This is a genomic window from Sphingopyxis sp. (assembly GCF_036675685.1).
Lineage (GTDB): Bacteria > Pseudomonadota > Alphaproteobacteria > Sphingomonadales > Sphingomonadaceae > Sphingopyxis.
Genome location: NZ_JAKFEM010000004.1, coordinates 1 through 202,985, shown reverse-complemented (window position 1 = coordinate 202,985; position 202,985 = coordinate 1). Strand labels below are relative to the sequence as shown.

198 protein-coding genes, 2 tRNA genes and 1 riboswitch are annotated in these 202,985 nt (G+C 65.9%); of the genes, 117 read left to right on the top strand and 83 right to left on the bottom strand.

The genetic code is table 11. The annotated features are described in order from the left end of the window. Positions 1-144: 144 nt before the first annotated feature. Together V6M50_RS02180 and V6M50_RS02175 are read right to left on the bottom strand one after the other, a co-directional pair. Complete coding sequence (locus V6M50_RS02180; protein WP_332816895.1) at positions 145-1,959, bottom strand: DUF885 domain-containing protein; 1,815 nt, start codon at positions 1,957-1,959, stop codon at positions 145-147. 247 nt (positions 1,960-2,206) lie between these two features. Continuing rightward, positions 2,207-3,865, bottom strand: a complete 1,659-nt coding sequence (locus V6M50_RS02175) for a M20/M25/M40 family metallo-hydrolase (protein WP_332816894.1) — start codon at positions 3,863-3,865, stop codon at positions 2,207-2,209. Positions 3,866-3,993: 128 nt separating this feature from the next. Here V6M50_RS02175 and V6M50_RS02170 point away from each other — a divergent pair, with 128 nt between their 5' ends. Next, positions 3,994-4,734: a 2OG-Fe(II) oxygenase gene (locus tag V6M50_RS02170; RefSeq protein WP_332816893.1), complete on the top strand. Its 741-nt coding sequence runs from the start codon at positions 3,994-3,996 to the stop codon at positions 4,732-4,734. Between the two features lie 2 nt (positions 4,735-4,736). On the opposite strand, the gene V6M50_RS02165 is transcribed toward V6M50_RS02170, so the two are convergent. Beyond that, complete coding sequence (locus V6M50_RS02165; protein WP_332816892.1) at positions 4,737-5,999, bottom strand: L,D-transpeptidase family protein; 1,263 nt, start codon at positions 5,997-5,999, stop codon at positions 4,737-4,739. A gap of 50 nt (positions 6,000-6,049) precedes the next feature. Continuing rightward, positions 6,050-6,295, bottom strand: a complete 246-nt coding sequence (locus tag V6M50_RS02160) for a hypothetical protein (protein WP_332816891.1) — start codon at positions 6,293-6,295, stop codon at positions 6,050-6,052. A 269-nt stretch (positions 6,296-6,564) separates the two neighbouring features. On the opposite strand from V6M50_RS02160, the gene pip reads away from it, so the two are divergent. From pip to V6M50_RS02115, 9 genes are all read left to right on the top strand, one after another. Then, positions 6,565-7,662, top strand: coding sequence for a prolyl aminopeptidase (pip, locus tag V6M50_RS02155; RefSeq protein WP_332816890.1), 1,098 nt, complete (start codon positions 6,565-6,567; stop codon positions 7,660-7,662). After that, positions 7,659-8,306 carry a hypothetical protein gene (locus tag V6M50_RS02150; protein WP_332816889.1) on the top strand — a complete coding sequence of 216 codons (648 nt, stop codon included), beginning with the start codon at positions 7,659-7,661 and terminating at the stop codon, positions 8,304-8,306. Before pip ends, V6M50_RS02150 begins: the two co-directional genes overlap by 4 nt. Positions 8,307-8,496: 190 nt before the next feature. After that, positions 8,497-8,652 (top strand): hypothetical protein, encoded by a 156-nt coding sequence (locus tag V6M50_RS02145; RefSeq protein WP_332816888.1) that lies wholly within the window; start codon positions 8,497-8,499, stop codon positions 8,650-8,652. Positions 8,653-9,263: 611 nt separating this feature from the next. After that, positions 9,264-9,824 (top strand): hypothetical protein, encoded by a 561-nt coding sequence (locus tag V6M50_RS02140; RefSeq protein ID WP_332816887.1) that lies wholly within the window; start codon positions 9,264-9,266, stop codon positions 9,822-9,824. 50 nt (positions 9,825-9,874) lie between these two features. Further along, positions 9,875-11,176, top strand: a complete 1,302-nt coding sequence (locus tag V6M50_RS02135; RefSeq protein WP_443030468.1) for a DNA-packaging protein — start codon at positions 9,875-9,877, stop codon at positions 11,174-11,176. Positions 11,177-11,324: 148 nt separating this feature from the next. Beyond that, positions 11,325-12,431 carry a phage portal protein gene (locus V6M50_RS02130; RefSeq protein WP_332816885.1) on the top strand — a complete coding sequence of 369 codons (1,107 nt, stop codon included), beginning with the start codon at positions 11,325-11,327 and terminating at the stop codon, positions 12,429-12,431. A gap of 103 nt (positions 12,432-12,534) precedes the next feature. Next, positions 12,535-12,861 carry a DUF6127 family protein gene (locus V6M50_RS02125; RefSeq protein WP_332816884.1) on the top strand — a complete coding sequence of 109 codons (327 nt, stop codon included), beginning with the start codon at positions 12,535-12,537 and terminating at the stop codon, positions 12,859-12,861. Between the two features lie 77 nt (positions 12,862-12,938). Then, positions 12,939-13,304, top strand: a complete 366-nt coding sequence (locus V6M50_RS02120) for an HK97 family phage prohead protease (protein ID WP_443030466.1) — start codon at positions 12,939-12,941, stop codon at positions 13,302-13,304. Positions 13,305-13,309: 5 nt separating this feature from the next. Continuing rightward, positions 13,310-14,446, top strand: coding sequence for a phage major capsid protein (locus tag V6M50_RS02115; RefSeq protein ID WP_332816883.1), 1,137 nt, complete (start codon positions 13,310-13,312; stop codon positions 14,444-14,446). 68 nt (positions 14,447-14,514) lie between these two features. On the opposite strand, the gene V6M50_RS02110 is transcribed toward V6M50_RS02115, so the two are convergent. Next, positions 14,515-15,147, bottom strand: a complete 633-nt coding sequence (locus V6M50_RS02110; protein ID WP_332816882.1) for a hypothetical protein — start codon at positions 15,145-15,147, stop codon at positions 14,515-14,517. 117 nt (positions 15,148-15,264) lie between these two features. On the opposite strand from V6M50_RS02110, the gene V6M50_RS02105 reads away from it, so the two are divergent. Both V6M50_RS02105 and V6M50_RS02100 read left to right on the top strand, forming a co-directional pair. After that, positions 15,265-15,822, top strand: a complete 558-nt coding sequence (locus V6M50_RS02105) for a head-tail connector protein (protein ID WP_332816881.1) — start codon at positions 15,265-15,267, stop codon at positions 15,820-15,822. Further along, positions 15,819-16,211, top strand: coding sequence for a DUF3168 domain-containing protein (locus tag V6M50_RS02100; protein ID WP_332816880.1), 393 nt, complete (start codon positions 15,819-15,821; stop codon positions 16,209-16,211). The genes V6M50_RS02105 and V6M50_RS02100 overlap by 4 nt, the downstream gene beginning before the upstream one ends. Before the next feature lie 475 nt (positions 16,212-16,686). Here V6M50_RS02100 and V6M50_RS02095 read toward each other — a convergent pair whose 3' ends face one another. Next, a complete protein-coding gene (locus V6M50_RS02095) occupies positions 16,687-17,169 on the bottom strand; it encodes a nuclear transport factor 2 family protein (RefSeq protein ID WP_332816879.1) in 483 nt (160 codons plus the stop codon). A 136-nt stretch (positions 17,170-17,305) separates the two neighbouring features. On the opposite strand from V6M50_RS02095, the gene V6M50_RS02090 reads away from it, so the two are divergent. Further along, positions 17,306-17,596: a hypothetical protein gene (locus tag V6M50_RS02090; protein ID WP_332816878.1), complete on the top strand. Its 291-nt coding sequence runs from the start codon at positions 17,306-17,308 to the stop codon at positions 17,594-17,596. 654 nt (positions 17,597-18,250) lie between these two features. On the opposite strand, the gene V6M50_RS02085 is transcribed toward V6M50_RS02090, so the two are convergent. Next, the gene (locus V6M50_RS02085) at positions 18,251-18,586 is read right to left on the bottom strand and encodes a hypothetical protein (protein WP_332816877.1); all 336 of its coding nucleotides are present in this window, start codon (positions 18,584-18,586) and stop codon (positions 18,251-18,253) included. Positions 18,587-18,633: 47 nt separating this feature from the next. On the opposite strand from V6M50_RS02085, the gene V6M50_RS02080 reads away from it, so the two are divergent. The 11 genes from V6M50_RS02080 to V6M50_RS02030 all read left to right on the top strand — a co-directional run bounded on the left by V6M50_RS02080 (position 18,634) and on the right by V6M50_RS02030 (position 28,443). Beyond that, a complete protein-coding gene (locus V6M50_RS02080) occupies positions 18,634-19,041 on the top strand; it encodes a phage tail protein (protein ID WP_332816876.1) in 408 nt (135 codons plus the stop codon). An 11-nt stretch (positions 19,042-19,052) separates the two neighbouring features. After that, positions 19,053-19,364, top strand: a complete 312-nt coding sequence (locus tag V6M50_RS02075) for a gene transfer agent family protein (RefSeq protein ID WP_332816875.1) — start codon at positions 19,053-19,055, stop codon at positions 19,362-19,364. Between the two features lies 1 nt (position 19,365). Then, entirely contained in the window at positions 19,366-19,572 is a 207-nt protein-coding gene (locus V6M50_RS02070) for a phage tail assembly chaperone (RefSeq protein ID WP_332816874.1), read from the top strand. Next, positions 19,565-20,140, top strand: coding sequence for a tail tape measure protein (locus tag V6M50_RS02065; RefSeq protein WP_332816873.1), 576 nt, complete (start codon positions 19,565-19,567; stop codon positions 20,138-20,140). The genes V6M50_RS02070 and V6M50_RS02065 overlap by 8 nt, the downstream gene beginning before the upstream one ends. Next, complete coding sequence (locus V6M50_RS02060; protein ID WP_332816872.1) at positions 20,140-22,464, top strand: DUF2460 domain-containing protein; 2,325 nt, start codon at positions 20,140-20,142, stop codon at positions 22,462-22,464. The genes V6M50_RS02065 and V6M50_RS02060 overlap by 1 nt, the downstream gene beginning before the upstream one ends. After that, the gene (locus V6M50_RS02055; protein ID WP_332816871.1) at positions 22,458-23,291 is read left to right on the top strand and encodes a DUF2163 domain-containing protein; all 834 of its coding nucleotides are present in this window, start codon (positions 22,458-22,460) and stop codon (positions 23,289-23,291) included. The genes V6M50_RS02060 and V6M50_RS02055 overlap by 7 nt, the downstream gene beginning before the upstream one ends. Before the next feature lie 34 nt (positions 23,292-23,325). Then, positions 23,326-23,697, top strand: a complete 372-nt coding sequence (locus V6M50_RS02050) for a peptidoglycan endopeptidase (RefSeq protein ID WP_332816870.1) — start codon at positions 23,326-23,328, stop codon at positions 23,695-23,697. A gap of 185 nt (positions 23,698-23,882) precedes the next feature. Beyond that, positions 23,883-26,060 (top strand): phage tail protein, encoded by a 2,178-nt coding sequence (locus tag V6M50_RS02045; protein ID WP_332816869.1) that lies wholly within the window; start codon positions 23,883-23,885, stop codon positions 26,058-26,060. An 11-nt stretch (positions 26,061-26,071) separates the two neighbouring features. Then, entirely contained in the window at positions 26,072-26,524 is a 453-nt protein-coding gene (locus tag V6M50_RS02040) for a DUF2793 domain-containing protein (protein ID WP_332816868.1), read from the top strand. A 130-nt stretch (positions 26,525-26,654) separates the two neighbouring features. Continuing rightward, positions 26,655-27,770 carry an OmpA family protein gene (locus V6M50_RS02035; RefSeq protein ID WP_332816867.1) on the top strand — a complete coding sequence of 372 codons (1,116 nt, stop codon included), beginning with the start codon at positions 26,655-26,657 and terminating at the stop codon, positions 27,768-27,770. A gap of 250 nt (positions 27,771-28,020) precedes the next feature. Next, positions 28,021-28,443: an ExbD/TolR family protein gene (locus V6M50_RS02030; RefSeq protein WP_332816866.1), complete on the top strand. Its 423-nt coding sequence runs from the start codon at positions 28,021-28,023 to the stop codon at positions 28,441-28,443. A gap of 194 nt (positions 28,444-28,637) precedes the next feature. On the opposite strand, the gene V6M50_RS02025 is transcribed toward V6M50_RS02030, so the two are convergent. The 3 genes from V6M50_RS02025 to V6M50_RS02015 form a co-directional block, all read right to left on the bottom strand. Continuing rightward, complete coding sequence (locus tag V6M50_RS02025) at positions 28,638-29,177, bottom strand: DUF1993 domain-containing protein (protein WP_332816865.1); 540 nt, start codon at positions 29,175-29,177, stop codon at positions 28,638-28,640. Positions 29,178-29,207: 30 nt separating this feature from the next. Next, positions 29,208-30,992: an ABC transporter transmembrane domain-containing protein gene (locus V6M50_RS02020; protein WP_332816864.1), complete on the bottom strand. Its 1,785-nt coding sequence runs from the start codon at positions 30,990-30,992 to the stop codon at positions 29,208-29,210. 133 nt (positions 30,993-31,125) lie between these two features. Next, positions 31,126-31,383 (bottom strand): YjhX family toxin, encoded by a 258-nt coding sequence (locus V6M50_RS02015; RefSeq protein ID WP_332816863.1) that lies wholly within the window; start codon positions 31,381-31,383, stop codon positions 31,126-31,128. A gap of 273 nt (positions 31,384-31,656) precedes the next feature. Here V6M50_RS02015 and V6M50_RS02010 point away from each other — a divergent pair, with 273 nt between their 5' ends. Continuing rightward, positions 31,657-32,877: a polyhydroxyalkanoate depolymerase gene (locus tag V6M50_RS02010; RefSeq protein ID WP_332816862.1), complete on the top strand. Its 1,221-nt coding sequence runs from the start codon at positions 31,657-31,659 to the stop codon at positions 32,875-32,877. A gap of 204 nt (positions 32,878-33,081) precedes the next feature. Here the strand turns inward: V6M50_RS02010 and V6M50_RS02005 are convergent, their stop codons facing one another. After that, on the bottom strand, positions 33,082-33,477 hold the full coding sequence (locus tag V6M50_RS02005; protein WP_332816861.1) for a YkvA family protein: 396 nt from the start codon (positions 33,475-33,477) through the stop codon (positions 33,082-33,084). A 24-nt stretch (positions 33,478-33,501) separates the two neighbouring features. Between V6M50_RS02005 and V6M50_RS02000 the strand changes: the two genes are divergently transcribed. Beyond that, entirely contained in the window at positions 33,502-34,494 is a 993-nt protein-coding gene (locus tag V6M50_RS02000) for a dipeptide epimerase (protein ID WP_332816860.1), read from the top strand. 34 nt (positions 34,495-34,528) lie between these two features. On the opposite strand, the gene V6M50_RS01995 is transcribed toward V6M50_RS02000, so the two are convergent. Next, positions 34,529-34,993 carry a pyridoxamine 5'-phosphate oxidase family protein gene (locus tag V6M50_RS01995; RefSeq protein WP_332816859.1) on the bottom strand — a complete coding sequence of 155 codons (465 nt, stop codon included), beginning with the start codon at positions 34,991-34,993 and terminating at the stop codon, positions 34,529-34,531. 65 nt (positions 34,994-35,058) lie between these two features. Next, positions 35,059-35,454, bottom strand: coding sequence for a VOC family protein (locus tag V6M50_RS01990; RefSeq protein WP_332816858.1), 396 nt, complete (start codon positions 35,452-35,454; stop codon positions 35,059-35,061). 83 nt (positions 35,455-35,537) lie between these two features. Between V6M50_RS01990 and soxR the strand changes: the two genes are divergently transcribed. Beyond that, positions 35,538-36,011 (top strand): redox-sensitive transcriptional activator SoxR, encoded by a 474-nt coding sequence (soxR, locus tag V6M50_RS01985; RefSeq protein WP_332816857.1) that lies wholly within the window; start codon positions 35,538-35,540, stop codon positions 36,009-36,011. Positions 36,012-36,047: 36 nt separating this feature from the next. Here the strand turns inward: soxR and V6M50_RS01980 are convergent, their stop codons facing one another. The 8 genes from V6M50_RS01980 to V6M50_RS01945 all read right to left on the bottom strand — a co-directional run bounded on the left by V6M50_RS01980 (position 36,048) and on the right by V6M50_RS01945 (position 42,716). Then, entirely contained in the window at positions 36,048-36,338 is a 291-nt protein-coding gene (locus V6M50_RS01980; protein WP_332816856.1) for a putative quinol monooxygenase, read from the bottom strand. Positions 36,339-36,356: 18 nt separating this feature from the next. Next, positions 36,357-36,941 carry a carboxymuconolactone decarboxylase family protein gene (locus V6M50_RS01975; protein WP_332816855.1) on the bottom strand — a complete coding sequence of 195 codons (585 nt, stop codon included), beginning with the start codon at positions 36,939-36,941 and terminating at the stop codon, positions 36,357-36,359. Between the two features lie 16 nt (positions 36,942-36,957). Then, on the bottom strand, positions 36,958-38,139 hold the full coding sequence (locus V6M50_RS01970) for an acetyl-CoA C-acyltransferase (protein WP_332816854.1): 1,182 nt from the start codon (positions 38,137-38,139) through the stop codon (positions 36,958-36,960). 51 nt (positions 38,140-38,190) lie between these two features. Next, positions 38,191-38,649, bottom strand: a complete 459-nt coding sequence (locus V6M50_RS01965) for a MaoC family dehydratase (protein ID WP_332816853.1) — start codon at positions 38,647-38,649, stop codon at positions 38,191-38,193. 95 nt (positions 38,650-38,744) lie between these two features. Next, entirely contained in the window at positions 38,745-39,953 is a 1,209-nt protein-coding gene (locus V6M50_RS01960; protein ID WP_332816852.1) for a mechanosensitive ion channel family protein, read from the bottom strand. A 21-nt stretch (positions 39,954-39,974) separates the two neighbouring features. After that, positions 39,975-40,985 (bottom strand): DNA topoisomerase IB, encoded by a 1,011-nt coding sequence (locus tag V6M50_RS01955; RefSeq protein ID WP_332816851.1) that lies wholly within the window; start codon positions 40,983-40,985, stop codon positions 39,975-39,977. Between the two features lie 230 nt (positions 40,986-41,215). Continuing rightward, positions 41,216-42,598 (bottom strand): putative O-glycosylation ligase, exosortase A system-associated, encoded by a 1,383-nt coding sequence (locus V6M50_RS01950; protein ID WP_332816850.1) that lies wholly within the window; start codon positions 42,596-42,598, stop codon positions 41,216-41,218. Then, positions 42,591-42,716, bottom strand: coding sequence for a hypothetical protein (locus tag V6M50_RS01945; protein ID WP_332816849.1), 126 nt, complete (start codon positions 42,714-42,716; stop codon positions 42,591-42,593). Before V6M50_RS01945 ends, V6M50_RS01950 begins: the two co-directional genes overlap by 8 nt. A gap of 372 nt (positions 42,717-43,088) precedes the next feature. On the opposite strand from V6M50_RS01945, the gene V6M50_RS01940 reads away from it, so the two are divergent. Beyond that, positions 43,089-44,312, top strand: a complete 1,224-nt coding sequence (locus V6M50_RS01940) for a TIGR04063 family PEP-CTERM/XrtA system glycosyltransferase (RefSeq protein WP_332816848.1) — start codon at positions 43,089-43,091, stop codon at positions 44,310-44,312. A gap of 56 nt (positions 44,313-44,368) precedes the next feature. Then, entirely contained in the window at positions 44,369-45,208 is an 840-nt protein-coding gene (locus V6M50_RS01935; RefSeq protein WP_332816847.1) for a hypothetical protein, read from the top strand. Here V6M50_RS01935 and V6M50_RS01930 read toward each other — a convergent pair. Then, on the bottom strand, positions 45,205-45,531 hold the full coding sequence (locus V6M50_RS01930; RefSeq protein WP_332816846.1) for a hypothetical protein: 327 nt from the start codon (positions 45,529-45,531) through the stop codon (positions 45,205-45,207). The genes V6M50_RS01935 and V6M50_RS01930 overlap by 4 nt on opposite strands. Next, the gene (locus tag V6M50_RS01925) at positions 45,528-45,791 is read right to left on the bottom strand and encodes a hypothetical protein (RefSeq protein ID WP_332816845.1); all 264 of its coding nucleotides are present in this window, start codon (positions 45,789-45,791) and stop codon (positions 45,528-45,530) included. The genes V6M50_RS01930 and V6M50_RS01925 overlap by 4 nt, the downstream gene beginning before the upstream one ends. A gap of 138 nt (positions 45,792-45,929) precedes the next feature. On the opposite strand from V6M50_RS01925, the gene V6M50_RS01920 reads away from it, so the two are divergent. After that, positions 45,930-46,598 carry a S24 family peptidase gene (locus V6M50_RS01920; RefSeq protein WP_332816844.1) on the top strand — a complete coding sequence of 223 codons (669 nt, stop codon included), beginning with the start codon at positions 45,930-45,932 and terminating at the stop codon, positions 46,596-46,598. Between the two features lie 161 nt (positions 46,599-46,759). On the opposite strand, the gene V6M50_RS01915 is transcribed toward V6M50_RS01920, so the two are convergent. Then, positions 46,760-47,065, bottom strand: coding sequence for a hypothetical protein (locus V6M50_RS01915; protein WP_332816843.1), 306 nt, complete (start codon positions 47,063-47,065; stop codon positions 46,760-46,762). A 183-nt stretch (positions 47,066-47,248) separates the two neighbouring features. Here V6M50_RS01915 and V6M50_RS01910 point away from each other — a divergent pair, with 183 nt between their 5' ends. Both V6M50_RS01910 and aqpZ read left to right on the top strand, forming a co-directional pair. After that, positions 47,249-48,535 (top strand): methyl-accepting chemotaxis protein, encoded by a 1,287-nt coding sequence (locus V6M50_RS01910; RefSeq protein ID WP_332816842.1) that lies wholly within the window; start codon positions 47,249-47,251, stop codon positions 48,533-48,535. A 101-nt stretch (positions 48,536-48,636) separates the two neighbouring features. After that, complete coding sequence (gene aqpZ, locus V6M50_RS01905) at positions 48,637-49,359, top strand: aquaporin Z (RefSeq protein ID WP_332816841.1); 723 nt, start codon at positions 48,637-48,639, stop codon at positions 49,357-49,359. Positions 49,360-49,395: 36 nt separating this feature from the next. Here the strand turns inward: aqpZ and galU are convergent, their stop codons facing one another. From galU to V6M50_RS01875, 6 genes are all read right to left on the bottom strand, one after another. Continuing rightward, the gene (gene galU / locus V6M50_RS01900) at positions 49,396-50,259 is read right to left on the bottom strand and encodes a UTP--glucose-1-phosphate uridylyltransferase GalU (protein WP_332816840.1); all 864 of its coding nucleotides are present in this window, start codon (positions 50,257-50,259) and stop codon (positions 49,396-49,398) included. Positions 50,260-50,320: 61 nt separating this feature from the next. Beyond that, the gene (locus tag V6M50_RS01895) at positions 50,321-50,821 is read right to left on the bottom strand and encodes an OmpA family protein (protein ID WP_332816839.1); all 501 of its coding nucleotides are present in this window, start codon (positions 50,819-50,821) and stop codon (positions 50,321-50,323) included. A gap of 19 nt (positions 50,822-50,840) precedes the next feature. Further along, positions 50,841-52,073, bottom strand: a complete 1,233-nt coding sequence (locus V6M50_RS01890; RefSeq protein WP_332816838.1) for a diguanylate cyclase domain-containing protein — start codon at positions 52,071-52,073, stop codon at positions 50,841-50,843. Next, positions 52,070-52,618 carry a YfiR family protein gene (locus tag V6M50_RS01885; RefSeq protein ID WP_332816837.1) on the bottom strand — a complete coding sequence of 183 codons (549 nt, stop codon included), beginning with the start codon at positions 52,616-52,618 and terminating at the stop codon, positions 52,070-52,072. The genes V6M50_RS01890 and V6M50_RS01885 overlap by 4 nt, the downstream gene beginning before the upstream one ends. A gap of 245 nt (positions 52,619-52,863) precedes the next feature. After that, positions 52,864-53,397 (bottom strand): peptide-methionine (S)-S-oxide reductase MsrA, encoded by a 534-nt coding sequence (msrA, locus tag V6M50_RS01880; RefSeq protein ID WP_332816836.1) that lies wholly within the window; start codon positions 53,395-53,397, stop codon positions 52,864-52,866. 58 nt (positions 53,398-53,455) lie between these two features. Continuing rightward, positions 53,456-54,388, bottom strand: a complete 933-nt coding sequence (locus V6M50_RS01875; protein WP_332816835.1) for a M48 family metalloprotease — start codon at positions 54,386-54,388, stop codon at positions 53,456-53,458. A 103-nt stretch (positions 54,389-54,491) separates the two neighbouring features. Here V6M50_RS01875 and V6M50_RS01870 point away from each other — a divergent pair, with 103 nt between their 5' ends. The 5 genes from V6M50_RS01870 to V6M50_RS01850 all read left to right on the top strand — a co-directional run bounded on the left by V6M50_RS01870 (position 54,492) and on the right by V6M50_RS01850 (position 61,245). Beyond that, complete coding sequence (locus V6M50_RS01870) at positions 54,492-55,544, top strand: COX15/CtaA family protein (RefSeq protein ID WP_332816834.1); 1,053 nt, start codon at positions 54,492-54,494, stop codon at positions 55,542-55,544. Beyond that, positions 55,541-56,344: a hypothetical protein gene (locus V6M50_RS01865; protein WP_332816833.1), complete on the top strand. Its 804-nt coding sequence runs from the start codon at positions 55,541-55,543 to the stop codon at positions 56,342-56,344. The genes V6M50_RS01870 and V6M50_RS01865 overlap by 4 nt, the downstream gene beginning before the upstream one ends. A gap of 181 nt (positions 56,345-56,525) precedes the next feature. Then, complete coding sequence (gene rplM / locus V6M50_RS01860) at positions 56,526-57,005, top strand: 50S ribosomal protein L13 (RefSeq protein WP_332816897.1); 480 nt, start codon at positions 56,526-56,528, stop codon at positions 57,003-57,005. Next, positions 57,005-57,502 (top strand): 30S ribosomal protein S9, encoded by a 498-nt coding sequence (rpsI, locus tag V6M50_RS01855; RefSeq protein WP_332816832.1) that lies wholly within the window; start codon positions 57,005-57,007, stop codon positions 57,500-57,502. Before rplM ends, rpsI begins: the two co-directional genes overlap by 1 nt. Before the next feature lie 209 nt (positions 57,503-57,711). Next, complete coding sequence (locus V6M50_RS01850) at positions 57,712-61,245, top strand: autotransporter domain-containing protein (protein ID WP_332816831.1); 3,534 nt, start codon at positions 57,712-57,714, stop codon at positions 61,243-61,245. A gap of 54 nt (positions 61,246-61,299) precedes the next feature. On the opposite strand, the gene V6M50_RS01845 is transcribed toward V6M50_RS01850, so the two are convergent. Genes V6M50_RS01845 through V6M50_RS01830 form a run of 4 tightly spaced genes read right to left on the bottom strand, consistent with a single transcriptional unit; the run spans position 61,300 to position 65,163 of the window. Next, positions 61,300-62,340 (bottom strand): phosphotransferase family protein, encoded by a 1,041-nt coding sequence (locus V6M50_RS01845; RefSeq protein WP_332816830.1) that lies wholly within the window; start codon positions 62,338-62,340, stop codon positions 61,300-61,302. After that, positions 62,337-63,425 carry a hypothetical protein gene (locus tag V6M50_RS01840; protein WP_332816829.1) on the bottom strand — a complete coding sequence of 363 codons (1,089 nt, stop codon included), beginning with the start codon at positions 63,423-63,425 and terminating at the stop codon, positions 62,337-62,339. Before V6M50_RS01840 ends, V6M50_RS01845 begins: the two co-directional genes overlap by 4 nt. A gap of 56 nt (positions 63,426-63,481) precedes the next feature. Further along, the gene (locus V6M50_RS01835) at positions 63,482-64,330 is read right to left on the bottom strand and encodes a metallophosphoesterase family protein (protein ID WP_332816828.1); all 849 of its coding nucleotides are present in this window, start codon (positions 64,328-64,330) and stop codon (positions 63,482-63,484) included. Next, complete coding sequence (locus V6M50_RS01830) at positions 64,327-65,163, bottom strand: diacylglycerol/lipid kinase family protein (protein WP_332816827.1); 837 nt, start codon at positions 65,161-65,163, stop codon at positions 64,327-64,329. The genes V6M50_RS01835 and V6M50_RS01830 overlap by 4 nt, the downstream gene beginning before the upstream one ends. A gap of 259 nt (positions 65,164-65,422) precedes the next feature. Here V6M50_RS01830 and V6M50_RS01825 point away from each other — a divergent pair, with 259 nt between their 5' ends. Genes V6M50_RS01825 through V6M50_RS01815 form a run of 3 tightly spaced genes read left to right on the top strand, consistent with a single transcriptional unit; the run spans position 65,423 to position 67,889 of the window. Further along, positions 65,423-66,337: an alpha/beta hydrolase gene (locus V6M50_RS01825; protein ID WP_332816826.1), complete on the top strand. Its 915-nt coding sequence runs from the start codon at positions 65,423-65,425 to the stop codon at positions 66,335-66,337. After that, a complete protein-coding gene (locus V6M50_RS01820) occupies positions 66,334-67,128 on the top strand; it encodes a nucleotidyltransferase family protein (RefSeq protein WP_332816825.1) in 795 nt (264 codons plus the stop codon). The genes V6M50_RS01825 and V6M50_RS01820 overlap by 4 nt, the downstream gene beginning before the upstream one ends. Beyond that, positions 67,125-67,889, top strand: coding sequence for a phosphocholine cytidylyltransferase family protein (locus tag V6M50_RS01815; protein ID WP_332816824.1), 765 nt, complete (start codon positions 67,125-67,127; stop codon positions 67,887-67,889). Before V6M50_RS01820 ends, V6M50_RS01815 begins: the two co-directional genes overlap by 4 nt. Here the strand turns inward: V6M50_RS01815 and V6M50_RS01810 are convergent. From V6M50_RS01810 to V6M50_RS01790, 5 genes are read right to left on the bottom strand one after another with little or no spacing between them, the layout of a single operon-like run. Then, entirely contained in the window at positions 67,877-68,305 is a 429-nt protein-coding gene (locus V6M50_RS01810) for an HIT family protein (protein ID WP_332816823.1), read from the bottom strand. The genes V6M50_RS01815 and V6M50_RS01810 overlap by 13 nt on opposite strands. Then, on the bottom strand, positions 68,302-69,405 hold the full coding sequence (locus V6M50_RS01805) for a CDP-alcohol phosphatidyltransferase family protein (protein ID WP_332816822.1): 1,104 nt from the start codon (positions 69,403-69,405) through the stop codon (positions 68,302-68,304). The genes V6M50_RS01810 and V6M50_RS01805 overlap by 4 nt, the downstream gene beginning before the upstream one ends. After that, positions 69,402-70,541, bottom strand: coding sequence for a hypothetical protein (locus V6M50_RS01800; protein WP_332816821.1), 1,140 nt, complete (start codon positions 70,539-70,541; stop codon positions 69,402-69,404). Before V6M50_RS01800 ends, V6M50_RS01805 begins: the two co-directional genes overlap by 4 nt. Further along, positions 70,541-71,263 (bottom strand): HAD-IB family phosphatase, encoded by a 723-nt coding sequence (locus V6M50_RS01795; protein ID WP_332816820.1) that lies wholly within the window; start codon positions 71,261-71,263, stop codon positions 70,541-70,543. Before V6M50_RS01795 ends, V6M50_RS01800 begins: the two co-directional genes overlap by 1 nt. Continuing rightward, a complete protein-coding gene (locus V6M50_RS01790) occupies positions 71,260-72,804 on the bottom strand; it encodes a lipopolysaccharide biosynthesis protein (protein WP_332816819.1) in 1,545 nt (514 codons plus the stop codon). The genes V6M50_RS01795 and V6M50_RS01790 overlap by 4 nt, the downstream gene beginning before the upstream one ends. Positions 72,805-72,932: 128 nt before the next feature. Here V6M50_RS01790 and V6M50_RS01785 point away from each other — a divergent pair, with 128 nt between their 5' ends. From V6M50_RS01785 to V6M50_RS01745, 9 genes are all read left to right on the top strand, one after another. Continuing rightward, the gene (locus tag V6M50_RS01785) at positions 72,933-73,715 is read left to right on the top strand and encodes a succinate dehydrogenase iron-sulfur subunit (protein WP_332816818.1); all 783 of its coding nucleotides are present in this window, start codon (positions 72,933-72,935) and stop codon (positions 73,713-73,715) included. 124 nt (positions 73,716-73,839) lie between these two features. Continuing rightward, positions 73,840-74,331: a PaaI family thioesterase gene (locus V6M50_RS01780; RefSeq protein ID WP_332816817.1), complete on the top strand. Its 492-nt coding sequence runs from the start codon at positions 73,840-73,842 to the stop codon at positions 74,329-74,331. Continuing rightward, positions 74,328-75,467: a cell division protein ZapE gene (gene zapE, locus V6M50_RS01775; protein WP_332816816.1), complete on the top strand. Its 1,140-nt coding sequence runs from the start codon at positions 74,328-74,330 to the stop codon at positions 75,465-75,467. The genes V6M50_RS01780 and zapE overlap by 4 nt, the downstream gene beginning before the upstream one ends. 495 nt (positions 75,468-75,962) lie before the next feature. Next, the gene (gene mdh / locus V6M50_RS01770; RefSeq protein WP_332816815.1) at positions 75,963-76,925 is read left to right on the top strand and encodes a malate dehydrogenase; all 963 of its coding nucleotides are present in this window, start codon (positions 75,963-75,965) and stop codon (positions 76,923-76,925) included. An 84-nt stretch (positions 76,926-77,009) separates the two neighbouring features. Then, positions 77,010-77,900 (top strand): succinate--CoA ligase subunit alpha, encoded by an 891-nt coding sequence (sucD, locus tag V6M50_RS01765; RefSeq protein WP_037517798.1) that lies wholly within the window; start codon positions 77,010-77,012, stop codon positions 77,898-77,900. Positions 77,901-77,992: 92 nt separating this feature from the next. Continuing rightward, complete coding sequence (locus V6M50_RS01760; RefSeq protein ID WP_332816814.1) at positions 77,993-80,815, top strand: 2-oxoglutarate dehydrogenase E1 component; 2,823 nt, start codon at positions 77,993-77,995, stop codon at positions 80,813-80,815. Positions 80,816-80,834: 19 nt separating this feature from the next. After that, entirely contained in the window at positions 80,835-82,067 is a 1,233-nt protein-coding gene (odhB, locus tag V6M50_RS01755; RefSeq protein ID WP_332816813.1) for a 2-oxoglutarate dehydrogenase complex dihydrolipoyllysine-residue succinyltransferase, read from the top strand. A gap of 94 nt (positions 82,068-82,161) precedes the next feature. After that, positions 82,162-83,559: a dihydrolipoyl dehydrogenase gene (lpdA, locus tag V6M50_RS01750; RefSeq protein ID WP_332816812.1), complete on the top strand. Its 1,398-nt coding sequence runs from the start codon at positions 82,162-82,164 to the stop codon at positions 83,557-83,559. 27 nt (positions 83,560-83,586) lie between these two features. After that, the gene (locus tag V6M50_RS01745; RefSeq protein ID WP_332816811.1) at positions 83,587-84,921 is read left to right on the top strand and encodes an amidohydrolase; all 1,335 of its coding nucleotides are present in this window, start codon (positions 83,587-83,589) and stop codon (positions 84,919-84,921) included. A 7-nt stretch (positions 84,922-84,928) separates the two neighbouring features. Here V6M50_RS01745 and V6M50_RS01740 read toward each other — a convergent pair whose 3' ends face one another. Further along, on the bottom strand, positions 84,929-85,393 hold the full coding sequence (locus V6M50_RS01740) for a GFA family protein (protein ID WP_332816810.1): 465 nt from the start codon (positions 85,391-85,393) through the stop codon (positions 84,929-84,931). Positions 85,394-85,460: 67 nt separating this feature from the next. Between V6M50_RS01740 and V6M50_RS01735 the strand changes: the two genes are divergently transcribed. Both V6M50_RS01735 and V6M50_RS01730 read left to right on the top strand, forming a co-directional pair. Further along, positions 85,461-86,084, top strand: coding sequence for a trimeric intracellular cation channel family protein (locus V6M50_RS01735; RefSeq protein ID WP_332816809.1), 624 nt, complete (start codon positions 85,461-85,463; stop codon positions 86,082-86,084). A gap of 68 nt (positions 86,085-86,152) precedes the next feature. Further along, entirely contained in the window at positions 86,153-87,058 is a 906-nt protein-coding gene (locus tag V6M50_RS01730) for an alpha/beta fold hydrolase (protein WP_332816808.1), read from the top strand. A 29-nt stretch (positions 87,059-87,087) separates the two neighbouring features. On the opposite strand, the gene sppA is transcribed toward V6M50_RS01730, so the two are convergent. The 4 genes from sppA to V6M50_RS01710 form a co-directional block, all read right to left on the bottom strand. Then, positions 87,088-89,070, bottom strand: a complete 1,983-nt coding sequence (sppA, locus tag V6M50_RS01725) for a signal peptide peptidase SppA (protein ID WP_332816807.1) — start codon at positions 89,068-89,070, stop codon at positions 87,088-87,090. A gap of 77 nt (positions 89,071-89,147) precedes the next feature. Continuing rightward, the gene (locus V6M50_RS01720) at positions 89,148-90,047 is read right to left on the bottom strand and encodes an NAD-dependent epimerase/dehydratase family protein (protein WP_332816896.1); all 900 of its coding nucleotides are present in this window, start codon (positions 90,045-90,047) and stop codon (positions 89,148-89,150) included. Positions 90,048-90,064: 17 nt separating this feature from the next. Then, on the bottom strand, positions 90,065-91,171 hold the full coding sequence (gene proB, locus V6M50_RS01715) for a glutamate 5-kinase (RefSeq protein WP_332816806.1): 1,107 nt from the start codon (positions 91,169-91,171) through the stop codon (positions 90,065-90,067). Positions 91,172-91,231: 60 nt separating this feature from the next. Further along, on the bottom strand, positions 91,232-91,783 hold the full coding sequence (locus V6M50_RS01710; RefSeq protein WP_332816805.1) for a TetR/AcrR family transcriptional regulator: 552 nt from the start codon (positions 91,781-91,783) through the stop codon (positions 91,232-91,234). Between the two features lie 92 nt (positions 91,784-91,875). Here V6M50_RS01710 and V6M50_RS01705 point away from each other — a divergent pair, with 92 nt between their 5' ends. After that, positions 91,876-92,229: a hypothetical protein gene (locus V6M50_RS01705; RefSeq protein ID WP_332816804.1), complete on the top strand. Its 354-nt coding sequence runs from the start codon at positions 91,876-91,878 to the stop codon at positions 92,227-92,229. A 396-nt stretch (positions 92,230-92,625) separates the two neighbouring features. Next, the gene (locus V6M50_RS01700) at positions 92,626-93,690 is read left to right on the top strand and encodes a class I SAM-dependent methyltransferase (protein ID WP_332816803.1); all 1,065 of its coding nucleotides are present in this window, start codon (positions 92,626-92,628) and stop codon (positions 93,688-93,690) included. 1 nt (position 93,691) lies between these two features. Here the strand turns inward: V6M50_RS01700 and obgE are convergent, their stop codons facing one another. Both obgE and V6M50_RS01690 read right to left on the bottom strand, forming a co-directional pair. Further along, entirely contained in the window at positions 93,692-94,741 is a 1,050-nt protein-coding gene (obgE, locus tag V6M50_RS01695) for a GTPase ObgE (RefSeq protein WP_332816802.1), read from the bottom strand. Positions 94,742-94,915: 174 nt separating this feature from the next. Continuing rightward, the gene (locus V6M50_RS01690; protein WP_332816801.1) at positions 94,916-95,524 is read right to left on the bottom strand and encodes a TetR/AcrR family transcriptional regulator; all 609 of its coding nucleotides are present in this window, start codon (positions 95,522-95,524) and stop codon (positions 94,916-94,918) included. Between the two features lie 58 nt (positions 95,525-95,582). Between V6M50_RS01690 and V6M50_RS01685 the strand changes: the two genes are divergently transcribed. The 3 genes from V6M50_RS01685 to V6M50_RS01675 all read left to right on the top strand — a co-directional run bounded on the left by V6M50_RS01685 (position 95,583) and on the right by V6M50_RS01675 (position 97,742). Continuing rightward, positions 95,583-96,473, top strand: coding sequence for a metal-dependent hydrolase (locus V6M50_RS01685; protein WP_332816800.1), 891 nt, complete (start codon positions 95,583-95,585; stop codon positions 96,471-96,473). Between the two features lie 146 nt (positions 96,474-96,619). Further along, positions 96,620-97,180: a hypothetical protein gene (locus V6M50_RS01680; protein ID WP_332816799.1), complete on the top strand. Its 561-nt coding sequence runs from the start codon at positions 96,620-96,622 to the stop codon at positions 97,178-97,180. Positions 97,181-97,211: 31 nt separating this feature from the next. After that, positions 97,212-97,742: a GNAT family N-acetyltransferase gene (locus V6M50_RS01675; protein WP_332816798.1), complete on the top strand. Its 531-nt coding sequence runs from the start codon at positions 97,212-97,214 to the stop codon at positions 97,740-97,742. A 105-nt stretch (positions 97,743-97,847) separates the two neighbouring features. Here V6M50_RS01675 and V6M50_RS01670 read toward each other — a convergent pair whose 3' ends face one another. Together V6M50_RS01670 and V6M50_RS01665 are read right to left on the bottom strand one after the other, a co-directional pair. Next, positions 97,848-98,294: an NfeD family protein gene (locus tag V6M50_RS01670; protein WP_332816797.1), complete on the bottom strand. Its 447-nt coding sequence runs from the start codon at positions 98,292-98,294 to the stop codon at positions 97,848-97,850. 1 nt (position 98,295) lies between these two features. Next, complete coding sequence (locus V6M50_RS01665; protein ID WP_332816796.1) at positions 98,296-99,216, bottom strand: SPFH domain-containing protein; 921 nt, start codon at positions 99,214-99,216, stop codon at positions 98,296-98,298. A gap of 81 nt (positions 99,217-99,297) precedes the next feature. On the opposite strand from V6M50_RS01665, the gene V6M50_RS01660 reads away from it, so the two are divergent. Further along, positions 99,298-100,107 (top strand): HpcH/HpaI aldolase/citrate lyase family protein, encoded by an 810-nt coding sequence (locus tag V6M50_RS01660; protein WP_332816795.1) that lies wholly within the window; start codon positions 99,298-99,300, stop codon positions 100,105-100,107. A gap of 79 nt (positions 100,108-100,186) precedes the next feature. Beyond that, complete coding sequence (locus tag V6M50_RS01655; protein ID WP_332816794.1) at positions 100,187-101,707, top strand: M28 family peptidase; 1,521 nt, start codon at positions 100,187-100,189, stop codon at positions 101,705-101,707. A gap of 31 nt (positions 101,708-101,738) precedes the next feature. Here V6M50_RS01655 and V6M50_RS01650 read toward each other — a convergent pair whose 3' ends face one another. Further along, complete coding sequence (locus tag V6M50_RS01650; protein ID WP_332816793.1) at positions 101,739-103,112, bottom strand: class II 3-deoxy-7-phosphoheptulonate synthase; 1,374 nt, start codon at positions 103,110-103,112, stop codon at positions 101,739-101,741. A 293-nt stretch (positions 103,113-103,405) separates the two neighbouring features. Here V6M50_RS01650 and V6M50_RS01645 point away from each other — a divergent pair, with 293 nt between their 5' ends. From V6M50_RS01645 to V6M50_RS01600, 10 genes are all read left to right on the top strand, one after another. Next, positions 103,406-104,047: a Crp/Fnr family transcriptional regulator gene (locus tag V6M50_RS01645; RefSeq protein ID WP_332816792.1), complete on the top strand. Its 642-nt coding sequence runs from the start codon at positions 103,406-103,408 to the stop codon at positions 104,045-104,047. Positions 104,048-104,104: 57 nt separating this feature from the next. Next, positions 104,105-104,455 (top strand): ArsC family reductase, encoded by a 351-nt coding sequence (locus V6M50_RS01640; RefSeq protein WP_332816791.1) that lies wholly within the window; start codon positions 104,105-104,107, stop codon positions 104,453-104,455. Next, a complete protein-coding gene (locus V6M50_RS01635; RefSeq protein WP_332816790.1) occupies positions 104,452-105,540 on the top strand; it encodes a glycerophosphodiester phosphodiesterase in 1,089 nt (362 codons plus the stop codon). Before V6M50_RS01640 ends, V6M50_RS01635 begins: the two co-directional genes overlap by 4 nt. Continuing rightward, positions 105,537-106,478 (top strand): aldo/keto reductase, encoded by a 942-nt coding sequence (locus V6M50_RS01630; protein ID WP_332816789.1) that lies wholly within the window; start codon positions 105,537-105,539, stop codon positions 106,476-106,478. The genes V6M50_RS01635 and V6M50_RS01630 overlap by 4 nt, the downstream gene beginning before the upstream one ends. 86 nt (positions 106,479-106,564) lie before the next feature. Further along, on the top strand, positions 106,565-107,428 hold the full coding sequence (gene panB, locus V6M50_RS01625) for a 3-methyl-2-oxobutanoate hydroxymethyltransferase (protein WP_332816788.1): 864 nt from the start codon (positions 106,565-106,567) through the stop codon (positions 107,426-107,428). A gap of 106 nt (positions 107,429-107,534) precedes the next feature. Continuing rightward, complete coding sequence (locus V6M50_RS01620) at positions 107,535-108,338, top strand: tetratricopeptide repeat protein (RefSeq protein WP_332816787.1); 804 nt, start codon at positions 107,535-107,537, stop codon at positions 108,336-108,338. A gap of 1 nt (position 108,339) precedes the next feature. Next, positions 108,340-109,674: an outer membrane protein assembly factor BamB family protein gene (locus tag V6M50_RS01615; RefSeq protein ID WP_332816786.1), complete on the top strand. Its 1,335-nt coding sequence runs from the start codon at positions 108,340-108,342 to the stop codon at positions 109,672-109,674. 48 nt (positions 109,675-109,722) lie between these two features. After that, entirely contained in the window at positions 109,723-111,111 is a 1,389-nt protein-coding gene (gene der / locus V6M50_RS01610; RefSeq protein WP_332816785.1) for a ribosome biogenesis GTPase Der, read from the top strand. Beyond that, entirely contained in the window at positions 111,101-111,328 is a 228-nt protein-coding gene (locus tag V6M50_RS01605) for a sulfurtransferase TusA family protein (protein WP_332816784.1), read from the top strand. Before der ends, V6M50_RS01605 begins: the two co-directional genes overlap by 11 nt. 116 nt (positions 111,329-111,444) lie before the next feature. Beyond that, on the top strand, positions 111,445-111,849 hold the full coding sequence (locus tag V6M50_RS01600; RefSeq protein ID WP_332816783.1) for an Hpt domain-containing protein: 405 nt from the start codon (positions 111,445-111,447) through the stop codon (positions 111,847-111,849). Here V6M50_RS01600 and V6M50_RS01595 read toward each other — a convergent pair. Next, the gene (locus V6M50_RS01595; protein ID WP_332816782.1) at positions 111,843-113,096 is read right to left on the bottom strand and encodes a DUF418 domain-containing protein; all 1,254 of its coding nucleotides are present in this window, start codon (positions 113,094-113,096) and stop codon (positions 111,843-111,845) included. The genes V6M50_RS01600 and V6M50_RS01595 overlap by 7 nt on opposite strands. A gap of 127 nt (positions 113,097-113,223) precedes the next feature. On the opposite strand from V6M50_RS01595, the gene V6M50_RS01590 reads away from it, so the two are divergent. Further along, positions 113,224-114,003 carry a Coq4 family protein gene (locus V6M50_RS01590; RefSeq protein ID WP_332816781.1) on the top strand — a complete coding sequence of 260 codons (780 nt, stop codon included), beginning with the start codon at positions 113,224-113,226 and terminating at the stop codon, positions 114,001-114,003. A gap of 98 nt (positions 114,004-114,101) precedes the next feature. Here the strand turns inward: V6M50_RS01590 and V6M50_RS01585 are convergent, their stop codons facing one another. From V6M50_RS01585 to V6M50_RS01565, 5 genes are all read right to left on the bottom strand, one after another. Next, on the bottom strand, positions 114,102-114,503 hold the full coding sequence (locus V6M50_RS01585) for a hypothetical protein (RefSeq protein ID WP_332816780.1): 402 nt from the start codon (positions 114,501-114,503) through the stop codon (positions 114,102-114,104). Next, positions 114,503-115,240, bottom strand: coding sequence for a DUF72 domain-containing protein (locus V6M50_RS01580; RefSeq protein WP_332816779.1), 738 nt, complete (start codon positions 115,238-115,240; stop codon positions 114,503-114,505). The genes V6M50_RS01585 and V6M50_RS01580 overlap by 1 nt, the downstream gene beginning before the upstream one ends. A gap of 24 nt (positions 115,241-115,264) precedes the next feature. Continuing rightward, positions 115,265-117,520, bottom strand: a complete 2,256-nt coding sequence (purL, locus tag V6M50_RS01575) for a phosphoribosylformylglycinamidine synthase subunit PurL (protein ID WP_332816778.1) — start codon at positions 117,518-117,520, stop codon at positions 115,265-115,267. An 82-nt stretch (positions 117,521-117,602) separates the two neighbouring features. Continuing rightward, complete coding sequence (locus V6M50_RS01570; protein WP_332816777.1) at positions 117,603-117,899, bottom strand: hypothetical protein; 297 nt, start codon at positions 117,897-117,899, stop codon at positions 117,603-117,605. 130 nt (positions 117,900-118,029) lie between these two features. Then, positions 118,030-118,692, bottom strand: coding sequence for a hypothetical protein (locus V6M50_RS01565; RefSeq protein WP_332816776.1), 663 nt, complete (start codon positions 118,690-118,692; stop codon positions 118,030-118,032). An 82-nt stretch (positions 118,693-118,774) separates the two neighbouring features. On the opposite strand from V6M50_RS01565, the gene V6M50_RS01560 reads away from it, so the two are divergent. From V6M50_RS01560 to queA, 5 genes are all read left to right on the top strand, one after another. Then, the gene (locus tag V6M50_RS01560; RefSeq protein WP_332816775.1) at positions 118,775-119,050 is read left to right on the top strand and encodes an exodeoxyribonuclease VII small subunit; all 276 of its coding nucleotides are present in this window, start codon (positions 118,775-118,777) and stop codon (positions 119,048-119,050) included. Positions 119,051-119,122: 72 nt separating this feature from the next. Further along, positions 119,123-119,977: a polyprenyl synthetase family protein gene (locus V6M50_RS01555; RefSeq protein ID WP_443030467.1), complete on the top strand. Its 855-nt coding sequence runs from the start codon at positions 119,123-119,125 to the stop codon at positions 119,975-119,977. Further along, complete coding sequence (coaD, locus tag V6M50_RS01550) at positions 119,977-120,483, top strand: pantetheine-phosphate adenylyltransferase (protein ID WP_332816773.1); 507 nt, start codon at positions 119,977-119,979, stop codon at positions 120,481-120,483. Before V6M50_RS01555 ends, coaD begins: the two co-directional genes overlap by 1 nt. 87 nt (positions 120,484-120,570) lie before the next feature. Continuing rightward, positions 120,571-121,374, top strand: coding sequence for a peptidylprolyl isomerase (locus V6M50_RS01545; protein ID WP_332816772.1), 804 nt, complete (start codon positions 120,571-120,573; stop codon positions 121,372-121,374). A gap of 36 nt (positions 121,375-121,410) precedes the next feature. Then, complete coding sequence (gene queA, locus V6M50_RS01540; protein ID WP_332816771.1) at positions 121,411-122,463, top strand: tRNA preQ1(34) S-adenosylmethionine ribosyltransferase-isomerase QueA; 1,053 nt, start codon at positions 121,411-121,413, stop codon at positions 122,461-122,463. 15 nt (positions 122,464-122,478) lie between these two features. Here the strand turns inward: queA and V6M50_RS01535 are convergent, their stop codons facing one another. Continuing rightward, on the bottom strand, positions 122,479-123,144 hold the full coding sequence (locus tag V6M50_RS01535) for a helix-turn-helix domain-containing protein (RefSeq protein ID WP_332816770.1): 666 nt from the start codon (positions 123,142-123,144) through the stop codon (positions 122,479-122,481). Between the two features lie 306 nt (positions 123,145-123,450). Between V6M50_RS01535 and V6M50_RS01530 the strand changes: the two genes are divergently transcribed. The 3 genes from V6M50_RS01530 to tgt all read left to right on the top strand — a co-directional run bounded on the left by V6M50_RS01530 (position 123,451) and on the right by tgt (position 127,478). After that, complete coding sequence (locus V6M50_RS01530; RefSeq protein ID WP_332816769.1) at positions 123,451-125,625, top strand: putative bifunctional diguanylate cyclase/phosphodiesterase; 2,175 nt, start codon at positions 123,451-123,453, stop codon at positions 125,623-125,625. A gap of 58 nt (positions 125,626-125,683) precedes the next feature. Further along, positions 125,684-126,172, top strand: coding sequence for a hemerythrin domain-containing protein (locus V6M50_RS01525; RefSeq protein WP_332816768.1), 489 nt, complete (start codon positions 125,684-125,686; stop codon positions 126,170-126,172). A 184-nt stretch (positions 126,173-126,356) separates the two neighbouring features. Continuing rightward, a complete protein-coding gene (gene tgt / locus V6M50_RS01520) occupies positions 126,357-127,478 on the top strand; it encodes a tRNA guanosine(34) transglycosylase Tgt (protein ID WP_332816767.1) in 1,122 nt (373 codons plus the stop codon). 1 nt (position 127,479) lies between these two features. Here tgt and V6M50_RS01515 read toward each other — a convergent pair whose 3' ends face one another. Then, positions 127,480-127,650, bottom strand: a complete 171-nt coding sequence (locus V6M50_RS01515; protein ID WP_332816766.1) for a NepR family anti-sigma factor — start codon at positions 127,648-127,650, stop codon at positions 127,480-127,482. 209 nt (positions 127,651-127,859) lie between these two features. Between V6M50_RS01515 and V6M50_RS01510 the strand changes: the two genes are divergently transcribed. The 8 genes from V6M50_RS01510 to V6M50_RS01475 all read left to right on the top strand — a co-directional run bounded on the left by V6M50_RS01510 (position 127,860) and on the right by V6M50_RS01475 (position 135,783). Next, entirely contained in the window at positions 127,860-128,654 is a 795-nt protein-coding gene (locus tag V6M50_RS01510) for a response regulator (RefSeq protein ID WP_332816765.1), read from the top strand. A gap of 96 nt (positions 128,655-128,750) precedes the next feature. Next, positions 128,751-131,468, top strand: coding sequence for a bifunctional [glutamine synthetase] adenylyltransferase/[glutamine synthetase]-adenylyl-L-tyrosine phosphorylase (locus V6M50_RS01505; protein ID WP_332816764.1), 2,718 nt, complete (start codon positions 128,751-128,753; stop codon positions 131,466-131,468). Continuing rightward, positions 131,465-131,932, top strand: coding sequence for a peroxiredoxin (locus V6M50_RS01500; RefSeq protein ID WP_332816763.1), 468 nt, complete (start codon positions 131,465-131,467; stop codon positions 131,930-131,932). The genes V6M50_RS01505 and V6M50_RS01500 overlap by 4 nt, the downstream gene beginning before the upstream one ends. Positions 131,933-131,942: 10 nt before the next feature. Then, a complete protein-coding gene (locus V6M50_RS01495; protein WP_332816762.1) occupies positions 131,943-132,734 on the top strand; it encodes a ferritin-like domain-containing protein in 792 nt (263 codons plus the stop codon). Between the two features lie 115 nt (positions 132,735-132,849). Continuing rightward, on the top strand, positions 132,850-133,551 hold the full coding sequence (locus V6M50_RS01490) for a M23 family metallopeptidase (RefSeq protein ID WP_332816761.1): 702 nt from the start codon (positions 132,850-132,852) through the stop codon (positions 133,549-133,551). A 91-nt stretch (positions 133,552-133,642) separates the two neighbouring features. Further along, positions 133,643-133,984: an iron-sulfur cluster insertion protein ErpA gene (gene erpA / locus V6M50_RS01485; RefSeq protein ID WP_332816760.1), complete on the top strand. Its 342-nt coding sequence runs from the start codon at positions 133,643-133,645 to the stop codon at positions 133,982-133,984. Between the two features lie 39 nt (positions 133,985-134,023). Beyond that, entirely contained in the window at positions 134,024-134,794 is a 771-nt protein-coding gene (gene xth / locus V6M50_RS01480) for an exodeoxyribonuclease III (RefSeq protein ID WP_332816759.1), read from the top strand. Next, positions 134,791-135,783: a cyclic nucleotide-binding domain-containing protein gene (locus tag V6M50_RS01475; protein ID WP_332816758.1), complete on the top strand. Its 993-nt coding sequence runs from the start codon at positions 134,791-134,793 to the stop codon at positions 135,781-135,783. Before xth ends, V6M50_RS01475 begins: the two co-directional genes overlap by 4 nt. Here the strand turns inward: V6M50_RS01475 and V6M50_RS01470 are convergent. From V6M50_RS01470 to V6M50_RS01450, 5 genes are all read right to left on the bottom strand, one after another. Further along, positions 135,780-136,706 carry a class II glutamine amidotransferase gene (locus V6M50_RS01470; protein WP_332816757.1) on the bottom strand — a complete coding sequence of 309 codons (927 nt, stop codon included), beginning with the start codon at positions 136,704-136,706 and terminating at the stop codon, positions 135,780-135,782. The two genes, V6M50_RS01475 and V6M50_RS01470, sit on opposite strands and share 4 nt — an antisense overlap. Positions 136,707-136,770: 64 nt before the next feature. Continuing rightward, entirely contained in the window at positions 136,771-137,892 is a 1,122-nt protein-coding gene (locus V6M50_RS01465; protein WP_332816756.1) for a DUF1501 domain-containing protein, read from the bottom strand. A 3-nt stretch (positions 137,893-137,895) separates the two neighbouring features. Continuing rightward, positions 137,896-139,320 carry a DUF1800 domain-containing protein gene (locus V6M50_RS01460; protein WP_332816755.1) on the bottom strand — a complete coding sequence of 475 codons (1,425 nt, stop codon included), beginning with the start codon at positions 139,318-139,320 and terminating at the stop codon, positions 137,896-137,898. A 91-nt stretch (positions 139,321-139,411) separates the two neighbouring features. Next, complete coding sequence (locus V6M50_RS01455; protein WP_332816754.1) at positions 139,412-139,732, bottom strand: putative quinol monooxygenase; 321 nt, start codon at positions 139,730-139,732, stop codon at positions 139,412-139,414. 12 nt (positions 139,733-139,744) lie between these two features. Continuing rightward, complete coding sequence (locus V6M50_RS01450; protein ID WP_332816753.1) at positions 139,745-140,914, bottom strand: N-acetyltransferase; 1,170 nt, start codon at positions 140,912-140,914, stop codon at positions 139,745-139,747. 127 nt (positions 140,915-141,041) lie between these two features. Between V6M50_RS01450 and V6M50_RS01445 the strand changes: the two genes are divergently transcribed. After that, a complete protein-coding gene (locus V6M50_RS01445) occupies positions 141,042-142,133 on the top strand; it encodes a fatty acid desaturase family protein (protein WP_332816752.1) in 1,092 nt (363 codons plus the stop codon). A 325-nt stretch (positions 142,134-142,458) separates the two neighbouring features. Here the strand turns inward: V6M50_RS01445 and lptG are convergent, their stop codons facing one another. Beyond that, on the bottom strand, positions 142,459-143,556 hold the full coding sequence (gene lptG, locus V6M50_RS01440) for an LPS export ABC transporter permease LptG (RefSeq protein ID WP_332816751.1): 1,098 nt from the start codon (positions 143,554-143,556) through the stop codon (positions 142,459-142,461). Continuing rightward, the gene (lptF, locus tag V6M50_RS01435) at positions 143,556-144,764 is read right to left on the bottom strand and encodes an LPS export ABC transporter permease LptF (RefSeq protein WP_332816750.1); all 1,209 of its coding nucleotides are present in this window, start codon (positions 144,762-144,764) and stop codon (positions 143,556-143,558) included. Before lptF ends, lptG begins: the two co-directional genes overlap by 1 nt. 134 nt (positions 144,765-144,898) lie before the next feature. Between lptF and V6M50_RS01430 the strand changes: the two genes are divergently transcribed. Genes V6M50_RS01430 through V6M50_RS01420 form a run of 3 tightly spaced genes read left to right on the top strand, consistent with a single transcriptional unit; the run spans position 144,899 to position 147,268 of the window. Then, positions 144,899-145,414 carry a DUF2141 domain-containing protein gene (locus V6M50_RS01430; protein ID WP_332816749.1) on the top strand — a complete coding sequence of 172 codons (516 nt, stop codon included), beginning with the start codon at positions 144,899-144,901 and terminating at the stop codon, positions 145,412-145,414. Between the two features lie 8 nt (positions 145,415-145,422). Further along, complete coding sequence (locus V6M50_RS01425; RefSeq protein WP_332816748.1) at positions 145,423-146,397, top strand: diacylglycerol/lipid kinase family protein; 975 nt, start codon at positions 145,423-145,425, stop codon at positions 146,395-146,397. Positions 146,398-146,407: 10 nt separating this feature from the next. Further along, a complete protein-coding gene (locus tag V6M50_RS01420; protein ID WP_332816747.1) occupies positions 146,408-147,268 on the top strand; it encodes a hypothetical protein in 861 nt (286 codons plus the stop codon). 1 nt (position 147,269) lies between these two features. Here V6M50_RS01420 and V6M50_RS01415 read toward each other — a convergent pair whose 3' ends face one another. The 3 genes from V6M50_RS01415 to V6M50_RS01405 form a co-directional block, all read right to left on the bottom strand. Continuing rightward, positions 147,270-149,171, bottom strand: coding sequence for an ATP-binding protein (locus V6M50_RS01415; RefSeq protein WP_332816746.1), 1,902 nt, complete (start codon positions 149,169-149,171; stop codon positions 147,270-147,272). Positions 149,172-149,356: 185 nt separating this feature from the next. Next, positions 149,357-150,559 carry a serine palmitoyltransferase gene (gene spt / locus V6M50_RS01410; protein ID WP_332816745.1) on the bottom strand — a complete coding sequence of 401 codons (1,203 nt, stop codon included), beginning with the start codon at positions 150,557-150,559 and terminating at the stop codon, positions 149,357-149,359. A gap of 126 nt (positions 150,560-150,685) precedes the next feature. Then, entirely contained in the window at positions 150,686-150,922 is a 237-nt protein-coding gene (locus V6M50_RS01405; RefSeq protein WP_088472186.1) for an acyl carrier protein, read from the bottom strand. 153 nt (positions 150,923-151,075) lie between these two features. On the opposite strand from V6M50_RS01405, the gene V6M50_RS01400 reads away from it, so the two are divergent. From V6M50_RS01400 to V6M50_RS01375, 6 genes are all read left to right on the top strand, one after another. After that, entirely contained in the window at positions 151,076-151,651 is a 576-nt protein-coding gene (locus V6M50_RS01400; protein WP_332816744.1) for a Pycsar system effector family protein, read from the top strand. A gap of 21 nt (positions 151,652-151,672) precedes the next feature. After that, complete coding sequence (locus tag V6M50_RS01395) at positions 151,673-152,758, top strand: toll/interleukin-1 receptor domain-containing protein (RefSeq protein ID WP_332816743.1); 1,086 nt, start codon at positions 151,673-151,675, stop codon at positions 152,756-152,758. Between the two features lie 110 nt (positions 152,759-152,868). Beyond that, positions 152,869-154,266, top strand: coding sequence for an MATE family efflux transporter (locus V6M50_RS01390; protein WP_332816742.1), 1,398 nt, complete (start codon positions 152,869-152,871; stop codon positions 154,264-154,266). Between the two features lie 119 nt (positions 154,267-154,385). After that, positions 154,386-154,673 carry a co-chaperone GroES gene (gene groES, locus V6M50_RS01385; protein ID WP_332816741.1) on the top strand — a complete coding sequence of 96 codons (288 nt, stop codon included), beginning with the start codon at positions 154,386-154,388 and terminating at the stop codon, positions 154,671-154,673. Between the two features lie 78 nt (positions 154,674-154,751). Continuing rightward, positions 154,752-156,395: a chaperonin GroEL gene (gene groL / locus V6M50_RS01380; RefSeq protein ID WP_332816740.1), complete on the top strand. Its 1,644-nt coding sequence runs from the start codon at positions 154,752-154,754 to the stop codon at positions 156,393-156,395. A gap of 202 nt (positions 156,396-156,597) precedes the next feature. Continuing rightward, positions 156,598-157,347, top strand: a complete 750-nt coding sequence (locus V6M50_RS01375; protein WP_332816739.1) for a glutaminyl-peptide cyclotransferase — start codon at positions 156,598-156,600, stop codon at positions 157,345-157,347. On the opposite strand, the gene V6M50_RS01370 is transcribed toward V6M50_RS01375, so the two are convergent. The 4 genes from V6M50_RS01370 to V6M50_RS01355 all read right to left on the bottom strand — a co-directional run bounded on the left by V6M50_RS01370 (position 157,344) and on the right by V6M50_RS01355 (position 159,304). Further along, a complete protein-coding gene (locus V6M50_RS01370; RefSeq protein ID WP_332816738.1) occupies positions 157,344-158,021 on the bottom strand; it encodes a DJ-1/PfpI family protein in 678 nt (225 codons plus the stop codon). The two genes, V6M50_RS01375 and V6M50_RS01370, sit on opposite strands and share 4 nt — an antisense overlap. A 21-nt stretch (positions 158,022-158,042) precedes the next feature. Next, a riboswitch (ZMP/ZTP riboswitch) is annotated at positions 158,043-158,135 on the bottom strand. 34 nt (positions 158,136-158,169) lie between these two features. Beyond that, positions 158,170-158,382 carry a hypothetical protein gene (locus V6M50_RS01365; RefSeq protein WP_332816737.1) on the bottom strand — a complete coding sequence of 71 codons (213 nt, stop codon included), beginning with the start codon at positions 158,380-158,382 and terminating at the stop codon, positions 158,170-158,172. Between the two features lie 79 nt (positions 158,383-158,461). Then, a complete protein-coding gene (locus V6M50_RS01360) occupies positions 158,462-158,791 on the bottom strand; it encodes an entericidin EcnAB (RefSeq protein ID WP_332816736.1) in 330 nt (109 codons plus the stop codon). 180 nt (positions 158,792-158,971) lie between these two features. After that, on the bottom strand, positions 158,972-159,304 hold the full coding sequence (locus V6M50_RS01355) for a hypothetical protein (RefSeq protein WP_332816735.1): 333 nt from the start codon (positions 159,302-159,304) through the stop codon (positions 158,972-158,974). Between the two features lie 229 nt (positions 159,305-159,533). Here V6M50_RS01355 and V6M50_RS01350 point away from each other — a divergent pair, with 229 nt between their 5' ends. From V6M50_RS01350 to V6M50_RS01330, 5 genes are all read left to right on the top strand, one after another. Beyond that, positions 159,534-160,520 carry an ArsR/SmtB family transcription factor gene (locus V6M50_RS01350; protein ID WP_332816734.1) on the top strand — a complete coding sequence of 329 codons (987 nt, stop codon included), beginning with the start codon at positions 159,534-159,536 and terminating at the stop codon, positions 160,518-160,520. After that, positions 160,517-161,458: a methylenetetrahydrofolate reductase gene (gene metF, locus V6M50_RS01345; RefSeq protein WP_332816733.1), complete on the top strand. Its 942-nt coding sequence runs from the start codon at positions 160,517-160,519 to the stop codon at positions 161,456-161,458. The genes V6M50_RS01350 and metF overlap by 4 nt, the downstream gene beginning before the upstream one ends. Next, positions 161,455-162,519 carry a homocysteine S-methyltransferase family protein gene (locus V6M50_RS01340; RefSeq protein WP_332816732.1) on the top strand — a complete coding sequence of 355 codons (1,065 nt, stop codon included), beginning with the start codon at positions 161,455-161,457 and terminating at the stop codon, positions 162,517-162,519. The genes metF and V6M50_RS01340 overlap by 4 nt, the downstream gene beginning before the upstream one ends. Positions 162,520-162,639: 120 nt before the next feature. Beyond that, positions 162,640-165,252, top strand: coding sequence for a methionine synthase (metH, locus tag V6M50_RS01335; RefSeq protein ID WP_332816731.1), 2,613 nt, complete (start codon positions 162,640-162,642; stop codon positions 165,250-165,252). A gap of 186 nt (positions 165,253-165,438) precedes the next feature. Continuing rightward, positions 165,439-166,398, top strand: a complete 960-nt coding sequence (locus V6M50_RS01330) for a right-handed parallel beta-helix repeat-containing protein (protein ID WP_332816730.1) — start codon at positions 165,439-165,441, stop codon at positions 166,396-166,398. 140 nt (positions 166,399-166,538) lie between these two features. Here V6M50_RS01330 and V6M50_RS01325 read toward each other — a convergent pair whose 3' ends face one another. The 5 genes from V6M50_RS01325 to V6M50_RS01305 all read right to left on the bottom strand — a co-directional run bounded on the left by V6M50_RS01325 (position 166,539) and on the right by V6M50_RS01305 (position 170,975). Further along, complete coding sequence (locus V6M50_RS01325) at positions 166,539-167,045, bottom strand: YbjN domain-containing protein (protein WP_332816729.1); 507 nt, start codon at positions 167,043-167,045, stop codon at positions 166,539-166,541. A 133-nt stretch (positions 167,046-167,178) separates the two neighbouring features. Further along, positions 167,179-167,523: an accessory factor UbiK family protein gene (locus V6M50_RS01320; RefSeq protein WP_332816728.1), complete on the bottom strand. Its 345-nt coding sequence runs from the start codon at positions 167,521-167,523 to the stop codon at positions 167,179-167,181. Positions 167,524-167,556: 33 nt separating this feature from the next. Then, entirely contained in the window at positions 167,557-168,108 is a 552-nt protein-coding gene (locus V6M50_RS01315) for a TspO/MBR family protein (protein WP_332816727.1), read from the bottom strand. A 57-nt stretch (positions 168,109-168,165) separates the two neighbouring features. Next, a complete protein-coding gene (locus V6M50_RS01310) occupies positions 168,166-168,906 on the bottom strand; it encodes a TlyA family RNA methyltransferase (RefSeq protein WP_332816726.1) in 741 nt (246 codons plus the stop codon). Continuing rightward, a complete protein-coding gene (locus V6M50_RS01305; RefSeq protein ID WP_443030465.1) occupies positions 168,906-170,975 on the bottom strand; it encodes a protein-disulfide reductase DsbD family protein in 2,070 nt (689 codons plus the stop codon). Before V6M50_RS01305 ends, V6M50_RS01310 begins: the two co-directional genes overlap by 1 nt. Before the next feature lie 97 nt (positions 170,976-171,072). Between V6M50_RS01305 and V6M50_RS01300 the strand changes: the two genes are divergently transcribed. Together V6M50_RS01300 and proC are read left to right on the top strand one after the other, a co-directional pair. Beyond that, a complete protein-coding gene (locus V6M50_RS01300) occupies positions 171,073-172,749 on the top strand; it encodes an alkaline phosphatase family protein (RefSeq protein WP_332816724.1) in 1,677 nt (558 codons plus the stop codon). Positions 172,750-172,768: 19 nt separating this feature from the next. Further along, entirely contained in the window at positions 172,769-173,602 is an 834-nt protein-coding gene (proC, locus tag V6M50_RS01295) for a pyrroline-5-carboxylate reductase (protein WP_332816723.1), read from the top strand. Here proC and V6M50_RS01290 read toward each other — a convergent pair whose 3' ends face one another. Continuing rightward, complete coding sequence (locus V6M50_RS01290) at positions 173,603-174,115, bottom strand: MarR family winged helix-turn-helix transcriptional regulator (protein WP_332816722.1); 513 nt, start codon at positions 174,113-174,115, stop codon at positions 173,603-173,605. It lies immediately after the preceding gene. 78 nt (positions 174,116-174,193) lie between these two features. On the opposite strand from V6M50_RS01290, the gene V6M50_RS01285 reads away from it, so the two are divergent. Together V6M50_RS01285 and V6M50_RS01280 are read left to right on the top strand one after the other, a co-directional pair. Continuing rightward, positions 174,194-175,279 (top strand): branched-chain amino acid aminotransferase, encoded by a 1,086-nt coding sequence (locus V6M50_RS01285; protein WP_332816721.1) that lies wholly within the window; start codon positions 174,194-174,196, stop codon positions 175,277-175,279. Positions 175,280-175,335: 56 nt separating this feature from the next. Beyond that, positions 175,336-175,410, top strand: a tRNA-Gln gene (locus V6M50_RS01280). A gap of 46 nt (positions 175,411-175,456) precedes the next feature. On the opposite strand, the gene V6M50_RS01275 is transcribed toward V6M50_RS01280, so the two are convergent. Together V6M50_RS01275 and V6M50_RS01270 are read right to left on the bottom strand one after the other, a co-directional pair. Then, entirely contained in the window at positions 175,457-176,098 is a 642-nt protein-coding gene (locus V6M50_RS01275) for a response regulator transcription factor (protein WP_332816720.1), read from the bottom strand. Continuing rightward, positions 176,095-177,258, bottom strand: coding sequence for a sensor histidine kinase (locus V6M50_RS01270; RefSeq protein ID WP_332816719.1), 1,164 nt, complete (start codon positions 177,256-177,258; stop codon positions 176,095-176,097). The genes V6M50_RS01275 and V6M50_RS01270 overlap by 4 nt, the downstream gene beginning before the upstream one ends. A gap of 162 nt (positions 177,259-177,420) precedes the next feature. On the opposite strand from V6M50_RS01270, the gene V6M50_RS01265 reads away from it, so the two are divergent. Together V6M50_RS01265 and V6M50_RS01260 are read left to right on the top strand one after the other, a co-directional pair. Beyond that, positions 177,421-179,376, top strand: a complete 1,956-nt coding sequence (locus V6M50_RS01265; RefSeq protein WP_332816718.1) for a TonB-dependent receptor domain-containing protein — start codon at positions 177,421-177,423, stop codon at positions 179,374-179,376. Between the two features lie 117 nt (positions 179,377-179,493). Then, positions 179,494-181,026: an MBL fold metallo-hydrolase gene (locus V6M50_RS01260; protein WP_332816717.1), complete on the top strand. Its 1,533-nt coding sequence runs from the start codon at positions 179,494-179,496 to the stop codon at positions 181,024-181,026. A 27-nt stretch (positions 181,027-181,053) separates the two neighbouring features. Here V6M50_RS01260 and V6M50_RS01255 read toward each other — a convergent pair whose 3' ends face one another. After that, positions 181,054-183,192 carry a TonB-dependent siderophore receptor gene (locus V6M50_RS01255; protein WP_332816716.1) on the bottom strand — a complete coding sequence of 713 codons (2,139 nt, stop codon included), beginning with the start codon at positions 183,190-183,192 and terminating at the stop codon, positions 181,054-181,056. 259 nt (positions 183,193-183,451) lie between these two features. On the opposite strand from V6M50_RS01255, the gene V6M50_RS01250 reads away from it, so the two are divergent. The 4 genes from V6M50_RS01250 (at position 183,452) to V6M50_RS01235 (ending at position 187,822) form a co-directional block, all read left to right on the top strand. After that, positions 183,452-183,748: an iron transporter gene (locus V6M50_RS01250; RefSeq protein WP_332816715.1), complete on the top strand. Its 297-nt coding sequence runs from the start codon at positions 183,452-183,454 to the stop codon at positions 183,746-183,748. Next, positions 183,745-185,271 (top strand): PepSY-associated TM helix domain-containing protein, encoded by a 1,527-nt coding sequence (locus V6M50_RS01245; RefSeq protein ID WP_332816714.1) that lies wholly within the window; start codon positions 183,745-183,747, stop codon positions 185,269-185,271. The genes V6M50_RS01250 and V6M50_RS01245 overlap by 4 nt, the downstream gene beginning before the upstream one ends. Beyond that, positions 185,268-185,591: a DUF3325 domain-containing protein gene (locus V6M50_RS01240; protein WP_332816713.1), complete on the top strand. Its 324-nt coding sequence runs from the start codon at positions 185,268-185,270 to the stop codon at positions 185,589-185,591. Before V6M50_RS01245 ends, V6M50_RS01240 begins: the two co-directional genes overlap by 4 nt. 146 nt (positions 185,592-185,737) lie before the next feature. Further along, a complete protein-coding gene (locus tag V6M50_RS01235; protein WP_332816712.1) occupies positions 185,738-187,822 on the top strand; it encodes a TonB-dependent siderophore receptor in 2,085 nt (694 codons plus the stop codon). Between the two features lie 58 nt (positions 187,823-187,880). On the opposite strand, the gene V6M50_RS01230 is transcribed toward V6M50_RS01235, so the two are convergent. Beyond that, positions 187,881-189,464 carry a Na+/H+ antiporter gene (locus tag V6M50_RS01230; protein WP_332816711.1) on the bottom strand — a complete coding sequence of 528 codons (1,584 nt, stop codon included), beginning with the start codon at positions 189,462-189,464 and terminating at the stop codon, positions 187,881-187,883. A gap of 386 nt (positions 189,465-189,850) precedes the next feature. Here V6M50_RS01230 and V6M50_RS01225 point away from each other — a divergent pair, with 386 nt between their 5' ends. Together V6M50_RS01225 and V6M50_RS01220 are read left to right on the top strand one after the other, a co-directional pair. Further along, positions 189,851-190,627 (top strand): SDR family NAD(P)-dependent oxidoreductase, encoded by a 777-nt coding sequence (locus V6M50_RS01225; protein WP_332816710.1) that lies wholly within the window; start codon positions 189,851-189,853, stop codon positions 190,625-190,627. A 97-nt stretch (positions 190,628-190,724) separates the two neighbouring features. After that, positions 190,725-192,539, top strand: coding sequence for an arylsulfatase (locus tag V6M50_RS01220; protein ID WP_332816709.1), 1,815 nt, complete (start codon positions 190,725-190,727; stop codon positions 192,537-192,539). On the opposite strand, the gene V6M50_RS01215 is transcribed toward V6M50_RS01220, so the two are convergent. Continuing rightward, positions 192,501-193,163: a TetR/AcrR family transcriptional regulator gene (locus V6M50_RS01215; RefSeq protein ID WP_332816708.1), complete on the bottom strand. Its 663-nt coding sequence runs from the start codon at positions 193,161-193,163 to the stop codon at positions 192,501-192,503. The genes V6M50_RS01220 and V6M50_RS01215 overlap by 39 nt on opposite strands. Before the next feature lie 124 nt (positions 193,164-193,287). On the opposite strand from V6M50_RS01215, the gene V6M50_RS01210 reads away from it, so the two are divergent. The 5 genes from V6M50_RS01210 to V6M50_RS01190 all read left to right on the top strand — a co-directional run bounded on the left by V6M50_RS01210 (position 193,288) and on the right by V6M50_RS01190 (position 202,760). Further along, entirely contained in the window at positions 193,288-194,934 is a 1,647-nt protein-coding gene (locus V6M50_RS01210) for a sulfatase-like hydrolase/transferase (protein ID WP_332816707.1), read from the top strand. A 49-nt stretch (positions 194,935-194,983) separates the two neighbouring features. Beyond that, complete coding sequence (locus V6M50_RS01205) at positions 194,984-195,991, top strand: substrate-binding domain-containing protein (RefSeq protein ID WP_332816706.1); 1,008 nt, start codon at positions 194,984-194,986, stop codon at positions 195,989-195,991. Positions 195,992-196,123: 132 nt separating this feature from the next. Further along, positions 196,124-199,093, top strand: a complete 2,970-nt coding sequence (gene pgmB / locus V6M50_RS01200; RefSeq protein ID WP_332816705.1) for a beta-phosphoglucomutase — start codon at positions 196,124-196,126, stop codon at positions 199,091-199,093. Then, complete coding sequence (locus V6M50_RS01195) at positions 199,087-201,450, top strand: TonB-dependent siderophore receptor (protein ID WP_332816704.1); 2,364 nt, start codon at positions 199,087-199,089, stop codon at positions 201,448-201,450. The genes pgmB and V6M50_RS01195 overlap by 7 nt, the downstream gene beginning before the upstream one ends. A gap of 68 nt (positions 201,451-201,518) precedes the next feature. Next, positions 201,519-202,760, top strand: a complete 1,242-nt coding sequence (locus tag V6M50_RS01190) for an MFS transporter (protein WP_332816703.1) — start codon at positions 201,519-201,521, stop codon at positions 202,758-202,760. 79 nt (positions 202,761-202,839) lie between these two features. Here the strand turns inward: V6M50_RS01190 and V6M50_RS01185 are convergent. Next, positions 202,840-202,926, bottom strand: a tRNA-Leu gene (locus tag V6M50_RS01185). Positions 202,927-202,985 lie beyond the last annotated feature (59 nt).

Genomic DNA, 202,985 nt, shown 5'->3' with positions numbered 1-202,985 from the left:
ACTTCTCGTCACCCCGGGCTTGACCCGGGGCCTGCCTTGTCTTTTCTCGGTTGGGAAGAAGGAAGGCGGGTCCCGGGTCAAGCCCGGGATGACGAATAAGGACCGTCCGCTTCCCACCCCAAAACCGACGTCAGCGTCGCCGCATCACTTCTTCTTTGCCGCGATATAGCGCGTCACCTGCTCTTCGAGAATGTCGAGCGGCAGCGCGCCTTCGCTGAGCACCGCTTCGTGAAAGTCGCGGATGTCGAAGCGCGGGCCGAGTTCGCGCTCGGCGCGTTTGCGCAGCTCGGCGATCCTGAGCTGGCCCACCATGTAGCTCGTCGCCTGCCCCGGCCAGTTGAAGTAGCGGTCGACCTCGCGCGCGATGTCGGTGTCCGAGACCGAGCTGTTCGACTTGAAATAGGCGATCGCCTGTTCGCGCGTCCAGCGCTTGGAATGGATGCCGGTGTCGAGCACCAGCCGGATCGCGCGCCACACCTGAAGCGACAGCATGCCGAAGCGGTCATCGGGGGTCTTGTACACTCCCATCTCGTTCGCCAGCCGTTCCGAATAGAGGCCCCAACCTTCCATATAGGCGCCATAGCCGCCGAACTTGCGGAACTTGGGAATGCCGACCAGTTCCTGCTGGCGCGCGATCTGGAAATGGTGGCCCGGCGCGCCTTCGTGCGCGGCGATCGCGGCGACCTGCACTTTTTGCGTCTGGTTCATGTCGACGAGGTTGACGTAATAGATGCCGGGCCGCGACCCGTCGGCCGAGGGCGGGTTGTAGAAGGCGGTCGATGCCGTCCCCTCGCGCCACTTCTCGACCGCGCGCACCTCGAGCGGCGCCTTGGGCAGCACGCGGAAGTAACGCGGCGCGACGGTCATCACCGACGCGATCACCGCGCGGGCGTCGGCGAGATAGGTTTCGCGGCCGGCCTCGGTGTTCGGATATTTGAACTTGGGATCGGTGCGGATGTGGTCGAAATATTGTTCGAGCGCGCCGGTGAAGCCGACCTCGCGCTTGATCGCTTCCATTTCCTGCCGGATCGCCGCGACCTGGCTGAGACCGAGGTCGTGGATCTGGTCGGCGGTGAGGCTGGTGGTGGTCGAACTCTTCAGCCGGTCGGCGTAATAGGCCGCGCCGTCGGGCAGGTTCCACGCGCCGAAATTGCCTTTCGATTGGGGCTCGATCTCGTCGATCGCGGCGATCAGCGTGTCGTAGCCGCGCTTGAACGGCCCGGTCAGCGCCGCGCTCGCATCGCCAAGCAGTTTCGCCTTGGTCGCCGCGGGGGCACCCAGCGCATCGACCTTTTTGCGGAAGTCCGCCATCAGCGTCGAATCCGCGGCGCCATCGAACGGCGCGCCGCCGATGACCTTCAGCGCGTCGGCGCGCGCGGGGGCGAAATTGACCTTGTTGGGTATGATCCCCGCCGCGGCCTGTTCGCGCATCGTTGCGGCGACCTCGCGCATCACGCGATCGGTGTCGCGCAGGCGCGCGATATAGGCCTCGGCCTCGGCGACGCTGTCGATCTTGTGATTGTTGATCAGCAGCACCGGGATGGCGCCGGCGGGGCTGCCGTTGGTCGACACGGGGAAGCGCAGGTTGCGGAAGCGGAGCGATTCGCGGCCGCGTTCGACTTCATATTCGAACAAGCGGTAGCTGACGCGCGCGCTTTCGCCGAGCTGCTCGGGCTTGAAGCGCGCGTGCAGCTCCTTGAGCTGGCGCTCGGACAGCTCTTGTTCGCGCACCGATGCGGCGTCGGTGTAATCGTCGAGCTTGTCGTAATTGGTCTTGAGGCCGAGTTGGGTTTGCGATTCGGGGCTGAGGCCCAGCCGCGCTTCGAACGCCTGATCGAGGAACTGGAGCAGGGCCTGGTCCTGCGTCCCGGCTTGCGGTGCCGCCTGTGCGAAGGCAGGCGCGGTCATCGTAGCGAGGGGCAGGACGGGGAGCAGCATCAGGGCAACGGCAAAGCGCATCACATTCTCCTATCGAATGAGGGGCTTGTTGCGCAGCGCCGGGCCGGGCGCAATCATCTTCCTGCACGCCGGGGCGGCCGTCTGCCTGTTTCCGCGTATGCTGCCGTTTTGGCGTTGTGAGGCGCGAAGGGCCGATATGGGGTGAGAGCGGGCTTTCCCAACCTTCGTCATTCCCGCGAAAGCGGGAATGACGAAGTAAAGATGGGGCAGCACGTTGTTTACGCCGTTACCGGTCCTCGCTGCCCGCTTATTTTCGCGACGCGGCGCTCTGGTCGCGGATGCCTTTGAATTCGCTCCCGGCTTTCCAGGCGGGCCATTTGGCCGAGCGGGCGAGTTCGTCACCTATCTGGTAAAAAAGTTCGATGTCCTGAACCGCTCCCTCGAGGTTCCAGCTTTCGTCCCACGCGTCGCACGCCTGATGATAGCATTTGCCGGTATAGGCATCGACCCACGCCTGTCCCGCGGGCTTGCCGCCCTGGGCGAGGTCGGAGGCGCCCGCGATGCCCATCATCAGGAGGACGGGGACGCCGCGCTTGGCGAGGCTGAAATGGTCGGCGCGGTAGAAGAGGCCGCGTTCGGGGAGGCTTTCGACGCTGACGGTGCGGCCCTGCGCGGCGGCGACGCGCGCGAGATCGTCCTCGAGCGTGCTTTGACCCTTGCCGACGAGGACGACGTCCTTCGCGCGCCCCGCGGTTTGCAGGATGTCGAGGCCGAAGTTCGCCACGGTCTTTTCGGCGGGGAAGACGGGGTTTTGGGCATAGGCTTCGGAGCCGAGCAGGCCGCGTTCCTCGGCGGCCCAGAAGGCGAAGGCGATCGTGCGGTCGGGCGGCGGCGCGGCCTTGAAATTGCGCGCGATTTCGAACAACCCCGCGACGCCCAATGCGTCGTCGTTGGCGCCGGCGCGATAGATGCGGCCCTGTTCGTCGGGTGCGCCCTCGCCATAGGCATCCCAATGCGCACCGTAGATCACGACCTCGTCGGGGCGCTTGGCGCCGGGGATTTTGGCGAGGACATTCTGGCTCTGCACGACCTCGTGCGTCACCGGGATCGCGGCGTTGAGGGTCGTGCCGAGATCGACGGGTTTGAAATCCTTGCGCCGTGCGGCAACGCGCAGCTTGGCGAGATCCTGCCCGGCGCCGGTAAAGAGGCGGCCCGCGGTTTCGCCCGAGATCCAGCCCTGCAGCGTGAGGCTGGTCTGTTTTTCGGGGGGCACGACGAGGCCGTAATTTTCGCCGCCGGGGCTTTTGACGACGTTCCAGCCATAGCCGACGCCGTCGGTGTCGTGGACGATCAGCGCGGCGATCGCACCGCGGCGCGAGGCTTCCTCGAACTTGTAGGTCCAGCGGCCGTAATAGGTCATCGTCCGGCCGCCGAAGCTGTTCGCGACCGGTTCACCCTTGATCGCCGCGAAATCGGGGTCGTTGATCAGGAAGACCGCGACCTTGCCCTTCAAATCCTGTCCCTTGAAATCGTCCCAGCCGCGTTCGGGCGCGGTGACGCCGTAACCGACGAAGACGAGCGGGGCGTTTTCGACGACCGCGCGATCGCTGGGCTGGAGCGTCGAGAGATAGATGTCGGTGCCGAAGGTCAGCGGGGTCGCGCTGCCCTTGCGGTCGAAGGCGAGCGTCGCCGGGGTGCCGAGGCGCGTGTGGAGCAGGGGCACGGGCTGGGTCCAGCCGCCGTCGGGACCCGCGGGTTCGAGCCCAAGCGCCTGCAGCCGGCCGATCAGATAGCCGATCGTGCGCTCCTCGCCCACCGTGCCGGGGGCGCGGCCCTGGAACTGGTCGGACGCGAGGGTGCGGACGGTCTGGGTGAGGTTCGCGGCATCGATGGCGGGCGCGTTTTGGGCGGTCACGGGAGCGGCGACGGCGGCAAGGAGAAGGGCGGCGGAGAGGCGCAAGGACATGGAGGAGGGGTTCCCGTTGTTATTTATCCCTGCCTAGAGGGTTTGGCGGCGGGTTTGAAGCGTGCAGAAGGATGTTTGACAGCAAGAAACGGAGCGCGGGCGAGTGCGGCTTGCGGCATCACGGGCCGATGATACATGCCATCGAAACCATCGCCCCAGCATTCCCCATCGAGGCGCGCATCGCCGCGCAGGACTGGAGCGCCATTACCGCGGCGCTTGACCGCGAGGGGTGGGCGGTGCTGCCGGGGCTGCTCAGCGACGGGGAATGCGATGCGGTCGCGGCACTTTATGCGCTGGAGGGGCTGTTCCGGAGCCAGGTGAATATGGCGCGGCACGGGTTCGGGCGCGGCGAATATCGCTACTTCGCCTATCCGTTGCCGCCGTTCGTCGCGGCGCTACGCACGCGGCTCTATACGCGGCTCGCACCGGTCGCGAACCGTTGGCACGAGCGCATGGGGCGGGAAGCCCGCTTTCCGACGCATCATGCCGAATTTCTGGCGCGGTGCCATGCGGCGGGGCAGGCGCGGCCGACGCCGCTGCTGCTGAAATATGGGCCGGGCGACTATAATTGCCTGCACCAGGATCTGTACGGCGAGCATGTCTTTCCGGTGCAGGTCGCGGTGCTGCTGTCGGCACCGGGCGACGATTTTACCGGCGGCGAGTTCGTGCTGACCGAGCAGCGCCCGCGCATGCAGTCACGCGCGGCGGTGGTGTCGCTGGCCAAGGGCGATGCGGTGGTCTTTGCCGTCCACACGCGGCCGGTGCAGGGAAGCCGCGGCGATTATCGCGTGGCGATGCGGCACGGGGTGAGCGCGATCCGGTCGGGGCAACGCCACACGCTGGGGGTGATCTTTCACGACGCGGGGTGAGGTCAGCTGTCGCGGCCGTAGACATCGTCGCGGAAGGCGATGCCGCGGTCGGTCGCGACGGCGGTGATATAGGTGAGGTAGACCGGCACCTCGACGGGGAGTGCGACCGCCTGTTCGGGGGTTTTCGATTTGGTGCGGATCGAGCGGTGGAGCAACCACTGGCCGAGTTTGCCCGCATCCTCGAGACGGATGCAGCCGTTGCTGAAATGGCGATCGGGCTTGGCGAGCAGCGCGCGATCGGGGGTGTCGTGGAGGTAGATGCCCTCGTCATTGGGGAAGAGGAATTTGACGCGGCCCATCGAATTGGCGCCGCCCGGCAGCTCGCGCAGCCGCAGCGCCTGGCTGCCTGCGGCGACCGCGGGCCAGTCGATTTCGGAGGCGTCGAGCTTGCGCGGGTTGGGACCCCAATCGGACAGCGCTTCCATCCGCAGCGAGGCGAGGGTGCGTCCAGCCAACACTTTGGGAGCGATGGATTTTTCGGCGAGATAGTCGGGGACATTCCAATAGGGGTTGAGGATCGCCCATTGCAGCTTGCCCGCGAGCATCGGCGTCTGGGTTTCCTTGGCGCCGACGACAACTTTCATCGAACCGACGCGCTTGCCCCCGCCATAATACCAGAGTTGGCTTGACGAGGCGTCGACGACGACATGATGGACATAGGGGCCGGGGAGGAGGCGCGCGCGGTCGAGGTTGAGGCGGAGGCGCGCCATCGCGTCCTTCGATGCGCCCTGGTCCTCTGCGCGGCCCATGAGGGTGCGGAGGCGGACATAATGTTCGCTCATCCAGCTCATATTCCTGAGGTAGGCGCCGAAATCCTTGGGGAAGGCGGCGGCGCGCAGCACGTCGTCGGCGTCCTGCTTTTTCGGTTTCAGCGAGCGGTCGGCATAGTCCATCTTCGCCTCGCCCGGGCGGCGCATGTCGCGGACGTAGCGCGCGAAGGCGGCCGACAGTTCGACCTCGGCGCGGGCGAGCGCCCGCGGAGCGCCGCCGCGCGCGGCGGCGATCAGCCCCTGAAGCTCGTCGACGTCATAGGCGGAGGGCTTCAGGCCATCGCGGCTCGCCGACGACAGATAGGCGAGCAGCGTGCCCGCCTCGGGCCCGACCTTGCCCGCGCGGACCCACAGCGGCTTGTAGCCGCGCGCGGCGTAGAAGCGTTTGATGTCGCCCCCGGCCTCCTCGCGGATCGCATCGCCAAGCGTTTCGCCCGCAAGCGCCGCGGGTGCGGCGATTGCGGGCGGGGCAAGCGTGCCGCCGAGGGCAAGCAAGGTTAGGAAAAGGGGAGCGCAGCGACGCCGCGCTCCCCGGATATGCGTGTTCAGCCGCGTTCTCCCAGCCGCGACGGAGCGGGCGGCGGCGGCGGGGGCGGCGTGTAGTTCGGATGGTAGATGCCGTCCGAGGTGTAATAGCCGTCGATGATGCCGTCGCCGTCGCGGTCGGCGGCGACGCTGCCCGGCACCGCGCCCGGCGGCGGGGGCGGGGCGACCGCGACTTCTTCCTTTTGGGTGCAGGCGGCGAGCGCGAGTGCCGCGACGGCACCGAGCATGATGGGTTGGAAACGCATTAGACCACTCCTTTTAAATGCGCATGGAAATTGCTTTCCAGCCGCGAGTGCCCAACCCCGAGATTTCAGCCCATGCCGACGATTAACAGCACGTCATTCATCCCGCGATCAGGGGTGGTTTTTGAACGATGATCTGCGCAATAGGTTCCCTGAGCCCGAGTGAGGCGGTGGACATGGCGGCGAGCGGGAGGTTAAGCCGGGCAAGGCCGATGGCCCCCACCCCAACCCCTCCCCTGAAGGGGAGGGGCTTTGAAAGAAAGGCATCGTCCATGAATTTTTCGCGGTTGCAGGCGACGAGCAAGATCGGCGACGACTGGGTCTATCCGCAGCCGCCGCTGCTCAACTTCGGCTGGCTGGAGGTCGACCGCGATCCGGCGCACCGGATTTACTGGGAGGAATATGGCTACCCGGCAGGCGAGCCGGTGATGTTCCTCCACGGCGGCCCCGGCGGCGCGTGCGCGCCGGCGATGGCGCGCTTCTTCGATCCGAAACGCTACCGCGTCATCCTGTTCGACCAGCGCGGGTGCGGCAAGAGCGAGCCCAATGTGGCCTCTTCAGGCCCGGCGGTGGCGCTCGCCAGGAACACGACCGCCGACCTGATCGGCGACATCGAGAAATTGCGCGAGAAGCTGGAGATCAGCGGGCCGATGCACGTGTTCGGCGGCAGCTGGGGCAGCACGCTCGCGATGGCTTACGCGATCGCGCATCCCGCGCATGTCGCGAGCCTGATCCTGCGCGGCATCTTCCTCGGCGCGTCGGAGGACCTGCTCTATCTCTATCAGGGCAATGCCGCGACGTGGGAGGCCGATCCGTACGGCCTGACCGCGCCGGGGGCCTATATCAAATATCCCGGGGAGTGGGCCGAGTTGCTGGGCGTGCTGACTCCGCAAGAGCGCGGCGACGTGATGGCGTCGTACAAGGCGATTTTCGACATGGTGCCCGCGACCGCGGCCGAGAGGGCGCGCCAGCTGAAAGCCGCGCTGACCTGGTCGCTCTGGGAGGGGGTGATTTCGAACATGATCCCCGAAACCGCCGACACCGGCAAGTTCGGCGAGGCCGATTTCGCGCTGTGTTTCGCGCAGATCGAGGCGCATTATTTCGCCAACGAGCTGTTCATTCCGGCGGGGCATTTCTTCGAGAATATCGACGTGCTCGCGGCGATCCCGGTGCATATCGTGCATGGGCGGTTCGACGAGGTCTGCCCGCTGACGCAGGCGTCGCGGCTGGTCGCGGCGCTGCGCGCGGCGGGGGCCGAGCCGGCGACTTATGTGGTGACCAACGCGGGGCACAGCGCGATGGAACGCGAGAATGCGCTGGCGCTGACCGCGGTGATGGATGGGTTGGCGGGGATCCGGGGGCGACTGTGAAGCAACGCGTCAAAGGCTTGCGGCAATTCGTCGATCTGGAACAGCAGCGCGACTGGATCGAGGGCAAGGCGGATTTGCGCGATGCCGATGAGCGCTCGGAATCGCTGGAGCAGCGTTTCAAATACGCCGCGCGCTTTCAAAAGCTGCTGCGCCGTCCGCAAGGAGAGGAGGTGCTGGCGATCCTCGGGCTCTACGCAAGCTGCATCCCGGTCCCGCGCATGACCGAGCGTCAATATTGGTCGGTTTCCTGCCTTCCGTCGACGTCCGACAAGCCGCTCGTCCGCGTCAATGCGAGCTGGATGGAGCTTTTCACGCTCTATGCGGACGGCGACGATCTGCGGGCGCGATTCATCGTGCATCTTTCGAATTTCACGACGGATCATTCCGCCGTCCCGGACAGGGTGGACGAACTCTTCCTCGAGCAAAGCGTCGCGGCGCCCGGGGATGCCGGTTATTTCTTTCCGCGCGGCGAGGATATGTTCGGGATCAAGGTGCGCGGGTCGGCCTCGATCCGCAAATTCCTTGCGACCCCGCGCGCGCTCAGCGCCATTCGGACATTCAATCTGACCCACATGAATCGGGGCCGGAACGCCTATCAGGCAAGCCACTGTTACAGCGTGGCGGATTATATGCAGGCCGATTGAGCTCGACCGGAGGCAGGAAGGCCGAAACAACGGACGCGAGCCCGTCGGCTCGCCGCGTCCGTTGCACGGCCGTGAATTACGGTGACAGCTTGCGGTCGCAAGGTCAGCATCTCGGTAAGTGGTGGCGACATGGGTCCGAAAGAGATAACGAAGCTGATCCTGCTCCTCGAAGCGCAGAAGGCCGTGCTGGATGACGATGAAGAAGAATACGATCTCTGACAGGCCGCAACTCGACAAGTTCAAGGAAGCCGCGCGCGACCTCGAAACCGACGACGATCCCAAGCGTTTCGACGAGCGCCTAGGGAAGCTGGTGAAGCATAAGCCGGTGCCGGAGAAGGGTAAATGACGAATCAGGCCATTGTTACGCCGCGATGGTCTTGGGCGGCATTTTTGATCGCGATGGCTGCCATTGCGTATTTCTCCACGCCTAGCTGGATAGTCCGCTTCATTGTCTTTCTCTGGCTGACCGTTCCAATAATCTGGTGGACCCGGAGACAGGTACGAAAGCTCGCGGTGAAGAAACCGAAATGAGCTGGGGTAGAGCAGCAGCGCTAGCGGTGATCCCGTGGGCTCTCTTTATGGCGGCGCTGGTTTCATATCAAATATGGAACGGAATGGCCGAGCACTATGGCTGGACCGACTTCACAAAACGGATGATTTCAATCGCCGTCATTTTCTATTGCGCCTGCACCGTCGCATTACGTTGGCGAATGCGGAACCGGTCAGATAACCAAATCGGTTAAAATCTCTTGACATAGCGTGACGCTCGGTGTAGGGATTTCTACATCATGGCGAATCGCGTCCACTGTAGGGCGCACGCCGATCACGGATGCTTGTGGGTTTGCAAACTACATAAACGCCACAAGTGTCACATCATGAAGAATTGCGAGTCGGGCCGGCGACCTTCCCATTTGCGGGAGGGCGTAGCGGCCCGACTGTTTTTGGGAGGCGTGGGCGATGGATGAGGTGATCGAGGGAGGGCGGACCGGGCCGCAGCGACGGCGTAACCGGAAGAATGGGTGGACGAAGGCGCGGCGCGAGGCCTTTCTGGCGGAGCTGGCGCAAAGCTGCAACATCCGCCGCGCGAGCGAAATCGCCGGCCTGACGCAGAGCGGTGCCTATCGGTTGCGGCAACGCGATCCGGTGTTCGCGCGGCAATGGCAGGAGGCGCTGACGCTGGGTTACGAGCGACTGGAGCTGGCGTTGCTGCGCCGCGCGCTGGAAGTGATCGACGGGATGGAGCTCGACGAGCGCGCCGAGCAGGTCGAGAAGATGACGGTTGCGCAGGCGATCGATGTCCTGCGCCAGCATCGCGAAAGCGTGTTACGCGGGCAGGCGCGCGGCCGGCGACCGCAGGGACGGCATGTGGCGACGCAGGAAGAGACCGACGCCGTGCTGCTGAAACGCATTGCGATGATCAAGCGCCAGCGCGCGCGGCGCGCGGGCGTGGTCGATGGCGGCGAGCTTGCCGCGCTCCCGGCCGCCGACCCCGGTGCCGCGAAGGATGATGGTGCGTGAAGGCCGGGACGGGCCGGACCGCGGAAGAATTGCGGGCCGCTTCGGACAATATGCTGGATCAGGCGCGCGATCTGACGCCGGAGGAATTGCGCCGCCTTCTGGCTGGTCTGACCGAAGTGCAGAAAGCCGAACTGGTGACGCGCTGGTTCGGATTCGAAAATGAAGGGCAGCGCGATCCGCCGGGCGACTGGCGGATCTGGCTGATCCGCGCCGGGCGCGGGTTCGGCAAGACGCGCGCGGGGGCCGAATGGGTGAGCGAGGTGGCACGTAATAACGCCGAGGCGCGCATCGCGCTGGTCGCGGCGACGCAGGCCGACGGGCTGCGCGTGATGATCGAGGGGCCGAGCGGGTTGCTCGCAGTGGCGCGGCCGGGCGAGGACCCGCGCTGGGTGCTGGGGCGGCGCGAACTGCGCTTTTCGAGCGGCGCGGTGGCGACGCTCTATTCGGCCGAGGCGGGCGAGGAATTGCGCGGGCCCGAACATCATTTCGCCTGGTGCGACGAGCTGGCGAAGTGGCGGCGGGGCGAGGCGGCGTGGGACAATCTGATGCTGGGAATGCGGCTGGGCGAACGGCCGCGCGTCGTGGTGACGACGACGCCGCGGGTCAATGCGGTGATGCGGCGCGTGATGGCGGCGCCGGGGCTGGCCGAAACGCTAGGACGGACGCGCGAGAATCCGTGGCTGCCGGGGAGTTTCGTCGCCGCGATGCTCGAAAGCTATGGCGGGACGCGGCTGGGGCGGCAGGAGCTCGACGGCGAGCTGCTCGAGGATGTCGAGGGCGCGCTGTGGACGCGCGGGCTGATCGAGCGGTGCCGGGTCGATGCGGACGGCATCGGCAAGGTGGCGCGCGTGGTGATCGGGGTCGATCCGCCGGCGACGAGCCATGGCGATGCGTGCGGGATCGTCGTTGCGGCGGCGCTGCGCGACGGGCGGCTGGCGGTGATCGAGGATGCGAGCGTCGAACGGGCGCTGCCGGGCGTGTGGGCGCAGGCGGTCGCCGCCGCGGCGGCGCGCTGGGGCGCCGACCGCGTGGTCGCCGAGAGCAATATGGGCGGCGAGATGGTTGCGAGCACCTTGCACGCGGCGGAAATGACGCTGCCGGTGCGCGCGGTGCATGCGAGCGTCGGCAAGGCGCGGCGCGCCGAGCCGGTCGCGCTCGCTTATGAGCGCGGGCAGGTGGTGCACGCGGGGGTGTTCGCCGCGCTGGAGGACCAGCTTTGCGGGCTCCAGACGGGCGGCGGCTATGCCGGGCCGGGGCGGTCGCCCGACCGGGCCGATGCGTGCGTTTGGGCGCTGGCGGCGTTGCTGGAGGGGCTTCGGAAGGGGAAGGAGCCGGGGGTTAGGCGGGTTTAGGCAACCTTCGTCATCCCGGACTCGTCACCCCGGACCTGATCCGGGGCCCGGGATCCGCCTTTTCCTTCAAGACAAGGCAGGCCCCGGTCAAGCCCGGGGTGACGTGGGTAGAAGCACGGCGTCGCGGGGCGACGGATAGGAGAATTTCATGAACTGGTTTGGCCGGAAGGCCGCGCAGCATGCTGCGCGGCCCGCTTTGTCGCGGGTGTATGGGAGTTGGTCGGCGCCCGCGCCGCTGCCCTATGAGGCGCAGCTGCGTGAGGGGTATCTGGGCAATGCGATTGTCCAGCGGGCGGTGCGGCTGGTGGCGGAAGCCGCTGGGAGCGCGCCTTTGGTGGCGAGCGATCCCGCTTTGGCGGCGCTGCTGGCGGGGACGTCGGGCGGGCAGGGGCTGATCGAGACGCTGGCGTCGCAGCTGCTGCTCCATGGCAATGGCTATGTGCAGATATTGGCCGATGGCGCGGGCGCGCCCGCCGAGCTGTTCGCGCTGCGCCCCGAGCGGGTGACGGTCGAGGCCGACGCGCGCGGGTGGCCGGTTGCCTATCGGTACAAGGCGGGCGGGGCAGGCGTGGTGCTGCCCGCCGAGGATGGCGCGGGGCGGACGGCGGTGGTGCATGTGAAGGCGCTGCATCCGCTCGACGATCATTATGGCGCGGGGTGTCTGGGCGCGGCGGGCGCTGCGATCGCGGCGCATAATGCGGCGGCGAGGTGGAACGCGGCGCTGCTCGACAATGCGGCGCGGCCTTCGGGGGCGTTGGTGCATGATCCGGGCGACAAGGGGATGCCGCTGTCGGCCGAGCAGGTCGACCGGCTGCGCGAGGAGCTGGCCGAGAGTTTCGCGGGCGGGGCGAATGCGGGGCGGCCGTTGCTGCTCGAGGGCGGATTGAAGTGGCAGGCGCTGAGTTTGACGCCCGCCGAGATGGATTTCCTGGCGCTGAAGGATTCGAGCGCGCGCGAGATCGCGATGGCATTCGGGGTGCCGCCGATGCTGCTCGGGCTGCCCGGCGATGCGACCTATGCCAATTATCGTGAGGCGAACCGCGCGCTGTGGCGGCTGACGGTGCTGCCTTTGTGCGCGAAGATCTTGGGGGCGATTTCGCAGGGGCTGGCGGGCTGGTTCGACGGGGCGGCGTTGCGCGTCGACCTCGATAAGGTGCCGGCGCTGGTGGAGGACCGGATGGCGTTGTGGCGCGAGGTGTCGGCGGCCGACTGGCTGACGGCGAATGAGAAGAAGGCGCTGCTGGGAGTGGACTGACCGTCGCCCCCGCGGAGGCGGGGGCCGGGGTCGGCCTAACTCGGCATCGCTCCGTAAAACGACAGCGGCCCCCGCCTTCGCGGGGGCGACGGGAGTAATCGACATGGATGAGGAAGAGGCGCTGGCGCGGCTGATCGCGCTGGCGGGGATGGGCGCGGCCGGAGCTTCCGGTGCGCCCGATGCGGCGCTGCTGCGCGCGGTGGTCGAGGAAGCGAGCGAGCTGGGGGCGCGGCGGGCGCTGGCGCGGCTGGGGCTCGCCGACGAAGCGGCGCGCGATGATATGGTCGATTTGCGGCAGCTGCTTGGCGCGTGGCGCGATGCGAAGTCGAGCGCGTGGAAGGCGGCGGTCGACTGGGCGGTGCGCGGCATGCTCGCGCTGCTGGTCGTCGGGCTGGCGGTGAAGCTGGGGCTGCCGGGGCTTTTGAAGTGACGGTCGGAACGAAACAGGCCCTCCCCCAACCCCTCCCGCAAGCGGGAGGGGGGATCAGGTTCGCGGGTTACGCATCGGTGTTCGACCGGGTCGATCGCGGCGGCGATGTGGTGCGTGCGGGGGCTTTCGCCGCGAGTTTGGGCGCGCGGCGCGCGGTGCCTTTGCTGTGGCAGCATCGGCCGAGGGCGGTCGTCGGGACGATCGAGACATTGGCGGAAGATGCGCGCGGGCTGCGCGTCGTGGCGCGGGTGACGCATCCGACCGCGGCGGCGCTGGTCGCGCGCGGGGCGCTGACGGGATTGTCGTTCGGGTATCGGGTGCGCGCGGCGCGCGGGAGCAATCCGCGCGAGCTGCTGGCGCTCGACCTGGCCGAGGTGAGTTTGGTCGCGATGCCGATGCAGCCGCTGGCGCGGGTGATTGCGGTGGATTTTCAGAAGGAGTGACGGGCATGGAAATGGAAGTGAAAGCGGATGCGCTGGACGGCGCGTTCGATGCGGTGCTGGCGGCCGAGGCCGTCGATGAGCTGAAGGCGTCGGTTGCGGCGCTGAAGGCACAGGTCGATGCCCAAGCGGTGGCGGCGTCGCGGTTGCCGCTCGACGGGGCGAAGGCGGCCGATCCGGCGCGTGACGCCTTTGTCGAACGCTATTTGCGGCGCGGGATCGACGCGGGGGTCGAAATGAAGAGCCTGTCGGGGGCGTCGGGCGGCGAGGGCGGCTATGCGGTGCCGCGCGAGATCGACGGGGCGGTTGCAGGCACGCTGAAGTCGCTGTCGCCGATCCGTAGCATCGCGACGGTCGTGCAGACGGGGACGAGCGGCTATCGCAAGCTGGTTGCGACCGGATCGATGGGCGCGGGCTGGGTCGGCGAGACGGCGGCGCGGCCCGAGACCGCGACGCGCAGCTTTGCCGAAATCGCGCCGCCGTCGGGCGAGCTTTACGCCAATCCGGCGGCGAGCCAGGCGATGCTCGACGATGCGATGTTCAACGTCGAGGACTGGCTGGCCGACCAGATCGCGCGCGAATTCGCGGTCGCCGAGGGCGGCGCCTTCGTGAACGGAAGCGGCACGAACCGGCCGAAGGGTTTCCTGACCTATACGACGACGAACGAGATCGACAGCGTGCGCGCGTTCGGCACGCTGCAGCATCTGGCGACGGGCACCGCGGGCGCGTTCCCGGCGGCGAACCCGCAGGACAAGCTGGTCGAGCTGGTCCATTCGCTGAAGGCGCCGTATCGCCAGGGCGCGACGTGGGTGATGAATTCGGACACGCTGGCGCGCATCCGCAAGTTCAAGACGACCGATGGTGCGTTCATCTGGCAGCCGGGGATGGTCGAGGGGCAGGCGGCGAGCCTGCTCGGCTATCCGGTGGTCGAGGCCGAGGACATGCCCGACGTCGCGGCGAACAGCCTGTCGATCGCGTTCGGCAATTTCCGCGCCGGCTACCTCGTCGCCGACCGCGGCGAGACGCGCATCCTGCGCGATCCGTTCAGCAACAAGCCCTTCGTGCATTTTTATGCAACCAAAAGGGTCGGCGGTGCGATCATCGATTCACAAGCCATCAAGCTGATGAAATTCGCCGCCAGCTGACAAGGGGCTGGTGCGCGATGGGCGCCCGGCCTTTGGCCCCTTTCCCTTTCGGGGCTGGGGTCGGGCGCTTATTTACCGGGTTTGGTAGCCTTGAGGTCGGCTACAGCCTCTATATCTGCGGTAAGTTCTCTGGCGATTCTGTTGAAGCCCATTCGGCTCAAAAGAGAGGCATCGATGCGACTGCTGCTGATGATTTCGCGCGCTGCGATTAAATTTGCCGAATAGCCGTCGAGGTCCTTTTGCCGACGGGATTCGAACCCCTTTGCCATATGGGCAGCTACGAGTGGTATGTCTTGCGCAGGAAAAGTTCTGGCGCCGGCCGAAGCGATAATATTATCGGCAATCGATCCGATGGCGCGAGTTTCAGGTGTGTCGGCCATCATCCGGTCATAGGGGAGTTTGGACCATGACGTCATGGCATCCTTGAACAGCGTCAGGTTTTTGTAGGTTTCCAGAACGGGCCAGCAGGTCTGGATGGCTCTGAGTATGCCCTCATCGGTGACTCCGTTGCAGCCACTGAGGTCGCCGCGCTTGTCGGGCGCGATGTCGATTCCGGCAGCGCTGACTTCGACAATATAGCGCAGGGCGTCGTCATGTGGGCCCTTATAAGGTTCAGTCTGCGCGACGGCATTGTTCTGCGCGATGGAAGGTGCACTGCAAAGCGCAAGGAGGAGAAACGGCAGGGCCAACAATGGTTTCATGGCGGCCAATCTCTGCGAGAGCCCGGGATGTGTCAATCGCCCCGCTTTCGCGGGAGGCACAGGCTCCAGGGTCCAGGCCCATTACTTAGGGGTCCGACGAAAGCGAAAGGAAAGGTGATGACGGAAACGCTGTTGCCGGGCGATGTCCCGGTGAGCCTGGATGAGGCACGCGGGTGGTTGCGGATGGGGGCAACGATCGACGATGCGGTGGTGGCCGGACTGATGCGCGCCGCGACCAATATTTGCGAGGCATTTGTCGGCCAGTGGCTGATGGTGCGCGCGGCGGAAGAGACGTTGCCGATCGGTGCGGGGACTGTGCGATTGGGTGTCCGCCCGGTCGTTGGGGTCGATGCGGTCGTGCTGTTGGCCGACGCGATGACGAGCGGGGGCGGCGAGGCGGTGCTGGCGGCAGACGATTATCGAGTGATGATCGCGCGCGACGGCAGTGCGCGGCTGACGATCAATCATCCGGGCGTTGCGCGGCAGATTCGCGTCGCATATCGCGCCGGCATGGCCGACGATGTCAACCGAATCCCCGAGGCGATCCGGCAGGGCATCGTGCGGATGACGCAGCATTTATACGACGCGCGCGACAAAGCGGATGCGGCGCCGCCGGCGGTGATCGCGGCGCTGTGGCAGCCGTGGCGGCGGCTCAGCCTGGGCGGCGGGCGATGAGCAGCGCCGAGCAGGCGGTGCGCGCGAGGGCGCTGGCGCTGCTGGCCGGCGACGAGGCGCTCGCGGGCCTGGTCCATGGCATATTCGACGGGACACCGCCGCGCGCGAGCGCGCCCTATGTCACGGTCGGCGCGGCCGAAGGCGCCGATTGGGGAACCAAGGACCGGGCGGGGCGCGAAATCCGCCTGACACTGGCGCTGGCTGGCGTGGGGAGCGGGGTCGATGATCGGGCGGCGGCGCGGATTGAGGTCGCGGCGATGGGGCTGCGCGGACCCGCCGGTGTATGGACGGTGATGGGGGCGCGGATTGTGCGCACGCGGTTCGGCTATGCGCGCGACGGTGGGTGGCGGCATGAGGTGGTGGTGCGGTGCCGGTGTCTTCAGGGATAGGTCGTCGCCCCTGCGAAGGTGGCGATTGCGTGGTCTGCGAACGGAAAGAGAGGATGACGGCTTTCGAGCGGAAGCGGACGTTTTCGAGATTTAGCTATTCGGGATTTTCGTGCCGCCAGCCTCGGCCGCTAGCAAAATCATTCACGACCCCCATACTGTAGAGATACGCCAGTGCCACAGGGACTATCCACCATACATCCCAGGTGCCCCCTGTCGCTGACTCTATGCCAAAACGGGCTAAAAACACCGCTCCTGTCGCAAGGCCGGTGATGACAGTCATCAAGATTGTCAGATGAACGCCACCGATTATCCTTCGCTTGAAATCCTGCATCGCATACTCCCCGCTGTTGCTGTTGGCCTGTTATGCAGATTGTAATGGGCTAGCGAAACGGATGTCCACTTTCCACCTCATTACAGCCATTTGTTGCCAACCTGGCTGCAATGACCGGAAACGACCGGAAGCAGACATTGGCGCCTAGAAGCGAGGGTTTGGGTTGGCTTGGTCTTTTGGTGGGGGCCCAACCACGTCCCAATGTTCAGCAATCTTACAGTCTTCAAGTCGAAAAACATCAGCGATGGCGTAATATGGCGCTCCAGCTGCGGGCGTAAACCGGCCGTGCAAAAAGACCATGTCGCCCTCCGCGATCGTTCGCACCACCTCCCAACGAGGCTGCGGTACAGCGGCAATCAACTGCTCTAAAAAACCTGCCGCCGCCTCTCGTGTGCCTTGCGGGACGTCGGGCTTATGCTCGACAAAGTCCGGCGTCATGTACCGTTCGAACGCGGCGCGCGGCTGAAGGCCAACAAGCCCTTCATTATAGAAGTTCAGCACTATCTTGCGGTTTTCTTCCGCAGACCCGTCGCAGACCGCTCCTGGCGTAAAAGATGTCGCCGATGTTGCTGAACAACTGACCAGCGCGGCCGCTGCAGTTATGATCCACACGGATGATTTGCTCATTTGCGGCTCCTCGCGACGACAATGCATAGCAATTGAATGTCCGTTCACCACCCCGTTTCCGTCAATCCGCTCCGATCGGGGGGTATGACGGCAATCGACCGATTGCGGACATTATCGTATCCGCTAGGCTGACCGTATGAAAACAGCGAACATTACGGCAGCAGTTGCGATTGTGCTTTGGTTGGGGCTGGCGATGCTCGGGCGTGATAGCCTAATCGATGTCCTCGTTGACGACGTTCCGGACTGGCCGACGATGACGAGCATTGACTTCGGGATCGTCTTGCCGATGTCGGTAGCAACAGCACTACTGGCTTGGGCTTGGCTGTGTAATGGCTTCTTGTGTCGGCCTTGGGCGCTGGCCGCTCCGTCGGTCATGTGCCTTGCCGCGATACTCCCGTATATATTGGTGATGGGCGGCGGTGTCTGATGCCTGCTCCCCCTACCCCAAATGCGGCGTTGCGCCCTCGCCTCAGGGATGACGGCAAACGATCAATTGCGGGCTTTCGGTACCAATTGCACGATGCGGCGCGACGGGATAACTTGTCCATGGTGATCATATGAAACGGTTCCTATTCATAGGGCTTATGGTTCCCAGCATCGCGGTAAGCGGCTGCAATCCCAGTTCGGCCCGCCAAGATGCCGTGGAAAGCACTGCGTCCGAAGGAGGCTTAGATACAGGTGTTCAGTTTGCGCTGACGCCCGAAGCCCGCCGAGTGCTCGAACGTCGGGCGGAGCAAGGCGATGGTGCAGCGGCACACCGGATTGCCCAGCACTATGGCATGGCTGGTGGAGACAGCGGGTTCGCTGGCGATCCTAAAAACAGTGTCGAAGAGGATCGGTGGTTGAAACGTGCTTCCGAGCTCGGTTACGAGTCCGCGAAGCTTTCGTGGGCAGTAAAGACGGGACGCCGCGATTGCCCCGGCGCACGTCGAATGCTGGCTGATCTAGTCAGAAACGGCTCGAATGCTGGGATACGGGACGCCGCCCAAGCATGGATAGATGACGATTATCTTTGCCGCTGAGGCGGAAATATTCAGCGTCCGCTTCCCACCCCTTGGCCGACATTCGCATCTTATGGCGATCACTCGCCGGGCAGCGAGTTGTTCGCTTTGTAATCCTTAAACTTGTCGGTGAAATTGGCGTGGTAATCCTCGACCTGCATGTCGGCGTCTTCGGCCGCGACCTTTTCGGAATCGCCGCCCGAGCGGCCCAGCGCGATCACCGCCTTGCGAAAGGCATCGCGTTCGGCGGAGCAGTTCGCCTTGAGCGCCAGTAGATATTCCGCCTCTTCGACCTTGGCTTCGAGCGCCTTCTTCATGTCGTCGCGCAGACATTTGGTGAACGCGGCGCGCGTCGTGTCGACCGCCGCGCTCGGCGACGGCGCCATGACGGCCAAAAGCAATGTGGTGATCAGCATCCTGCGACTCCCCGTTTGCGCATGATTTTATGTGAGGAGATTAAACGATGACAATCGAAAATGGGAGCGCTTTTCTGCTCAAGGTCGGCAACGGCGAAGCGCCCCCGACCTATCGGACGGTCGCGGGGCTGCGCACCACCCAGCTGTCGATAAACGGCGAGGCGGTGAACGTCACGACCAAGGATTCGGGCGGGTGGCGCGCGCTGTTGCCCTGCGCCGGCGTGCGGTCGGTTTCGGTCAGCGCGGCGGGCATCTTTACCGGATCGGATGCCGAAATCCGGCTGCGCGGCCATGCGCTGGCCGGGACGATCGACGATTATGAGCTGAGTTTCGAAAGCGGCGAGCGGATGCGCGGGCGTTTCCTGGTCACGCGGCTCGACTATGCCGGCGATTATAATGGCGAGCGCAATTACACGCTGAACCTGGAATCGAGCGGCGCGGTGGTGAGCCTGTGAGCGGGGCCCCCATGAACACGGCCAACGCATTGCGCGGCGAGGCCGAGCTGCGCGTCGGCGAGCGGGTGTTTGTGCTGCGCCCGAGCTTTGCCGCGCTGGTCGCGGCGGAAAGCGAGCTGGGGCCGCTGTTCGCGCTGGTCGAGCGTGCGGCCGATGGGCGGCTGGGGCTGGGCGAGCTTGCCGTTCTGTTCTGGCACTGTGTGAAGGAGCGGCCGGAGGCGCTGACGCGCGAAGGCGTCGGCGAGGCGGTGGTGGCGCAGGGGCTGGCGGGGGTGACCCCGGCGCTGCGCGTGCTGCTGGGGCAGATATTGCAGGGGCGGTGAGGTGAGCGTCGAGGGGCTTTTTTGTTCGGCAACGCCGCCGTTGCTCGGCCTGATGGCGCGGGTCGCCGGGTGGCGGCCCGACGAGTTCTGGAAGGCGACGCCCGCCGATGTTCGCGCGGTGCTGGCGGGTTGGGTCGAGGCGGACGCCGATGCGTCGTTCGACCGGACGGCGCTGGCGGCGATGATGGAGCAATTTCCCGATGGATGAAGTCGATGAAATGGTGGTCGCGGTGCGCGCCGATACGGGCGCGTTTCGCCGCGAGATCGGCGCGCTGCGCGGCGAGCTGGAAGGCTCGCTGGGCGCCGGTGCCGAACAGGCGGGGCGCGCGATCGAGCGGGCGCTGACGCGCGCGGTGGTCAGCGGCAAGCTGGGGTTCGAGGATCTGAAGCGGCTGGCGATGTCGGTGATGGCGGATATTGCGCGCGCGGCGATGTCGAGCGGCTTTGCTTCGCTGGGTGGCGGACAGTCGGGTGGTGGTGGTGGCGACCTGTTGTCGCTCGGTACATCGATCGCGATGGCGCTGTTCGGGGCGCCGGGGCGGGCGACGGGCGGGCCGGTGAGCGCCGGGCGCGCGTATCGCGTCGGCGAACGCGGGCCCGAACTGTTCGTGCCGACCGCGAGCGGACGGATCGAGCCGGCGGGCGGCCCGGTGCGCAACATCGCGATCACGGTCAATGTGCATGGGCAGGCGGGGAGCGAGCCGCAGCGGCTGGCGCAGACCGGGCGGCAGCTGGCGCGCGCGGTGCGGCGCGCGGTTGCGGCGGGCGAAGACTGATGGGCTGGGCGCTCGTCGCGGCGGCCGAGCCGCATCATCGGAAGGGCTGGCTCAAGCGGTTCGATCCGCGATATTGGACGGTCGATTTCGCGCGGCCGATGATGGCGAGCGTGACGAGCGATGCGCCGGGGGCGCTGCGCGTCGAGGCGGTGTTTTACCGGAAGCAGGACCTGGCGGGGCTGATCTGGGAGGCCGAGGACCGGTGGGACCATCCGTTGCTCGCCTATGAGACGCGGCGCGATTTTCGCCATACGCAGCTCAAATTCCGCTGGCGGTCGGGCGGGGTGAAGCCGCTCGATGCGCTGCACGGGCCGACGCTGACGATCGAGGGGCGCGATGCGGCGGGGGAGCCGCGCGCCTGGTTTGTGCGATTGTGGAATTATGCGGTGGGGACGGGCGAGGATGCGCTCGTCAGCCTCGATTTCGATGCGCTCGACGGCGGTTTCGTGCTGCCGGGCGAGGGCGATCCGGTGTGGGCGGGGGACATCGACCGGATGTTCATTTCGCTGGTGCCGCCGACCTATGACGGCGGCGACGGTGTGCTGGGGGCGCCGGTCGCGGGCTGGGCCGAGATGAGCGACATCGCCGCTTCGGGATCGGGATCGGTGCTGGCGATCGGCGATGTGGTGATGCCCGAGCATGGGTTGGGCATCGCGAGCGGCTATGACGACAGCTATCACCTGACCCCGGCGCGGCTGGTACGGCAGATCGTCCAGCTCGGCTATCGCGGCGACGTCGTCCATTATGTCGGGATGAGCCATTATATGCGGCTCGAGGCGTCGGGCGGCGGCTTTTATGCGAGCCTCGCCGGGGGCGTGCTCAATGCGCCGTGCGCGGCGTGGCACGCGGGGTTCGCGGCGGCGTGCCGCGACGCGGGGCTGGGGGTGATCTGGTCGCTCTCTTATGAATATTTCGACGCGTATTGCTGGGGCGACTGGAAGCAGCGGGCGGGCGATGGTTCGCCCGCGCTGACCGGATGGGAGCCGCCGTCGACCTTGCTGTCGCCGGCGAATGCGGTGGCGATGGGATATTTGCAGTTCGTCGCGCGGGCGTTTGTCGCGATCGGGGCGGCGGCCGGGCTGCCGCCGAAATTCCAGGTCGGCGAGCCGTGGTGGTGGATCGCCAGCGGGGGGCGGATTTGCGCGTATGACGCCGCGACGACGGCGGCGCTGGGCGGTGCGAGCGTCGCGATTGCCGATGTGCGCGGGGCGCTGGGTGCGCCGCAGCTGGCGATGCTCGATGCGCTGGGGGCGCTGCTCGCGGCGTCGACCGACGCGCTGGTCGCCGCGGCGCGCGACGAGGCGGGGGCGGCGGGGCTGACGAGCCATTTGCTCGTCTATCTGCCGACGGTGCTCGATCCGGCGGCGCCCGCGGTGCGGCGCGCCAATGTGCCGCTCGGCTGGGCGGCGCCGGCTTTCGATGTGTTGCAGCTCGAGGATTATGACTGGGTCACCGGCGGGCGCGGCGCGGAGACGGCGAGTGCGCGGGGCGCGATGACGTTGCGGCTCGGGTATCCGATGGAAGAACAGCATTATTTTTCGGGGTTCGTGCTGCTGCCCGAACAGCGGGCGGGGTGGGCGGCGATTGCCGATGCCGCGGATAGCGCGCGGCGCGCGGGGGTGGCGCGGGCTTTTGTCTGGGCGCTGCCGCAGGTGGCGCGCGATGGGTATGTGATTTTTGACGGGGAGGATGCGGTGCAGGCTTTCGATGCGGTGGATTTCCCCTTGGCGATCGGGCGCGAGGCGATGGTCGCGACCGAATTTTCGACGCAGATCGTGAGCTCGCCATCGGGGCACGAGCAGCGCGCGAGCGAATGGGCCGAGGCGCGGATGCGCTACGATGCGGGGCCGGGGATCCGGTCCGAGAGCGATGTGCGGGTGCTGGCCGATTTCTTTCGCGCGCGGCGCGGCGCGGCGCGGGCGTTTCGCTTTCGCGATCCGTTCGATAGCAGCTCGGCGGCGGATGGCGGGTTGCCGGCGGCGAGCGACCAGATGCTCGGTGTCGGTGATGGGGCGCGGCGGCAATTTGCGCTGGTGAAGCGTTATGGCGCGGGGGATGCGGAACAGGTGCGCGCGATCCGGCTGGCGGTCGAGGGCAGCGTGCGCGTGTCGGTCGATGGGCTGGAGACCGGGGGATTCCAGGTGACGGGCGAGGGTGAGGTGCTGCTCGATGTGGCACCGGCGTCCGGGGTGGCGGTGCGCGCGGGTTTCCTGTTCGATGTCCCGGTGCGCTTTGCCGAGGATCGGCTCGAGGCCAGCCGCGCGACCTTCCTGGCGGGCGAGATGGCGAGCGTGCCGCTGGTCGAGGTGCGGGCGCCATGGTGATGTCAGAAACGTTGAACGCAGCGCCGGGATGGCTGCGCGAGGAGCTGGTGACGCTGGCGTGGTGCTGGCGGCTGGCGCGGCGCGACGGGGTGGTGATCGGGCTGACCTCGCACGACCGCGACCTGATGGTCGGCGGGATCGCCTATCGCGCGGCGCCGGGGATGAAACCATCGGCGCTGGAGACGAGCGACAGCCTCGACGCCGCGACGATGGATCTGGAAGGGGCTATCGCGAGCGACGCGATCGCGGCGCGCGACCTCGATGCCGGGCGCTGGGATGGCGCCGAGCTGGAATTGTTCGTGACCGACTGGAGCGCGCCCGGCATGGCGCCGGTGACGGTTGCGCGCGGGTCGCTGGGTGCGGTCGAGCGGCGCGGGGCGGCCTTTGCAGCGGAACTGCAGGGGGTGACACGATTGCTCGACCGGCCGGTGTGCCCGGCGACCTCGCCAAGCTGCCGCGCGATGCTGGGCGACCCGGCGTGCCGCGTCGATCTGGCGCCGCGCACGCATTTGCGGCGGGTGATCGCGGTCGACGGGCGCGCGGTGACGCTCGACAGCGTTGCCGCCGGAATGGCGTTCGGCGAACTGCTGTGGATGGATGGCGCCAATTGCGGATTGGCGAGCCCGGTGATCGGCGTGGACGGGAGCGTGCTGCATCTGGCCGAGGCGCCGGTCTTTGCGCCGGTGTTCCCGGCGCGGGTGCGGTTGACCGAGGGGTGCGACAAGCAGCTTGCGACGTGCCGCGACCGTTTTGCCAATGCGGTGAACTTTCGCGGAGAGGCGCATTTGCCGGGTAACGACCTGCTGACGCGTTATCCCGGTGGATGATGTGGGCGCGCGAGCCTTTGCGGCCGCGCGAACGATGGTGGGGGTGCCCTTCCGGCCGCAGGGAAACGGCCCGGCGACGGGGCTCGACTGCGTCGGGCTGGTGTGGGCAGCCTATGCGGCGGCGGGGCGGCGGCTGGTGCGGCCGGTGGGCTATCCGCTGCGTGGTTGGGCGCGCGCGCGGGTCGAAGCCGGGCTGGTCGCGGCGGGGTTCGTTCCGGCCGACGGGGAGACCCGCGATGGCGATGTCGCGCTGATCGCCTTGGCGGCGGGGCAGTTTCATCTGGGGCTGATCGGGCCGGAGAGCCTGGTGCACGCGCATGCCGGGCTGCGGCGGGTGGTGGAGACGCCACTTGGCGACGGATTGCGGGACGTGATGCGGTGGCGATTGAAACTCCTTCCCCCTTGATGGGGGAAGGATACGAGCCTTGCCCGCGCAGCGGGTCAGGCGAAGTTGGATGGGGGTGACGGTGCGTCCTTCGGCCTCCGGTTCAGACCGAGGCCGCACCCCCACCGCTGCGACTAGCCAGCAAGCTGGCAAGTCTCGCTGCCTCCCCCATCGAGGGGGAGGGACAGAAGATTCAGGAGTGCTTCATGGCGACTTTGGTGCTGACGGTGGTCGGCGGGATTGTTGGCGGGCCGGTCGGCGCCGCGATCGGGGCGGCGGTGGGTCAGCAGATCGACGCGGCGATTTTCAAACCCAAGGGACGCGAGGGGCCGCGGCTCGCGGACCTGAAGATCCAGGCGTCGACCTATGGCCAGCAGATCCCGCAGCTGTTCGGGACGATGCGCGTCGCGGGGAGCGTGATCTGGGCGACCGACCTGATCGAGAGGCGGAACAAACGCGGCGGCGGCAAGGGGCGGCCGTCGACGACCGAATATAGCTATGCCGTGTCGCTCGCGGTTGCGCTGTCGTCGCGGCCGATCCGGGGGATCGGGCGCATCTGGGCCGATGGCAATTTGCTGCGCGGATCGAGCGGGACGTTCCAGGAGCGCTGCACCTTTCGCTGGCATGACGGAGGCGACGATCAGGCGGTCGACCCGCTGATCGCGTCGGCGCTGGGGCCGGCGTCGGCGAGCGCGTTTCGAGGGCTTGCCTATGCCGTCTTCGAAGAGCTGGAGCTGGGCGCCTTCGGCAACCGGATTCCGTCGCTGACCTTCGAGGTCGAGGCCGATGCGGGGAGCGTCGACGCGGGGATGATCGGGAACAGCCTGCTCGGCGAGGCGGGGCGCTGTGCCGGCGAATGGCCTTTTGCCGGCTATGCCGCATCGGGCGACCGCGCGCGCGACGCGCTGGCGCCGCTGTTCGAGGTCGACGGCGTACGGCTGGCGAGCGGGGCGGGCGCGTGGCGGCTGGCGCCGGCGGCGCTGACGGGTGCGCCGCTCGCGCTGGACGATTTCCGCGAAACGCGGCGGGGCGAGGCGGTGGGCGACCGAACCGAACAGCACCGCGCGCCGCTGTCGTCGCTGCCCGGCACGATCCGGTTGCGCCACTATGAACCCGAACGCGATTATCAGCTGGGGCAGCAGTCGGGGTGGGTCGCGGGCGGCGGGGTGCGCGACGAGCGGATCGACCTGCCCGCGGTACTGCCCGCGGCGTCGGCGCGGGCGCTGGTGCAGCGGATCGCCGCCGCCGCCGCGGACGGGCGCGAGACGCTGGTCTGGCAAGCCGATCTCGCGGCGCTGGCGCTGCCCGTCGGGCATATCGTGACGCTGGCCGACGGCAGCGCGTGGCGACTGGCGGCGCGGACCGTTCGCGGACAAGAAATCCTGCTCGAACTCCGGCGCCACCAGCCGCTGCCCATCGTCGACCTGCCTGCGGCGCCCGGGGTGCCGGTGAGCGCCCCCGATTGGCCCGATGCGGCGGGCCTGATCCATATATTCGACCTCCCGAACCTGGGTAGCCCGGCCGCATCGGCGCCGCGGATCCTGATCGCGGGCGCCGGCAGCAACGACGGCTGGCGCGGCGCCGATTGCTGGTTCGTACCGGCGGCCGGTTCGGAACCGATTCCCGTCGGCACGGTGCGGCCGGCGGCGGCGCTGGGGCAGCTTGCCGAACCGCTGGCGGCGGCGAGCGATTGCCTGTTCGATCTGGCGAGCACCTTGGTGGTAACGCTGGTCAATCCGGCGATGACGCTGGAATCGGTGGGCGATGCCGCACTGCTGGGCGGCGCGAACCGGGCGATGGTCGGCGGCGAATATTTGCAGTTCGGGATGGCCGAGGTCGTGGAGCCGGGGATGTGGCGTCTGTCGCGCTTGCTGCGCGGGCGCGCCGGGACCGCGAGCGAAATGGCGCATGCGGCCGGCGCACCCTTTGTGCTGCTCGACGATCCCGCGCTCCTGATGTTGCCCGATGCGCTTGCGGCGATGGCGGAGGGCGGCGGCGCAATTTTGCAATGGGCGCCGCGCGGCGGGACGGCGTTGACCGAGATCGAGGTCCCGGCGGCGGCGCGGGCGCTGCGGCCGCTGGCGCCGGTGCATGGGCGAGTCCGGCCCGACGGCGCGGGGGGTGTGACCATTGCTTGGGTCAGGCGCAGCCGCATCGACACCGGCTGGCGCGACCAGGTCGACCAGCCGTCCGGCGAAAGCCGCGAGAGGTGGCGGATCGCCTTGTCGCCGCCGGTTCCGGGAATTGGGCCGTGGGAGCAGGATGGTCCGGCGCTGAGTATCGGCGCCGCCGAAATGGCCGGGCTGCCGCCCGGCTGCACGATCGCGATTCGCCAGGCGGGCGATTTCGCTTTGTCGCCGCCGCTGTCCTTGCCGCTGACATGAAAGGATGAATCATGACCGATATGCCGACCACGCCGCGCTTTGCGTTACCGTTACTTGCCGTGGCGCAGGCGCAGAAGGAAGTAACGCACAATGAGGCATTGACCCTGCTCGATGCGCTGATTCATGCCGCCGTCGAAGCGGGGCCGGTCGCGGAGGCGCCCGTTGCCCCCGTTGTCGGGCAATGCTGGATCGTCGGCGCCGCGGCGACCGGCGACTGGGCGGGGCGGGCGCAGGCGATCGCGCTGTGGACCTCGGGCGGTTGGCGATTTGCGGTGCCGCGCGGGGGCATGCAGGCGACCCGGCTGGCCGACGGCGCGCGACTGCGATTCGACGGGAGCATATGGGTCGAACCGGCGACGATCGATGCCCCTTCGGGCGGGTCGACAATCGATTCCGAAGCGCGTAGTGCGCTCATCACGTTGATCCTGCATCTCGAGGCGCAGGGTCTTCTGATTTCAGGCTGAATTTCCGCTCATTGGCATTCGAAGTGCGACTTTTTAGCAACAGATTGACGATTTGTTCGCTTGCACGGAACCAAAGGCACGAGTAGGACGTCTGCCGAGACGTATATCTCAAATTGAAAGGGGAATTACTATGAGGAAGCTTGCCGTAGCTGTGGCGTTGGCCTCCACCGCCCTTGCGTCGCCTGCTCTGGCGCGCGACGACTCCTGGTATGTGGGTGTCGGTGCTGGCGCAATGCTCGTCGAGGACCTTGATCTCGACATCGGCACCTTCAACAATGCCGGTTCGCTCGATCATCGCGCTGGCTATGATTTCGAAGGCACTGTTGGCTATGACTTTGGCGGTTTCCGCGCCGAAGTCGAAGTCGGCTTCCGTGAAGCCGACATCAAGTCGGGCCGCTTCACGACCCCCGGTATCCCGACCACGGCCGCCGGAGTGGGCGCGTTCACCGGTTCGACCCGGCTGAATGGCGATTCGAACGCGCTGAGCTTCATGGTCAACGGCCTGCTCGATTTCGGTGACGACGACGGCCTGCAAGGCTTTGTCGGCGGTGGTGCCGGTGTCGCCCGCGTGTCGGTCGAACCCGTGTTCGCCGGTCCGTTCCTCGACGATTCGGATACGGGCTTTGCCTGGCAGGCAATCGCCGGTGTCCGCGCGCCGCTGAGCGACAACATCGATGTTGGCCTGAAGTATCGCTTCTTCAACGCCGACAATCTGGATCTGGTCGATCAGGCCGGTCGCGACGTTTCGACGCGCTTCCGTTCGCACTCGATCCTCGGTACGCTGACGTTCAACTTCGGCGGTGCTCCGGCTCCGGTGGAACCGACGGCTCCGCCGCCGCCTCCCCCGCCGCCGCCGCCCCCGCCGCCCCCGCCGCCTCCGCCGCCGGTGGTTTGCGAGCCCGGGCCGTACATCGTGTACTTCGACTGGGATCAGTCGAACATCACGCCGGAAGCGGCTTCGACGCTCGACAACGCGATCAGCGCCTACAACCGTGGTTGCACGGGTACGCAGGTCATGCTCGCCGGTCACGCTGACCGTTCGGGTTCGGCCAAGTACAACGTCGGCCTGTCGGAACGCCGCAACACTGCGGTTCGCAGCTACCTCACCGCTCGCGGTGTCTCGGATGGCTCGATCAGCGCGCAGGCGTTCGGCGAAACCCGTCCGGCTGTTGCGACCGCCGACGGCGTCCGCAACGACCAGAACCGTCGCGTGGAAATCACTTACGGTCCGAACTCGGGCATGTAAGACGGTTTCCGCTCCCGACAGGGACGGAACGAAAAAGAGGGGCGGTACCGAAAGGTGCCGCCCTTTCTTTATGTGCGCCTTACCTGGGCTGCTCTCGCCCGGCCCAAATAATGCGCTTGCCAAGATGGGATAATGATATACCATCACAATGGGGCATCGGATGGTCTTGTGCCCTCACGAAGGGGAAGGGCCCGATAGAAGAGGGCCGCCTCTCCGGACCGGGAGAGAGACAATGCGCAGAAGCCGCAGCATGTTTCATCGCAGCATTTTTCGCGCCGACCCCAATGGCGATCCCGACATCAACACCACCCCGCTGATCGACGTCATGCTGGTGATGCTCGTGATGTTCATCATCACGATCCCGCCGCCGACGCATAGTGTCGATGTAACGTTGCCGGAGGTCATCCCGGGGCCTGCCGAAGTGCGTGACGAAAACCGTATCACCATCGATACGTCGGATGTGATCCGCTGGAACGGCGAGGCGATCGATCTCGCGCAGCTTGGACAGTTGGTGAAGACGGCGTCGGATCGAACAGCGCCCGCTACGCTGCGGCTCGAGCCCGACGCGCGGGCGCGTTACCTGCGCGTCGATGAGGCGATCGGGGCGATCCGGCGCAACGGCGGGTCGAAACTCGCCTTTCCCGGCATCCAGAATTATGCCGGGCTGATCTGATCAGGGTCAGGTCCTGCCATCGCGGGATGCCGCGAAGGTGGGAGTCCAGCCACTTCCTTTGCGCCTTTGTGTGAGATTTCTTGTTTCACACGAAGGCACGAAGGCACGAAGAAGTTAGTGAAAAGCGGGATTCCCGCCTTCGCGGGAATGACGGAATTAATAGGATCAGACCCCGGCGACCTCGCTCTCGCTGGTCAGGCGGTTGGCGCCGTTCCCGGCCGAAGATGGCGCATCATATAGCTGACATAGTCGGCCTTGCCGAGCGGGACGCCCATGTGGCGGAGCACCGCATAGGCGGCGACGCGGTGGAAGTAGAATTGTGGGCCAGCCCAGTCGCGGAGATAGTCGAAGGCGCTCATGTCGAAGACCATGCCGTTGGGCAGGGTGAAGCTGACCGGCCGGCCGCCGTCATCGCCGAGCGCGGCGGGATCGATGGCGTCGAGGAACAGGAGTGCGCGGGCGATCTGTTCCTGCATCGCGGCGAAATCGCTCGCATCGTCGGCAAACTCGGGGCCATTGTCGACGCCGAGGCGGGTGAGCGGCTGGACCGCCTGCACGCACGAAAAGCGGACCTGCGCCGCGAGCGGGAACATGTCGGGCGCCAGCCGGGCGACCGCGAATTGCAGTTCCCCGACATCGTTTTCGGCGCCCCACGCGCGCGCGCGCTCGAGCTCGCCCGACAACGCGCGCAAGGCATTTTGATAGGCGGGGACGGTCAGTTCGTAGAGCATCATGATATCCTTGGCTGAAGGAAGGCGCTGCGGTCAGGCGGCGGCGAGATTGTCCTGGAACTGGAGCCGTGCGAGACGCGCGTAGAGGCCGTCGGCGGCGACGAGCTCGTCGTGCTTGCCTTCCTCGACGATGCGGCCGTCGTCCATGACGATGATGCGGTCGGCGGCGCGCACGGTCGCGAGCCGGTGCGCGATGACGATCGTCGTGCGGTCGTGCATCAGCGTTTCGAGCGCATCCTGCACCAGCTTTTCGGACTCGGCGTCGAGCGCCGAGGTCGCCTCGTCGAGCAGCAGCAGCGGCGCGCGGCGCAGCAGCGCGCGCGCGATCGCGACGCGCTGGCGCTGGCCGCCCGAAAGGCGCGCGCCGCCTTCACCCATGAAGGTGTCGAGGCCTTGCGGCAGCTTGCGCAGGAATTCCTCGGCATTGGCGGCGCGCGCGGCCTCCCAGAGTTCGTCATCGCTCGCCGCCCAATTGCCATAGCGCAAATTGTCGCGCGCCGAGGCGGCGAAGATCACCGTTTCCTGCGGCACCATCGCGATGCGCGCGCGGATGTCGGCGGGATCGGCTTCGGTGAGCGGCACGCCGTCGAGCAGGATCTGGCCCGTCTGCGGGTCGTAGAAGCGCTCGGCGAGCTGGAAGAGCGTCGACTTGCCGGCACCCGACGGGCCGACGATCGCGACGGTTTCGCGCGGGCGGATTGCGAGGCTGAAATCGTGCAACGCGGGCGCGTCGGGGCGGGTCGGATAGTGAAACTCGACGCCCACAAATTCAAGCGTGCCGATGGGTGGTTCGGGAAAGGGGCGCGGCTTTGCGGGCGGCGCGATGCTCGCTTCGGCGTTCAGAAGCTCGCTGAGGCGCTCGGCCGCCCCCGCCGCGCGAAGCAGGTCGCCATAGACTTCGGTGAGCGCGCCGAAGGCGCCCGCGACCAGCCCGCCGGTGAGGACGAAGGCGGCGATCGTCCCGCCGGTGATCGTTCCCGCGGCGACGCCCGCCGCACCGTACCAGAGCAAGGTCGTGATCGCGCCGAAGAGCAGGCCGATAACGATCGCGGTCATTGTCGCGCGCAGGCGGATGCGGCGTTTCGCGGTTGCGAAATTGGCCTCGACCGCGGTCGTGAACCGCTGCGCCTCGCGCTCTTCCTGACCGAACGCCTGGACGATCTTCATCGCACCGAGCTGTTCGGCGGTCGTTGCGCCGATGTCGGCGACGCGGTCCTGGCTCGACCGCGAGACATTCTGGAGCTTTCGGCCGAGCAAGACGATCGGCATGATGATGACGGGGATGCCGAGCAGGATGCCGCCGGTCAGCTTGGGTGAGAGCGAGAAGAGATAGGCGATGCCGCCGATCCCCATCACGGTGTTGCGCAGCGCGACCGAAACGGTGGTCCCGACCGTCTGTTCGATGATCGAGGTGTCAGACGTCATGCGCGAGGCGATTTCGGACGGCCGGTTTTCCTCGAAAAAGCCCGGGGCGAGGCGCAACAGGTTGCGCTGCACCGCCTGGCGGATGTCGGCGACGGTACGCTCGCCCAGCCAGCTGACGAAATAGAAGCGCAGCGCGGTGGCGACCGCGAGCAGCAGCACGATCACGTAAAAGAAGCGGAAATGCGGCGCGACGTCGCCGCCGCCGGCGACGAAGCCGCTGTCGATCATTTCCTTGAATTGATAGGGGATCGCGAGCGTCGCGAGCGCGGCGATGCCAAGCGCGACCGCGGCGATCAGCAGTTGCAGCGGATAGCGACTGGCATAGTGCCAGATCATGCGCAGGCTGCCGAGCTTGCGGCGGGGCGTGTCGGATTTGTCGGATGTGGTCGCCATGGACGACGGCCCTAGCAGCCCCGCCGATGCCGCTCAACGCCGCAGAATGACACATGGCTTCAAGCGCTTTGAAGCAGGGCGATAGGATCGCGCCGAAAAGGGAGCGCGGCGGCCTGCGCCGCGCTCCCTGTCGTCAACGATTGTCGAGCTGCGCACGCACGGCGCGCAAGCCCGCCTGCGTGATGCGGTACGGCGCGCCGTTCTGCGAGCCGATGAAACCGCGTCGCCGCAGCCGGTTGAAGAGCGACAGGCCGGTGCCCGCAAGGACGAAGCCGTCGCGGGTAAAGCACAGCGCTTCGACGATATGGCCGGCTTCGCCGCGGCGATGGCGGATCATGCCGCCTTGCGCCAGCACATGGAGCACGCGCTGCTCCGCTTTCGAAATGTTCATGGGATATGTCCGGGATGATAAGCAACAAAGGCGCGTCGGCGCTTTGGCCGACACGCTCCACGCATCCCGTTTTCGCCGGGATGTTAGCGGTTGCCCGCAATCTCAGACATAGTCACTCCATCGGCGCATCGGGCGCCGCGGTGCAGGATATGGACAAATTTTGCGCTCCGCAACGATTATGACGCATTGCACAATAAGTCTGAGCCCCTAGACTGCTAACCAATAGGCAGACGCCGAAGAGCGCCGCCGGGGTCACGCAAGGAACAATCGAATATGCTGTATCACGCCTTTGACATGCAGAAGAACTGGCTCGCGGGGGCGAGTGCGCTGGCGACCGCGGGCGCGCAGGTGATGCAGCACCCGGCGAATCCGCTCGGCTATTTCAGCGGCAGCCCGATGTTCGCCTCGGCGCTCGAGGTGTTCGCGCATGCGTCGGCGCCGCGCGGCAAGCCGGGGTTCGAGCTGTACGAGACCGAAGTCGATGGCGAGACGGTACGGGTGACCGAGGTCGTAGAAGCGCGCAAGCCCTTCGGCCAGCTCAAGCATTTCAAGCACCAGGGCACGAAGAATGCTCCCAAGCTGCTGATCGTCGCGCCGATGTCGGGCCATTATGCGACGCTGCTGCGTGGGACGGTCGAGCGCATGCTGCCGGGCCATGATGTGTGGATCACCGACTGGCGCGACGCGCGCAACGTGCCGCTGGAAGCGGGCAAGTTCGATCTCGACGATTATGTCGATTATCTGATCGCGTGGCTCGAGCATATCGGGCCGGGCGCGCATGTGCTTGCCGTGTGCCAGCCTTCGGTGCCGAGCCTCGCCGCCGCGGCGATCATGGCGGCGAACAAGAACAAGTGCCGGCCCAGGACGCTGACGATGATGGGCGGGCCGATCGACACGCGCAAGGCGCCGACCGCGGTCAACGAGCATGCGATGACGCGGCCGCATGCGTGGTTCCAGGAAAATGTGATCGCGACCGTCCCGGCCTATTATCCGGGCGCCGGGCGCCGCGTTTATCCGGGCTTCCTGCAGCTTGCCGGCTTTATGTCGATGAACCTTGGCAATCACATGATGAGCCACTGGTCGATGTTCAAACATCTGGTCGACGGCGATGGCGAAGAAGCCGACAAGACCAAGGAATTCTATGACGAATATCGCGCGGTGTGCGACATGACCTCCGAATTCTACCTCCAGACCGTCGACGTCGTGTTCCAGCGCCACCTGTTGCCGAAGGGCGAGATGCTGCACCGCGGCCAGCCGGTCGACGTCGGCGTGATCGACGACATCGCGATCCTCGCGATCGAGGGCGAGCGCGACGATATTTCGGGGATCGGCCAGACCAAGGCGGCGCTGACGATCGCCAAGTCGCTGCCGGCAGAGAAGAAGAAATATCTGATGGCGAAAGGCGTCGGCCATTACGGGATATTCAACGGCCGCAAGTGGCGCGAGGAGATTGCGCCGGTGGTCGAAAAGTGGATTCGTAGCAACGGCGGGTGAGGTCGTCCGCTAGCGACCGGAAGGAGCCCTTTCAAATCTCGTCACCCTGAACTTGTTTCAGGGTCCATGGCCTGCCGGTTCCTTCGACGCAGCGTTTGATTAGAACTCGGGCCATGGATGCTGAAACAAGTTCAGCATGACGAATATTGGAGGGCAGTTAACCACCCCAAAGCAAACCTTCGACGCTGCTTCGATGCGCCGCCTCTAATGCCAGGGCGACGTCCGCACCGCCCAGTAAACGAGATAGAGCAGCATCGCCCAGAGCAGCAGGATGAACGCCATGCCCGCGCGGCTCGACGGGCGTTCGCTTGTGGTTTCGGCGGCGGCGTGGAGTTCGGCCCATAGGGTATCGGGGATCAGGCGGCGCACGACCCACAGGCCGAGCGGGACGATCAGCAGATCGTCGAGCCACCCCAGCACCGGAATGAAATCGGGGATCAGGTCGATCGGCGACAGCGCATAGGCCGCGACCGCGATCGCCAGCACCCGCGCGAGCCAGGGCACGCGCGGGTCGCGCGCGGCAAGCCATGCGGCGTGCGCCTCGACCGCGAGGCGGTGGCCGAGGTCGCCGATGCGTTCGGAAAGGGATTTGCCGGTCATCGCTATCTACACTAGCCTTCCCGCATGGCTATCCAACTGAAAAGCGCGCGTGTCGAACGCTGGCCGGTCGAGGGATCGTTCGTCATCAGCCGCGGCGCCAGGACGCATGTCGATGTCGTCGTCGCCGAAATCGAGGGCGAGGGCGAACTCGGGCGCGGCGAGGGGACACCGATCTATTATCTGGGCGAGGATGCGGCGGGGTGCCGCGACCAGCTGTTGCGCGTCGCGCCCTATATCGCCGAGCTGGGCGCCGCCGAGGCGCGCGCCGCGGTGCAGGAATTGATGGCGGCGGGCGCGGCGCGCAATGCGCTCGACTGCGCGCTGTGGGATCTTGAGGCGCGGCAGCGCGGCCTGAGGCTCTGGCAGCTGGCGGGGTGCGACGGTGCGCCGACGTCGCGCGTCACCGCCTTCACCATCTCGCTCGGCACGCCCGGCGCGATGGCCGAGCAGGCGGCGACCGCCGCGGCCGACGGCTATCGCCTGCTCAAGCTCAAGCTGACCGGCGACGGGGATCGGCTGCGCGTTGCAGCAGTGCGCAAAGGCGCGCCCGAGGCGCGGCTGATCGTCGACGCCAATGAAAGCTGGCGCGACATCGATATACTGAGCGAAGCCGAGGCGCTCGCCGACATGGGGGTCGAAATGATCGAGCAGCCCGTGCCGGTGGGCGCCGACGCGCTGCTCGACCCGATCTATGCGCCGATCCCCTTTGTCGCCGACGAAAGCTGTCAGACGGCGGCCGATGTGGCGCGGATCGGGGCCTTTTACGACGGGGTGAACATCAAGCTCGACAAGGCGGGCGGGCTGACCGAGGCGCTGCGGATCGCCGATGCCGCCGACGCGGCGGGGCTGTCGATCATGGTCGGGTGCATGCTGTGCACCAGCCTTGCGATCGCGCCGGCGTTTGTTCTCGCGCAGCGTGCGCGCTGGGTCGATCTCGACGGGCCGGCGCTGCTCGAGCGTGACCGGGAGAACGGGTTCGAGTTTCGCGAGGGGCGGATCGGGCCGCCGGTCCTTTAGTCGTCGCCCCCGCCTCCGCGGGGGCGACGGGCGATTACAGCGCCACCTCGGCGTGCTTGCCGAGTTCGCCTTCCTTCATCGTCATGCCGGTCGCGAGCTTGAACATGCCCTTGATGCCGGGGTCGGCGGTCCAGATTTCGGCATCGTCGAGGTCGAAGCGCAGCAGGACGAGCTTCGGATCGTCCTTGCCGCCTTCGTACCAGGCCGCGATGCCGTTGTTCCACAGCTTGTCGAGCACCGCGCGGTCGGTTTCGCGGCGCAAGGTGCCCGAGATGCAGGCGAAGAGGTCGTGCCCGATCGACGTGAATTGCGCCATCGCGGGGCCGCCGCCCGCCAGCCGGTTGTCGGTTGCGGTGAAGAACCAGAAAGCGCCGTGCGCATCCTTGTCGAGCTGCGCGTTCATCGGGATGTGATGCTCGCGCTCGCCGGTCGCGCCGACCATGACAGTGGGGCTGTCGGCCAGTGCCTTCCAGAACTGCTTCTTGATGTCGTCGCTCATCGAAATGGCTCCTTTTGGCCCCTCGATACGTCATCAACGCGGCAGCTTCCCCGATGTTGCCCGGTTCAGCGCGGGCGCGGCTCGGCATAGCTGACGACCTCATATTCGATGCCGTCGGGGTCGAAGAAGTAGAAGCGGCGCCCGGGCTCGTAATCGCCATGGTTGAACGGCGTCAGGCCGACCGCTTTCACGCGCATCTCGATCGTGTCGAGATCGTCGACCTGCACCCCGACATGGTTGAGCGGCGCGCCCTTGGGATATTGCGCGTCGGCATGCTGACCATCGGGGCCGGTGTAGAGTGCGATATAAGCGGCGTCGCTGCCGAGGTGGATCGTGCGCCCGCCATCGCGCGCGGGGCCGCGCCAGCGTTCGTGCCAGCCAAAGATCGCCGAGAGGATTCCGGCGGTGCGGTCGGGGTCGCTGACCGTCAGATTCACATGCTCGATGAAGGGATGCGTCACCTTTATTCTCCTGATTCGCGTTGACGCACGGCTTATGAAAGCTCAAGTCAGGTTGAGATCAAGCAAAAAGCAAGGAGCGCGGCATGCATCGGACCGACCTGATCGCTATCGGCGAACTCGCGGCGCGCACCGGGGTCGCGGTGTCGGCGATCCGGTTTTACGAGGCAAAGGGGCTGGTCGAAGCCTTGCGCACAAGCGGCGGCCAGCGGCGTTTCCTGCGCGCCGACATCCGCCGCATCTCGTTCATCCTGATCGCGCAGCAGCTGGGGCTGAGCCTTGAGGAGATTGCCGCCGAACTGACGCGGCTCCCAGCGGGACGGACGCCCAATGGCGCCGACTGGACGCGGATCAGCACGGCGCTCGGTGCGCGGATCGACGCGCAGATCGCGGCGCTCGAGCGCACGCGCGAACTGCTCGGCAACTGCATCGGCTGCGGCTGCCTCTCCTTGAAGAAATGCGGGCTCTACAACCGCGAGGACAAGGCGGCGCAGCGCGGCGCGGGGCCACGCTATTTGCTCGGCGACCGGTCGGGAGAGATCGCCGAGGTGGAGAGCTAATCCTTCTCCCCTTGCGGGAGAAGGATAGAGCATCGTTCAGATTCCGCTGAGCGTCTCGATTTCGGGCGCGCCGGCGAGGCACGGGCCGAGGCGGGCGCCGATCGAGCGGAAATGGTCCGAGGCGCGGTGCGCGTCGAGCGCCGCCTGGTCGTCATAGCATTCGAGAATCTTGTACACGCCAGCCTCGCCTGTCTTGAAAGGGCGGTAATAGCTGTTGCCGGGCTCGTTCGCGCGCACCGCAGCCGCGAGTTCGGCGAAGACGCCTTCGAATTCCGCTTCCTTGCCGGGCTGGACGCGCAGCGTTGCGATCACACCGATTCCACTCATGTCTTTCTCCTAAATTGATCAGGCCTTGAGATCGGGATCGACGTCCCAGCCGTCCTCGACCTGGATGCCGAAGCTGTTCAATATCATCGATACCTGCGTGTATTGACCGACGGTCATGACGAGATCCATGCGGCCCTTGTCGCCGAGCGGGGCGAGCGCGGCCCAGCTTGCGTCGGTGACGAAATGATGGGAGGTCAGCTCGTCGGTCGCGCGGAGCATCGCGCGGTCGAGGTCGTTCCAGCCCGCGGCGTCGGGGCCGGCCTTGATGCGCGCGATCTCGTCTTCGGTGAGCCCGCAGTCGAGGCCGATGCGCTTGTGCTGCGTCCACTCATAACCCGAGCGGCAATTGTAGCCGGTGCGCAGGATGACGAGCTCGCGGTCGCGCGGGGTGAGCGCGTTGCGTTTCGAGAGGATGTAGTTGCCCCAGCCGAGGAAGGCGGTGAGCGCCTTGGGCGCATGGGCGAGGGTGCGGAAGATGTTGAGGATCTTGCCGCCCCCGACCTTGCCGCCTTCGGAAGCAAGGAAGGGTTCGAGCGCGGCGCGCTGGTCGGCATCGAGCCGGTCGAGGTCGACCGGCTCGATACGTGGCCTGCTGAGTCTCACTTAACGGGGCCGCAAATCAGAAGACCTCGAACAGGCCCGCTGCGCCCTGGCCGCCGCCGATGCACATGGTGACGACGGCATATTTGACGCCGCGGCGCTTGCCTTCGAGCAAGGCGTGGCCGACGCAGCGCGCGCCGGTCATGCCGAAGGGGTGGCCGATCGAGATCGAGCCGCCGTTGACGTTGAGCAGCTCGTTCGGGATACCGAGCTTGTCGCGGCAGTAGAGCACCTGCACCGCGAACGCTTCGTTGAGTTCCCACAGGCCGATGTCGTCCATCTTGAGCTCGAAGCGTTCGAGCAGCTTGGGGATCGCGAAGACGGGGCCGATGCCCATTTCGTCGGGTTCGGTGCCCGCGACCGCCATGCCGACATAGCGCCCCAGCGGCTGGAGGCCGCGCTTTTCGGCGACCTTGGCTTCCATCACGACGCACGCCGACGAGCCGTCGGCGAGCTGGCTGGCGTTGCCCGCGGTGATCGTGTGGCCTTCGCCCATCACCGGCTTCAGGCTCGACAGCCCTTCGAGCGTGGTGTCGGGACGGTTGCATTCATCCTTGTCGGCGACGACTTCGTGGAACGAGATTTCCTTCGTTTCCTTGTCCATCACGCCCATCGTCGCCTTGCACGCGACGATCTCGTCGACATAGAGCCCGGCGGCCTGCGCGGCGGCGGTGCGCTGCTGCGACTGGAGCGAATATTCGTCCTGCGCTTCGCGGCCGATGTTGTAGCGCTTTGCGACGACCTCGGCGGTGCCGATCATCGGCATGTACGTGTCCTTGTGCATCGCGAGCAGCTCGGCATCGGTCTCGATGAAGACCTTGCCGCTGCCGCTGACCTTTGAGATGCTCTCGACGCCGCCAGCGACGCAAATGTCCTGGCGGTCGACGATGATCTGCTTCGCGGCGGTCGCGATCGTCATCAGGCCCGACGAGCATTGGCGGTCGATCGACATGCCGGGGACGGTGACGGGCAGGCCGGCGCGAAGCGCGATGAGGCGCGCGACGTTCATCGTCTGCGACCCCTGCTGCATCGCGGCGCCGAAGACGACGTCGTCGACTTCACCGCCCTCCAGCCCAGCGCGCTCGACCGCAGCGCGAACCGAATAGGCGCCGAGGGTCGGCGACAGCGTGTTGTTGAACGAGCCGCGCGCCGCTTTGGTCAGCGGCGTGCGGGCGGTGGAAACGATGACGGCGTCACGCATGATGTAATTCCTCTTCGGTGAGTTTTGCAGAATCTTTGCCGGGGAGGGCGCTCAAACGAAAAACTGGCTGATCCATTCGGCGATCAGGGCGGGCTTTTCCTCGCCCTCGATCTCGACCGAGACTTCGTTGGTCTGCTGCCACTGGCCGGGACGCTTTTCTTCGAGCTCGAGCAGCTTCACATGGCTGCGCACGCGCTTGCCCGAGCGGACGGGGGCGAGGAAGCGGACCTTGTTGCAACCATAGTTGACGCCCATCTTGACGCCCGCGACCTTGGGGCCGTCGGTGCTCGCGCCGAGCATCGGCATCAGCGACAGGGTCAGAAAGCCATGGGCGATCGTGCCGCCGAACGGCGTCAGCTTGGCCTTTTCCTCGTCGATATGGATGAACTGATGGTCGCCGGTCGCGTCGGCGAACTTGTTGATCATGTCCTGATCGACGAGCACCCAATCCGATGTGCCCAGATGCTCGCCGACCTTGGTCTGCAGTTCCTGCGGCGTGATGGCGGCCATATGTCATCCCCTCAAAATGCTGGTTCGGGGCGCGTTCTAGGCATCTCTTGCCGCGTTGCACAAGAGCCAAGCCCCGCAGCCGCGCCGCCGTAGCGTCAGCCGGGCTTTGCTGCCTTTGCCGCCGCGGCCCTGAGCTTCGGAGACTCGGCGTAGGGCATGATCATGGTCCCGTCGGGCGCCGCGGTAAAGGTCGTCTGCGTCGGATAGGCGAACTCGTATCCCGCCTTTGCCATCGCCTCGAACAGCCGGATCCCGATGTCGGTGCGTGCGGCCGCGACGACGTCGAACTCGTCGCTGAAGACGTCGAAGAGCAGTTCGAAGTCGAGGCTCGATGGGCCGAAGGTCAGGAAGCTCGACCGGATGAATTCGTGGCCCCCGGCGACGACCTGCTCCTCGAGCAAGGCGGGCAGGTCGCGCAGCATTTCGGGCGTTGTCTGATAGATGACGCCGATCTTGAAGGTGATCCGGCGGCGGTGGAGATGCGCAAAATTGGTAATCTCCTTGCTCAGCAAATTGGTGTTCGAGATCACGAGCAATTCGCCGTTGAGCGAGCGCAGGCGGGTGCTTTTCAGCCCGATGCGTTCGACCGTCGCGGTGCTCGTGTCGTACTTGATCGTCTCGCCGACGCGGAACGGCCGGTCGAAGATGATCGAGAGCGAGGCGAAGAGGTCGGAGAAAATGCCCTGTGCGGCGAGGCCGATCGCGATGCCGCCGATGCCGAGGCCGGCGATGAGGCCGGTGACATTGACCCCCATATTGTCGAGGATGACGATGGTGGCGATCGCGAACAAAGCGACGCTGATCAGCAGGCGGATGATGCCCATTGCATTGGACAGCGTTTCGTTGTGCCCGTCGGCGGCGCGGCGCTGGATCAGCCCGAGGATGATTTCGCGCACCCAGATCGCGACCTGCAACACCACCGCAATGGTGAAGACAAGCTGGACGACCTGCATGATCATCGCCGGCGGCTGGGCATAGCCGGCGACCAGCCGAATCGTTACGATCGCGAGCACGGTCGACTTGGTCTTGTGGATGACGCGGCCGACGATGTCGGTCAGCGTGAATTCGCCCGGCGCCGACTGCGCGCGCTTCAACGCGAAGCCGCGGATCATCGACAGCAGGAAATAGATGGCGAGGCCCGCGGCGACCGCGATGCCGATCTGCAGCCAATGGCTGTTCACCCATGCGACGCTGGCGTCCCACCAGATGCGCAGATCCTCGAGCGGATTGGTCGCCGCCGCGCGCTTCGCGGGCGCGGTCTTGGCGGCGGCAGTGGTCGCGGCAGCAAGGATGGAGAAGGTCACGTCGGGTCCTCTTGTCTCGGATCAGGCGGATTGAAGCAGCACCGCGGCCGCGGGCGCCCGCTCCAGATAGGTCAAAAATCCGCGTTCGTAACGCGAAAGATAGCGCGTTGCGCGCGGCAGGTCGCCGGCCATCGGGGCAAAATCTTCGTGGTCCTGCGCCGCGGCGATCATCGCCGGGTGGACATAGGCCTTGCGCGCGATCGCCGGCGTGTTGCCGAGATGGTCGGCAACATGTTCGAGCATCGCCTTCAGCGTCGGCGGCTCGGGGGCGTCATAGAGGAAAGCGAAGGCCTCGACACTGGCCGACCATGTGCGGAAATGCTTGGCACTGAATTCCTCGCCCATCGCATCGCGGATATAGGCGTTCACATCCTCCGACCCGACGGCGCAGAGGCCGTCCGCATCTTCATATTGGAAAAGATTCTGGCCGGGCAGATCCTGCAGGCGGCGGACCAGCGTCGCGAGGCTGCGATCGCTGATTGTGACCTCGCGCAGCGCGCCGCCCTTGGCGCGGTAGCGCAGCCGAAGCCGCTGTCCCGTCAGTTCGGCATGGCGCTGGCGCAGCGTCGTCGCACCGAAACTCTTGTTGGCGGCGACATATTCCTCGTTGCCGACGCGAAGCGCGGCGAGGTCGAGCAGGCGCACCACCGCGGCGACGACACGCTCCGGGCACAAGGTCCGTCGATTCAGGTCGTCGACAAGGCGCGCGCGCAGCAGCGGAAGCGCGTGGCCGAATGCGGCGCAGCGGTCATATTTATCGGCCTCGCGCGCCAGCCGGAAGTCCGGGTGATAACGATATTGCTTGCGCCCGCGCGCATCGTAACCGGTCGCGAGGATATGGCCGTTCGCCGCAGGGCAGAACCACGCATCCTCATAGGCGGGGGGTAGCGCGATGGCGTCGAGGCGGGCGATTTCGCGGGCTTCGCGGATGATCTTTCCCTTGGCGTCGCGGTAGCGCCAGCCGCCTGGCATAGGCTCGCGGCCGATGCCGGGCAGGCTGTCGTCGACATGGACAAGGCGCGTGGCGGACATGCGGGGATAGCGTTCGGTGGCGGTGGATGGTTCCGGGAAGCCGCATGTCCAAGGTCCCGAACCATCGCGCAATCTCAAAACCGTTCGCCCTGAGCTTGTCGAAGCCTGTCCTGAGCGCCTGCAAGGCAGCCGAAGGGGGCCGCTCTTTCTTTCGCCGTTACGCGAAGGAAGAACGGTGCTTCGACAAGCTCAGCACGAACGGATCAGGAGAGGTCGCGCAAAGCGCAGTGTCAGCTCGCATTCGGCACCGGCTGGCGCGCCGGAACCTGCGCCGGGCGAGCGGTCAGCGGGCGCCACCCCGCTTCCTGTTCGCGGCGGCGGCAATAGGTCGAAAGCCCCATTTCGAGCGCCAGCATCATGTAAATGAAGGGTTGGAAGGCAATGCCGACGAACAGCGATCCGACCATATAGGTGATATGTCCGTTCTGCAGCGCGGTCGCGAGCGGCGCGATCCATTGTTCCTCGGCGCGCCGGGTCTTGATGTAGCGCCGCCGCAAGCGTTCCATCTGCGCAAGGCCGGTAATATGGAGCAGCAGCCAGAGCGCGAGGCCCGGATAGCCCTGTTCGCCCAGCATCTCGAAATAGCTCGAGTGATAGGCGCGCGAATGCTCTTCATAGACCGTCGGTTCGGCTTCTTGTGGCTTGTTCGGGTCATAGGCGCCTGCCGCCTTTTCGACGCGGACGCTGTTCTGGATATAGGCCTCGAACCCCCCGCCAAACGGGTTTTCCTTCGCATATTCCCATGTCCACGCCCACACCGCGACGCGTGTCGAGGCCGATTGGTCGGACTTGTGATCGCGGATCGTTTCCATGCGCTCGGTAAAGCTTTGCGGCAGGAAGGGGATCGCCGCGACCGCGAGCAGCCCCGCGCCCGCCATATAGAGGAAGCGGTGCTTGACCGCGCGCAGCGACAGCACGGCGAGCACCGCGAGGCAGACGAGCCCGGTGCGTGCCTGCGTCCCGATCGGCAGCAGCATGCACGCGAAGCAGAGCGCGAAACAGAAGAGCGAAACGCGCCAGTCGGGCGGGAAGATGGTGCCGTGGCGCCGATACCAGAGGATCAGCGGGATGATCGCAATGCCGACGGTCGACATGATCGACCCTTCGTAGAGGCCGTAATTTTCGTTGAGCAGCAGTTGGAGCGTGCCGTAACCGCCGCCGCCCGCCGCGGTCTTGATCCCGCCCGCGATCGCGATCGACGCCGCCGACAGCAGCATGATGAGGATCAGCGATTCGATCCGGAGCTTGGTGCGGAGCGTCAGCGGCAGGAAGATCGCCCAGACCAGCGCCTTCCACACCCAGCTCCATTTGTCGGCCGCCTCGACGGGGAAATCGGCCTGGGTCGTCGTCATCCAGCAATAGAGCAAGAGTGCCATCAGCAGGAATTGCCGCCCCGACCACCGTGTATCGCGTTTATCGTCGGCGGCGAGCCAGCCGACGATCGCGAGACCGAAGACGATCAGCGAGATCGGGATCGAGTTGATCAGGAAATAGCTGAGGCGTTGCGGCGCGACGATGTCGATGTAGCAAAAGCACAGGACGAACAGGAACGGCTTGCGGAAGCCGACCCCGATGAACGCGAAGAGAAAGGCGACGAACGCGATGTCACGCATCGGGGCGTGCATCCGCTTCGGCGCGTTCGGCATCGCGGCGCTGCTGCCAGAGCAGCCGCGGGCTGACCTCGCGGTCGAGATCGTCGCGATAGAGCAGGCGCCATAACGCAATCGCCATCAGGACGTGCGTCAGGGCAATGGAAAAATTGTCGACCATCAGGGGTCAGAACCTATGGACGACGCGGTCGAGGCGTCGAAATGGCGAAGGGATCGCCTTCGCGTGGCCGCCGCAGATGGTGGTTCCACCTGCAAGGCCGCGTGGAGGCGAGATCGAAGCCATTTCGACGTCCCTTCGGGATTTGACCGATTTTGTCCATGGCTGCGTCAGCGAGCCTTGGAATATATTCATATGCCTGCGCCTCGCTTCCTTGCCCTGAACAAAATCGCTTCAAACCTCGATCGCGTCGTCCATAGGTTCTGACCCTGGGGCGTTGCCTAGGCTATCTGGGTTGACGCCGCGTTAAGCCTTGTCTGCGAAAGACCATCCGCGATGACCCGAATTTTACACGTCCTCGATCATAGCCTGCCGGCGCACAGCGGCTACACCTTTCGCACGCGCGCGCTGATGAAGGCGCAGGTCGCGAAGGGCTGGGAAGTTGCGGGCGTTACCGGCGTGCGCCATCCCGAACCCGGGCAAGCCAAAGAAGATGGGGGCGGCGAGACGGTCGACGGGCTGACCTTCTATCGCACCCCGCCGATCGCGCCGGCGCGTTCGCCGGTCCGCGAGTGGCGCGAAATCGGCGCGCTCGCGAAGCGGGTCGCGGCGCTGGTCGAGGAATTGAAACCCGACCTGCTCCACGCCCATTCGCCGGTGCTCGACGCGCTCGCGGCGCTGCGCGTCGGCAAGCGGCTGGGCATCCCCGTCATCTATGAAATCCGCGCCTTCTGGGAGGATGCGGCGGTCGGCAACGGCACCGGGCGTGAGGGCAGCCCGCGCTATTGGTTGACCAAGCGGGTCGAAACCCATGCGGTGAAATCGGCCGATGCCGTCGCGGTGATCTGCGAAGGGCTGCGCGGCGACCTGATCGCGCGCGGCATCGACCCCGCGAAGATCATTGTGTCGCCGAACGGCGTCGATCTCGAGCTGTTCGGCGATCCGCCGCCCCGCGACGATGCCCTGGCCAAAACGCTGGGCCTCGCCGCCGATGATGTGGTGATCGGCTATATCGGCAGCTTTTACGACTATGAGGGGATCGACGATCTGATCGCCGCAATGCCCGCGCTGGTCGCGGCGCAGCCGAAGGCGCGGCTCCTCCTGGTCGGCGGCGGGCCGATGGAGGCGGCGCTGAAGCGCCAAGCCGCGGCCTCGCCCGCCGCGCCGCATATCCATTTCGTTGGCCGCGTTCCGCATCAAGAGGTCGAGCGCTATTATTCGCTGATCGATATTCTCGCCTATCCGCGCAAGAAGATGCGGCTCACCGACCTTGTCACGCCGCTGAAACCGCTCGAGGCGATGGCGCAGGGCAAGCTGGTCGCGGCGTCCGATGTCGGCGGGCATCGCGAGCTGATCGAGGACGGGAAAACGGGCACGCTGTTCGCACCCGACGATCCCGAGGCCATCGCCACCGCGCTGGCCGCGCTGCTCGAAAATCGGGGGATGTGGCCGGAGCGACGGCGGACAGCACGTATTTTTGTCGAAACCCATCGTAACTGGTCATCAAACATTTTACGTTACGAGCCTGTTTACCAGCGATTGCTGCGCGGCGGCGTTTGACGACGCACCCGGTACGACGAAAGGATGGCCCGGTGGGCCACACGGATTTGGACGATATGGACGAGACCAGCGAAAATCCCGGTAAGGCCGTATGGACCGCGCTGCTGCGCGGGCTTGCGCCCGCCATGCCGGCGGTGATCGGCGCCGCGGCGCTGACCTTCCTGTTCGCCGCCGTGATGCCCTTTTCATGGGTCGCGGGGATCAGCTGGAACCTCTATCTTGACCGCCTGTCCGATTTCTTCGTGCCGCCGATCGGCAATGGCGGCCGGCTCGCGCTCGCGTTCGGCATGGCAGCGGTCGCCGCCATCATCGCGGGCCTCGTCGCGCTGCTGATCGCCACGCCCGAGGCCGCCGGCCTGTCGTCGCTGCATCGCCGTTTCCGTGCCTCCGCCGCCGAGGCGGACGAGGACGATGGCGAAGAGATTTTGACGCGCCGCCGCCGCGTCGACCTCCACCCCGATGACGCGCCGCGCCCGCCGATCCGCGCGGGCCGCGACCTGCCCGCGGGCGGGCTCGGGCCGCTGGACCGAAGTCTGGCCGGCGAAGCTGTCGCGCCCGACCTGTGGCTGGGCGAACCCGATGTGGACGCGGTGGACGAACTGGTGCTCGCCGACCTTGCGCCCGATGACGCGGTCGCGACGGGCGACGAACCCTGGCTGCAACCCGCCGAGATGACAGGGCCGGCGATGCCCGATCTTGCCGACAATTCGCTTGATGCGATGGTCGCGCGTTTCGAGGCGGGGCTGGCGCGCCGCCGGGTCCCGAACGCCCACGCCGCGACCGCTGCGATCCCGGTTCGCGAAGGCACCGTCCCCGGTGACGAAGCCGAGGTCGACCTCGCGCTCGAAGCCGCGCTCGGCACGCTGCAACGGATGACCCGCCAGTCGGTAGGTTAATCCTCGACGGTCAATATTTCGATCCGCAGCATGTGCGGGTCGGATCCGCACGCCACCGCGACGTCGGCGACGATATGCCCGGGCAGCGCCCAGTCGGTCGCGCCCAGCCGATCCTGCAACGCATCGCGCATCACGGTCGTATCGCCGGTTGCGAGAAGGCAGGGAAAGATGTGACGCGCGCCGACAAAGCTGGCGCTCGCCCACGGACGAAAGGTCGATGCGCCGAGCGCCAGTCCGGGCGGCAGTTCGCGCGCAAGCAGGGTGCCAAGCCGGCGGTGCGGGCATCCGGGGCGCGGCGGCTGCGCGGGTGACCAGCGCATCATGCCTGCACTCCCGCACCAAGCGTGCGTGCCGTCCGGATGCGGCGATCGCCCTCCGGCGCGACACGCCCGGCATGGCGCTCGGCACGCCATTTGTTCATGAAATGTTCCACACGGCATATCACGCGGTGCCCCGGCTCGCGCCCGCCGCGCAAATCGCTGACGAGCCGCGGGTCGCGCACCGCGGCGCGGCCGAACACGCTCGGCGGCATCGCCGATTCCTTCAGAAAGGCCTCGATCCGTTGCAACAGGCTGCGCTCCATATTTTCCTCCGTGACCGCGCTGAAACCGGGCGACTCACCCGATAGGATATTTCCTATCTGATATTCATTTTCCTACTTGTCTAGGAAAAATCCGCTTGGTAGAAGCGAAATAGGAAGGACCAGCCCCTAGCGACCCCTATGCCCGATTTAGTCCACGATCCGCGCGCCGCGCTCGACCGCCTCCTGGCTGAAAGGGGCATAGACTATGCCCGCATCTCGCAGGTGATCGGGCGCAATCCCGCCTATATCCAGCAATATATCAAGCGTGGATCGCCGCGGCGGCTGGCCGAACAGGATCGCGCGCGCATCGCCGCCTATCTGGGCGTCTCCGAAGCGATGCTCGGCGGGCCGGTGCAGCGCGTCGCGACGCCGGCGCGGGTTCGGGGGCCGGGGATGATCCTGGTGCCCAAGCTGGCGATCGGCGCCTCGGCGGGCGCCGGCGCGAGCGTCGATGCCGAGCCGATCGAGGGCGAGGTCGCGTTCGACCCCAAATGGCTGCGCGACCTTGGCGCCGATCCGCGCGCGCTCAGCATCATTCGCGTCGAGGGCGATTCGATGGCGCCGACGCTCGACGACGGCGACGATATATTGGTCGACGGCGGCGACGCCGCGGCGCGGCTGCGCGACGGCATCTATGTGCTGCGCATGGACGATGTGCTGATGGTGAAACGCGTCGCGCGCGCGCCGGGGCAGGGGCGGATTTCGGTGATCAGCGATAATCCGCACTATCGCAGCTGGGACGATCTGCCGATGACATCGGTGCAGCTGGTCGGCCGTGTCGTGTGGACGGGCCGGCGGGTTAGGTGAATTCTTCGCCGGTGCAGCCAGCTAGAGCGTTGCGCCCTTCAATATCACCTGAATCCGTTTGTGCTGAGCTTGTCGAAACACTGTTCTTTTCTTCGACGTGGAAGGAGAGAACGGCCTTTCGACAAGCTCAGGGCGAACGGTACTTATTCTAACGCGCGCTGCTAACGCGGTGCAGCCATCACTGCTTCGATCTCATGCTCCAGCACCTCGGCGCGCTGGCATTGTTCGGCATTGCCGTCGCGGCACTTTTCCGCCGCCTTGTCGCGCTGGCGCGACAGTTTGCCCATTTGTTCCTCGCGCTTGCGCATTTCGCGGCCACGGTTGCGGTCGGATTCGTCCTGGCTGGTCGTCGACCAGTCGGCGACCTGGCCGACGGCTTTCACGGGCGCGGTCACGACCGTCTTTACCGCGCTGATGCAGCCGGCGAGCAGGGGCGCGGCCAGCACCGCAAAAATTATCACGCGCATTTCTCTTCTCCTCGCGACACGCGCCCCATCGCATACCCGGCGCGATCTGAACAGGATATTGCGATGGATCGCCCACGCGCGCTGCCGGCATGTCACATCACTGAAATAAATGGTTAAAGCCGTGTTTACCAGCACGGCTTAGGTCGAGGCGCGAACAAGGGACCGCAGCGCGAAGAGAGCCGAATGACCGTCATAGACCATGCCCTTTCGCCATCGTCGGGCCATGCGGCCGCGATCGGTGCCGACGCGCACCTGTCGCAGGTCATCGACCTGTTCCGCGGCAATCCACAGCTGCGCGCGTTGGCGGTGCTCGACAGCGAAAGCCGGCCGGTCGGCATCGTCCGCGAGCAGCGCGTACGCGAACTGCTGTTCTGTCCTTTCTGGTTTTCGCTGATGCAGAATCCGACGATCGGGGGTTCGATCGCGTCGATGATCGAGCCTTGCCCGACCGCCGATGTCGCGCGATCGACGACCGACCTGCTGCGCATCGCGGCGGGGTCGTCGGGACAGGAAGAACTCATCCTCGTCGATCGCGGCCGCTTTGTCGAAACGCTCGACAGCGGCCAGCTCGCCAAATTGGCGATGCTGCGCGAGGTCGAGCTGGCGCAGGAACGCGCGGCGCGCGCAACCAAGGTCGACGACGCCGGGCGGCAGTTCCAGCACGACATCACCGCGCTCACCGCCGCGCTGTCGGAGATGGCGCGCAAGGTCGAGGCGGTCGCGGGCACCTTGTCCGAACGCGCGCTGCAGACGGGCCGCGATGCGGTGACGGTCGCGGGGGCGACGGCGCAGACACTGGCGGGGCTGCAGGAACTCGGCGACCGCGGGCATATGCTGGCCGCGACGATGACCAGGATCGTCGACGATGGTTCGCGCGCGCGCGCCGTGCGCGGCGACGCCTATATCAAGGTCCAGCAGGCGAGCGAACGGGCGACCGCGCTGAAGGCCGCCAGCCAGTCGATCGAACATATGCTCGCGCTGATCATCGACATGGCGAGCCGCACCAACATGCTCGCGCTCAACGCGGGGATCGAGGCGGCGCGGGCAGGCGATGCAGGCCGCGGCTTTGCCGTCGTGGCGTCGGAAGTGAAGTCGCTGGCCAGCCAGACGCGGTCCGCCGCGGGCGACATCACCCAATATGTCGACAGGATCCGCGACATCGTCGGGCAGGTTGCCGCGGGCTTTGGCGAGGTCGAAAAGGCGATCGACGCGAACAACGGCTTCTCCGACGCGATCGACAGCGCGGTTGACGGACAGAGCGCGACGACGCTGATGATCGCGAGCTATGTCGAACAGGCGGTGTCCGCCGGCCGCGAGATCGACGTCCGCGTCCGCGAGATCGGGCACGGCGCGACCGCGGTCGGCGATGGCGCGCAGGCGCTGGGCCAATTGTCGGCGGGGCTGACCGAGGCGGCGCTGTCGCTGCATCAGCGCGCGCGCAATTTCGTCGAAGCGGTTGCCGTGGCCTGATTTTGCCGCGCTTAGACAAGGGCTTGCCCGAAATTTCAGGGCTGATAGGATGCCGCTCGCGCCGGGGGCGTCCATGACCGCCGGTGGGGAGGAGGGTCACCATGACCAATATGCAAAAGGGTCTTGCCGAGTTCATCGGCACGTTCTGGCTTGTCTTTGGCGGTTGCGGCAGCGCGGTGCTTGCTGCGGCATTCCCCGATGTCGGCATCGGATTGCTCGGCGTCTCGCTGGCGTTCGGTTTGACGGTCGTCACCATGGCGTATGCGATCGGCCATATTTCGGGCTGTCACCTCAATCCGGCGGTCACCGTGGGGCTGTGGGCGGGTGGGCGTTTCGATGCGCGCGACATTCCGCTCTATGTCATCGCGCAGGTGCTCGGCGCGATCGTCGCGGCGTTCCTGCTCTATCATGTGGCGGCGGGCAATCCGACCTTTGACATAGCAAACGGCCTCGCCGCCAATGGCTATGAGGCCGGTTCACCGGGCAATTATGATATCACGTCGGCATTGATCATCGAGATCTTGCTGACTGCCTTCTTCCTGTGGATCATCATGGGATCGACCGATGGCCGTGCGCCCGCGGGCTTCGCACCAATCGCGATCGGCCTTGCGCTGACCTTGATCCATCTGATCTCGATCCCTGTGACCAATACCTCGGTTAATCCGGCGCGCAGCACCGGCCCGGCGCTCGTCGTTGGCGGACTCGCCCTGCAGCAATTGTGGCTGTTCTGGGTTGCCCCGATTGTCGGCGGACTGATCGGCGGCCTGCTCTACAAAACGCTGGGGGCCGACACGTTCCCCAAACCGAATATCAAGGGCGAATAATCCCGGGTCTGGCGGGGGCGAGAGCCTCCGCCGGTCCTATTTCAGCAGGTCGACCGCAAAGGCGCGGACTTCATCGGCCATGTCGGGCCTTCCGAGCGCAACCGCCAGGTTCGCCTGGATATATCCGGCTTTCGACCCACAGTCGTACCGCGCGCCGTCGAAGGTCACGGCGTGGAAAGCCTGGTTGCCGATCATCGTCGCCATCGCGTCGGTCAGCTGGATTTCGCCGCCCGCGCCCTTTTCCTGGCGCTCGAGCACGCGCATCACTTCGGGCTGCAGGATATAGCGGCCCGAAATGATCAGGTTCGACGGGGCGTCGCCGGCCGCGGGTTTTTCGACAAGGCCCTTCACCTCGGTCAGCGTGCCGTCGCGCGCTCCGGGTGCGATGACGCCATAGCTCGACACCTGTTCGCGCGGCACTTCGAGGACCGAGATCAGATTGCCGCCGACGCGTGCGTAGGCGTCGACCATCTGTTTCATGCAGCCGGGCGATCCGTGCATGAATTCGTCGGGCAGGAAGATCGCGAAGGGCTCGTCGCCGACGATGTCGCGCGCGCACCAGATCGCATGGCCAAGCCCGAGCGGTTCCTGCTGGCGAACATAGGCGCAGGCGCCGGGGCCAAGCCGCGTCGGTTCGAGTACCGACAGGTCCTTGCCGCGTTCGGACATCGTCTTTTCGAGTTCGAAGGCGACGTCGAAATGATCCTCGATCGCGCTCTTGCCGCGGCCGGTGACGAAGATCATCTGCTCGATCCCCGCCTCGCGCGCCTCGTCGACCGCATATTGGATCAGCGGCCGGTCGACGATCGGCAGCATTTCCTTGGGGATCGCCTTGGTCGCGGGAAGGAAGCGGGTGCCGAGGCCGGCAACGGGGAAGACGGCTTTGCGGATCGGTTTCATGCGCGAGGCTTAGCCGCGAACTCAGGACAAGAAAAGCGCGGCGGCGATGTCGCTGGCCGCGTTACTGCGGGGTGACGATCACGACGACGCGGCGATTGTCCTGGCGTCCCTCGGCGGTCCCGTTGCTCGACAGGGGCAGGGTTTCACCGCGGCCGATGATCTGGTCGGCGGTGAATTGCATGCCGCTCGTCTGCATCGGCGCCGCGACCGCTTGCGCGCGCGCCTGTGACAGCGTCAGATTATAGGCCGACGTACCGGTCGAATCGGTGTGGCCTTCGACCCGCGCGGTCGTGATGCCGACCGAGACGAGCTTGGCCGCAATATCGCCGATCCGGCTTTGCTGATCGGCCGGCAGGCTGCTCTCGTTGGATGGAAAAAGCAGCCGTTCGGGCATGCTCAGCTCCCAGCCGGGCCCGGTCTCGACGAAGCCTTGCGACTGGAGCAGCGCGATCTGTGCCGGGCTGAATCCCGTCGGCGGGGGGACGCTCTGGCAAGCCGCGAGCAGCGCCGCGAGCGCGGCGACGAGAAAGAGGCGGATATTGTGGGGGAGGGTAAGGGTCACGGCGTCTCTCCGCTGGTCATCATCTGGAACGGTTCGTGAGTTTGTCGGCATACATGGCGGCGTCGGCGGCAGTGAGGAGGGCGGTCGCGTCGTTGCCGTCGTCGGGAAAAATGGCGACCCCGACGCTGACCGCGGCGCGATAGGTTTCACCGCTGGGCAGAAGGATCGGCTCGGCAACGCCGCCGCGGATCCGGCTTGCGAGGGCATCGGGACGGGCTTCGCTGTCGAGCGGGTCGATGATGACGACAAATTCGTCGCCGCCGATGCGCGCGGCGAAATCGCCCTTGCGCAGCGTTTCCTTGATGCGCGCCGACAGCGCGACGAGCACCGCATCGCCCGCGGCATGGCCGAAATTGTCGTTCGCCGCCTTGAAATTGTCGGCGTCGATGAACAGCAGGGCAAAGCGGCCGCCGCGCGTTTCCGCCGCCTGGATGCGCAATGTCAGCTGTTCGTCGAAGGCGGCGCGGTTCGGCATCGCGGTCAGCGTGTCGTGCGAGGCGCGGTGAGCGAGCATCGCGTGTTCGCTTTCCATATGACCCTGCCAGCCCTGGAGCTCGTCGAGCAGCGCATTGATATCGCCGCCCAGCCGGTCGAGCTCGGCGATGCCGAGGGCTTGGACCCGCTTGTCGAAGCGGCGATGCAGGCGCACGTCATGGGCCACGGTCGCAATCTCGTTCAAAGGTTTGACCAGTTCATATTCGAACCGCCGCGCGAGGAAGATGGTTCCGAACGCGGTGATGAGCAGGCAGCCGAGCCCCGCGAGCAGGCCGATGCGAACATAGTCGATCAAAGTCGAACTATCGCCCCACACTTCGATCGTCCCGATGGCCGATCCGTTGCGCTCGACGGTCACCGCGAAAGGGCGGGGGAAGAAGAGGCGGGTGAGCAGCGGCGCCGGGTCGGCGGCGGGCGATGTCCACTGGGTCAGCGGCTTTCCGACATCGTCGAGCACCCTGAGCCGCGCGATTCCGGGAATGCGGGTCAGCGGCTCGAGCCCTTCGCGGACCGCTTGCGGATCGTTGAACACCAGCGCGGGTTCGACGCCATAGGCACCGAGCTGCGCCGCCAGTTCCATATTGCGGTCGGCATAGCCGCGCAGCGCGGTCACCCCGGCGAGCAGGATGGTCAGGCCCGAAAGCGCGACCGCGAACAGCGTGATGCCGAAATGAAAGCGCGACAGCAGTTTTTGCAGCGTCGTGCGCGCGCCGATCCGTTCGATGGGGTGGTTGGGGGGGCGGTTGGGGCCGGTCATGATGCGCCTCCCCCGCCGCCGCCGCCGATCCGCAGCACCCGGGGATCGATCCGCAGCGGGCCGCGGCCGATCGCGTCGAGATTGACCGAAAAGCTGAGCTTCATCGCCCTGCTGTGCAGGCAGAACATCGCGCCATAGATGCAGGCGGGGTCGTCGTCGGTGATCGTCAGGACGGGGCGCCCGCGCACCCATCCGATCAGCTGTTGGCGGTCGGCGACCGGCATCCGGCCAAGGAACAATATGTCGCAATCGCTACGGCTGATCGCGGCCTCCGCGCTCATGCGGCGAACCATGACCGACCCGGCGCCCGGAACAACGGGCGCCATGCGATCGGTCAGGCGCGGGGCTCCGATCAGGCACATGACGCGCACCGATCCGGCCGCGCCGCCCGGCCAGCGGGCATAGCTGACGATGCCGCCGACCATCCGGTTGACCGCGCGGGCCATCCCGTCGGCGCTGTCCTCGACAATCGTCTGGCTCGCGGCCTGAACCGACATCTGGGGCGTCGTGAACGACGCGCCGATCAGAAACAGCGATGCCAGCACCTTGCAGCGACCCCCAATTGCGCCCGGGCTTGTTCTGCCCCAGCAAGGGGGCGTCCGCTAGTCAAAACAATTGGAAAGTCAATGAAAAGTGACGTCATGTAGCCATATGGCAACAGTCGGTGGGAACCCGCCGACGTGTGTCTATTCGCATAAATACGTCAACCCGGCGAAAGCCGGGATCTCGCCATTGCGACATGACGCCCCGTGGAGATCCCGGCTTTCGCCGGGATGACGATTGAAGGAAATCAGACGCGCAAACGATCGCTGAATCCCTTGCGCAGCTTTGCCAGTTTCGGCGGGATGACCGCCATGCAATACGGGTTGCGCTGACCCTCGCCCTCCCAATAGGCCTGGTGATAATCCTCGGCCGGATACCAGTCGGACGCGGCCTCGATCGTGGTGACGATCGGCGCAGGCCAATCGGCGGCCGCCCGTTCGATCCCGGCGCGCGCGGCGTCGCTCTGCGCGGCATCAAGCGGGAAAAGCGCGCTGCGATACTGGGTGCCGATGTCGCCTCCCTGGCGGTTGAGCGTTGTCGGATCGTGCGTCGCGAAATGGACGTCGAGCAGGTCGTCATACCCGATAACCGCAGGATCGAAGGTGATGCGGATCGCCTCGGCATGGCCGGTGTCGCCGCCGCAGACCTGCTTGTAGGTCGGATCTGCGACATGGCCGCCGATATAGCCGCTCTCGACGCTCTCGACCCCGCTCAGCGACTCGAACACGGCTTCGGTGCACCAGAAGCAGCCTCCGGCGAAAATGGCGGTCTCACGGGTCATGGCGTCGGTCCTTGCTGGGGAAAAAGGGGAAGAGCCCCAAAATAGGATGCGCGCCGCTTCATTCCAAGGGCGGCGGCGCGTCGCTCCACGCGGGCCGTGCGGCGGGGTTGGCGGCGCGCGCCGTCTGCATCGCCGCCATTTCCGCCTCGATGGCGGCGATACGCTCGCTGCGCGGCGGGTGCGATGCGTCGCGGATCAGCGGGCGTTTGTGGCGGTTCCAGAAACGGATCGCGGCGGCGGGGTCGTAGCCAGCGCCGGCCATCAGCCACACCGACAGCCGGTCGGCCTCGAACTCGGTTTGCCGGATGCGCGCGGCCGACCGGTTGCTCCCCAGCCGGTCTCGATGGCGCAGGATGTTATGGGCCAGCTCATGCGCCACAACCGCCGCCAGCTCTTCATCGTCGGCGACCGACTGCGCGAGGTCCAGCGTCACGCGCACGAGCATGCCGTTGGCTGCCGCCTGCGCTCCTCCCAGTTCGACCCGGAACGCACTGGCGCAACCCGGCGCCGGGGCAATGCGATGAACGCGGCCGTCGGCATCGGTCACCGTCCAGGCGGCCGCCGGATCGAGGGCGTTCAGCGTCACGATGATCGCGTCGATCCGGATCGTCGGCTCGTCGCTATATGTGGGCACCGCCACACCATTGATCGCCGCGATCCGGGTCCCGCTTGTCAGTCCCGCGCGGTCGGCCGGGGAGCCCGGGGCGACGGCGGCGACAAAGGGGCCGTCGCTTGCGCCATATGCCTGCGCGGCCGCGGGGCGGTCTTGCGGCTCGAACCGGCGCAGGTCGCCAAGGATCCAGCCGGGCTGCGGCGCGGTCTGGGGACACCAGCCGGCGCTCGCGGTTGTCAGTCGATACGCAGCCGCGGCGAGCCGCGTTTCCTGCTGCGCCAGGCCGGCATAATAGGCCGATGGCGCGCTATTCGCCGCCGCCGGCGCCGAAAGGGCCGCGACGATGACGGCCAGGATGATGGCGGCAAGACCTCGCATGGCGGGTCTGTTACCAAGCCCGTCCTGTCGCGGCCATGAATTTTGCCGGACGCGCCGTCCGGGCCCCCTTGCCTATCGCGGGTCAAGCGACGATAGGGCGGCAATGGCCGAAACATCCCTCAATTTCGCCGCCTCGAGCCCGGTCGCCGGGCCGCGTCCCGCGGCGCTCGCGCGCTGGCTATGGGCCGTCGCATGGCTGGTGATCGCGGTGGTCGCGGTCGGCGGCATCACCCGCCTCACCGAATCGGGCCTCTCGATCACCGAATGGAAGCCGGTGTCGGGCGTGCTGCCGCCGCTCAGCGAAGCGGCGTGGGTCGCCGAGTTTGAGAAATACAAGCAAATCCCCGAATATAGGGAAATCAACGCCGGCATGACGCTCGCGGGGTTCAAGGCGATCTTCTTCTGGGAATGGCTGCACCGCATTCTCGGCCGCGTGGTCGGCATGGCGCTGGTCGTCCCGCTTATCTGGTTCGCCTGGCGCCGCGCGATCCCCGCTGGATACGGCTGGCGCCTGCTCGCCCTCGCCGCGCTGGTCGGGCTACAGGGCGCGATCGGCTGGTGGATGGTCGCCTCGGGGCTCGAATATCGCACCGACGTCAGCCATTTCCGCCTCGCCACCCATTTGCTGACCGCGTTGTTCCTGCTCGCGGGCCTCATATGGACCGCGCGCGACCTGTGGGCGCTGGCGCGCGATCCCGCCGCGCGGTCGGCGCGGCTCACGGGGCCGTCGGTCGCGGTGATCGCGATCCTCCTGATCCAGCTGCTGCTCGGCGCGTGGGTAGCGGGTCTCAATGCCGGGCAGGTCGCGAACACATGGCCGGCGATGAACGACCGCTTCTTTCCCGACGGGATCGACTGGAGCGGCGGCGCGTGGATGGCGCTGACCAACGATCCCTTCCTGATCCATTTCCTCCACCGCTGGTGGTCGTGGGTTGCGGCGGGGGCGCTCCTGCTGCTCGCGCGCACGCTCGCACGGCGCGGAGAGAAGCACGCCAGCGCGCTCGTCGTGATCGTTGTGGCCCAGATGGCGCTCGGCATCCTCACCGTGATCACCGGCGTATCCATGTGGATTGCGGTTGCGCACCAGGCCGTCGGCGCGATGCTCGTCGGGGCGACGGCGGCGGGGCTGCACCGGCTGGGCAGCGCGCGCGTATGAAGACAGGCGGCCTGTGGGGCGGCGCGCTGGCGCTGCTGCTCCTCGCGCCCCAACCCGCGCCGGCGCTGCAGGCACCGGAAGCGGCGGCAGCGCAGAGCTTCGCGCCGCCGGTCGACCGACCGATGACCTACCGCGTAACGACGCGCCGCATCGGCCGCGACGGATCGCTTGTCAGCTTCTCGCTCGTCTATGCGCTGCAATGGCGGCGCCTTGGGCGCGGTTACCGGCTGGAGGCGGTGTTGCAGCGGATCGATTCCGACGCGCCGCGGCAGGTGAAGCGCGCGCTGACGCTGATGCTCGAGCCGCTGGTCGGCGAAGAAATGGCTTATCTCGTCGCGCCCGACGGCAGCCGTATCGACCTTGTCGATCCCGAGGGATTGTGGGAGCGGGTGACCGCGCGCGCCGAGGCGGTGGCCGCGGCAAGCGGCCGACCCGAAGGCCGGCAGATGGCGCAATTGGTCGCTGCGCTTCCCGCCGCCGGTCGCGACCGGCTCGCGACCGCCGACATCCGCGCCCTCATCGCGCCGGCGAATGGCGCGATGAGGGCGGGGGCGCAGGCCGAAGGCACCAGCGTGTCGATGACGCACAGCGGCGCGCTGCAGACCTTCGCCGAGGTCGAGCGCGATTCGGCAGCCATCAGGGGAAGCGCGCAGCCGCTGGAAATTGACAATCTGTGGACCGTCGACACCGCCACCGGCCTCGTTGTGCGCGAGCAGCGGCAGAGCTGGATCGTCGAAGCCGATGGCGACGGCCGGACCCTTGTCGAGGAGCGGGTTCGTGCATTGGAGCCCGCTTCTTAGAGCTAGCGGTATTATAATACCTGTCAGCAAAGCCGCTCTATGCTTGACTTTCCGCTTGGTTGGCGTCATTGGCCCGCTCCGAAGCGCCGCTGCGTCCCATGGGGATCAGGCGGCGCGGTTTGTTTTCGGGCGGCGGCACGGCTGCTCGTCCTAGTCCATATCTGTCAAGGAGGTCGCCATGATGAAGGCGCTGACCAAGACGACTGTATCGGCGAACGCCGCGACGGTCGAAAAGAAATGGGTGCTGATCGACGCCGAGGGCCTCGTTGTGGGCCGCGTTGCATCGATTATCGCCAATATCCTGCGCGGCAAGCACAAGCCGAGCTTTACCCCGCACGTCGATTGCGGTGACAATGTCATCGTCATCAATGCCGAAAAGGTGGCGTTCACGGGCAAGAAGCTGCAGGACAAGCGTTACTACAAGCACACCGGCTACGCCGGCGGCATCAAGGAAACGAGCCCCGCGAAAATCCTCGAAGGCCGTTTTCCCGAGCGCGTGCTCGAAAAGGCCGTCGAACGCATGATCCCGCGCGGCCCGCTCGGCCGCCAGCAGATGCGCAACCTGCGCATCTTCGCAGGTAGCGAACATCCGCATGAAGGGCAGAGCCCCGAAGTGATCGACGTCGCGTCGATGAACCGCAAGAACAAGGTGGGTGCATAATGGCTGACGAACAGACCATGACCGATCTCAAGGACCTCGCCGGCGCCGTCGAAGGCACCGTCGCTCCCGCAGTCTCGACCACGCCGCTGCGCGAAAAGATCGTCGACAAGCAGGGCCGCGCCTATGCGACCGGCCGCCGCAAGGACGCCGTCGCCCGCGTGTGGGTCAAGCCCGGCACGGGCAAGATCACCGTCAACGGCCGCGACCAGGAAATCTATTTCGCGCGTCCGACGCTGCGCCTCGTCATCAACCAGCCCTTCGGTCTGACCGAACGCGTTGGCCAGTATGACGTGATCGCCACCGTCAAGGGCGGCGGCCTGTCGGGCCAGGCGGGCGCCGTGCTTCACGGTATCTCGCAGGCACTGACCCGTTTCGAACCCGCGCTGCGCGGCGTCGTGAAGTCGGCCGGCTTCCTGACGCGCGACAGCCGCGCCGTCGAGCGTAAGAAGTACGGCAAGGCCAAGGCCCGCCGCAGCTTCCAGTTCTCGAAGCGCTAATCAGTTTTTCCGTCGACGGACGGAGAAGGGAAGGGCGGTCCGGCAACGGGCCGCCCTTTTTCGTGCGCGATTCCGTCCAAAATCCGGTTTGTCGTAAATGGTTGATGGCCGGTAACCAGATATTGTTTAATTTTTTCGCGTGGTTAAGCTGCCCCCATGTGCCGAGTCCACGACCCGGATAAGGCGCGCTCTTACTACGGGGGTAGTCTATGAAATCTCGTCTTATTTCGCGGCGCGTGCGCCGCGGAGGCCTGTTGGCGTCGGTATGCGCCATCGGCCTGATCCAGGTCGCGCCGGCGTTCGCACAGGATGTCGGCGTCGCGCCCGCCGCCGCCGCCGACTTTATCGCCGATATCCGCCCCGATCCGCAGAGCGGTCATGCGACGGCGACCGATCCCGAGCCCTACACCGGCCTTGTCTCGATGGTGCCCGGACCGAAGATCGAGAAGATCACGCCCGAACCCGACATCCTGATTGCCAATCCGGGCACGCCGGTCACCGCGCGCGATCCCGTGAACATTACCGGCATCAGCCAGATGGTCATCGACCAGGGCGGCGGTTTCGTCGGCCTGTGCACCGCCACGCTGATCAACCCGCGCACCGTGATCCTCGCCGCGCACTGCGTGAATGGCCGCGCCGCGACCGACTATGGTGCCAATTCGGGCGGCACGGCGATCGGCTTCGGCTTCGAAACGAACACCCGGGCCAATGCGGCCGGCCAGACCGACGAACTGGTACGCTGGCTGCTCGGCGGCGCCGGTGGTGCCGGAAAATACCAAACCAACACGGCGCAGGCTTTCTACAACGCCAACTGGGTCACCTATAACCCGTTCTCGCTCGAGCCCGTGGCAAGGAGCTTCCTTTACGGCGACGTCGCCATGGCCTCGCTCGATACGCCGGCCGCGAATATTCCGACCTGGGCGCTGCTCTTCTCGCCATTGTCTGCGCCCGGCGCGATCACCGCGGCGGGCACCGGCTATAATGTCGGGATGGTCGGCTATGGCAACACGGGGACCGGAACGAGCGGCGCGACGGGCAGCGATTTCCGCCGGCGCTCGGCCGAAAATATCCTTGGCGCGCTCACCGATATCCAGACGTTCGAGGGCTTTCTGTTTGGCGGTGCGCCAAGCGGGCTGACGCAGAATCTCTATTTCCTCGACTTCGACGACCCGCGCCGCGGCATGACCGGCGCGAGCCCGTTCGACTTCAACGCTTTCCGTGACAATGCGCGTCCCAATCCGAACGGCGCATCGCTCGAAGGCATCACCTCGCAGGGCGATTCGGGCGGGCCGCTGATCCTGCAGAATTTCTCGCGTCAGGTGGTGCTCGGTGTCCTTTCGGGCGGTTACACCCGCTTCTTCGCCGGCCAGCCGGCGAACGGTTATGGCACCGTATCCTTCTACCAGCCGGCTTATCTCTATTGGGACTGGATCGCGGCGAACAATCCCTATCATTATGTGTCAGCCAAGGCAGGCAACGGGGCGTGGACCGATCCCAATCATTGGGTTTCGACCATCGACCCTTCGTACATGATCCTGTCGAACGGCCAGCTGGTGAACGGCATTCCGACCCTGACCGGCGAACAGAAAACCGGCACGTCGGGCGATTTCGGCCAGATATGCTTCCAGAGCGGGGGCGTCAGCGACTGTCTCGACACGCGCACGGGTATCGAGGTGGTCGAGAACCGGCCGATCGGGACCTCGGACGACAATGCCGGCTCGGCGTCGATCGCGGATATTGCGGCGGGCGCGACCGCGACGCGCGACGGGCTGATCCCCGATGCGCAACCCGAAGCGCAAGCGGCGGCGGCGCCCTTGCCGGCCGCCACGCTGGCCAACGGCCTGCCCGGCGCGACAAACTTCGTGCCGAACAACGTCGCTCCCGTCCGCACCGCCGGCACGGCACCGCGCTATTTCGACGTGACGCTCAGCGCGACCGGCCTGACGACGCTGTCGGGCGCGAATGTGACGGTCGACCGGCTGACGATCGGCACGGCGGGCGCGGCGCTCCAGATCGATTCGGGCGCGTCGCTGTCCTCGTTGATCAACGTGAACCAGCTCGCGGGCATGGTGACCGTCAACGGGACGCTCAGTTCGGTGGGCGATTACAGCCTGTTCGGCGGCGGGCTGATGGGGTCGGGCCGCATCAACGCGCCGTTCCTGACCAGCGTGCTGGGCCAGATCGCGCCCGGAACGCCGACCACGATCGGCACGCTGACGGTGGGCGGCAACCTCGTCCTGTCGTCGGGCAACAATCTGTTCATCAACTTCGGCCCGAACGGCACGTCGGACGTGCTGGCGGTGGTGGCGAACGGCACGTCGACGGGTTCGGCGACCCTGGGCGGTTCGGTCAGCTTCTCGCCGGTGGCGGGATACCAGGTGACGGCGGGCAATCGCTACACCTTCCTGACCGCGGCGGGCGGCGTGACCGGCACGTTCGGATCGGCAACGGCCATTTCGGCGATCCTGACGCCCCGGCTGACCTATGGTCCGAACAATGTGACGGTCGAGATCCAGGCCGGTCTGTACCGCAACGTTATCGCCCCGACGGCGGTGCAGGGCGCCTATGCGCAGTTGCTCGACCAGTCGCGCGGCAATGCGGGGCTCGCGGGCGTCTATGGCCCGCTCGATTTGCAGAATGCCGCGACGATCCGGGCCGTGCTCGAAAGCTGGGCGCCGCGGACCGAAACGCTGCGCGGATCGCTGGCGACGGTCGCCGCCGACAATATGTCGCGCTTTCACCGCGACCGCCTGCTCCGTCTCGACGGCGGCGACATGGGCGGCACGCTCTCGATGATCGGCCGGCCGGTGCAGCTCGCGCAGCTCAACATGACCGCGGCCGGTGTCGACTCGATGGCGGTGCGTAGCGACAGCGACGCGGTAACGGTGCAGCAGGGCCGTCTCCCCGACGACACCAGCGCCTTCCTCGCCGGCGGTTACCTCGATGGTGACAGCCGTCCGATGGCGAGCGCGGTTCCGCCCGGCGGGCGTGACCAGTTCGACGGTTTCTACCTCGCGGGCGGGATCGAAAAGGCGCTCGGCGAAGGCGGTGTTATCGGCCTCTCGCTCAGCTACACCGACGTTGAGGGCAACACGGCGATCGCGGGCCAGGACGCCAGCGGGAACCTCTATCAGGGAACGCTCTATGGCAAGGCCGCGATCGGCGGCGGAATCGAACTGTCGACGCAGCTTAGCGCCGGCGCGTTCGATTCGCGCACGACGCGAATTGCCGACCTCGTCGGCACGCCGTTCACGCTGACCGGCGACGATACGTCGCTGATCTTCACCGGCGAAGTCAGCCTGGGCAAGGACTTCGATCTCGGGGCAGTCGAATTCGGGCCGCGCGTTGCGGCGCGGGCCAGCCATATCGGCTTCTCCGACATCAAGGAAAATGGCGGCGGCCCGGCGTTGCGCCTCGACCGTTCGAGCTTCAACAGCGTCCAGGGCCGCGCCGGCCTCGCGCTGTCGGGCAAGCGCGGGAGCCGCTTCCAGCCGCATCTCAGCGCCGACTATGTCCATGAATTCATGAACGCGCCGGCGTCCTTCGGGGCGACGTTCGTCGGTGGCCCCGGGCCCAACGCGATCTTCGGCCTCGCCGGAACCGACAAGGATTGGTTCGAAGTCGGTGGCGGTATCACGATCACGACGGGCAACGTTGACCTGTCGATCGGCGCCGATACGACGATCGGGCGCAAGGATGTGTCGAACCAGAGCTATCGCGGATCGGTAACCTTCCGCTTTTAATCGAAGGCTTGCAAAAAGGGGAGGGGCGGTCCGGCGACGGGCCGCCCCTTTTTATCAGAGCAGGTCGAGGCTCCCCAGCATCAGCGCCTGCCGCGCCGGCCGCTCGGCCATCACCGCGAACATCTCGTCGCCGCGCGTCGTGCGTTCGACATTCATCGACGCGAAGACGGCCATGAAATAGCCGCTGAGGGCACCGACGCGATAATCGTCCCACAGCGCATGCGCGTCGGGGTCGATCCCGCCCTCTTTCAGCGCCGCGATCCAATGGTCGAAGGCGGGCCGGTCGGCGGCGGCGCGCTCGGACGGGTCGGCGATGCTGGTGCCGACCAGATAGGCGAGGTCGGCGGCGCCGCTGCCGCGCCCCAGCGTCTGCCAGTCGACGAGCCAGCAGGCATCGCCGCCCGGTGCAAAGAGGATGTTGTCGATGCGGAGGTCGCCGTGGACAAGCGTCCGCACCGCGGGCTCGCGCGTCAGAAAGGCGTCGAGCCGGTCGACGATTCCGGCGCCGACGTCGAGCAGTTCGGGCGCGAGACGGCCGGCATAACGCTCACGAAAGCCGAGGTAGAGCTGGGGGAAGAGCGCGCGGATCAGATCGCCATTGTCGCGTGCGAGCCAGGGCATCTGCGTGAGCCGTGCATCGTCCCACAAATGGGCGTGGAGTTTTGCGGCGGCTTCGATGCAGGGGGCAAGCCCGGCGAGGCCGATACCGGCAAGCTGGTCGCCCGGCCGTGCGGGGGCAAGGTCCGACAGGATCAGGATGAAGTCGATGTCGTCGTCGGCGATGTCGCAATGGTGGCACAAGGGCGCGGGAACGCCGCTCGCGGCGGCAAGCTCGCGATACCAGCTGATTTCCTTGACATAAGTGCCGGTGAGCTTGGCGATATTGCGGCTCGCCTCGTCGTGGCTCGGGCATTTGGCGATGACGGTCGCGGGGCCGCCCGCGCCATCCTTCCAATCGAGCGTCAGGCGATAGCTGTCGCACATCTGTCCGGTGCCGACCTTGGCTGCGGCGAAGCCGCTGAGTTTTCCCCGATGACCGAGCACCGTGGCGAGCCATTCGGCGTCCATCGCCTCGGGCGAGGTCGGGAAGCTCATGCAACGGGATCCATCAGGCCGGTCAGGCCGGTGGGTGCGTGCGGGCCAACGAACAATTGTTCGAGCACGCCGACGCCGCGCTCGCTGCGGTCACCGTCGGTCAGCTCGGCATGGACCAGCGCCTGGACGTGCATCGCGAGCGGATTGCCCCATGCGCGTTCGGCTTCGGGCAGGCTGTCGTGTGCGACCTCCAGTTCGCCATGGTCGAAGCCATGCCCCCAGACAGGGTGGGTGTAGCCGAGGCCGCTCATCGCGAAGAGTGGCCCGCTCGGGGTCAGCGCCAGGCGGGTGCTGGCATCGAAATCGGCGGTCAGGCGGGTCAGGCGCCGCATGCCGGGCTGCCATTCGGCGGCGAAACCGGGGTCGGCATAGTGGCGCTCGCCGCCATTGGCACCGACGAGTACGGCGCGGCGGTTCCATGGCGTCCCCTCGCCATCATCGTTGCTGTGAAAGAAGAGCGAGCGATCGGCGAAATTACACGGCGTCCACAGCCAGAAGAACTGGTGGAAATTGCCCTGCGGCGGCGGCTGTGGTTCGGCGGCGCCGACGGGGCGGATGCCCCAGCTGCGGTCGCGCGTTCCCGCCCAGTCATTGTCGATAGGCACGCGTGCCCCGTCGACCGCCAGCCAGCCCGACCAATGGCCGTTCTGCGTCATGCGCGTGTAATCCATGAACAGGCGCGTGCCATTGCGGCGGGTGAAGCGCGGTTCCTCGATCGGGAAATGGCGGCCGGTGAAGGTCAGCACCGCGGCGAGCGGGCCGTCGTTGGGCGTGATGCGCAACGTGACCACCTCGAGTGGCGCGTCGATCGTGATCGCGATCGGACCGACCGCGAGGTCGAGCCGTTCGCCCGCCGAACGCCGGCTGGCGCGGAGGTTATGCTGCACCCCATCGACCAGCACGCAGAAGGCCGCATCGACGATACCGAGCTGCGGGTAAAAGCCCATCGCGGCGGCGAAGAAGACCGACCCGTCGGGCGAATAGCCGTTGAAGAAATAGCGATCATAGAAATTGCGGTCGGTGCCCGCGAAGGCAATCGGCTCGGCGCTCTGGTGCAGCGGGAAATCATCGCCCTTGGTCAGCATCGTGTCTCATCCCATTTTGCGTTTTTTGTTGCAACGTAACGGGATGGGGAGCGGCGTCAATGCACCGGCGGATCGACCGATGGAACGGCGTGGATCGGCGCGACGGGCTCGTCCGGTGCGCGCGGCGGCAGCGCGTCGGGGGGCACGTCGGTGATCTGCATGTCGGGCGTCGGCACTGCTTCAATATTGCGGACGCGCACATCGATCGCGCCATTTTCGATGCGCAGTTCGTTGAAGCTTGGCGGGGTCGACCGGATCCGCTGCGACAGCGTGCCCGCGCCGATCATGCGGATCGGACCCGCCGCGGTCCGTTCGATCAGGTCGAACGCGTCATGGACATGGCCGGTGAGCACCGCCGCGACACCGTGCGCCGCAAGCTCCGTCAGCGCGCGCGCGCCGCCGCGGGTCAGCGCGCGGCCGCGCGTGCCGGCCTCGACCAGCGGATGATGCGCGGTGATGAGCGTCGTCGTCCCGGCCGGCAGCGCGGCGATCGCGGCGAGCGTCTTCGCGAGCGCCTTTTCGGTCACCCAGCCCTTCGACCAGTCGAGCCGCCACTGCGCGCGCGCGGTGGTCTTGAGCGGGACGATCGCGACCCCCGCGAGATCGAGCTCACGTTCGACGAGCCGCTCGATCCCGCGGATGCGGCGATAGGGATAGAAGAAGCGCGCGACCGGGTTGAAATAGGGAAGATCGTGATTGCCGACCTCGACCGTCACCGGCACGTCGAGCGCGCCGATCCAGTCGCACGCCGCCGCGAACTCGTGGCTCCGCGCGCGCATCGTGAGGTCACCGGTGATCAGCACCGCGTCGGGCCCCTCGCGGCGCACGCATGTCTCGAACCAGCCGAGCGCGGCGCGATCCTCGAGCCCGAAATGCAGGTCGCTGATATGAAAGAGCCGGGTCATGCGGTCGCGAGGAAATCCACCGCGCTCGCTCCCAGCCCGAAACGCGCAGGCGAGCGCACCTCGCCCAGTTCGCCATCATATTCGAGGCTGATCGCGGCATCGCTTTCGAGGATGATCGTCTCACCCATCGCGATTTCCTCGCTCGGCCCGTCGCGGAAATCGCCGCCGAGCCAGGCCAAGCCGTGGCGCAGCACGTCGCCCGTGCCGTCGGTCAATATCCCGTCGGCGCGGATACCCCCGGATGTCGGGGTCAAGATGACGGCGGGATAGGCCTGCCCGTGCCCCGCGATACGGACGCCCGGGGCGTTCATCATCGTGTCGAGCGCATCGGGCGCCGCGCGGCTCGCCTCGATCAACCCGTCCTGCCGCATCGTCTCGCGCACCTCGGCCCATTGGGTCGCGGGCCCCGCGACGACGGTGATAAAGGCTTCGCCGGCATCCGACCGGATCGTCGGTATCGGTCGTCGCCGGCCCTTTCCCTGCAGCGCGTCCGCCAATATCTCGGGCACCGGCCGGTCGCCGTGCAGCGCCTTTGAGAGCAGGTTGAGCGTGCCGCCGGGCAGCGGCAGGATCGCGCCGTCCCAGCCCGCCGCCTTCGTCGCGGCGGCATTGATCGTTCCGTCGCCGGTCCAGACGAGCAGCAAGTCGATGCGTTGCAGCTTCAATTCGGTCGCGTCGGGAATCTCGTTGTCGGGCAGCGTGAAGGTCGCGGCGAGCGGTGCTCCCAATTCGCGGCAGGTTTCGATGATCTGTTCGAGGATGGTCTCGTCGTGGCTGCCGCTCTGGCTGTTGCAGACAAGGGCGGGGCGGTTGAATTTGCCGGTCATAGCCATGTTCTACGCGCGAGCGTGGAAAAGGTCGCGGACCTTCCATTCTCCCTCTCGTCATCCCGGACCCTTCGACAGGCTCAGGACAGGCTTGGTCCGGGATCCATCAGGCCTTTCCTGCACATCTTGCCTGAGCATTCATGGACCTCGGATCAAGTCCGGGGTGACGAAAAGTCCGGTGCAAGCCTTGCCGCACTGCTTGTTCCCCGCGTCACCGCCCTGTAGGGCGCGAAAGATGGCGGGACGGGTTTCCAAAGGACGGCGGTTGATCAAATTCCTGATAGTGGTGATTTTGCTCGTGCTGCTGTTCGGCGGCGGCGCGCGCCTGATCGTCGGGGGCGGCGCGAAATCACTCAACCTCGGCGACCGGTTGCTCGGCGACGGCGACGGCGCGACGTTGCAGGTCGCAGGCCAGCCCTATGGCTCCGGCGAGCGAAACAAGCTCAACATCTGGGTGCCGACAGGGACGAAAAAGACCGACAAGCTGCCGGTGCTCGTCTTCCTCTATGGCGGCGGCTGGTACAGCGGCGCGCGCGACGATTACGGCTTTGCCGGACGCGCCTTTGCCAAGCAGGGTTTCATCGTCGTCATCCCCGACTATCGCATCGTGCCCGAGGGGCATTGGCCCGACTTCCTGCAGGATAGCGCGGCGGCGGTCGCGTGGGCCGCCGCGCATATCGGCGATTATGGCGGCGATCCCGAGCGTATCGCGCTGTCGGGCCATTCGGCGGGCGCCTATAATGCGGTGATGCTCGCGCTCGATCCGCAATGGATGAAGGCGGCGGGCAGCGATGCCTCGGTCATTCGCGGGGTCGCGGCGCTGTCGGGGCCCTATGATTTTGTGCCGCTCGAAAAGGGCGGCCGCGCCGATGTCGCGATGGGCGACATCCGGCCGATCGAGCAGACGCAGCCGATCAGTTTCGTGCGCGCCGACGCGCCGCCGCTGTGGCTCGGGCACGGCACCGCCGACACAGTCGTGCGCGTCCGCAACAGCCAGAATCTGGCGGCGGCGATGCACAAGGTCGGCGGGGCGGCGACGCTGCGCACATACGACGGGCTCAGCCACAACGACCTTATCATGGCGCTCACCGGCCCGCTCGCCTACAAGGGGCCGATCCTCAGCGAAGCGACCGATTTCCTGCGCGGTGCGACCGCACGCCGGGTTTCGCCCGCGCCATGACCGGCCCGATCCCGGCGATCGTCCTCGCGGGCAGCCGCCCCGGTCCCGATCCGCTGCTAACCGGCAGCAATGTCTCGACCAAGGCGCTGCTGCCGATCGCGGGACAGGCGATGCTCGTTCATGTCGTGCAGGCGCTTCGGGGTTCGCCTCTCGTTGGCCCGATCACGATTCTCGCGCAGAACAGCGCCGAGCTCGCGGCCGAGCCAGGGCTCGAGGGTCTTGCCGATCTGCATTTTACGGATTCGGGACAGGGGATCAGCAGCTCGCTCGCCGCCGCGCTCCCCCCGGGCGACGATCCGCTGTTGGTGACGACCGCCGACAATGTGCTGCTCACGCCCACGATGATCGCCGAATTCCTGACGGGCGCCGAGGACAGCGACGTCGCGGTGGCGATGGTCGAGCGCGACGTGCTGCTAGCCCGCTATCCGCAGTCGAAACGCACCTGGCTGAAATTCCGCGGCGGTTGGTGGTCGGGGGCGAACATGTTCCGCCTGCGCGGGCGCCGCGTGCTGCCGCTGCTCGATTTCTGGGGCCGCATCGAACGCGACCGCAAGAAGGGGCTCAAGATCATCGCGGCGTTCGGCCCGTGGCTGCTGATCGGGGCGCTGCTCCGTCTCTTCACGATCCATCAAGGCGTCGCGCGTGCGGGGCTGCGCTTCGGGCTGAAAGCGAAGGTTGTGCCAATGTCCGAGGGCGAGGCGTGCATCGACGCCGACAAGCCCGCCGACATCGCGCTTATCGAAGCCATATTTGCCGCGCGGCGCCAAGGCGCTATAGGGCGGCCCCTATGACCATCGACAAAGCCATCATCCTGTCGGCCGGGCAGGGCTCGCGCCTGCTGCCGCTGACCCGCGACATCCCCAAATGCCTGATCGACTTGAACGGCCGCACGCTGATCGGCTGGCAGGTCGCCGCGCTCGCCGCGAACGGTATCAAGGACATCGTCGTCGTCACCGGGTTCCGCACCGAACGCGTCGAGGATCATGCGCTGCAGCTCTACCGCGATACCGGCGTGCGCATCCGTACTTTGTTCAACCCCTTCTTCCAGGTCGCCGACAATCTCGGCACCTGCTGGATTGCGCGCGAGGAGATGGACCGTAATTTCATCATCCTCAACGGCGACACCATCATTTCGGACGAGATCGTCGCGAAGCTGATCGAAGGCGCGAACGAGCCGATCACCGTCACCGTCGACGTCAAGAAAGACTATGACGACGATGATATGAAGGTGAACCGCGATGCCGAAGGGCGGCTGCATCACATCGGCAAGCGATTGCTGCCCCCCGATACCAACGCCGAATCGATCGGCATGCTCGCCTTTGTCGGCGACGGCCCGTCGATCTTTCGCAATCAGGTCGACCAGATGATGCGCACCCCCGACGGGGTCGAACGCTGGTATCTTCGCGCGATCGACATCATCGCCAAGGGCAACCGCGTCGGCACCGTGTCGATCGAAGGGCTGGAATGGCAGGAAGTCGACTTCCCGCAGGATGTCGAAGCCGCCGATGCGCTCACCGCGAAATGGGCCGAAGAAGGGCTTTACGCGAAATAGGGTTTGAGCCAGCCGGTGAGTTCGGCGGTCTGTGCTTCATCGAGTTTGACCGCCTGCCCAAGGTCGGGTTGGCCCGGCCAGCCGGCGTCGGGGATCGTCATGCCCGCGCCGCTGCGTTCGCCCTCATAGCGCGGCAGCACGTGGAAATGGACGTGCGGGTCGACCATCATCAGCATTAGATAGTTGATCTTCGCATAGCCGACCGCCCGGCCCAGCGCCGCCTCGATCGCGGCGGTCGCGATCTTGAGTTCGGCGTGCGCGGCGGCGGGCAAGTCACCAAAGGCAGTGGCGTCGGATTTCGCCGCGAGTATCAGTGCGCCGAGCGTCGGCTGCGCGGGGCGCAGCAGCACGACCCAATGCTCATATTCGGCGATCAGCGTTACAGGATGGCCGAATTTCGCGATGGTATCGTTCATGCTTCTTCCATCCAGCTGACAATCGGGTGGCCCGCGCGCTTCGTCGCATAGGCCTGCACCAGCCGCACCGCGTGGACGACCAGCGAAATCACGGTCCACCATGCGAGCGCGATCAGCCCGATGTCGGGCCTCCCCGCGAGCGTCGCGAAAAAGAGGATGGCGATGTTCGGGTTGCGCCGCGCGGTGATCAGGCGGAACTGGCTGTCGAAGCGCTGCCAGACATGGATGTCCATGCCGAAATCCTTGATGAACAGCCCTTCGATAACGCGCTGGAGCACATAGCCCGCGACCACCGCGATCATCACCCAGACGAAGGTCTGCGTCGACAGCGCGAGGCCCCACGCGCCGAGTCCGACGCCCCAGAAATACCACCAGAAGGGCGGATGGACCAGGTCGACGCCATGATCGGCGACATTGCCCCATTTCGACGAAGTGATCGTGCAGCGCGCGAGCTTTCCATCGACGGTGTCGAGCACCATGAAAATGAAGCCCGCGAGCATGCCGGTCCAATATTCCCCATAAGCGAAGAGGTAGGTCGCATAGACGCAGAGGGTCGCGCCGATCGCGGTGACCATGTTCGGCGTCATGCCGATGCTCGCCGCGATCCGCGTCAGCCACAGCGCGAGTTCGGGCCACAGATATTTGGTGAGCGCATCGGTGACGCCCTTGTACGCGCCGAAATAGCTTTTCCGCTCGATCTCGCGCCGGGTTTCGGGGGTCAGGCGCTGGATGAAGGGGCACTCGAGCTTGCGAAGCTGGCGGTTATAGATTTGCGGGTTGTCGCGATAATCGATCAGGGTGACTTGGTCGCGATGCGCCGCGACGTCCTCGGGACGCATACCGCCGGTCAGATGCGCCATCACCAGTTGGTCGCCGTCCATCACGACCGTACCGGGAAGCGTCAGGATATGGCGCAGCCACACGGGGTCGAAGACATAGGCCAGATTGACATAGAGCTGCGCGCCTGACGACGGCGGCGTTTCGGACAAGCCTTCGGCGCGCGCCAGCCGGCGCAACCGTTCGGCGTTGGTCATGCCCCACAACAGGGTGGTGTTCTCGCCGATCAGCGACAGGGCGGGCAGGGAAGACGTGTCGGTCATCCGCCGCTCATATCCTGTGGTGCGTCCTTTGCAAGGAAGCGCGAGATCGCCTCGGCGCCGCGTCGCGCCGCGCCGGCCGGGTCGCCGCCGATCGATTCCGCCAGCCTTTCGCGTTGGGCATCGGCATAGAGCGGATGCCGCGCGGGGGCGCGGTCGAGCGCGCCTGGCAGTTCGGAGAGGTCGTCCACGACATCGCCGAGCGTCCAGAACAGATAATCGGGATTGCCTTCCCATTCGACGCGATGCGCATTGAGGAAGACGCACGGGCGCGGGGTCGCGAGGAATTCGTAAACCTGGCTGCTGACGTCGCCGATGTAGATGTCGGCGCCGCTCGTATAGCTCATGTCGAACAGGCGGTCGGAGTGCAGGTCGATCAGGATCTTGCCGGGTATGGCGAGCCGCATCACCGCGTCGCGCTCGGCCTCGCTCGCCTCGGCGAAGAGGCGGATATGCGGCGCGACCACAAGATTGTAGCGGTCCTGCGCGGCGAACCAGGCGATGAGATCGCGCCCGAACCGGTCCCATGACGACAAGGATCGCCGGAAATGCGGAGCATAGAGAATGGTCGGTCGTCCATTGGCGAACAGCGGCTCGCGCATCTTTTGCAGGCGCGGCATCAGGTCGAGCTTCACATAGCCGTTGACGGCGTAACAGCCCGGCCGAATGGTCCCGGCATCGAGCATGCGCTGTTCGCTCTTTTCGCCCGCTACGAGCACGAAATCGAAATGCCGGTCGCGTGGGTCGAACGTGATCGCGCGGTCGCCGGCACCGTGCGGCGTGAAGATCAGGCGGGTGCGGCGCGACAGAAAATGCCGGATCGCCGTCGTCGTCCGTTCGGGCGCGACGATCGCGTCGAACTGGCGCAGAAATGACAGCGCGCCGAACAGGATCGGCAGCCGCGGGTTGCGAAACAGGCCCCAGTCGCGCAGCCAGCGCGCGACGCCGCGCTGCCCCAGTAGCGCGACGTTGGGGGCGAAGCCTGGATAGGCACGCGCCACCTGTTCGACCATGCGAAGATGGTCGGGGCTGGCGACCGCGACATCCACGTCCGATCCCGCAGCCGCCATTTCGGCGGCGATGGGCAAGGCGTGGAATATCTGGTGGGGTTCGGCGATGAACAGGAAGACTATGCGCATTATCGGGCCTCGACGACGGCGCCTGCCGCGACATCTTCAAAATCGGCTGCCCGCCAACCGTGCCGCGTAGCCAGCCGAACAAATTTGTCACCACGCCCGACCAGCCAGGATTCGCTTGCGAGCGCGAAGGTCGGTGCGTCGCTGAGATGATCCGAATAAGCGCGGATATGCGCCGCACCGCCGACGGCATGGGTGCTCAGCCATTCGGTCACCCGGCGGGCCTTTTCCAACCCATAGCAATTCTCGCCATCGAGCTGGGGCAGCCAGTTTCCGTCGGCATCGCGCCGGTGGCGCGTCGCGACAATGGCGTCGAAGCCCAGCGCTTCGGCGATCGCGCCGGCGTAGAATTCGGGTGCCGCGGTCGCCATCAGCAGGCGGTATCCCTCGGCACGGTCGCGCGCGATGCAGGCCTCAGCGCCCGGCGGCACGTCGCGCGCCACGCGCCACGCCGCAAAGCGCGCGGCGAGGTCGGTCGCGCGCGCCGGCGAAAGATGCGGCCCCAGCATCAGGCGAATGGCGGCGGGTTTGAACCGGTCCCGCCCATAGAGGCGCAGCGCATAGCCGATCATCAAGGCGGCGAGCGCGGGCAGCAGCAGCAGGCGCCAGCGCGCGCTTTTCCATGCGGCCCACAGCAGGAACAAGGTGAAGGTCGGCTTGCGCAGGACAGTGCGGTCGAGATCGTAGATCGCGACGCGGATGGGTGCGGCGGCGGTGTCGGTCATGGCGCCTCGCTTCCAATCAGGCCAAGTTTGCGCCCCGTCTTGCCCAGCGAGGCGCGGTCGGCGAACGGCAAGGCAAAGCGCATCGACAGCCAGATCGAGGCGACCGCGATCCCGATGATCAGCGGCAGCGCGACCGGGTCGGGCAAGCGGCTGACCAGCAGCGCGGCTGCCCCGGCCGCCAGCGTGATTGCCATCCCGCGCAGCGCAACGGCGGGGAATTGCCGGTCAAAGGGGTGCAGCTTTTCGGTCATCGCGAGCTGAAGCGTCGGAATGGCCGCCATCACGACAAGGCCGATCGAGGTGGCGAGCGTGACCCCGGTCAGCGCATCGAGATGGCCGACGATCAGCCAGCCGGCACCGACCGCGATGCCGACGCCGAAGACGCTGGCGGTCAGCTGGTGGCGGAAGGCCGCGACGACTTGCAGCACTGGGGCCGAAATGCCGAGCACCGCCTCGGCTGCGCGCGCGAAGAGCAGGATGACGACCGCGCCCTGCGCAACCTGCGCCTGGTGCCCGAACAGGCTGAGCAGCGAGGCGCTGCCCGCCGCGAGCACGGCGGCCAGCGGTAGCGCGATCGCGGCGATCAGCCGCGTCGCATAGGCATAGATGTCGGCGACCTGCGCGCGGTCCTGCCGCTCGGCGCTCGCCGCGAGCGGCGCCATGACATAGACGAAGGCGATGCGGACGAGTTGGACGACGCTCGATAGCTTGCGTGCGATGGTGAACAGGCCCGCGGCGGCGGCGCCCGCCGCGCCGGGCAGCAGCAGGTTGAGGATCAGCGCGGGCGCGTCGCCGAACAGCCGCGCGATGATGTTCGACGGCAGGATCGACAGCCCGGCCCAGAAGGTATTGCGCGCGGTCTCGGTAACCCAGGGTCCGCGCCGCAGGTCGGCGAAGCTGTAATGGCGGGCGAGCAGGCGCACGCAAAGGATTGCGGTGATCGCCAGCGAGCAGAGATGCGCGATGAACAGGCCTTTGAGGCCGAGGCCGATGGCAAAGAAGGCTCCCGCGAATATAAGCCGGATGACCTGCTCCCAGATGATCCGCAGCCGGATTTCGGCCCCGAACACCATACGGGCGCGCAGCGCCGATGTCGCGATCTCGACAAAAGCCCACAGCGGGAGCGCCCAGACGAAGATCCGGATGGCGGGGGTGACGAGCGCGCGGTCCTTTTCTGCGACGTTGAGCAGCGGCCCGAGGTCGGCGGCGAAGAGCGCGATCAGCGCCGCCACCACGATGCAGGGTCCGACGCCGAAAATCATGGCGGTGCGCAGCGCCGCCGCCGCTTCGGCATCGCTCGCCGATTGCGGGACGGTGCGCTGCATCGCGCTGGTCATGCCGGTGTCGAAGGTATTTTCGAGCAGGTTGATGGTGGCCCAGAGCACCGCATAGAGGCCATAACCCGCGAGGCCGAACATCAGGACGTAAAGCGGCTGCGCGACGATTTCGACCACCGCGCCCAGCCGCGCGAGCACCGTAGTGCCGAGCCCGCGCGCGACGCTGCGGCTGGTGACGGCGGGTTGGGCGGCACTATCGCTCATCGCTGCCGCCCTAGCGCCTTGCCTCGGTGCCTGCCAGCGGCTTTCGCGCTTTCAACCCCCCTTCTCCCTCTTGTCGACTCCGCCAATCGGGTCTAGTCAGCCCGCGATTGCATAGGGGAAACCGCGATATGGCCGAATTTCGTCTGCCCAAGAACAGCCGCCCGCAAAAGGGTGGCAAGGTCCACAAGGCCGAAGGCGCGGCTGCGGTCAAGACATTCAAAGTTTATCGCTACGACCCCGATAGCGGCCAGAATCCGCGGTTCGACACGTTCGAGATCGACACCGAAACATGCGGCCCGATGGTGCTCGACGCGCTGATCAAGATGAAGAGCGAGCAGGACGCCTCGCTGACCTTCCGCCGCTCGTGCCGCGAAGGCATCTGCGGCAGCTGTTCGATGAACATGAACGGCAAGAACGGCCTCGCCTGCACCACCGCGATCGAGGATCTGAAGGGCGACATCACGATCACCCCGCTGCCCGCGATGGACGTCATCAAGGACCTCGTCCCCGACTTCACCCATTTTTATGCCCAATATGCGTCGATCGAGCCCTGGCTGAAGACCAAGACGACGACGCCGAGCGGCAAGGAGCGGCTGCAGTCGCCCGCCGAGCGCGAAAAGCTCGACGGGCTTTACGAGTGCATCCTGTGCGCCTGCTGCTCGACGAGTTGCCCCAGTTACTGGTGGAACAGCGACAAGTTCCTCGGCCCCGCGATCCTGCTCCAGGCGTATCGCTGGCTCGCCGACAGCCGCGACGAGATGACCGGCGAGCGGCTCGACGAATTGGAAGATCCCTTCCGCCTCTATCGCTGCCACACGATCATGAACTGCGCCAACGCCTGTCCCAAGGGGCTTAACCCCGCGCGCGCTATCGCCGAGATCAAGAAGCTCGAGGCCGAGCGGCAAGTCTGATGTTGGCTGACGCCAACGCCGGCACCGGCCCGCTCCCCCACCCGGCCTCCCAAACCAGTTTACCCTGTGGGAGGCCGGGTGGGGGAGCGGGCCGGTGCCGTTTCGCCCTTGCGAAAGCCGAAACGTGAACGACGGGATCGAGGAACCGAAGCGCCGCGAGTATTTCAGCGCCGAGGAATTGGACGGCGGCTGGCTGAGCTGGGACCTCAAGGACCCGACGCGCTTCAATAGCTTCATCGAACCGCTGATGGTGCGCGCCGAGCCGCCCACGCATGACCGCCGACCGCAGGCGCGGGTGCGGATGATGCCAGAGCGCAAGCACAGCAACCTCGGCGACAATGTTCATGGCGCGGTGACGCTGGCGCTGGTCGACATCGCACTGTTCGCGGCGTCGCATCAGTTCGGGTCGCTCAATGCCGGCCATTCGGTGACGCTCGATCTGTCGACGCAGTTCGTTGGCGCGGGCCGGGTCGGCGAGCCATTGGATGCCGTCGTCGAACTGGTGCGCGAGACCGGGCGGCTCATCTTCCTGCGCGGGCTTGTCGTTCAGGGCGATGGCGACAGCCATATCGTTCTCACCTTCGCCGGGACGATCCGCAAGGCCAGCCAGAAGTGACGACCGTCCTCGCCGCCTATGATGCGCTGGTCGCCGCGGGCGAGCTCAAAGCCGACCCCGAACAGCGTGCCGCGGCCGAGCGGCTGAACCTGCTCCAGCAGGAACTGGAAGCGGTGCCGCCACGCGGCAGCCTGCTCTGGCGCCTGACCGGCCGCAAGCCCGAGGCGCCGCGCGGGGTCTATCTGTGGGGCGCGGTCGGGCGTGGCAAGTCGATGCTGATGGACCTGTTTTACGACCAGCTTCACATCAACCGAAAGCGGCGTGTCCATTTCCACGCCTTCATGCTCGACGTCCACGCGCGGATGCGCGAGGTGCGCAAGAGCGAGAGCGGCGATCCGATCCCGCTCGTCGCCGACGCGCTGGTCGAGAATGTCCGCTGCCTTGCCTTCGACGAAATGGTCGTGAACAACAGCGCCGACGCGATGATCCTCTCGCGCCTGTTCACCGCGCTGATCGACCGCGGCGTGACGGTGGTCGCGACCTCGAACCGGCCGCCGAAGGATCTCTACAAGGACGGGCTCAATCGCGAGCATTTCCTGCCCTTCATCGCGCTCGTCGAGGCGAAGCTCGACGTGATGGGATTGAACGGCCCGACCGATTATCGCCGCGACCGGCTGGGCGATGGCGCGCGCTGGTTCGTTCCCGCCGACGATAAGGCCAGCGCCGCGCTCTCGGCCGCCTTCTTTCGCTTGACCGACTATCCGCCCGAGGATCGCGCGCATGTCCCGACGCTCGACCTCGATGTCGGCGGCGGCCGGACGCTGCATGTGCCCAAGGCGCTGAAAGGCGTGGCGGTCTTTTCGTTCAAACGACTGTGCGGCGAGGCGCGCGGGGCATCGGACTATCTTGCGGTTGCGCGGCATTTCCATGCGGTGATCATCGTCGGCATCTCACGCATGGGGCCGGAGAATCGCAACGAGGCGGCGCGCTTCGTCACGCTGATCGACGCGCTCTATGAATTTAAGGTCAAGCTGCTAGCGAGCGCCGCGGCAATGCCCGATCAGCTTTATATTGCGGGCGACGGCGCATTCGAATTCGAGCGGACGGCGAGCCGTCTCGCCGAAATGCAATCCGACGACTATCTTGCTCTAGGCCACGGCCAGGAGGACGTCGCTGGCGATCTTTCCCCAGCGTGACGAATTGACGGTCACATAGATGAGGTCGCGGACGTAACGCACCTCGTGCGTGAGATAACCATAGCCCTGTTCGATCGTCCGGCGCAGCGTGCGGAGCCGCTTGGGCGCGGCGATTCCGATCCCGGCTGGCCGACAATTCGGTATCAAAGCTGATGATTGCGCGCGTCATCCGCCTGCGCGTAACAATGCAGCGATACGGGAGGGTTAATTCGCCTATGCGGGCCTTCCCGGAAAAGCCTACGCCGAGGCCGGAAAATGTCACGCTCTTGCTATACAGTGTGCCAATTCCCATCTTCAGCCGGTCTTGAGTGCGCCTTGTTGTTATTGCGAACTATTTGCAAAAAAAGGCTGTTTTTCATCCTTTTCGCGGTTGTTTCCTTAAGGGAATCGGCGTAGGGGCGTCGCCAGTCTTGGGACCGGCATGGCACTTTAGCCCGTGTGCCAACCGGTCTGTGAAGCATTGCCGGGCTTGCCAGGAAGGGAGTGCCGCGCGCCATGGGACGCAAGAAGATCGCTTTGATCGGAGCCGGAAATATCGGCGGGACGTTGGCGCTGCTCGCCGCACAGAAGGAACTCGGCGACGTCGTCCTGTTCGACGTGGTCGAAGGCGTGCCGCAGGGCAAGGCGCTCGACCTGTCGCAGGTCGGTCCGGTCCAGGGCTTTGACGCCAAGATCACCGGCACGAACGATTATGCCGACATCGCCGGCGCCGACGTCATCATCGTCACCGCCGGGGTCGCCCGCAAGCCGGGCATGAGCCGCGACGATTTGCTCGGCATCAACCTGAAGGTCATGAAGGCCGTCGGCGAAGGCATCAAGGCCAACGCCCCCGACGCCTTTGTCATCTGCATCACCAACCCGCTCGACGCGATGGTGTGGGCGCTGCGCGAATTCTCAGGGCTCCCGCACAACAAGGTCGTCGGCATGGCCGGCGTGCTCGATTCGGCGCGCTTCAGCCACTTCATCGCCGATGAATTCGACGTGTCGGTCAAGGACGTGAACACCTTCGTTCTCGGCGGCCATGGCGACACGATGGTGCCGGTGGTGCGCTATTCGACCGTCAACGGCATCCCCGTTCCCGACCTCGTCAAGATGGGCCTGTCGAGTCAGGACAAGATCGACGCGATCGTCAAGCGCACCCGCGGCGGCGGCGGCGAAATCGTCGCGCTGCTCGGCACCGGTTCGGCTTTCTATGCGCCCGCAGCTTCGGGCATCGCGATGGCCGAAGCCTATCTCGGCGACCAGAAGCGCATCCTGCCCTGCGCCGCCTATGTCGACGGCCAGTACGGCCTCGACGGTCTGTACGTCGGCGTGCCGGTGCTGATCGGTGCCGGCGGCGTCGAGAAGATCGTCGAGATCGCACTCGACGATGCTGACAAGGCAGGCCTGCAGGTGTCGGTCGACGCGGTCAAGGAACTGCTCGACGCGTGCAAGGCGCTGGATCCCAGCCTCGCCTGACTTTTTGTTCCCCGGCGAAAGCCGGGGCCCAATCCCCAGATGGACCCCGGCTTTCGCCGGGGAACGAGAAACGGAACGACACGCATGAGCATTCTCATCGACAAGAATACCAAGGTCATTACCCAGGGGATGACCGGCGCCACCGGCACTTTCCACACCGAGCAGGCGCTGGCCTATGGCACGCAGATGGTCGGCGGCGTGACGCCGGGCAAGGGCGGGACGACGCACATCGGCCTGCCCAACTTCAACACCGTCGAAGAAGCGAAGGCCGCGACGGGCGCGACCGCGAGCTGCATCTATGTTCCGCCGCCGTTCGCCGCGGACTCGATCCTCGAGGCGATCGACGCCGAGATGGAGCTGATCGTCTGCATCACCGAAGGCATTCCGGTGCTCGACATGGTCAAGGTGAAGCGCGCGCTGTCGGGTTCGAAATCGCGCCTGATCGGCCCGAACTGCCCCGGCGTGCTGACCCCCGGCGAGTGCAAGATCGGCATCATGCCCGGCAGCATTTTCTCGAAGGGCAGCGTCGGCGTCGTCTCGCGCTCGGGCACGCTCACCTATGAGGCGGTGTTCCAGACCACGAACGTCGGCCTGGGCCAGACGACCGCGGTCGGCATCGGCGGCGACCCCGTCAACGGCACCAACTTCATCGATGTGCTCGAACTCTTCCTCGCCGACGAAGCGACCAAGTCGATCATCATGATCGGCGAAATCGGCGGCGACGCCGAGGAGCAGGCGGCGCAGTTCCTGATCGACGAAGCCAAGCGCGGCCGCAAGAAGCCGATGGCAGGCTTCATCGCGGGCCGCACCGCGCCTCCGGGCCGCCGCATGGGCCATGCCGGCGCGATCGTGTCGGGCGGCAAGGGCGACGCCGAAAGCAAGATCGCCGCGATGGAAGCCGCGGGCATCAAGGTGTCGGCGAGCCCGTCGGAACTCGGCTCGACCCTCGCCGAAGTGCTGAAGGAACGCGTTTGATTTAAACGCCCGCCGGCAACGGTCGTTGCCGGCGGGCGTTTGCTCCCCACATCCTCCCCGGAGCCATTTCTCTTCAGAGAATGGGAAAGACAATGAACCTCGAACGACAAAGCTTTGACATCGACGAGCCGCAGGCGGGCCCGAGCTGGGCACCGAAAAACTGGCCGCAGATCGACAGCGACGACCTGACCGCCGCGCTCGACCCGCAGCAGATGCAGGTCCTGGTGAAGGCGGCGGCGGCGAAAGCCGGCGCGCCGCTGTCGAACGCCGAAGTCGAACGCGCGGCGGACGATTCGATCCGCGCGATGATGCTGATCCGCACCTATCGCGTGCGCGGGCATCTCGCCGCCAATCTCGATCCGCTTGGCCTCAGCACGCGCGAACTGCCCGCCGACCTGACGCCCGAATTTCACGGCTTCGTCGGCGCGGATCAGGACCGCCCGGTATTCATCGGCGGCACGCTGGGGCTGGAAAAGGCGACCATTCGCGAAATCGTCGCGATCCTGCGCGCCAATTACTGCGGCAATGTCGGCCTTGAATATATGCACATCGCCGACATCGAGGAGCGCCAGTTCCTGCAGGAGCGGATGGAAGGCGCCGACAAGATCATCGAATTTTCGGTCGAGGGCAAACGCGCCATCCTGAATAAGGTGATCGAGGCTGAGGAGTGGGAGAAATTCCTCGCGCGCAAATATGTCGGCACCAAGCGTTTCGGGCTCGACGGCGGCGAGAGCATGATCCCCGCGATGGAATCGATCATCAAATATGGCGCCCAGTACGGCGTGCGCGAGATCGTCTATGGCATGGCGCACCGCGGGCGCCTCAACATGCTCGCGAACGTCATGGCGAAGCCGTATCAGGTGATCTTCCACGAATTCGCCGGCGGATCGGCGAACCCAGACGACATCGGCGGTTCGGGCGACGTCAAATATCACCTCGGCACCTCGACCGACCGCGAGTTCGGCGGCGCGTCGGTGCATATGTCGCTCGTTCCCAACCCGTCGCACCTCGAGGCGGCCGATCCGGTCGTGCTCGGCAAGGTGCGCGCGCAGCAGGTGGTGCGCGACGACCTTGAAAAGCATGAGCAGGTGCTGCCCGTGCTGATCCACGGCGACGCGGCGTTCGCGGGGCAGGGGATCGTCTGGGAATGCCTCGGCTTCTCGGGCATCCGCGGCTACAACACCGGCGGCTGCATCCACTTCATCGTCAACAACCAGATCGGCTTCACGACCAGCCCGCAGTTTGCGCGCTCGTCGCCCTATCCGTCGGACGTCGCAAAGGGCGTGATGGCGCCGATCCTGCACGTCAACGGCGACGATCCTGAAGCCGTGACCTTCGCGTGCAAGCTCGCGATCGATTTCCGCCAGCAGTTCAAGCGCGACGTCGTGATCGACATGTGGTGCTATCGCCGCTTCGGCCATAACGAAGGCGACGAGCCTTCGTTCACCCAGCCGCTGATGTACGCCAGCATTCGCCAGCATCCGCCGGTATCGCAGCTGTGCGCGGCGAAGCTCGAAGCCGAAGGCGTGATCGATGCCGGCTGGGCCGACGCCCGCCGCGCCGAGTTCGTCGCGCGGCTCGAAGGCGATTTCGAAGCGGCGAAAAGCTATAAGCCCAACAAGGCCGACTGGTTCGCCGGCCGCTGGTCGGGGCTGCATGCCCCCGCCGATCCCGAAAACGCCCGCCGCAACATCGCGACCGGCGTCAGCGACAAATTGTTCGACTCGATCGGGCGTACGCTGACGACGATCCCCGGCGACCTCGACGTGCACAAGACGCTGCGCCGCGTGATCGACGCGCGCGCCGCGATGTTCGCCGACAAGAGCGACAATGAGGTGTTCGATTGGGCGACCGCCGAAAGCCTCGCCTTCGGCACTTTGCTCAGCGAAGGCTATCAGGTGCGCCTGTCGGGCCAGGATTCGGGCCGCGGCACCTTCAGCCAGCGCCATGCCGTCTGGGTCGATCAGAAGGACGAGCGCAAATATGTGCCGCTGACGACCGTGCCGCACGGCCGGTTCGAGGTGCTCGACAGCCCCTTGAGCGAATATGGCGTGCTCGGGTTCGAATATGGCTATGCGATGGCCGACCCCAAATCGCTGGTCCTGTGGGAAGCGCAGTTCGGCGATTTCGCCAACGGCGCGCAGATCATGATCGACCAGTTCATCGCGTCGGGCGAGGCCAAGTGGCTGCGCGCCAACGGCCTCGTGATGCTGTTGCCGCATGGTTATGAAGGGCAGGGCCCCGAACATAGCTCGGCGCGTCTCGAACGCTTCCTGCAACTGTGCGCGGGCGACAATATCCAGGTGTGCAATATTTCGACCCCGTCGAACTATTTCCACGTCCTGCGCCGCCAGATGCTGCGTCCGTTCCGCAAGCCGCTGATCATCATGACGCCCAAGTCGCTGCTCCGCCACAAGCTCGCGGTATCGCAGCGCAGCGACTTCATCGGCGACGCGCATTTCCGCCGCCTCATGTCCGACCGTACGCCGCCGGAGGACAAGGACGTCAAGCGCGTCGTCCTCTGTTCGGGCAAGGTCGGTTACGATTTGATGGAAGCGCGCGACGCTGCGGGCCTCACCGACACGACGGTCATCCGCGTCGAGCAGATCTACCCCTTCCCGGGTGAGCCGCTCAGCGTCCGTTTGAAGCGCATGCCGAAGCTCGAAGAGGTGGTGTGGGCGCAGGAAGAACCGCGCAACAACGGCGCGTGGTTCTTCGTCAACGAACTGATCGAGGACGCGCTGGCCGAAGCGGGCAAGAAGGGCATGCGGCCGCGCTACGCCGGCCGCACCGCCGCGGCGTCGCCCGCGACGGGCCTGATGAGCCGCCACCAGACCGAGCAGTCGGCGCTGGTCGCCGACGCGCTTGGCCTCAGCGTCCGCGCCGAAATTCGCCGTACCAAGAATAAAGCCTGAGCCCCAAGGAACTGCATCCATGAGCACCGAAGTCAAAGTCCCCACGCTGGGCGAAAGCGTTACCGAAGCGACGATCGGCGAGTGGCTGAAAAAGCCCGGCGAAGCCGTCGCGCTCGACGAGCCGATTGCGAGCCTTGAAACCGACAAGGTTGCGGTCGAAGTGCCGTCGCCCGTCGCGGGCGTGATGGGCCAGCAGCTCGCCGCGGTCGGCGATACGGTCAATGTCGGCGCGGCGATCGCGACGATCGAGGCGCGCGGCGCTGCCGCTGCTCCGGCTCCCGCTCCCGCCGCTGCGCCGGCGAAAGCCGAAGCGGCCGCTCCTGCGCCCGCGACGGCTGCGCCCGAAGATGCCGGCGACGGCGTCACGACGCTGTCGCCTGCGGTGCGCCGCCTTGTTCTCGAGCACGGCGTCGACCCGACCAAGATCAAGGGCACCGGCAAGGACGGCCGCCTGACCAAGGAAGATGTGCTCGCCGCCGCCAACGCGGCGCCCGAGCCTGTGCCCGCGTCGGCCGCCGCTGCCCCGGCTCCTGCCGCCAGCGGCGCCCCCGGCCGCCGCGAGGAGCGCGTCAAGATGACGCGGATGCGCCAGACGATCGCCAAGCGGTTGAAATCGGCGCAGGAAACCGCGGCGATGCTGACGACCTTCAACGACTGCGACATGTCGGCGGTGATGGCGACGCGCGACAAATATCGCGAGATGTTCGAGAAGAAGCATGGCGTGCGCCTCGGCTTCATGAGCTTCTTCACCAAGGCCGTCGCGCTCGCAGCGCATGACATTCCCTCGGTCAACGCGCGCATCGACGGCGACGAAATCGTCTACCACGACTATCTCGACGTCTCGGTCGCGGTCAGCGCCCCCAACGGCCTCGTCGTGCCGGTCGTGCGCAACGCCGAAAGCCTAGGCTTCGCCGACATCGAAAAGGCGATCGCCGACCTCGGCAAGCGCGCCAAGGACGGCACGCTGACGATGGACGATATGACCGGCGGCACCTTCACCATCTCGAACGGCGGCGTGTTCGGCGGCCTGATGTCGACCCCGATCATCAACCCGCCGCAGTCGGCCGTGCTCGGCCTCCACCGCATCGAGGATCGCCCCGTCGTTCGCAATGGCGAGATCGTGATCCGCCCGATGATGTATCTGGCGCTGAGCTATGACCACCGCCTGATCGACGGGCGCGAAGCGGTGACCTTCCTCAAGACGATCAAGGAAGCGATCGAGGATCCGACGCGCCTGCTGATCGATTTGTAATTTCACATTATCGTCATGCTGAACTTGTTTCAGCATCCATGGTCCGGCCATGGACCCTGAAACAAGTTCAGGGTGACGAGAAGAGAGGCGAAAAATGGCTGATTACGACTACGACGTCCTTGTCATCGGTTCGGGCCCCGGCGGTTATGTCGCGGCGATCCGTGCGGCGCAGCTGGGCCTGAAGACCGCGTGCGCCGAAGGGCGCGAGACGCTCGGCGGCACCTGCCTCAATGTCGGCTGCATCCCGTCGAAGGCGATGCTGCACGCGTCCGAATATTTCGACGCCGCCGCCAACGGCTCGATGGCGAAAATGGGCATCAAGGTGAAGCCCGAGCTCGACCTGGGGGCGATGCACGGCCAGCGCGTCGACGCGGTCAAGGGGCTGACCGGCGGCATCGAATTCCTGTTCAAGAAGAACAAGATCGACTGGCTGAAAGGCTATGCCGCCTTCACCGGCAAGGACAGCGTCGAGGTCGCGGGCAAGACTTATCGCGCCAAGAATATCATCATCGCCACCGGCTCGTCGGTCACTCCGCTGCCGGGTGTCGAGGTCGATAACGACAAGCAGATCATCGTCGATTCGACCGGCGCGCTCGAACTGGCGAAGGTTCCGGGTCATATGGTCGTGATCGGCGGCGGGGTGATCGGGCTCGAGCTCGGCAGCGTCTGGCGCCGCCTCGGCGCCAAGGTCACCTGCGTCGAATTCCTCGACCAGATCCTGCCCGGCATGGACGGCGACGTCCGCAAGGAGGCGAACAAGATCTTCAAGAAGCAGGGCATCGAGTTCAAGCTCAAGACCAAGGTCACCAAGGCGGCGGTCAAGGGCAAGAAGGCGGTGCTCACGCTCGAGCCCGCCGCCGGCGGCGAGGCCGAAACGCTCGAGGCCGATGTCGTGCTGGTGTCGATCGGGCGGAAGCCCAACACCGACGGCCTCGCGCTCGACAAGGCGGGGATTGCCGTCAACCAGCGCGGCCAGATCGAAACCGATCATGACTTCAGCACCCAGGTTCCCGGCATCTGGGCAATCGGCGACGTGATCCCCGGCCCGATGCTTGCGCACAAGGCCGAAGACGAAGGTATCGCCTGCGCCGAGAATATTGCGGGGCAGACCGGCATCGTGAACCATGATGTCATCCCGTCGGTCGTCTATACCTGGCCTGAAATCGCCGGCGTCGGCCTGACCGAAGAGCAGGCGAAGGAACGCGGCGAGGTCAAGGTCGGCAAGTTCCCGATGATGGCGAACAGCCGCGCGAAGACCAACCACGAGCCCGACGGCTTCGTGAAGGTCATCGCCGATGCGAAGAGCGACCGCGTGCTCGGCGTCTGGTGTATCGCCAGCGTCGCGGGCACGATGATCGCACAGGCCGCGCAGGCGATGGAATTCGGCGCGACGTCCGAAGACATCGCATACACCTGCCACGCGCACCCGACGCACAGCGAAGCGATCAAGGAAGCCGCGATGGCGGTGACCGGCAAGCCGATCCACATCTGACGACTATGAATTAGGGGAGACAGGAGAATGGCGAAGCACTGGCTGGGGGCAGCGGCTTCGCTGGCTCTCCTGTTTCCCGCTGGCGCGCAGGCCGCGCCCGACCTCGCGGCGGCGAATGCGCGGCTGACCGCGCTGCTCGACAAAAATTATCCGGCGCTTGAGGCGATCTACAAGGATTTGCACCTCCATCCCGAACTCGGGATGCAGGAAGTTCGCACCGCGGGCATCCTGGTGCAGCATTTGCGCAAGGCGGGCTTCGCTGTGACCGAGAAGGTCGGCGGCACCGGCGTCGTCGGTGTGCTGAAGAATGGCGACGGACCGACGATCCTCATCCGCGCCGACATGGACGCGCTGCCGATGGAGGAAAAGACCGGGCTTGCCTGGTCGAGCAAGGCGCGCGCGACCTATGAGGGCAAGGATGTGCCCGTGATGCACGCGTGCGGCCACGACACGCATGTCGCCTATCTGGTCGGCGTTGCGCAGGCGCTGAGCGCGATGCGCGACAGCTGGTCGGGCACGGTGGTGCTGATCGGCCAGCCCGCCGAAGAGATACTGAAGGGCGCAAAGGCGATGCTCGACGATGGGCTGCTGACGCGCTTTCCGAAACCCGACTACGGCTTTGCCGCGCACGTCCTGAACGGCCCGACCGGAACGATCGGGATCAAGGCGGGCACGGCCTTCTCCGCATCGGACAGCTATTCGATCATTTTCCACGGGCGCGGCGGGCACGGATCGATGCCGTCAGCGGCGCTCGATCCGATCCCGATTGCCGCGCGCTTCGTCACCGACGTGCAGACGGTGATCAGCCGCGAAAAGGATCCCGCCGCGTTCGGGGTGCTGACCATCGGCGCGATCAACGCCGGCAGCGCGCCCAACATCATCCCCGACAGCGCCGAGGTGAAGGTCAACATGCGCTCGCTGACCCCCGAGGTGCGCGAACTGCTCCGCGCCGGGGCGCAGCGTTCGGCCAAGGCGGCGGCATTGATGGGCAACGCGCCCGAACCGACGATCACCTATCTGAGCGGCACCGCCAGCCTGGTGAACGACGAGTCGATGGCCGCCAACGGCTTCGCTATCCTGAAACCGGTGTTCGGCGACCGGCTCCTCTTCGCGCCCGCCAGTGCCGCGCCTGTTTCGGCGAGCGAAGATTATTCCGAATTCGTCGATGCGGGCATCCCGTCGCTCTATTTCGCGATCGGCGGTTATGACCCCGCAGTGCTCGCCGATCTGAAGGCGAAGGGCCAGCCGGCGCCGACCAACCATTCGCCCTTCTTCGCGCCCAAGGCCGAGCCGGTGATCCGCAATGCGGTGTCGGCGATCGTCCTCTCGGTCATCGGCGGGGTGAGGCCGTCGCCCAAATAGGATCGGGTTACCCTGCAGCGAGGAGTGCGCGCCATCGCGCCTGCGCCTCCGCGCTCCATACCTTCTCGGGCGACGGATAAAATTCGGCGAAGATCTTATCATCGTCGGGCAAGACGACCCAAGGTTGTTTGCTGTTCGTGAAGATGTGCACGTCGGGCGGGCACCGCGCCGGATCGTCGAGCGTGCCGACGCGGACGAAGGCGGAGCGGCGGCCCGAACCGGAATAGTGACTCCACAGCGCGACACGGCATAGCGGGCAACGCGCTATCTCCTGGCCCTTGCCGCTTTCCGATGGCGTCATGACATAATCGGGCGTTCCCGCGACCTCGAGGCGGTCGCTTTCGACCACCGCATTGAGCACGAAGGCGCTGCCGGTCTCGCGCTGGCACCAGCTGCAATGGCAGCAATGGACGATCATCGGCGGCGTTGTCATCCGGTAACGTAGCGCGCCGCAGCTGCATCCGCCTTCCATTGGCTCCTCTCCTCCCCGTCTCCCGGCCCATTGTGCCGTCCCCCGTGCGATGATAGCGCCGCGGGTGATGGATACGCAAACGCTCGTCCGCCTGCTCGATCTCGCCGGGATCGCCGTCTTCGCGCTTTCGGGTGCGCTGATGGCGGTACGGCTGCGGCAGACGCTGGTCACCGCGGCCTTCTTTGCATTGGTGACCGGGGTTGGCGGCGGCAGCGTGCGCGACCTGTTGATCGGCGCGCCCGTCTTCTGGGTGCAGGATGGGGCGATCGCCGCGGTGTGCATCGCCATCTCGCTCGTCGTCTGGATGACCCCCGAACGCTGGTGGCATGGGCAATTGCTCGAATGGGCCGACGCGATCGGGCTTGCGGCCTATGCGGTCTTTGGTACCGCCAAGGCGCTTGCCTGGGGCGTGCCGCCGGTGCCCGCGCTGCTGATGGGCGTCATCACCGGCTGCGTCGGCGGCACCATCCGCGACATATTGGCCGGCGTGCCGTCGATCATCGTGCGCCCCGAAATCTATGTCACCGCGGCGGCGCTTGCTTCGGGCCTGTTCCTGCTGTTGCTTTGGATCGGTGCCGGAACGCCGGTTGCGGCGGTTGTCGGCGCGGTTGCGGGCTTCATCCTGCGCGGCGCGGCGATCCGCTGGTCGCTGGCGCTGCCCGCCTATCGCGATCCCAGGGCCGACCGTTAGGCTGGCCAGCTTGACGTTGGCGTCAACTGCGCCATGATAACAGAAATCTGACAAGGGATTTCCGCAGCATGACGACAGCGCAGACGACCGCCAACGGCATCAGCATTACCTATGAGGACAAGGGGCCGAAGGACGCACCCGCGATCCTGCTGGTGATGGGGCTCGGCGGGCAACTGACCCTATGGCCCGACGAGTTCGTCGATGCACTGAGCGCGCATGGTTTTCGCACCATTCGCTATGACAATCGCGACGTCGGCCTGTCGACACGCTTCGAGGCCGCGGGTGTGCCGAACATCAAATGGATGGTCGTCAAATCGATATTCGGGCTGCCGGTGCGCCCCGCCTATACGCTCGCCGACATGGCGGCCGACGGCATGGCGTTGCTCGACCATCTGGGGATCGCGCGCGCGCATATCGTAGGGGCGTCGATGGGCGGCATGATCGCGCAGCATATCGCCGCGCGTTATCCGGGTCGTACGTTGTCGCTTACCTCGGTGATGTCGACCACCGGCAACCGCCGCCTGCCGCGGGCGCAGAAAGAGGCAATGCAGGTGCTCGCGAACCGCCCGATGAGTGGAGATCCCGAGGATATGATCGCCTATTCGGTCCGCGCCGCGCGCGTGATCGGTAGCCCAGGCTATCCGGCGGCGGAGGAACGGTTGCAGCGCCGCGTGCGCGCCGATTTCGAGCGCGGTTTCTATCCACAGGGCGTCGCGCGGCAGATGGCGGCGATTGTCGCCGATGGCGACCGGCGTTCGCTGCTCAAGTCGGTCAAGGCGCCGACGCTGGTGATCCATGGCGAGGATGATCCACTGGTGCCGATCGCCGGCGGGCGCGACACCGCCGAGCATATCGCCGGCGCGCGGCTGCTGACGATCCCGGGCATGGGGCACGACCTGCCGCTCGCGCTGGTCGACACGCTGGCGGATGCGATTGCGGGGCATGCGAAGGAAACGGCGGCGGTGGCGGCGTAACCTCTCCCTTCCCGCTTGCGGGAGGGGAGCTAACGCAGCAGCAACGCCATCGTGGCGAAGAAGCCCTTGGCCTCGGCCTTGCCCGGCCGCGGCACGGCGGGCAGGTAGGCACGGCAATCGAGGCACGATGCCTGCACCGATCCTACCTCGGTCAGCATCGTCAGATCCTGGATCAGCCGCCGTTCGGTCAGCTGGCGATTCATCGCCGCGATGCCGAACCAGCCGCGCGGCAGCGCCGCGGTTTCCTCTTCGGCGCCGGACCAGCTCGCGAGCATCTTCGAAAACGCGCTCGGTTCGTCCTCGAAATATTTGGCGTGGAAATCGCCGTCGACCTTGGCGAGCTTCGCCGCCGCCGCCATCGCATCGGGCAGGCCGCCGAACTGGTCGACCAGGCCGATCTGGCGCGCGGTGCCGCCCGCCCAGACGCGCCCTTCGGCGATCGTCCGGATCTTCTCGATCGGCTGCTTGCGGCTCTTGGCGACAAGGCCGGTGAAGCGCGCGTAGATGTCTTCGACGCTCGCCTGCGCCAGCGCGTTGAATTCGTCGTTCACGCCGCCGAACACATCGGGCTGGCCCGACAGCGGCGTCGTCGCGATACCGTCGGCGTTGACGCCGATCTTGGCGAGCGCCTGGTCGAAGCTGGGCAGGATGCCGAACACGCCGATCGATCCGGTGATCGTCTCGGGCTCGGCAAAAATGCGGTCGGCGGGGGTGGCGACCCAATAACCGCCCGATGCCGCGACATTCGCCATTGATACCACGATCGGCAGCTTCTTCGCCTTGGCGGCGAGCAGCGCCTGGCGGATTTCCTCGGACGCGAGCACCGACCCGCCGGGCGAATCGACGCGCAGGACGATCGCCTTGATGCTGCTGTCGGCGGCCGCATCGAGGATGTGCTGGGCGATGGTTTCCCCGCCCGCGACGCCGCTCGGCGCCTCGCCGTCGACGATCTCGCCGACGATGGGGACGACCGCGATCGCGCTGCCCTTTTGTTCGGGCGGATTGGCGGCGACCCAGTTTTCCAGCGGGATCGCGCTATATTCCCACGGCTTGCTGTCGTCTGCCGCGCCGCTGATCTCGGCGACGCGGGTGCTGAACGCCATGCGGCTGCCGAGCTTGTCGACCAGCCCCGCATCGAGCGACGCTTTCGACAGGTCGTTGCCCGCAGCCTTCACCGCACCCGCGGTGTCGGCGATATAGGCGTCGATCTTGGCCGCCGGCCGAGCCTTTTTGACGTCGGTCAGCCAATTCTCCCACAATACGCTGGCATAGGCGAGATCGGCTTCCTTCGCCTCGGGCGACTGGTCGCTGCGCAGGAAGGGTTCGACCGCGCTTTTGAAGGTTCCGACGCGATAGATATGCGCGGTGATACCCAGCCGGTCCATCAGCCCCTTGTAATAGAGACGCGACCCGCCCGGTCCGGCGATCGCGACGCCGCCGATGCTGTCCGCCCAGATTTCGCTGGCGTGCGACGCGACCTGATAGCTGTCGGTCGTGTAGGCGGTGGCGAACGCGAGCACCGGCTTTTTCTTCGCGCGAACCTTGTCGACCGCGGCGCCGATTTCGGCGAGCGAAACCTGTCCGCCGCCAAGGAAGCGGTCGAGGTCGAGCACGACCGAGGTCACACGCTTGTCGTCGGCGGCGGTCTCCAGCGCATGGACGACATCGCGGGCGCGGATTTCCTTGAGCTGCGCGCCGCCCGACAGCACGGCGAGCGGGTCGACCTCTGACGGTTGCTCGCTGACGATGCCGTCGAGTTCGATCAGCAGCGCACCCTGGCTGACCGGCAGCCCGGCATTGGGGCGTCCAGCGAGCAAGCCGAACAGCAGGACGAAGAAGAGCAGCAGGAAGATGAGCGCAAGCGCGTCCTTGATCGCGACGAGCAGGTGCCACACCTTGCGCGGAAAGCTGGTCGTCGATTTGGGCTTGTCGTCGCCCGGCAGCGCCCGGCGCACGGGGATTGCCCAAGGGCCGGCGGGATCATTCGGGGTGTTCGCGGTGGTGTCGGTCATGCACCAAACCTAGGGACGCGGCTCGCCCTTGGCAATGCACGCTTCGACCGGCGGGCCACCGTGCCCCATAGGCGACGTCAGAGCCAGCCTTCGCGGCGATACCAGCGCACGGTTTCGGCCAGCGCGTCGGTGGTATCCTGTTCGGGGCGCCACAGGTCCGCCGGCGGGCAGGCGCCCTCGGCCGCGACCCAGTCGGGATGCGCGATATAGCGCGCGCGGTCGGGGGTCAGCTTGGCGCGGCTCCGCCGCACCATCTTGTCGAGCCGGCCGCCCGCCTTGAGCAGCGTCGCCGGGATGGCAAGCGTCGAGACATGGCTCCGCCCGACCGCGCGCCCGATCGCGTGCGCGAAGCTGCGGTGCGACCAGCCGCCCGCATGGCCGTCGTCGGGTTCGTAGATCGCGCCGATGCTGGCATCGCGGTCGGCGGCGAGCGCGACGAGCAGCCGCGCGAGTTCGTCGACATAAATCGCCGATATGCGCCCGCCCGGCGGCAGCAGCGCGATCCCGCGCCGCGCCATGCGGAACAGGTCGAGCATTTCGGTGTCGCCGGGGCCGAAGACCGCGGGCGGGCGCACGATCGTCCAGTCGAGCCCGCTCGCCTTGACGACGATTTCGGCGCGTTCTTTCGACCAGCCATAATCGGAGAGACCGGGTTCGCGCGCCGCGAGCGACGAGACATGGACGAAGCGCGTGACGCCCGCGCCGCGCGCCGCGTCGACGACATGGCCGGTCGCGGTCGCATTGCCCGCCTCGAACGCGGCGCGGGTCGGGACATTCACCACCCCCGCGATGTGCATGACGACATCGCTGCCCTGCGCCATTTCGGCGAGACTATCGGGCTTGTCGAGCGCGCCCGAAATCCAGGTAACGCCATCGCGCTCCGCTTGCGGTCGGCGGGTGAGCGCGCGCACCTGCCAGCCAGCCTCAACCGCCTGGCGCATTGTCGCGCCGCCGACGAAGCCGGTTGCGCCGGTCATCGCGAGCACCGGGATGGTCACAGCAGCACCATATGGTCGCGGTGGACCATGGCGCTTCGGGGGGCGTAGCCGAGCGCGGCTTCCTGCGCATCGCGGCCCAGACCGGCGATGCTCGCGGCGTCGGCGCCGGGATATTCGGAGAGGCCGCGCGCCACCACCAAGCCATCCGGACCCACAATGTCGAGCACGTCGCCGCGCGCGAAGGCGCCCGACACGCCGCTGACCCCCGCGGCGAGCAGGCTCGCGCCGCCGCGCAGCGCCCGGACCGCGCCCGCGTCGATCGCCAGCCGGCCCTTGGCGGTAAGCCCGCCCGCGAGCCACGCCTTGCGCGCGCTTGCGCCCTTTTCGGCGACGAACAGCGTGTGCCGCGCGTCGGTCGACAGCGGCCGGTCGATGCGCCCCGAAACAATGGCGAGATGCGCCCCCGCGGCATTGGCGATGCGCGCCGCGGCGATCTTCGACACCATGCCGCCCGATCCCATGCCCGACGCCGAGCCGGTATCGGCCATCGCTTCGATACGCGCATCGATACGCTCGACGCGCGCGATATGGACCGCGCCTTCCTTTGCCGGGTTGCGGTCGTACAGCCCGTCGATGTCGGAGAGCAGGATCACGCCGCCCGCTGCCGCTGCCTGCGCGACGCGCGCGGCGAGGCGGTCGTTGTCGCCAAAGCGGATTTCCTCGGTCGCGACGCTGTCGTTCTCGTTGATGACCGGCACCACGCCGAGGCTGAGTAGCCGGTCGAGCGTCGCGGCGGCGTTGAGATAGCGGCGGCGATGCTCGAGATCGTCGAGCGTCACCAATATCTGCGCCGCGGTCAGCCCTTCGGCGCCCAGCACCTCGGCCCAGACCTGCGACAGCGCGATCTGCCCGGTCGCGGCGGCGGCCTGCGCATCTTCCAGCGTGCCGCGCCCGCCCTTGGCCAGTCCCAGCCGCCGCGCACCGAGCGCGATCGCGCCCGACGAGACGACCGCAACCTGCTGGCCCGCGCGCGCGCGTTCGGCAATGTCGGCGGCAATGCCCGTGAGCCAGTCGCGGCGGACCGCGCCAGCCTCGTCGACGAGCAGCGCCGAGCCGATCTTGACGATCAGCCGGGGGCAGGCGGAAGGCGGGAAGAAAGACATCGCCCGTGCGTTAGCGTGCATCGCAACATGTGCCAATCGGCCGTGACGGTCACACCGAAATTATGTGGCGAGGCCGGGCGATGCGAGCAGCCCTCCGATCTCGTCGATCGTCGACATGTCGAGCGACGAGATCGAGGGATCGGCGACAAGCGCCTGACCGAGCACCGCCCAATAGAGAAAGGTCGCGCGCGCCATGGCTGGCGCCTTTTCGACACCAGCCGCACGGAGCAGTTCGGCAATATGGCGAACGCGCCGGGCATCGACCTCGGCCACCAGCCTTGCGACCTCGCTGTCATCGGCGCCCCACGCCCGCACCGCATGGTCCAGCCGCTGTCTGGTGCCGAAACCGCGGCGGATCAGCCGCCGCAATTGATCGGCGCCGGTGTCGGCGACGGGATGATCCTCGATGATCCGGTCGGTCATCTTTTCCCGCCATCGCGTCAAAAGCTGCGCGCGAAAGTCGGCTATATCACGGAAATGCCAATAGAAACTGCCGCGGGATACCGAGAGCGCCTTGGCCATCGGGTCCGCCTTGACGGCGTGAATACCGTCTTTCTCGAGCGTTTTCAGGCCGTGGTCGAGCCAATTGGTCTTCGTCAGGCGGTCGGTCATCGCCCCTCCATACATCGGTGTATTGACAATCGCCACCTATCGCCTAAACAACCATACAGAGGTGTATGGTTATGGTCTGGCAAAATATCGCCTTGACGCTGGCGGGTGTGGTGGGATCGGCGGTTGCGGTCTTTCACGGCATCCTCATGCAGCGGATGATGATCCGTCCTATTGAGCGCGCGCTCGCTGGCACGCCGACTTCTGCCGGCATCCGGCGTCTTGTTTCACCGCTTCTTCATCTCAGCACGATCGCCTGGCTTGCGGGCGGATTGGCGCTGATCGCGGTCGGCAGCGGATGGGCGCCGCCATTTCGGTTGCCCGTCGCGCTGGTCGTCGGCGCGTTTTATTTTCACGCAATGGTACTGAATTGCTGGGCGACGCGCGGCCGCCATCCCGGCTGGATGCTCATGGCCGCTGCGTTGCTGCTGATCCTGATCGGCGCGTGACGGCATCGGGACTGGCAGCGGAAATGCCTCAGCGACCCCCGCCGGACGTATAGCCAAGCGCCAGTCCCGCCGATGCTTGGCCATCAGGATTTCCTTGTTGTTCGGTGATAAAAGCGTCCGCGCGTCCCTTTCGTTCCTGAATGGGTGACCAGTCGGTCGTGTCTTCCCTTCGCCGTCTACCGTCTTGCGCTTTTCGGGGTCGATGATCTCGAGCAGCTTGTCGAGTATCGGGCCAACACCCACACCGCTCCCCTCCTCGTCACCCCGGATCAAGGCCGCGGTGACGCATAGCGGTGCCTGCCGTCCGTGATATTCGGCGCCGCTTGTGATAGGCTCGCACCACCATCGAGCCTTCTGGAGAGTCGCTGACCACATTACCTTGATCCGGGGAGAAAAATGATGGCGCCCGTAATCGATGAAGCAAAGCTGCACGCTTTCGTCGGGAAGATGCTTGGCGATCTGGGCGGCGCGATGAGCGTGCCGACCGTGCGCCTGGGGTTCCGGCTGGGATTGTTCGACGCCTTGGCTGAAGCGCCCGCGAACGCCGCCGAACTGGCCGCGCGGGCGGGCGATCTGCATGAGCGATATGTTCGCGAATGGGCGCTGGCGCAGACGGCCGGCGGATATGTCGACTATGATCCGGTCACCGAGCGGTTCAGCCTGTCGCCCGAACAGGCGATGATATTCGTGAACCGCGACAGCCCGGTCTATCTTGCCGGCGCGTTCGAACTGGTCGCCGCGATGATCGAGGCCGAACCCAAGGTCGAGGAATGTTTCCGCCGCGGCACCGGGGTGCGGTGGGGCGATCATGCCGGCTGCTTGTTCTGCGCGACGGGGGCCTTTTTCCGCCCCGGCTATGTCAACAATATCGTCCAGGCGTGGATACCGGCGCTCGACGGCGTGGAGGACAGGCTACGGCGCGGGGCAAGGGTCGCCGACGTCGGCTGCGGCGTCGGCTTTTCGACCTTGTTGATGGCCGACGCCTATCCCGAGAGCCGGTTCGTCGGTTTCGATTTCCACGCCCCGTCGATCGAGGAGGCGCGGCGCCACGCGGCGGATCATGGCTATGGCGACCGTGTCCGCTTCGAAGTGGCGACGGCCAAGGAAATCGAAGAGGAGGAATTCGACCTCGTCACCATGTACGACTGCCTGCACGACATGGGCGATCCGCGCGGCTGCGCCGCCCATATGCGGCGGATATTGGCGAAGGACGGCACCTGGATGATCGTCGAGCCGATCGCGGGCAACGCGCCCGCCGACAATATGAACCCGGTCGGGCGGCTCTATTATAACGCGTCGACGATGATCTGCGTGCCGACGTCGCTCGATCAGGAGATTGGCGAAGCGTTGGGCGCACAGGCGGGCGAGGACAGGCTGGCGCGCATCGTTCGCGAAGGCGGCTTCGAAATCGTGCGGCGTGCGACCGAAGGACCGTTCAACATGGTGCTGGAAGCGCGCTGAGTTAGATCGGCGACCAGTCGGCCGTGTCTTCGCCTTCGCCGCCGTCCACCGTCTTGCGCTTTTCGGGGCCGATGATCTCGAGCAGCTTGTCGAGCACCGCGGGCACGCCCGCCCCGCTCGCGCCCGACAGCGCCATCACCGGATGCCCGCTTTCTTCGGCAAGCTCCGCCGACAGCGCCGCGACCAGCTCGTCGTCGAGGGTGTCGATCTTGTTCAGCGCGACGATCACCGGCTTGTCGGTCAGGTCGGCGCCATAGGCTTCGAGTTCGTCGCGCACGATGCGATAGCTGGTTGCGACATCCTCGTCGTTCGCGTCGACCAGATGCAGCAGCACGCGGCAGCGTTCGATATGGCCGAGGAAGCGGTCGCCGACTCCGGCTCCGTCCGCCGCGCCCTCGATCAGGCCCGGAATGTCGGCGACGACAAATTCATGCCCCTTGTGGCTGACGACGCCGAGCTGCGGGCGCAGCGTCGTGAAGGCATAGGCGCCGACCTTCGCCTGTGCGTTGGTCACGCCGTTGATGAAGGTCGACTTGCCCGCATTGGGCAGACCGACGAGGCCGGCATCGGCGAGCAGCTTCAGCCGCAGCCAAACCCACATTTCCTCGCCCGGCCAGCCCGGACCGTGCTGGCGCGGTGCGCGGTTGGTCGACGTCTTGTAGGACGCATTGCCGCGCCCGCCGTCGCCGCCGCGCAGGAAGACAAGCTGTTCGCCTTCCTTGGTCAGGTCGGCGAGCAGGCTGCGGTCCTCGTCGTCGCCCAGGATCTGCGTGCCGATCGGGACCTGGATCACCAGATCGGGGCCGCCCGCGCCGGTGCGGTCGCGCCCCGCGCCGGGGGTGCCGCGCTTCGCCTTGAAGTGTTGGGTGTAGCGAAAGTCGATCAGCGTGTTGAGGCCCGCGACCGCTTCGAAAATGACGTCGCCGCCCTTGCCGCCGTTGCCGCCGTCGGGGCCGCCATATTCGACATATTTTTCGCGCCGGAAGCTGACGGCGCCGGGGCCGCCGTCACCGGATTTGATATAAATCTTGGCTTGGTCGAGGAAATGCATGGCGGGGCCTTTTGGGGCGAAAGCGGGAGACTAAACGTTCAATCCCGTTCGTGTCGAGCGAAGTCGAGACACCCGTCGGGGCCTACGACCGAGGGGCATCTCGACTTCGCTCGATGCGAACGGAAAGTGGGGATTGGCGCGGCCCTAGCGTGCACGACGCAAAATTACCAGCCTTTAGGCTTGCGGCTTCCCGCCATGCTCGGCCCAGAAGTTCGCGATCCGCCCGGTGATGAGTTCGGTCGCCAGCACCCGCGAGGTATCGCGCGGCAGGTCGAGCGCCTCGGCCATCGGGCCGCCGAGCTGCGCATCGCCGAGCGCCATCAGTACCAGCGCAAGCGTATCCTCGTGCATCAGCCGTTTTTCGTGCGCGTCGGGCGACATGCCGTCGATCAGCTTGTGGATCGCGTCGACGATCGGGTCGAGCGCGTCGTCGTTGCCCGTCGCCGCCATCCACGTCGCGAGCGCGCCGGCGCCACCCTCATTGAAGGCGTCGAAGGCGAGGTCGACGATCTCGCGCACATTGCGTTCGCCCGGCGGCGATTCGGCCATCTTTTTGCCGATCGTCGCGCACACGGTTTCGGCCTGATAGGCGGCGAGCGCCTTTTGCAGCCCCGCGGCGCTGCCGAAATGGTGGAGTAGATTGGCGTGGGTGCGGTCGATACGCGCCGCAACGGCCTTTAGCGTCACCGCCGCCGGGCCCATTTCGATCAGGATATGGCGCGCGGCCTCGAGTGCTGCCGAGCGGCTTTCCTCGGGACTCAGGCGCTTCTTCGCTATTGACATATGTGTAAGTAAACCCTATTTTCGACCCCGACATCCCCTTTTCGACGGTATGAGCCATATGTCCAGCCTTTCCCATGTCCCGACCCCGCAGGATCTGTCGATCACGCCGCGCGACATGCGTTTCGGCCGCGACGACAAACAGGGCCGCTGGTGGCTGAACGGTGATCCGATCGCCTCGGCTTTCCACACCGCGCTGTCGGTCACCTTTCCGCGCGGCGAGGCGATGTTTATCGAGGCGGTAAAGGCGCATCGCGACGGCGTCGACGAGAAGCTGGGGCGTGAAATCCGCGCCTTCACCCAGCAGGAAGTCATCCACAGCCGCGAGCATGTCGTCTTCAACAAGAAGGCGGCAGAGGCGGGTTACGACCTGTCGGAACTCGAAGCCGATGTGAACCACGTCCTCGACCAGATCAAATCGCGCCCGCAGATCGTCAACCTGATGGCGACGATCGCGCTCGAACATTATACCGCGATGATGGCGGCGACGATGCTGCGCGACGACCGCATGTACGCCGGCGCCGAGCCCGAATGGGCGGCCTTGTGGAAATGGCACGCGATCGAGGAAATCGAGCATAAGGGCGTCGCCTACGACACCTGGCTGCACGCGACGAAGGACTGGAGCCGCCTCCGCCGGTGGCGCACCAAGTCGCTGATGATGCTGCTCGTCACCTCGCGTTTCTGGCCGCGCCGGGTGAAGGGGATGAAGGCGCTGCTCCGCCAGGACGGCTTGGCCGGCTGGCGCGTCACGGCGCGCATCTGGTGGTATCTGCTAGGCAAGCCGGGTATCCTCCGCCGCAGCTTCGTGCCCTGGCTCAGCTATTTCATGCCAGGGTTCCACCCGTGGAATCACGACGATCGCGCGCTGATCAAGAAATATGAAAGCGACTATGCCGCCGCAATCATGCCGGCGCACTCGTCGGCGCCGCGCGAAGAATTGGCGGCCGCCTGATCGTCCTTCTCCGCGGTTGCGGGGGTCCAGAGCAGTTCTCTCTCCCTGTCTCTGGGCCCCCTCATCCGCGGAGAAATTTTCATGGCCGGTGAAGCCGGCTGGACGCGGCGCCCCCGGTCCCATACCCTCGATGGGTGGAGGGGACCATGCAGCCACATATGACCGCGGCGGAGATCACGCAGTTCGAACTGCAACTGGCGGGGCTCGCCTCATTGCTCGAGTTCGGCTGCGGCGGCAGCACGCTGGTTGCGGCGCGGCAGGTTCGCCGGATCGTCAGCGTCGACAGCGATCCCGCCTGGCTGGGCAAGGTCCAGGCCGATGTTGCGCACGAAGTCGTTGAATTCACTCCCTTTCACGCCGACATCGGGCCGGTGGGCGAGTGGGGTTATCCCGCCGACGAAAGCCGGATCCGCGACTGGCCGCGCTATCACACCCAAATCTGGCGGAACCTCAATGGCAGCCCCGATGCGGTGCTGATCGACGGGCGCTTTCGTGTCGCGTGCCTGTTGCAGTCGATCATCCACTGCAAGCCCGAGTGCATCTTCCTGTTTCACGATTTCCGCGACCGGCCGCAATATCATGTGGTGCTGAAACATGTCGACGTGCTGACGCGCGTCGACACGCTCGCGGTGCTGCGCGCCAAGGGGCAAGTCGACGGCAAGGCGGTGCTGCACGACCTGTTCGACCATTATCTGATCCCCGATTGACCGTTTGGGTCAGCTTCGGCACACCCGCGCGATGTTTACAGCGCCTCCCGTCATCGAGACCCGCCGCCTGCGCCTGCGTCCGCAACGCCTGTCCGACAAGGACGTCCATGTCGCGATGTGGGCCGACGAACGCGTCACCCGCTTCATCGGCGGCGAACCCCGCGCGCCCGACGTCAGCTGGGGCAAGTTTCTGAGTTCGGCCGGACTGTGGCCGGTCATGGGCTTCGGATATTGGGTGTTCGCCGATGGGGCGAGCGACGCGCTGATCGGGCAGGGCGGGCTCAGCTATTTTTGCCGCGGCATGCCCGAACTGGAAGGCGTGCCCGAAGCGGGCTGGGCGTTCGACGCCGACCATTGGGGCAGCGGGCTTGCAACCGAAGCGATGGGCGCGGTGCTGGGCTGGGCCGACGAAAACCTCAACGCCGCCGAGGTGCGCTGCATCATCGACCTTGGCAATGCGGCATCGGAACGCGTGTCGACCAAGCTCGGCTTTCGCCGCATTGGCGACAGCGACGCGCTGGGGCATGTTGTGGCGGTCTATTCTCGGCCGCGCGGGGGATAAAATATCGTCATTGCGAGCGGAGCGAAGCGATCCAGGACGGTTACCGCCAACTCTGGATTGCCGCGTCGCCTTCGGCTCCTCGCAATGACGAGGTTTGCGGGATGCCTAGGCCGGCTCCACCACCAGCACACCGCCGTCGGCACTGACGACGCGGACCTTGGTTCCCTCGGCCACGTCGGGGCCGCGCACCGGCCATTCGCCGTCGCCGACCCTGGCGCGGCCGCGGCCGTCCTCGATCGCCTTGGTCACCGTCAACACTTCGCCGATCAGGCGGCCGCCGCGCTGGTTGAGGTGCGGGTCGGTCGTGGTGATCGGGTTCGCCCTCAGCCAGCGGCGTGCGCCATAGAGCGCGACGAAGGACAGGACGGCGAAGATCGCGAGCTGCGCCGGGATGGCGATCGGCACGATCCACGCGATGATCCCGGTGACGATCGCTGCGGCGCCGAGCCAGATCAGGAAGAACCCCGGTGCGACGATCTCCGCCGCGGCGAGCAGGACACCGAGCGAGAGCCACGCCCAATGCGGTTCCATGTTGGTCAGCCAATCGGGCATGTCACGCTCCCGCCTTCCTTTCGAAGGCATCCTTGGCAAGTTCGCCGATGCCGCCGAGCGTGCCGATCAGCTGCGTCGCCTCGACCGGGAACAGGATCGTCTTGCTGTTCGGGCTGGTTGCGAACTGGCTCACGGCCTCGACATATTTTTGCGCGATGAAGTAATTGATCGCCTGTGCGTTGCCGCCGGCGATCGCGTCGGACACCATCTGCGTCGCTTTCGCTTCGGCCTCGGCTTCGCGTTCGCGCGCTTCGGCGTCGCGGAAGGCGGCTTCGCGGCGCCCCTCGGCCTGCAGGATCTGGCCCTGTTTCTCGCCCTCGGCGCGCAGGATTTCGGAAGCGCGCATGCCTTCGGCCTCGAGGATGTTGGCGCGCTTTTCGCGCTCGGCCTTCATCTGCCGCGCCATCGCGTTCGAAATGTCGGCGGGCGGGCGAATATCCTTGATCTCGACGCGGGTGATCTTGACCCCCCACGGTGTCGTCGCATCGTCGACGACATGCAGCAGGCGGGTGTTGATCTCGTCGCGCTTCGACAATGTTTCGTCGAGGTCCATCGACCCCATCACGGTTCTGAGGTTCGTCGTCGTCAGGTTCATGATCGCAAGGTAAAGGTCGCTGACTTCATAGGCGGCCTTCGCGGCATCGAGCACCTGGAAGAAGACGACGCCGTCGACGGCGACCATCGCATTGTCCTTGGTGATGATTTCCTGGCCCGGAATGTCGAGCACCTGCTCCATCATGTTCACCTTGCGGCCGACGCGGTCGAAGATCGGCATGATGAAATTGAGCCCCGGCTGCGCCGTATGCGTGAAGCGGCCGAAGCGTTCGATCGTATAGGCATAGCCCTGCCGCACCGGGGTCAGCGCCCAGAGCAGAAACACCAGGGCCAGGACGACCACCGCAGCAGCAAACCAGATATCCATCGCGCTTCCCCTCCGCAAATTGCGATCTGCAAGTCCGCTTCTTTATTGCGGCAATGGCAGGCTTGCGCCACAGAAAAGCGCATGACCCCAAGTGAATATGCCCCGCGCTCGCTGCTCTATGTCCCGGGATCGAACGCGCGCGCGCTTGAAAAGGCGGCGGGACTCGCCGCCGACATGCTGATTATCGACCTGGAGGATGCCGTGCCCGCGGACCGCAAGGCCGAAGCACGCGCGGCGATGCGCGCAGCGGTGGCGGCGGGCTTTCCGGGAAAGCGCGTCGCGGTGCGGATCAACGGCACGGGCAGCTCCGAGCAGGCGGCGGACATCGCAGCGCTCGCCGACCTGACGCTCGACGCCGTCGTCCTCCCCAAGGTTGACGCGCCGGGGGATCTTGGCCCGGCGCGCGGGCTGGGCATAGCCGTGCTGGCGATGATCGAGACGCCGGTGGCGATCTATGCCGCGCGCGACATCGCCGCCGATCCCGCCGTCGCCGGGCTGATCGCGGGGCTTAACGACTTGGCGCATGAACTGAAGCTTCCCGACGGGATGGATCGCGGTGCGATGGGCCATGCGATCCAGGCGATCGTGCTGGCCGCGCGCGCGGGCGGCGTCTGGGGGTTCGACGGCGTCTATAACGCGATCGACGATGCCGCGGGTTTTGTCGCCGAGGCGGCCGAAGGACGGCGGCTCGGTTTCGACGGCAAAACGCTGATCCATCCGTCGCAGGTCGATCCGTGCAACGCCGCTTTCGCCCCGTCGGCCCGCGAGATCGCCGCCGCCGAAGCGCTTGTCGCCGCGGCGACGGGCGGGGCACAGCGCCACGAAGGCCGGATGATCGAGGATATGCACGTCGCGGCGGCGCGGGCGCTGTTGGCGCGCGCGGGGCGCTAAGTCCCAACTCGTCGTTGCCGTTCGTCGTTCGACGAACGCGTATTGCCTGCCTGCGGCGATCATGCCATGCGGCGCTCCCATGCAAGCAATAAAGTTTCGCGCCGCCATCGCGGCCGTCGCCCTGGCCGCTTTCACCGGCGTCCCTGCCGCGACCATTCCCGCTTGGGCCAAGGGCGCCGACGCGCCGGTCACCGAGGCGCAGCTCGCCGGGCATATCAAGATACTCGCGAGCGACGCGTTCGAAGGCCGCGCTCCGGGAACCGAGGGCGAGGATCGCACCATCGTCTATATCGTCGGCGAATGGGCCAAGGCGGGCCTTGAAGCCGTGCCGGGCAGCACGACGCCCTGGCTGCAGCCGGTGCCGTTCGTCGAGAGTCAGACGGTCGGCGGGACAGCGAAATTCAAGGTCCACGGCCGCGATTTCGCGCTCGAGGATGACGGCATCATCCTGACCGGGCGCGACCCGTCGGTATCGCTGGCGGACCTGCCCGCGATCTTCGTCGGCTATGGTGTCGATGGCGCGGGCAAGGTCAACGCCGATGTCACGGACAAGCTCGCGATCATGCTGTTCGATAACGCACCCTTTGGCGAAAAACTGCCGCGTTATCGTGAGCGGCGGCAGATGCTGGCCGATGCCGGAGCGGCCGCCGTGCTGGTGATTGCAACCGACGCCGTGCCCTGGGCGCAGCTGCGCGAAAGTGCCGGCGGCAAGGCGGTGCGCCTCGCCAGCGCCAAGCCGGGCGCACCGGTCACTGGCTTCCTGTCGCTCGAGGCGGCCGATGCGTTGCTCAAAAAGGCGGGGCAGGATGGTGGCGCGCTGCGCGAGGCGGCGAAATCGCCCGACTATCGCGGTGCGGCGCTGCCCGTGACTGCGGACCTGGCAACACAATCGGCCATTCGCCCCTTCGCCAGCAACAATGTCATCGCGAAGCTTCCGGGCGCCAAGCCCGACGGCAAGGCGGTGCTGTTCCTCGGCCATTGGGACCATCTCGGCATCTGCGAGCCCGAGGGCGCTGCCGACCGCATCTGTAATGGCGCGGTCGACAATGCGAGCGGTATCGCAGTGCTGATCGAGGTGGCGAAGCGGCTGGGTTCGGGCCAGCGTCCCGACCGCGACGTCTATTTCCTCGCGACGACGGCCGAGGAAAAGGGCCTGCTCGGCGCCCATTATTTCGCCGATCATCCGGCGGTGCCGCTCGGCGACATTACCGTTGCGCTCAACATCGACACGATCGCGATTTCACCGCGCGGCACCCCGGTCGCGACGATCGGCCGCGGCAAGCCCGCTTATGATGCGGTCGTGCGCGAGGCCGCGACGAAGCTCGGCCGCAAGCTCGACGAGGATGGCGAGGCCGACGCGTTCATCCAGCGGCAGGACGGCTGGGCGCTGGGCGCGAAGGGCGTGACGTCGCTGATGGTCGGCGGGAGTTTTTCGGACATGCCGCTGCTCGAAGCCTTCCTCGGCAGCGATTATCACACCGCCGCCGACAATTTCTCCGACAAGATCCCGCTCGGCGGTGCAGCCGAGGATGCCGACCTGCATGTCGCGCTGGGCCGCGCGTTTGCTGACACCAAGCGGTGGCCGGGAACGGCAAATTAAATAGGGATTGTCCCTATTTAATTGATGCCGATCAGGCCGCCTGCTTCGCCCGCTCGTTCATTTCCTGATTGAGCATCTCTGCCAGCAGGAAAGCCAGTTCGAGCGACTGACCGGCGTTCAAACGCGGGTCGCAATGGGTGTGATAGCGGTCGGCCAGGTCCATCTGCGTCACGTCCATCGCGCCGCCGGTGCATTCGGTGACATTCTGGCCGGTCATTTCGATATGGATGCCGCCGCCGTGTGTGCCCTCGGCGCGGTGCACGGCAAAGAAGCCGCGCACTTCGGCGAGGATGCGTTCGAACGGGCGCGTCTTGTAGCCGTTGGGCGTCTTGATGACATTGCCGTGCATCGGGTCGCACGACCAGACGACGGGATGCCCCGATTCCTTCACCGCGCGCACCAGCTTGGGCAGATGCGCTTCGATCTTGTCATGGCCATAGCGCGTGATCAGCGTCATCCGGCCCGCGACATGCTTCGGATTGAGCGTGTCGAGCAGGCGCAGCAGCACGTCGGGTTCGAGGCTCGGGCCGCACTTCATGCCGACCGGATTGCCGATCCCGCGCAGATATTCGATATGCGCCGACCCTTCGAACCGCGTGCGGTCGCCGACCCACAGGAAGTGGCCCGAGGTGTCGTACCAGCCGCCGGTCAGGCTGTCCTGCCGCGTCAGCGCCTGCTCATAAGGAAGCAGCAGCGCTTCGTGGCTGGTGTAGAAGCTGGTGCCCTTGATCTGCGGCACCGTCTCGGGCGTCACGCCGCACGCTTCCATGAAGGCCAAGGCTTCGGAAATGCGCGCGGCGGTTTCCTGATATTTCTTGGCCCACGGGCTGCGGTCCATGAAATCATGCGTCCAGGCGTTGACCTGGTGCAAATTGGCATAACCGCCGCCGGCAAAGGCGCGCAGCAGATTGAGCGTCGCCGCCGACTGATTATACGCCTTGACCATGCGCTGCGGGTCGGGCTCGCGGCCCACCGCCTCGAACGCGATGTCGTTGATGATGTCGCCGCGATAGCTCGGCAGCGACACGCCATCGACGTCTTCCATGTCGGCCGAACGCGGCTTGGCGAACTGGCCCGCCATACGGCCGAGCTTCACCACCGGCATTTTCGAGGCGAAGGTCAGGACGACCGCCATCTGGAGCAGGACGCGGAAGGTGTCGCGGATGTTGTTCGGATGAAATTCGGCAAAGCTTTCGGCGCAATCGCCGCCCTGGAGCAGAAACGCCTTGCCTTCTGCCACACGGCCGAGGTCATTCGTCAGGTCGCGCGCCTCGCCGGCAAACACGAGTGGCGGATAATTGCTGAGCTCGCGCTCCGCCGCCGCGAGAGCATCGGCGTCGCGATAGGTGGGAAGCTGGCGGGCCTCGTGCGAACGCCAGCTATGCGGTTGCCAATTTTTCGTCATCTGCCTGTTCTTTTCGCGTTCGAATCCGTGTGCCCCATGGCGCGAATGCCGGCCGGACGCAATGCGCCCGGCACAGGCGAACGCGAAAATTAGCATTATCGTGACATTTGCGCACCTATGCTTTTCTTGGCGGCCCAGAACTGATAGTTTGTTACACGCTTTGGAAAGGCGATCGGGGGCGCAGCCAAGGCATTTGGCTATCGATAACGTTATACACCTGTGACCTGACTTCGGGTCTCGACGCGAAGCGATTGGCTATGGCGAATTTCGATTCCGCATGGTTTGTATACGGGGTGCTGTTGTCGCTGTTGGCGACAAGCTTTGTCGTCCGTATCGATTATGTCCGCATCGGCCTCGCGGTGGCGGCGCTGGTGGCCCTGCCGCTCGTCTTCTTTCGCGAGCCCGATGTGGGTTATGGCATGCTGGTGCTGGCGATCCTGGTGGTCAACATCGGCATCCTGGCCCGGTTGTGGCTGCGCGATGGCAAGGTTCGATTTTCGGGCGAAGAGGAGGAATTGCGCCGCCAGCATTTCGCCGGGTTGAGTCCGGCGGCGGCGCGCGGTTTGATCGATCAGGGGCACTGGATTTCGGCGCGGCGCGGCGAGGTTTTGATCCGCGAGAATCAGGCGGCGCCCAGCCTTTTCTATCTTGCCGAAGGGCAGGCGGCGATCCATTGCGACGGCGCCGAGGTCGGGAAATTGTCCGATGGAGCATTGATCGGCGAAGCGACGGTTCTCGACGGCGCCCATGCCACCGGAACGGTGCTGCTCGGCAGCAATGCGCGGCTGTGGTTCGTGCCCGCCGCGGCGTTGCGCGCCTATCTTGCCGCCAATCCCGGCATCGCCGGCGCACTCCACGAAGGCTTTGCACGCGCGCTGCGTGGCAAATTGGCGAGCGCGAACACGCGGATCGCCGACCGCCTGCCCATAACATGAGGGCATAGCTATTCTCACGCCTCGAATATGTAATTGCCCAATGCTAAGCTGGAGCTCATGACGCTGATTCTCTATGGCATTTCGAACTGCGACACGGTGAAGAAGGCGCGGCGCTGGCTCGACGAGCAGGGTGTCGCGTACCGCTTCCACGATGTGCGCAAGGATGGTCTCGACGCCGCGCGGCTCCAGCAGTGGATCGACGCGCTCGGCTGGGAAAAATTGCTCAACAGGGCCGGAACGACCTTTCGCAAGCTGCCCGATGCGCAGAAGGAGGGGCTCGATGTCGCCTCGGCAAAGGCGCTGATGCTGGAGCAGCCGGCGATGATCCGCCGCCCGGTGGTCGAAGCCGCGGACGGGATCAGCGTCGGCTTTTCGGCCGGCGACTGGCAGGCGCGTTTTGCGGGATGATCCGATGGCCCCTGGCCCTGCTGGCCCTCATGCTGTCCGCCGGCTGCACGGCTGACGATGTGACCGCGCAGCCGACCTTGGGCGGCGCGCCGCCGATCGTCATTGCGCACCGCGGCGCGTCGGGCGAGCGCCCCGAACATACGATCGCCGGCTACCAGCTCGCGATCGACCTTGGTGCCGACTATATCGAACCCGATCTGGTGCTGACCAAGGATGGCGTGCTCGTCGCGCGGCACGAGAACGAGATTTCGGAGACGACCGACGTCGCCGACCATCCCGAGTTCGCCGGCCGCAAGGCGACGAAGACGATCGACGGCGCGGAGGTGACGGGCTGGTTCACCGAAGATTTCACGCTTGCCGAACTCAAGACGCTGCGCGCGCGCGAACGGCTGCCGAAGCTGCGCAGCACCGACTATGACGGCCAGTTCGAAATCCCGACCTTCGAGGAAATATTGGCCCTGCTGGCCGACGTAAACGCCAAAAGAAACGGGGAGCGGAAGAAACCCGTCGGCGTCTATCCCGAAACCAAGCACCCCGGCTATTTCATCTCGATCGGCCTGCCGCACGAGGCGCCGCTGCTCGCAATGCTAGGTCGCTTCGGCTATCGCGGCCGCACCGCGCCGGTGTTCATCCAGAGCTTCGAGGTCAGGAATCTGATGGACCTCAGGGCGAAGAGCAATCTGCCGTTGATCCAGTTGATGGATGCCGAGGGCGGACCCGCCGACATGCCGGGCACCAGCTATGCCGCCATGACGTCGCCGATGGGGCTGAAGGCGATTGCCGCCTATGCCGACGGTATCGGTCCGAACAAGGCGATGGTGATCCCGCGCGGGGCGCTCGGACGGCTGGGCGACCCGACGAACCTCGTGCGCGATGCGCATGCCGCGGGGCTGAAGGTCCATCCCTGGACCTTCCGCCGCGAAAATTATTTCCTCCCGCTCGACGACAAGAGCGGGCTCAATCCGGCCGGGCACGGCGACCTCGCGGCGGAAATCGACGCTTATCTCAAAACCGGTATCGACGGCCTGTTCAGTGACAATCCGCGCGAAGCGGTGGCGACCGTGAAGAAGAGAATTTCCCGATGACCGATATTGCGCTGGGTAAAAGCGGGCTTTCGACCCCGCCGCTGGTGCTCGGCGGGAATGTCTTCGGCTGGACGGCGGACCGGGCGGGCAGTTTTGCCGTCCTCGACCGCTTCGCCGAAGGCGGCGGTCGGATGATCGATACCGCCGACGTCTATTCGGCGTGGGCCGAGGGGCATAAGGGCGGCGAATCCGAAACCGTGATCGGCGAATGGCTGAAGACCAGCGGCGCGCGCGGCCAGATGTTGATCGCGACCAAGGTCGGCATGCTGCCGGGCGAGGGCGGCAAGGGGCTGCAGCCCGACCGCATCCGCGCGGCCGCCGACGCGTCGCTGGGTCGGCTGGGGGTCGATACGATCGACCTTTATTTCGCGCACAAGGACGATCCCGACGTTCCGCTGGCCGAAGTGCTCGGTGCATTTGGCGAGCTGATCGACGCGGGCAAGATACGCGCGCTGGGCGCATCCAACTATAGCGCCGAGCGGCTCGCCGAGGCGCTGCGTATCGCCGATGAAAAGGGTCTGCCGCGCTTCACGGTGATGCAGCCCGAACTCAATCTGCTCGACCGCGACCAATTTGAAGGCGCGCTGCAACGGCTTTGCATCGCCGAAAATATCGGGGTGGTCCCTTATTACAGCCTCGCCTCGGGCTATCTGTCGGGCAAATATCGCGGCGCCGACGACCTTCGAAAGAGCCCGCGCGGGTTCAAGGCGAAGACTTATATGGAGAGGCGTGGCCCTGCGGTGTTGGCGGTCATGGACCGCATCGCCGCCGAAACCGGCGCCACCCTGTCGCAGATCGCGCTCGCCTGGGTCGCGCAGCAGCCGGGCGTGACCGCCCCGATCGCCAGCGCGACGACGGTGGATCAGCTGGGCGAGCTGCTTGGCAGCATGGACCTGGCGCTGAGCGCGGAGCATCTTGCGATGTTGAGCGCGGCGTAAGCACGCTGCTTCCCACACTCGCTGCGCCGCAACGATAAGCCTTTGCCGCTTTCGCCTGGCCGTTTTAGCGGCTAAACCCCCGCGCCATGTCCACACTCCCAAAAACGCTCACCTTCGACACGTCGACCAGCCGCGCCAACCCGACGCCGCAGCCGATGAAACGCCTCACCGTTCCGCGCATTCGCCAGCGCAAGGGCGGCGAACCGCTGGTGATGCTGACCGCCTACACCGTCCGGATGGCGCAGCTGCTTGACCCGCATTGCGACATGCTGCTCGTCGGCGATTCGCTGGGGCAGGTGATCTATGGCCTGCCGCACACCGTCGGGGTGACGATGGAGATGATGGCGCTGCACGGCGCCGCGGTGGTGCGCGGCAGCTATCACGCCGCGGTTATCGTCGACATGCCCTTTGGCAGCTATGAAGCAAGCCCCGAACAGGCGTTCACCAACGCGGCCCGCCTGCTCAAGGAAACCGGCGCGGCGGCGGTGAAGCTCGAGGGCGGCCGTGCGCTCGCCCCGACGATCGAATTCCTGACCCAGCGCGGTATCCCGGTGATGGGCCATGTCGGGCTGACGCCGCAGGCGGTCAACATCCTCGGCGGCTATGGCGTGCGCGGCAAGAGCGAGGCGGAAGCCAAGGCGATCGTCGAGGATTCGGTCGCGGTGGCACAGGCCGGCGCCTTTTCGCTGGTCATCGAAGGCGTGCTTGAATCGATCGCGATCGAAGTGACGAACAAGGTCGCGTGCCCGACGATCGGCATCGGCGCCTCGGCGCAATGCGACGGCCAGGTGCTGGTCACCGAGGACATGCTGGGCATGTTCGAACGCGTCCCCAAATTCGTGAAACGCTATCAGGACATGGCCGGCGTCGTCGAAGGCGCGGTCAAGGAATATGCCGAGCAAGTCAGGTCCCGTTCATTCCCGACAGAAGATCAGATCTACGCTGGCTGAATATCGGGCGGCGTGGATCGGGGCCAAGTGAATCGCTTGGCCTTTTTCGGCGTCGTCGCTAAGGAAGCGGCCGGCCCAGAGCCATGAATGACAAATGGAGGTTTGATTGGCCCTGAGCCCGACGAACGATGCTGCGCTGTTGCAAGAGGTTGACGAGGCCGTCCGCAAGGATCGGCTCGATACGATCATGCAGCGCTATGGGCGCTGGATCATCGGCGGTGTCATCGCCGCGCTGCTGGCGTTCGGCGGCTATCTTTATTGGAGCCACCGGCAGGATATCGCGCGCGGCGAACAGGCTGAAGAACTGGTTGCGGCTTTCGAAAAGCTCAATGCCAACCAGCCGCGCGCCGCCACGGCCGATCTGGACAAGCTCGTCGCCGAGGGCGATCCCGCCTATCGCGCCGTCGCCCTGATGCAGCAAGCGAATATCAAGGCGCGGACCGGCGACCTCAAGGCCGCCGCGGCGTTGATGGCGAAAGTCGCCGCCGACACGAAGCTCGATCCGGCGCTGCGCGACCTCGCGCTGATCCGCCAGACCGCATTCGAATATGACACGCTGAAGCCCGAAATGGTGATCGCGCGCATGAAGCCCATGGTCGATGCGAAGGATCCGGCGTCGAGTTGGTTTGCCAGCGCCGCCGAACTGTCGGCGACCGCGCATTATCAGCTCGGTCAATATGACCAGGCGGGCGCGCTCTATGGCCGCATCGCCAAAACACCCGACGTCGCCAAGTCGCTCGAATCACGCTCGGTGCAGATGGCGGGCATGCTCGGCGTCGATGCGGTCGCAGACCGCGCGGCGGACAGCGCCGAAGCCGACAAGAAAGGCGCGACGCAAGGCGCCGCGGACCAGAAAGGCAATGTCGCGCCCAAGGCAGCGGCAGCCGCAAAAGTTGAGGAAACCCAATAATATGCTGAAACGGCATTATGGAATTACCGCGGCGCTGCTGGCGCTGCCGCTCGCGGGCTGCGGCGTGCTCAAGGGCGATGGCGGACCGAAGACCCCGACCGTGGGCGATCGCGTGTCGATCCTGTCCAACGACAACAGCGTCAAGGTCGATCCGGCTACTGCGGGAATCGCGGTCGTGCTGCCCGAACCGGCGGTCAACGCCGCCTGGTCGCAATCGGGCGGCAATGCGTCGAAATCGATGGGCCATCCGGCGTTGGGCGCGACGCGCACCCAGCTGTGGCAGGCCGACATTGCCGGCAGCACGAACAAGCAGCGGCTTGCCGCGTCGCCGGTCATCGCCGACAACCGGTTGTTCGTTGTCGGCACCGATGCCGTCGTCTCGGCCTTTGCCGCCGACACCGGCGCGAAGCTGTGGAGCGTGCCGATCGGCAGCACGGGTAAGGATTTCAAGGATTCGCTGTTCGGCGGCGGCGCCGGGGTCGACGGAAATGTCGTCTATGCGACCAGCGGCGCTGGCGATGTTGCCGCGCTGAACGTCGCCGACGGGTCGGTGATCTGGAAGGTGAAGCCTTCGGGCCCGCTGCGCGGCGCGCCGACGATTGCGTTCGGCGGCGTCTATGTGATCAGCCAGGACAACCAGATTTTTGCGCTCAACGCGGCCAATGGCGCGGTGCAGTGGCAGGCGACGGCGTCGATGGAGCCGGGCAGCGTGTTTGGCGCCGCGTCGCCGGCGGCCGGCCAGGGGACGATCGTTGCCGGCTTCTCGTCGGGCGAAGTCCAGGCTTATCGCTACGAAAACGGCCGTGATCTATGGGAAGACGCGCTGGCGCGCACGTCGATGGCGCTGTCGGTGTCGACCCTCACCGACGTCGATGCCGATCCGGTCGTCGACAATGGCCGCGTCTTCGCACTCGGTCAGGGTGGCCGCATGGCGAGCTATGAATTGCTCACCGGCCAGCGTAGCTGGGAAATCTCGATCGCGGGCATTTCGACGCCCTATGTCGTCGGCCAATGGGTCTATGCGATGACCGACGACGGCAAGCTGCTGTGCGTCGCGCGCTCGTCGGGCAAGGTTCGCTGGCTCCAGCAGCTCGCGCGTTTCCGTGTCGAAACCGAGAAGAAGAAAAAGGATCCGATCCGCTGGACCGGGCCGATTCTTGCGGGCGGGCGGCTGATTTCGGTCAACAGCGAAGGGACGTTGTCCGAATTTTCGCCGACCGACGGATCGCTGCTGGCCTCGACCGAGTTCAAGACGCCATTGTCGCAGTCCCCGGTGGTTGCGAACAATGTTTTGTATATCTTGGCAGACGACGGGCGCATCACGGCCTGGCGCTGACAAGCGTCCGGGCCGGGGCGGCCCGGATAGATACAGGGATTAAGTTTCATGTCGCGATTTGCGACGATCGCCATTGTTGGCCGCCCCAATGTGGGCAAATCGACGCTGTTCAACCGGCTGGTCGGCAAGCGCCTCGCGCTCGTCGATGATCAGCCTGGGGTAACGCGCGACCGGCGCGAGGGCGATGGCAAGCTGCTCGGGCTCGAATTCCGCATTGTCGATACCGCAGGCTTCGAGGATTATGACGCGGCGACGCTTCCCGGCCGGATGCGCGTGCAAACCGAAAAAGCGGTGCGAGAGGCTGACGCGGCGCTGTTCATGATCGATGGCCGTGCCGGCGTGACCCCGCTCGACGAGGAAATCGCGCGCTGGCTGCGCAGCGAGGACACGCCGATCATCCTCGTCGTCAACAAGGCCGAGGGGAAGCAGGGCGAAAACGGCCTGATGGAATCCTATTCGCTCGGCTTCGACAATCCGATCGCGCTCAGTGCCGAGCATGGCGATGGGATCGTCGAACTGTTCGACGCGCTGCGCCCGATCGTCGACGGTTTCGACGCCGCCGCGTTCGAGGCGCTACCGCCGCCGGTTGAGGGCGAGGAGGACGAAGACGCTCCGCTCGGCCCGATGAAGCTGGCGATCGTCGGGCGCCCGAATGCGGGCAAATCGACGCTCATCAACCGCATGATCGGCGAGGATCGCCTGATCACCGGGCCCGAGGCCGGGATTACCCGCGATTCGATCCGCGTCGACTGGCAGTGGGAAAAGGACGGCGAGGTCCACGAGATCCAGCTGTTCGACACCGCGGGCATGCGCAAGCGCGCCAAGGTGCAGGACAAGCTGGAGAAATTGTCGGTCGCCGACGCGCTCCACGCGGTCGACTTCGCCGAAGTCGTCGTGTTGCTGCTCGACGCCACCAAGGGGCTCGAGTCGCAGGATCTGCACATCGCCGACAGGGTGTTGCAGGAAGGCCGTGCGCTGATCGTCGCGCTCAACAAATGGGACGTCGCCGAAGATCCCTCGTCGCTGTTCAACGGTGTGCGCACCGCGCTCGAGGATGGGCTCAGCCAGGTCAAGGGCGTGCCGGTGCTCAGCATTTCGGGCGCGACCGGCAAGGGGATCGACACCCTCGTTCGCGTCGCCTTCGAACAGCGCGCGATCTGGACCAATCGCGTTTCGACCGCGAAGCTCAACCGCTGGTTCGAAAACGCGGTCGAAACCAATCCGCCGCCGGCGCCGGGCGGCAAGCGGATCAAGCTGCGCTACATTACACAGGCGCGCACGCGGCCGCCGACCTTCGTCGTGTTCGGGACCCGGACCGACAGCTTGCCCGGAAGCTACACGCGCTATCTGGTCAACGGGATGCGCAAGGAACTGGGGTTCCAGGGCGTCCCGGTGCGCCTCAATTTCCGCAATTCGCGCAATCCCTATGACGAGTGACGCGTCGACGGTTATCGTCGATGCACGCGGCATGCGCTGCCCCTGGCCTGCACTGCGGCTGGCGCGCGCGATGCGCGGCGCGGCGGATGTTCTGCTGATCGCCGACGACCCGCAGGCCGACCGCGAAGTCACGGCGCTCGCGGCCGAGCACGGCTGGCTGGTCGAGGCCGATGCGGCGTCTGCTGATGCGGGACGCTGGCGCGTTCGCCGCCGCTGACCTAAAACGGGGCGGCTTTTGTCGTGGGGCGGCTTCGACCGTAACGTCTTTTTTACCGAACTTGGGCATGGATCGGTTGGGACCACGGCCGAATTTGAACACCAAGGGACAGAACATTGGACGAAATCCTGGTCGATTGGGATGAATTTCGCGCAACGCGCACCCAGCTGGGTGCCGCGTTTGTCCGAATTCTCGGCTATTTTCGCGAGGACGGCACCAAATCGGTGGCCGCGATCGAAGAGGCGATGCGCGCCCGCGATGCGCGCGGCCTCGTCATGCCCGCGCACACGCTGAAAAGCGAAGCCCGCCAGTTCGGCGGCGAAAAGCTGGGCGCGCTCGCCGAGGATATCGAGATGTTCGCCCGCCACTGCGTCGAAAGCCAGATCAGCCCCGAGGAATATCTGCCGCGCGTCGTCGAACTGCGTCGGCTGTTCGAGGAGACGCTCAGCGCGCTGGAGCGCGAAGCGAACCCGCTCGTTCAGCGCCGTCCGGCAGGTTTCGGCCGCGCCGTCGGTTACTGAGCCGCAGCAGCCTTCCGCATCGGCTGCAGCGATCCGCGCGCGAGGCTGCGCCACAGCCATTCGAGCGGGCCATAGCGGAAGCGTTCGAGCCACGGCTTTGACCACAGCAGCATGACGGCCCACATGCCGGCGCAAAAAAGATAGAGCGTCCAGCGATCGACCGCGCCGAACAGCCCCAGCCCATAGCCATAGAAGATCGTGGTCATCACGATGCTGGTGCCGAGATAGTTGGAAAAGGCCATCTGCCCTGCCGCCGCGACGCGCGCGAGCCAGGCGCTGGCGCCGGCGCGCTGGATCAGCAACAGGATCAGCGCGGCATAGGCGATCGTCATCATCAGCCGCCCCGGTCCCGACCAGGCCATGAAGGCATTGACCGCGACGAGATAGTCAAAGCCGGCGCGCCACTGGAGCCATCCCACCACTATGGTAAGCAGCAGCCCCGGCGGCAGCCAGCGCAAGGCGGTCCGCCGATAGTCGGCCGCCGCCCACGCGCCGGTCAGGAAGCCGCTGCGGAACAGGGCCATGCCCAGCATCATCAACGGCAGCGTTTCGAGGAGCGACATCAGCACCATGATCAGCGGATTGGCGGCATTGCCGAGCCGCTCGTCCAGGATCGGCCGATAGGGGCCGCGATACAGCGCCAGCTCCTCAGGGACTTCGCTGTCGATCTTGGCATATTCGTCGCGCACCTCGCGGCCGGCTTCGGTCATCGACGAGGCGGGGTCATCGGCGGCGCTCGCGACCGCAAGCTGTGCGCCGAAGAAGAGCGAGGTCAAGACAACACCGAGGGTGAAAAGGCCGAGCGCCCATTTAATCAGCCGGCGCGCTTCCCACTTGCGAAAGCCGAAGGCGATGCAGCCGACGCTCGCATAGAGGAACAAGATGTCGCCCCACCAGATGAAGAAATAATGGCAGAGGCCGAACACCGCGAGCCATGCCATGCGGCGATAATGGACCGTTGCCGGCTTTTGCCCGCCCGCCTCGGCGCGATCGATGATCAAGAGCATGCTTGCCCCGAACAGGATCGAGAACAGCCCGCGCATCTTGCCGTCGAACAGCAGGAAGCCAAGCGCCCAGCCGGCGATGTCCGACGGCGTCTCGCCGCCATAGGCCTTGGGCGAGACATAAGCCATTTCGGGCATTGCAAAGGCGACGATGTTCATCGCCAATATGCCCATCACGGCAAAGCCGCGCAGCGCGTCGAGGGTGATGAGCCGGTCCGGCTTTGTCTGGTTGATTTCGCTCATATGCCCTCCACTGTATTATATGCCTATTACAGTCGATGCGCTACGCGGTCCAGCGATTAAGTCATTATTGACATCTATGTCAGTAGTGGTAGATGGAGAGCATCAACTGATTCGAACGAGGCCAACCATGACCCCGACCATCTTCTCCCATCCCGACCGCAAGCCGCAGAAGTTCCGCCCGTTCAAGGCGTTCCAGCACTTCCGCAAGCTCATCAAGGACAAGGAAGACACCGAACAGGTCTTCCACATCTTCGAGAATTTGCCGCGCAAGGGCTTCATGGACGACGCGCGCGCCTTCGTCGAAAGCGAGAAGGGCCAGCGGCTGATGGCGAGCGAGCCCTATCTGCCCGACCTGCTCGACGACCATGCATGGATCGACCAGCTTCCCGAAGGCAGCGTCGGCCACGCCTACGTCACCTTCATGCGCCGCGAAGGCCTGTCGGCCGCCGGCCTCGTCGCCGAGGCCGACAAGATGGGCCGCCCCAAGTTCGACGACCAAGTGCAATGGTATTCCAACCGCCTGCGCGACACGCACGACCTGTTCCACATTCTGACCGGCTATGGCCGCGATGCGCTCGGCGAACAGTGCGTTCTCGGCTTCACCTATGGCCAGACGGGCAATTACGGCAATTTCTTCATCGCCTATGCCGGTGGCTATGAGGTGAAGCGCGGCGTCAAGGCCAATGCGCCGGTGATGGGCGCGATCCGCCAGGGCCAGCGCCACGGCAAGGCGTCGCAGGCGATCATCGAGCAGGACATCCGCTCGCTGCTCGCCGAACCGCTCGAAGCCGCGCGTGCGCGGTTGGGGATCGGCAAGCCGACGCTGTATGAGGAAGCCCACCGCGCGTATCGCAACCGTGGTATCGATCCGTACAACTTCCTCGCTTCGCAGGCGGTAGCGGCCTGATCTCCTTTGTCTCGTCATCTCGGCGAAGGCCGGGATCTCGATGGTGCGTTGGGATGCGACGGCGAGACCCCGGCTTTCGCCGGGGTGACGAAAAGGGGCTAACGCAGTTCCTTCCGGATCATCAGCTTCAGTCCCGACCAGATCGCGTCGACCGCGCAGACCTTTACGTCGACCCAGCCCATCGGCAGACAAATCTCGCGGATGACATCCTCGGTGATGTCGGTCGGGACTTTCGATGCCTTCTTGGGCCAGCTGACCCAGACGAACCCGGCGGGGGCGATCGGCGTGCGCAGCTCCGCCAGCAGGCGTTCGAGTTCGGTGCGGTCGACCGTGAAGATATGCGCAGCGTCGATGCCCCGTTCGGGCGCGCCGCGTTCGTCGAGCGCGATCGCGCCGATCTCGGCACGCACGCTTTCGGGCATCGCGTGGAACCAGACGACCTGCCCGTCCTTCAACGACAGCTTTTTCGCGAGCGGGGTACCCGAATAGCCGCTGGCCATTAGCCCAGCCGGGCGATCAGCGCCTGCGCCGCCGCCGGATTGCGGACCTTCGCGCCGGCGATGAAGAAGATATAGACGTCGCGGTCGCCCTTTGCCCAGTCGCGGACTTGCTTGGCCCAAGCGTCGAGCGCCTTGTCGTCATAGCCGGTTTCGACATCCTCCCGGCTGCGTTGCAAGCGCGCGTAGGTGAAATCGGCGGTCTGTTCGTCGATGCAGGGGAATTCGTCGCTGTCGGCGAAGACGATCGCCATGTTGCGTTCGCGCACCATGTCGACGAAGGCCTGATCGCGAAAACTTTCGTGCCGCACCTCGATCGCGTGGCGCAGCGGCAGGCCGTCCTGCGTGTCGGGGAGCAGGTCGAGGAAGCCTGCGAAATCGTCGCGATCGAACTTCTTCGTCGCCATGAATTGCCAGTGGATCGGGCCGAGCCGGTCGCCGAGCCGAGTCAGGCCCTGCGTCAGGAATTTCTCGATCGATCCGGCGCCTTCGGCCAGTATCTTGCGGTTGGTCGCGAAGCGTGACGCCTTGACGCTGAACTTGAAACCGTCGGGCACCGATGCCGCCCAATTGGCGAAGGTTTCTGGCTTCTGGCTGCCATAATAGGTGCCGTTGATTTCGATGCCGGTCACATGCTGCCCGGCATATTCGAGCTCGCGCTTTTGCGCGAGTCCGGCGGGGTAGAAGGGGCCGCGCCAAGGCTCGAAGGTCCAGCCTCCGACTCCGACATAGATACTCATCGGCCCCTCTCTTTCATGAAGACGTCAGGCGAGCGCCGCGTCGGCTCCCATCAAGGTGGGGAAGAAACCCTCATGCGCTTCACGAAGTTCCGCGAGCGTCACCTGATGATCGCTGTCGGGAAGCTCGAAGACGATGCGGTCCTTGATCGTGCGGCCGATCGGATCGACTGGCACATCGGCGCGCCCCGCGGCGTCGAGGAAGTCGGCGAGGCAGGTGTCGCAGACGGTGACCAGATAAAGCCCCTGATCCTCACCGAAGAAGCTTTCGGCGATGCCGAAGGGCTGTTCTTCGCTGACGAGCACGCCGATGTTCGACTTCAGCGCCATTTCGGCGAGCGTCACCGCGATGCCGCCGTCGGACACGTCGTGGCAGGCGGTGATCCAGCCAGCGTTGATCGCGCCGCGGATGAAATCGCCGGTGCGCTTTTCGGCGCGCAGATCGACCGGCGGCGGCGGGCCTTCCTCGCGGCCCAAAATTTCGCGTAGCCACACCGATTGGCCGAGATGGCCGGCGCGTTCGCCGACTGCGAGCACGATGTCGCCAGTGCGCTTGAAGCCGATGCCGACCGCCTTGTTCAGGTCCTCGATAACGCCGACGCCGCCGATCGCGGGGGTGGGCAGGATCGCGCTGCCACCGCCGGTCGCCTTGGATTCGTTGTAGAGGCTGACGTTGCCCGACACGATCGGATAGTCGAGCGCGATACACGCCTGCGCCATGCCGTCGAGGCAGCCGACGATTTGGCCCATGATCTCCGGGCGCTGCGGGTTGGCAAAGTTGAGGCAATTGGTGATCGCAAGCGGCGTCGCGCCGACCGCGCTGATGTTGCGCCAGGTTTCGGCGACCGCCTGCTTGCCGCCCTCGACGGGGTCGGCATAGCAATAGCGCGGGGTGCAGTCGGTCGTCATGGCGAGCGCGCGGTTGGTGCCGTGGATACGGACGAGCGCGGCGTCGCCGCCGGTCTGCACCGTGTCGGCGCCGACCTGGCTGTCATACTGCTCCCAGATCCAGCGGCGGCTGGCGATGTCGGGGGTGCCCATCAAGGTCTTGAGATCGGCCGCGACATCCTTCGTCTCGGGGACGTTCGCCAGCGCGGGCTGCTTCGGGGTCGGCACATGCGGGCGGTCATAAAGCGGCGCGTCGTCGGCGAGCGGCGCGAGCGGAATGTCGCAGACGATCTCGCCATGGTGTTCGAGCACCATGCGGCCGGTATCGGTGACGGTGCCGATGACCGCGAAGTCGAGTTCCCATTTGTGGAAGATCGCGGCGGCGAAATCCTCGCGGCCGGGCTTCAGCACCATGAGCATGCGTTCCTGCGATTCGGACAGCATCATCTCATACGCCGTCATGCCGGTTTCGCGCTGCGGCACGTCGTCCATCTTGAGGTGGAGGCCGACGCCGCCCTTCGACGCCATCTCGACCGACGAGGAGGTGAGGCCCGCGGCGCCCATGTCCTGGATCGCGACGATCGCGTCCGACGCCATCAGTTCGAGGCACGCCTCGATCAGCAGCTTTTCGGTGAAGGGGTCGCCGACCTGCACCGTCGGGCGCTTTTCCTCGGCATCCTCGCCGAAGTCGGTCGAGGCCATCGTCGCGCCGTGGATGCCGTCGCGGCCGGTCTTCGAGCCGACATAGACGATCGGATTGCCAACGCCCGATGCGGCCGAATAGAAGATCTTGTCCTGCTCGGCGACGCCGACGGTCATCGCGTTGACGAGGATGTTGCCGTCATAGGCCTTGTGGAAATTGACCTCGCCGCCGACTGTCGGCACGCCGACGCAATTGCCGTAACCGCCGATGCCGTGGACGACGCCCGAGATGAGATGCTTCATCTTCGGATGGTCGGGACGGCCAAAGCGCAGCGCGTTGAGGTTCGCGACCGGGCGCGCGCCCATCGTGAACACATCGCGCAGGATGCCGCCGACGCCGGTTGCCGCGCCCTGATAGGGTTCGATATACGACGGGTGGTTGTGGCTCTCCATCTTGAAGATCGCGGCGAGCTTCTTGCCGCCTTCGCCGGTGCCGATGTCGATCACGCCGGCATTCTCGCCGGGGCCGCAGATCACCCACGGCGCTTCGGTGGGCAGTTTCTTCAAATGGAGGCGCGAGCTTTTATAGCTGCAATGCTCGGACCACATGACCGAGAAGATGCCGAGTTCGACAAGGTTCGGCTCGCGCCCGAGCGCGTGCAGGACGCGCTCATATTCTTCCGGAGACAGGCCGTGTTCGGCAACGATCTCGGGGGTGATGACGGAGGCGGGCGCGGTTGCGGTCTGAGTCATGGCGCGCCTTTAGCCGCGTGCGCGCGATAGGAACAGACCCCATGATGCGAAAAGCACCATGGGGTCTGCGGTCGGAGAGGGTTTAGCGCGAGGCGAGCGCGGTTGCCGGCCTGGTAAGCGGTTCGACGTCGCGCAGCGCGAAGCTGACCTGCTGCGTTCCGACGGTGCCGCGGACGCGGTGGGTTCCGACGCGCAGCGTGAACGGTTTGCCGGTGCGCTCCTCGACGCCGCTGATCACGCGCGTGTCGCCGACCTTGGTGACGGTATAGCTGTAGGTGATGCCTTCATGTTCGAAACGCTGCGTCGCGGTGTCCTGGGCATAGGCGATGGCGGGTGCCAGCGCGAGCAGGCCGAGGGCGGGAAGAATGATCTTTTTCATGATGCAAGTCCTTGTTGCCTAAACAAAACTTGCCTTTACGCCCCTCTCTCTTGTGCAGTGCACCATGACGCGCGGGGCGCGCGTCAGCAATTGCAAAAAATCGAAACGCGATTGCGCCGGATCGAGGGGGTCAGGTGGCGAGCCGTGCCAGCGGCCGGCGATTGGTGCCCGCCCATGCTGCCGTTCCGGCGAGCACCGCATAGGCGGCGAGCATCGTTGCCGGAATCGCCAGCGAATAAACCGGCTCTTTCGGCCCGAACCAGTCGACCGCCTGCACGGTGGCGAGCAGCGCCGCGAGCATCCACAACCGCCGGTCGCCCGTCGGTGCCTGTGTGCGCCGCATATAATAGAGGAATGCCCCACCGATCAGCAGGGCCTCCAGCGGCATCGCGACCAGCGGATGGTTCCACAGCCCGAGCCCGAGCTTGGGCGGCGCACCGAACAGCGTGAGGTCGGGAATATGGACCAGAAGGTCGATGAACCAGTGCGAGACGACGACCAGTGCCGCGCCGATCGCGGCTTCGCGGCGTTTCGTCGCGGCCCACACGAGGGCGCCGAAAACTCCAGCCCATATCGCGGTGCCGAGCAGGCTGTGCGTATAGGGCATATGATGGAGATCCATCGGGTTCATCGCGGTGATGCCGGGTTCGATCCGCATCGCCTCGATCCCCGGAACCAGCAACGCAGCAAAGCCGATGTCGACGAGCTGCGCCGCGACGAACAGCGTCCCGAGCCCCGCCGCCTTTGGGCGGGCCGCGACGATCAGCGGCGGGGCGAAATGGCCGATGAACATCAGGCGAACCTATCGTGGCAGGGGGCGACGTCAAGCTTGACCGCACTTGACCACGGGGGGGCGAACGGGCCAAAGCAGGGGCATGACGGATACCCCCGACACCGCTGCCGCGCCTGCCCCGGAAGCTATCATCGCCTCGCTCTCGTTCGAAGCCGCGATGGGCGAACTCGAAACGATCGTGCGGCGGCTTGAAAGCGGCGATGTCAGCCTCGAGGAATCGGTGGCGCTTTATGAGCGCGGCCATGCGCTGCGCGGGCATTGCGAGGCGCGGCTCGCCGCGGCACAGGCGCGCATCGAACAGGTCAGCCTGGGCGCCGATGGCCGGCCGGCGGGAACCACCCCCTTCGGCGAAAGCTGATCCATCGTGGCGTTCGCGGGCGGCGAAGTTTCGAGCGGAACGCAATTGCTCCTCAGCACCCAGGCCGAAGTCATGGCGGGGATCGACCGCCTGTTCGACCAGTTGCTGCCCGTTCCCGCCGATCCGCGCGGGCCGCTCTACGAAGCGATGCGCCACGCCGCGATCGCCGGCGGCAAGCGGCTCCGCCCCTTGCTCGTCCGCGCCGCGGGCGACCTGTTCCATGTCGACCGGACGCTGAGCCTGCGCGTTGGGGCTGCGGTTGAGGCAATGCACGTCTATTCGCTGATCCACGACGATTTGCCGTGCATGGACGATGACGACATGCGCCGCGGCAAGCCGACGGTGCACAAGGCCTATGACGAGGCGACCGCGGTGCTCGCGGGCGATTCGCTCCACGCGCTCGCCTTCGAATGGCTGTGCGACCCGGTGACGAGCGCCGATCCGTTCGTGCGCGGCGAGCTGTGCTGCGAACTCGCGCGTGCCGCGGGGCCCGCGGGCATGGCGGGCGGGCAGATGATGGACCTTGCCGCCGAGACCGCGAATTTCGACCTGCCGACCGTGACGCGGCTGCAACAGCTCAAGACCGGGGCGCTGATCGCCTTTTCGGTCGAGGCGGGCGCGATCCTCGCGCGCATCCCGCCCGAGGGACGCGCACCGCTGCGCGCCTATTCGCGCGACATCGGTCTCGCGTTCCAGATCGCCGACGACATCATGGACGTCGAGGGCGACGAGGTGCTCGCCGGCAAGGCGCTGCACAAGGACGACGCCGCGGGCAAGGCGACCTTCGTCACGTTGATGGGGATCGAACGCGCGCGCGAACAGGCGACCGCGCTGGTCGAACAGGCGATCGGGCATTTGTCGAATTTTGGCGAAGAGGCGGCGCTGCTGCGCGCGATCGCACGCTATGTGGTGGAAAGGGACCGTTGATGCGCATTGGGGTCTATCCCGGGACGTTCGACCCGATCACGCTCGGGCATATGGACATCATCCGCCGCGGCGCGAAGCTGGTCGACCGGTTGGTCATCGGCGTGACGACCAACATTACGAAGTCGCCGATGTTCGATGACGATGAGCGTATCGACATGGTGAAGGCCGAGGTTGCGTCCATCGATGGCGACATCCGTGTTGTCGGTTTCAATGCGCTGCTGATGGACTTTGCCGAGCGCGAGGGGGCGAACATGATCGTGCGCGGCCTGCGCGCCGTCGCCGACTTCGAATATGAATATCAGATGGCGGGGATGAACCAGCAGTTGAACGACCGGATCGAAACGGTGTTCCTGATGGCCGACGTTGGACTCCAGCCGATCGCGTCGCGACTGGTCAAGGAAATCGCGATCTTTGGCGGCGACATCCGCAAATTCGTCACCCCCGCGGTGCGCGAGGCGGTGGTGGCGCGCATCGCCGAGCGGGGCCTTCTTCAGGGCGAGCGCTGACACCCGATCATTGAGCGTTCAGCTTTTTCCCGCTAGGGCGCGCCGAACAGGGCGCGAGTTCAATTTCTTTATAGAGGCCGATCCAGCATGAAATTTTCCTTCCGCCCCATGATTTTCGCGGCGATGGCGTTCGGTCTCGCGGCTTCGGCCGTCGCGCAGGAAGCGCCGCCGGCGCCCTCGCCGGCACCCGACCAAAGCCAGCCCGCGCCGCCGGTGGAGGCACCGCCCACGCCGCCGGTCGAAACACCGACCGCACCCGCGGCGGCCGACGGCACGCCCGCGGTGGAACCCCCCGTGATACCGGCGATGGCCGCCGACCAATATATGGGCAAACCCGAATATATGCTCAATATCGACCTTTCGACGGGTGGCCGGGTCGTGATCCAGCTCTATCCCAATGTCGCGCCGAACCATGTCGAGCGGCTGAAGCAGCTCGCGCGCGCGGGCTTTTACGACGGGATCAAGTTCCACCGCGTGATCGACGGCTTCATGGCGCAGACGGGCGACCCGACCGCGACCGGGCAGGGCGGATCCCAGCTTCCCGATTTGAAGGCCGAATTCAACGTGACCCCGCACCTGCGCGGCACGTTGTCGATGGCGCGCGCCGAGAGCGAGGACAGCGCCAACAGCCAGTTCTTCATCATGCTCCAGCCGCGTTTTGCGCTCGACCGCCGCTACACCGCCTTCGGCCGCGTCGTGTCGGGCATGCAATATGTCGATGCGATCCAGAAGGGTGAGCCGCCCGCGGTAATGTCGCGCATGGTCCAGGTATCGGTCGCGGCCGACAACAAGCCGGTCCCGCCGGCTTCGATGCTGACCGAGGCGGTCCCCGCGCCGCCGCGCGCCGCCGAAATCACCGCCGACCAGCTCAACGCCCCGATCAAGCAGTAAGCGCGGAGACGCGCCCGCCAGGATCTGACCCTCGCCATGCGCGTCGACGCCTTCGATTTCGATCTCCCCAACGAACGGATTGCATTGCGTCCGGCGCGGCCGCGCGACGCGGCGCGGATGCTCGTTGTCGACGACGGCAAGATTACCGACGCCGGGGTCGCGGACCTGCCGACGTGGCTGCGCCCCGGCGACTGTCTCGTCTTCAACGACACCCGCGTCATCCCCGCGCAGCTCGAAGGACGGCGGGGAGACGCGAAGATCGGCGCGACGCTGCACAAGCGCATCGACCTTCGCCGCTGGCAGGCGTTCGTCCGCAACGCGAAGCGGCTGCGCGTCGGCGAGACGGTTGATTTCGGTTCGGGGGTCGAGGCGCTGGCCGAGGAGCGGCTCGCCGACGGCAGCTTCGTCTTGGCCTTTGGCGGCTATGAGCCGGTCGAGATATTGCTCGAACGCGCGGGCACGATGCCGCTGCCGCCCTATATCGCGGGCAAGCGTGCCACCGACGCCGCCGACCGCGCCGATTACCAGACGATGTTCGCGCGCGAAGATGGTGCGGTCGCAGCGCCGACCGCCGCGCTGCACTTCACGCCCGGTCTTCTCGAAGCGCTGGCCGCGGCGGGGGTCGCGAACGAAACGCTGACGTTGCACGTCGGCGCCGGAACCTTCCTGCCCGTGAAGGCCGACGACACCGAAGACCATGTCATGCACGCCGAATGGGGGCGGGTCGAGGCGGAGACCGCCGCGCGGCTGAACGCGGTGCGCGGGGCGGGCGGCCGGGTCATCGCGGTCGGCACCACCAGCCTGCGCCTGCTCGAAAGCGCGGCGGCGGACGATGGCACGATTACGGCTTTTGCGGGCGACACCGCGATATTCATCACCCCCGGCTATCGCTTCAAGGCGATCGACGGGCTGATGACGAATTTCCACCTGCCGCGCTCGACCTTGTTCATGCTGGTCAGCGCGCTGATGGGATTGGAGACGATGCAGGCCGCATACGCCCACGCCATAGAAATGGAATATCGCTTCTACAGCTATGGCGATGCGAGTCTGCTGCTGCCGGCGAGCGGCGCAAAGGAGCCTCTCGCCTGACAGCCGATCGCACGGCTAGATTTCGATGATGATTTTGACGTTGTCCGGGCTCACTTCGGCGGCCTTGGCGATCTGCTCCTTGGCCCGGGCCACCACGTCGCCGAGACTTTCGGGTTCATCGATTCCGAGCAATTCGGACAATTCGACGCCCAGAAGGACCGACAAAGCCTCCATCCGGCCCGCCTTGGGCCGCGCCTTGTCCTGCTCCCACGCCGAGATCGAGGGCTCGCTGACGCTGAGCTGCTTCGCGATTTTTGCCTGGGTCAACCCCTTCGCCGATCGCAGTCGCTGTAGCCGGACGCCAAAGCTCTCCCTGAGCGGCGCGTGTTCGTCGGTCATCGTGCCAGTCTCGGGTCCCACGACGCTGCGCAACTGGGCCGCGCTGAGCGTGGCGGGCGAGATTGGCGTATCGAACTGGCAGCCATAGATGCGCGTGCTGGACCAGATGACCTTGGCCCATGTCGCGCCAGCGTGCGGAAGGCTGACTTCGATCCGGTCGCCCTGCGTCAGTTCGATCTCGCTTTCGAGCAGGAGCCCGGTCGCCGAAATATTGTGCACCAGCACCTCGACTTCGACGCCGGTTGCTTTCGCGCCGTGCAATTGCAGCCGGAGCGTTCGCCGCGGGCTGCGCAGCTTACCGCCTGACCGGGCCGCCTTGTCGATATATGCGGGAATAGCCATTGCGATGGCTAGTCGGGCACGTCGGGTTAAGGAAATGTTACGAGGCCGGCAAATGCGGCAATGCGTGCGGTCGCTGCGACCGCCGGGTCGGCCGTTGATGCCCCGGCCCCGGCAAAGCGCCGGACGTTACAATGTTCATCCGGAAAATATTGTTCGCGGGCGGCCCAGGCGGGATCGGGGGTGAGCCGGATCGATGCAGTGATGCCCCCCGTCCCCCTTTATTTACATTATCTCAAGGCATTGCGAGCATAGCGGCCGAATGGTGGGGATCAGCAAGAGTTTGCATTGATGGAAGTGCCATCGCGGATGGATTTCGGGGACCAGGGGAATGATGACGTCGAAGACGGCCAGCGCAGCTTTTTCGGCATGATCGGCTCGCGTATCGGCAAACAGCGCGGTGACGCCGCAGTGATCCTGCACACCCGCGAAGCGCTGCTCCTGCTCCAGAATTACGAGGAAAGCGGCCAGGGCTGGTTCTGGTCGGCCGACGCCAAGGGGCGGCTCACCTATGTCACCGATTCGGTCGCGCGGCTCATGGGTCGGACGACCGCCAATCTGCTCGGCACGGCCTTCACCGACCTGTTCCTGCCCGTCGACAGCCATGGCGAGCGCCAGCGCACCTTGCCCTTCCTGCTCACCAAGCAGTCGAAGTTCGACGACATGCCGCTGCGCAGCGCGTTCGAGGGCGACGGTCGCTGGTGGGCGATCTCGGGCCGGCCGCAGTTCGACAGCGACGGAAAATTCACCGGTTACCGCGGAAGTGGCACCGACATCACCGAGCAGCGCCGCTCGGCCGAAGACGCGTCGCGGCTCGCACTCTATGACTCACTGACCGGACTCGCCAACCGGCTCAACATTTCGAAAAAGCTCGACACGACGCTCGCGGCCTGTTCGCAGCAGCAACGATCGTGCGCGATCATGCTGCTCGACCTCGACCGCTTCAAACAGGTCAACGACACGCTCGGCCATCCGGCGGGCGATGCGCTGCTGAAGCAGGTCGCCGAACGGCTGCTCAAGATCGTCGGCGACAAGGAAATGGTCAGCCGGCTGGGCGGCGACGAATTCCAGATCCTGCTTCCCGATATCGAGGACCGCGGCAAGCTGGGCGACATGGCGGCCGACATCATCGCCAGCCTGTCGCAGCCCTATTCGGTCGAAGGCAGCCGCTGCATCATCGGGGCGTCGGTCGGGGTCGCGATCGCGCCCTTCGATGGCCTTAGCAGTGACGATCTCGTCCGCAACGCCGACCTGGCGCTCTATGCGGCGAAGGGCAACGGCCGCGGCCGGTTCAGCTTCTATTCGAGCGACCTGCATACCGCGGCCGAAGACCGGCGCGCGCTGGAAGACGATTTGCGCGACGCGCTGGTGCGCGGCGAGATGGCGCTTGGTTATCAGCCCGTCGTCAATTCCAAGTCGAACATGGTAACCGGGGTCGAGGCGCTGATCCGCTGGACGCACCCCGAGCGCGGTCTGATTTCGCCTAGCGTGTTCATTCCGATCGCCGAGGAAGCCAATCTGATCTGGAAGATCGGCGAATGGGTGCTGCGCAAGGCGTGCGAGGATGCGGCGCGCTGGCCGGGTGACATGCGCGTCGCGGTCAACGTCTCGCCGATCCAGTTCGCGAACGAGAATTTGCCGAAGATTGTCGCCCACGCGCTCGCCGCGACCGGCCTCGCGCCCGACCGGCTGGAACTGGAAATCACCGAAAGCGTCTTCCTGGGCGATTCGGCCGAAACGAGCCGGATGTTCACGGCGCTGAAGGGGCTGGGGGTTCGCCTCGCGCTCGACGATTTCGGCACCGGCTATTCGTCGCTCGGCTATTTGCAGTCCGCGCCGTTCGACAAGATCAAGATCGACCAGAGCTTCGTGCGCGGCGCCACCGTGCCGGGCTCGCGCAACGGCGCGATCATCGCCGCGATCGTCGCGCTCGCCGAGGCGCTCGAGATGGAAACGACCGCCGAGGGCATCGAATCGCTCGACCAGCTCGACCTCATCCGCAAACTGAACGTCAGCCATGTCCAGGGCTATGTGTACAGCAAACCGGTCCCGCAGGCCGAACTGCTCGAACATGCCGAGGCCGGATCGTGGACGATCAAGCCCGCCGGCCCAGCGCGCCAGCGCAACGATCGTTTCTCGCTATTCCGCAAGGTCGGCGCGATCCACGACAACCATCGCTACAATGTCGTCATCCGCAATCTGTCGACGACCGGCGCCTTTATCGAAGGCATATTGGACGTACCGGTCGGCACTCGCTTCGTCATCGATTTCGGCGAGGGGCAGCTTGTCACCACGACCGTCCGGCGATCGATGAAACATCAGCAGGGCATCGAATTCGAACAGACGATGGTCAGCGACGGCAATGGCGGATTGTGCACGCGCCACCGCGTTTCGCCCTATCTGATCGCCGCGGCGACCCAGCCGACGACGTCGGCACTGGCGCTGCCGTCGTTCACGACGACGAGCGACTGGAAAGCGGCCTAAGGGCCACAGCCGGAACCGACCACCGCGCGAGCCGTTCTTTTCCCGAACGGAGAAGAGCATGGCCGAGACCAAAATCTTTGCGCGACTGAAAGCAGATCACGACCGCCACCGCAAATTGCTGGACCGGATCGACGACACGCACGGCGACAGCCCTGATCGCGAAAAGCTGTTCGAGACGTTCCGCGTCGAGGTGACGGCGCATGCCGCATCGGAGGAAATGTCGCTTTATGCGACGATGCTCGGCAAGCCTGATCTGCGCGACGACGCACAGCACAGCGTCGCCGAGCATAAGGAAATCGATGATCTGCTCACCGAACTTTACGAGATGGATTTCGCCTCGACCGGCTGGCTGACGCGTTTTCGCACGATGAAGCACCGCTACCTCCACCATATCGACGAGGAGGAGGAAGAAATGTTCCCCGCGGCCGAGGAAGGCCTGTCGGAGGCGAAGAAAAAGGAACTCGCGGCGATCTTCGACAAGGAAAAGCCGAAGGAAAAGGCGAAGGCGGCGGCGGACGAGCCCACGAGCGAGGATGCGGAGGAATAGTAGGATTACGCCCTCCCCTTCAGGGGAGGGCAGCGAGACTTGCGAACTTGTTCGCTAGTCGCAGCGGGTGGGGGCCATCGGCCTTGCGCAAGGCCGATGGCCCCCACCCCAACCCCTCCCCTGAAGGGGAGGGGCTTGCCTGACACCTCGACTTTCCGCCTTTCCCCCGCCATAGGCGCGCGCGATGACAAGATTCGCCTTTTCGATCGCCGCGACCGACGGCGCCGCGCGCACCGGTACGATCGCGATGCAGCGCGGCGAGATCCGTACTCCCGCCTTCATGCCCGTCGGCACCGCGGCGACGGTGAAGGCGATGCGCCCTGCCGAAGTCCGCGCGACGGGCGCCGACATCATCCTTGGCAACACCTATCATTTGATGCTGCGCCCGACCGCCGAGCGCATGGCGCGGCTGGGCGGCCTTCATAATTTCATGGGCTGGGACCGGCCGATCCTGACCGACAGCGGCGGTTACCAGGTGATGAGCCTGTCGGCGCTGACCAAGCAGAGCGAGGAGGGGGTCGCGTTCAAGAGCCATCTCGACGGCTCACGCCACATGCTGACCCCCGAACGCTCGATGGAAATCCAGCGCCTGCTCGGCAGCGATATTGTCATGGCGTTCGACGAATGCCCGCCGAACGGCGTCGACGCCAAGCGCGCGGCCCAGAGCATGGAACGCTCGATGCGCTGGGCGGCACGCAGCCGCGCGGGTTTCGACGCGGGCGAGGCGCACGCAGCGCGGTCGGCGTTGTTCGGAATCCAGCAGGGCTCGCTCGACGAAAAGCTGCGCGCGCGTTCGGCGGCGGCGCTGACCGACATCGGGTTCGACGGCTATGCGATCGGCGGGCTGGCGGTCGGCGAGGGGCAGGCGGCGATGTTCGGGGTGCTCGACTATGCGCCGGGCCAGCTGCCCGCCGACCGGCCGCGTTACCTGATGGGGGTGGGAAAGCCCGACGATCTCGTGGGCGCGGTCGCGCGCGGGGTCGACATGTTCGATTGTGTGTTGCCGACGCGGTCGGGACGCAACGGCCAGGCTTTCACCTGGGACGGCCCGATCAACATCCGCAACGCGAAATTCGCCGAGGACCAGACGCCGCTCGATGCGGCATGCAGCTGCCCCGTCTGCACGACCTGGTCGCGCGCCTATCTGCACCACCTCGTCCGCTCGGGCGAAATGCTCGGCGCGATGTTGATGACCCAGCATAATCTACATTTTTATCAGGCGTTGATGCAGGGAATGCGCGACGCGATCGCCGCGGGCCGATTCGCCGCTTTCCAGAGTGATTTCGACGCGCGCTACCGGCGTTGAATCAGTCGAGTTTGCTCAGCAAATCGAGCAGGGATTGGGGAATCGTCTCGTCGACCGTCGATTCATAGGCGCGGCGCAGAGCGCCGTTGACGTCCTGCCCCTTGGCGGAAGTTTTTTTATCCGCGTCTTTTCCGGAGGTCTCGCCGCGTGGCGAACCGGTTTTAGACGGCATTATCGGGGCATCCGCTGGACATGGGGCCTTTTGCTAACCGCGCGTACACCAAACTGCAATGGCGCGTTTGTTTCTTCCCGATGAAACTATTTTACGGCTAAATCGTTCCCTTACGTCGAAATATATCGGATGTGGACGGGGAGGTGGGGCGGATTTGTCCCTTTTCCGGACGGTTCGCCCCAGATTTCGCCGCTATCAGGAGGTAAAATATGTCATTGGGTCAGTCGGTTGCACCGCATCTTCCCTATCTGCGGCGCTATGGCCGGTCCATTTCCGGGAGCCAGCAGAGCGGCGATGCCTTGGTCGCGCGGCTGCTCGAAACGCTGGTCGCGAACCCGGGCGCGGTCGATACCGGCGGCGACCTTCGAATCCAGCTTTATCGGTTGGTCCATGACAATTTCGGGCTGATGGCCGAGCAGGCCGCCGCCGCCGCCGAAGGCGAGCTGAGCGATATCGCCATCGCCGACGCGCGTCTGCGTCGCATCCCGTCGCTCGCGCGGCAGGCGCTGCTCTTGACCGCGGTCGAGGGATTCAGCTTCGAGGATACGGGACGCATCATCGGCCGCGACGCCGAGGCGGTGCGCGCGCTGATCGCCGATGCCACCGACGAAATCGACCGCCAGACGCGTGCGCGCATCCTGATCATCGAGGATGAACCGATCATCGCGATGGACATCGAAATGATCGTTCGCGAACTGGGTCATGAGGTCGTCGGGGTCGCGACGACGCACCGCGAGGCGGTCGACGAAGCACAAAAGCACCAGCCGGGTCTCGTGCTCGCCGACATCCAGCTCGCCGATAACAGCTCGGGGATCGAGGCGGTGCAGGAAATCCTGACCGAAGTGAAGGTGCCGGTCATCTTCATCACCGCCTTTCCCGAGCGGCTGCTCACCGGCGACCGGCCCGAGCCCGCCTTCCTGCTCACCAAGCCCTACCAGCCCGCGACACTGCGCGCGGCGATTTCGCAGGTGCTGTTCTTCGACGAAAGCACCGTTCCGGCCTGAGGTCGGTCCGGCTCAAAAAATCGTCATTGCTTCGCTACTCTCGCAATGACGGGTAGGGGTTGCGACCTTGTGAGCGGCGGGCGATAGCCACGGTCGATGACACAATCGGACGCTTCCAGCCGCCAGTCGGCGCTCGACCGGCTCTCCGCCCACGCGCCCTTCCTCGCGCGGCTCGCGGTGCTGAACCCCGACGATGTGGCGCGATTCCTGAGCGATGGCACCGATGCGGCGCTGGCCGCGGTGACGGCGCCGGCGGTCGATGATGAGATCATGCGGACGCTCCGCCAATGGCGCGGGCGGATGGCGCTGCTGCTCGCGCTCGGCGACCTGTCGGGCGAGCATGATGTGGCGACCACGACGCGGCTGCTTTCGGACTTTGCCGATGCGGCGTGCGACGCGGCGCTCGCCGCCGCCTTTGCCGAACGCGTGCCCGATGCGGAGCCTCAGGGGCTCGCGGTGATCGCGCTCGGCAAGCTCGGCAGCTACGAGCTCAACTATTCGTCGGACATCGACCCGATCCTGATCTTCGATCCCGACACGCTGCCGCGCCGATCGCGCGACGACCCCGACGAGGCGGCAGTGCGGATCGCGCGGCGGATGGTCGAGATATTGTCGGCGCGCACCGGCGACGGCCATGTGCTGCGCGTCGACCTTCGCCTCCGCCCGCATCCCGAGGTGACGCCGATCGTGCTGCCGGTGAACGCCGCCATCTCCTATTATGAATCCGAAGCGCTCGCGTGGGAGCAGGCGGCGTTCATCCGCTCGCGGGCATCGGCGGGCGACCGTGCATTAGGTCATCGGTTCCTCTCGGCGATCGAGCCCTTCATCTGGCGCCGCAGCCTCGATTTCCGCCAACTCAAGGAAATCGGCGCGATGAGCGACCGGATCCGCGACCATTTTGCGCAGGGGCAAGCGTTCGGCCCGGGGTACGACCTGAAACGCGGGCGCGGCGGCATCCGCGAGATCGAATTTTTCGCGCAGGTTCATCAGCTGATCTATGGCGGGCGCGACCCGTCGCTGCGCGCCCCGGCGACGGTCGACGCGCTCGCGGCGCTCGCCGACGCCGGACGGATCGAACCGGACGATGCCGCGCGGCTGTCGGGCCATTATGCGACGCTCCGCCGCATCGAGCACCGGCTGCAGATGATCGAGGATCAGCAGACGCACAGCCTGCCGACGCAGGAAGCGGCGCTTGACTGCGTCGCGCGGCTTGATGGCGAGGCCGACGGAGCGGCGTTGCTCGCGGCACTCAAGCCCGTCGTGACCGACGTTGGCGCCTGTTACGACCGCCTCGTCGCCGAGCGCGCGGTGACGACCGGACTGCCGCGCGACGAGGAGGGGCTTGCGGCGCAGCTGAGGGCGGCGGGTTTCGATCCGCCCGACGCGGCGCTGCGCACGATCGGCGCATGGCGCGGCGGCAAACTGCGCGCCCTCCGTAGTCCCGCGGCGCTCGACGCGCTCGAAACGATGCTGCCCGAACTCGTCAAGGCGCTGGGCGCCGCGCCCGATCCCGACGCGACGCTGATGCGCTTCGACAAGCTGGTCGCGGGGCTGCCGAGCGCAATCAACTTCTTCCACCTGCTCGCCGCGCAGCCCGCGCTCGCACGCATCGCGACGCGCATCCTGTCGCTCGCGCCGACGCTCGCCGATGCGCTGGGCACGCGGGTCGAGCTGATCGAGGGGCTGATCGACAGCCGTGCTTTCGACGCCCCCGCGAACAAGGAGCAGTTGCTCGCCGAATGGACGCCCGGGCGTGCGGCGCTTGACTATGAACGGTTGCTCGACCGGGTGCGCGACCATGTCGGCGAGCGGCGCTTTGCCTATGGCGTGCAGCTTGTTGCAGGCGCGACCGACCCGCTCGCGATCGCGTGCGGCTATTCCGAACTCGCCGAGGCGGCGCTCGGCGTGCTGGCCGATGCGACGATCGCCGAATTTGTCGCGGCGCACGGGCGCATCGCCGATAGCGAGCTCGTCGTGCTCGCCCTGGGGCGGCTCGGCGGGCGGGCGTTGACGCACGCGTCGGACCTCGACCTCATCTATCTGTTCACCGGCGACCATCTCGCCGAATCCGACGGCCCGCGCCCGCTCGGCGCGACGACCTACTACAACCGCCTTGCGCAGCGCGTGACGGGCGCGATGTCGGTGCCGACCGCGGCGGGCAAGCTTTACGATGTCGATACAAGGCTGCGGCCGCAGGGGGCGCAGGGCCCGCTCGTCGTCACGCTCGACAGCTTCGAACGCTATCAACGCGAGGAGGCGTGGACGTGGGAGCATATGGCGCTGCTCCGCGCGCGGCCGGTCTATGGTTCGGACAAGGCGTGCGGCGAGGTCGAGCGGATCGTCGCCGATTTGCTTGCAATCCCGCGCGATCCCGCGAAACTCGCCGCCGACGCCGCCGAAATGCGCGACAAGATCGCCGCGCACAAACCCGCCAAGGGCGTGCTCGACATCAAGGGCGGGCCCGGCGGGCTCGTCGACCTCGAATTTGCGATGCAGGTGACCCAGCTTGCCAGCGGCGAGTGCCACGATCCGAATATCTCGGCGGCGCTTGGCTGCATGAGGGCGGCGGGGCTCGTGCCGACGGAGGTGGTCGAAGCGCACGGCCTGCTCGCGCGGATGCTCGTGATGCTGCGGCTGACTGCGCCCGAGGGCGAGCCGCCGACCACCGCCGCGCGGCAGCTGGTGGCGAGCCAGTGCGGCGAGCCCGGCTGGCCGCAGCTGCTTGCCGCGCATGATGCGGCGCGGCAGGAGATTGCAAACTGGTGGGCATCGATTCGTCCCGCCGCACCGCCACAGCAGGAGACAGGAAAATGAGCGGCCCGCAAATCGGAGATACCATTCCCGCGGTCAAACTTCGGGACGCCGACGGCGCGGCGATCGATCTCGCCGCGATGAAGGGCGCGCCGCTCGTCGTCTATTTCTATCCGAAGGCCGACACGCCGGGCTGTACGGTCGAAGCGCAGGATTTCACGCGCCTGGCGCCCGAATTCGCGCATCTGCACGCTCAGGTCCTCGCGGTATCGCGCGACGCGCCGGCGAAACTCTGCAAGTTCCGCGACAAATATGGGCTGACGGTCCGCCTCGCGTCCGACGAGGACGGTGCGGTGTGCGAAGCCTTTGGCACCTGGGTCGAAAAGCAGAATTACGGCCGCACCTATATGGGCATCGAACGATCGACCTTCCTGTTCGGCGCCGACGGCAAGCTCGCGAAGGAGTGGCGCAAGGTGCGCGTGAAGGGGCATGCCGAAGCGGTGCTGGAGGCGGCGAAAGCCCTGTGAGACCGACGACGTGACCAGCCTTGGTGAAGCCGCGCGCGGGGTCCTGTTGACCCCGGACCCGCACGACAAGCGGCGCGCGGCGCGCAGCCTTGCGCGCGCCTGGCGGCAGGGGAAGCTCGAGCATCGCTGCGATGTTGCGATGCCCGACCGGCCGGCGTGGCCCGCGGCGCCCGAACTGCTCGCGCCGAACCAGATGCCCAAGCGCGGCAAGGGCGGATCCGAACGCGGACGGATCGCATTGCTCCATGCGCTCGCGCATATCGAGTTCGTCGCGATCGACCTCGCGGTCGACTTGATCGGCCGCTTCGGCGGCGAATTTCCGAGGAGCTTCGTCGACGACTGGATCGGCGTCGCCGCCGACGAGGCGATGCACTTCGCCTTGCTCGACCGGCGCCTGCGCAGTCTTGACAGCCATTATGGCGCGCTCCCGGCGCATGCCGGATTGTGGGAAGCGGCCGAGGCGACCGCCGACGACGCGCTCGCGCGGCTCGCGATCGTGCCGATGGTGCTCGAAGCGCGCGGTCTCGACGTCACGCCCGCGACGATCGACCGGTTTCTCGGCGTCGGTGACGAGGTTTCGGCGCGGATTCTGGCGCGAATCTATACCGACGAGATCCGCCATGTGACCGCGGGCACAGTGTGGTTCGGCTGGATGTGCGACGAACGGGGATTCAACGCCGTCGAAACGTGGCACGCCCTAGTAAAATCGCGGTTCCGGGGCAGTTTGAAGCCTCCGTTCAACGACTCGGCGCGCCACGACGCCGGTTTAACGCAAGAATTCTACGCGGTTATTGCTTCGTAAGGATTGGGGCAGCACACAGGCTTCCGCGGGGGATGAGCAATCATCCAAACCAAGAAACACCGGCGCCAAGGCCCTTTTGTGACTTTGGCGACATGGCAAATGCGGGGTCGTCGCTTTGATTAACACTCTTCTGGCGCAGAAGTTGCACCAAGTCGCACTCCTCTGCGCGGCAGCATGTTTCGCAACGGCCACGCCGGCCGTCCACGCTGCCGAAACCAGCGCTGATGCTGGTATTACCGTTCCCGACGAACCCGATGACGACAGCTTCACCGCCGGCGTTCCGTCGGCCAGCGAAGACAGCGAAGCCCGTGCGATTTTCCAGGCGTGGAAGCGCCTCGACACCGGTCTGACCGCCTCGATCGGCGTTGCGGTGCCCTCGCGCCGCCCGATCGACCAGATGTCGCTTTCGTCCTCCTACGGCATGCGCGTCCACCCGGTCACCGGCAAGGTCGCGCGCCACAACGGCATCGACATTCCGGCGCCGCGCGGCACCGCCATTTATGCGACCGCCGACGGCATCGTCGGCCGCGCCCAGCGCCTCGGCGGCTATGGCAATTATGTCGAAGTCGAACATGGCAACGCGATCCAGACGCGCTACGGTCACATGTCTTCGTACATCGTGACCCCCGGCCAGTCGGTGAAGAAGGGCCAGATCCTCGGCTATGTCGGTTCGACCGGCCGTTCGACCGGCAACCACCTCCATTATGAAGTCCGTATCGAAGGCGCGCCGGTCAATCCGATGCCCTTCGTTCGTTCGGACCAAATGGCGATCGCAGCAATCACCGGCAAAAATGTCGCGATGGGCGGTCCCGAATAACAAGCTTTCCTGGGTCGGAGAGGAGGGGCGCCAGGCGGGGATACCGTCGCGGCGCCCTTTTCATTTGGTATAAAGCGCCTATCTAACGGTCATGGCCACGCAGCTTTCCGATATCACCCTGTCACCCGCCGCCGCGGCGCGCGTCCGCTGGATCGCCAACCGCAAGGGTGGGACCGAGCCCGCGCTGCGCCTCGCGGTTGATGGCGGCGGCTGTTCGGGCTTCACCTATCGCTTTGGCCTGGCCGAAGAAATCGACGCCGACGACATCGTCACCGAAACCGACGGGGTAAAGCTGGTCGTCGATCCCGTGAGCATCGACCTGGTGCGCGGCTGCATCGTCGATTTCGTCGATTCCTTGGGCGGATCGTCGTTCAAGGTCGAAAATCCCAACGCGGCCTCGGGCTGCGGCTGCGGCTCCAGCTTCTCGATCTGACGCCTTTCTAAGCGCCTTCCTTGCTGCCATAGGTGCGGCATGAAAATCGCGACCTTCAATATCAACGGGATCAAGGCCCGCCTGCCGCGCCTCGTCGAATGGCTCGAGGAAACGCAGCCCGATATCGCCTGCCTGCAGGAGCTGAAATCGAGCGACGAAACCATGCCGACGAAGGAGATCGAGGCGGCGGGTTACGGCTTTCTCTATCATGGGCAAAAGGGCTTCAACGGCGTCGCGATCCTCGCCAGGGGCACGCAGCCGGTCGAAACCCAGCGCGGGCTGGCGGGTGAGGCCGAGGACGAACAATCGCGCTATCTGGAGGCCGACGTCCACGGTGTGCGCGTCGCGTCGATCTATCTTCCCAACGGCAACCCACAGCCGGGGCCGAAATTCGATTACAAGCTGCGCTGGATGGCGCGGCTGCGCGAGCGCGCAAAAACGCTGCTCGCGTCCGAAATCCCGACGATCCTGACCGGCGATTACAACGTCATCCCGCACGACGACGATGTGTGGGACCCGCGCGCGATGTCGACCGACGCGCTGATGCAGCCCGAATCGCGCGACGCCTGGTTCCGGATACTCGGCGACGGCTGGACCGACGCGATCCGCAGCCGCCATCCGGGCGGCCATGTCTGGACCTTTTGGGATTATCAGGCGGGCGGCTGGCAACGCGACCATGGTTTCCGTATCGACCATCTGCTCTTGAGCCCCGCGCTCGCCGACCGGCTGGTCGACGCCGGGGTCGACAAGGACCATCGCGGCCGCGAAAAAGCGAGCGACCACGCCCCGACCTGGGCGGTGCTGGCTTGATCGCGCTGTCCGCCAGTCGTCTGGCGGACGTGCCGCTCTTTGCGCAGCTAGGTACGGCTGAGCAGGCCGAGCTTGCCGCCGCCTTCACGCCGCGCCATTTCGCCGACGGCGAGGCGATCCTGATCCAGAACGCGCAACCCGACGGGCTGTTCCTGATCGACAAGGGCCGCGTCGATATTGGCAAGCGGCTGCCCGGCGGCGGGCTTGCGCTCATCGCGAAAACGGGCGCTGGCGACGTGATCGGCGATATGGCGCTGGTCGGCCGCGATCTCAAACGCTCGGCGATGGGCATCGCGCGCGGTCCGGTTTCGACCTGGTATCTTCCCGCCGAACAATTCCGCGCCGCGCTGTCGCAGCTTCGCCCCGCCTCGATGCACTTGCAGGCTGCGCTCGGCCAGCTCGTCGCGGCGCGCGTGCTGGCGAAGACGCGCGATATTGCCGCGCTGCTCGGCGAACAGCCCGCCGCCTTCACGCCGCGCCCACGGCGCGGACTGGCGCCGGTGATCGAGGGTGATTTCGCCGCCGAAGCGTTCCTCGCGACGCTGTCCTGCTGCGCGCAGATGAGCGCGGCGCAGCGAATGACGTTCTGGAACAGCGGCGAACGCGTCGATATGGCGAGTGACACCGACCTCGCCGTCGTCGGGGCGCGCGCCGACACCGCCTGGCTCGTCGTGCGCGGCGCGGTGCGTAGCGCCTTGCCGCACCAGGGCGGCGTCTATCAGCTGACGATCACCGGGCCGGGCCAACTCGTCGGCCTGGCGCCGCAATTGCTCGATGTACCGCACGACCGGCTGCTCAGGACAAGCGAGCAGGCGACCTTGCTTGCCTTCGACCGCGGGGCATTCACCGCGATGCTGGGGGCAGGCGACGGTCTCTCACGCGAATTGGGCGCATCGGCCAATGCGGATCTCGTCACCGCGCTCGATGCGCTCGGCCAGGTCGAGGCGCGCATCCTCGCGATGCGCCGCGGGCACGCGGTCGCAGCCTAACGCGCCAGCGGCACCACGCGGAATTTCGGCCGGTCGCCGTCCATTTCGGCGTGGACCATCGCATATTCGGGCACCGGCATCCAAGTCGCGCTGTTCGACGACAGCGGCTCCGACGCGATGATGACGGCGCGTGGCTCCTCTTCGCCGCCGACCATCTGCCACTCGCCGTCGTGGAGGCCATAGTCGCGTCCGGTGGTGAACCACATCGACAGGAAATTCATGTTCGCCTCGTGCACCTGATCGGGCGATCCGGTGCGGTAATGGCCGAAATCGAAGCAATGGCGCAGCCCCAATATCTGCCGCCCCGTCGTGATGAACAGGTTGCAGCTCGACGAGATGGCGATGCCGTGATGCCGCCGCGCGCGCTCGATCAGGTCGACCGTACGCTGGACCGCGGCGATCAACGCGTCGCGGCTCGGCTCGGCGCGCCAGTCGGGAAGCTGCGACAGGAGCAGCGCATAGACCCATTCGCTGTCGGTCGATCCCGCAATTTCGGCGAGCAGCACGGGATCGATGTCGCCCATCAGCGTGCCCTTCATCTCGCCGATGCGATAAATATCGCCGTTGTGCGCCATTGCGACCGCCGCGCCCGGGAAATGAAAGGGGTGTGTATTCTGTTCGCTGACCTTGACGCTCGTCGAATAGGCGACGCCGCGGACATGCGCGATCACGCATTCGGCGCGCGTCTTGACCGCGAGCGATTTGAGGTTGCCGTCAAAGACCGGCAGCGAAGGCGAACGGTATCGATGCGGCTGTTCGGGCAGGAAACTCGTCCGGTCCCACGCCATCATGCCGAACCCCGCGAGGTTCAGCATGTGCAGCATCTTGGGCATATAGGCCTGATTGACCAGGCTGCTGTCGGGTCTGAACAACAGGTCGTCGAGCTGCACCGGCTCGCCCAGATACATCATTGCCCGGCACATAGATTGCCCCCGCCCACCTGTCTCGTCCCGGGTCTACACGCATCGCCGGGGCATGGCGAGGGAGTCAGGCGTCGGGATAGAGTGTCGTCATCACCTGTTTTGGATCGAGCGCATAGTGATGCGCGACCGCGCCGGCGATCACGCTTTCGAGGCTGCGCGTGGGCCTCAGGTCGCGGCCGTCGAAGCGTGCCGCGGTTGCGAGCCCCGGCCAGTCGGCCGATACCATGCCGCCCTGCGCCAGCCCGCCGCCGAGCAACATCGCGGTCGATGCTGTGCCATGATCGGTGCCGCCGGTGCCATTGACCTCGACCGTGCGGCCGAATTCGGTTGCGACGATGACCAACGTGTCGGTCCATACGGGGCCAAGCCCGGTTTGAAGCGCGCCGACGAGCTGGTCGAGTCCGCGCAGCTGCGCCGCGATGCGTCCACGCTGGCCGCTGTGCGTGTCCCAGCCGCCGGTTTCGACCATCATCACGCGCGCGCCGTCGGCGGGCAGCATCAGCGATGCGGCGAGCTTGCCAAGATCGGCGCCGTTGCGGCCGTTGTTGCCGCCGATGTCGCCCGCCAATTCCTGCGTCTTGACCGCGCTGTCCCACAGCGGGTGGAGCAACGGGTCGTCGGCATAAAGTCCCGACAGCCGTGCGATCAGGTCGCTGTCGGCTTGCGGCAGGCGGCTCGGCGCGTAGGTCCCGACCTGCAGCGTTCCGCGCAGCGCGAGCGGCACCGCGGGGGCGATCGCGAGCGCGTCCCGCTCGGCCGGGGGGAGCAAGGTGAGCAGCCGTCCGACCCAGCCATCGTCGCGTCCATAGGGTCGCGACCCGCCGCCCTCGAGCATATTCTGCCCGTCGAAATGCGACCGGTCGCGATAGGCGGTGGCGACGGCGTGCGCGAAATGGGCCTGCCTGCCCGCGTAAAGCCCGCCTGTCGCCGCCAGCGCCGGATGCAGGGTGAACATTCCGTCGAGTTTGGTCCCGCCCGCGGTTTCGTCGGCGAGCGCGCGGCGCGCCGACGCGAACGCGGGATCGCCGGTCGGGGCGACGATGGCAAGCCCGTCGGCGGCGCCGCGCTGGATGATGAAGACAAGCCGCTTGGGCGTCGTGGCGGCGGCGTAAGCGAAATTCGGTATCGCGCCGGCCGCGGCGACGCCGAGGCTTGAGAGAATGACAGAGCGGCGTGAGAGGATCATCGATTATCTCCGCAGAAAGGCTGGGCTGGCAAACAGCATCGCAAGACCTTGGCCCGGGCTGTCGGCGCGCGCAATCGCCTGTCCGGTTTCGGGCGTCAACGCATCGGCGAGCACCAACGGCGCGAGCTGGCGCGCATCGACGCGGTCGCCGATCCGTCCCGCGACGCGGCTTGCGAGCTCGACGCGCTGCATCAGCGCCGCCGACCCGGCCCAGGTCGCGACCTTGTCGTCATAGCCCGCGGGCGATCCGGGGCGCCATATCGGCTGGCCGAGCTGGGTAAACATCGCGGCGATATTCTGCCTTTCGCCGAACGCTGGCGCCTTCAGCGCGCGCAGCATCGATACCGTCCAGTCCCACGGCGATTTGAACATCGCGGGCCGAGCCGCCCACGGTTCGGGCGAGGCGATCAGGGTGCGATAGAGCGACGGCAGATCGCCCCCGGTCTTGAGGAAATCGGCCGCGAGCCGGTCGACCAGCGCTGCGGGCGGATCGTCGGCGGTGAAATGCCGCGCGAGCTTTGTCGCGACATGGCGCGCGGTGGCCGGATGGGCCGCAAGGTCGCGCAGCACCGTTTCGGCCTGCTTCGCGCCCATCTCGTTATAGCGTTTGCCAAGAATCGTCTGCGCGCCGGGTTCGTGCAGCCGGTCGATGAACAATGTCTCGCCGGGCTGCGCGTCGGCGGGCATCAGCCGCTGGCCGGCGCCGCGCCCGAGGCCGGCGACGGTCAGCCCGGTGAGCGCCTTGGCAAAGGACGTCACATCGGTCTGCGTATAGCCGGTGCGGACGCCCAATGTGTGCAGCTCCAATATTTCGCGTGCCAAATTCTCGTTGAGCCCGGGAGCTTGCCGGTTGCCGCGACCCCGAACGCGCGTCGCAAAGACGCTGTCGGGTCCGAAACTTTGCGCCTGGTCGAGATAGAGCAGCATCGCCGGATGGCGCACCGCGGCGATCAGCAGGTCGGCGAATTTGCCCATGATATGCGGGCGGATCGCCTCGAATTCGTGATTTCCGGCAAAGCCGATGACCGTCTGCTTGTCGGCCGACACTGCGAAATGATTGGCCCAGAAATGGACCAGCCGCTCGGGAAAAGGCGTTTGCGTCGCGACCGCGGCGGACAGGCGCGCTGCTGTCGCATCGACATAGTGACGCCGGATCGCCGACCGCGACAGCCGTCGCAGCTCGGGCGTCATGCCTTTCTCTTCGTCGCTCATCGCCGCGGCTTCGGCGCGCATCGCCCGCCGATCTTCCTGATATTCGACATAGGCAGCGGCAATCGCGCCGCGCCCGGCCAGCGCCGCGATGGCCGCGGGGGCGGGGTCATATTCGCCGAGTTGGCGCGTCAGCCAGCCTTGCACATCGGAAATCGCAGGGTCGTCATAGCGGCGTCCGAGGCCGAAGCGGTTGGCGGCAAGATATTGTGTCGCCATGTCCATACCTTTCCAGACTGGAACGCACGATGCGGGCGATTTGTCGCAAAGCTGTCCCAGCGGATCCCGCGCGCCTGTGTTTTGTCTCGGTTCAGCGGCTCGTCAGGGGCGCAATGGCCGTGGTGCCGGCGACCGCATCCATCAGAATGACAGTCGCGTCCTGCCGCTGATGCGCGTTGATCAGCGGCACCAACCGCGTGAAATGCTCGGTCTGGCAGTGGGTATCGAGCGCCGCCCGGTCGGGCCATTCCTCGATAAAGATGAAATGGCCCGGATCCTTCCGATCTTCGAACAGGTCATAGGCGATGCACAGCGGCTCCTGCCGGGTCTTCTCGACCAGTTCGCGATAGAGCGGCAGGACGATTTCGACGGCGTCGGGCTTGATGAAGTCCTGGGCGATGACCTTGAGCATCGGGGTGGCTTCCTAGCTCAGCGGCTTGTCATAGATTTGATAGACGCGGTTGACCTTTGCATCGATCGCGTCGGCGACGGCGTTCATTCCCTGGTTGTCGTCGAGCACCCAGCCGATATCGCCGCGCTCGGTGCCATAGTCGCGCACCGCGTCGCGGCGGATGAACTCGATCATCATGAAGGCGAGCTGGCTCGCCATGCGGCTGTTCTGCAGCTTCTTGGCGACCCCCATCAGCGGAACGCGCAGCGTGCGGCTTTTCGGCTTGCGCAGCCACCAGAGCAGCCGCGCCCAATTGAAGGGGAGCAGCGACCCGTCCATGTCGATCAGCAGCTCGTTGATATTCGGCAGTACGATGATGAACGCGACCGGCTCGCCGTCGAGCTCGGCGACGCGGACCAGATCCTCGAAGACGAGGGTTTTCAGCTTCTTGCCGACAAAGGCGATCTCGCTGTCGGTCAGCGGGACAAAACCCCAATTGTCGGACCATGCGTCGTTCAGCAGCCCCATGATGAGCGCGGCCTCGGCGTCGAATTTGCGTTTGTCGACCTTGCGCACGCGAATGCGCGCATTCTTCTCGCCCGCCGCGACGATGCGCTCGACCAGCGGCGAGAAACCCTCGGCGACATAAACGTCATAATTGATCAGCTGTTTGATCGGGCGATAGCCGGTGCCCTCGACCCAGGCGCGATAGAGTGGGCTGTTGTGCCCCATCATCACCGTCGGCCGGTTGTCGAATCCCTCGATCAGCAGCCCGGGTTCGTCCCAGACCGAAATCGACAGCGGGCCGAGCGAGCGGTGCATGCCCTGGCCGCGCAGCCAATCCTCGGCGGCGGCGAGCAGCGCGCGGGTGGTTTCCTCATCTTCGGCCTCGAGCAGCCCCCAATTGCCCGTTCCCGGCCCCATTCCCTGTTCGACCGGCTGGGCGAGCGCGAGATCGTCGATATGCGCCGAGATGCGCCCGACGGTGCGGCCGTTCCGGCGCGCGAGAAACAGCTGCGCCTTGCCATGCTCGAACCATGGATTCTTGCCGGGGGTGAGCAGATTGTAAACCTCGCCCTTCAGCGGCGGCACCCACGCCGGATCGCCGCGGTTGAGGCGAAAGGCCAGCTCGACAAATTCGCGCTTGTCGGCCTTGGTTTTGACGGGGTGGATGGTGATCGGACCTTCCGAATGTGCGGCCATAGGTGGTTTCCTGAATGATGCGTCCTATATGTTTGGCGACGCATTAGGGCATAGCTGTGGCACTGGCGACCCGCATTTGGCCATTTTGCTGCCACGAAATCATGATGAAGAGCCGGATATGTTAGCGATGAACACTCTTGTCGACCGGCAGTCGACCCCGTCGGCGGCGCCGGCCCCGAAATCCGCGATCGCGGACGATATGGCGATGATCCGCGCGGCGTCGGAATTGACGCGCGATCTCACCGCGCCCAGCCCGCGCATCTATTGGACCGACTTTCTCGCCTCGGCTTTCGTCGGCTATGCCGGCGTCGCGGGCGCGATTTTTGCGCCGTCGACCGCGTGGGCGCTCGTCGCGGCGCTAGTCGCGGTGCTCGCGCTTTACCGCGCGGGCAGCTTCATCCACGAGATCACCCATATCCGCAAGAACGCGCTGCCCGGCTTCCGGCTGTGGTGGAATATCCTTGTCGGCGTGCCGCTGCTGATCCCGTCGTTCATGTACGAGGGCATCCACAGCCTGCACCACAACCGCACCAAATATGGCACGGTCGAGGATCCCGAATATCTGCCGCTCGCGCTGATGAAGCCGTGGACGGTGCCGCTGTTCGTCGTCGCGGCCGCCTTCGCGCCGCTCGCCTTGCTCTTCCGCTATGCGGTGCTCACCCCGCTGTCGTTCCTGATCCCGCCGCTGCGCCGGATCGTGATGGAGCGTTATTCGGGGCTGATCATCAACCCGCTGTTCCGCCGCCGCGCGCCCGAGGGCGAGTTCCGCCGCCAATGGGCGTGGCAGGAAGGCGGCGCATGGGCGTGGTCGACGCTGCTGATCGCGGCCGGCACCTTCGGCTGGGTGCCGCTGCGCGCGCTCCTCATTTTTGGCGCGATCGCGTCGGCGACCGTCGTGCTCAACCAGATCCGCACCCTCGTCGCGCATCTGTGGGAAAATGACGGCGAGGTGCTGACCGTGACCGCGCAGTTCCTCGACAGCGTCAATGTGCCGCCGCCGGGGCTGCTGCCCGAACTCTGGGCGCCGGTCGGGCTGCGCTATCATGCGCTGCATCACCTGCTGCCGGGCGTTCCCTATCATTCGCTCGCCGAGGCGCATCGCCGGCTGAAGGATACGCTGCCCGCGGATTCGCAATATCATGGCGCGAATTATGCCGGGCTGCCGGGCTTGGTCGTGCGGTTGGTGGCGGGCTCGGCGCGGGGCGGGGCTGCGGTCTGAATCGACAATAGCCGGCTGCCCCAGCCCCAGCGGATGACTGCTTTGGGGTGGGGAGCGGACGGCCCTTATTCGTCACCCCGGGCTTGACCCGGGGCCCGCCTTGTCTTTTCTCGGTTGGGAAGAAGGAAGGCGGGTCCCGGGTCAAGCCCGGGATGACGAGAAGTTGGTGACTGCAATCGGTCGTTTCCTGCCTTCGTCATCCCGGACTTGATCCGGGATCCACGACGACGGCGCAGCGATGGACCCCGGATCAAGTCCGGGATGACGATGAAAGGAAGGGCAGCTTCCGGTCGTGAGCGGCCTTACTGTCTGAACGGCGAGCTCTCTATTCCTCGGTCCGGATCAAAATCATTTCGCCGATCAGCGCGAACAGGATGAATGGCCCCCACGCCGCGAGGAAGGGCGAATAGGCGCCGAGGTCGCCCATCGCGAGCGCGAAATTGTCGGCGACGAAATAGGCGAAGCCCAATGCCATGCCGAGGATCGCGCGGACGAACAGCTTGCCCGAGCGCGCAAGACCAAAGGCCGCGACCGCACCGAGCAGCGGCATCAATATCGCCGACAGCGGCCCCGAAATCTTGTGCCACAGTACGCCCTTCAGCGCGTCGACGGGCCGCCCCGCGGCCTCGAGGTCGGCGATCGCCGATTTGAGCTCGAGGAACGGCAGTTCGTCGCCGTCGACCTGCGCCAGCGTGAACTGGTCGGGGCGCACGCCCTTCGCCGCGACGATCGTGCCGAGCGTTTCGATCGTGCCCGACCGGCGCAGGAAGCGTGTGGCATCGGTCAGTTCCCAGCCGCCGTCGACCGCGCGCGCTCTCGCCGCCTTCAGCATCGACGACAGCACGCCGCCCGTCCGTTCATAGACGGTGACGCCGCGCAGGACGATCGCCGGCCCTCCGGTTTCGACGGTTTCGGCGTTGATCAGATTGTCGCCGTCGCGGACCCAGATATTGCTGCGCACCCCGCTGTCCCTGGGGACTTGTCTGTACTCGACCTTTTGCCATGCGCTGAGCGCGGCGGTCGAGCGGGTGACGATGCGTTCGTTGAACGCAAAGCTGATCCCCGCGACGAGCAGCGCGGCGAGGAACAAGGGCGCGAGCACCTGATGCGCCGACATGCCCGACGCCTTCATCGCGACGACCTCGCTATTCTGGTTGAGCGTGATCAGCGTCAGGATCGTCCCGAGCAGCACCGAAAAGGGCAGGAAGGTCTCGACGATCTGCGGCAGTCGCATGCCGACATAGCGCCAGACATCCGAATCGCCGTTGCCCGCGACGGCGAGGATCTTGCCGCTCTCGCCCAAGAGGTCGAGCGTTTGCAGGATCAGCACCAGCGCGAAGAGGATCGAGAAGGAGCGGACGAGGAAGAGGCGGCCGACATAGAGCGCCATCGTGCGCGACGGGAAGAAATGGAGCTGGTGCATCAGGTCGTCCGTGGCTTGCGCTGGAACATCGTGAGCATCCCGCGAATCTTCTGCGCCGCCTTCGCCGCCACACGCTCGAGCGCGCCGATCGGCTGGCCGCCGGGGACATGCGCAACGGTGTAATACATCCAGATCGCCAGTGCGGCGAACAGCAGGAAGGGAACCCACAGCGCGATCAGCGGGTCGATGACCCCGCGCGCCCCCATATCCTCGGCATATTGGTTGATCTTGTGCTGGGTGACGAGGAGCACGATCGACAGGAAGACGCCGAGCGACGAGGTCGACCGTTTCGGCGGGATGGCGAGCGCGATCGCGATCAGCGGGATCAGAAACATCGACATCACCTCGACGATGCGGAAGTGGAAATTCGCGCGCGATTCGAGCCGGGTCTGCACCGACTGGCGCTGATCCTTGCCGGCGACGAACAGCTCGGGAATCGTCATTTCGCGATCAGCGCCGCCGCGGGTACGGAACGCCTCGATCTTGGGCAGCGGGATGGGCAGGTCGTGATTGTCGAAGGTCAGGACGCGCGGCACCGCGAATTTGGGCGATTCATGGATCAACACGCCCTGCGTCAGCCGTAGGATGATCGTGTCGGGATCGTCGGTGGCGAGGAACTGGCCGCGCGCCGCGGTCGCCGACACGCGCTGGCCGTCCTTGTTTTCGCCGCGCACGAATATGCCGCGCAAGGACCGCCCCTCGTTATAGCTTTCCTCGATCCGCAGCGTCATGCGGTCGCCCAATTTGGTGAATTCGCCGACCTTGATCGACGCGCCGAGCGCGCCCGAACGCAGTTCGAACTGCAATCCTTCATAGGCATAGCGGGCATAGGGCTGGATGAAGCCGACGATGGCCAGATTGAGCAGCGCCAGCGCGATGGCATAGGCATAGGGCACGCGCATCAGCCGCCCGAAGCTCATGCCCACGCCCTTGAGCACGTCGAGTTCGCTCGACGTCGCAAGCTTTCGGAAAGCCAGCAAAATCCCCAGCATCAACCCGATCGGGATGCCGAGCGAGAGATATTCGGGGATCAAATTGGCGAGCATGCGCCACACGACGCTGACTGGTCCGCCTTCGGTGGCGACGAAGTCGAACAGGCGCAGCATCTTCTCCAGCACGAGCAGCATCGCCGACAGGACGAGCGTACCCAGCATGGGAAAGAAGATGAGCCGCGCGATGTAGCGGTCGATGGCAGGCAGCTTATTCAATCTTTCGTCGCCCCATCACCATGATTTGGCCGCAAATGGTTCCGATATGCCGATTCATGGGCGACAGGGACCCGTGTCAGCATGCGCTTCGTGCGTTTGCTGGCGTGGCTATAACCTCTGGAGGTATTGAGGTCATGTCGAAAATGTTTCTTGCCGGGATACTCGCCGCCGGTGCCGCCGGAGCGCTGATCGCGCCCGTCGCGGCGCAGGGTGCTGCGCTGGGCCCGAGCGCCGCCCTGTGCAACAGCAACGCCACCGCGGTCCAGGTCGATGTGCGCGGTTTCAAGGCGCGCACCGGAACGCTGCGCGTCCAGATTTACAACGCGAACGGCAGCTACCTGGAAAAGCGCAAATGGATCGAACGGGTCGATGTACCCGTGTCGCGCGCCGGCACCATGTCGGTCTGCGTGCCCGTGAAGCAGCAGGGCAGCTATGTCATTTCGGTGCGTCACGACATCAACGGCAATGGCAAGTCGGACCGCAGCGACGGCGCCGGACTGTCGGGCAATCCCGACATGAAGGTCAGCGATTTCATCTTCAAGCGGAAGCCCAAGCTGGCGCAGGTCAGTTTCGCGGTCGGCGGCGCCACGAAGCGCGTGCCGGTCGTGCTGAATTACGTCAACGGCCTGTCTTTCGACCCGGTCGGATAAGGGGATATATGGCCAGCGTTGCGCTCCTTTCCAATCCGCATTCGACGGGCAACCGCGCGTTGTTGCCGCGGGTTCGCGAATATTGCGCCGCGCACCCCGACATTTTTCATTATGAAGTCGAGGACGTCGACCAGATCGGCGAGGCCATTCGCACCATGGCGATGGTCGGCCCGCGCATCGTCGTCATCAATGGCGGCGACGGCACGGTGCAGGCCGCGCTCACCGAACTTTATTCGGGCGGTCATTTCGGCGGTTCGCCGCCGCCGGTCGCGGTGCTTCCCAATGGCAAGACCAATTTGATCGCGCTCGACCTCGGCGCCGAAGGCGATCCGATCAAGGCGCTGCAGCGGGTGATCGACCTCGTTGAAACCGGCCGGCTGGAGGATCATGTGATCCAGCGCCAGCTGATCTCGCTCGACAGCGGCGGCGAAGCGCGGCCGGTGCTCGGCATGTTCCTCGGCGGCGCCTATCTCGCCGATGTGATGCTTTACTGCCGCAACCGCATCTACCCGCTCGGCCTGCCGAACGGGATTTCGCACTTTCTGGCGGCGATCCTTGGCCTGTTTGCCATGATGTTCGGCCTCGGCGGCGGGCGCTTGCCTCCCAAGCCCGAAGCGATGACGGTGTCGCTGATCCGTCAGGGCGAGTTCAAGGGCAAGTTTTCGCTGCTGATCGTGACGACGCTGGAAAAGCTGTTGCTCAGCATCCGCACCAACGACAGCGCGGGCGAGAGCGGGCAGATGAAATTGCTCGCGGTCGAACGTGGCATGGGTGCGCTGGTCCGTATGCTCGGCGCGACGTGGCGCGGCACGCTGGGGCAGAACCAGCTCGACGGGGTGCATTTCCAGCAGGGCGACGAAATCCGCATCGAGGGCGACCGCTCGAACGTCATCCTCGACGGCGAAATCTTCCAGGCCAAGCACGGCATGCCGATCATCCTGACCTCGACGCAGCCGGTTCCGTTCCTGCGCCTCGCCGCCTGAGCGCCCGCGCGTGTCCGACCTGATCGATCTGGTCCGCGCCGAACTGTCGATCCCCGTCGACCCGCGCGCCGCTGCGATGGCGCAGGCGATCGCCGCGCAATATCCCGGGACAGCGCGCGCGGTGCTTTTCTATGGCAGCTGCCTGCGCGAAACGCAGCTCGACGGGCTGATGCTCGATTTCTACCTGATCGTGTCCGATTATGGCGATGCCTATCCCAAACGCTGGATGGCGGTCGCGAACCGGTTGATTCCGCCGAATGTCTTTCCGTTCCAGCACGACGGGCTGATCGCCAAATATGCGGTGCTGAGCGAGGCCGATTTTCACCGCCTGAACGGCGCGGAGACGCGCAACGTGTCGGTGTGGGCGCGCTTTGCCCAGCCGTCGCGGCTGGTCTGGGCGGTCGATGATACGGCAAAGAGCCGTGCGGTGGCAGCGGTTGCGCGCGCGGCCCCGGCGTTGCTCGCCGCCGCAGGACCCGTCGATGGCGAGGCGCCGCTCGACTGGTGGCGGCGCGCCTTCGCGCTCACTTACTCGGTCGAACTGCGCGCCGAGCGGACCAACCGGGCGCAGTCGGTCGTCGATTCCGACGCCGAACGCTATGCGCGTTTCAGCATCCCGGCGATGGCCGCGATCCCGACCGGCGCGCGTAGCGGCGGCTGGGCGCGGCGGCGGCTGGAGGGCAAGGCGCTCAGCATCGTGCGGCTCGCCAAGGCCAGCCTGACCTACGCCGGCGGGATCGATTATCTGGCGTGGAAGATCAACCGCCACGCGGGAACGAAGATCGAGATCAAACCGTGGCAGCGCCGCTGGCCGCTCATTGCTGCGCTGACGCTGGTGCCGCGCCTGATGAAGAGTGGCGCGATCCGCTAAACTAGCTGGCCAGCCGCTGGCCTTCGGTCGGCCGCGTGTCGCCGCACCGCCGGATCGCCTGGTCGAGCGCGGTGAGGGTGAAGGGTTTGCGCAGCACGTCATGGTCGCCAAAGGCTGCGACCTCGCCCGCATCGCCGGCATAACCCGTCACGAACAGCACCGACAGTTCGGGCCAGCGCTGTTTCAGCTGCGCGACCATCTCGGGGCCGGTGAGATCGGGCATCAGTACGTCGGAAAGGATCAGGTCGAAACCGCTCCCCCCCTCCGCTATTCGCCCCTCGACCAGCGCTTCGGCCTCGAGCGGGTTGCCGCATGCGACCACCGTGTGGCCAAGTTCGCTGACCGCGTCCACCGTCGCGGCGAGGACGCGTTCGTCGTCCTCGACGACGAGGATGCTCAGCGCGTCGGCGGGGGAAGCGGGGCCGTCGACATCGCCGGGAGCCGTCTCGGTCGCCGCGTCGAGCCCAGGCTTCGCCACGGGCAGCAGCATCGCGACGCTCGTGCCTTCGCCCTCGGTCGACGAAACCTGCACCTCGCCGCCCGACTGGCGGCAGAACGCGAAGACCTGGCTCATACCAAGACCCGTTCCCTGGCCCGCGGGCTTTGTCGTGTAAAAGGGATCGAAGACGCGTTCGAGCACCTCGGGCGACATCCCGCACCCGGTATCGATCACCTGCACGGCGAGGGCTTTGTCTTCGCCGTCATCGATGGTCTGGATCGTCAGCGATCCATGACCGTTCATCGCATCGCGCGCGTTCACGGCGAGGTTGAGCAGCGCATTTTCGAACTGTTGCCGGTCGAGCCAGCAGGCGAGGCCTTCGGCCTGCAGGTCGAGGGTCAGCGCGATCCGGTCGCCGATCGTCCGCTCGATCAACTCGGCAAAGCTCGCGATGCACTCGTCGACGACGGTGATTTCGGGACGCGCGGGTTCCGACCGGGCAAAGGTCAACAGTCGCCGCGTCAGATCGGCGGCACGGTTGGCGCCGTCGAGCGCGTTGGTGAGGTGGCGCTGCGCCTTTTCGGGGGTGCCCGGCAGCCAGCGCTGCGCAAGTTCGAGCCCGCCGACGACGACAGCGAGCATATTGTTGAAATCATGCGCGATGCCGCCCGTCAGCTGGCCGACCGCCTCCATCTTCTGTGCCTGGCGGAGCTGCGCCTCGGCAGCTTCGCGCTCGGTCATCTCGTTGCGCAGCGCGATATTGGCGTCTGCCAGCTCGGCGGTGCGGGCGTCGACCGCCTCCTTCAGCTGCATCGCGCGGTCGCTTTCGGCCGCCTGGTCGAGCCGCGCGACGCGGCGTTCGGCTTCGGCGCGAACGAGCGAGAAGGTGGCGCCGATCGCCAGCACCGCCGCTGCCGCGCCAAGCAGCGAGAACAGCAACAAGGCCTGGTTCAGGCTCGCGCGGTCGGATGCGGCGACCCGGTTGCGTTCGCGCAGCAGGGTGCGTTCGTTGCCGATGATCCGGGTCAGCAGCTTGTCGATGCGGCCGAGGCCGGCGTCATGGCCCGCGGCATGATATTTGGAAATGGCGGCGACGGTCTGGTTGTAATTGGCGCTCAGCGCCGCATCGCCAAGCTGGCTGCCGCGACGGTCCATTTCGGTCGTCAGCTCGTCGACGAGTTCGGCCTGCGCGCTGTTGTCGCGGACGTTGCGTTTCAGCAGGGCGAGATATTGGCGTGCGATCCCCCATTGCTGCTCGAAGACCCGCCCATCTTCTTTCTGCAGGCCGACGGCAAAGCGCCCGAGCGCGGCCTCGGCGCGCGCCAGCGCGGCGTCGAGCGAGCGCGTCTGCGAGATGACCTCCATGCTCTGTGTTTGCCAGCCGAGCGAGCGGTCGTAATTGTCGTTGGCGCGCGCAAGCAGCAGGACGAGCGCCGCGACGACACCCGTCAGCACCGTCGCCATGCCGATAGTCAGCCAGAAGCGTATCCGCTCCCGCCTGCTTTCGGTTTCCGTATCGCCATCCCTCTCGAACACGCGCACGTCTTACCGGACAAGCGCGGCGCCGCAAAGCACCGAAGCCCCCACCGCCCGGGCGCGGCTTCAACTCGCCGTGAAAAGGAATCCGGTGGTCGGTGGACTGGCTCGGCTCAGCCGATAATGCCGACGCGCTGACCCGCGCGCTCGAAACGGCCGAGGATTTCGCCGACCTGCTCGATCGAATGTTCGGCGCACAGCGAACAGCGCAGCAGCGTCATTCCCGCCGGCGTCGCGGGCGGGCGCGCGAGGTTGACGTACAGCCCTTCCTCGAGCAGCGCTTCCCACATCATCGCGCCCTTTTCGAGATCGGGCATGATCACCGCGATGATCGCCGACTGCGGCTCTTCGGTGCCGAGCGTGAAGCCGAGATCGCGCAATCCCTTGTGCAGCGTCTTCGAATTTTCCCACAGATGCGCGCGCTTGTTCGACCCGTGCATCAGCTTGCGGATGCTCGTTGCCGCGGTCGCGACGACGCTCGGCGGCAGCGAGGCGGTGAAGACGTAAGGGCGGCAGACGAGCCGCAGGATCTCGAACTTCGGATGGTTCGACACGCAGAAGCCGCCGACGGTACCGACGCTCTTGCTGAAGGTGCCGATGATGAAATCGACATCGTCGATCACGCCCTGCGCTTCGGCGACGCCGCGGCCATGTTCGCCGATGAAGCCCATCGAATGCGCTTCGTCGACCAGCACCATCGCGCCGTTTTCCTTGGAAACGCGGATCATCTCTTTCAGTGGGGCAATGTCACCAAGCATCGAATAGACGCCCTCGAGCACGACGAGCTTGCCCGCCTCGGGGGGCAGGCGCTTCAGCCGCTTTTCGAGCGCTTCGACGTCATTGTGGCGGAAGGCCACGATTTCGGCGTTGCCCATCGCGCATCCGTCATAGATCGATGCGTGGCTGTCGATGTCGAGGATGACATAGTCGCCCTTGCCGGCGATGGTGGAGATAATGCCGAGGTTCGCCTGGTATCCGGTCGAGAATACCATGGCATGATCCATGGCGTAAAATTCCTTGAGCGCGTCCTCGCACTCCTTGTGGCCCTGGTAGGTGCCGTTGAGGACGCGGCTGCCGGTGGTGCCGCTGCCGAACTTGTCGAGCGCGTCCTTGCCCGCGGCAATGACGTCCTCGTCGAAGGTCATGCCCATATAATTATAGGTGCCGAGCAGGATCGTCTCGCGCCCGTTGCAGACCGCGACGGTCGGCGAGATCACCTTTTCCATCACGAGGCTGAACGGATCGGTGACCCCGGTCGCGAGCAGATCCTCGCGCTGCTGGATCAGCGGGTCGAATTTCGAAAAGAGGTCGGTCATTTTTCTATCCCAACATCCGTTCGCCCTGAGGAGGGGCTGAGCCTTGGCGAAGACCCGTCTCGAAGGGCCCTTCGAGATGCCATTTCGACAAGCTCAATGGCTCCTCAGGGCGAACGGAAGTTTAAACTATCCCTGCAGTTTCTCGACCGCGGCGACCAATTGGCCGACGGTTTCGATCTCGGCCTGCATGTTCATGCTGATGATGATGTCGAACGTGTCCTCGACCTCGGCGACGAAGTCCATCACCGTCAGGCTGTCCCACTCGAGGTCGCCGGCAAAGGTGGTCGCGTCGGTCAGTTCGACGCCTTTCTTGTTGAAAGGCCCGATCAGGCCGAAAATCTGGTCGCGCAGGGCGGTGCTCATTTGGTGCGTCCCATAAAGGAATGTAGTTGCGCGCGGGAATGCCGCGCTGTCGCCCGATTGGCAAGCGAATGCGGCGGGAACAGGGCAGCATCTTGCCGACCCTGGCACTTCATGTCATCCCTGTGACCGGGTCGCCGGCAGGGGCAGGGCAGCATGGACAGCGCAGAATCAACGACATCGCCGGAGCGGCCGCGAATTTCCTTCCCGCCGAACGCGGTGCATCTGGTGCGCACCAGCCAGCAGATCACGATGCAATTGTCGCAGATGGCCGATCAAAAGGCGTCGATCCTGATGGGCGCGACCTTCGTTGTCTTCACCCTCGCGATCGGCCAGGCGCGGTCGGGGGCGGGCGCGCTCGCGATGCCGCTCACCATCCTCGCGACCTTTTCCTTCCTGTCGGCGCTGCTCGCGGTGTCGGCGGTGCTGCCGCGCGTCGGCAAGGCGCCGCCGGTCGTCTACAAGGACGGCAAGGATCACAGCAACATCCTGTTCTTCGGCCGCTTCGAACAGATGGACGAGGATGAGTTCATTGCCGCGGTAAAGGCGCGGCTGCGCACCGAGGAAGATCTCTACGAAATGATGCTGCGCGATACCTATCAGAACGGCGTCGTGCTCGCGCGGCGCAAATATCGCTATCTCGCTTATGCATACCGCCTGTTCGTCATCGGGCTGACGCTGACCTTCATCGCGTTCGCGGTTGAGATGACGATGCTTTGGAGCCAGGGTTAAACCTGTGCGTTCAGGCAAGAGATGACCGACGTCTTCATCAGCTACAAGCGCGAGGAGCGCGCGCGCTGCGTTGCGATCTATAACGCGCTCGTCGACCTGAAGCTGTCGGTGTGGTTCGACGCGCATATCGAACCCGGCACCGATTTCGACCGCGAGATCGAGCGCGAGGTACGCCGCGCCAAGGCGGTGCTCGTTCTCTGGTCCGAGCTGGCCGCCGACAGCGACTGGATCCGCGCCGAGGCGCGGACCGGGCGGCAGAGCGAAAGGCTGGTTGCGGCGCGGCTCGACGATTGCCTGCCGCCGCTCGAATTCGCCTCGGTACAGGCGGTCGACCTGTTCGACCGTCCCGATTTTCTGTCGGGTGAGGGCTGGCGGCAAATCGTGGCGCGGATCGGCCGCCTTGTCGGACGGCCCGGGCTCGGCGATTATCTGCGCTGCGAACAGTCGGCCGATGCAGGCCAGTGGCGCGGCTGGATCGCGGGCAACGCGGGCGATCCGCTGGCAGGCAGGGCGCGCGAACGCCTGGCGGCCCTTGCGGGCGCCAAAGCCGAAGCCACGCCTTTGCCCATCGCCGACCGTCCGGAAACGACGCCGGCGGCGACCGACGTCGCCCCGGACCGGCTCGGCCATGTCGGCGCGTTCGTGCGTCGCCACCGCTTGATCGCACTCGCCGCGATCGGCGTCGCGCTGTTGATCTGGGCGGCGTCGGCTTATTGGTCCGGACAGCCGGTGGGCGCGCCGGTTGATAGCGGCGCGTCGGCGTCGTCGGAGGCCGAGATGCCGTCAGGCCCGCCCCCGGCGGTCGTTTCGGACATCACCGAGGCGTTCGTTCCTAAGGAATTGGGCTCGGCGGCTTGCAATACGGGACCTTATCCAATCGCTTTCGACAGCGCGATGGCGGCGATCACGCCCGATTCGCGCACCATGCTCGACATGCTGGGCAAGGTCGCGCGCGATTGCGGCGGCAGGGTCGAAATCGTCGGACCGAACGACCGGATGACCGCGGTCGTGCAAAATTATCTGGAGGCGCGGGGCGTCGCGTCGCGAAATATCGCTCGCCGCACCTCGGGCAGGGCGGGCTCGTCGGTCGAAATCACGCTGCGTTGACGCGCACGTATCGGCAGCTGTTGCCAAATTGCCACCCCCTTGATCCGAAAAGCGGAATGACCGACGCGCGGGATTGAAGCGTAGCTTCGCCGCGCCTATCCGGGCCGGCTATGCTGCAGCAGGCTGCCCCTTTGACCGCGGAAACGCCGCAGAGTCTTCGCAAGGAATTCCGGGCGACGCTCGCGCTTGCCGTGCCGCTGGCGGCCGCGAACCTGCTGCAGATGATGGTGCATGCGATCGACGTGATTTTCGTCGCGCGGCTTGGTGACGCGGCGCTCGCGGCCTCGTCGCTCGGCGTAGCGATTTTCGGCCTGCTGCTCTGGACAGGCAGCGGGCTGATCGGCGCGTCGGCGCCGCTGATCGCTGCCGAACTCGGGCGCCGCAAGCATGCCGTGCGCGAGGTTCGGCGCACCGTGCGCATGGCGCTGTGGCTCAGCGCGCTGGTTTCGCTCCTGTTCATGGGCATCTGCGCCGCGGGCGGGCCGATCATGCTCGCGACCGGGCAACCGGCGGAAACCTCCGCGCGCGCCGCCGGCTTCCTGCTGATCCTGATGTGGGGGATGTTCCCGATGATCGCGGCGGCGGTGCTGCGCATCTTCGTCTCGGCGCTCGGGCGCGCGACGATCGCGACCGCGATCACCTTCGGGGCGCTTTTCGTCAACGCGCTCGGCAACTGGGTGCTGGTGTTCGGCAACCTCGGCATGCCCGCGCTCGGCCTGCACGGCTCGGCGATCTCGAGCGTGATGACCAGCTTTCTGATGCTCATCGCCTATGTCGTCGTCATCCAGAGCGACCGGCGCCTCCGGCGCTATCATCTGTTCGGAAACTGGTGGCGGACCGAATGGTCGCGCTTCTTCGATATGCTGCGCATCGGCACGCCGATCAGCCTGACCATTTTGGCCGAGGCGGGGCTATTCACCGGCGCCGCTTTCCTGATGGGGCGGATCGGCGAAACCGAGTTGGCCGGGCATACGATCGCGCTCCAGGTCGCCGCGCTCGCTTTCCAGATCCCGTTCGGGGTGGCGCAGGCGGCGACGATCCGCGTCGGGCTTGCCTATGGTGCACGCAGCCATCGCGGCATTGCGCATGCGGGGCAGGCGTCGCTCGTGCTCGGCATCGGCTTCATGGCGTTCACTGCGCTCATCATGTGGCTGTTCCCGTCGCTCGTCCTGTCGATCTATGTCGATGTCGATGCGGCACGCAACGCGGCGCTCGTCGGCTTTGCCATGCAGTTCCTCGTCGTCGCCGCCGCCTTCCAGCTGTTCGACGGCGCGCAGGCGGTTGCCGCCGGGGTGCTGCGCGGACTGCAGGACACGCGCACCCCGATGATCATCGCGATCTGTGGCTACTGGATCGCGGGCTATGGCACCGCCATTTACCTCGGCTTCTGGACTCCGCTTCAGGGAGTCGGTGTGTGGATCGGGCTGGCGGTCGGGCTGATCGTCGTCGCCGCGCTGCTGCTGCTCCGGTGGCGGATGCGCGGCCGTCTCGGCCTTCTCCCGGCCTGACGCAAAAATCTTGCCGGGGCGCTTGACGCCTATCGGACTCCCACCCATATGGCCAACTGTTAGCACTCGCACCCTGTGAGTGCTAAATCGACATCCATTGCACTTCTGGAGAGATATCCATGCAATTTCGTCCGCTGCACGACCGCGTGCTCGTCCGCCGTATCGAAGCCGAAGAAAAGACGGCTGGCGGCATCATCATCCCCGACACCGCCAAGGAAAAGCCGCAGGAAGGCGAAGTCGTCGCCGTCGGCACCGGCGCGCGCGCCGATGATGGCAAGATCACTCCCCTCGACGTCAAGTCGGGCGACCGTATCCTGTTCGGCAAATGGTCGGGCACCGAGGTCAAGGTCGACGGCGAAGAGCTGCTGATCATGAAGGAATCGGACATTCTGGGCGTCATCGCCTGAACCAGTCCGCGCGTCCGCTTGGGCGCGATTTCAGAATGAAGCTGCGCAGTTTTCTGCGCCTTTGAAAGGAATAAGCACATGGCTGCTAAAGACGTCAAATTTTCGCGCGACGCGCGTGAGCGCATCATGCGCGGTGTCGACATCCTCGCCGACGCGGTGAAGGTCACGCTGGGCCCCAAGGGCCGCAACGTCGTCATCGACAAGAGCTTCGGCGCCCCCCGCATCACCAAGGACGGCGTCACCGTCGCCAAGGAAATCGAACTCAAGGACAAGTTCGAGAATATGGGCGCGCAGATGGTCCGCGAAGTCGCTTCGAAGACCAACGACCTCGCCGGCGACGGCACGACCACCGCGACCGTCCTGGCGCAGGCGATCGTCCGCGAAGGCATGAAGTCGGTTGCCGCCGGCATGAACCCGATGGACCTGAAGCGCGGCATCGATATTGCGGTTACCAAGGTCGTGGAAACGATCAAGGCGCAGTCGAAGCCGGTTTCGGGCACCGCCGAAATCGCGCAGGTCGGCATCATTTCGGCTAACGGCGACACCGAAGTCGGCGAGAAGATCGCCCAGGCGATGGACAAGGTCGGCAAGGAAGGCGTGATCACCGTCGAGGAAGCCAAGGGCCTCGATTTCGAGCTCGACGTCGTCGAAGGCATGCAGTTCGACCGCGGTTACCTGAGCCCCTATTTCATCACCAACCCGGAAAAGATGCTCGTCGAGCTCACCGATCCGTACATCCTGATCTTCGAAAAGAAGCTGTCGAACCTCCAGTCGATGCTGCCGATCCTCGAAGCCGTGGTGCAGTCGGGCCGTCCGCTCCTCATCATCGCCGAAGACATCGAAGGCGAAGCGCTCGCGACGCTGGTGGTCAACCGTCTGCGCGGCGGCCTGAAGGTCGCAGCGGTCAAGGCACCGGGCTTCGGCGATCGCCGCAAGGCGATGCTGCAGGACATCGCGATCCTGACCAACGGCGAGATGATTAGCGAAGACCTGGGCATCAAGCTGGAAACCGTCACGCTGAACATGCTGGGCCAGGCCAAGCGCGTCACCATCGACAAGGATAACACCACGATCGTCGACGGTGCCGGCGATGCCGACACGATCAAGGGCCGCGTCGAACAGATCCGTGCGCAGATCGAAACGACGACCAGCGACTATGACAAGGAAAAGCTGCAGGAACGTCTGGCGAAGCTCGCCGGCGGCGTTGCGGTCATCAAGGTCGGCGGCGCGTCGGAAGTCGAAGTGAAGGAACGCAAGGATCGCGTCGACGACGCCCTCCACGCGACCCGCGCTGCGGTCGAAGAAGGCATTGTCCCCGGCGGCGGTACGGCGCTGCTCTATGCCACCAAGGCGCTCGAAGGCCTGTCGGGCATCAACGAAGACCAGACCCGCGGCATCGACATCATCCGTCGCGCGCTGCAGGCTCCGGTTCGCCAGATCGCCGAAAACGCGGGCTTCGACGGCGGTGTCGTCGCCGGCAAGCTGTTCGACCAGAAGGACAGCAACTTCGGCTTCAACGCCTCGACCGACGTCTATGAAGACCTCGTCAAGGCGGGTGTCATCGACCCGACCAAGGTCGTGCGCGTCGCGTTGCAGGATGCGGCCTCGGTCGCCGGCCTGCTGATCACCACCGAAGCCGGCATCGCCGAATCGCCCGACGACAAGCCCGCCATGCCCATGGGCGGCGGCGGCATGGGCGGCATGGGCGGCATGGACTTCTAAAGTCCGACCGTTCGGCACCAGCTGAGAAACGGGGCCGGGGGAGAAATCCTCCGGCCCCTTTTTTGGTCCACTCGTCACCCCGGACTTGATCCGGGGTCCATCGCGGCAATCGCGCTCATGGATGCCGGATCAAGTCCGGCGTGACGAAATAGGGGAGGCGGGACATTGCCAGTTAAGGCGATGCGGCATAGCTAGGGCGGCGATGATGTTGGTTCTTGCTCTCGCCCTGCTTGCGGACCCCGCGCCGCCGCCGATCGAACGCTGCGGTTATCATATCGTTCAGACGTTTCCGCACGATGCAACCAGCTTCACCCAGGGGCTCTTCTGGGACGATGGCCATCTTTATGAAGGCACCGGCCAGTATGGCCGCTCGCGGATCGCCCGGCTCGACCTTCAGACCGGCAAGGCGGTCGCCCAGACCAAGCTGCCGTCCGATCAGTTCGGCGAAGGCATCACACGCTGGCAGGACCAGATCATCGGCGTCACCTGGCAGGGCGGCGTCGGCCATCGCTGGCAGATCAAGGACCTGAAGCGCGTCGGCACCTTCCGCTATGAAGGCGAAGGCTGGGGGCTGACCATGGTCGGCGACAGCCTGGTGCTGAGCGACGGCACCCCGGAGCTCCGTTTCCTCGACCCCGCGACGATGAAAGAGCAAAAGCGCGTCACCGTACGCTTCGGCAGCCGGCCGTTGCCGATGGTCAACGAGCTTGAGACGATCGACGGCGAAATCTGGGCCAATGTCTGGATGACCGACATGATCGTGCGGATCGACCCCGCGAGCGGCAATATCAAATCCTGGGTCGACCTTTCGGGGCTGAAGGAGGCGGCCGGCGCTTCGGGGAGCGACAGCGTGCTCAACGGCATCGCGTGGGACGCGACGAAGAAGCGCCTCTTCGTCACCGGCAAATATTGGCCCAAACTGTACGAGATCACGCTCGCCGATTGTCGCTAGCCGGTGAGGGCTTGCTCCATTCGCGCCGCCGCGGCGTCATAGACGCGCGCCTTCAATCCCGCGGTGACCGCTGCGGGCGCGCGGTCGGGGTGACCGCCGATGAAGGGCGGGGCAGGATCATATTCGATCGCGAGCTGGATCGCCTGCGCCACCGCATCGCCCCGCAGCCGCGCGATCAGCGTCAGCGCGAAATCGAGCCCCGACGTCACCCCGCCGCTGGTGACGACGTTGCCGTGCTCGACGACGCGGGCGTTTACGGGCTCGGCACCAACCAGCGGCAGCAAATGGACATAGGCCCAGTGCGTCGTCGCGCGCTTGCCCGCGAGCAATCCCGCGCGGCCGAGCAGGAAGGCGCCGGTGCACACGCTCGTCACCCACTGCGCCCCCGCGGCCTGCCGCGCGATGAAATCGATCGTCGCAGCATCGCCCAGCGCGTCGGCAACGCCGTGCCCGCCCGGCACGCAAAGGATGTCGGCTTGCGGGCAGCCCTCGAAATCATGCGTCGGCAGAATTGAAAAGCCGCTGTCGGTTGCGATCGGACCGAGGCTGGCGGCGGCACCGGCCAGTATCGCACCGGGTATGCGGCTCAATGCCTGCGCGGGGGCGGTAAAGTCGAGCTGGGTGATGCCGGGAAAGAGCAGGAAGACGATCGTGGTGGCGGGCATGTCGGTCATGCGGATGTCCTTGCGCTGGCGGTGGATCACCCAGGCGCGCGGCTCATATCGGCGTGTCGGCCGGCCCCGCTTCCCGATGGGACTCCATCTTCAGCGCCAGTTGCGAGGCGGTTTCAGTCTAACGCTGCCGGGTGCGCAGGGGAAGGCGCTATTTGTCGGCCTTCGCTGCATCGCCGGGCGGCTTGCCAGCCTCGGCGGGTGGGGCGCTGTCGCGGCTTTCGAGCATTTCGGCGGCATCGTCGAGCGCTTTCGCCTCGCTGACGGTCACGCCGCCGGGGCCGGGCTCGTTGTCGGTTCGGCTGCACCCCGCGGTCAGGGCCAGCACGGTGAGCGCGACGCTCGCCATCCGGAGATTTGCCATAGCATAGGTTTCCACGAAAAAGGGCCCCATCCGATATGGATGGAGCCCCTCAATATCAGCCCGAAGGCGTGCCGACGACTTACTTCTTGTCGTTGGCTTCGGCCTTCTTGGTTTCTTCGGCGATCTTGTCGCCGGCCTTGTCGGCGGCTTCGCCGGCGGCGTTCACCGTGCCTTCGACGGCATTGCCGGCCTTGTCGGCGGCAGCGGCGGTCGCGGCAGCGGCGTCGTCGGCGGCAGCGGCAGTCGCGTCCGCAGCATCGGCAGCGCCTTCGGCAACCGCATCGCCCGCGGCGGCGGCGTCGTCAGCGACGGCACCGGCGGCTTCCGAGGTTTCGTCCTTGGCCTTTTCCGAGCAGGCGGCGAGGCTGAAAGCCGCGGCGGCTATCGAGGCGATGATGATCTTGCGCATGGATTATTCCTTTCGAATGCAATGACCGGGCGGCCGGCCATAGGGATTGAGAGTTAACGACGGATCAGGGGCTTGGCAACTGGGCTACACGGCGCCTGATCCAAAAGGAAAGGGGCCGCCGGCAAACCGGCGACCCCCCAATATCTTCAGCGTTCCTTCGGCCTGAGGCCGGAAAGAAGCTTACTTCTTGGCTTCTTCCATCGCGCCCTTGGCGGCGTCGGCAGCTTCCTTGGCAGCGCCGGCAGCTTCGGTCGCCTTGTCGGCAGCCTTTGCGGCGTCGCCCGTAGCAGCGGCGTCGGCCGCGGCGTCGGCAGCGGCACCGGCTTCGCCAGCAGCAGCGGCAGTCGCGTCGGCAGCGCCTTCGGCGGCTTCCATCGCGCCGTCAGCAGCGCCTTCGACGGTCGCAGCTGCGTCTTCGGTCGTCGCAGCCGCGTCGTCGGCAGCCTTTTCGGCGCAGGCAGCGAGGCCCAGCGAGGCGGCGAGGACGAGCGACAGAGTGATCGATTTCTTCATTTGGGAATACCCCTCTCGGATGGAACTGATCGATCGGCACAGGAACAGATCGATCCCGAAAATTGCCAATCGCGCGCAGAATTAACCCCTCGCCAAAAGGGGTGCAACGTCCTTTTTGCGAGAACGCAGGTCTTTTGTCGCAATTCCGACCCACTCCCGTCGTGCGCCGCAGAAATAGCGGCGCCATGCTCGGTTGACCAGATATAAAGAAAGCTTTATATGTCAATCCATGAGCGAGTTGATCGACATTTTTCGCGCCTTGGCGGACCCGACGCGATTGCGAGTCGTCGCGCTTTTGCGCGAGATGGAACTGGCGATCGGCGAACTTGCGGTGGTGCTCGACCAGAGCCAGCCGCGCGTGTCGCGCCATGTGCGCATCCTCGTCGAGGCCGGAATCGTCGAACGGCGGCGCGAAGGGAGCTGGGTTTTCCTGCGGATTGCCGAAAGCGGACCGATCGCCGACATTATCGGACAGGCCGAGAAGTGGCCCTTTTCGGCGCGCGAGGCGCTGGTCATCGCGCATGACGCGCGGCGGCTGACCGCGGTGCGCGACGAACGCGCCGCGGTTGCCGAACGCTATTTTGCCGAACATGCCGCCGAGTGGGACGCGATCCGCTCGCGCCATGTCGCCGAGAGTGAGGTCGAGGCGGCGATGCTGGCGATGATGCACAATCGCCGGCTCGGTCATCTGCTCGACATCGGCACGGGCACCGGTCGGATGGCCGAAATTTTCGCGCCGACCGTGCGCCGGATCACCGCGCTCGACCGCAGTCCCGAAATGCTGCGCATCGCGCGTGCCAAACTGGCGGGGCAGGCGGTTCCGGTCGACCTGGTGCAGGGCGATTTCCTCGATCTGCCGGTCGCCGATGCCAGCATCGACAGCATCGTCATCCACCAGGCGCTCCACTTCGCGCACGAACCCGACCGGGTGATTGCCGAGGCGAGCCGCGTGCTGCGCGGCGGCGGACACCTGCTCGTCGTCGACTTTGCACCGCACGAGGATGAAGAATTGCGCAACCTCGCGGCGCACGCGCGCCTCGGTTTTTCGGACGCGCAGATCCGCGGCTGGTTCGCGTCGGCGGGGCTCCTGCTCGAAACCACGCAGACGCTGGAAGGCGGGGAGCTGGCCGTGAAGCTATGGCTCGGCCGCCGCCGCAGCGATGAAGATCAAACCCCTGTCACCGGTGATGGGCAAAGTAAAAGGCTTGCGGCATGACGTCGAACTTGAACTCGCTGGCGGAGGCACGCCGCGCCGCGGCCTCGCCGCTCTTTGCCAATCTTGAAGGCGACATCGGCGTCAGCTTCGAATTCTTCCCGCCCAAGACCGAGAAGATGGAAGCGCAGCTGTGGGATACGTTCCGCACGCTCGAACCGCTCGGGCCGCGCTTTGTTTCGGTCACCTATGGCGCCGGCGGATCGACGCGCGAGCGCACCCACGCGACCGTCGCGCGCATCGCCGCCGAAAGCCGCGTTCCGCCCGCGGCGCACCTGACCTGCGTCGAGGCGTCGCGCGCGGAGATCGACGAGGTGGCGCAGGCTTATTGGGAGGCCGGTGTGCGGCATATCGTCGCGCTGCGCGGCGACGTGCCCGGCGGCGCGCCCTATCGTCCGCATCCCGATGGCTATGCGAATGCGATCGAACTGGTCGCGGGGCTGAAGGCCATCGCGCCGTTTGATATTTCGGTCGCGGCCTATCCCGAAGTGCATCCCGACGCCGACTGCGCCGAATCCGACCTCGATAACCTCAAGCGCAAGCTCGACGCCGGGGCGACGCGCGCGATTACGCAGTTCTTTTTCTCGCCCGACAGCTTTCTGCGTTTCCGCGATGCGGCGGCGGCGGCGGGGATCGACGCGCCGATCGTGCCTGGTATCCTGCCCGTATCGAACGTGTCGCAGACGCGGCGCATGGCCGACATGTGCGGCACCGCGATCCCGGGCTGGATGATTTCGCTGTTCGAAGGGCTCGACGACCTGCCCGCGGCGCGCCAGCTGGTTGCGGCGACGATCGCGGCGGAAATGTGCCGTCGGCTCTATGCGGGCGGGGTTCGCGATTTCCACTTCTACACGCTCAACCGGGCGGAGCTCAGCTACGCCATCTGCCACCTGCTCGGCTTGCGCCCGGCGGCGGCCCCAGCGACGGAGAAAGCCGCATGACCGCCAATTCGACCACGAGCGCACGCGAAGCCCTGCAGGCGGCTGCCAAGGAGCGCATCCTGCTCACCGACGGCGGTTGGGGCACCCAGATCCAGGATCGCAAGCTCGTCGAGGCTGACTATGCGGGCAATCTCGGCCTGTCGCACGACCAGAAGGGCAACAACGACATCCTCGCGCTGACGCGTCCCGACGTCGTGACCGCGATCGGCGAGGCTTATCTGGCAGCCGGGTCGGACATCGTGTCGACGAATACCTTCAGCGCCAACACCATCAGCCAGGCCGATTATGGCGCCGAGCATCTGGTCGCCGACATCAATCATGAAAGCGCACGGCTGGGGCGCGAGGCGGCCGACAAATATGAGGCCCTCGACGGGCGGCGGCGTTTCGTCGCGGGCGCGGTCGGGCCGACGAACAAGACATTGTCGCTGTCGCCCGACGTCAACAATCCCGGTTATCGCGAGATCGATTTCGACGAATTGAAGAATGTCTATCTGGGTCAGGTCGTGGCCTTGGCCGAGGGCGGAGCCGACTTCATCCTGATCGAGACGATCTTCGACACGCTCAACGCCAAGGCGGGCATCGCCGCGACGCTCGAGGCCGAGGCGAAGGTGGGGCGCGAACTGCCGCTGATGATCTCGATGACGCTGACCGACCTGTCGGGGCGCAACCTGTCGGGGCATACCGTCGAGGCCTTCTGGTATGCGGTGCGTCATGCGCGGCCGCTGACGATCGGGCTCAACTGCTCGTTCGGAGCGGCGCAGCTTCGCCCGCACGTCCGCGTGCTCTCCGATCTCGCCGACGCGCTGGTGATGGTCTACCCGAACGCCGGCCTGCCCAACGAACTCGGCGAATATGACGAGATGCCCGACACCACCGCGGGGCTGGTCCGCGAATGGGCCGAGCATGGCCAGGTCAATATCCTCGGCGGCTGCTGCGGTTCGACGCCGGCGCATATCGCGGCGATGGCGCAGGCGGTCGCGGGGCTCGCGCCGCGGCATATTCCCGATGTGCCGGTGCGGACGCGGCTTGCGGGGCTCGAGCCGTTTACGATGGCGGCCTAGTCCCTCTCCCGCTTGCGGGAGGGGACTAGGGGAGGGCTTGTTGCCTCCCGCACCGCCCGAGAATTGAGACAGACCTCCCCCGACCCCTCCCGCAAGCGGGAGGGGAGAAGAAGAGACAAGATGACCACCGCCTCCTCCGCCAATTTCGTCAATATCGGCGAACGCACCAACGTTACCGGATCGGCGGCGTTCAAGAAGCTGATCCTCGCTGACGATTATGCGGCGGCGGTCGAGGTCGCGCGCCAGCAGGTCGAGAATGGCGCGCAGGTCATCGACGTCAACATGGACGAGGGCCTGCTCGACGCCGAATATGCGATGACGACCTTTTTGAAACTCATCGCCGCCGAGCCCGACATCGCGCGCGTGCCGGTGATGATCGACAGTTCGAAATGGAGCGTCATCGAGGCGGGGCTGAAATGCGTGCCCGGCAAGCCGATCGTCAATTCGATCAGCATGAAGGAGGGCGAGGAACCTTTCCTCGAACATGCGAAGAAATGCATGGCCTATGGCGCGGCGGTCGTCGTGATGGCGTTCGACGAGGTCGGGCAGGCCGACACGATGGAACGCAAGATCGAGATTTGCGAGCGCGCCTACAAGCTGCTCACCGGCATCGGCTTTCCGCCCGAAGACATCATCTTCGATCCCAATGTCTTTGCGATCGCGACGGGGCTGGAAGAGCATGACAATTACGCCGTCGATTTCATCGAAGCGGTGAAAGTCATCCGCGTCCGCTGCCCGCACGTCCATTTCTCGGGCGGATTGTCGAACCTGTCGTTCGGTTTTCGCGGCAACGAGGTCGTGCGCCGCGCGATGCACAGTGTGTTCCTCTATTATGCGATCCCCGCCGGGCTCGACATGGCGATCGTCAACGCGGGGCAGCTCGACGTCTATGATACAATCGACCCCGAACTCCGCCAAGCGTGCGAAGATGTCGTGCTCAACCGCAAGGTCGAGGGTGAGGCCGAAAGCCCGACCGAACGGCTGATCGCGCTCGCCGAACGCTATAAGGGCACCAGTGCCGCGCAGGAAAAGGCCGCCGAGGAATGGCGCGGCTGGGAGGTCGCCAAGCGGCTCGAACATGCGCTGGTGAAGGGCATCGACGCCTATGTCGTCGACGATACCGAGGAAATGCGGCTGTTGATGCCGCGGCCGATCGAGGTGATCGAGGGACCGCTGATGGACGGGATGAACGTCGTTGGCGACCTGTTCGGGTCGGGAAAGATGTTCCTGCCGCAGGTCGTCAAATCGGCGCGCGTGATGAAGAAGGCGGTCGCGCATCTGCTGCCCTTCATCGAAGCGGCGAAGGAGCCGGGCGCGAAGGGCAAGGGCAAGGTCGTGATGGCGACCGTGAAGGGCGACGTCCATGACATCGGCAAGAATATCGTCGGCGTCGTGCTGCAATGTAACGGGTTCGAGATCGTCGACCTGGGCGTCATGGTGCCCTGGTCGAAGATCCTCGAGGCGGCGAACGAGAATGACGCCGACATGATCGGCCTCTCGGGGCTGATCACCCCGTCGCTCGACGAGATGGTCACGGTGGCCGAGGAAATGCAGCGCGCGGGGATGACGATGCCGCTGCTGATCGGCGGCGCGACGACGTCGAAGGTGCACACCGCGCTGCGCATCGATGTGGCGTACAAGGGGCCCGTGCTCCACGTCCTCGACGCGAGCCGCGCGGTTGGCGTCGCGACCGCGCTGGTCAGCGACACCGGGCGCGATGCCTATGTGAAGGGGTTCAAGGACGATTATGAGCATGTCCGCGACGTTCGTGCGAACAAGGGGCAGAGCGCGCTGATCCCGATCGAGGATGCGCGCGCCAACGGCTTCGCGATCGACGAGCATATCCGCCCGTTTCCGCCCGAGAACCCCGGCGTGCATGTCTTCGACAATTGGGATCTCGCCGAACTGGTCGAATGGATCGACTGGACGCCTTTCTTCCGCGCGTGGGAACTGGCGGGCAATTATCCCGCGATTCTGACCGATCCGGTCGTGGGCGAAAGCGCGTCGAGCTTGTACGCCGATGCGCGCGCGATGCTCGACAAGATCGTCGGCGAAGGCTGGCTGACCGCGCGCGGGGTAGCGGGGCTGTGGCCGTGCCGGCGCGAGGGTGACGATGTCATTCTGCATCTGGAGGATGAGCATGTCCGCATCCCCTTCCTGCGGCAGCAGATCGCCAAGCGCGAGGGCCGTCCGAACATGTGCCTCGCCGATTTCGTCAGCGACGACGGCGACTGGATCGGCGGCTTTTCGGTCGCGATCCATGGCATCGAGCCGCACCTCGCGCGCTTCAAGGCGGCGTATGACGATTATAGCGACATCTTGCTGAAGGCGCTCGCCGACCGCTTTGCCGAGGCTTTTGCCGAGCGCCTCCACGCGCATGTCCGCACCGACCTGTGGGGTTATGCTCCGGGCGAGCAACTGACGCCCGAGGCGATCGTCAAGGAAGAATATCGCGGTATTCGGCCGGCGCCAGGCTACCCCGCGTGCCCCGATCACAGCCTGAAGCCGATCCTGTTCGAGCTGCTCGACGCGGGAACGAATTCGGGCGCGATCCTGACCGAGAGTTTCGCGATGCTGCCGACGGCGGCGGTGTCGGGCTTCTATTTCGGGCATCCCGACGCGAGCTATTTCGGGGTCGCGCGAGTGGGTCCGGACCAGCTCGCGGATTATGCGGCAAGGCGCGGCGTCGACATCGAAACCGCGACGCGCTGGCTGCGGCCCAATCTGGATTGACCAAAATCTCGTCACCCCGGACTGGATCCGGGGTCCATGGACGCTGCGGTCGAAGATGGACCCCGGATCCAGTCCGGGGTGACGATGGTTTAATATCTCGCTGCGGCGACGTCCGATAAGGGGACAGGGGAGCGGTTAACCAGCTTAGCGAACGACTGCCGCCGCCGAAGTTGCTATAAAGCGGCGATGTTCCAGATGCTGCTCCGCCGGCCTATGCTGCCGCTCCTCGCCCTGCCGCTCCTCCTCGCGCCGGTGCCGCTGCCCGCGCAGCCGGGTTCCGGACCCTATGTTGTCGCCGAATCGGGCCGCAGTTTCGGACGCCTTCAGGATGCCGTCGACGCGATCGGCGAGGGCGAGGGCACGATCCGCGTTGCTCCCGGCTATCACCGCGACTGCGCGGTGCAGACCGCAGGCCGCATCACCTTCGTCGCGGTCGAGCCCGGCCGCGCGATCTTCGATGGCGTGGCGTGCGAGGGCAAGGCGGCGCTGGTGCTGCGCGGCGCCGGCGCGCGCGTCGACGGGCTGGTATTCCAGAATATGCGCGTGCCCGACGGCAATGGCGCGGGTATCCGGCTTGAAAAGAGCGACCTAGACGTCGTGAACAGCCTGTTTCGGGGCAGCGAGGAAGGCATCCTGACCGCGGATGATCCAGCCGCGACGCTGACGATCGACCGTTCGACCTTCTCGCGCCTCGGGCGTTGCGACCGGGGGCTCAGCTGCGCGCATAGTGTCTATACCGGCGCTTATGGCCGGGTTGCGGTCACGCGTACGCGCTTCGAAAAGGGCAATGGGGGACATTATCTGAAGACGCGCGCCGCGCGTGTCGACATCAACGACAACAGCTTCGACGACACGCAGGGGAAGGCGACCAATTATATGATCGACCTGCCGGCGGGTTCGACCGGCCGCGTCGTGAACAATCTGCTCGTGCAAGGGCGCGACAAGGAAAATCATTCGGCGCTGATCGCGGTCGCGGCCGAGGCACGCGACAATCCATCGCGCGGTTTGGTTATCGAGGGCAATCGCGCGAGCATTCCGCAGGATATTGGCCGCAAATCGGTGTTCGTCGCCGATTGGAGCGGCGAAGCGCTGGCGATCGGGCCGAACGAGCTGGGACCGGGATTGGTGCGGTTCGAGAAGCGCTGAACGATTCATCAACTCCGTTAGTTCTGAGGAGGGACTGAGCCTCGGCGAAGGCTCGTCTCGAAGGACGCGTACGCAACGATCCTTCGAGACGCCATTTCGACAAGCTCAATGGCTCCTCAGGACAAGCGGGAAAGGGAGACTTACGCCTCGCCGCGCGTTTCGATGAGCGATGCGGCGAGCGCTTCGGCGGGCGATTTGCCGCCCCACAACACGAACTGGAACACCGGGTAGAAGCGCTCGCACTCGTCGATCGCGCTCTCGACCAGCGTTTCGGTGAGGTCGAGCGGCAGCGAGGCGTCGGCGCCGAGCAGCATGCCATGGCGGAACAGGATCGTGCCGCTGTTCGACCACAGCTCGAAATGGCCGAGCCACAATTGCTCGTTGATCAGCGCGAGCGCCTCGTGCGCGGCGGCGCGCTTGTCCTCGACGACGCGGATGTCGGGAAAGGCGAGCAACTGGATGACGCCGTCGTCGGCGCGCCATACGGCGCGGAGCTCGTAGGTCGTCCAGCTGCCCTGCGCGGTCGCGACGATCTCGTCCTCGCCGACCATTTCGTGCGGCCAGTCGTGCGCGGCGAAATAGGACGCCAGCATCTCCATCGGTGCGGCTTCCTGGCCGTCTTCGTCGTCGTAGATATCTTCACTCATGCGCGCGCCTTTAGCGGGTTCGATCCATGCTGGCGAGTCCAGCAAACGCTGTCGCCCCCGCGAAGGCGGGGGCCGCAAGAGGCATTGCGCAAGGTTGCCAGCGGCCCCTGCCTTCGCAGGGGCGACGCCATCATCAGGCCTTGGGCTTACGCGCCGCGGGCTTGGCGGCCGGTTTCGCGGCGGCAGGCTTTGCCGCGGCCTTCGGCGCCGCCGCTGCCTTGGGGGCCGCTGCGGGCTTCGCCGCGCTTTCCAGCTTGTCGAGCCGCGCCTTCAGCGCTTCGGCTTCGGCGCGCGCCTTGGCGGCCATTTGCTTCACCGCCTCGAATTCCTCGCGGCTGACGAAATCCATGCGGCCGACCCATTCCTTGGCGCGTTCGCGCATCGCGGCTTCGGCTTCGCGGCCGGCGCCCGCGACGGTTCCGGCGATGCCGTTCACCATCTTGGCCAGATCGTCGAAAATGCGGTTTTCGCTCTGCATGTCATATTCCTTCGGCGTGTGCTTCCCTTGCCGTCACCCTATCTGGGTGCTGGCGGCGGCCGGGACAAGGGTTTCGGCGTCGGGATTGCGCTCGTCGATCTGGAAATTGAGGATCGCGGCGAAGGTCAGCCACGCCATATAGGGCACAAGCAGCCACGCCGCCGCCCTGCGGATCGGCGCAAAGGCAAAGGTGGTCGCGACGGTGATCATCAGGATGAAAATGATGAGATAGAGCGCGGTCGTGACCTGGTGCTGGCCGAAGAAAAGCGGCGACCAGGCGAAATTGGCGATCAGCTGGACGAAAAAGAGCAGCAGCGCGAAACCGCGCCCCTTGGCGCCGCGCGCGTGGAGGATCATCGCGAGCGCAAGGCCGAGGCAGATGTAGAGGAGCGGCCAGACGGTCGCGAACACCCAGTCCGCGGGCGTGATGGCGGGCAGGTCGAGCGCGTCGAACCAGCGATTGCCGTATCCGCCGTTCGACAAAAGGCCCGACAGGCTGCCGAGCAAGACGATCGCCGGGACAGTGACGAGCGCCCAGCGCAAATAGGACATGCGAAGTTGGCCTTGGGTAGCAATCTCGCTCATGCGCTGTGGTTCCCCCGATTCTGCGGGGTCAAGGTGTTGCGGCTGGCGCGTCCAGCGTCAAGCGGCTCGCTTCGTCGCAGCGATCAGGAATTCGACATTGCCCTCGGGGCCGGTGATCGGGCTTTCGACGAGGTCGAGCACGGCCCAGCCCTCGCCCTCGATCCAGTCGCGCACTTCGGCGCAGACGCGTGCATGGACCGCGGCGTCGCGGATGACGCCTTTCTTGCCGACCTCGTGCCGTTCAGCCTCGAACTGCGGCTTGATGAGCGCCACCATGCGTGCACCCTCCTTGGCGAAAGTCATCGGCACCGGCAGCACCTTCGACAGCGCGATAAAGCTTGCGTCGCAGACGATCAGGTCGATGGGTTCGGGAATGTGCGCCGCGGTCAGGATGCGCGCGCTCGTTTGTTCGTGGACGATGACACGCTCGTCCTGCCGCAGTTTCCACGCGAGCTGGTTGGTGCCCGAGTCCACGGCATAGACCCGCACGACGCCGCGGCTGAGCATCACGTCTGTGAAGCCGCCGGTCGACGATCCGACGTCGATTGCTACCGCGCCCGCTACATTCCAGCCGAGGTGCGCCAGCGCATGGTCGAGCTTGATCCCGCCGCGCGACACCCACGGATGGTCGCGGCCCTTGACGCTGATCTCGGCATCCTCGGCGACCTGCTGCCCCGCCTTGTCGATCTTGCGGTCGCCGACGAAGGCGAGCCCGGCGAGGATCAGCGCCTGCGCGCGGGTCCGGCTTTCGGCGAGGCCGCGGTCGACGAGCAGCTGATCGGCGCGCTGTTTGGGCATCACAGCTTCGCCTTGTCGGCGAGCAGGCCGGGGGTCAGAATCTGCGGCAGGATTTCGGGCCGCGCCGTGCCGGGAGCGTACCACAGATAGAGCGGCACGCTGTTGCGGCCGTGCTCGGCGAGCGTGCGGGTGATGACCGGGTCGCCATTGGTCCAGTCGCCGACGAGGGTGACGACGCCCGCCTTGTCGAACGCCTTCTGCACCGCCTCGCGATTGATTGCCCCCGCCTCGTTCGCCTTGCACGACAAGCACCAGTCGGCGGTAAAATAGACGAAGACGGGCTTGCCGGTGGCGCGGGCTTTGGTGAGGGCTTCGGGGGAGAAATCATTCGATCGCACCGCGCCCGCAACCGTGTTCGGCCGCTCCGACGCCAGCTCGTAGGCGAAGGCGGCGGTCAAAAGCAGTGGAAGGACGAGGAGGAGGTAGCCCGCTCGACCGCGATCCGGGCCCTTTTGCCAATGGCCGAGGCAGGCGAGCATCAGCGCCCACAGGACGATGAAGGTGCCGAGCGAAGACCAGCCCCAATCATCCGCCTGCCGGACAAACAGCCACGCCAGTGCCAGCGTGGTGAGCGCCATTGGCAGGGCCATCCATTTGCGGAATGTCGCCATCCATGGACCCGGTTTGGGCAAGCGATTGCGTAGCGCCGGGAGGAACCCGATGGCGAGAAAGGGCAGGGCAAGCCCCAGTCCCAACCCGCCGAAGATCGGCAGCGCCGCCCAAGCGGGTAGCACCAGTGTCGCACCGAGCGCGGCTCCGAGTAGCGGGCCGCTGCACGGCGTCGCGACGAAGGCGGCAAGGGCGCCTGTCCAGAAGCCGCCGGCGGCGCCCTCCTTCGTCGCGAGAGCCTGTCCGCCACCCAAAGAGGGTAGCTCATAGATGCCCAGGAGATTCAACGTGATGGCCAGCGCGAGGACTAGCAGGACCAGCACACTCGCGGGATGTTGCAACTGGAACGCCCAACCGACCTGTTCGCCCGCCGCGCGCAGCGCAAGCAGCGCGCCGCCGAGCAGCAGCGCGGTGACGACCGCGCCCGCCGTATAGGCAAGCGCCTCGACTTTTGCTGAGCGCGCATTGCCACCCGAGCGCGCGAGGCTCAGCGCCTTGAGGCTCAGGATCGGGAAGACGCACGGCATCAGGTTGAGGATCAGCCCGCCGAGGATCGCGCCGCCGAGCGCGGTCCAGAACAGGCTCAGGTCGATGCCATTCTCCCGCCCGGCGATCGTCTTGCCCGCTGCGGGGACATCTCCGGGTTCGAGCCGCACCGAAAGCCCGCGCCCGCCGCCGAGCTTCAGCAGCGCCGCGATAGGTCCCGCGGCTTCGCCCTTGGTGCGCGTCTCGACGATGATCTGGTCACCATTGCGGCTGAAGGATTGCGGCGCGGCATAATCGACGAGGTTCTGCGTCTCGACGAACAGGTGCGGGGCGTCGAGCGCGGTGCTGGCGGGGAGGGGAACGGCGACGCGCACCATGTTGCCGCGCCGTTCCCATGTGCCATTGCGGTCGAGCGGTTGCGGCAGCAGGGCGCGCCAGCCGTCGAAGCGCGCGCGCGACGCTGCCGGGATCGCCCCGTCGCCCGCCTTGAGCGCGACCGAAATCACTGCCTTTTCGGGGACGCATACCTTGTCGGTGCAGGCGAGCCAGTTGGCGACGCCCGACAGCGTCAGGTCGGTGCCGGGTGCGACACTCTTGTCGATGCGGACATCGGCGAGCAGCACGTAAGGATGCTCATAGACATGGTTCATCATGCCGAAGAGGATCAGCGCGTCGGGGACAGGGTAACGGAAGGGCGCGACTGTCACGCCCTCGGGTGCATTCCATTCGACCGACAGGCCGAAACCCGCGTCGCCGCCATTGGCCCAATAGCCGTGCCACGTCTTTTCGGGCGTCATCGTCAGCGCGAGCGTCGCCCTGCCGCCGGGCGCTGGCACGGCCGATTCGGCGATCAGCTTGGGCTGGATGTGCGTCGATTGGCCGCGTGCCGGGGCGAGCGCGAGCAGGGCAAGCGCCAGCATCGCAACAATCATCCGCCACGCACTTGTCACAAAAGCGTCCCTGCCGCGATCCATGCCCGTCCTGTATCCGTCCGTCGTTCGAGGCTTGCCATATAGGCGGCTTTCGTCGAGAGGACAGCCCGCGCTGATACCCCCTGACGGAGAGCCGCCCGTGAAGCTGAAATATCTGACCACCGCCCTTGCCGCCGTCATCTGCCTCGCTGGCACCGGTGCCAGCCTCGCGCAGGATTCGACGCCCCCGGTCCAGAAGGTGACAGCCGCGACGCCGCCGCCGAAGCTGATCGTGATGGTCGCGGTCGACCAGTTTTCCGCCGACCTGTTCGCCGAATATCGCGGACATTTCACCGGCGGGCTCGCGCGCCTCGCTTCGGGTGTGGTTTTCCCGTCGGGCTATCAGGCGCATGGCGCGACCGAAACCTGCCCCGGCCATTCGACGATCCTGACCGGCAGCCATCCCGCGCGCACGGGCATCATCGCGAATAATTATTTCGACCTGTCGGTGGGGCGCGAGGACAAGCGCATCTATTGCGCCGAGGACGAAAGCGTCGCCGGCGCCACGTCGGGCAGCGGCAAATATGCCCCGTCGGTCAAGCATCTGCTCGTCCCGACGCTCGGCGACCTGATGAAGGCGCGCGATCCGAAGGCGCAGGTCGTGTCGGTCGCGGGCAAGGACCGCGCTGCGATCATGATGGGCGGGCATCAGGCCGACGAACTGATGTGGCTCGCCCCCACCGGCCTCACCAGCTATCGCGGCACCACATTGTCGCCGACCGCGACGCAGGCGAGCGCCGCGATCGCCGCCGCGATTGCCCAGCCACGCCCCGGTCTGGCTTTGCCCGCCGATTGCACCGCGCACGACATTGCGATCCCGATCGGCGACAAGGGCGGCTCGGTCGGCACCGGCCGCCTCGCGCGCGAGGGCGGCGACTTCCGCCGCTTCATGGCCTCGCCCGAGGCCGATGGCGCGGTGCTCGCGACCGCCGCTGCGCTCCGCCAGGTGCGCAAGATGGGCGAAGGCAGCGGGACCGACCTTTTGATCGTCGGCCTGTCGGCGACCGATTATGTCGGCCATGGCGCCGGCACCGAAGGCAGCGAGATGTGCCTCCAGATGGCCGGGCTCGATCGCGAGCTGGGCGACTTTTTCGCGCGGCTCGACGCGACGGGCATCGATTACGCCGTCGCGCTCACCGCCGATCATGGCGGCCACGATATGCCCGAACGCAACCGCCAGAATGCCTGGCCTGCCGCCGAACGCGTCGACAAGGCGCTCGACGGCGAAGCGATGGGCAAGGCGGTCGCCGAAAAGCTCGGCCTGCCGCAGCCCCTGCTCTATGCCGACGGCCCGTTCGGCGACATGTATCTGTCGAAGGCGCTGACCCCCGCGCAGCGCAAGGCGGCGATGGCCGAGTTCGTTGCCCGCTATCGCGCGCACCCGCAGGTCGAAGCGGTCGTTACCGCCGAGGAACTCGTGAGCCGACCGATCTCGAAGCAGGCGCCCGACACCTGGAGCCTGCTCGACAAGCTGCGCGCCTCTTATAGCCCGGCACGCTCGGGCGATTTCATCGTCGTGCTGAAGCCGCGCGTTACCCCGATCCCCGAATCGGGACTCGGCTATGTCGCGACGCACGGGTCGGTGTGGGATTATGACCGGCGCGTGCCGATCCTCTTCTGGCGCAAGGGGCTCGCCGGCTTCGAACAGCCCAATGCCGTGATGACCGTGGATATTTTGCCGACACTGGCTTCGCTGATCAGCCTGCCCGTCGATGCGGGCAAGATCGACGGCCGCTGCCTCGACCTGTTGTCAGGTCTCGAGAGCAGTTGCCGCTAAGGAACGAAAAGAAATTGTTATGACGAACGCTTTGCGGAACTTTCCCGGCCGAATCCTGCTGGTCGGCTGCGGCAATATGGCGGGTGCGATGCTCGATCGCTGGCTGGCGGCGGGACTTGACCCGGCTTCGGTGGCGATCGTCGATCCCTTTGCCGCGCCGCGCGAAGGCATTGTCCCGCACGCGTCGCTCGGCGAATGGCAGGCCGCGGGCGGCAGCGCCGACTGGATCATGCTCGGCATGAAGCCGCAGCAACTGAGCGAGGTGGCGGACATTCTCGCGCCGCTGGCGACCGGCGACGTCCATCTGCTGTCGATCCTCGCGGGCGTTTCGCTCGCCGACCTCGCCGCGCGCTTCCCCGATGCCGGGGCGCAGGTCCGCATCCTCCCCAACCTTGCCGCGCGCATCGGCGCCGGCGTGACCGCCGTGGCGACGCTGGGCAGGGCCGACGCCGCCGCGATCGATGCGCTGCTCGATCCGCTCGGCCACACCGTGACGCTCGACGACGATTCGACGATGGATCTCGTCACCGCCTTTACCGGCAGCGGCCCCGCCTTCGTCTTTCGGCTGATCGAATCCTATGCGGCGGCAGGCGAACGGCTCGGCCTGTCGCCGGAGGACGCACTGGCGCTGGCGACCGCGACCTTTGGCGGCGCAACCGCGCTGCTTGCCGACAGCGGCGAAAAGCCCGGCGTGCTGATCGCGCAGGTTGCGAGCAAGGGCGGCACTACGCAGGCGGGGCTCGATGTGCTCGACAGCGACGGCCAGCTCGCCGCGCTCCTGACCAATGTGCTGCGCGCGGCGCGCGATCGCGGGCGCGAGCTCGCCGACATCGCGCGCGGCGAGGGCGCCTGATTAGCTGGGATCGCGGCCCAGCGCCGCGATCCGCGCGCGATCGCGTGCAGGAATCAGCGCTTCGTTGACGTGCCAGAACCCCGTCACCGCCTGTTGCCCCGTGTGGGTATAAGCGCGGCTCATCGTATCGCGCAGCAGGGTGAAGATCGCGGCCTCGAGCGCACGGCCGCCGTCGGTCAGGCGCAGCTCCTTCTGGCGCCGGTCGCGGTTGCCCGGCCGCGTTGTGAGGAGGTCGCGCGCCTCCAGCTCTTTCACCACGCGCCCGAGCGACTGCTTGGTGATGCCGAGCAGTGCGAGCAGGTCCGAGATCGTGAGGCCCGGCTGCCGCGCCATAAAATAGAGCGCGCGATAATGCGCGCGGCCGATGTCATTTTCGGCGAGCCGTGCGTCGATCGCCCGCCACAGCGAAGCATGGGCGAAAAACAGAAATTCGATACCGCGGCGAACTTCGTCTTCGCGCAAGAAAAGGGCTGAGGCAGCGGGCACTTGTGAAAGAAAATTTTCATCCGGCATAGTCGCTACCGTTGCGCGCCGCGCCCGTCTTTGGCAAGAGGCGCGCACCATAGACCCCCAAGCCACAGGGATTTTTGCATGTCCGCTCCCGCTTTTGCCCATCTGCCGCACCCCAATCCGATTGCGGACGATGTACGGGCGGCGGCGATTGCGGATCCGGTGTTCGGGCGCGTCTTCACCGATCATATGGTGTCGATCCGCTATACCGAAGGGAAGGGCTGGCACGACGCGCAGGTGATGCCGCGCGGGCCGCTGACGCTCGATCCGGCGACCGCGGTGCTCCATTATGCGCAGGAAATCTTCGAAGGGCTGAAGGCGTATCGCCTCGACGACGGGTCGATGGCGCTGTTCCGGGTCGAGGCGAATGCGGCGCGCTTCAACGCGAGCGCGCGCCGCATGGCGATGGCCGAACTGCCCGAGGAGCTGTTCATCGCGGCGGTGAAGGAAGCCGTCGCCGCCGACGCCGGCTGGTTCCCGCCGGTCGATGGCGGTGCGCTGTATCTGCGCCCCTTCATGTTCGCGAGCGAAGTGTTCCTCGGCGTCAAGCCCGCGGCCGAGTATCAGTTCCTCGTCATCACCTCGCCGGTCGGCAATTATTTCAAGTCGGGAGCGCCCGCGATCTCGCTCTGGGTGTCGGAAGACTATACCCGCGCCGCGCCCGGCGGCACGGGCGCCGCCAAATGCGGCGGCAATTACGCCTCCAGCCTCGTCGCGCAGCGCGAGGCGATCGCCAAGGGGCACGACCAGGTCGTTTTCCTCGACGCCGCCGAACATCGCTGGATCGAGGAACTGGGCGGCATGAACATGTTCTTCGTGTTCGACGACGGCAGCATCGTCACCCCGCCGCTCACCGGCACGATCCTGCCCGGCATCACGCGCGATGCGATCATCACGCTGGCGCGCGCCGCCGGGCTGACGGTGCGCGAGGAACCCTATGCGATCGACCAGTGGCAGGCCGATGCGCAAAGCGGCCGCCTGACCGAAAGCTTCGCCTGCGGCACCGCCGCGGTGGTGACCCCGGTGGGCAAGGTGACGCGTGGGCAGGACAGTTTCACTATCGGCGCGGGTGGCCCCGGACAGATCACGACGACGCTGAAGGACAAGCTCGTCGACATCCAGCGCGGCCGCGCCGAGGATGTTCACGGCTGGGTGACGCGGCTCTGACCCGTTAGCTTGCCAAGCGGCCGTCAGGCGCTATAGACGCGCTCGCACCGGCCCGTTGGGGCGTCGCCAAGTGGTAAGGCAGCGGCTTTTGATGCCGCCATTCGCAGGTTCGAATCCTGCCGCCCCAGCCAGCCGGTGTATCTCGGCTTGTCTTGCAAGCGCGCAGCCCCGCTGCCGTCACACCAAATGATTCTGGAGCGCGATCAATACCGCCTTGGTGCGGTCGGTGACCCCGAGCTTGGAAAAGATGTTGGAGACGTGGTTCCGCACCGTGCCCTCGCCAAGGTTGAGCGCGGCGGCGATCTGGGGATTGGAAATGCCGCTCGTCAGCAGCTTGAGCACGTCGCGTTCGCGCGAGGTCAGGGCCTCGGGCGTGTCGAAGACGTCCTGCCGCCAGCCGGTGCTAGTCGCGGGTTGCGCAGGACCCGTCGCCAACGGCGCATAGAGGAAGGTCCCGCCGGCCGCGACCGCCCTGATCGCCTCGACCAGGGTTTCGGCGGTCACGCCCTTGAGCAGGAATCCGCGCGCGCCTGCGCGGATGCCGCCGACCAGCGCGGCATCGTCCTCGAAGGTGGTGAGGAGCAATGTCGGCGGCAGCGCGCCGCGCGCGGCAAGCGCGCTCACGACCTGCACGCCGTGGAGCTTGGGCATGCGGACGTCGAGCAACAGCACATCGGGCTTGCATCGAAGAACGGCGTCGATCGCCGCTTCGCCGTCCTCGGCCTCGGCGATGACCTCGATCCCCTCGAACAGCGCGAGCAGGGCACGAAGCCCGCTGCGCATGAGCGCCTGGTCGTCGGCCAGGCAGACGCGGATCATGCCAGCGCCCCGAACGCCGGGATCTGGCCGCTGACGGTGAAGCCGCGGCCGGGCGCAGCGGCGATCGAAAGCTTGCCGCCCAGCAGCTCGAAGCGCTCGCGCATGCCGCCGAGGCCGGCACCCTCGATGGCCGCGCCCCCGCGGCCGTCGTCGCTGCCGGTGATGACGAGCGCGCCGTCGTCGGCCTGGCGAAGCTCGATCACCAGCTCTTTCGCGTCGGCATGGCGGAGCGCGTTGGTGATCAGTTCCTGCACGCAGCGCAGGATGGTGTCGGCGCGCGGCGCGTCGAGCGCGAACAAATTGTCGGGAAACACCAGCCGCACCTTGAGCCCGACGACGCTTTCGGTGAGCGAAAGCAAGGTCGCGCGCAGGTCCACAGGCTGGATACGGATCGCGTTGACGGCCGCGCGTACCTCGTCGAGCAATCCCCCGGCCAGATCGCGGGCATGCCCCAGATGCGTCGCGGCCGTGCCCTCGGTTGTGCGGCTGGCGACGTCGAGGTGGATCGCGAGGCTGGTGAGATTGTGGCCCAGCGCGTCGTGGAGATCGCGTGAGATGCGCAGGCGTTCGGCCATCCGCGCGCTTTCGGTCAGCAGCGCATGCGTGGCGCGAAGCTCGTCATTGGCCCTTGCGAGGCTGGCCCTGGCAGCGGCTTCGCCGCGCGCGAGATGCGCGGCGCTGACCGCGAAGAACTCGAAGCCGAAGGTTGTGACCAGCACCAGCCAGTTCATCATGTCCGGCGACGGCACGCAATTCAGCAGCGCGAGCACGGCCGACTGTGCCCCAACCGCGATCAGCGCCGTCCGCAATGACGCCGCCCATGCGATCTGCCAGGCGATGACGACCATCAGGACGGTCACGATAAAGCTGGGATATATCCAGATCATGCCCATCGCCGCCGCGCTCTGGATCACGAGCAACGCCCAATGTCGACGGCTGCCGGGCTCGACGCGCGCCGCTAGCACATAAGCGGCGATCAGGACGGTGAAGCCGATGGCCATCTTGACCGGCCAATAGGATGTCCCGGTCAGCATGTGCTGCTCGAAGAAGCCGCTGTAGATGGCTTTCAGCACCGCCGCGGCGATGAGCAGGGCGCAGCCGACCCGGACGAGCGCGGTGCTCGGCGAAGCGTGATCGTGGGCGTGCGTGACTGGCTCCATATCGCGCGCAGTTTAGCGCGGCTCGCCCACGCTGTCACATGACGCGTGTCATGGATCGCGGCCGTGACGATGCTCACTGGCCGACCTGGCCCACGGCGCGCCAAACCTCGCTGCATCGATCGGGGCGCCCATGCACCCGGCGAGCGAGCAGCGAGGAAGCCAATGCACAGTCTCAAATCGCGCCGGGTGCGCAGCTGCCTTGCCGGCGCGGCCGCGTTGGCTGTCTTCGATGCGACACCGGCCTTGGCGCAGCGCGCCGGCGAAAATGCCGTAGCGGTCGCATCGGATGCGTTCGGCGTCACCGTCGGCGACGAGCGGATCGGCGTCTACGCGACCGACAATGTGCGCGGCTTCAGCCCGATCACCGCCGGTAATCGACGAATCGAGGGGATGTATGTCGACACGGTCAACATCGCGCTGACCACGCGGCTGGTGTCGGGGTCGACGATCCGCGTCGGGCTCGCCGCGCTCAGCTATCCGTTCCCCGCGCCATCGGGAATTGTGGATTACCGGCTGCGACCCGCGGGCGACGAATTCGTTGCAAGTGTCGTTGCCGGCCGGCCCTATTACGGCGGCGCTTACGTCGAGGTCGACGCGCAAATCCCGATCGTGCCGGGCAAGCTGAACCTGGAGGCGGGCGCAGGATACACCAGCAACGAATATTCGGATGGGCGTGTCACGCATGAATTCACCGCCGCGCTGATCCCGAGGGTCAGGTTCAACGGCGGGTCGGTGACCACATTCTACACCTTCTCGGAATATGGCGGCGCCAGCGGCTCGCTGATGGTCACGCCGGGCCCGTTTTTGCCGCCCGATTTCAAGCCCGGGCGTTTCAAGGGGCAAAGCTGGGCCGATCGACTCCAGCGCACGCATCACTATGGCGCGATCGGTCATTTCGATCTTGCGACCGACTGGCGGCTGAGCGTCGGCGCCTTCGAAACGCACTCGACGCGCTATCGCACGTATATCGACCTCTTCCTCGACGTGCAGCGCGATGGCAGCGCGCGCAATGTCATCATCTCCGAGCCCGAATTGCCGGGGCGCTGGACCTCGGGCGAGGCGCGGCTGGCCTGGTCGCCCAAGACCGAGAGCTTCGCGCACGAGTTCGCGCTGTCGTTGCGCGGCCGGGACAAGGCGATCGAGCAGGGGGGCGGTGCCTCGGTGTTGCTGGGGCCGGCGCAGGTCGGGGTTCCGAATCCGGCGGCCGAGCCCGACTTCCTATTCCAACCGACCACGCTCAATACGGTCAAGCAATGGTCGGCCGGCTTTGCCTATATCGGCCGCTGGCGCCGCTTCGCCGAGCTCAATGCCGGCGTCCAGACGACGCATTATCGCCAAACGGTCACGCGCGACGGCGCATCGGGCCGGACCAATGCCGACGAGCTGCTCTACAGCGTCTCGCTCGCGCTCAAGCCGCTCGACTGGCTCACAACCTATATCGGGCACAGTGTCGGGCTCGAGGAGACCGCGGCACCGCCGCAGAGCGCCGCCAATCGCGACGATGCGCCTCCCGCGTCCAAGACGCGGCAATGGGACGCCGGCATCCGCCTGTCGTTCGGCGATACGCGGATCGTTGCGGGCATCTTCGAAACGACGCGCCCCAATTTCGCGACCGATGCGGCGAACGTCTATACCGTGCTCGGCGAACGCCGGAACCGCGGTGCGGAGCTTTCGATCGTCGCGCAGCCGGTCAAAGGCCTGCGCGTTGTCGGCGGGCTCATCTATTATGATCCCAAGGTGATCGGCGAGGCGGTGACGCTTGGCCGCACCGGCCCGCGTCCCTTGAACTCGACACCGATCAACGCGCGGCTCGACCTCGACTATGCGGTGCCGTTCGTCGAGGGTCTGTCGCTCCAGATGACGGTCGCGCACACCGGCGACACGATCGCCAGCACGAAGACCTATGCCGAACTCGGTGGCAAACAGCTCCACGTGCCCGCGGTGACCACGATCGACCTGGGCGCACGCTATCGCTGGAAGATTGGCAAGGTGCCCGTCGCGGCGCGTCTGAATTTCCAGGACATCACCGACGAGCGGACGCTGCGCGTCTCGGGCAGCAACAGCTTCTTCCTCAACAGTTCGCGCCGGATGAGCCTCCAGCTGTCGGCGGACCTCTGAACCGGCCCTCAACGCCCGAAAACCCGGGCGCATTTGAACAAGGAGTCACGCATGCGATCGTCTTTCTTACCGGCCCTTTTGATTTCGATCGCGGTTTCGGGCGGATCACCCACGCCGTTGCAGGCCCAATCAAACATACGCGCTCCGGAAAATTTCGCGCTGGAATCCTATCGCAAGGCACGAAAGCTGCTCGATGCCGGGGTCGATGCGATCGGCGGGGTCGAGGCGCTCGCGAGGGTCAACACCGTGACGCGGATAATGACGGTCAAACGGATGGACCCGGGTCAGGCGCGCGCCGCGTGGAACGGCGAGTATGAGGTCGGGAAACTGCCGGTCTATTCGCAAGGCATCATGACGAGCGCGCTGGATTATGCCGGCAGCCGTCTCTGGATCCGCCACCGCGACGAACCGATCCCGGGCGAAGTCGATGCTTTCACCGAGGTCGTCACCGCCGACAATAGTTTCACGCTGCGCTGGATGCGTGCCGAAACTCCCTTCCATGCGCCGGTTTCGGCCGGCGCCGCGCGCGCCCGATTCAGCCGGGAAGTCCGGCTCTATCCCGAAGGCTTGCTCAAGGCCGCGCTACGCCAGGCATCGACGCTCGAATATAGCGGACACTCGACGCTCGACGGGACGAGGGTCGAAGTCATCTCGTTCGTCGATCCGCAAGGAACGCGTATCTTGCTCTCCTTCGATGCGGCCACGCACCTGCTCTTGCGCAGCGAGGCGGTATCGGACCATTCGGTGCTCGGCGATTCGACGCTGAGCGCGACCTTTTCGGATTATCGCAGGGCGGGGGCGCTTGTCCTCCCCTACCGCACGGTCTCGAAACGCAACGATCGGGCCGCACGGGATTATGTCCTGACGTCGATCCGTTTCGACGCCGACCTTGCGCCGCGCGACCTTGCCCCGCCCGAATCGCGCATCGCGGTGGCCGAGGGACCGGATACGCCGGTACTCGTGCCGCGAGGCGGCGGCGTCTACGAAGTCCACGGCGAGTATAATGTGATGTTCGCGGTCTTCGCCGACTATGTGTTGCTTGTCGAGGCGCCGCGCGATGAAGGCTATGCCCGGCAGGTCTTCGATCTCATCCGCTCGGTCGAGCCCGCCAAGCCGATCAAGGTGGTCGCGACGCACCATCATTTCGATCATATCGGCGGAATGCGCTACGCCGCCAGCGCGGCGAGCGAGATCTGGGCGGCATCGGACGCCAAGGCTGAAATCGAGCGCGCCCTTGCCAGCCGGCCGACGATCCGGCCGGACGATTATGCGAAGGCGCCGAAGCCGGTCACGGTCAGGCTGATCGAGGGGCGGCACGTGTTCGACGACGGGAAACAGCGTGTCGAAATCGCCGATGTCGGTCCGGGCGACCATAGCAGCCAGCTGCTCATGGCCTATTTCCCCGGCACTGCGACGATGCTGGTCGCCGACCTCTGGGATGTGCCTGCGCCCGATACGCCGCTGACCGGCGCGGATGCCGGGCTAGTGATGACGCGCGTCGGAGAACTCGGCTGGAAAGTCGAACGGATGCTTGCGATGCACGGCGCTGCGGCGAGCACGACGGCGCTTGAGCGCAGCCTGGTCGCGCGCAAAAGCTATCTCGCGTCCTGGACAAAGGACGCATCGTCAGTGCCCCCGGCGAGGCGCTGATCCGATGGCCGATACAGGCCGAATTCGTCAGAACGCGTATTTCAGCGTTACCCGCCCGTTTCGCGGCTCTCCATAAACGAAGCCGGGAAACCAGACGTTGCCGCTGAAGAAGCGTTTGTCGAAGAGATTGTCGATATTGACCTGCAGCGACAACGCATCGTTCAACGCGTAGCGCGCCATGATGTTGGCGATGGCGTAGGCGGGTTGGCCGATGCGCTGCCCCTCGTTCGTACCGGGGTTCACCGCGGTCACCGGCGGCCGGCTTTCCCATTTGAAGGCACCGCCGAGGCTCAGCCCGTCGAGGCTGCCGGTAAAGGCATATTTGGTCGAGAAGTTGAACGCCCGGCGCGGCTGGTTGCTGAGCACATGGGCGCCGTCGGCATCCTTCGCGCTATAGTCGCTCCAGCCGGCGCTGACGTCCCATTGCGGGGTGATCTTGCCGACGATTTCGAGTTCATAGCCCTTGGCGACGGTGCCTTTCGCGCCGCGATAGGCCTGAAGCGTGGTGCCGGGGATAAGCCCGTCGGGAACCGCAAGATTATCCTGCTCGATCCGGTAGGCCGCGGCGGTCGCAAGCAGCTGGCCATCGAGCAGCAGCGCCTTCACGCCCGCCTCATAGCTGTTGCCCTCGAGCGGGTCGAGCAGGCGGTTCTGCCTGTCGCGAAGATTGCCCTGCGGTTTGAAGATGTTGGTATAGCTGGCGTAGACCGACAGGTTGCCGGTGATGTTATAGATCAGCCCGGCATAGGGCGTGATCACATCATTATAGGTCAGCCGGTACGCGTCGCTGTAGGCACCGTCCTCCTCGTTGCGCTTGTAATAGCTCAGCCGCGCGCCGCCGATGAGCTTCAGCCCATCGAACAAGCTGACCCGCGTCGATCCGTAAACCGCCGCCTGGGTCGTGTTGCCCATCCCGGACAGTATATAACGATCGCCCCATTCGGGCTCTGCGAGTTCGCCGTTCCAGTTGTTGAAATCGGCGATCGGATCGATCGCGACGGGGTCGCGATTGGTCCAGCCGCCTTTGAGATAGCTCGCCATGGCGCCGAAGGCGAGGTCGTGCTGGCCGCCGAGCAGGGTGAAGGACCCATTGGCCTGGACGCTGCCATGCCATTGTTCGGGTTCGGCCTTGTACCAATAGCCCGAGGTGTTGACGCCCGCGCCGGTTACCGGGTCGGGCAGGCCGTCGAGCCACAGCAGCTTCGAATTTTCGAGCCCCTTGTGATAGCCGACGTCGCCGCGAATCTGCCAGCCATTGTCCAGTTCGTGCGACAGCGTGGCAAAGGCTGAAATTTCGGTGGTGTTCCAGTGCCCCCAATCGGTGCCCGTGGTTTTCGAACGCGGCCAGTCGGTGCGCGTGCCGTCGCTGAACCAATAGGGAAGCTGTGCCCACATGACCCCGTCGCGCTCGTCGCGCTGATAGCTTGCGCCGAACGACAATTTCGTGCGGTCGCCAAGGTCGGCGTCGATCACGCCATAGAGGACCACGCCCTTCTTTTCTTCGAGGTCGACGAAGCCGTCCTGCGTATAGGCGTGGGCGACGGCGCGGGCGCGCACGGTGCCGGCGCTGTTGAGCGGCGACTGGACATCGAGGGTCGCGGCGAAGCGGTCCCACGATCCGGCCTCGAGGCTGACATTGCCGGCGAATTCTCGCTCGGTCGCGTGCTTGCGGATCAGGTTCACGACCGCCGACGGATCGCCGGCGCCCTGCATCAGCCCCGCGGCGCCGCGGACGAGGTCGACGCGTTCGTAGAGGACGGCGCTTGTTTCGCCAAAGCCGACATTGCCATTCTCGAAAGGCGCGCCGTCGAGCTGGAAATTCTGGACGTCGAAACCGCGCGCGGCGATCGCGCTGCGCCCGCGGTCGATGTCTTTCTTGGAAATGCCGACGGTAAAGTCGAGCGCATCGTTAATCGACACAAAGCCCTGGTCGTCGATCTGTTGCCGCGTGATGACGCTGATCGTCTGCGGGGTTTCGATCGGCGAGAGGGGAAGCCCTGTCGCGGCGGTGGGCTGGTCGGTCCGGCCATAGCCGGTGACGACGATCGCGTCGCCCGTCTGGTCATCCGATGCCGCCGGCTGCGCGTCTTGCTGCGCATGCGCCAAGGCCGGCACGCAGAGCCATGCCGAGCCTGTCAGCAGCAAACGAAATGAACGGCGCATCATTTTCCCTCATTTTTTGATGGTTTGGCTTTGGTGGGGCGCCATTAATGAGATTAACTCGCATTTGCAAGTGATTCGCAAGCGTGCCGCTTTGCCGCTCTCCACCCCAAAGCCGACCGCCGTCTGAGGGTCTGCAATCGATATGATCCGCAAAGCATTGGGAGAGAAGACGCCGATAAATTGCTCCCGCCACGGGCAAAAAATCACTTCCGTCCTGTTTTGTTTATTGCAAATAAGTCGCAGTAGGGAATAGAGGGGCGGGATGAACATCGGCCCGTTCTTGCGCGCTATCCCACTTGTCCGGGCAACCGTCCGCCTGCTGCTCGCGTCGGCCGGCGGCTACGCGTTGGCGGTCGCGCTGGCTTTCCTGCTCGCGCGCGCGCTGCCGATGTCGCGGGCCGAAGCGACGATTACGGCGTCGCTCGTCGCCATCCTCGCGATGCCCGCCGCTGCGATCTGGGCCTATGGCGCGCCGCGACTGTGGCATGCGGCGGCCGGCATATTGGGGCTCGTCGCGCTGTGCGGCGCCATCGCGGCGCTGGTCGGCCAACCCGGATGAAGCAGGGCTTTCGCCAGTCGATGGCCGGGCTGCACAGCTGGTCGGGATTGATCCTGGGGTGGTTGCTGTTCGCGATCGCGCTCAGCGGCACGGCGACCGTCTTCCGTTCGGAGATCAGCGGCTGGATGCGACCCGAAATCGCGAAGAGCGCCCCGCCCGCCGAGGCGATCGAAGCCGCCGTCGGCTGGCTCGGCACGCATCACCCGAAAGCCGCCGGCTGGTATCTGACCGCGCCCGATGGCCGGACCCTGACGACACAAGCCGTGTTCGACGATGCCGCTGCGCCGCTCGGCTATCGCGACATCGCGCTCGACCCCGTCAGCGGCAGCCCCGACGCCGCGCGCGCGACGCTGGGCGGCGAATTCCTCTATCGCTTTCATTTCGAGCTGCAGCTGCCCTATCCTTGGGGCCGCTTCCTCGCCGTGGCCGCGGCGATGATGATGCTGATCGCGATCATCAGCGGGATCGTGATCCACAAGCGGATCTTCAAGGACTTCTTCACCTTTCGCGCGGGCAAGGGCAAACGCAGCTGGCTCGACGCGCATAATGTCCTCGGCGTGCTGGCGCTGCCCTTTCACCTGATGATCACCGTCACCGGCATCGTCACGCTGCTGACCCTTGTCATGCCCTGGGGCACGACCGCCAATTATGGCGACGATCTGGAAACCGCCTTTGCCGAAGCCGCGCCGGGGCTCGTGAGCCGCGAGGCCGCGGGTCGGCCGGTGCCGCTGGCGCCGATCGGGCCGATGCTCGCCGATGCACAGCGGCGGTTCGAGGGCGACCGGGTCGGGCGCGTCAGCATCGCGAACCCGGGCGATGCCCATGCGATCGTCACGGCCAGCAATCATGACGGCGACCAGCTTGCCTATTCGGCCAGGACCGCGACTTTCGATGGCGCGACCGGCCGGCTCCTCAATCTCTACACCGAAGCGCGGCCGGCGCGGCAGGCGCATGATGTCCTCTACGGCCTTCACATGGGCCGTTTCGCGCCCGAGGTCAGCCGCTGGCTCTATTTCCTCTGCGGACTGGCGCTCGCGGCGACGATCGCCACCGGGCTCGTCCTCTGGATCGAATCGCGGCCGCAGGCGCGGGGGGTGGGGCCCTGGTTCGCCGCGCGGCTGAATGTCGGGACGGTGGCGGGCTTTCCGATGGCGATACTGGCTTTCTTTTATGCCAACCGTATCCTGCCCGCCCCGATGCCGGGCCGCGCCGAGGCCGAGGTAAGCGCCTTTTTCTGGACGTGGGGCGCGGTGCTCCTCTTCGCGATGCTGCGTTCGCCGGCGCGGGCGTGGCGCGAGACATTTGCCGTTCTGGCACTGGGCGCAGCGATGCTGCCGATCCTGTCCTTCGCGCTGACCGGGCGCGGTCTCTGGACCGCACTGCTCGGCCGCGACTGGCTGTTCGCAGGCTTCGACCTGACGCTGTTCGCGCTCGCGGCGCTTGCCGCGGGGATCGCGCGCAAGGCGGGTTCGCGCCCGGCCGCGGCGTCGCCGCGCCGCCGCGGCCGGGTGGTGCCGGCATGAACGCCGTCGCTGTCCTGCCGCTGGCCTTTGGCGGCCTGTCGCTGATCGGCCTGTCGATGCAGCGTCATGCGCGCGACGTAGGTTTGGCGACCAATCCGCGCTGGCTGCGCGGCCTCGGCTGGGTGGGGGTCTTGCTGTCGCTGACGGTGGCGCTCGCGACACCCAATTGGCGTTTCGCGCTGGTGGAATGGATTGGCCTGCTCGCCGCCGCCGCCGCGCTCGTCGTGCTCGCATTATACTGCCGTCCACGTGCGCTGCCGTGGCTTGCGGCAGGTGGCGGCCTGCTTGGCGCCGCGGCGTTCGTCCTGCTGATCGCATAGGATAGCCCGCCCATTCTCGCGTCATGAACGAATATCGCGGCGATCGACCCGCATCGCCGCGATTTTTCGCATTCTTTCTTGCGACTGAGTTTCAATATCTCTAACCGCCGGGAGTATTGAGATTGATTCGCAAAAAGGGGAGTGTCATGAATTTCGTCCGAACGATCGCATTGTGCGGTGCCGCGGCCATCGCTTTTCCGGCCACCATCGCCCGGGCCGACGAGGCCGCGGACGCCAGCTCTGCAAATGATCGCGACGATGCGACCATTCTCGTCACCGCGGCGCGCAACGAGACCTTCGCCGGCACGAAGACCGAAACCCCGCTCATCGAAACCCCGCAGCCGATCACGATCGTCACCGACGACCAGTATCTTTCGCAGGGGGCGATCAACATCAGCGACACGGTTCGCTACACCGCTGGCGTCACCGCCAACCCCTATGGCCGCGACAGCCGCGTCGACAGCTTCGTCATCCGCGGCATCGACGCGCTCCAGTTCCGCGACGGCATGCGCGACATCTTCAGCTATTATGCCAGCACCACGTCGGACCCGTATAATTTCTCGCGCGTCGAGGTCGTGCGCGGCCCGGCATCGGTGCTCTTCGGCCAGGGTTCGATCGGCGGTATCGTCAACCTCGTGTCGAAGACCCCCGATTTCGAGACGCGCGGCGAGCTCGACCTCGTTTACGGCAGCTATGATCGCAAGGAAGTGCTGGGCGACGTCAACCTCGCGCTGTCCGACAGCTTCGCGATCCGCGCGGTCGGCCGCGTCCGCGACGCGGGCACTTATGTCCAACATGTCGTCGACGACCGCGTAATGTTCGCGCCATCGCTCCGGTGGCAGCCGACCCCCGACACGAACATCGTCCTCACCGGCCTCTATCAGGAAGATGACGGCGGTTCGACGCCGCAGTTCCTGCCGATCGTCGGGACGCTCCGCGACAATCCGAACAATCCGGACCAGCTCGATCCCTTCCTCTTCGTTGGCAAGCCCGGCTGGGACCGCTATGACGGCCGCCTGCTCCAGGGTGGCGGCAGCATCACCCACCGTTTCGGCGACGCGATCCAGTTGAGCGCCAAGGCGCGCTACATCGACAGCGACCTCGCCTATTTCACCCATTACACCGACAGCTATTCGAACCCGACCAATCCGTATCTCGACCCGGCGGGGCGCATGATCGGCCTCTACAGCGACGGGAGCATCGCCCGGACGAACGTCTTTTCGACCGACAATAATATCCAGTTCAAGTTCAACACCGGCGCTGCGGTCGAACACGTATTGCTCGCCGGTGTCGATTATAGCTGGAACAAGGTGCGCAAGCGCGGTGGCTTCGGTTTTGAGGTGATCGACCTCTACGACATCGACTATGACGCGTTGACGATCCCGGTCATCAGCGCTGATTTCTCCACCGACGTACAGAAACAGCTGGGCTTCTACGTACAGGACCAGATCCGCTTCTGGGATCGCGTCTCGGTCGTCCTCGGTGCGCGCCGCGATCGGGTAAAGTCAGACTATGCCAATGGCACCAGGGCGACCGACAAGGCCACGACTTTCCGCGCGGGCATTATCGGCGAACTCGGCGCCGGCTTCTCACCCTTCTTCAGCTACACCGAAAGCTTCCTGCCGATCGCGCCGGCCGTAACCGACATTGTGCGGCTGAAGCCGCAGACCGGCACCCAATATGAAGCCGGCGTCAAATGGCAGCCCGATGCGGGTACGCTGGTGACCGTCACGGCTTTCCACATCAAGGAATCGGGTCGCCCGATCGATGGTCCGACCCCGGGCGTCCGCCTCCAGTCGGGTAAGCTCACCACCAAGGGCATCGAGGTCGAAGCAAGCCGCACGTTGCCGGGCAATTTCGAGCTGCTCCTGAACTATGGCTATAACAAGCTCACATCCAACGACAGCCCGTATTTCATCTATATGCCGCGGCACACCGCCTCGGCCTGGACGACGAAAAGCTTCGGGCTTGCCGAAGGTGCGCAGCTGCGCCTCGGCGCGGGGGTCGTCTATACCGGCAAGCGCAGTTCGGCGGGGCCGACCTGGACGATTGTCACGCCGAGCAACACGACCGTCGATGCCTTGGCCGAAATCACGTGGGACAAGTGGCGCTTTGCGGTCAACGCGACCAACCTGTTCAATAATATCTACTACGCCTCGTGCCTCGACCGCGGCGACTGCTTCATGGGCGCCCCGCGCAACGTCATGGGCACGATCGGTTATCGCTTCTGACCGTTCCGGAAACGCCGTCATGATCCTGCAAAAGCGGGATCATGACGCGCCGGCTGATCTAGTCGCCGCGTTGAAAGATCATCGCCATTTCTTCGATATCGAGGTCGCGTTCCAGTTCGTGGAGGACCTCGTCCTCGATCAGCCCGGCGCGATGAATCCGGATCAGCTCCTCGCGGCCGGCCGCAATCGCCTTGAGCAGCACGTCGAAATGCGGACGCAAATTCTCCATGGCGGCGCTGGCGTCCTTCTCATAACGCTCCATGAACCGCATTCGCTTTCGATGTTCCTCGAGCATCTGCGGATGGATAAGCGTCCCGTCCTCGTCATAGGCCAGTGCTTCGATGACCCCCATCCGGGCGCGCGCCATTGCGGCCTCGGCCGCGGGCATCGCCATTTTTGCGGGCGGGTCTTCGTCGACCGGCCGAACCTTGCGAACGAGCAAGCCAAGGCTGGACCCCTGTGCCACGACGGTCACGAAGATGACCGCGAAGGCGCAGATCAGCATCAGGTCGCGGCCGGGCATGTCGACGGGCAGGGTCAGCGGGACCGCCAGTGTAACGACGCCGCGCATCCCTGCCCAGCTCAGCACCGTCGCCTGCCGCCAACCCAATGGGCGCGCGCGTTTTACCCCCGCCTTTCGGGCGATTTCGAGAAGGGCCTCCGATCCGAAAACGCAGACGAAACGGGTGACGGCGACGGTGAGCACAACGGCAAGCACGGTGTAAAGCATCGAAGCGGGAACGGCTTCGATCCCGCCAATTCTTTCGATGGCGCCGCGCAGCGAAAATCCGATCAGGATGAAAACAAGCGCTTCGAGGACGAACACCATGATCTGCCAGACCGAACTGCCGAGGATACGGACGTCGGCCGACAGGATCACATGCTGATACCAGCCGAGAACCAGTCCGGCGGACACGGTCGCGATCACGCCTGAAACATGTACGGCTTCGCCGGCAATATAGGCGGCCCAGCAGAGCGAAACCGTCGCGATGACGATCAGAATCCGGTCTTTCAGACGTCGGGCGACAAAGATCCAGAACGCAGCGGCGGCCAGGCCGACGATCACGCCCCCAATCGCAACCACTGCGAAACTCCGGATCGCTTCGCCGGTATGGAAAACCCCGCTCAAGGTCGCGGCGACGGCAAAGCGGAAGAGGATCAGGCCGGTTGCGTCATTGAGCAGGCTTTCGCCCTCGAGCAGCGCGGCAAGCCGGCGCGGCAGGTGCACGCCTTTCAGCACCGCGCGGGCGGCGACGGCGTCGGGCGGCGAGACGATCGCGCCGAGCGCGAAGCAAGCCGCCCACGGCAGTTCGGGGACGATCCAGTGCGTCACCACCCCGACGGCGAGCGTGGTGAACACCACGGCGCCCACCGCAAGCGACAGGATGCCGGGGAGGTGACGTCGAAAACGGCCGAGCGCAGTGAAATAGGCGCCGTCCATCAACAGCGGCGGCAGGAACAGGACCAGCGCGAGTTCGGGATCGAGCGAAATCGCCGGTAGCCCCGGAATGAAGGCGAGCGCGCCGCCGCCGACAAGGAGCGCTGTGGCGGTTGGCAGCCGCAGCTTCAGCGCCAGCCAGTACAGCCCAACGACCAATGCCAACAGCCCGAGGACAAGCTCGAAGGCTTCGACGCCGTGCATTGGCTAGGTCCGGGCGCCGGCGATGTCGAACGATGATGACATGGGACCCCCTCATTTTTCCGCCAGATCGGGCACCATGTCTGACGCCGTTTGCCGCGACGATCAATGTTTTCCGAAGATTCATGTGGGGAGCCAAAGATTACGGCGCGGCCGACGGCCGTTACGTCCTGCGATGGGCATGAGCCGATGCGAGGGGAGACCTTTATCCCCCGCCCGCCACGCTCGGCGGCCGCGACGGGGGATGAGGTTTGTTGTGCACAACAGGAACATTAGGGGAACAAATCTTGCACGTCAACCCCTTTGTCGCCGTTTTCCGTGCAGCGCCGCCCGATTGACGTAAACGTCAATCGGGGCCAATGCAAAGCAAGCTAAGGAAAGGAATGTTGATGGCGGAGCAACCCAGGTTCGATCTTTCGGGGCGCGTGGCGCTGGTGACCGGTGCGTCCTCGGGACTGGGCGCGGGTTTTGCCAAGGCGCTCGCGGCGGCGGGGGCGAAAGTCGTGCTGGCGGCGCGGCGCGCCGACAAGCTGGCCGAGCAGGTTGCGGCGATCGAGGCCGCGGGCGGGCAGGCGGTTGCCGTCAGTATGGACGTTACCGACGAAGCGTCGACCATCGCCGCCTATGACGCGGCCGAGGCGGCGTTCGGCACCGTCGACACGATCGTCGCCAACGCCGGCGTCGCGACCGAGAAGATGGCGATGAGCCTGTCGGTCGCCGACGTCGACGGGTTGCTCGCCGCCAATATTCGCGGCGTGTTCCTGACCGCGACCGAGGGCGCGAAACGGCTCGATGCCGCGGGCAGCCGCGAAAAGCAGCACGGACGTATCATCCTGATCGGGTCGATCACCGCCGAAAAGATTTTTCCCGCGACCTCGGTCTATGGCGCGACCAAGGCGGCGGTGCGCCATCTGGGGCGCAGCCTCGCGCGCGAATGGGCGCGGCGCGGGATCAATGTGAACATCATCCAGCCGGGCTATTTTGAATCCGAAATGACCGCCGCGCTGTTCGAAAGCGATGCGGGGGCGCAGATGGTCAAAAGTTTCCCGCGCCAGCGGATGCGCCCCGCGACCGACCTCCATGCACCCTTGCTCTTCCTCGCGTCCGACGCGTCGATCGGGGTGACGGGCAGCGTGATCACCGTCGACGACGGGCAGTCGCTGTGAGCACCCAGCCCCTTATCGCCGGACCATATTGACTCCCTAATATATTGACATAGTAAGTGCCGTTATCCCGAGGGGGAAGGGAGTGATGGCAGTGCGCGTGAGGACCACCATGGTGCCGGGTCGCGTGGGCCGGTTCCGGCGTGCTGCCATCATCGCTCTTGGTGTCCTGCCGGTGACGGCGCCCTTGCAGGCGCAGCAGCCCGCCGCGCCGCCGCGCCATCCCAACATCGTCATCCTGCTCGCCGACGACTGGGGCTTTTCGGATGTCGGCGCCTTTGGCGCCGAGTTTGCGACCCCGAATATCGACGCGCTCGCGCACGCCGGCATGCGCTTTTCCAACTTCCATGTCGCGGGATCCTGCTCGCCGACGCGCGCGATGCTGCAGACGGGGGTGATGAATCACCGGAACGGCCTCGGCAACATGCCCGAGACGATCCCCGACGCGCATCGCGGCAAGCCCGGATACGACACGGTGATGAACCACCGCGTCGTGACGATCGCGCAGCTTTTGAAGGCGTCGGGTTACCGCACCTATCTCACCGGCAAATGGCACCTCGGCAGCGATAGCGAGCGCCTGCCGCACGCGCGCGGATACGACCGCGCCTTCAGCCTCGCCGATGCCGGCGCCGACAATTTCGAGCAGCGCCCGATCGAGGGCATGTACGACACCGCCGCCTGGACCGAAAACGGCAAGCCCGCGACGCTGCCCAGGGATTATTACAGCTCGCATTTCGTCGTGCAGCGGATGATCGACTATATCGAGGCAGACCGCAAAAGCGGCAAACCCTTCCTCGCCTCGGTCAACTTCCTCGCGAACCATATTCCGGTGCAGGCGCCCGATAGCGACATCGCACGCTATTCGGCGATGTACAAGGACGGCTGGACCGCGCTGCGCGAGGCGCGGGCGAAGCGCGCGGCGGCGCTCGGCGTCGTTCCCGCCGGGGTTCCGATGGTGACGATGCCGACGACGCCCGACTGGAAAAAGCTGGGTGCCGAAGAGCGCGCCGCTGCGGTGCGCGTGATGCAGGCCTATGGCGGGATGGCGACCGCGATGGACCGTGAGGTCGGCCGTCTCGTCGCGCATCTGAAGGCGACGGGCGACTATGACAACACGATCTTCGTCTTCCTTTCGGACAATGGCGCCGAACCGACGGACCCGTTCCACAGCATGCGCAACCGGCTGTACCTCGACATGGAATATGACCTGTCGACCGCCAACATCGGCCGGCGCGGCAGTTTTTCGGCGATCGGTCCGGGCTGGGCGAGCGCGGCCTCGTCGCCATTGTCGGGTTACAAGTTCAGCGCCGCCGAGGGCGGGCTTCGCGTGCCGCTGATCATCGCCTGGCCTGGCAACCCGAAGATTCGCGCCGGAGGGATCAGCGACGGGTTCGCGCAGGTTACCGATATTCTGCCGACGCTCACCGAGCTTGCCGGGGTGCCGCTCCACCGCGGCGACTGGCAGGGCAAGGCGGTCGAGCCCGTTACCGGGCGCAGCCTCGTCCCGATGCTTGCGGGGACGGGCGGCAGCGTGCATGGCGACACGCCGTCCGGTTACGAACTGTCGGGCAACGCCGCATTGTTCCGCGGCGATTACAAGCTGGTGCGCAACCTGCCGCCGACCGGCGACGGCAAGTGGCGGCTTTTCGACCTTCGGAATGACCCGGGCGAGACGCGCGATCTGGCGGCGGCGATGCCGGGCCGCTTCGCCGCGATGCGCGCCGACTATGCCGCCTATGCAAAAGCCAACGGCGTGCTCGACATGCCGCCGGGCTACATCGCCGATGACCAGATCAACCGCTATGCCTTTGAACAACAGGGCAAGCCGCGGCTGATCCGCCTCGGCCTGTGGGCCGGCGCGATCGTCCTGCTGCTGTCAGCTTTTGTCTGGGGCCTGCGTCGCCGGCGCCGTTGAACCCATCGGGACAAGGGTCGCCAGCAGGGTATCGACCATGTGCATCATCACCGTGCCCGCTTCTTCGGCGGACAGGCCCTGGTCGTGCCGCAGCGTGCGCCAGGTCTGAAACGAGAGCGCGGCGCACAGCGCCTCGACATTGATCCGGTCGGTCAGGACATCGCCGGGGAGCAGGCGGAGTATCAGCTCGCGTTCGAGCATCACCACCTTGCCATATTGGCCCATCAGGAAGGGCGACTGGTAGCGCTTGATATTCGCTGCGAGGCGAAAGGGCAGCGTCGTCTCGAACACCCGCACGCGCCGCCGCACCAGATCGCGGACATTGGCGCGCCAGTCCTGATCGGGATAGGGCGCCATGGCGATCGGCATTACGCGCTCGGTGATCGTCGCCGTGATCTCGGCATAGAGCGAGTCCATGTCGTCGAAATGGCGGAAGACGGTGCGCAGCCCAATGCCGGCTTCCTCGGCGACGCGCGCCGCGCTCGGCGCGAGGTCGCCGCCGATGATCAGTTCCATCATCGCCTCGACGATGCGCTTGTGGCTCGACCGGCCGCGTTCGCGCCGGCCGTCGACCCGCTTCGCATCGCCTTTCGGCGGCGACGATTTCCGAACCCCCGTCGTCATATCCTCTCCGCTGGCCCAGCTTGGCGCCGGGGTCAATGGCTCTTCCCGAACGACCTTGCGCGGCAATCAATATAGTGACACATATAGTGTCATAATATTCAAAGCAACGAAAGCGGGTGGGGCGATGAAGAAGCGATGGATCGCCCTGGGCCTTGCGACCCTGCTCGCGGCCGGCGGCTATTGGGCGTTTCGGGCGAATGAATATCGGCTTCCCGGCATCCTCCAGGACTGGGATGACCCGGTGCAGCCGAACCGCGCGATCGCATGGCAACGGGGACCGGCCACGGCGCCAGCCAGTCCGCCTGGGGGCAAGCGGCCGCCCAATATCATCCTGATCGTCGCCGACGACCTTGGCTATAACGACATCAGCCTGAATGGCGGCGGGGTCGCGGGCGGGATCGTCAAGACGCGGAACATCGATGCGCTCGCGCGCGAGGGCGTCAATTTCACTACCGCCTATGCCGCCAATGCCACCTGTTCACCCTCGCGCGCGGCGATGATGACAGGGCGCTATCCGACGCGTTTCGGCTTTGAATTTACGGCGGTTCCGGTCGAGTTCGCCGAAAATCTTGCGCATGGCGGCGCGCTTGGACCGCTCAAGCCGATATTCCACCGCGACCTGATCACCGACGACATCCCCGCCTATCCCGACATGGGGGTGCCGGCAAAGGAAGTGACGATTGCCGAGGCGGTGAAGGCGGCGGGCTATCATACGCTGCATATCGGCAAATGGCATCTCGGCGAGGCGCCGGCGCTGCAGCCCCAGAACCAAGGCTTCGACGAAAGCCTTGCGGTGCTCGGCGGCGCGGCGATGTTCATGCCCGAAGATGCCCCCGACGTCGTCAATGCCAAGCTGCCGTGGGATGCGATCGACCGCTTCCTGTGGGCGAACCTGCGCCACGCGGTGACCTTCAACGGCAGCAAACGCTTTCACCCGCGCGGCCATATGACCGACTATTTCGCCGAGGAGGCGATGCAGGCGATCGAGGCGAACCGCAATCGGCCTTTCTTTATGTATCTTGCCTTTAACGCGCCGCACACGCCGCTGCAGGCGAAACGCGCGGACTATGACAGGCTGTCGCAGATCGAGGACCATAAGACCCGCGTCTATGGCGCGATGATCGCGCAGCTCGACCGCCGTATCGGCGATGTGATGGCGAAGCTGAAAGAAGTTGGGGTCGACGACAATACGCTCGTCATCTTCACCAGCGACAATGGCGGCGCCTGGTACGCTGGCATCGACAATCTCAATGCGCCGTATCGCGGCTGGAAAGCGACCTTCTTCGAAGGCGGGATCCGCACCCCGCTGTTCATGCGCTGGCCGGGCCAGATCGCGCCGGGCTCGCAGCGCGCCGATATGACCGGCCATCTCGACATCTTCTCGACCATCGCCGCCGCGGCCGGGGCGGACCTGCCCGCCGACCGGCGGATCGACAGCGAGAATATCCTCGCCGGTCCCGCCAAGCGGCCGGCGCTGTTCTGGCGCTCGGGCGATTATCGTGCGGTGCGCGCGGGCGACTGGAAGCTGCAGGTGACGAAGCGCCCCGAAAAGGCGCGGCTCTACAATCTCGCCGCCGATCCGACCGAGCGCCACGATCTCGCCGCGCGCGATCCGCAGCGTGTCGCGGCGCTCCGCGCGATGATCGAGGCGCAGGACAAGGGTATGGCAAAGCCGATCTGGCCCGGGTTGGTCGAAGGGCCGGTGCGGATCGACGTGCCGCTCAACGCGCCGTGGAAAGATGGGCAGGACTATATCTATTGGACCAACTGATGTGCTTAGCCGCTTGTGAAACCGGGACGCCGCACGGTAAGGGGCGGACATGGAAAATGGCTCCGGTTCCAATGGCGGCGGCGGCGCGCGCCCGACGATGGCGGATATCGCGAACGAGCTTGGCATTGCAAAGATCACCGTGTCGCGTGCGCTGTCGAACCAGTCGACCGTCAAGGAAAGCACCCGGACACTGATCCGCGAAACCGCCGAACGTATGGGCTATCGGCTCAACGTGTCGGCGCGCAACCTGCGACAACAGCGCACGCGGACGATCGCGGTGGTTATCGAAATGACGCCGTCGCACGAGCGCCTGATGAGCGAGCCTTATCCGTTGCTGCTGCTCGGCGGGATATTGCAGGAGCTGACCGCGGCGGGGCAGAATATGGTGCTGACCACCATCGACCTCTTCTCCGAAGCGCCGCCCTCGGCCGACGGCGTGATCCTGTTGGGGCAGGGGGTGCACGACGATGCCGCTGCGGTGATCGAGGCGACCGGGCTTCCTTATGTGGTCTGGGGCGCCGAACATGGCCCGCCCGAACGGATCGTTGTCGGCAGCGACAATAACGAAGGCGGACGGCTCGCTGCCGAATATCTTCTCGGGTGCGGCCGGCGCCGGCTCCTGTTCCTTGGCGATGCCGGGCACGGCGAGGCTGAGGACCGGTTGATCGGCTTCGAGGCGGGGCTCGCAGGATCGGGTGCGGCGACTGCCGGCAATATTGCCTGCACCTTCACCGTTGCGGCGGGGCGCGAAGCGGTGGCGCCGCTGCTCGATGGAGAAAGCCTCGGCTTCGACGGCATTTTTGCCGCCAGCGATGCGATCGCGATGGGTGCGATCGAGGCGCTGCAGGCGCGCGGGTACAAGGTGCCCGACGATGTGTCGGTTGTCGGCTTCGACGACTCGCCCGGCGCGGCGCTCTTTTCGCCCCGGCTGACGAGCATCCGGCAGGATTGGGGCATCGGGGGCGAGTTGCTTGCGCAAAAGGTGCTCGACAAGGTGGCCGGAAAAGCGGTCGCGTCGCGCGCCATGCCTGTCACGTTGATCATCCGCGACAGTTAGCGGAAGTTGACGAAAGTGCCGCGTAGCGCGATGTGAATCGCAAAATGGTATCGATACCTTGACATCGATACCATTTTGCGGGAAACCACGATCCGAGAGCGCGCAGCCCGAGCATGCGCGCCGTGGGTGAGGATGACGGTGGCAATAACCGAAACAGGTCCGGATTCGATGCGGCTCGTCCGTCACGGCGCGTCGGCGACCGGCGATCAGGCGCGCGCGCTTTTCGCGCTCGCCAACGGGCTGGTCGGGGTCGAAGGTGCCGCCGACGAACTGGCGGCGGCGCCCGCCTGCTATTTGCCCGATGCTTTCGTCACGCGGCCGATCAGCTATCATGAGAGCTTTCCGGGTTACGCGACCGCGACCGATACGCGCATCAAATGCCCGAGCCCGGTCCTACTGCGGCTGCATATCGACGGAACACCAATCGATTTCTCGCAGACCGAACTGGTCGAAAACCGCAGTGAGCTTGACCTGCAAAGCGGCCAACTGCTTCGCCGCTCGCGCTGGCGGCTGGAGAGCGGCAGGCTGCTCGACATCGAGGTGCGGCGCATTGTGCCGCTGGGCGTCGCGGCGTGCGTCGCGTCGCGGATCGCGGTCACGCCGGTCGATTTTTCGGCGAGCGTCCAGGCCTGGCTGACCTACGGCACGGAGGCCGAGAGCGATGGCGCCGCCGACGCCGACGCCGACGATCCGCGCATCTCGGGCCGCCTGCAATCGAGCTGGGCGGTGTTGCCGGTGCTGCCCGGCGACACCCCCGACGTCACCCGCTTCGGCCAGGATGTCGTCGAGCTCGCCTATCGCCAGCATGTTGCCAGCCCCGGCGCGCAAGTCGCGACGGTTCACGCCGGGCATATCGTGCGCCGTCACCTCGATGCGGGCGAGGCGCTCGGTATCGATCGCGTCGTTGCCCTGGCTTGCGCGCGCGGTGGTCCCGCCACCCTCGACCAGCCGATGCAGCCCTTCGACGCCATCGCCGATGGACAGCGCACGGCGGTCGAGCAGCTGTGGGACCGCGTCGCCTTCGGTATCGACGGCGATGAGCCGCTCACGCAGGCGCTGCGGTTCAACCTGTTCCAGCTGCACCAGTCGGCGAGCCGCAGCGCCTCGCACAGCATCGCCGCCAAGGGGCTGTCGGGCGAGGGCTATGAGGGGCATTATTTCTGGGATGCGGAGGCGTTCATGCTTCCCGTCCTCGCGCTGCAGGCGCCCGAAAAGGCGCGCAACCTGCTCGCCTATCGCGCCGGGAAACTCGATCAGGCGCGCGCACACGCCGCGGCGATGGGCCATAAGCGCGGCGCGCTGTATCCGTGGCGGACGATCGCGGGCGCCGAATGCTCGTCGCATTATCCGACGGGGTCGGCGCAATATCATATCAATGGGGACATCGCGCACGGCGTTCAGCTCTATGTCGCGGCGACGGGCGATCAGGTGTTTCGTGCGCACTGTGCCGAGATGCTGTTCGAGACGGCGCGCATGTGGCTGGAAATCGGCGCCTTCGACGACCGGCGCGGCGGCGCCTTCTGCATCCATGGCGTCACCGGCCCCGACGAATATTCGGCGCTGGTCGACAATGATTTCTACACCAACGCGATCGCCAAACATCATCTCGCCTTTGCCGCCGACACCGCCGACTGGCTGCGCGGTGAGGCGGCAGCGGATTATGCCGCGCTCACGGCCAAGCTCGGTCTCGAAGCGGCCGAGATTGCGGACTGGCGGAAGGCGGCGGACGCGATGTGGCTGCCGGTCGACGCCGCGGCGCGGGTCAATCCGCAGGACGACGCCTTTCTCGGTCGTCCGCGGTTGCCCGACCTGAAACCGCTCGGCGAGCGCGGGCCACTGCTGATGGGCCTCCATCCGATGATCCTGTTCCGCCACCAGATAGCCAAGCAGGGCAATGTCGTGCAGGCGATGGCAATGGACCTGACGCCGATGCCGCGCGCGCTGCAGGAGCGGAATTTCGCTTATTATGAGCAGGTGACGGCGCATGATTCGACGCTGTCGTCGGTCGCCTTCGCGACGATGGCGGCGCGGCTCGGGCAGGCCGAAAAGGCGATCGACTATCACCGCGAATGCGCGTTCGTCGATCTGGAGGACCGGCACGGCAACACCTCGCACGGCCTCCATATGGCGGCACTCGCGGGAAGCTGGCTGGTGCTGGCGCAGGGCTGGGGCGGGCTGGCACTCGATGGCGCGGTGCCATCGTTCAACCCTGCCATTCCGCCCGAATGGACCGGCTACCGCTTCCGCCTTTGCTGGCGGGGCAGCGTGATCGAACTGCGTGTCGATCAGGCGGGCTGCACCTATGGACTCCTGTCGGGCGATCCGGTCGACATCGTCGACCATGGCCGGCCGCTGCGCATCGGCGCCGACGCGGCGGTGATGCCGCGCCCGTCGGTAAAGGGCGTCATCTTCGACCTCGACGGCGTGCTCACCGACACCGCCGAGGATCATTATCTCGCGTGGCAAGCGCTCGCCGACCGGCATGGCCTGTCTTTCGACCGCGAAGCCAATCATCGGCTGAAGGGCGTCGACCGCGCGGCGTCGCTGCGGCTGATCCTCGCCGGTGCGGGCACCGATGTCGACGCGGCGACCTTCGATGCGATGCTCGCCGAGAAGAATGCCGCCTATGTCGAGCGGCTCGCCGATTATTCGCCCGCGAACCTGTTCCCCGGGGTCACCAGATTGTTCGCGGACTTGCGCGCCGCCGGGCTGAAAATCGGGCTGGCGTCGGCCAGCCGCAACGCGGGCACCGTCGTTCGCCTGCTTGGCATATCCGACGCGTTCGATTTCATCGCCGACGCCGGCGCGGTCGCACACGCAAAGCCCGCGCCCGACATCTTTCTCGCCTGTGCCGCCGGCATGGGCCTCGCCCCCGGGCATTGCATCGGTATCGAGGATGCGCGGGCCGGAATAACTGCCATCCATGCGGCGGGCATGGTGGCCATTGGCATCGGGTCAGAAGAGGCGCTGCCCGATGCCGACCTGCACGTCCCCGCCATCGGCGATCTTTCGGTCGGCCAGATCCTGTCGTCAGAACGGGAATCGGCACCGGGCGCGCGCCTTTCAACCAGATCAGGAAAAGTGGAGGAAATCTCATGTTGAAGCGGACCTATCTGCTGTCGTCGATCGCGCTCTTCGCGCTGCCGATGACCGCCCAAGCCCAGGAAGCGCCCCCGGCCGACGATGCGGCGGCGAACGAGGAAATCGTCGTCACCGGCACCGCCGGCGGCGGGATCAACCGCCAGGACGCGGCGTTCGCGATCACCAGCATCAATTCGGACGCGATCGATCGCGCCGCGCCGAATAGCACCGCCGACCTGTTCAAGGTCATCCCGGGGGTGTCGGCCGAAAGCTCGGGCGGCCAGAATGGCGCCAACATCTTCGTGCGCGGCTATCCCTCGGGCGGCGACGCCGAATTCGTCACGCTGACGGTGCAGGGCGTGCCCTTCTTTTCCCCGCCGACCTTGTCCTTCCTCGAGAACACCCAGCTGATCCGCATCGACGAGACGATCGACCGCGTCGAGGCCGTGCGCGGCGGCACCGGCGCGCTGTTCGGCAACGGCCAGCCGGGCCTGACGGTCAACTTCGTCCAGAAGGAAGGCGGGCGCGATTTCGAAGGCCTCGTGAAGGCCAGCGTCACCGACTATGGAGACCTGCGCGGCGACGCGTTGCTGTCGGGCCCGCTCGGCGAGAGCACCAGCTTCATGGTCGGCGGCTATTATTCGCAAGGCAATGGCATTCGCGATCCGCGCTTCACCGCCGAAAAGGGTGGCCAGATTACCGCCAATATCCGTCACGATTTCGGCAAGGGCTCGGTCCTTGTCTTTGCGCGCTACCTCAACGATCGCGGCCAGTGGCTGCTGCCGATCCCAGTGATCCGCGACGGCAACAAGGTTCGCCAGTTCGGCAATATCGATCCCGGCACCGGTGTGCTCGCGGGTCCCGAAACACGGCGCAGCACGCTGCCCGATGGGACGCGTGCCGACCTTGCCGACGGTCGCGGCGCGAAGCTGATCAACCTCGGCACCAATATCGATTACGAGATCGGCGACGGGCTCAGCCTGCGTTACCGCGCCAGCTACCTCAAGGGCGATGCCGACACGACCGGCCTCGTCCCCGCCGGCACGGCGACGACCGCCAACGCCTATGCCGCATCGCTCGGGAGCACGATTGGCAGCCTGACCTATGTCAACGGCGGGCAGGCGGTGGCCGGGACCCAGCAGGTGATCCGCGCCGGAACCTGGATCGTCCGCAAGCAGATCGAGGATTTTACCAACGACCTCGCGGTCGAATGGGAAAGCGGGAACAACAAGTTCACCGTCGGCGCCTATTATTCGGACTTTTCATCGAACGACCAATGGAGCCTCGGTAACGTCCGGCTGCTGACCGCAGAAAATAATGCGCGCGTGCTGAATCTCGTCCTCGCGAACGGCCAGGTTGCGACGAACAATGGCTTTACCCAGGGCAGCTTCTTCAACGTCAACGCCGCCTATGACGGCCGCGAATACGCCTTTTATGCGGTCGACGAGTTCCAGATTACGCCCGAACTGCGCTTTGACGCTGGTCTCCGTTACCAGAATTACAAGGCGACAGGGACGCTGGAAAATAACAATTTCGGGGTCGATACCGACGGCAATCCGAACACGCTCTACAACAACGGCACCGCGGTGCTGAACGGCACCTTCCGCAACATCGCGTACAAGAAGGGCGCCTGGTCGTGGACCGCAGGCATCAACTATGATGTCTCGTCGTCGGTCGGCGTCTATGCCCGTTACAATCGCGGCAACACCAACCCCTTCTTCGACAATCTGCGCGACGGGGTCTTTGTGTCGCCGCGCGTCGACAATTTCGAAGGCGGGGTGAAGCTGCGCACCGACCTTGTGTCGCTCTATGCCACGCTGTTCCATACCAAGTTCAAGGGGCTGGTGACGACGGTCATCCAGAATGGCGCGCCGGTTGCCGACATTGGCGGCGCGCGCAGCACGGGGATCGAGCTCGAAGGACAGCTGCGTCCGATCGACAATTTCGCCATCGCTTTTTCGGGCACATGGCTCGATGCGAAATACCGCGATTTCTTCGCGGGCGGCGGGACGATCGACCTCAGCGGCAACCGCGTGCAACGCCAGCCGAAGTGGCAGTGGCGCGTGACACCGTCGTACGACATCGAATTCGGCGAGAGCAGCAAGGTCTCGCTCTATTCGACCTTCAGCTACATCGGCGACCGCTTCTCCGACACCGCGAACACCCAGTCGCTGCCGCATTATTTCAAGATCGATGCGGGCGTGACCGTCGACGTCAACGACGCGCTGCAGTTCGCGGTCACCGCCGACAATCTGACCGACAAGGTCGGGCTGACCGAGGGCGATCCGCGCGCGCTGGGGCAGACGGGGGGCGAGGTCGTCAACGCGCGGCCGATCCTCGGCCGGTCGTTCCGCTTCAGCGCGGCCTATAAATTCTAGGAGACATCCCTCCCTGGGTGGCCGCGGCCTCTTCGCGGCCACCCCTTCTTCCAATACAAGGACAGCTGATGGCCCGCACCCGACTGATCGCCGCGCTGATCCTGACCTATGTCGCCTTTGCGATGCTGCTCAACAGCGTCGGGACGGTGATCCTCCAGTCGATTTCCAGCTTTGACGTGACCAAGCCCGAGGCGAGCACGCTCGAAGGGTTCAAGGACATCACCATCGCGATCGTGTCTTTCGCGACGGCGAGCTATTTGCCCAGGCTCGGCCTCCGCAATTCGCTGCTCGCCGCGCTCGCGCTTGCGGTCCTTGCCTGCCTCGTGATGCCGTTGATCGGCAGCTTCAACGCCGCGCGGCTGCATTTCGCGATGGTCGGCGCGGCATTCGCGGTCGCCAAGGTTGTCGTCTATTCGATGATCGGCCTCGTCACCGCCGACGCGCGCCGGCATGCCAGCCTGACCAGCCTGATCGAGGGCATGTTCATGGTCGGCGTGCTCTCATCCTATTGGGTGTTCAGCGCTTTCATCGATCCGACGGGCCTGCGTTGGTTGAACGCTTATTGGGTGCTTGCGGCGGTGTGTGCGCTCGCGCTGGTCCTGCTGCTCACCGCGCGGGTCGACGAAACCCCGGCGCATATCGGGGATGAAGGCAGCGCGGCCGAAGGGCCGCCCTTTATCGCCATGCTGCGCCTCGCCGCGCTGCCGCTCGTTCTCGTCTTCGTCTTTTGCGCCTTTGTGTTCGTGCTGATCGAACAGGGGATCGCGACCTGGTTGCCGACCTTCAACAACGAGGTGCTGCATTTGCCGCACCAGATGAGCGTACAGGCGGCGAGCCTGTTCGCGGCGTCGCTGGCGATCGGGCGTTTCGGTGCGGGCGCGGTGATGGCGCGGTTCGACTGGTATCCGGTGCTCAACACCTGCCTCGCCGTCCTCGCGGCGCTGATCATCCTCGTGCTGCCGATGGCCGAGGGCGTGCCGCCGGGTGTCATCCACAATTGGGCCGACGCGCCCGCCGCGGCCTTCCTGTTCCCGCTCATCGGCATCGCGCTGGCGCCGGTCTATCCGACGATCATCTCGGTGATGCTGAGCGCGATGCCCAGGCGCAACCACCCGCCGCTGATGGGGCTGGTGGTCGTCTTTTCGGCGCTGGGGGGCACGACCGGGTCGGTCATCACCGGGGCGGTCTTCGCCAATCTCGACGGCCGGACCGCCTTCACGCTGATGCTGGTGCCGACCGCGATCCTGGCGGCGGGGCTGTTCCTGCTTCGCCGCCGCATCGCGGTCACCAGCGGCCCCGTGCTTTCCTGACGCTTCGTTCGGCGCGACCTCGAACACTCCCCAGGCCGATGCCTGGGGATATTTGTTTGCATCCAGCGACTGGGATGAATGGTGCGGTCGAGAAGACTCGAACTTCCACGGCCTTTCGGCCACAACGACCTCAACGTTGCGCGTCTACCAGTTCCGCCACGACCGCACATCATGATGGTCCGGACGGGTCCGGCACCAGGTAGGAGCGGGCGCCTAGCAAAGCTT

What these genes read in the sequence shown, in the direction of transcription:
- V6M50_RS02180 (WP_332816895.1), bottom strand. Translation starts at nt 1,959, where the DNA reads ATGCGCTTTGCCGTTGCCCTGATGCTGCTCCCCGTCCTGCCCCTCGCT.
- V6M50_RS02175 (WP_332816894.1), bottom strand. Translation starts at nt 3,865, where the DNA reads ATGTCCTTGCGCCTCTCCGCCGCCCTTCTCCTTGCCGCCGTCGCCGCT.
- V6M50_RS02170 (WP_332816893.1), top strand. Translation starts at nt 3,994, where the DNA reads ATGATACATGCCATCGAAACCATCGCCCCAGCATTCCCCATCGAGGCG.
- V6M50_RS02160 (WP_332816891.1), bottom strand. Translation starts at nt 6,295, where the DNA reads ATGCGTTTCCAACCCATCATGCTCGGTGCCGTCGCGGCACTCGCGCTC.
- pip (WP_332816890.1), top strand. Translation starts at nt 6,565, where the DNA reads ATGAATTTTTCGCGGTTGCAGGCGACGAGCAAGATCGGCGACGACTGG.
- V6M50_RS02145 (WP_332816888.1), top strand. Translation starts at nt 8,497, where the DNA reads ATGACGATGAAGAAGAATACGATCTCTGACAGGCCGCAACTCGACAAG.
- V6M50_RS02140 (WP_332816887.1), top strand. Translation starts at nt 9,264, where the DNA reads ATGGATGAGGTGATCGAGGGAGGGCGGACCGGGCCGCAGCGACGGCGT.
- V6M50_RS02135 (WP_443030468.1), top strand. Translation starts at nt 9,875, where the DNA reads ATGCTGGATCAGGCGCGCGATCTGACGCCGGAGGAATTGCGCCGCCTT.
- V6M50_RS02130 (WP_332816885.1), top strand. Translation starts at nt 11,325, where the DNA reads ATGAACTGGTTTGGCCGGAAGGCCGCGCAGCATGCTGCGCGGCCCGCT.
- V6M50_RS02125 (WP_332816884.1), top strand. Translation starts at nt 12,535, where the DNA reads ATGGATGAGGAAGAGGCGCTGGCGCGGCTGATCGCGCTGGCGGGGATG.
- V6M50_RS02115 (WP_332816883.1), top strand. Translation starts at nt 13,310, where the DNA reads ATGGAAATGGAAGTGAAAGCGGATGCGCTGGACGGCGCGTTCGATGCG.
- V6M50_RS02110 (WP_332816882.1), bottom strand. Translation starts at nt 15,147, where the DNA reads ATGAAACCATTGTTGGCCCTGCCGTTTCTCCTCCTTGCGCTTTGCAGT.
- V6M50_RS02105 (WP_332816881.1), top strand. Translation starts at nt 15,265, where the DNA reads ATGACGGAAACGCTGTTGCCGGGCGATGTCCCGGTGAGCCTGGATGAG.
- V6M50_RS02100 (WP_332816880.1), top strand. Translation starts at nt 15,819, where the DNA reads ATGAGCAGCGCCGAGCAGGCGGTGCGCGCGAGGGCGCTGGCGCTGCTG.
- V6M50_RS02095 (WP_332816879.1), bottom strand. Translation starts at nt 17,169, where the DNA reads ATGAGCAAATCATCCGTGTGGATCATAACTGCAGCGGCCGCGCTGGTC.
- V6M50_RS02090 (WP_332816878.1), top strand. Translation starts at nt 17,306, where the DNA reads ATGAAAACAGCGAACATTACGGCAGCAGTTGCGATTGTGCTTTGGTTG.
- V6M50_RS02085 (WP_332816877.1), bottom strand. Translation starts at nt 18,586, where the DNA reads ATGCTGATCACCACATTGCTTTTGGCCGTCATGGCGCCGTCGCCGAGC.
- V6M50_RS02080 (WP_332816876.1), top strand. Translation starts at nt 18,634, where the DNA reads ATGACAATCGAAAATGGGAGCGCTTTTCTGCTCAAGGTCGGCAACGGC.
- V6M50_RS02075 (WP_332816875.1), top strand. Translation starts at nt 19,053, where the DNA reads ATGAACACGGCCAACGCATTGCGCGGCGAGGCCGAGCTGCGCGTCGGC.
- V6M50_RS02065 (WP_332816873.1), top strand. Translation starts at nt 19,565, where the DNA reads ATGGATGAAGTCGATGAAATGGTGGTCGCGGTGCGCGCCGATACGGGC.
- V6M50_RS02060 (WP_332816872.1), top strand. Translation starts at nt 20,140, where the DNA reads ATGGGCTGGGCGCTCGTCGCGGCGGCCGAGCCGCATCATCGGAAGGGC.
- V6M50_RS02055 (WP_332816871.1), top strand. Translation starts at nt 22,458, where the DNA reads ATGGTGATGTCAGAAACGTTGAACGCAGCGCCGGGATGGCTGCGCGAG.
- V6M50_RS02050 (WP_332816870.1), top strand. Translation starts at nt 23,326, where the DNA reads ATGGTGGGGGTGCCCTTCCGGCCGCAGGGAAACGGCCCGGCGACGGGG.
- V6M50_RS02045 (WP_332816869.1), top strand. Translation starts at nt 23,883, where the DNA reads ATGGCGACTTTGGTGCTGACGGTGGTCGGCGGGATTGTTGGCGGGCCG.
- V6M50_RS02040 (WP_332816868.1), top strand. Translation starts at nt 26,072, where the DNA reads ATGACCGATATGCCGACCACGCCGCGCTTTGCGTTACCGTTACTTGCC.
- V6M50_RS02035 (WP_332816867.1), top strand. Translation starts at nt 26,655, where the DNA reads ATGAGGAAGCTTGCCGTAGCTGTGGCGTTGGCCTCCACCGCCCTTGCG.
- V6M50_RS02030 (WP_332816866.1), top strand. Translation starts at nt 28,021, where the DNA reads ATGTTTCATCGCAGCATTTTTCGCGCCGACCCCAATGGCGATCCCGAC.
- V6M50_RS02025 (WP_332816865.1), bottom strand. Translation starts at nt 29,177, where the DNA reads ATGATGCTCTACGAACTGACCGTCCCCGCCTATCAAAATGCCTTGCGC.
- V6M50_RS02020 (WP_332816864.1), bottom strand. Translation starts at nt 30,992, where the DNA reads ATGGCGACCACATCCGACAAATCCGACACGCCCCGCCGCAAGCTCGGC.
- V6M50_RS02015 (WP_332816863.1), bottom strand. Translation starts at nt 31,383, where the DNA reads ATGAACATTTCGAAAGCGGAGCAGCGCGTGCTCCATGTGCTGGCGCAA.
- V6M50_RS02010 (WP_332816862.1), top strand. Translation starts at nt 31,657, where the DNA reads ATGCTGTATCACGCCTTTGACATGCAGAAGAACTGGCTCGCGGGGGCG.
- V6M50_RS02005 (WP_332816861.1), bottom strand. Translation starts at nt 33,477, where the DNA reads ATGACCGGCAAATCCCTTTCCGAACGCATCGGCGACCTCGGCCACCGC.
- V6M50_RS02000 (WP_332816860.1), top strand. Translation starts at nt 33,502, where the DNA reads ATGGCTATCCAACTGAAAAGCGCGCGTGTCGAACGCTGGCCGGTCGAG.
- V6M50_RS01995 (WP_332816859.1), bottom strand. Translation starts at nt 34,993, where the DNA reads ATGAGCGACGACATCAAGAAGCAGTTCTGGAAGGCACTGGCCGACAGC.
- soxR (WP_332816857.1), top strand. Translation starts at nt 35,538, where the DNA reads ATGCATCGGACCGACCTGATCGCTATCGGCGAACTCGCGGCGCGCACC.
- V6M50_RS01980 (WP_332816856.1), bottom strand. Translation starts at nt 36,338, where the DNA reads ATGAGTGGAATCGGTGTGATCGCAACGCTGCGCGTCCAGCCCGGCAAG.
- V6M50_RS01970 (WP_332816854.1), bottom strand. Translation starts at nt 38,139, where the DNA reads ATGCGTGACGCCGTCATCGTTTCCACCGCCCGCACGCCGCTGACCAAA.
- V6M50_RS01965 (WP_332816853.1), bottom strand. Translation starts at nt 38,649, where the DNA reads ATGGCCGCCATCACGCCGCAGGAACTGCAGACCAAGGTCGGCGAGCAT.
- V6M50_RS01955 (WP_332816851.1), bottom strand. Translation starts at nt 40,985, where the DNA reads ATGTCCGCCACGCGCCTTGTCCATGTCGACGACAGCCTGCCCGGCATC.
- V6M50_RS01950 (WP_332816850.1), bottom strand. Translation starts at nt 42,598, where the DNA reads ATGCGTGACATCGCGTTCGTCGCCTTTCTCTTCGCGTTCATCGGGGTC.
- V6M50_RS01945 (WP_332816849.1), bottom strand. Translation starts at nt 42,716, where the DNA reads ATGGCGATTGCGTTATGGCGCCTGCTCTATCGCGACGATCTCGACCGC.
- V6M50_RS01940 (WP_332816848.1), top strand. Translation starts at nt 43,089, where the DNA reads ATGACCCGAATTTTACACGTCCTCGATCATAGCCTGCCGGCGCACAGC.
- V6M50_RS01935 (WP_332816847.1), top strand. Translation starts at nt 44,369, where the DNA reads ATGGACGAGACCAGCGAAAATCCCGGTAAGGCCGTATGGACCGCGCTG.
- V6M50_RS01930 (WP_332816846.1), bottom strand. Translation starts at nt 45,531, where the DNA reads ATGATGCGCTGGTCACCCGCGCAGCCGCCGCGCCCCGGATGCCCGCAC.
- V6M50_RS01925 (WP_332816845.1), bottom strand. Translation starts at nt 45,791, where the DNA reads ATGGAGCGCAGCCTGTTGCAACGGATCGAGGCCTTTCTGAAGGAATCG.
- V6M50_RS01920 (WP_332816844.1), top strand. Translation starts at nt 45,930, where the DNA reads ATGCCCGATTTAGTCCACGATCCGCGCGCCGCGCTCGACCGCCTCCTG.
- V6M50_RS01915 (WP_332816843.1), bottom strand. Translation starts at nt 47,065, where the DNA reads ATGCGCGTGATAATTTTTGCGGTGCTGGCCGCGCCCCTGCTCGCCGGC.
- V6M50_RS01910 (WP_332816842.1), top strand. Translation starts at nt 47,249, where the DNA reads ATGACCGTCATAGACCATGCCCTTTCGCCATCGTCGGGCCATGCGGCC.
- aqpZ (WP_332816841.1), top strand. Translation starts at nt 48,637, where the DNA reads ATGACCAATATGCAAAAGGGTCTTGCCGAGTTCATCGGCACGTTCTGG.
- galU (WP_332816840.1), bottom strand. Translation starts at nt 50,259, where the DNA reads ATGAAACCGATCCGCAAAGCCGTCTTCCCCGTTGCCGGCCTCGGCACC.
- V6M50_RS01890 (WP_332816838.1), bottom strand. Translation starts at nt 52,073, where the DNA reads ATGACCGGCCCCAACCGCCCCCCCAACCACCCCATCGAACGGATCGGC.
- msrA (WP_332816836.1), bottom strand. Translation starts at nt 53,397, where the DNA reads ATGACCCGTGAGACCGCCATTTTCGCCGGAGGCTGCTTCTGGTGCACC.
- V6M50_RS01875 (WP_332816835.1), bottom strand. Translation starts at nt 54,388, where the DNA reads ATGCGAGGTCTTGCCGCCATCATCCTGGCCGTCATCGTCGCGGCCCTT.
- V6M50_RS01870 (WP_332816834.1), top strand. Translation starts at nt 54,492, where the DNA reads ATGGCCGAAACATCCCTCAATTTCGCCGCCTCGAGCCCGGTCGCCGGG.
- V6M50_RS01865 (WP_332816833.1), top strand. Translation starts at nt 55,541, where the DNA reads ATGAAGACAGGCGGCCTGTGGGGCGGCGCGCTGGCGCTGCTGCTCCTC.
- rplM (WP_332816897.1), top strand. Translation starts at nt 56,526, where the DNA reads ATGAAGGCGCTGACCAAGACGACTGTATCGGCGAACGCCGCGACGGTC.
- rpsI (WP_332816832.1), top strand. Translation starts at nt 57,005, where the DNA reads ATGGCTGACGAACAGACCATGACCGATCTCAAGGACCTCGCCGGCGCC.
- V6M50_RS01850 (WP_332816831.1), top strand. Translation starts at nt 57,712, where the DNA reads ATGAAATCTCGTCTTATTTCGCGGCGCGTGCGCCGCGGAGGCCTGTTG.
- V6M50_RS01845 (WP_332816830.1), bottom strand. Translation starts at nt 62,340, where the DNA reads ATGAGCTTCCCGACCTCGCCCGAGGCGATGGACGCCGAATGGCTCGCC.
- V6M50_RS01840 (WP_332816829.1), bottom strand. Translation starts at nt 63,425, where the DNA reads ATGCTGACCAAGGGCGATGATTTCCCGCTGCACCAGAGCGCCGAGCCG.
- V6M50_RS01835 (WP_332816828.1), bottom strand. Translation starts at nt 64,330, where the DNA reads ATGACCCGGCTCTTTCATATCAGCGACCTGCATTTCGGGCTCGAGGAT.
- V6M50_RS01830 (WP_332816827.1), bottom strand. Translation starts at nt 65,163, where the DNA reads ATGGCTATGACCGGCAAATTCAACCGCCCCGCCCTTGTCTGCAACAGC.
- V6M50_RS01820 (WP_332816825.1), top strand. Translation starts at nt 66,334, where the DNA reads ATGACCGGCCCGATCCCGGCGATCGTCCTCGCGGGCAGCCGCCCCGGT.
- V6M50_RS01815 (WP_332816824.1), top strand. Translation starts at nt 67,125, where the DNA reads ATGACCATCGACAAAGCCATCATCCTGTCGGCCGGGCAGGGCTCGCGC.
- V6M50_RS01810 (WP_332816823.1), bottom strand. Translation starts at nt 68,305, where the DNA reads ATGAACGATACCATCGCGAAATTCGGCCATCCTGTAACGCTGATCGCC.
- V6M50_RS01805 (WP_332816822.1), bottom strand. Translation starts at nt 69,405, where the DNA reads ATGACCGACACGTCTTCCCTGCCCGCCCTGTCGCTGATCGGCGAGAAC.
- V6M50_RS01800 (WP_332816821.1), bottom strand. Translation starts at nt 70,541, where the DNA reads ATGCGCATAGTCTTCCTGTTCATCGCCGAACCCCACCAGATATTCCAC.
- V6M50_RS01795 (WP_332816820.1), bottom strand. Translation starts at nt 71,263, where the DNA reads ATGACCGACACCGCCGCCGCACCCATCCGCGTCGCGATCTACGATCTC.
- V6M50_RS01790 (WP_332816819.1), bottom strand. Translation starts at nt 72,804, where the DNA reads ATGAGCGATAGTGCCGCCCAACCCGCCGTCACCAGCCGCAGCGTCGCG.
- V6M50_RS01785 (WP_332816818.1), top strand. Translation starts at nt 72,933, where the DNA reads ATGGCCGAATTTCGTCTGCCCAAGAACAGCCGCCCGCAAAAGGGTGGC.
- mdh (WP_332816815.1), top strand. Translation starts at nt 75,963, where the DNA reads ATGGGACGCAAGAAGATCGCTTTGATCGGAGCCGGAAATATCGGCGGG.
- sucD (WP_037517798.1), top strand. Translation starts at nt 77,010, where the DNA reads ATGAGCATTCTCATCGACAAGAATACCAAGGTCATTACCCAGGGGATG.
- V6M50_RS01760 (WP_332816814.1), top strand. Translation starts at nt 77,993, where the DNA reads ATGAACCTCGAACGACAAAGCTTTGACATCGACGAGCCGCAGGCGGGC.
- odhB (WP_332816813.1), top strand. Translation starts at nt 80,835, where the DNA reads ATGAGCACCGAAGTCAAAGTCCCCACGCTGGGCGAAAGCGTTACCGAA.
- lpdA (WP_332816812.1), top strand. Translation starts at nt 82,162, where the DNA reads ATGGCTGATTACGACTACGACGTCCTTGTCATCGGTTCGGGCCCCGGC.
- V6M50_RS01745 (WP_332816811.1), top strand. Translation starts at nt 83,587, where the DNA reads ATGGCGAAGCACTGGCTGGGGGCAGCGGCTTCGCTGGCTCTCCTGTTT.
- V6M50_RS01740 (WP_332816810.1), bottom strand. Translation starts at nt 85,393, where the DNA reads ATGGAAGGCGGATGCAGCTGCGGCGCGCTACGTTACCGGATGACAACG.
- V6M50_RS01735 (WP_332816809.1), top strand. Translation starts at nt 85,461, where the DNA reads ATGGATACGCAAACGCTCGTCCGCCTGCTCGATCTCGCCGGGATCGCC.
- V6M50_RS01730 (WP_332816808.1), top strand. Translation starts at nt 86,153, where the DNA reads ATGACGACAGCGCAGACGACCGCCAACGGCATCAGCATTACCTATGAG.
- sppA (WP_332816807.1), bottom strand. Translation starts at nt 89,070, where the DNA reads ATGACCGACACCACCGCGAACACCCCGAATGATCCCGCCGGCCCTTGG.
- V6M50_RS01720 (WP_332816896.1), bottom strand. Translation starts at nt 90,047, where the DNA reads ATGACCGGCGCAACCGGCTTCGTCGGCGGCGCGACAATGCGCCAGGCG.
- proB (WP_332816806.1), bottom strand. Translation starts at nt 91,171, where the DNA reads ATGTCTTTCTTCCCGCCTTCCGCCTGCCCCCGGCTGATCGTCAAGATC.
- V6M50_RS01710 (WP_332816805.1), bottom strand. Translation starts at nt 91,783, where the DNA reads ATGACCGACCGCCTGACGAAGACCAATTGGCTCGACCACGGCCTGAAA.
- V6M50_RS01700 (WP_332816803.1), top strand. Translation starts at nt 92,626, where the DNA reads ATGATGGCGCCCGTAATCGATGAAGCAAAGCTGCACGCTTTCGTCGGG.
- obgE (WP_332816802.1), bottom strand. Translation starts at nt 94,741, where the DNA reads ATGCATTTCCTCGACCAAGCCAAGATTTATATCAAATCCGGTGACGGC.
- V6M50_RS01690 (WP_332816801.1), bottom strand. Translation starts at nt 95,524, where the DNA reads ATGTCAATAGCGAAGAAGCGCCTGAGTCCCGAGGAAAGCCGCTCGGCA.
- V6M50_RS01685 (WP_332816800.1), top strand. Translation starts at nt 95,583, where the DNA reads ATGTCCAGCCTTTCCCATGTCCCGACCCCGCAGGATCTGTCGATCACG.
- V6M50_RS01680 (WP_332816799.1), top strand. Translation starts at nt 96,620, where the DNA reads ATGCAGCCACATATGACCGCGGCGGAGATCACGCAGTTCGAACTGCAA.
- V6M50_RS01675 (WP_332816798.1), top strand. Translation starts at nt 97,212, where the DNA reads ATGTTTACAGCGCCTCCCGTCATCGAGACCCGCCGCCTGCGCCTGCGT.
- V6M50_RS01670 (WP_332816797.1), bottom strand. Translation starts at nt 98,294, where the DNA reads ATGCCCGATTGGCTGACCAACATGGAACCGCATTGGGCGTGGCTCTCG.
- V6M50_RS01665 (WP_332816796.1), bottom strand. Translation starts at nt 99,216, where the DNA reads ATGGATATCTGGTTTGCTGCTGCGGTGGTCGTCCTGGCCCTGGTGTTT.
- V6M50_RS01660 (WP_332816795.1), top strand. Translation starts at nt 99,298, where the DNA reads ATGACCCCAAGTGAATATGCCCCGCGCTCGCTGCTCTATGTCCCGGGA.
- V6M50_RS01655 (WP_332816794.1), top strand. Translation starts at nt 100,187, where the DNA reads ATGCAAGCAATAAAGTTTCGCGCCGCCATCGCGGCCGTCGCCCTGGCC.
- V6M50_RS01650 (WP_332816793.1), bottom strand. Translation starts at nt 103,112, where the DNA reads ATGACGAAAAATTGGCAACCGCATAGCTGGCGTTCGCACGAGGCCCGC.
- V6M50_RS01640 (WP_332816791.1), top strand. Translation starts at nt 104,105, where the DNA reads ATGACGCTGATTCTCTATGGCATTTCGAACTGCGACACGGTGAAGAAG.
- V6M50_RS01635 (WP_332816790.1), top strand. Translation starts at nt 104,452, where the DNA reads ATGATCCGATGGCCCCTGGCCCTGCTGGCCCTCATGCTGTCCGCCGGC.
- V6M50_RS01630 (WP_332816789.1), top strand. Translation starts at nt 105,537, where the DNA reads ATGACCGATATTGCGCTGGGTAAAAGCGGGCTTTCGACCCCGCCGCTG.
- panB (WP_332816788.1), top strand. Translation starts at nt 106,565, where the DNA reads ATGTCCACACTCCCAAAAACGCTCACCTTCGACACGTCGACCAGCCGC.
- V6M50_RS01615 (WP_332816786.1), top strand. Translation starts at nt 108,340, where the DNA reads ATGCTGAAACGGCATTATGGAATTACCGCGGCGCTGCTGGCGCTGCCG.
- der (WP_332816785.1), top strand. Translation starts at nt 109,723, where the DNA reads ATGTCGCGATTTGCGACGATCGCCATTGTTGGCCGCCCCAATGTGGGC.
- V6M50_RS01605 (WP_332816784.1), top strand. Translation starts at nt 111,101, where the DNA reads ATGACGAGTGACGCGTCGACGGTTATCGTCGATGCACGCGGCATGCGC.
- V6M50_RS01595 (WP_332816782.1), bottom strand. Translation starts at nt 113,096, where the DNA reads ATGAGCGAAATCAACCAGACAAAGCCGGACCGGCTCATCACCCTCGAC.
- V6M50_RS01590 (WP_332816781.1), top strand. Translation starts at nt 113,224, where the DNA reads ATGACCCCGACCATCTTCTCCCATCCCGACCGCAAGCCGCAGAAGTTC.
- V6M50_RS01585 (WP_332816780.1), bottom strand. Translation starts at nt 114,503, where the DNA reads ATGGCCAGCGGCTATTCGGGTACCCCGCTCGCGAAAAAGCTGTCGTTG.
- V6M50_RS01580 (WP_332816779.1), bottom strand. Translation starts at nt 115,240, where the DNA reads ATGAGTATCTATGTCGGAGTCGGAGGCTGGACCTTCGAGCCTTGGCGC.
- purL (WP_332816778.1), bottom strand. Translation starts at nt 117,520, where the DNA reads ATGACTCAGACCGCAACCGCGCCCGCCTCCGTCATCACCCCCGAGATC.
- V6M50_RS01570 (WP_332816777.1), bottom strand. Translation starts at nt 117,899, where the DNA reads ATGAAAAAGATCATTCTTCCCGCCCTCGGCCTGCTCGCGCTGGCACCC.
- V6M50_RS01565 (WP_332816776.1), bottom strand. Translation starts at nt 118,692, where the DNA reads ATGTTCATCGGCCATTTCGCCCCGCCGCTGATCGTCGCGGCCCGCCCA.
- V6M50_RS01560 (WP_332816775.1), top strand. Translation starts at nt 118,775, where the DNA reads ATGACGGATACCCCCGACACCGCTGCCGCGCCTGCCCCGGAAGCTATC.
- V6M50_RS01555 (WP_443030467.1), top strand. Translation starts at nt 119,123, where the DNA reads ATGGCGGGGATCGACCGCCTGTTCGACCAGTTGCTGCCCGTTCCCGCC.
- coaD (WP_332816773.1), top strand. Translation starts at nt 119,977, where the DNA reads ATGCGCATTGGGGTCTATCCCGGGACGTTCGACCCGATCACGCTCGGG.
- V6M50_RS01545 (WP_332816772.1), top strand. Translation starts at nt 120,571, where the DNA reads ATGAAATTTTCCTTCCGCCCCATGATTTTCGCGGCGATGGCGTTCGGT.
- queA (WP_332816771.1), top strand. Translation starts at nt 121,411, where the DNA reads ATGCGCGTCGACGCCTTCGATTTCGATCTCCCCAACGAACGGATTGCA.
- V6M50_RS01535 (WP_332816770.1), bottom strand. Translation starts at nt 123,144, where the DNA reads ATGGCTATTCCCGCATATATCGACAAGGCGGCCCGGTCAGGCGGTAAG.
- V6M50_RS01530 (WP_332816769.1), top strand. Translation starts at nt 123,451, where the DNA reads ATGGATTTCGGGGACCAGGGGAATGATGACGTCGAAGACGGCCAGCGC.
- V6M50_RS01525 (WP_332816768.1), top strand. Translation starts at nt 125,684, where the DNA reads ATGGCCGAGACCAAAATCTTTGCGCGACTGAAAGCAGATCACGACCGC.
- tgt (WP_332816767.1), top strand. Translation starts at nt 126,357, where the DNA reads ATGACAAGATTCGCCTTTTCGATCGCCGCGACCGACGGCGCCGCGCGC.
- V6M50_RS01515 (WP_332816766.1), bottom strand. Translation starts at nt 127,650, where the DNA reads ATGCCGTCTAAAACCGGTTCGCCACGCGGCGAGACCTCCGGAAAAGAC.
- V6M50_RS01510 (WP_332816765.1), top strand. Translation starts at nt 127,860, where the DNA reads ATGTCATTGGGTCAGTCGGTTGCACCGCATCTTCCCTATCTGCGGCGC.
- V6M50_RS01505 (WP_332816764.1), top strand. Translation starts at nt 128,751, where the DNA reads ATGACACAATCGGACGCTTCCAGCCGCCAGTCGGCGCTCGACCGGCTC.
- V6M50_RS01500 (WP_332816763.1), top strand. Translation starts at nt 131,465, where the DNA reads ATGAGCGGCCCGCAAATCGGAGATACCATTCCCGCGGTCAAACTTCGG.
- erpA (WP_332816760.1), top strand. Translation starts at nt 133,643, where the DNA reads ATGGCCACGCAGCTTTCCGATATCACCCTGTCACCCGCCGCCGCGGCG.
- xth (WP_332816759.1), top strand. Translation starts at nt 134,024, where the DNA reads ATGAAAATCGCGACCTTCAATATCAACGGGATCAAGGCCCGCCTGCCG.
- V6M50_RS01470 (WP_332816757.1), bottom strand. Translation starts at nt 136,706, where the DNA reads ATGTGCCGGGCAATGATGTATCTGGGCGAGCCGGTGCAGCTCGACGAC.
- V6M50_RS01465 (WP_332816756.1), bottom strand. Translation starts at nt 137,892, where the DNA reads ATGATCCTCTCACGCCGCTCTGTCATTCTCTCAAGCCTCGGCGTCGCC.
- V6M50_RS01460 (WP_332816755.1), bottom strand. Translation starts at nt 139,320, where the DNA reads ATGGCGACACAATATCTTGCCGCCAACCGCTTCGGCCTCGGACGCCGC.
- V6M50_RS01455 (WP_332816754.1), bottom strand. Translation starts at nt 139,732, where the DNA reads ATGCTCAAGGTCATCGCCCAGGACTTCATCAAGCCCGACGCCGTCGAA.
- V6M50_RS01450 (WP_332816753.1), bottom strand. Translation starts at nt 140,914, where the DNA reads ATGGCCGCACATTCGGAAGGTCCGATCACCATCCACCCCGTCAAAACC.
- V6M50_RS01445 (WP_332816752.1), top strand. Translation starts at nt 141,042, where the DNA reads ATGAACACTCTTGTCGACCGGCAGTCGACCCCGTCGGCGGCGCCGGCC.
- lptG (WP_332816751.1), bottom strand. Translation starts at nt 143,556, where the DNA reads ATGCACCAGCTCCATTTCTTCCCGTCGCGCACGATGGCGCTCTATGTC.
- V6M50_RS01430 (WP_332816749.1), top strand. Translation starts at nt 144,899, where the DNA reads ATGTCGAAAATGTTTCTTGCCGGGATACTCGCCGCCGGTGCCGCCGGA.
- V6M50_RS01425 (WP_332816748.1), top strand. Translation starts at nt 145,423, where the DNA reads ATGGCCAGCGTTGCGCTCCTTTCCAATCCGCATTCGACGGGCAACCGC.
- V6M50_RS01415 (WP_332816746.1), bottom strand. Translation starts at nt 149,171, where the DNA reads ATGGCGACGGTGCTGACGGGTGTCGTCGCGGCGCTCGTCCTGCTGCTT.
- spt (WP_332816745.1), bottom strand. Translation starts at nt 150,559, where the DNA reads ATGACCGACCTCTTTTCGAAATTCGACCCGCTGATCCAGCAGCGCGAG.
- V6M50_RS01405 (WP_088472186.1), bottom strand. Translation starts at nt 150,922, where the DNA reads ATGAGCACCGCCCTGCGCGACCAGATTTTCGGCCTGATCGGGCCTTTC.
- V6M50_RS01400 (WP_332816744.1), top strand. Translation starts at nt 151,076, where the DNA reads ATGGACAGCGCAGAATCAACGACATCGCCGGAGCGGCCGCGAATTTCC.
- V6M50_RS01395 (WP_332816743.1), top strand. Translation starts at nt 151,673, where the DNA reads ATGACCGACGTCTTCATCAGCTACAAGCGCGAGGAGCGCGCGCGCTGC.
- V6M50_RS01390 (WP_332816742.1), top strand. Translation starts at nt 152,869, where the DNA reads ATGCTGCAGCAGGCTGCCCCTTTGACCGCGGAAACGCCGCAGAGTCTT.
- groES (WP_332816741.1), top strand. Translation starts at nt 154,386, where the DNA reads ATGCAATTTCGTCCGCTGCACGACCGCGTGCTCGTCCGCCGTATCGAA.
- groL (WP_332816740.1), top strand. Translation starts at nt 154,752, where the DNA reads ATGGCTGCTAAAGACGTCAAATTTTCGCGCGACGCGCGTGAGCGCATC.
- V6M50_RS01375 (WP_332816739.1), top strand. Translation starts at nt 156,598, where the DNA reads ATGATGTTGGTTCTTGCTCTCGCCCTGCTTGCGGACCCCGCGCCGCCG.
- V6M50_RS01370 (WP_332816738.1), bottom strand. Translation starts at nt 158,021, where the DNA reads ATGACCGACATGCCCGCCACCACGATCGTCTTCCTGCTCTTTCCCGGC.
- V6M50_RS01365 (WP_332816737.1), bottom strand. Translation starts at nt 158,382, where the DNA reads ATGGCAAATCTCCGGATGGCGAGCGTCGCGCTCACCGTGCTGGCCCTG.
- V6M50_RS01360 (WP_332816736.1), bottom strand. Translation starts at nt 158,791, where the DNA reads ATGCGCAAGATCATCATCGCCTCGATAGCCGCCGCGGCTTTCAGCCTC.
- V6M50_RS01355 (WP_332816735.1), bottom strand. Translation starts at nt 159,304, where the DNA reads ATGAAGAAATCGATCACTCTGTCGCTCGTCCTCGCCGCCTCGCTGGGC.
- V6M50_RS01350 (WP_332816734.1), top strand. Translation starts at nt 159,534, where the DNA reads ATGAGCGAGTTGATCGACATTTTTCGCGCCTTGGCGGACCCGACGCGA.
- metF (WP_332816733.1), top strand. Translation starts at nt 160,517, where the DNA reads ATGACGTCGAACTTGAACTCGCTGGCGGAGGCACGCCGCGCCGCGGCC.
- V6M50_RS01340 (WP_332816732.1), top strand. Translation starts at nt 161,455, where the DNA reads ATGACCGCCAATTCGACCACGAGCGCACGCGAAGCCCTGCAGGCGGCT.
- metH (WP_332816731.1), top strand. Translation starts at nt 162,640, where the DNA reads ATGACCACCGCCTCCTCCGCCAATTTCGTCAATATCGGCGAACGCACC.
- V6M50_RS01330 (WP_332816730.1), top strand. Translation starts at nt 165,439, where the DNA reads ATGTTCCAGATGCTGCTCCGCCGGCCTATGCTGCCGCTCCTCGCCCTG.
- V6M50_RS01325 (WP_332816729.1), bottom strand. Translation starts at nt 167,045, where the DNA reads ATGAGTGAAGATATCTACGACGACGAAGACGGCCAGGAAGCCGCACCG.
- V6M50_RS01320 (WP_332816728.1), bottom strand. Translation starts at nt 167,523, where the DNA reads ATGCAGAGCGAAAACCGCATTTTCGACGATCTGGCCAAGATGGTGAAC.
- V6M50_RS01315 (WP_332816727.1), bottom strand. Translation starts at nt 168,108, where the DNA reads ATGAGCGAGATTGCTACCCAAGGCCAACTTCGCATGTCCTATTTGCGC.
- V6M50_RS01310 (WP_332816726.1), bottom strand. Translation starts at nt 168,906, where the DNA reads ATGCCCAAACAGCGCGCCGATCAGCTGCTCGTCGACCGCGGCCTCGCC.
- V6M50_RS01305 (WP_443030465.1), bottom strand. Translation starts at nt 170,975, where the DNA reads ATGGATCGCGGCAGGGACGCTTTTGTGACAAGTGCGTGGCGGATGATT.
- proC (WP_332816723.1), top strand. Translation starts at nt 172,769, where the DNA reads ATGACGAACGCTTTGCGGAACTTTCCCGGCCGAATCCTGCTGGTCGGC.
- V6M50_RS01290 (WP_332816722.1), bottom strand. Translation starts at nt 174,115, where the DNA reads ATGCCGGATGAAAATTTTCTTTCACAAGTGCCCGCTGCCTCAGCCCTT.
- V6M50_RS01285 (WP_332816721.1), top strand. Translation starts at nt 174,194, where the DNA reads ATGTCCGCTCCCGCTTTTGCCCATCTGCCGCACCCCAATCCGATTGCG.
- V6M50_RS01275 (WP_332816720.1), bottom strand. Translation starts at nt 176,098, where the DNA reads ATGATCCGCGTCTGCCTGGCCGACGACCAGGCGCTCATGCGCAGCGGG.
- V6M50_RS01270 (WP_332816719.1), bottom strand. Translation starts at nt 177,258, where the DNA reads ATGGAGCCAGTCACGCACGCCCACGATCACGCTTCGCCGAGCACCGCG.
- V6M50_RS01265 (WP_332816718.1), top strand. Translation starts at nt 177,421, where the DNA reads ATGCACAGTCTCAAATCGCGCCGGGTGCGCAGCTGCCTTGCCGGCGCG.
- V6M50_RS01255 (WP_332816716.1), bottom strand. Translation starts at nt 183,192, where the DNA reads ATGATGCGCCGTTCATTTCGTTTGCTGCTGACAGGCTCGGCATGGCTC.
- V6M50_RS01250 (WP_332816715.1), top strand. Translation starts at nt 183,452, where the DNA reads ATGAACATCGGCCCGTTCTTGCGCGCTATCCCACTTGTCCGGGCAACC.
- V6M50_RS01245 (WP_332816714.1), top strand. Translation starts at nt 183,745, where the DNA reads ATGAAGCAGGGCTTTCGCCAGTCGATGGCCGGGCTGCACAGCTGGTCG.
- V6M50_RS01240 (WP_332816713.1), top strand. Translation starts at nt 185,268, where the DNA reads ATGAACGCCGTCGCTGTCCTGCCGCTGGCCTTTGGCGGCCTGTCGCTG.
- V6M50_RS01235 (WP_332816712.1), top strand. Translation starts at nt 185,738, where the DNA reads ATGAATTTCGTCCGAACGATCGCATTGTGCGGTGCCGCGGCCATCGCT.
- V6M50_RS01230 (WP_332816711.1), bottom strand. Translation starts at nt 189,464, where the DNA reads ATGCACGGCGTCGAAGCCTTCGAGCTTGTCCTCGGGCTGTTGGCATTG.
- V6M50_RS01225 (WP_332816710.1), top strand. Translation starts at nt 189,851, where the DNA reads ATGGCGGAGCAACCCAGGTTCGATCTTTCGGGGCGCGTGGCGCTGGTG.
- V6M50_RS01215 (WP_332816708.1), bottom strand. Translation starts at nt 193,163, where the DNA reads ATGACGACGGGGGTTCGGAAATCGTCGCCGCCGAAAGGCGATGCGAAG.
- V6M50_RS01210 (WP_332816707.1), top strand. Translation starts at nt 193,288, where the DNA reads ATGAAGAAGCGATGGATCGCCCTGGGCCTTGCGACCCTGCTCGCGGCC.
- V6M50_RS01205 (WP_332816706.1), top strand. Translation starts at nt 194,984, where the DNA reads ATGGAAAATGGCTCCGGTTCCAATGGCGGCGGCGGCGCGCGCCCGACG.
- pgmB (WP_332816705.1), top strand. Translation starts at nt 196,124, where the DNA reads ATGACGGTGGCAATAACCGAAACAGGTCCGGATTCGATGCGGCTCGTC.
- V6M50_RS01195 (WP_332816704.1), top strand. Translation starts at nt 199,087, where the DNA reads ATGTTGAAGCGGACCTATCTGCTGTCGTCGATCGCGCTCTTCGCGCTG.
- V6M50_RS01190 (WP_332816703.1), top strand. Translation starts at nt 201,519, where the DNA reads ATGGCCCGCACCCGACTGATCGCCGCGCTGATCCTGACCTATGTCGCC.